The 222,455-nt window shown below is 62.8% G+C and carries 217 protein-coding genes, 1 tRNA gene and 1 riboswitch (2 of these 219 only partly in view); of the genes, 69 read left to right on the top strand and 149 right to left on the bottom strand.

Features of this window, described 5'->3' with window-relative positions; all coding sequences use genetic code 11:
• The 3 genes in view from ACSQ3L_RS15850 to ACSQ3L_RS15840 are tightly spaced (at most 43 nt apart) and all read left to right on the top strand, a layout consistent with a single transcriptional unit that may run on beyond the window.
• A protein-coding gene (locus ACSQ3L_RS15850; protein ID WP_436160810.1) for a hydantoinase B/oxoprolinase family protein crosses the window boundary here: on the top strand, positions 1-3,878 show its 3' portion. Its footprint begins 79 nt before the window's first position; only the last 3,878 of its 3,957 coding nucleotides appear in the window; its start codon lies beyond the left edge, outside the window; it ends in the stop codon at positions 3,876-3,878.
• Between the two features lie 43 nt (positions 3,879-3,921).
• Positions 3,922-5,220, top strand: coding sequence for a DUF3419 family protein (locus ACSQ3L_RS15845; RefSeq protein WP_436160809.1), 1,299 nt, complete (start codon positions 3,922-3,924; stop codon positions 5,218-5,220).
• Positions 5,217-5,957, top strand: a complete 741-nt coding sequence (locus ACSQ3L_RS15840) for a class I SAM-dependent methyltransferase (RefSeq protein WP_436160808.1) — start codon at positions 5,217-5,219, stop codon at positions 5,955-5,957. The genes ACSQ3L_RS15845 and ACSQ3L_RS15840 overlap by 4 nt, the downstream gene beginning before the upstream one ends.
• 688 nt (positions 5,958-6,645) lie before the next feature.
• On the opposite strand, the gene ACSQ3L_RS15835 is transcribed toward ACSQ3L_RS15840, so the two are convergent.
• Positions 6,646-8,025, bottom strand: a complete 1,380-nt coding sequence (locus ACSQ3L_RS15835) for a serine hydrolase domain-containing protein (protein ID WP_436160807.1) — start codon at positions 8,023-8,025, stop codon at positions 6,646-6,648.
• A 220-nt stretch (positions 8,026-8,245) separates the two neighbouring features.
• On the opposite strand from ACSQ3L_RS15835, the gene ACSQ3L_RS15830 reads away from it, so the two are divergent.
• Together ACSQ3L_RS15830 and ACSQ3L_RS15825 are read left to right on the top strand one after the other, a co-directional pair.
• Positions 8,246-9,046, top strand: a complete 801-nt coding sequence (locus ACSQ3L_RS15830; protein WP_436160806.1) for a glycoside hydrolase family 25 protein — start codon at positions 8,246-8,248, stop codon at positions 9,044-9,046.
• Between the two features lie 240 nt (positions 9,047-9,286).
• Entirely contained in the window at positions 9,287-10,483 is a 1,197-nt protein-coding gene (locus ACSQ3L_RS15825) for a lytic murein transglycosylase (RefSeq protein ID WP_436160805.1), read from the top strand.
• Between the two features lie 3 nt (positions 10,484-10,486).
• On the opposite strand, the gene ACSQ3L_RS15820 is transcribed toward ACSQ3L_RS15825, so the two are convergent.
• On the bottom strand, positions 10,487-11,437 hold the full coding sequence (locus ACSQ3L_RS15820; protein ID WP_436160804.1) for a LysR substrate-binding domain-containing protein: 951 nt from the start codon (positions 11,435-11,437) through the stop codon (positions 10,487-10,489).
• Between the two features lie 76 nt (positions 11,438-11,513).
• On the opposite strand from ACSQ3L_RS15820, the gene ACSQ3L_RS15815 reads away from it, so the two are divergent.
• Entirely contained in the window at positions 11,514-12,245 is a 732-nt protein-coding gene (locus tag ACSQ3L_RS15815) for an SDR family oxidoreductase (protein ID WP_436160803.1), read from the top strand.
• Here the strand turns inward: ACSQ3L_RS15815 and ACSQ3L_RS15810 are convergent.
• On the bottom strand, positions 12,242-13,462 hold the full coding sequence (locus tag ACSQ3L_RS15810; protein ID WP_436160802.1) for an alanine racemase: 1,221 nt from the start codon (positions 13,460-13,462) through the stop codon (positions 12,242-12,244). The two genes, ACSQ3L_RS15815 and ACSQ3L_RS15810, sit on opposite strands and share 4 nt — an antisense overlap.
• Positions 13,463-13,669: 207 nt before the next feature.
• Between ACSQ3L_RS15810 and ACSQ3L_RS15805 the strand changes: the two genes are divergently transcribed.
• On the top strand, positions 13,670-14,587 hold the full coding sequence (locus ACSQ3L_RS15805; RefSeq protein WP_436160801.1) for a DMT family transporter: 918 nt from the start codon (positions 13,670-13,672) through the stop codon (positions 14,585-14,587).
• A gap of 433 nt (positions 14,588-15,020) precedes the next feature.
• Here ACSQ3L_RS15805 and metF read toward each other — a convergent pair whose 3' ends face one another.
• Both metF and ACSQ3L_RS15795 read right to left on the bottom strand, forming a co-directional pair.
• The gene (gene metF / locus ACSQ3L_RS15800; protein ID WP_436160800.1) at positions 15,021-15,938 is read right to left on the bottom strand and encodes a methylenetetrahydrofolate reductase [NAD(P)H]; all 918 of its coding nucleotides are present in this window, start codon (positions 15,936-15,938) and stop codon (positions 15,021-15,023) included.
• Positions 15,938-16,945: an ArsR/SmtB family transcription factor gene (locus tag ACSQ3L_RS15795; RefSeq protein ID WP_436160799.1), complete on the bottom strand. Its 1,008-nt coding sequence runs from the start codon at positions 16,943-16,945 to the stop codon at positions 15,938-15,940. The genes metF and ACSQ3L_RS15795 overlap by 1 nt, the downstream gene beginning before the upstream one ends.
• A 123-nt stretch (positions 16,946-17,068) precedes the next feature.
• Between ACSQ3L_RS15795 and tsaA the strand changes: the two genes are divergently transcribed.
• Both tsaA and ACSQ3L_RS15785 read left to right on the top strand, forming a co-directional pair.
• Positions 17,069-17,608 (top strand): tRNA (N6-threonylcarbamoyladenosine(37)-N6)-methyltransferase TrmO, encoded by a 540-nt coding sequence (gene tsaA / locus ACSQ3L_RS15790; protein ID WP_436160798.1) that lies wholly within the window; start codon positions 17,069-17,071, stop codon positions 17,606-17,608.
• On the top strand, positions 17,605-17,919 hold the full coding sequence (locus tag ACSQ3L_RS15785) for a DUF2293 domain-containing protein (protein ID WP_436160797.1): 315 nt from the start codon (positions 17,605-17,607) through the stop codon (positions 17,917-17,919). Before tsaA ends, ACSQ3L_RS15785 begins: the two co-directional genes overlap by 4 nt.
• 7 nt (positions 17,920-17,926) lie before the next feature.
• Here ACSQ3L_RS15785 and ACSQ3L_RS15780 read toward each other — a convergent pair whose 3' ends face one another.
• Entirely contained in the window at positions 17,927-18,424 is a 498-nt protein-coding gene (locus tag ACSQ3L_RS15780; protein WP_436160796.1) for a hypothetical protein, read from the bottom strand.
• Between the two features lie 151 nt (positions 18,425-18,575).
• Between ACSQ3L_RS15780 and ACSQ3L_RS15775 the strand changes: the two genes are divergently transcribed.
• Positions 18,576-19,538 carry a D-amino acid aminotransferase gene (locus tag ACSQ3L_RS15775; RefSeq protein WP_436160795.1) on the top strand — a complete coding sequence of 321 codons (963 nt, stop codon included), beginning with the start codon at positions 18,576-18,578 and terminating at the stop codon, positions 19,536-19,538.
• Between the two features lie 131 nt (positions 19,539-19,669).
• On the top strand, positions 19,670-20,509 hold the full coding sequence (locus ACSQ3L_RS15770) for an SDR family oxidoreductase (protein WP_436160794.1): 840 nt from the start codon (positions 19,670-19,672) through the stop codon (positions 20,507-20,509).
• 47 nt (positions 20,510-20,556) lie between these two features.
• Here ACSQ3L_RS15770 and ACSQ3L_RS15765 read toward each other — a convergent pair whose 3' ends face one another.
• The gene (locus ACSQ3L_RS15765; protein WP_436160793.1) at positions 20,557-21,174 is read right to left on the bottom strand and encodes an MOSC domain-containing protein; all 618 of its coding nucleotides are present in this window, start codon (positions 21,172-21,174) and stop codon (positions 20,557-20,559) included.
• Positions 21,175-21,179: 5 nt separating this feature from the next.
• Complete coding sequence (locus ACSQ3L_RS15760; RefSeq protein ID WP_436160792.1) at positions 21,180-21,821, bottom strand: TetR/AcrR family transcriptional regulator; 642 nt, start codon at positions 21,819-21,821, stop codon at positions 21,180-21,182.
• Between the two features lie 125 nt (positions 21,822-21,946).
• Here ACSQ3L_RS15760 and ACSQ3L_RS15755 point away from each other — a divergent pair, with 125 nt between their 5' ends.
• The 3 genes from ACSQ3L_RS15755 (at position 21,947) to ACSQ3L_RS15745 (ending at position 23,469) form a co-directional block, all read left to right on the top strand.
• Complete coding sequence (locus tag ACSQ3L_RS15755; RefSeq protein ID WP_436160791.1) at positions 21,947-22,369, top strand: hypothetical protein; 423 nt, start codon at positions 21,947-21,949, stop codon at positions 22,367-22,369.
• A 19-nt stretch (positions 22,370-22,388) separates the two neighbouring features.
• Entirely contained in the window at positions 22,389-22,781 is a 393-nt protein-coding gene (locus tag ACSQ3L_RS15750) for a VOC family protein (protein WP_436160790.1), read from the top strand.
• 121 nt (positions 22,782-22,902) lie between these two features.
• Positions 22,903-23,469: a methyltransferase family protein gene (locus tag ACSQ3L_RS15745; RefSeq protein WP_436160789.1), complete on the top strand. Its 567-nt coding sequence runs from the start codon at positions 22,903-22,905 to the stop codon at positions 23,467-23,469.
• A 10-nt stretch (positions 23,470-23,479) separates the two neighbouring features.
• Here ACSQ3L_RS15745 and ACSQ3L_RS15740 read toward each other — a convergent pair whose 3' ends face one another.
• From ACSQ3L_RS15740 to ACSQ3L_RS15710, 7 genes are all read right to left on the bottom strand, one after another.
• Entirely contained in the window at positions 23,480-24,601 is a 1,122-nt protein-coding gene (locus tag ACSQ3L_RS15740) for a beta-ketoacyl-ACP synthase III (protein WP_436160788.1), read from the bottom strand.
• A gap of 119 nt (positions 24,602-24,720) precedes the next feature.
• A complete protein-coding gene (locus ACSQ3L_RS15735) occupies positions 24,721-25,059 on the bottom strand; it encodes a hypothetical protein (protein WP_436160787.1) in 339 nt (112 codons plus the stop codon).
• A 102-nt stretch (positions 25,060-25,161) separates the two neighbouring features.
• Positions 25,162-25,953, bottom strand: a complete 792-nt coding sequence (gene tam / locus ACSQ3L_RS15730; RefSeq protein ID WP_436160786.1) for a trans-aconitate 2-methyltransferase — start codon at positions 25,951-25,953, stop codon at positions 25,162-25,164.
• Positions 25,950-26,141: a type II toxin-antitoxin system RelE family toxin gene (locus ACSQ3L_RS15725; RefSeq protein ID WP_436163456.1), complete on the bottom strand. Its 192-nt coding sequence runs from the start codon at positions 26,139-26,141 to the stop codon at positions 25,950-25,952. The genes tam and ACSQ3L_RS15725 overlap by 4 nt, the downstream gene beginning before the upstream one ends.
• A 70-nt stretch (positions 26,142-26,211) precedes the next feature.
• Positions 26,212-26,460, bottom strand: a complete 249-nt coding sequence (locus tag ACSQ3L_RS15720) for a DUF6290 family protein (RefSeq protein ID WP_436160785.1) — start codon at positions 26,458-26,460, stop codon at positions 26,212-26,214.
• 60 nt (positions 26,461-26,520) lie between these two features.
• A complete protein-coding gene (gene ettA / locus ACSQ3L_RS15715) occupies positions 26,521-28,170 on the bottom strand; it encodes an energy-dependent translational throttle protein EttA (RefSeq protein ID WP_436160784.1) in 1,650 nt (549 codons plus the stop codon).
• 145 nt (positions 28,171-28,315) lie between these two features.
• Positions 28,316-29,323, bottom strand: coding sequence for a ribonuclease T2 family protein (locus tag ACSQ3L_RS15710; RefSeq protein WP_436160783.1), 1,008 nt, complete (start codon positions 29,321-29,323; stop codon positions 28,316-28,318).
• A 189-nt stretch (positions 29,324-29,512) separates the two neighbouring features.
• On the opposite strand from ACSQ3L_RS15710, the gene ACSQ3L_RS15705 reads away from it, so the two are divergent.
• The 3 genes from ACSQ3L_RS15705 to ACSQ3L_RS15695 all read left to right on the top strand — a co-directional run bounded on the left by ACSQ3L_RS15705 (position 29,513) and on the right by ACSQ3L_RS15695 (position 33,365).
• A complete protein-coding gene (locus ACSQ3L_RS15705) occupies positions 29,513-30,445 on the top strand; it encodes an alpha/beta fold hydrolase (RefSeq protein ID WP_436160782.1) in 933 nt (310 codons plus the stop codon).
• Between the two features lie 98 nt (positions 30,446-30,543).
• Positions 30,544-31,719 carry a CaiB/BaiF CoA transferase family protein gene (locus ACSQ3L_RS15700; RefSeq protein ID WP_436160781.1) on the top strand — a complete coding sequence of 392 codons (1,176 nt, stop codon included), beginning with the start codon at positions 30,544-30,546 and terminating at the stop codon, positions 31,717-31,719.
• Entirely contained in the window at positions 31,716-33,365 is a 1,650-nt protein-coding gene (locus tag ACSQ3L_RS15695) for a thiamine pyrophosphate-binding protein (protein WP_436160780.1), read from the top strand. The genes ACSQ3L_RS15700 and ACSQ3L_RS15695 overlap by 4 nt, the downstream gene beginning before the upstream one ends.
• Before the next feature lie 230 nt (positions 33,366-33,595).
• On the opposite strand, the gene ACSQ3L_RS15690 is transcribed toward ACSQ3L_RS15695, so the two are convergent.
• Positions 33,596-34,036, bottom strand: coding sequence for a CHRD domain-containing protein (locus ACSQ3L_RS15690; protein ID WP_436160779.1), 441 nt, complete (start codon positions 34,034-34,036; stop codon positions 33,596-33,598).
• A gap of 155 nt (positions 34,037-34,191) precedes the next feature.
• A complete protein-coding gene (locus tag ACSQ3L_RS15685) occupies positions 34,192-35,475 on the bottom strand; it encodes a cystathionine gamma-synthase family protein (protein ID WP_436160778.1) in 1,284 nt (427 codons plus the stop codon).
• 122 nt (positions 35,476-35,597) lie between these two features.
• On the opposite strand from ACSQ3L_RS15685, the gene ACSQ3L_RS15680 reads away from it, so the two are divergent.
• Positions 35,598-36,056, top strand: a complete 459-nt coding sequence (locus ACSQ3L_RS15680) for an Lrp/AsnC family transcriptional regulator (RefSeq protein WP_436160777.1) — start codon at positions 35,598-35,600, stop codon at positions 36,054-36,056.
• Positions 36,057-36,217: 161 nt separating this feature from the next.
• On the opposite strand, the gene ACSQ3L_RS15675 is transcribed toward ACSQ3L_RS15680, so the two are convergent.
• The 6 genes from ACSQ3L_RS15675 to ACSQ3L_RS15650 form a co-directional block, all read right to left on the bottom strand.
• The gene (locus tag ACSQ3L_RS15675) at positions 36,218-36,856 is read right to left on the bottom strand and encodes a GIY-YIG nuclease family protein (protein WP_436160776.1); all 639 of its coding nucleotides are present in this window, start codon (positions 36,854-36,856) and stop codon (positions 36,218-36,220) included.
• A gap of 193 nt (positions 36,857-37,049) precedes the next feature.
• The gene (locus ACSQ3L_RS15670) at positions 37,050-38,021 is read right to left on the bottom strand and encodes an ABC transporter substrate-binding protein (RefSeq protein ID WP_436160775.1); all 972 of its coding nucleotides are present in this window, start codon (positions 38,019-38,021) and stop codon (positions 37,050-37,052) included.
• Positions 38,022-38,061: 40 nt separating this feature from the next.
• Complete coding sequence (locus ACSQ3L_RS15665) at positions 38,062-39,216, bottom strand: ABC transporter permease (protein WP_436160774.1); 1,155 nt, start codon at positions 39,214-39,216, stop codon at positions 38,062-38,064.
• A complete protein-coding gene (locus tag ACSQ3L_RS15660) occupies positions 39,213-40,091 on the bottom strand; it encodes an ABC transporter permease (RefSeq protein ID WP_436160773.1) in 879 nt (292 codons plus the stop codon). Before ACSQ3L_RS15660 ends, ACSQ3L_RS15665 begins: the two co-directional genes overlap by 4 nt.
• A complete protein-coding gene (locus ACSQ3L_RS15655; RefSeq protein ID WP_436163455.1) occupies positions 40,091-40,624 on the bottom strand; it encodes an endonuclease domain-containing protein in 534 nt (177 codons plus the stop codon). The genes ACSQ3L_RS15660 and ACSQ3L_RS15655 overlap by 1 nt, the downstream gene beginning before the upstream one ends.
• Positions 40,617-41,408 carry an ABC transporter ATP-binding protein gene (locus tag ACSQ3L_RS15650; RefSeq protein WP_436160772.1) on the bottom strand — a complete coding sequence of 264 codons (792 nt, stop codon included), beginning with the start codon at positions 41,406-41,408 and terminating at the stop codon, positions 40,617-40,619. The genes ACSQ3L_RS15655 and ACSQ3L_RS15650 overlap by 8 nt, the downstream gene beginning before the upstream one ends.
• A 130-nt stretch (positions 41,409-41,538) precedes the next feature.
• Here ACSQ3L_RS15650 and ACSQ3L_RS15645 point away from each other — a divergent pair, with 130 nt between their 5' ends.
• A complete protein-coding gene (locus ACSQ3L_RS15645) occupies positions 41,539-41,943 on the top strand; it encodes a cupin domain-containing protein (protein WP_436160771.1) in 405 nt (134 codons plus the stop codon).
• 71 nt (positions 41,944-42,014) lie between these two features.
• On the opposite strand, the gene ACSQ3L_RS15640 is transcribed toward ACSQ3L_RS15645, so the two are convergent.
• From ACSQ3L_RS15640 to ACSQ3L_RS15625, 4 genes are all read right to left on the bottom strand, one after another.
• Positions 42,015-42,392, bottom strand: coding sequence for a hypothetical protein (locus tag ACSQ3L_RS15640; protein WP_436160770.1), 378 nt, complete (start codon positions 42,390-42,392; stop codon positions 42,015-42,017).
• Between the two features lies 1 nt (position 42,393).
• Entirely contained in the window at positions 42,394-43,845 is a 1,452-nt protein-coding gene (hydA, locus tag ACSQ3L_RS15635) for a dihydropyrimidinase (RefSeq protein WP_436160769.1), read from the bottom strand.
• A 65-nt stretch (positions 43,846-43,910) separates the two neighbouring features.
• Positions 43,911-45,161: a Zn-dependent hydrolase gene (locus tag ACSQ3L_RS15630; RefSeq protein WP_436160768.1), complete on the bottom strand. Its 1,251-nt coding sequence runs from the start codon at positions 45,159-45,161 to the stop codon at positions 43,911-43,913.
• A gap of 70 nt (positions 45,162-45,231) precedes the next feature.
• On the bottom strand, positions 45,232-46,560 hold the full coding sequence (locus tag ACSQ3L_RS15625) for an aspartate aminotransferase family protein (RefSeq protein WP_436160767.1): 1,329 nt from the start codon (positions 46,558-46,560) through the stop codon (positions 45,232-45,234).
• A 227-nt stretch (positions 46,561-46,787) separates the two neighbouring features.
• Here ACSQ3L_RS15625 and ACSQ3L_RS15620 point away from each other — a divergent pair, with 227 nt between their 5' ends.
• Positions 46,788-47,423: a TetR family transcriptional regulator C-terminal domain-containing protein gene (locus ACSQ3L_RS15620; RefSeq protein WP_436160766.1), complete on the top strand. Its 636-nt coding sequence runs from the start codon at positions 46,788-46,790 to the stop codon at positions 47,421-47,423.
• A 4-nt stretch (positions 47,424-47,427) separates the two neighbouring features.
• On the opposite strand, the gene ACSQ3L_RS15615 is transcribed toward ACSQ3L_RS15620, so the two are convergent.
• Positions 47,428-48,315 carry a helix-turn-helix transcriptional regulator gene (locus ACSQ3L_RS15615; protein ID WP_436160765.1) on the bottom strand — a complete coding sequence of 296 codons (888 nt, stop codon included), beginning with the start codon at positions 48,313-48,315 and terminating at the stop codon, positions 47,428-47,430.
• A 103-nt stretch (positions 48,316-48,418) separates the two neighbouring features.
• On the opposite strand from ACSQ3L_RS15615, the gene ACSQ3L_RS15610 reads away from it, so the two are divergent.
• Together ACSQ3L_RS15610 and ACSQ3L_RS15605 are read left to right on the top strand one after the other, a co-directional pair.
• Positions 48,419-49,258, top strand: coding sequence for an SDR family oxidoreductase (locus ACSQ3L_RS15610; RefSeq protein WP_436160764.1), 840 nt, complete (start codon positions 48,419-48,421; stop codon positions 49,256-49,258).
• Positions 49,255-49,977 (top strand): SDR family oxidoreductase, encoded by a 723-nt coding sequence (locus tag ACSQ3L_RS15605; protein ID WP_436160763.1) that lies wholly within the window; start codon positions 49,255-49,257, stop codon positions 49,975-49,977. The genes ACSQ3L_RS15610 and ACSQ3L_RS15605 overlap by 4 nt, the downstream gene beginning before the upstream one ends.
• Before the next feature lie 31 nt (positions 49,978-50,008).
• Here ACSQ3L_RS15605 and ACSQ3L_RS15600 read toward each other — a convergent pair whose 3' ends face one another.
• The 11 genes from ACSQ3L_RS15600 to ACSQ3L_RS15550 form a co-directional block, all read right to left on the bottom strand.
• On the bottom strand, positions 50,009-50,263 hold the full coding sequence (locus ACSQ3L_RS15600) for a hypothetical protein (protein ID WP_436160762.1): 255 nt from the start codon (positions 50,261-50,263) through the stop codon (positions 50,009-50,011).
• A 55-nt stretch (positions 50,264-50,318) separates the two neighbouring features.
• The gene (otsB, locus tag ACSQ3L_RS15595; protein ID WP_436163454.1) at positions 50,319-51,044 is read right to left on the bottom strand and encodes a trehalose-phosphatase; all 726 of its coding nucleotides are present in this window, start codon (positions 51,042-51,044) and stop codon (positions 50,319-50,321) included.
• 56 nt (positions 51,045-51,100) lie between these two features.
• Positions 51,101-52,879, bottom strand: a complete 1,779-nt coding sequence (locus ACSQ3L_RS15590; RefSeq protein WP_436160761.1) for an alpha,alpha-trehalose-phosphate synthase (UDP-forming) — start codon at positions 52,877-52,879, stop codon at positions 51,101-51,103.
• Positions 52,880-53,025: 146 nt separating this feature from the next.
• Complete coding sequence (locus ACSQ3L_RS15585; protein ID WP_436160760.1) at positions 53,026-55,188, bottom strand: amylo-alpha-1,6-glucosidase; 2,163 nt, start codon at positions 55,186-55,188, stop codon at positions 53,026-53,028.
• Positions 55,189-55,238: 50 nt separating this feature from the next.
• Positions 55,239-56,300, bottom strand: coding sequence for a glycosyltransferase family 4 protein (locus ACSQ3L_RS15580; protein WP_436160759.1), 1,062 nt, complete (start codon positions 56,298-56,300; stop codon positions 55,239-55,241).
• A gap of 95 nt (positions 56,301-56,395) precedes the next feature.
• Complete coding sequence (locus ACSQ3L_RS15575) at positions 56,396-56,773, bottom strand: DoxX family protein (RefSeq protein WP_436160758.1); 378 nt, start codon at positions 56,771-56,773, stop codon at positions 56,396-56,398.
• A gap of 68 nt (positions 56,774-56,841) precedes the next feature.
• Positions 56,842-57,300, bottom strand: a complete 459-nt coding sequence (locus ACSQ3L_RS15570; protein ID WP_292641884.1) for a carboxymuconolactone decarboxylase family protein — start codon at positions 57,298-57,300, stop codon at positions 56,842-56,844.
• An 11-nt stretch (positions 57,301-57,311) separates the two neighbouring features.
• A complete protein-coding gene (locus ACSQ3L_RS15565; RefSeq protein WP_436160757.1) occupies positions 57,312-57,830 on the bottom strand; it encodes an RrF2 family transcriptional regulator in 519 nt (172 codons plus the stop codon).
• Between the two features lie 356 nt (positions 57,831-58,186).
• Positions 58,187-59,500 (bottom strand): NAD-dependent dihydropyrimidine dehydrogenase subunit PreA, encoded by a 1,314-nt coding sequence (gene preA / locus ACSQ3L_RS15560; RefSeq protein ID WP_436160756.1) that lies wholly within the window; start codon positions 59,498-59,500, stop codon positions 58,187-58,189.
• Between the two features lie 2 nt (positions 59,501-59,502).
• On the bottom strand, positions 59,503-60,867 hold the full coding sequence (locus tag ACSQ3L_RS15555) for an NAD(P)-dependent oxidoreductase (protein ID WP_436160755.1): 1,365 nt from the start codon (positions 60,865-60,867) through the stop codon (positions 59,503-59,505).
• A 119-nt stretch (positions 60,868-60,986) separates the two neighbouring features.
• Positions 60,987-61,703, bottom strand: coding sequence for a gamma-glutamylcyclotransferase (locus tag ACSQ3L_RS15550; protein ID WP_436160754.1), 717 nt, complete (start codon positions 61,701-61,703; stop codon positions 60,987-60,989).
• A gap of 171 nt (positions 61,704-61,874) precedes the next feature.
• On the opposite strand from ACSQ3L_RS15550, the gene ACSQ3L_RS15545 reads away from it, so the two are divergent.
• Entirely contained in the window at positions 61,875-62,651 is a 777-nt protein-coding gene (locus ACSQ3L_RS15545) for a VOC family protein (protein ID WP_436160753.1), read from the top strand.
• Positions 62,652-62,726: 75 nt separating this feature from the next.
• On the opposite strand, the gene ACSQ3L_RS15540 is transcribed toward ACSQ3L_RS15545, so the two are convergent.
• On the bottom strand, positions 62,727-63,215 hold the full coding sequence (locus tag ACSQ3L_RS15540; protein WP_436160752.1) for a hypothetical protein: 489 nt from the start codon (positions 63,213-63,215) through the stop codon (positions 62,727-62,729).
• Between the two features lie 203 nt (positions 63,216-63,418).
• On the opposite strand from ACSQ3L_RS15540, the gene ACSQ3L_RS15535 reads away from it, so the two are divergent.
• Positions 63,419-63,808, top strand: a complete 390-nt coding sequence (locus tag ACSQ3L_RS15535; protein ID WP_436160751.1) for a DoxX family protein — start codon at positions 63,419-63,421, stop codon at positions 63,806-63,808.
• 111 nt (positions 63,809-63,919) lie between these two features.
• On the opposite strand, the gene ACSQ3L_RS15530 is transcribed toward ACSQ3L_RS15535, so the two are convergent.
• Positions 63,920-66,361 carry a GcvT family protein gene (locus ACSQ3L_RS15530; protein ID WP_436160750.1) on the bottom strand — a complete coding sequence of 814 codons (2,442 nt, stop codon included), beginning with the start codon at positions 66,359-66,361 and terminating at the stop codon, positions 63,920-63,922.
• Positions 66,362-66,604: 243 nt separating this feature from the next.
• Positions 66,605-68,143 (bottom strand): trimethylamine methyltransferase family protein, encoded by a 1,539-nt coding sequence (locus tag ACSQ3L_RS15525; protein WP_436160749.1) that lies wholly within the window; start codon positions 68,141-68,143, stop codon positions 66,605-66,607.
• A gap of 217 nt (positions 68,144-68,360) precedes the next feature.
• Between ACSQ3L_RS15525 and ACSQ3L_RS15520 the strand changes: the two genes are divergently transcribed.
• The gene (locus ACSQ3L_RS15520) at positions 68,361-68,951 is read left to right on the top strand and encodes a transglycosylase SLT domain-containing protein (RefSeq protein ID WP_436160748.1); all 591 of its coding nucleotides are present in this window, start codon (positions 68,361-68,363) and stop codon (positions 68,949-68,951) included.
• 85 nt (positions 68,952-69,036) lie between these two features.
• Here the strand turns inward: ACSQ3L_RS15520 and ACSQ3L_RS15515 are convergent, their stop codons facing one another.
• From ACSQ3L_RS15515 to ACSQ3L_RS15480, 8 genes are all read right to left on the bottom strand, one after another.
• Positions 69,037-69,474 (bottom strand): TA system VapC family ribonuclease toxin, encoded by a 438-nt coding sequence (locus tag ACSQ3L_RS15515; RefSeq protein WP_436160747.1) that lies wholly within the window; start codon positions 69,472-69,474, stop codon positions 69,037-69,039.
• A complete protein-coding gene (locus ACSQ3L_RS15510; RefSeq protein WP_436160746.1) occupies positions 69,471-69,698 on the bottom strand; it encodes a CopG family transcriptional regulator in 228 nt (75 codons plus the stop codon). The genes ACSQ3L_RS15515 and ACSQ3L_RS15510 overlap by 4 nt, the downstream gene beginning before the upstream one ends.
• Before the next feature lie 97 nt (positions 69,699-69,795).
• Entirely contained in the window at positions 69,796-72,120 is a 2,325-nt protein-coding gene (locus ACSQ3L_RS15505; RefSeq protein WP_436160745.1) for a dipeptide ABC transporter ATP-binding protein, read from the bottom strand.
• 67 nt (positions 72,121-72,187) lie between these two features.
• On the bottom strand, positions 72,188-73,345 hold the full coding sequence (locus ACSQ3L_RS15500) for an ABC transporter permease (RefSeq protein ID WP_436160744.1): 1,158 nt from the start codon (positions 73,343-73,345) through the stop codon (positions 72,188-72,190).
• Between the two features lie 12 nt (positions 73,346-73,357).
• Positions 73,358-74,392 carry an ABC transporter permease gene (locus ACSQ3L_RS15495; RefSeq protein WP_436160743.1) on the bottom strand — a complete coding sequence of 345 codons (1,035 nt, stop codon included), beginning with the start codon at positions 74,390-74,392 and terminating at the stop codon, positions 73,358-73,360.
• Positions 74,393-74,619: 227 nt separating this feature from the next.
• Positions 74,620-76,272, bottom strand: a complete 1,653-nt coding sequence (locus tag ACSQ3L_RS15490) for an ABC transporter substrate-binding protein (RefSeq protein WP_436160742.1) — start codon at positions 76,270-76,272, stop codon at positions 74,620-74,622.
• 265 nt (positions 76,273-76,537) lie between these two features.
• A complete protein-coding gene (locus tag ACSQ3L_RS15485; RefSeq protein WP_436160741.1) occupies positions 76,538-82,591 on the bottom strand; it encodes a translocation/assembly module TamB domain-containing protein in 6,054 nt (2,017 codons plus the stop codon).
• A gap of 3 nt (positions 82,592-82,594) precedes the next feature.
• Positions 82,595-84,523 (bottom strand): autotransporter assembly complex protein TamA, encoded by a 1,929-nt coding sequence (locus ACSQ3L_RS15480; protein WP_436160740.1) that lies wholly within the window; start codon positions 84,521-84,523, stop codon positions 82,595-82,597.
• 272 nt (positions 84,524-84,795) lie between these two features.
• Here ACSQ3L_RS15480 and ACSQ3L_RS15475 point away from each other — a divergent pair, with 272 nt between their 5' ends.
• The 7 genes from ACSQ3L_RS15475 to ACSQ3L_RS15445 all read left to right on the top strand — a co-directional run bounded on the left by ACSQ3L_RS15475 (position 84,796) and on the right by ACSQ3L_RS15445 (position 97,520).
• Positions 84,796-90,276, top strand: a complete 5,481-nt coding sequence (locus tag ACSQ3L_RS15475; RefSeq protein ID WP_436160739.1) for an MG2 domain-containing protein — start codon at positions 84,796-84,798, stop codon at positions 90,274-90,276.
• Positions 90,277-90,384: 108 nt separating this feature from the next.
• The gene (gene pbpC / locus ACSQ3L_RS15470) at positions 90,385-92,475 is read left to right on the top strand and encodes a penicillin-binding protein 1C (protein WP_436160738.1); all 2,091 of its coding nucleotides are present in this window, start codon (positions 90,385-90,387) and stop codon (positions 92,473-92,475) included.
• A gap of 247 nt (positions 92,476-92,722) precedes the next feature.
• A complete protein-coding gene (locus tag ACSQ3L_RS15465) occupies positions 92,723-93,439 on the top strand; it encodes a M15 family metallopeptidase (protein WP_436160737.1) in 717 nt (238 codons plus the stop codon).
• 248 nt (positions 93,440-93,687) lie between these two features.
• Positions 93,688-94,713, top strand: coding sequence for a sulfate ABC transporter substrate-binding protein (locus ACSQ3L_RS15460; protein WP_436160736.1), 1,026 nt, complete (start codon positions 93,688-93,690; stop codon positions 94,711-94,713).
• A gap of 21 nt (positions 94,714-94,734) precedes the next feature.
• Positions 94,735-95,586: a sulfate ABC transporter permease subunit CysT gene (cysT, locus tag ACSQ3L_RS15455; RefSeq protein ID WP_436160735.1), complete on the top strand. Its 852-nt coding sequence runs from the start codon at positions 94,735-94,737 to the stop codon at positions 95,584-95,586.
• Positions 95,579-96,463, top strand: a complete 885-nt coding sequence (gene cysW, locus ACSQ3L_RS15450) for a sulfate ABC transporter permease subunit CysW (RefSeq protein WP_436160734.1) — start codon at positions 95,579-95,581, stop codon at positions 96,461-96,463. The genes cysT and cysW overlap by 8 nt, the downstream gene beginning before the upstream one ends.
• A 13-nt stretch (positions 96,464-96,476) precedes the next feature.
• Positions 96,477-97,520, top strand: a complete 1,044-nt coding sequence (locus tag ACSQ3L_RS15445) for a sulfate/molybdate ABC transporter ATP-binding protein (RefSeq protein WP_436160733.1) — start codon at positions 96,477-96,479, stop codon at positions 97,518-97,520.
• A gap of 15 nt (positions 97,521-97,535) precedes the next feature.
• Here the strand turns inward: ACSQ3L_RS15445 and ACSQ3L_RS15440 are convergent, their stop codons facing one another.
• The 4 genes from ACSQ3L_RS15440 to ACSQ3L_RS15425 form a co-directional block, all read right to left on the bottom strand.
• Entirely contained in the window at positions 97,536-97,934 is a 399-nt protein-coding gene (locus ACSQ3L_RS15440) for a type II toxin-antitoxin system VapC family toxin (protein WP_436160732.1), read from the bottom strand.
• Positions 97,935-98,207: an antitoxin gene (locus ACSQ3L_RS15435; protein WP_436160731.1), complete on the bottom strand. Its 273-nt coding sequence runs from the start codon at positions 98,205-98,207 to the stop codon at positions 97,935-97,937. It lies immediately after the preceding gene.
• Positions 98,208-98,358: 151 nt separating this feature from the next.
• Positions 98,359-98,835 carry a GNAT family N-acetyltransferase gene (locus ACSQ3L_RS15430; protein WP_436163453.1) on the bottom strand — a complete coding sequence of 159 codons (477 nt, stop codon included), beginning with the start codon at positions 98,833-98,835 and terminating at the stop codon, positions 98,359-98,361.
• The gene (locus tag ACSQ3L_RS15425) at positions 98,835-99,116 is read right to left on the bottom strand and encodes a DUF1778 domain-containing protein (protein ID WP_436160730.1); all 282 of its coding nucleotides are present in this window, start codon (positions 99,114-99,116) and stop codon (positions 98,835-98,837) included. The genes ACSQ3L_RS15430 and ACSQ3L_RS15425 overlap by 1 nt, the downstream gene beginning before the upstream one ends.
• A 249-nt stretch (positions 99,117-99,365) precedes the next feature.
• On the opposite strand from ACSQ3L_RS15425, the gene ACSQ3L_RS15420 reads away from it, so the two are divergent.
• Together ACSQ3L_RS15420 and ACSQ3L_RS15415 are read left to right on the top strand one after the other, a co-directional pair.
• A complete protein-coding gene (locus ACSQ3L_RS15420) occupies positions 99,366-100,352 on the top strand; it encodes a sulfate ABC transporter substrate-binding protein (RefSeq protein ID WP_436160729.1) in 987 nt (328 codons plus the stop codon).
• A 255-nt stretch (positions 100,353-100,607) separates the two neighbouring features.
• On the top strand, positions 100,608-101,057 hold the full coding sequence (locus tag ACSQ3L_RS15415; protein WP_013530871.1) for an RrF2 family transcriptional regulator: 450 nt from the start codon (positions 100,608-100,610) through the stop codon (positions 101,055-101,057).
• A 129-nt stretch (positions 101,058-101,186) separates the two neighbouring features.
• Here the strand turns inward: ACSQ3L_RS15415 and ACSQ3L_RS15410 are convergent, their stop codons facing one another.
• Together ACSQ3L_RS15410 and ACSQ3L_RS15405 are read right to left on the bottom strand one after the other, a co-directional pair.
• Positions 101,187-102,056 (bottom strand): NmrA family NAD(P)-binding protein, encoded by an 870-nt coding sequence (locus ACSQ3L_RS15410; RefSeq protein ID WP_436160728.1) that lies wholly within the window; start codon positions 102,054-102,056, stop codon positions 101,187-101,189.
• Between the two features lie 43 nt (positions 102,057-102,099).
• Positions 102,100-102,522 carry a DoxX family protein gene (locus ACSQ3L_RS15405; protein WP_436160727.1) on the bottom strand — a complete coding sequence of 141 codons (423 nt, stop codon included), beginning with the start codon at positions 102,520-102,522 and terminating at the stop codon, positions 102,100-102,102.
• Positions 102,523-102,641: 119 nt separating this feature from the next.
• Here ACSQ3L_RS15405 and ACSQ3L_RS15400 point away from each other — a divergent pair, with 119 nt between their 5' ends.
• Entirely contained in the window at positions 102,642-103,547 is a 906-nt protein-coding gene (locus ACSQ3L_RS15400) for a LysR family transcriptional regulator (RefSeq protein WP_436160726.1), read from the top strand.
• Positions 103,548-103,702: 155 nt separating this feature from the next.
• On the opposite strand, the gene ACSQ3L_RS15395 is transcribed toward ACSQ3L_RS15400, so the two are convergent.
• The 7 genes from ACSQ3L_RS15395 to ACSQ3L_RS15365 form a co-directional block, all read right to left on the bottom strand.
• Positions 103,703-104,248 carry a gluconokinase gene (locus ACSQ3L_RS15395; protein WP_436160725.1) on the bottom strand — a complete coding sequence of 182 codons (546 nt, stop codon included), beginning with the start codon at positions 104,246-104,248 and terminating at the stop codon, positions 103,703-103,705.
• A 2-nt stretch (positions 104,249-104,250) separates the two neighbouring features.
• Positions 104,251-105,237, bottom strand: a complete 987-nt coding sequence (locus ACSQ3L_RS15390; RefSeq protein ID WP_436160724.1) for an ABC transporter permease — start codon at positions 105,235-105,237, stop codon at positions 104,251-104,253.
• Positions 105,234-106,214 (bottom strand): ABC transporter permease, encoded by a 981-nt coding sequence (locus ACSQ3L_RS15385; protein WP_436160723.1) that lies wholly within the window; start codon positions 106,212-106,214, stop codon positions 105,234-105,236. The genes ACSQ3L_RS15390 and ACSQ3L_RS15385 overlap by 4 nt, the downstream gene beginning before the upstream one ends.
• The gene (locus ACSQ3L_RS15380; RefSeq protein WP_436160722.1) at positions 106,211-107,758 is read right to left on the bottom strand and encodes a sugar ABC transporter ATP-binding protein; all 1,548 of its coding nucleotides are present in this window, start codon (positions 107,756-107,758) and stop codon (positions 106,211-106,213) included. The genes ACSQ3L_RS15385 and ACSQ3L_RS15380 overlap by 4 nt, the downstream gene beginning before the upstream one ends.
• Before the next feature lie 82 nt (positions 107,759-107,840).
• Positions 107,841-108,968, bottom strand: a complete 1,128-nt coding sequence (locus ACSQ3L_RS15375; RefSeq protein ID WP_292178564.1) for a sugar ABC transporter substrate-binding protein — start codon at positions 108,966-108,968, stop codon at positions 107,841-107,843.
• 297 nt (positions 108,969-109,265) lie between these two features.
• The gene (locus ACSQ3L_RS15370; protein ID WP_436160721.1) at positions 109,266-110,294 is read right to left on the bottom strand and encodes a LacI family DNA-binding transcriptional regulator; all 1,029 of its coding nucleotides are present in this window, start codon (positions 110,292-110,294) and stop codon (positions 109,266-109,268) included.
• 148 nt (positions 110,295-110,442) lie between these two features.
• The gene (locus ACSQ3L_RS15365; RefSeq protein ID WP_436163452.1) at positions 110,443-111,615 is read right to left on the bottom strand and encodes an MFS transporter; all 1,173 of its coding nucleotides are present in this window, start codon (positions 111,613-111,615) and stop codon (positions 110,443-110,445) included.
• Between the two features lie 362 nt (positions 111,616-111,977).
• Between ACSQ3L_RS15365 and ACSQ3L_RS15360 the strand changes: the two genes are divergently transcribed.
• Positions 111,978-112,268, top strand: a complete 291-nt coding sequence (locus ACSQ3L_RS15360; protein WP_436160720.1) for a DUF3175 domain-containing protein — start codon at positions 111,978-111,980, stop codon at positions 112,266-112,268.
• Positions 112,269-112,282: 14 nt separating this feature from the next.
• Here the strand turns inward: ACSQ3L_RS15360 and ACSQ3L_RS15355 are convergent, their stop codons facing one another.
• Positions 112,283-113,059: a FadR/GntR family transcriptional regulator gene (locus ACSQ3L_RS15355; protein ID WP_436160719.1), complete on the bottom strand. Its 777-nt coding sequence runs from the start codon at positions 113,057-113,059 to the stop codon at positions 112,283-112,285.
• 153 nt (positions 113,060-113,212) lie between these two features.
• Entirely contained in the window at positions 113,213-114,109 is an 897-nt protein-coding gene (locus ACSQ3L_RS15350; protein WP_436160718.1) for an NAD-dependent epimerase/dehydratase family protein, read from the bottom strand.
• A gap of 119 nt (positions 114,110-114,228) precedes the next feature.
• On the opposite strand from ACSQ3L_RS15350, the gene ACSQ3L_RS15345 reads away from it, so the two are divergent.
• A complete protein-coding gene (locus ACSQ3L_RS15345) occupies positions 114,229-115,167 on the top strand; it encodes an NAD(P)-dependent oxidoreductase (protein ID WP_292641181.1) in 939 nt (312 codons plus the stop codon).
• Positions 115,168-115,192: 25 nt separating this feature from the next.
• Here the strand turns inward: ACSQ3L_RS15345 and ACSQ3L_RS15340 are convergent, their stop codons facing one another.
• Together ACSQ3L_RS15340 and ACSQ3L_RS15335 are read right to left on the bottom strand one after the other, a co-directional pair.
• Positions 115,193-115,975 (bottom strand): FadR/GntR family transcriptional regulator, encoded by a 783-nt coding sequence (locus tag ACSQ3L_RS15340; protein WP_436160717.1) that lies wholly within the window; start codon positions 115,973-115,975, stop codon positions 115,193-115,195.
• Between the two features lie 199 nt (positions 115,976-116,174).
• Positions 116,175-117,164, bottom strand: a complete 990-nt coding sequence (locus ACSQ3L_RS15335; protein WP_436160716.1) for a sugar-binding protein — start codon at positions 117,162-117,164, stop codon at positions 116,175-116,177.
• 448 nt (positions 117,165-117,612) lie between these two features.
• Here ACSQ3L_RS15335 and ACSQ3L_RS15330 point away from each other — a divergent pair, with 448 nt between their 5' ends.
• The 12 genes from ACSQ3L_RS15330 to ACSQ3L_RS15275 all read left to right on the top strand — a co-directional run bounded on the left by ACSQ3L_RS15330 (position 117,613) and on the right by ACSQ3L_RS15275 (position 128,565).
• A complete protein-coding gene (locus ACSQ3L_RS15330; protein WP_183450754.1) occupies positions 117,613-118,353 on the top strand; it encodes an ATP-binding cassette domain-containing protein in 741 nt (246 codons plus the stop codon).
• A gap of 40 nt (positions 118,354-118,393) precedes the next feature.
• Complete coding sequence (locus ACSQ3L_RS15325; RefSeq protein WP_436160715.1) at positions 118,394-119,392, top strand: ABC transporter permease; 999 nt, start codon at positions 118,394-118,396, stop codon at positions 119,390-119,392.
• Positions 119,393-119,406: 14 nt separating this feature from the next.
• On the top strand, positions 119,407-120,174 hold the full coding sequence (locus tag ACSQ3L_RS15320; protein WP_436160714.1) for an SDR family oxidoreductase: 768 nt from the start codon (positions 119,407-119,409) through the stop codon (positions 120,172-120,174).
• 177 nt (positions 120,175-120,351) lie between these two features.
• On the top strand, positions 120,352-121,179 hold the full coding sequence (locus ACSQ3L_RS15315) for a helix-turn-helix domain-containing protein (RefSeq protein ID WP_436160713.1): 828 nt from the start codon (positions 120,352-120,354) through the stop codon (positions 121,177-121,179).
• 130 nt (positions 121,180-121,309) lie between these two features.
• The gene (locus tag ACSQ3L_RS15310; RefSeq protein WP_436160712.1) at positions 121,310-121,753 is read left to right on the top strand and encodes an SRPBCC family protein; all 444 of its coding nucleotides are present in this window, start codon (positions 121,310-121,312) and stop codon (positions 121,751-121,753) included.
• A gap of 13 nt (positions 121,754-121,766) precedes the next feature.
• Positions 121,767-122,561: an FAD binding domain-containing protein gene (locus ACSQ3L_RS15305; RefSeq protein ID WP_436160711.1), complete on the top strand. Its 795-nt coding sequence runs from the start codon at positions 121,767-121,769 to the stop codon at positions 122,559-122,561.
• A 58-nt stretch (positions 122,562-122,619) separates the two neighbouring features.
• A complete protein-coding gene (locus tag ACSQ3L_RS15300) occupies positions 122,620-123,102 on the top strand; it encodes a (2Fe-2S)-binding protein (RefSeq protein WP_436160710.1) in 483 nt (160 codons plus the stop codon).
• Positions 123,103-123,228: 126 nt separating this feature from the next.
• On the top strand, positions 123,229-124,596 hold the full coding sequence (locus tag ACSQ3L_RS15295) for a xanthine dehydrogenase family protein molybdopterin-binding subunit (RefSeq protein WP_436160709.1): 1,368 nt from the start codon (positions 123,229-123,231) through the stop codon (positions 124,594-124,596).
• A gap of 1 nt (position 124,597) precedes the next feature.
• Positions 124,598-125,602: a xanthine dehydrogenase family protein molybdopterin-binding subunit gene (locus tag ACSQ3L_RS15290; protein WP_436160708.1), complete on the top strand. Its 1,005-nt coding sequence runs from the start codon at positions 124,598-124,600 to the stop codon at positions 125,600-125,602.
• 7 nt (positions 125,603-125,609) lie between these two features.
• A complete protein-coding gene (locus ACSQ3L_RS15285; RefSeq protein WP_436160707.1) occupies positions 125,610-126,491 on the top strand; it encodes an AAA family ATPase in 882 nt (293 codons plus the stop codon).
• Positions 126,492-126,541: 50 nt separating this feature from the next.
• The gene (locus tag ACSQ3L_RS15280) at positions 126,542-127,678 is read left to right on the top strand and encodes a vWA domain-containing protein (RefSeq protein ID WP_436160706.1); all 1,137 of its coding nucleotides are present in this window, start codon (positions 126,542-126,544) and stop codon (positions 127,676-127,678) included.
• Positions 127,678-128,565, top strand: coding sequence for an amidohydrolase family protein (locus tag ACSQ3L_RS15275; RefSeq protein WP_436163451.1), 888 nt, complete (start codon positions 127,678-127,680; stop codon positions 128,563-128,565). The genes ACSQ3L_RS15280 and ACSQ3L_RS15275 overlap by 1 nt, the downstream gene beginning before the upstream one ends.
• A gap of 4 nt (positions 128,566-128,569) precedes the next feature.
• Here ACSQ3L_RS15275 and ACSQ3L_RS15270 read toward each other — a convergent pair whose 3' ends face one another.
• The 22 genes from ACSQ3L_RS15270 to ACSQ3L_RS15165 form a co-directional block, all read right to left on the bottom strand.
• A complete protein-coding gene (locus ACSQ3L_RS15270; RefSeq protein ID WP_436160705.1) occupies positions 128,570-128,977 on the bottom strand; it encodes a carboxymuconolactone decarboxylase family protein in 408 nt (135 codons plus the stop codon).
• 219 nt (positions 128,978-129,196) lie between these two features.
• Entirely contained in the window at positions 129,197-130,693 is a 1,497-nt protein-coding gene (locus ACSQ3L_RS15265; protein WP_436160704.1) for a sugar ABC transporter ATP-binding protein, read from the bottom strand.
• Positions 130,693-131,742, bottom strand: coding sequence for a hypothetical protein (locus ACSQ3L_RS15260; RefSeq protein WP_436160703.1), 1,050 nt, complete (start codon positions 131,740-131,742; stop codon positions 130,693-130,695). Before ACSQ3L_RS15260 ends, ACSQ3L_RS15265 begins: the two co-directional genes overlap by 1 nt.
• Complete coding sequence (locus ACSQ3L_RS15255) at positions 131,739-133,862, bottom strand: ABC transporter permease (RefSeq protein WP_436160702.1); 2,124 nt, start codon at positions 133,860-133,862, stop codon at positions 131,739-131,741. Before ACSQ3L_RS15255 ends, ACSQ3L_RS15260 begins: the two co-directional genes overlap by 4 nt.
• A gap of 89 nt (positions 133,863-133,951) precedes the next feature.
• Positions 133,952-134,977 (bottom strand): sugar ABC transporter substrate-binding protein, encoded by a 1,026-nt coding sequence (locus tag ACSQ3L_RS15250; RefSeq protein ID WP_352659036.1) that lies wholly within the window; start codon positions 134,975-134,977, stop codon positions 133,952-133,954.
• 62 nt (positions 134,978-135,039) lie between these two features.
• Complete coding sequence (locus tag ACSQ3L_RS15245) at positions 135,040-136,026, bottom strand: ABC transporter permease (protein WP_436160701.1); 987 nt, start codon at positions 136,024-136,026, stop codon at positions 135,040-135,042.
• A gap of 270 nt (positions 136,027-136,296) precedes the next feature.
• Positions 136,297-137,730: a DHA2 family efflux MFS transporter permease subunit gene (locus ACSQ3L_RS15240; protein WP_436160700.1), complete on the bottom strand. Its 1,434-nt coding sequence runs from the start codon at positions 137,728-137,730 to the stop codon at positions 136,297-136,299.
• 122 nt (positions 137,731-137,852) lie between these two features.
• Positions 137,853-138,734: a formyltetrahydrofolate deformylase gene (purU, locus tag ACSQ3L_RS15235; RefSeq protein WP_436160699.1), complete on the bottom strand. Its 882-nt coding sequence runs from the start codon at positions 138,732-138,734 to the stop codon at positions 137,853-137,855.
• Entirely contained in the window at positions 138,731-139,531 is an 801-nt protein-coding gene (locus ACSQ3L_RS15230; protein ID WP_436160698.1) for a 3-methyl-2-oxobutanoate hydroxymethyltransferase, read from the bottom strand. The genes purU and ACSQ3L_RS15230 overlap by 4 nt, the downstream gene beginning before the upstream one ends.
• A gap of 33 nt (positions 139,532-139,564) precedes the next feature.
• On the bottom strand, positions 139,565-139,879 hold the full coding sequence (locus ACSQ3L_RS15225) for a MocE family 2Fe-2S type ferredoxin (RefSeq protein WP_436160697.1): 315 nt from the start codon (positions 139,877-139,879) through the stop codon (positions 139,565-139,567).
• 17 nt (positions 139,880-139,896) lie between these two features.
• Positions 139,897-140,979 carry a fatty acid desaturase family protein gene (locus ACSQ3L_RS15220; protein ID WP_436163450.1) on the bottom strand — a complete coding sequence of 361 codons (1,083 nt, stop codon included), beginning with the start codon at positions 140,977-140,979 and terminating at the stop codon, positions 139,897-139,899.
• Between the two features lie 49 nt (positions 140,980-141,028).
• Complete coding sequence (locus ACSQ3L_RS15215) at positions 141,029-142,210, bottom strand: aldose 1-epimerase family protein (protein WP_436160696.1); 1,182 nt, start codon at positions 142,208-142,210, stop codon at positions 141,029-141,031.
• Positions 142,211-142,226: 16 nt separating this feature from the next.
• Entirely contained in the window at positions 142,227-143,009 is a 783-nt protein-coding gene (locus ACSQ3L_RS15210; RefSeq protein ID WP_436163449.1) for an ATP-binding cassette domain-containing protein, read from the bottom strand.
• Positions 143,006-143,986, bottom strand: a complete 981-nt coding sequence (locus ACSQ3L_RS15205; RefSeq protein ID WP_436160695.1) for an ABC transporter permease — start codon at positions 143,984-143,986, stop codon at positions 143,006-143,008. Before ACSQ3L_RS15205 ends, ACSQ3L_RS15210 begins: the two co-directional genes overlap by 4 nt.
• An 82-nt stretch (positions 143,987-144,068) precedes the next feature.
• Complete coding sequence (locus tag ACSQ3L_RS15200; protein WP_436160694.1) at positions 144,069-145,013, bottom strand: sugar ABC transporter substrate-binding protein; 945 nt, start codon at positions 145,011-145,013, stop codon at positions 144,069-144,071.
• 56 nt (positions 145,014-145,069) lie between these two features.
• The gene (locus tag ACSQ3L_RS15195) at positions 145,070-145,984 is read right to left on the bottom strand and encodes a sugar phosphate isomerase/epimerase family protein (protein WP_436160693.1); all 915 of its coding nucleotides are present in this window, start codon (positions 145,982-145,984) and stop codon (positions 145,070-145,072) included.
• A gap of 42 nt (positions 145,985-146,026) precedes the next feature.
• Positions 146,027-147,115 carry a Gfo/Idh/MocA family protein gene (locus ACSQ3L_RS15190; RefSeq protein ID WP_436160692.1) on the bottom strand — a complete coding sequence of 363 codons (1,089 nt, stop codon included), beginning with the start codon at positions 147,113-147,115 and terminating at the stop codon, positions 146,027-146,029.
• 35 nt (positions 147,116-147,150) lie between these two features.
• Positions 147,151-148,227, bottom strand: a complete 1,077-nt coding sequence (locus ACSQ3L_RS15185; RefSeq protein WP_436160691.1) for an ABC transporter ATP-binding protein — start codon at positions 148,225-148,227, stop codon at positions 147,151-147,153.
• Between the two features lies 1 nt (position 148,228).
• A complete protein-coding gene (locus ACSQ3L_RS15180; RefSeq protein ID WP_436160690.1) occupies positions 148,229-149,320 on the bottom strand; it encodes an ABC transporter ATP-binding protein in 1,092 nt (363 codons plus the stop codon).
• A complete protein-coding gene (locus ACSQ3L_RS15175) occupies positions 149,317-150,276 on the bottom strand; it encodes a carbohydrate ABC transporter permease (RefSeq protein WP_436160689.1) in 960 nt (319 codons plus the stop codon). Before ACSQ3L_RS15175 ends, ACSQ3L_RS15180 begins: the two co-directional genes overlap by 4 nt.
• Complete coding sequence (locus ACSQ3L_RS15170) at positions 150,273-151,133, bottom strand: carbohydrate ABC transporter permease (RefSeq protein WP_352659011.1); 861 nt, start codon at positions 151,131-151,133, stop codon at positions 150,273-150,275. The genes ACSQ3L_RS15175 and ACSQ3L_RS15170 overlap by 4 nt, the downstream gene beginning before the upstream one ends.
• Positions 151,134-151,214: 81 nt before the next feature.
• Positions 151,215-152,828, bottom strand: a complete 1,614-nt coding sequence (locus ACSQ3L_RS15165; RefSeq protein WP_436160688.1) for an extracellular solute-binding protein — start codon at positions 152,826-152,828, stop codon at positions 151,215-151,217.
• 336 nt (positions 152,829-153,164) lie between these two features.
• Here ACSQ3L_RS15165 and ACSQ3L_RS15160 point away from each other — a divergent pair, with 336 nt between their 5' ends.
• Entirely contained in the window at positions 153,165-154,193 is a 1,029-nt protein-coding gene (locus ACSQ3L_RS15160) for a LacI family DNA-binding transcriptional regulator (protein WP_436160687.1), read from the top strand.
• Positions 154,194-154,198: 5 nt separating this feature from the next.
• On the opposite strand, the gene ACSQ3L_RS15155 is transcribed toward ACSQ3L_RS15160, so the two are convergent.
• The 6 genes from ACSQ3L_RS15155 to ACSQ3L_RS15130 are packed head-to-tail and all read right to left on the bottom strand — an operon-like array spanning position 154,199 to position 159,590.
• A complete protein-coding gene (locus ACSQ3L_RS15155) occupies positions 154,199-155,218 on the bottom strand; it encodes an aliphatic sulfonate ABC transporter substrate-binding protein (protein ID WP_436160686.1) in 1,020 nt (339 codons plus the stop codon).
• A 36-nt stretch (positions 155,219-155,254) separates the two neighbouring features.
• Entirely contained in the window at positions 155,255-156,154 is a 900-nt protein-coding gene (locus tag ACSQ3L_RS15150) for an ABC transporter permease (RefSeq protein WP_436160685.1), read from the bottom strand.
• 12 nt (positions 156,155-156,166) lie between these two features.
• Positions 156,167-157,003 carry an ABC transporter ATP-binding protein gene (locus ACSQ3L_RS15145; protein ID WP_436163448.1) on the bottom strand — a complete coding sequence of 279 codons (837 nt, stop codon included), beginning with the start codon at positions 157,001-157,003 and terminating at the stop codon, positions 156,167-156,169.
• A gap of 32 nt (positions 157,004-157,035) precedes the next feature.
• Positions 157,036-157,362 (bottom strand): 4Fe-4S binding protein, encoded by a 327-nt coding sequence (locus ACSQ3L_RS15140; protein WP_436160684.1) that lies wholly within the window; start codon positions 157,360-157,362, stop codon positions 157,036-157,038.
• Entirely contained in the window at positions 157,359-158,984 is a 1,626-nt protein-coding gene (locus ACSQ3L_RS15135) for an FAD-binding protein (RefSeq protein WP_436160683.1), read from the bottom strand. The genes ACSQ3L_RS15140 and ACSQ3L_RS15135 overlap by 4 nt, the downstream gene beginning before the upstream one ends.
• Positions 158,985-158,993: 9 nt before the next feature.
• On the bottom strand, positions 158,994-159,590 hold the full coding sequence (locus ACSQ3L_RS15130) for a thioredoxin family protein (protein WP_436160682.1): 597 nt from the start codon (positions 159,588-159,590) through the stop codon (positions 158,994-158,996).
• Positions 159,591-159,920: 330 nt separating this feature from the next.
• Between ACSQ3L_RS15130 and ACSQ3L_RS15125 the strand changes: the two genes are divergently transcribed.
• Positions 159,921-160,181, top strand: coding sequence for an SIP domain-containing protein (locus ACSQ3L_RS15125; protein WP_436160681.1), 261 nt, complete (start codon positions 159,921-159,923; stop codon positions 160,179-160,181).
• Here the strand turns inward: ACSQ3L_RS15125 and ACSQ3L_RS15120 are convergent.
• From ACSQ3L_RS15120 to ACSQ3L_RS15075, 10 genes are all read right to left on the bottom strand, one after another.
• The gene (locus tag ACSQ3L_RS15120) at positions 160,142-160,600 is read right to left on the bottom strand and encodes an aconitase X swivel domain-containing protein (RefSeq protein WP_436160680.1); all 459 of its coding nucleotides are present in this window, start codon (positions 160,598-160,600) and stop codon (positions 160,142-160,144) included. The genes ACSQ3L_RS15125 and ACSQ3L_RS15120 overlap by 40 nt on opposite strands.
• Positions 160,597-161,847, bottom strand: a complete 1,251-nt coding sequence (locus ACSQ3L_RS15115; protein ID WP_436160679.1) for an aconitase X — start codon at positions 161,845-161,847, stop codon at positions 160,597-160,599. Before ACSQ3L_RS15115 ends, ACSQ3L_RS15120 begins: the two co-directional genes overlap by 4 nt.
• Before the next feature lie 237 nt (positions 161,848-162,084).
• On the bottom strand, positions 162,085-163,149 hold the full coding sequence (locus tag ACSQ3L_RS15110; protein WP_436160678.1) for an ABC transporter ATP-binding protein: 1,065 nt from the start codon (positions 163,147-163,149) through the stop codon (positions 162,085-162,087).
• Positions 163,149-163,937, bottom strand: a complete 789-nt coding sequence (locus ACSQ3L_RS15105; RefSeq protein WP_436160677.1) for an ABC transporter permease — start codon at positions 163,935-163,937, stop codon at positions 163,149-163,151. The genes ACSQ3L_RS15110 and ACSQ3L_RS15105 overlap by 1 nt, the downstream gene beginning before the upstream one ends.
• On the bottom strand, positions 163,937-164,800 hold the full coding sequence (locus tag ACSQ3L_RS15100) for an ABC transporter permease (RefSeq protein WP_127270909.1): 864 nt from the start codon (positions 164,798-164,800) through the stop codon (positions 163,937-163,939). The genes ACSQ3L_RS15105 and ACSQ3L_RS15100 overlap by 1 nt, the downstream gene beginning before the upstream one ends.
• Before the next feature lie 67 nt (positions 164,801-164,867).
• Positions 164,868-165,929 carry an ABC transporter substrate-binding protein gene (locus ACSQ3L_RS15095; RefSeq protein WP_436160676.1) on the bottom strand — a complete coding sequence of 354 codons (1,062 nt, stop codon included), beginning with the start codon at positions 165,927-165,929 and terminating at the stop codon, positions 164,868-164,870.
• Positions 165,930-165,986: 57 nt separating this feature from the next.
• Entirely contained in the window at positions 165,987-166,958 is a 972-nt protein-coding gene (locus ACSQ3L_RS15090; protein ID WP_436160675.1) for a PfkB family carbohydrate kinase, read from the bottom strand.
• Positions 166,955-167,995, bottom strand: a complete 1,041-nt coding sequence (locus ACSQ3L_RS15085) for an ADP-ribosylglycohydrolase family protein (RefSeq protein WP_436160674.1) — start codon at positions 167,993-167,995, stop codon at positions 166,955-166,957. The genes ACSQ3L_RS15090 and ACSQ3L_RS15085 overlap by 4 nt, the downstream gene beginning before the upstream one ends.
• Before the next feature lie 3 nt (positions 167,996-167,998).
• Positions 167,999-168,724, bottom strand: coding sequence for a GntR family transcriptional regulator (locus ACSQ3L_RS15080; RefSeq protein ID WP_436160673.1), 726 nt, complete (start codon positions 168,722-168,724; stop codon positions 167,999-168,001).
• A gap of 219 nt (positions 168,725-168,943) precedes the next feature.
• Complete coding sequence (locus ACSQ3L_RS15075; protein ID WP_436160672.1) at positions 168,944-169,240, bottom strand: DUF982 domain-containing protein; 297 nt, start codon at positions 169,238-169,240, stop codon at positions 168,944-168,946.
• A gap of 56 nt (positions 169,241-169,296) precedes the next feature.
• Here ACSQ3L_RS15075 and ACSQ3L_RS15070 point away from each other — a divergent pair, with 56 nt between their 5' ends.
• Complete coding sequence (locus tag ACSQ3L_RS15070) at positions 169,297-169,554, top strand: hypothetical protein (protein WP_023814060.1); 258 nt, start codon at positions 169,297-169,299, stop codon at positions 169,552-169,554.
• A 134-nt stretch (positions 169,555-169,688) separates the two neighbouring features.
• A complete protein-coding gene (locus ACSQ3L_RS15065) occupies positions 169,689-170,759 on the top strand; it encodes a sensor histidine kinase (RefSeq protein WP_436160671.1) in 1,071 nt (356 codons plus the stop codon).
• Positions 170,760-170,934: 175 nt separating this feature from the next.
• Here ACSQ3L_RS15065 and ACSQ3L_RS15060 read toward each other — a convergent pair whose 3' ends face one another.
• From ACSQ3L_RS15060 to ACSQ3L_RS15025, 8 genes are all read right to left on the bottom strand, one after another.
• Positions 170,935-171,249, bottom strand: coding sequence for a pyridoxamine 5'-phosphate oxidase family protein (locus ACSQ3L_RS15060; RefSeq protein ID WP_436160670.1), 315 nt, complete (start codon positions 171,247-171,249; stop codon positions 170,935-170,937).
• Between the two features lie 18 nt (positions 171,250-171,267).
• A complete protein-coding gene (locus ACSQ3L_RS15055; RefSeq protein WP_436160669.1) occupies positions 171,268-171,441 on the bottom strand; it encodes a hypothetical protein in 174 nt (57 codons plus the stop codon).
• A gap of 278 nt (positions 171,442-171,719) precedes the next feature.
• The gene (locus tag ACSQ3L_RS15050; protein ID WP_091581271.1) at positions 171,720-171,884 is read right to left on the bottom strand and encodes a DUF3309 family protein; all 165 of its coding nucleotides are present in this window, start codon (positions 171,882-171,884) and stop codon (positions 171,720-171,722) included.
• Between the two features lie 225 nt (positions 171,885-172,109).
• Positions 172,110-172,805: a methyltransferase family protein gene (locus tag ACSQ3L_RS15045; RefSeq protein ID WP_436160668.1), complete on the bottom strand. Its 696-nt coding sequence runs from the start codon at positions 172,803-172,805 to the stop codon at positions 172,110-172,112.
• Between the two features lie 387 nt (positions 172,806-173,192).
• On the bottom strand, positions 173,193-174,212 hold the full coding sequence (locus ACSQ3L_RS15040) for an ABC transporter substrate-binding protein (RefSeq protein ID WP_436160667.1): 1,020 nt from the start codon (positions 174,210-174,212) through the stop codon (positions 173,193-173,195).
• Entirely contained in the window at positions 174,209-174,973 is a 765-nt protein-coding gene (locus ACSQ3L_RS15035) for an ABC transporter ATP-binding protein (RefSeq protein ID WP_436160666.1), read from the bottom strand. The genes ACSQ3L_RS15040 and ACSQ3L_RS15035 overlap by 4 nt, the downstream gene beginning before the upstream one ends.
• Positions 174,970-175,785, bottom strand: a complete 816-nt coding sequence (locus tag ACSQ3L_RS15030) for an ABC transporter permease (protein WP_436160665.1) — start codon at positions 175,783-175,785, stop codon at positions 174,970-174,972. The genes ACSQ3L_RS15035 and ACSQ3L_RS15030 overlap by 4 nt, the downstream gene beginning before the upstream one ends.
• Before the next feature lie 38 nt (positions 175,786-175,823).
• A complete protein-coding gene (locus tag ACSQ3L_RS15025; RefSeq protein WP_436160664.1) occupies positions 175,824-176,432 on the bottom strand; it encodes a YkoF family thiamine/hydroxymethylpyrimidine-binding protein in 609 nt (202 codons plus the stop codon).
• A riboswitch (TPP riboswitch) is annotated at positions 176,423-176,536 on the bottom strand. Its footprint overlaps the gene before it by 10 nt.
• Before the next feature lie 196 nt (positions 176,537-176,732).
• On the opposite strand from ACSQ3L_RS15025, the gene ACSQ3L_RS15020 reads away from it, so the two are divergent.
• Both ACSQ3L_RS15020 and ACSQ3L_RS15015 read left to right on the top strand, forming a co-directional pair.
• A complete protein-coding gene (locus tag ACSQ3L_RS15020; RefSeq protein ID WP_436160663.1) occupies positions 176,733-177,062 on the top strand; it encodes a hypothetical protein in 330 nt (109 codons plus the stop codon).
• A gap of 228 nt (positions 177,063-177,290) precedes the next feature.
• Positions 177,291-178,394: a nucleotidyltransferase family protein gene (locus tag ACSQ3L_RS15015; protein WP_436160662.1), complete on the top strand. Its 1,104-nt coding sequence runs from the start codon at positions 177,291-177,293 to the stop codon at positions 178,392-178,394.
• A 69-nt stretch (positions 178,395-178,463) separates the two neighbouring features.
• Here ACSQ3L_RS15015 and msrA read toward each other — a convergent pair whose 3' ends face one another.
• Positions 178,464-178,982 (bottom strand): peptide-methionine (S)-S-oxide reductase MsrA, encoded by a 519-nt coding sequence (gene msrA, locus ACSQ3L_RS15010; protein ID WP_436160661.1) that lies wholly within the window; start codon positions 178,980-178,982, stop codon positions 178,464-178,466.
• 82 nt (positions 178,983-179,064) lie between these two features.
• Positions 179,065-180,633, bottom strand: coding sequence for a glycosyltransferase family 39 protein (locus ACSQ3L_RS15005; protein ID WP_436160660.1), 1,569 nt, complete (start codon positions 180,631-180,633; stop codon positions 179,065-179,067).
• Between the two features lie 278 nt (positions 180,634-180,911).
• On the opposite strand from ACSQ3L_RS15005, the gene ACSQ3L_RS15000 reads away from it, so the two are divergent.
• Positions 180,912-181,619: a hypothetical protein gene (locus ACSQ3L_RS15000; protein WP_436160659.1), complete on the top strand. Its 708-nt coding sequence runs from the start codon at positions 180,912-180,914 to the stop codon at positions 181,617-181,619.
• Positions 181,620-181,752: 133 nt separating this feature from the next.
• On the opposite strand, the gene ACSQ3L_RS14995 is transcribed toward ACSQ3L_RS15000, so the two are convergent.
• From ACSQ3L_RS14995 to ACSQ3L_RS14980, 4 genes are all read right to left on the bottom strand, one after another.
• Complete coding sequence (locus ACSQ3L_RS14995; RefSeq protein WP_436160658.1) at positions 181,753-182,076, bottom strand: hypothetical protein; 324 nt, start codon at positions 182,074-182,076, stop codon at positions 181,753-181,755.
• Positions 182,077-182,245: 169 nt separating this feature from the next.
• Positions 182,246-182,473, bottom strand: coding sequence for a hypothetical protein (locus ACSQ3L_RS14990; RefSeq protein WP_436160657.1), 228 nt, complete (start codon positions 182,471-182,473; stop codon positions 182,246-182,248).
• A 1-nt stretch (position 182,474) separates the two neighbouring features.
• Positions 182,475-182,693: a hypothetical protein gene (locus ACSQ3L_RS14985; protein ID WP_292644274.1), complete on the bottom strand. Its 219-nt coding sequence runs from the start codon at positions 182,691-182,693 to the stop codon at positions 182,475-182,477.
• Positions 182,693-183,511 carry a glycoside hydrolase family 108 protein gene (locus ACSQ3L_RS14980; protein WP_436160656.1) on the bottom strand — a complete coding sequence of 273 codons (819 nt, stop codon included), beginning with the start codon at positions 183,509-183,511 and terminating at the stop codon, positions 182,693-182,695. The genes ACSQ3L_RS14985 and ACSQ3L_RS14980 overlap by 1 nt, the downstream gene beginning before the upstream one ends.
• 220 nt (positions 183,512-183,731) lie before the next feature.
• Here ACSQ3L_RS14980 and ACSQ3L_RS14975 point away from each other — a divergent pair, with 220 nt between their 5' ends.
• Positions 183,732-184,442, top strand: coding sequence for an FkbM family methyltransferase (locus ACSQ3L_RS14975; RefSeq protein ID WP_436160655.1), 711 nt, complete (start codon positions 183,732-183,734; stop codon positions 184,440-184,442).
• A 16-nt stretch (positions 184,443-184,458) separates the two neighbouring features.
• Here ACSQ3L_RS14975 and ACSQ3L_RS14970 read toward each other — a convergent pair whose 3' ends face one another.
• From ACSQ3L_RS14970 to ACSQ3L_RS14905, 14 genes are all read right to left on the bottom strand, one after another.
• Positions 184,459-185,745: a hypothetical protein gene (locus ACSQ3L_RS14970; protein WP_436160654.1), complete on the bottom strand. Its 1,287-nt coding sequence runs from the start codon at positions 185,743-185,745 to the stop codon at positions 184,459-184,461.
• Between the two features lie 30 nt (positions 185,746-185,775).
• Complete coding sequence (locus ACSQ3L_RS14965; RefSeq protein ID WP_436160653.1) at positions 185,776-188,070, bottom strand: hypothetical protein; 2,295 nt, start codon at positions 188,068-188,070, stop codon at positions 185,776-185,778.
• Positions 188,071-188,328: 258 nt separating this feature from the next.
• A complete protein-coding gene (locus ACSQ3L_RS14960; protein WP_436160652.1) occupies positions 188,329-190,584 on the bottom strand; it encodes a hypothetical protein in 2,256 nt (751 codons plus the stop codon).
• Positions 190,581-191,183: a hypothetical protein gene (locus ACSQ3L_RS14955; RefSeq protein WP_436160651.1), complete on the bottom strand. Its 603-nt coding sequence runs from the start codon at positions 191,181-191,183 to the stop codon at positions 190,581-190,583. Before ACSQ3L_RS14955 ends, ACSQ3L_RS14960 begins: the two co-directional genes overlap by 4 nt.
• A complete protein-coding gene (locus ACSQ3L_RS14950; protein ID WP_436160650.1) occupies positions 191,184-191,717 on the bottom strand; it encodes a hypothetical protein in 534 nt (177 codons plus the stop codon). It abuts the gene before it with no gap.
• 3 nt (positions 191,718-191,720) lie between these two features.
• Positions 191,721-192,389 carry a hypothetical protein gene (locus ACSQ3L_RS14945; RefSeq protein WP_436160649.1) on the bottom strand — a complete coding sequence of 223 codons (669 nt, stop codon included), beginning with the start codon at positions 192,387-192,389 and terminating at the stop codon, positions 191,721-191,723.
• A gap of 263 nt (positions 192,390-192,652) precedes the next feature.
• Positions 192,653-195,121, bottom strand: coding sequence for a hypothetical protein (locus tag ACSQ3L_RS14940; protein WP_436160648.1), 2,469 nt, complete (start codon positions 195,119-195,121; stop codon positions 192,653-192,655).
• Positions 195,118-195,732, bottom strand: coding sequence for a hypothetical protein (locus ACSQ3L_RS14935; protein ID WP_436160647.1), 615 nt, complete (start codon positions 195,730-195,732; stop codon positions 195,118-195,120). Before ACSQ3L_RS14935 ends, ACSQ3L_RS14940 begins: the two co-directional genes overlap by 4 nt.
• A gap of 209 nt (positions 195,733-195,941) precedes the next feature.
• Positions 195,942-196,460: a hypothetical protein gene (locus ACSQ3L_RS14930; RefSeq protein WP_436160646.1), complete on the bottom strand. Its 519-nt coding sequence runs from the start codon at positions 196,458-196,460 to the stop codon at positions 195,942-195,944.
• Between the two features lie 319 nt (positions 196,461-196,779).
• The gene (locus ACSQ3L_RS14925; RefSeq protein WP_436160645.1) at positions 196,780-197,391 is read right to left on the bottom strand and encodes a T6SS immunity protein Tdi1 domain-containing protein; all 612 of its coding nucleotides are present in this window, start codon (positions 197,389-197,391) and stop codon (positions 196,780-196,782) included.
• The gene (locus tag ACSQ3L_RS14920) at positions 197,354-200,053 is read right to left on the bottom strand and encodes a hypothetical protein (RefSeq protein ID WP_436160644.1); all 2,700 of its coding nucleotides are present in this window, start codon (positions 200,051-200,053) and stop codon (positions 197,354-197,356) included. The genes ACSQ3L_RS14925 and ACSQ3L_RS14920 overlap by 38 nt, the downstream gene beginning before the upstream one ends.
• Positions 200,054-200,351: 298 nt before the next feature.
• On the bottom strand, positions 200,352-201,341 hold the full coding sequence (locus tag ACSQ3L_RS14915; RefSeq protein WP_436160643.1) for a Coat protein: 990 nt from the start codon (positions 201,339-201,341) through the stop codon (positions 200,352-200,354).
• A gap of 184 nt (positions 201,342-201,525) precedes the next feature.
• Positions 201,526-202,437 carry a hypothetical protein gene (locus tag ACSQ3L_RS14910; protein WP_436160642.1) on the bottom strand — a complete coding sequence of 304 codons (912 nt, stop codon included), beginning with the start codon at positions 202,435-202,437 and terminating at the stop codon, positions 201,526-201,528.
• Positions 202,438-202,686: 249 nt separating this feature from the next.
• Complete coding sequence (locus ACSQ3L_RS14905; RefSeq protein ID WP_436160641.1) at positions 202,687-203,253, bottom strand: hypothetical protein; 567 nt, start codon at positions 203,251-203,253, stop codon at positions 202,687-202,689.
• A 258-nt stretch (positions 203,254-203,511) separates the two neighbouring features.
• Between ACSQ3L_RS14905 and ACSQ3L_RS14900 the strand changes: the two genes are divergently transcribed.
• A complete protein-coding gene (locus ACSQ3L_RS14900) occupies positions 203,512-203,826 on the top strand; it encodes a YMGG-like glycine zipper-containing protein (protein WP_127809883.1) in 315 nt (104 codons plus the stop codon).
• 275 nt (positions 203,827-204,101) lie between these two features.
• Here the strand turns inward: ACSQ3L_RS14900 and ACSQ3L_RS14895 are convergent, their stop codons facing one another.
• The 5 genes from ACSQ3L_RS14895 to ACSQ3L_RS14875 all read right to left on the bottom strand — a co-directional run bounded on the left by ACSQ3L_RS14895 (position 204,102) and on the right by ACSQ3L_RS14875 (position 209,576).
• Positions 204,102-204,416 (bottom strand): hypothetical protein, encoded by a 315-nt coding sequence (locus ACSQ3L_RS14895; RefSeq protein WP_127366055.1) that lies wholly within the window; start codon positions 204,414-204,416, stop codon positions 204,102-204,104.
• Between the two features lie 8 nt (positions 204,417-204,424).
• Entirely contained in the window at positions 204,425-204,724 is a 300-nt protein-coding gene (locus ACSQ3L_RS14890) for a DUF7716 domain-containing protein (RefSeq protein WP_436160640.1), read from the bottom strand.
• Positions 204,721-207,054, bottom strand: a complete 2,334-nt coding sequence (locus tag ACSQ3L_RS14885; protein WP_436160639.1) for an HNH endonuclease — start codon at positions 207,052-207,054, stop codon at positions 204,721-204,723. The genes ACSQ3L_RS14890 and ACSQ3L_RS14885 overlap by 4 nt, the downstream gene beginning before the upstream one ends.
• A 417-nt stretch (positions 207,055-207,471) precedes the next feature.
• The gene (locus tag ACSQ3L_RS14880) at positions 207,472-207,792 is read right to left on the bottom strand and encodes a hypothetical protein (RefSeq protein ID WP_436160638.1); all 321 of its coding nucleotides are present in this window, start codon (positions 207,790-207,792) and stop codon (positions 207,472-207,474) included.
• Positions 207,789-209,576, bottom strand: coding sequence for a portal protein (locus ACSQ3L_RS14875; RefSeq protein ID WP_436160637.1), 1,788 nt, complete (start codon positions 209,574-209,576; stop codon positions 207,789-207,791). Before ACSQ3L_RS14875 ends, ACSQ3L_RS14880 begins: the two co-directional genes overlap by 4 nt.
• Positions 209,577-209,889: 313 nt before the next feature.
• Between ACSQ3L_RS14875 and ACSQ3L_RS14870 the strand changes: the two genes are divergently transcribed.
• Entirely contained in the window at positions 209,890-210,501 is a 612-nt protein-coding gene (locus ACSQ3L_RS14870) for a class I SAM-dependent methyltransferase (protein WP_436160636.1), read from the top strand.
• Positions 210,502-210,855: 354 nt separating this feature from the next.
• On the opposite strand, the gene ACSQ3L_RS14865 is transcribed toward ACSQ3L_RS14870, so the two are convergent.
• From ACSQ3L_RS14865 to ACSQ3L_RS14835, 7 genes are all read right to left on the bottom strand, one after another.
• A complete protein-coding gene (locus tag ACSQ3L_RS14865) occupies positions 210,856-211,425 on the bottom strand; it encodes a hypothetical protein (protein WP_436160635.1) in 570 nt (189 codons plus the stop codon).
• 182 nt (positions 211,426-211,607) lie between these two features.
• Positions 211,608-212,363, bottom strand: coding sequence for a terminase large subunit domain-containing protein (locus tag ACSQ3L_RS14860; RefSeq protein WP_436160634.1), 756 nt, complete (start codon positions 212,361-212,363; stop codon positions 211,608-211,610).
• Between the two features lie 575 nt (positions 212,364-212,938).
• Positions 212,939-213,640: a terminase large subunit domain-containing protein gene (locus ACSQ3L_RS14855; protein ID WP_436160633.1), complete on the bottom strand. Its 702-nt coding sequence runs from the start codon at positions 213,638-213,640 to the stop codon at positions 212,939-212,941.
• Positions 213,579-213,986 (bottom strand): hypothetical protein, encoded by a 408-nt coding sequence (locus ACSQ3L_RS14850; protein ID WP_436160632.1) that lies wholly within the window; start codon positions 213,984-213,986, stop codon positions 213,579-213,581. The genes ACSQ3L_RS14855 and ACSQ3L_RS14850 overlap by 62 nt, the downstream gene beginning before the upstream one ends.
• Entirely contained in the window at positions 213,979-214,407 is a 429-nt protein-coding gene (locus tag ACSQ3L_RS14845; RefSeq protein ID WP_436160631.1) for a hypothetical protein, read from the bottom strand. The genes ACSQ3L_RS14850 and ACSQ3L_RS14845 overlap by 8 nt, the downstream gene beginning before the upstream one ends.
• A gap of 435 nt (positions 214,408-214,842) precedes the next feature.
• Positions 214,843-215,178 (bottom strand): helix-turn-helix domain-containing protein, encoded by a 336-nt coding sequence (locus ACSQ3L_RS14840; protein WP_436160630.1) that lies wholly within the window; start codon positions 215,176-215,178, stop codon positions 214,843-214,845.
• Complete coding sequence (locus ACSQ3L_RS14835) at positions 215,175-215,393, bottom strand: type II toxin-antitoxin system RelE/ParE family toxin (RefSeq protein ID WP_436163447.1); 219 nt, start codon at positions 215,391-215,393, stop codon at positions 215,175-215,177. The genes ACSQ3L_RS14840 and ACSQ3L_RS14835 overlap by 4 nt, the downstream gene beginning before the upstream one ends.
• Positions 215,394-215,964: 571 nt before the next feature.
• Between ACSQ3L_RS14835 and ACSQ3L_RS14830 the strand changes: the two genes are divergently transcribed.
• Complete coding sequence (locus ACSQ3L_RS14830; RefSeq protein WP_436160629.1) at positions 215,965-216,270, top strand: hypothetical protein; 306 nt, start codon at positions 215,965-215,967, stop codon at positions 216,268-216,270.
• A gap of 9 nt (positions 216,271-216,279) precedes the next feature.
• On the opposite strand, the gene ACSQ3L_RS14825 is transcribed toward ACSQ3L_RS14830, so the two are convergent.
• The gene (locus tag ACSQ3L_RS14825; protein WP_436160628.1) at positions 216,280-216,723 is read right to left on the bottom strand and encodes a DoxX family protein; all 444 of its coding nucleotides are present in this window, start codon (positions 216,721-216,723) and stop codon (positions 216,280-216,282) included.
• Positions 216,724-217,041: 318 nt separating this feature from the next.
• Here ACSQ3L_RS14825 and ACSQ3L_RS14820 point away from each other — a divergent pair, with 318 nt between their 5' ends.
• From ACSQ3L_RS14820 to ACSQ3L_RS14805, 4 genes are all read left to right on the top strand, one after another.
• Complete coding sequence (locus tag ACSQ3L_RS14820; protein ID WP_024501602.1) at positions 217,042-217,221, top strand: DUF3606 domain-containing protein; 180 nt, start codon at positions 217,042-217,044, stop codon at positions 217,219-217,221.
• Positions 217,222-217,335: 114 nt separating this feature from the next.
• Entirely contained in the window at positions 217,336-217,779 is a 444-nt protein-coding gene (locus tag ACSQ3L_RS14815) for a GFA family protein (RefSeq protein WP_436160627.1), read from the top strand.
• A gap of 127 nt (positions 217,780-217,906) precedes the next feature.
• On the top strand, positions 217,907-218,143 hold the full coding sequence (locus ACSQ3L_RS14810) for a DUF982 domain-containing protein (protein ID WP_292187208.1): 237 nt from the start codon (positions 217,907-217,909) through the stop codon (positions 218,141-218,143).
• 13 nt (positions 218,144-218,156) lie between these two features.
• Positions 218,157-218,402, top strand: a complete 246-nt coding sequence (locus ACSQ3L_RS14805) for a DUF982 domain-containing protein (RefSeq protein WP_436160626.1) — start codon at positions 218,157-218,159, stop codon at positions 218,400-218,402.
• Between the two features lie 48 nt (positions 218,403-218,450).
• Here ACSQ3L_RS14805 and ACSQ3L_RS14800 read toward each other — a convergent pair whose 3' ends face one another.
• Positions 218,451-218,756 (bottom strand): hypothetical protein, encoded by a 306-nt coding sequence (locus ACSQ3L_RS14800; RefSeq protein ID WP_436160625.1) that lies wholly within the window; start codon positions 218,754-218,756, stop codon positions 218,451-218,453.
• Between the two features lie 148 nt (positions 218,757-218,904).
• On the opposite strand from ACSQ3L_RS14800, the gene ACSQ3L_RS14795 reads away from it, so the two are divergent.
• The 3 genes from ACSQ3L_RS14795 to ACSQ3L_RS14785 all read left to right on the top strand — a co-directional run bounded on the left by ACSQ3L_RS14795 (position 218,905) and on the right by ACSQ3L_RS14785 (position 220,347).
• Complete coding sequence (locus ACSQ3L_RS14795; RefSeq protein ID WP_436160624.1) at positions 218,905-219,798, top strand: alpha/beta fold hydrolase; 894 nt, start codon at positions 218,905-218,907, stop codon at positions 219,796-219,798.
• Between the two features lie 100 nt (positions 219,799-219,898).
• Positions 219,899-220,192 carry a hypothetical protein gene (locus ACSQ3L_RS14790; protein WP_436160623.1) on the top strand — a complete coding sequence of 98 codons (294 nt, stop codon included), beginning with the start codon at positions 219,899-219,901 and terminating at the stop codon, positions 220,190-220,192.
• 81 nt (positions 220,193-220,273) lie between these two features.
• Positions 220,274-220,347 (top strand) — tRNA-Gln (locus ACSQ3L_RS14785).
• 46 nt (positions 220,348-220,393) lie between these two features.
• Here the strand turns inward: ACSQ3L_RS14785 and ACSQ3L_RS14780 are convergent.
• Positions 220,394-220,645: a hypothetical protein gene (locus ACSQ3L_RS14780; RefSeq protein WP_436160622.1), complete on the bottom strand. Its 252-nt coding sequence runs from the start codon at positions 220,643-220,645 to the stop codon at positions 220,394-220,396.
• Positions 220,646-220,895: 250 nt separating this feature from the next.
• Here ACSQ3L_RS14780 and ACSQ3L_RS14775 point away from each other — a divergent pair, with 250 nt between their 5' ends.
• Together ACSQ3L_RS14775 and ACSQ3L_RS14770 are read left to right on the top strand one after the other, a co-directional pair.
• Positions 220,896-221,159, top strand: coding sequence for a hypothetical protein (locus ACSQ3L_RS14775; RefSeq protein WP_436160621.1), 264 nt, complete (start codon positions 220,896-220,898; stop codon positions 221,157-221,159).
• A gap of 261 nt (positions 221,160-221,420) precedes the next feature.
• Entirely contained in the window at positions 221,421-221,627 is a 207-nt protein-coding gene (locus ACSQ3L_RS14770; protein WP_436160620.1) for a hypothetical protein, read from the top strand.
• A gap of 170 nt (positions 221,628-221,797) precedes the next feature.
• On the opposite strand, the gene ACSQ3L_RS14765 is transcribed toward ACSQ3L_RS14770, so the two are convergent.
• Positions 221,798-222,455 carry the 3' portion of an SDR family oxidoreductase gene (locus tag ACSQ3L_RS14765; RefSeq protein ID WP_436160619.1) on the bottom strand. It continues 212 nt past the right edge of the window, so the window shows 658 of its 870 coding nt (coding positions 213-870); the start codon falls outside the window, past its right edge; its stop codon occupies positions 221,798-221,800.

The raw sequence follows: 222,455 nt of genomic DNA, 5'->3' as shown, positions 1-222,455 counted from the left end.
TGCATCCCCGCAAGCTTCTCTCCGAAAATCCCGAAGCCTATACCGACGCCGCCATCCAGGGCATTCGCGACCTTCTCGGCTTGTCCTCCGGCGACACTATCCCGCCCGGCCTGATCGGCGACATCAAGATGGGCACCACGGTCGCCACCAATGCGCTGCTGGAGCGCAAGGGCGACCGTGTACTTTTGCTCATCACCAAGGGCTTTCGCGATGCGCTCAAGATCGCTTACCAAGCGCGCCCGGACATCTTCGCCAAGGAGATCATCCTTCCCGAACAGCTCTACGAGCGCGTCATCGAAATCAACGAGCGCGTGCGCCCCGATGGCGACGTCGAACAATTGCTCGACATCGCCGCCTGCCGGCCGGCGATCGAGCAGGCCAGGGCCGATGGCATCGATGCCGTTGCCATCGTCTTCATGCATGCCTGGAAATACCCCGACCACGAGAAGGCGGTGGCAAAGGTCTGCCGCAAGCTCGGTTTCGGCCAGGTCTCGGTCAGCCATGAGGTCTCACCGCTGATCAAGCTGGTCGGCCGCGGCGACACCACCGTGGTCGACGCCTATCTGTCGCCGATCCTGTCGCGATATGTGCAGAGGGTGGCGGGAGAGCTCGGCGTTTTCTCCCCCCTTGAGGGGGGTGAGGAGCGGTCGGCCGAAGGCCGAGAAAAAGCCAACGATTTGGCTTTTTCAGCGACGAACGCCCGGAGCCATAGCGAAGGGCAGTCGGCGAAGCCGACAGAGGGGGTCGGTCAAGGCAGCGCGCAACCTCGAGGAACGTCGAACCCGGTCGATCCGACCCCACCCGGCGGCTTCGCCGCCACCCTCCCCTCGAGGGGGAGGGAAAGCCCTCGCCTTATGTTCATGATGTCCTCCGGCGGTCTCACCGCCGCGGACATGTTCCAGGGCAAGGACGCGCTGCTGTCGGGGCCGGCCGGCGGTGTTGTCGGCATGGTCGAGACGGCCAGGCTCGCTGGCTTCGACAAGGTCATCGGCTTCGACATGGGCGGCACCTCCACCGACGTCGCCCACTATGACGGCGAATACGAACGCGCCTTCGACACCGAGGTCGCCGGCGTGCGCATCCGCGCGCCCATGATGCGCATCCACACCGTCGCCGCCGGCGGCGGCTCGATCCTGCACTACGAGGCCGGCCGTTTCCGGGCCGGACCGGACTCGGCTGGCGCCAATCCCGGCCCGGCCGCCTACCGGCGTGGCGGCCCGCTCGCCGTCACCGACGCCAATGTCATGCTGGGCAAGCTGCAGCCCGATTTCTTCCCGGCCATTTTCGGACCCGGCCAGGACAAGCCGCTCGACGTCGAGACGGTGCGGGCAAAATTCGCCGCGCTCGCCGCCGAGATCGGCGATGGCCGGTCGCCCGAAGCCGTCGCCGAAGGCTTCGTCACCATTGCTGTCGAAAACATGGCCAACGCCATCAAGAAGATCTCCGTCCAGCGCGGCTATGACGTCACAGAATATCTCCTGAACTGCTTCGGTGGCGCCGGCGGCCAGCACGCTTGCCTGGTTGCCGACGCGCTCGGCATGGAGGCGGTGCTGATCCATCCCTTCTCCGGCCTGCTGTCGGCCTATGGCATTGGCCTGTCTTCGGTCTTCGCCTCGCGCCAGCAGGCGCTGCTGAAACCGCTTGCCGAAGAGTCCAGAACGGAAATCGGCAACCTCATTGCCACCTTGAGAGAAGCCGTTATCGCCGAACTCGCGGCGCAAGGCATCGCCGAGGATGCGGTGGCCGCCAAGCCCGCGCTGCACATTCGCTACGACGGCACCGACACGACACTGCCGGTGAACTTCGAGGCAGACTCGATTTTCCAGGCCAGGCGCGATTTCGAAATCGCCCACAAGGCGCAGTTCGGTTTTGTCTATGACGACAAGCCGATGATCGTCGAGACCGTCGGCGTCGAAGGCACCGACACCGGCGGCACCGGCCGCGACGAAAGTGCAGCGCAAACCGAGGAACTTGCCGTAAGCCCTTCGCAGACCCGCGAAATCTTCACCGAGGGAGAGTGGCGCGCTTCAGGCATTTTTCGCCGCGAGGCGCTGAAGCCGGGAAACAGGGTTGCGGGTCCCGCCTTGATCATCGAGCCGAACCAGACAATCGTCATCGAGCCGGGCTGGCAGGCCGAAATCACCGCCAGGAACCATGTGCTGTTGCGCCGCGTCGAGAAAAAGCGCCGGCAGGCAGCACTCGGCACCGAGGCCGACCCGGTCATGCTGGAGGTCTTCAACAATTTGTTCATGTCGATCGCCGAGCAGATGGGCGTAACGCTGCAGAACACCGCCTATTCCGTCAACATCAAGGAAAGACTGGACTTTTCCTGCGCCGTCTTCGACCGCACCGGCGCGCTGGTCGCCAATGCGCCGCACATGCCGGTCCATCTGGGTTCGATGGATCGTTCGGTGGAAACCATCATCCGGCTGAATTCCGGCGACATCCACCCCGGCGACGTCTTTGCCCTCAACGCCCCCTACAATGGCGGCACGCATCTGCCCGACATCACCGTCGTGACGCCGGTGTTTTCCCTCCCCCTTGAGGGGAGGGTGGCCGCGCAGCGGACGGGTGGGGTCCTCTCAGAAGGCACCGCAAGAACGTCGAGCACTGCCGCAACGACCCCCTCCGGCGGCTTCGCCGCCACCTCCCCCTCGAGGGGGGAGGAAATACTCTTCTACGTCGCCTCGCGCGGCCACCATGCCGATATCGGCGGCACGGCGCCCGGTTCGATGACACCGCTCGCCACCACCGTCGACGAGGAAGGTGTGCTGTTCGACAATTTCCGCATCGTCGATCGCGGAAAATTCCGCGAGAAGGAGCTGGAAACGCTGCTCACCGACCATCGCTACCCGGCTCGCAATCCGCACCAGAACATCGCCGACCTCAAGGCGCAGATCGCCGCCAACGAGAAGGGCGTCGCGGAACTGCGCAAGATGGTCACGCATTTCGGCCTCGATGTCGTCGAGGCCTATATGGGCCATGTCCAGGATAATGCCGCCGAAAGCGTGCGCCGCGTGCTGGAGCGGCTGCCCGACAGATCTGAGTACGAATACCCGACAGACACCGGCCAGGTCATCAAGGTGAAGATCACGGTCGACCGGCAAAAGCGCGAGGCGACTGTCGACTTCACCGGCACCTCGCCGATCATGAAGAACAATTTCAACGCGCCGGAACCCGTCGCCCGCGCGGCCGTACTCTATGCCTTCCGCGTCATGGTCGAAGACATGATCCCGATGAATGCCGGGTGCCTCAGGCCCATCAACATCATCATTCCCGACGGCTGCATGCTGAAACCCTCCTACCCCGCCGCCGTGGTCGCCGGCAATGTCGAGACCTCGCAGCATGTCACCAACGCGCTGTTCGGCGCCATGGGCGCCATGGCCAACGCGCAAGGCACGATGAACAACCTTACCTTCGGCAACAAGACCTACCAATATTACGAGACGATCTGCTCCGGTTCGCCGGCGGGCCAAATGAACTCCGGCCGCGGCTTTGCCGGCACCTCCGGCGTCCACACCCATATGACCAACTCCCGCCTCACCGATCCGGAAGTGCTGGAACTGCGCTTTCCCGTTCTGCTCGAGGATTTCCACATTCGGGAAGGTTCCGGCGGCAAGGGCAAATGGAACGCCGGCGACGGCACCAAACGCACCATCCGCTTCCTCGAAAAGATGGAATGCGCAATCCTGTCCTCGCACCGCAACCGGCCGCCGCAAGGTCTGGACGGCGGCGGTGATGGCGAGGTCGGTTCGACCAAGGTGCGCCGCAAGGACGGCACGATCGACATGCTGAAAGCCTGCGACCAGACCGTGCTTCAGGCCGGCGACGCCGTCATCCTGACGACGCCGACGCCGGGGGGATTTGGCCGGCAATGAGATCGCCCCCGAGCCGCTAGCCGGCTGCTGTCATTCATCTGTCATGCCCCGGCGCTACCCGCTTGCGGCAAAGCAAATGGGGAATCACTTTGCCATGACGGACGTTTCCGCAGATCTGGTTTTTCGCCGCGGCAAGGAAGTTGGAAAGGCCGTCTACCAGAACCGCCCGCTGTCGAAGGCAGGCATTTCCGAGCGGCTGTTCGCCTTCCTGTTCTCGGGCCTCGTCTATCCGCAGATCTGGGAAGACCCCGACGTCGACATGGAAGCGATGCAGCTTGGCAAGGGCCATCGCGTCGTTACCATCGCCTCCGGCGGCTGCAACATCCTGGCCTATCTCACCCGGTCGCCGGCACGGGTGGACGCGGTCGACCTCAACGCCGCGCACATTGCGCTGAACCGCATGAAGCTTGAGGCAGTGCGCCACCTGCCTTCGCAGGGCGATCTGTTCCGCTTCTTCGGCGCCGCCGACACCAGCCACAATTCGGCAGCCTACGACCGTTTCATCGCGCCGCATCTCGATCCGGTCAGCCGCCACTACTGGGAGCGGCGCAACTGGCGTGGCATCAGGCGCATCGCCGTTTTTGACCGCAATTTCTACCAGACAGGCCTGCTCGGCCTGTTCATCGCCATGGGCCACCGCACGGCAAAATTCTTCGGCGTCGATCCCGCCGGCATCATGCAGGCCAAAAGCATCGGTGAGCAGCGCCGCTTCTTCTATGAGGAGTTGGCGCCGGTCTTCGACAGGAAGCTGTTGAAATGGGCGACGTCGCGCAAGGCTTCGCTGTTCGGCCTCGGCATTCCGCCGGCGCAGTACGATTCGCTGATCACCTCCGGTGACGGCACCATGGCCAGTGTGCTGAAAGCCCGGCTGGAAAAGCTCGCCTGCGATTTTCCGTTGGAGAACAACTATTTCGCCTGGCAGGCTTTCGCCCGGCGCTATCCGAACCCCGGCGAGGCCGCCCTGCCCGCCTATCTCGAAAAACAGAACTACGCGACCATCCGCGGCAATGTCGACCGCGTCGCCATCCATCATGCCAATCTGATCGAATTCCTCGCCGGCAAGGACGCCGGCGCGGTCGACTGTTTCGTCCTGCTCGATGCACAGGACTGGATGACCGATGACCAGCTCAACGCGCTGTGGGCGGAAATCACCCGCACCGCGTCGGCCGGCGCCCGCGTCATCTTCCGCACCGCCGCGGAGCCCAGCCTGTTGCCTGGCCGCGTCTCAAGCTCGCTGCTTGACCAGTGGGACTATCAGGACGAGGCTTCGCGGGAATTTTCGGCACGCGACCGCTCGGCCATCTATGGCGGCTTCCACCTCTATGTGAAGCGCGCGGCATGAGCACCACCGAGCTGCCCGCCAGCCCCGAATTCAAGGCTAACCATGCCGAACTGATGGACGGCGTCTATCGCTGGCAGCGCCACATCTATGACCTGACCCGCAAATACTACCTGCTCGGTCGCGACCGGTTGATATCAGGGCTCGACGTCCCAGCCGGCGGCACCGTGCTGGAACTCGGCTGCGGCACCGGCCGCAACATCATCCTCGCCGCGCGCCGCTATCCCGATGCGCGCTTCTACGGCCTCGACATCTCAGCCGAAATGCTGGAGACGGCCAGCGCTGCGATTGCCCGCGAAGGCCTGGTCGATCGTGTCACGCTCGCCCAGGGCGACGCCACGGCATTCGATGCCAGGGCGCTGTTCGGACGCAATGGCTTCGACCGCATCTTCGTGTCCTACTCGCTGTCGATGATCCCCGGCTGGGAAAAAACGGTGTCGGCGGCGCTTGCCGCACTGTCGCCGAACGGTTCGCTGCACATCGTCGATTTCGGCCAGCAGGAAGGCCTGCCGGTCTGGTTCCGCGCGTTGCTGCGCGGGTGGTTGAAAAAGTTCCACGTCGCACCCCGTGAATCGCTGCGCGAAGTGCTGGAATCGGAATCTCGGCGAACCAGGGCAAGCTTCCGTTTCCGCACGCTTTATCGCGGCTATGCCTGGCTGGCCGTAATCGGGCCGCACACCCTCACCTCCCCAGTGATGGGGGAGGTCGCGCCGAAGGCGCGGGTGGGGTTGACGCGCTAGGCACCCCACCCCGGCGCTACGCGCCGACCCTCCCCATCGAGGGGAGGGTAAGGAAGCCAATGCAGCGCCTTCACCAATGCCGCCACCATCGTCCGCGCCGATAGCCGAGCTTGGTCGGCATCAGCCCCAGCCGCACCACCGCGTATATGGTTGATCAGCGCCACACTGTCATGGAGGCCTTGGCGGCTTCCCAGGACAATCGACGCAAGTCATGAAAAATGGTATATCGCCCCGTCTCTATTTCCCTCAAGGAGGAGAACATGAGTGCGCGGGGAATCTTTTTGTTAGCTGCTTGTACGATTTTTTTGAGTTCGTCTGCGATGAGTAGCTCAAGCGTAAATATGCCAATTAGTTGGAATATTTCATATCCTGGCGATACCGAAGACCAAAACCAAAGTCGGCCTACAAAGCAATATCTTCAGACTGCGCAGCAGGATGTCTGCTGTCCTGGCGGTTATCCCTGGTATCGCAATTCAACAAATATGTGTTACGGGAGCTATGAAGATTGCCACGATACCGATGGTGGAGGCTGGTCCTGCAGACAGGTAAACGCCTGCTAGGATCATGACTATTAAGTTGCTTGCACCAATGCATGTCGCCCAAAATTGACCTCGGTTTTGGGAAGACGACATGCATGGAAACAACGATCTAAAGCGCGTCGCCTGAATCCGTTCAAACGCGACGCGCTTTAGTGTAGCGCCTTCACCAGAGCTCCCACCATCGTCTGCGGCCGGTAGCCGACCTTGGCCGGCGTTAGCCCCAGCCGCACCACCACCAACTGCTCCGAGGGAATGATGGCGACCGTCTGCCCGTCATGGCCTTCCATCCAATAGATGTCCTTTGGCAGGCCTGCCGCCACGCCGGCGCCGGGGTTTTCCTCGTCGCCCGGGGCTTCGATCCACAACTGGCCCTTGCCGTAGACCTTCGAGGCCGATGCCGGCTCCCGCATCCAGTCGACGAAGCCGGCCGGCAGGATCCGGTTGCCGTTCCACACGCCGCCTTGCAGCAGGAATTGGCCGAAGCGCGCCCAGTCATGGGCGGTTGCGTAGAGATAGGACGAGCCGACGAAGGTGCCCTGCTCATCCGTTTCAAGCACCGCGCTGCGCATGCCGAGCGGTTCGAACAGCGCCGTGCGCGGCCACGTCAGCGCCTTGGCCTTGTCGCCAACCGCGTCCTGCCAGAGGCGCGACAGCATCACCGCCGTGCCGCTCGAATAAGAGAACACCTTACCCACTTCGCTGGTCAGCGGCTTGGCTTCGGCAAAGCCCGCCATGTCAGGTTCGAGATAGAGCATGCGCGTGACGTCGGCGACGTCACCATAATCCTCGTTGAACTCCAGCCCGCTCGACATCGCCATCATGTTGGCAAGGTTGATCGCGGCGCGGCCGTCCGCCTTCCATGGCGCGAACAGGCTTTTGCTATCGAAAGCCATCTTGCCGTCCCTCACCAACGTGCCGACGATCGCGGCGTTCACCGTCTTGGTCATCGACCAGCCGAGCAGCGGCGTCTTGGCGGAAAAGCCGTCGCCATAGCGCTCGGCGACGACGCGGCCGTTCTTGACCACCACCACCGCCCGCATGCCGGTGCCGGTCAGTGCCGCATCGTCCAGCAGCTTGGCGACCACCGGATCCTGTGATGCCTCGACCCGCTCGCCCTCCGGCCACAGCGCGTCCTGGCTGACAGCCGACGGCTTCGCTTGGATCACTGTCCGCCGGACCTTGCCGACGTCGCCATCGGGAACTGAAGCGCAGCCCAGACCGTCGCGGGCGACGGCAACGCTCTTGCCGAGGAAGCCGAAGAGGCCGGCCGAGACCGTTCCCCTGTTCTTGTCCACCGAAACCCGCATCAACCTGAGCAGCGGGTGCCCGGGCGCCTGCACGTCGACAGCCAGCACCTCATTTGCGTCGCGGCCGGCGATGAAGACGTTCGAACAAACGATCTTGGCCGAGTAGCCCGAACCGACGCGGATCAACTCCGGCGGCGCGATATAGAGCCAGGCAAACAGCGCGACGATCGCCAGCACGATCAGGCCAAGCAGCCATTTGACGATCTTGACCACGATCCGCATTCTTTCCTCCGGCCTCGCCGACCTTATGTCATCGATTTGCCGCCATTGCTTCCGCAAATCATGGTGCTTGTCGAGCGCCGTCAACGGATTATCAACCATGATCGGCGATCACAGGATAGGTTGGGCGATGCTGTGGGGCGATCGCCCGATGTCACCAGTCGCGGGGGCCATCCGCAACAGAACCCATCAGCGACCGGCTGAATCCGGCTCGGGATTTGCGATGCGCCGTTTTGCGGGCCTGATCATGCTGACGCTGCTTGGCGCCTGCTCGACCGTGGACGATCTCTCGCCGCTGTCGCCGTCCGCGTCGAGCAGCCCGACGGTCATTGTCCGCGCGCCGCGCTTTGCCGATTCCAAGCCGCATGAATGGGAAAGCGGCGCGCCGTGGAACTATGCCGTCCACGGCACCGACGTCTCCAAATACCAGACCTCGGTCGACTGGCCGGCAGCCAGAGCCGGCGGCATCTCCTTCGCCTTCATCAAGGCGACCGAGGGTGGCGACCGTTTCGACGAGTATTTCAACGAACATTGGGCTCGTACGAAAGCCAACGGGATTCCACGAGCCGCCTATCATTTCTACTATTTCTGCACCCCGGCTGCCGTGCAGGCGCGCTGGTTCATCCGCAACGTCCCTGTCGACCGCTCGGCGATGCCGCCCGTGCTCGACATGGAATGGAACCCGCAATCACCGACCTGCAGGCTGCGTCCCGACGCGGCCACGGTGCGCGCGGAGATGGCAACCTTCCTCGAAATCGTCGAACGGCATTACGGCAAGAAGCCGATCATCTACACCTCGGTCGATTTCTTCGACGACAACGGACTGTCGGGCTTCCGCGGCTATCCCTACTGGCTGCGCTCCGTCGCCGGCCATCCGCGCGAGAAATACGGCAGCCACCCCTTCACCTTCTGGCAGTACACCGGAACCGGCATCGTTCCCGGCATGACCGGCAAGTCCGACATCAATGTCTTCAACGGCAGCGAAGCGGCCTGGAATAAGTGGCTGAGGCAGAACACCCGCTGATGGCGTGTCAACGCAGCGAAGCCGCAGGGAATAAGTGGCCACGGCAGAACACCCGTTGACACCGTGGCAACGGCAGCGAGTCCGCCGGAATAAGGGGCTGCGGCAGAAGAACCGTTGACACCGGGCCTGCCGCCTGCTTTTCGACACTGCCAGCGGTAAAGACTGCAACCGCCGGTATTTGAGGGCGTTGGGCTTCCGGGGAGCACAACAACTGCCCCTGTTCGTTTCGAGAGGAAGCTGATGCGACTGCGTTCCAAAGTCCTCGCGGCTGCGCTGACCCTTTGCGCCATGGCCTTGCCGGCGATGGCGCAGGAATGCGGCGGTGACTTCGAAGCCTGGAAGCAGCGCGTCGCCGCGGAAGCTAAGGCGACAGGCGTCGGCATAGTCGGTCTCGACGCGCTCGAAGTCGCCACCATCGACGACAAGGTTCTGGCGCGCGACCGCACCCAGGGCGTCTTCACCCAGACCTTCATCGAATTCTCCAACCGCATGATCTCGGCCTACCGGCTGAAGCAAGGTGCGGCAAACCTGAAGAAGTACGCCGATGTCTTCGCCCGCGCCGACCAGCAGTTCGGCGTCCAGGCGCCGATCATCGCCGCCTTCTGGGCGCTGGAGACCGATTTCGGCGCCGTGCAGGGAGATTTCCATACACTGAGCGCCTTGGTTACTCTGTCGCATGACTGCCGCCGCCCGCAGCTATTCAGGCCACAACTCGTGCCGCTTCTGGAGTTGATCGATCGCGGCGTCCTGCCGGCCGACGTCACGGGTGCCTGGGCTGGCGAGATCGGCCAGACGCAGATCCTGCCTTCCGACTATCTGGCGCGCGGCGTCGACGGAGACGGCGACGGCAAGGTCGATCTGCGCGGTAGCGTACCGGATGTGATCATGACCACCGCCAACAAGGTGCTGTCGCGCGGCTGGAAACGCGACCAGCCCTGGATCCAGGAAGTCCGCGTGCCCGACGGCATGCCGTGGGACCAGACTGGCCGCACCAACAAGCTGCCGCTGCAGCAATGGGCACAATGGGGCGTCACCAACCCCGACGGCACGCCGCTGATCGACAACGGCCTCAAAGCAGGCCTGGCGCTGCCCATGGGCCGCAAGGGACCCGCCTTCCTCGCCTATGACAATTTCGACGTCTATCTCGAGTGGAACCAGTCCTTCACCTATGCTCTGACCGCGGCAAATCTCGCCGCCCGGCTGGCGGGGGAAAAACAGTTCGATCCGCGCACTCCGGAGACCGGTCTCAACAACGAGCAGATGAAGGCGCTGCAGACCAAGCTCGAAGCCAGGGGCTACGATGTCGGCACCGTCGACGGCATTTTGGGCACCAACACCCGCGAAGCCATCCGCAAGGAACAGATGCGGCTAGGTTTGCCGGTCGACGGCTGGCCAACGCCGGAGTTGCTGGCGAGGCTTGAAGAAAGTCAGCAGTGAAGACTATTCGCTACCGACTTCCCTTCTCTCCCGCACAAAATCAATGAAAGCTCGCAAGGCCGGCGGCACGTGGCGTGCGCTTGGGTGGTATAGATAAAAACCTGGAAAGCTGGGTGACCAAGCCTCAAGAAAACGAACCAGCTTGCCCTTCTCGATCCATGGCCGGACCTGATAATCGATCATGTAGGCAATGCCCACGCCGTCCAGCGCGGCGTTGAGCATCAGTTCGGTATCGTTGACGGTCAGGCTACCCTCGACGGCGATGTCCAGAGCGCGTTTGCCGCGCGAAAACTCCCATCGATAGATGTTGCCGCCGCCGGGCCACTGGAATTTGATGCAATGGTGCTGGTGCAGATCCTGTGGATGACGGGGGATAGCCCGGTTCTTGAGATAGGCGGGAGCGGCCACCGCGGCCATTTGCAGATCTCCGCTTAGTTTCACCGCCACCATGTCCTTTTCCAGCCGTTCTCCGAGCCTGATTCCAGCATCGAAACGCCCCTCGACAATGTTTGTTAGCATGTCGTCGACAATGACGGTCAAAGCGATATCAGGATAGGCGCGCTGAAAATCGCCCAGGATCGGCGCGATGAAGCGCATCGCGGCCACTCGCGGCACATTGATGCGTAGCGAACCCGCCGGCCGATCGCGTGATGCATGGACATCCGCGACGGCGCCTTCCAGTTCATGGAATGCAACAGCGAGGCGGGCAAACAGCGCGTCGCCGGCAGCAGTCGGGGAGACACTGCGCGTCGTGCGATTAAGCAGCCTGACGCCGACGCGTGCCTCCAATTGCCGGATCGACTGACTGAGTGCCGGCGGCGAGACCCTTAGCCTTGCGGCGGCACGAACGAAACTGCCTTCCTCCACGATCGCCGAAAATGCCTTGAGTTCAGAGAATTCGGACCCGCGCATTGTGTATCCCTGGATTAACAAGCCAGTCAGATAATAGGCCATTATCCGATCAGTTACATGCCGCTATTTTCTCAGCCATCGGCCCCGCCGGATGAAAAGGCGCAGGAGGAAATTGATCATGTCCCAGTCCTTGCAAGGCAAAAACGCACTCGTCACCGGCAGTTCGCGCGGCATCGGCCGCGCCATCGCCGAGGGGCTTGCGACCAATGGTGCTGCGGTCGCGGTCAACTATGTCGGCAACCAGAAAGCCGCTGATGACGTCGTGGCCGCCATCACCAGCAAAGGCGGAAAGGCGGTTGCAATCCAGGCCGACATATCCAGCGTCACGGATATCCGCCGTCTGTTTGACGAGGCCGAGAGTGAGTTGGGAGCGATCGATGTCGTCGTCGCCAATGTCGGAGTCGCGGTCATCAAGCCGCTGATCGAAGCCAGCGAAGCTGATTTCGACCTTGTCTTCGGCACCAATGCCAGGGGCACCTTCTTCACGCTTCAGGAAGCAGCACGTCGCGTTCGCGACGGTGGCCGCATCATCGCCGTGTCCACTGGCGGCACCAAGATGTTCTTCACCCAGACGGCGCTCTATCTCGGCAGCAAGGGCGCCGTCGAACAATTCGTCCGTGTGCTCTCGCGCGAGCTTGGACCGCGCGGCATCACCGTGAATGCGCTGTCGCCAGGTTTCACCGACACGGACCTGCTTCCCGAGCGCGATCGCGCTGTGGCGGCCGACATGTCACCGTTCGGCAGGATCGGCGCACCGCGTGACGTTGCCGATGTCGCGGTCTTCCTGGCCAGCGACGAGGCCCGCTGGCTGACCGGCGAGAACATCCAAGCCGGTGGCGGGGTCGCCTAATCCGCCATTGTCTCCAGGCTGGCAAACCCTTGAGGCACGTCGCCTTCATCGAATGGCGTCGTCACTTCGACGAAGGTGTCGGGATAAAACCCGTTGAAGCGGGTCCTGAGCGACAGCGAATAGGCGCCGATGTGACCGATCTCGATCCAGTCGCCGGTGTCGACCGTCTCCGGCAGCCAGAATGGCCGCGACAGGATGTCGACGGAATCGCAGGTCGCGCCGCAGACCTTGAACGGCACGATGTTCTTTTCCTCGCCATTGCGCGAGCGGATTGCCGGATCGGGAATAAAGCGCGCCGGCAGCGTGATCTTGCCGGTCCATGAATCCGACAGCGATGCCCAGATGCCGTCATTGATGTAGAGCCGCTTGCCCTTGCGCAGCAGCACCCGGACGATCAGCGACAGGCAGCGCGCCACGATCACTCGGCCTGGTTCCGCCACCAGCGGCATCTCGTCGAACTGATACTCCTTCAGATCGCCCGACAGCCGCGACATGATCTGGCCGAGCGACGGCATCTCGATCTGCTTGCGGTTGGGATCATGGCCGTATTCGGCCGGAAAGCCACCGCCGACATCGAGGCCTGCTATGTCGAAGGTCAGCCGGTTGCGCACCCAGTCGGCGGAGGCCAGCGCCCGCTCATAGGTGTCTGGATCCTCGATCTGGCTGCCGACATGGAAACACAGCCCAACCTTGTAGCCGGTGCGGTTCAGCCTTTCCGCCAGTTCGACGGCATAGGCCGGCCCGGCGCCGAACTTCTTCGACAGTTCGTAGGCGGCCGATCCTTTCGTCTGGATGCGCACGAACACGCTGATTGAGCCCGGATCGACATCGAGCGCCCGCACCACCCGCGTCAGCTTGGTGATCTCGTCCTCATGGTCGAGCGAAATGACGCGGATGCCGTATTTCTCCAGCGCCAGCTTGATATCCGACTGCGCCTTGACCGGGTGCATGTAGAGCATCTCGGCATCGGGAGAGACCGCACGCACGGCGGCGAACTCGCCCGGCGAAGCGACGTCGAAAGCCTTGACGCCGGCTTCGACCAGGGTCCTCAGCACGATCTGCTCGCCATTGGTCTTGACCGCGTAGGCGGTCTTGCCGGGGAACATGCCCATGAACTGCGTGGCATCGGCCATCAGCACTTGCGGGCGGAAGCAATAGACCGGATCGTCGGGGCGAAGCGCCAGTGCCGCCTCGCGGGCATTCTCGAATCGCTGCATCGACGAATCCTTGACCTAGCCTGCGCACAATTAATCCAAGCTAGCGGCTAATGAAAACAATTCTATGTCTCGTGCGGCTGACGCTGCGGCGCTAGGTCTTTGGCGGACCATTGCCAGCAATCAGGTTTCGGGTGGCCCTTGTCTGTGGACCCGATATGGCTTCTGCCTGACTGACCGGCATTCAGGCCGTCCGGGAGGGCGACTCACATGGCAATAGCCGCGACATCAGCACCACGCGGGCCGATGGTGCTCAGGGACTGGGGACAGCTCCTGCTGCTCGGTGCGATCTGGGGCGGCTCGTTCTTCTTTGCCCGCATCGCGGTGGCGGAACTTCATCCGCTGGTGCTGGTGCTGTTTCGCGTTGCCATTGCGGCGATCGCGCTGCAGATCTATCTTGGCTTGCGTGGACCTTCTTTCCGCCTCACGCTTCCGCATGCCGGCCTGTTCTTCCTGCTGGCGCTCACCAACAACGTTGTGCCCTTCTCCCTGATCTTCGCCGGCCAGACAGAGCTTGGCGCCGGCGTCGCCTCGGTGCTCAACGCGACGACGCCGTTCTGGACGCTGATCCTCGCCAATGGGCTGACGCCGGATGAAAAGCTCTCCTGGAACAAGCTCGCCGGCATTGCGCTCGGCATCGCCGGTACGGCTGTCATGATCGGCCCGGGCCTGCTTGCCGGGCTCGGCGGCCCGGTCTGGGCCAAATTCGCGCTGATCGGCGCTTCGCTGTCTTATGGCATTGCCCTGATGGTCGCCCGCCGCTTCAAGGGCGTGCCCTCGCCGGTCATCGCCACCGGACAGTTGACGGCTTCGACCATCATCATGATCCCGATCGTGCTCTTCACCTATGGGCCGGCCGGTCTGTTCTCGGCCTCGCCGCCGGTCTGGGCGGCCGTGCTGGCGCTGGCGCTTCTATCCACCGCCTTCGCCTACATCCTCTATTTCAACCTCGTCGCCTCGGCCGGCGCTACCAACGCCTCGCTGGTCACGCTCATAGTCCCGGCCAGCGCCATGCTGCTCGGCTTCCTGTTTCTCGGCGAACGGCTCGAACTGTTCGAAATCGGCGGCGTGGTGCTGATCGCCCTTGGTCTCATCACCATCGACGGGCGCGTCCTTGGAAGATGGTAGCGCGTCCTTGACCCCCGCACCGCGAAAGTCGAAGTCGACTTTCGCGGGGTAGCGCTGTCATGACATGGTAACGACACACCGCCGCCATAATTTATTCACAGGGCTGAAGCCGGGTTTTGCCTAGGAGTTTCAACGCCTAACGGCAAAAGCGGGGTCGCAAATCTCACAATCACGTCGCAATGCAGCACATTTTCCGCTTGCCTGTGGCACAAATGAACCTAGACTCTACGACATAGCTCTTTAAGAGGAGGCTATGTCATGGGACTTACGAGGCCTATCAACGCATTGATGATCTGTGCTGCGTTCGCCTTCATAGGAGCCCTCATTATGGGCTTCCTTCCCTGACCGCCAAAGCGGGGAAGACCAGCACCCAAATAGTCCAACCAATTCAAAAGGCCGGGTTTTTCCCGGCCTTTTGTTGTTGAGCCCACCCTCATGCCGCGGCTGATCCGGCGGCCTCCGCCTCGTGCGAGCGGATGCCGATCATATGGCAGATGGCGAAGACCAGATCGGCGCGGTTCATGGTGTAGAAGTGGAAATCGCCGACCCCGCGCTCGACCAGGTCCATGACCTGTTCGGCCGCCACCGCCGACGCCACCAACGCATGCGTCTGCGGGTCACGGTCAAGGCCCTCGAACCGTTCCGCCAGCCAGCCGGGCACATGCGCGCCCGCCCTCGCGGAAAAGTTCGCGACCTGCTTGAAACTATGAACCGGCTGGATACCCGGCACGATGGGGATGTAGATGCCGGCGCGGCGGACGCGCTCGACATAGCGCTCGTAGAGATCATTGTCGAAGAAGAACTGGGTGATGGCGCGCGTCGCGCCATTGTCGACCTTGCGCTTCAGCATCTCGATGTCGGTGGCGAAATCGGGGCTTTGCGGATGTTTTTCCGGATAGGCCGCGACGGAGATGTCGAAATCCGCGATCGTCTTGAGCCCGGCGACCAGCTCCGCGCCATTCTCGTAGCCACCCGGATGCGGGCGATAGGGTTCGCCGACGCCGGAGGCCGGGTCGCCGCGCAGCGCCACGAACCGGTTGATGCCGATCGACTTGTAATCATGGATGACCGCGTCGACCTCGTCGCGCGTTGCACCGACGCAGGTCAGATGCGCCGCGGCAGGAATCGCGGTTTCCGTCAATATGCGCTTTACGGTGCGCGCGGTGCGCTCGCGCGTCGAGCCGCCGGCGCCGTAGGTCACCGAGACGAATTTCGGCTTCAGCGGCTGCAGCTTTGTGACCGTCTCCCACAGCCTGGCCTCCATCTCGTCCGTCTTCGGCGGGAAGAATTCGAAGGAAACCCTGACCTTGTCGCCAATGTCGGGGCGGCGGGAAAAGCGGAACTGGTTCATCAGGCGGTTTCCCTTATCTGCCTTGTGTCGTTGGAAGGATCGGCGATCAGCAGGCGCCGGTCGCGGCCAAGCCAGAGTTTCACGGTGAGCCTGGCCTCGCTGCCGCCGCGTGGCTCGAATTCCTGACTGTCTTCAAGATCGAGGCCGGCTTCCGCAAACCAGTCGGCGATCTGCCGGTCGGAAAAGCCGAGCCGCATATGCGCGTGATCGTCGCGCAGGAATTCCAGCGCATGCGGCGCGAAGTCGACGATGACCAGCCGCCCGGCCGGACGCAAAAGCCGCGCCGCCTCGCGAATGGCGCGGGCGGGATCGTCGAGATAGTGCAGCACCTGATGGATGGTGACGAGATCGAAGGCGTCGCGCTCGACCGGCGGCGCAAAGATGTCGCCCTGCCGCACCTGCGCGTTCGAAACGCCGGCCTTATCGAGATTGGCACGCGCCACGGTCAGCATCTCACGCGACATATCGATGCCGACACCGCGCCGGTAGAGCGGCGAGAAGATTTCGAGCAGCCGCCCGGTGCCGGTGCCGAGATCGAGCATAGACTGGAACGGCCGCTTGCCGACCAGCTTCAGCATCGCGGCTTCGACGGCGCGGTCCGGCACATGCAGGGAGCGGATATGATCCCAGCTCGCCGCATTCACGGAAAAATACTCGACCGCCCGGTCCTGCCGCTTGCGCTTGACGGAAGCCAGGCGCTCAAGATCGCGCTCTACCTGCGGATCGGCACCGCGAATGCCGGAAACCAGCCCCATGACGAAGTCACGCGCGGAATCCGCATCCGACAAGCGGAAGAAGGCCCACGACCCTTCCTGGTAGCGGCCGATCAGCCCGGCTTCCAGAAGCAGCTTCAGGTGCCGCGAAACGCGCGGCTGCGATTGGCTGAGAATTTCGGTGAGATCGGAAACCGTGAGGTCGCCGCGCGATAACAGTGCCAGTATGCGCAAGCGGCTGGATTCGGCCGCCGCCTTCAATGTATCAACCATGGTGTCGAGCGAGACATGCATCAGCGTATTCTCTTTGAAAAGATATAAACATATGTTTATGTCGATTTTCAGAAGCTTGCAAGCGCTATGTCGCTACCGGACAAGAAAATGCCGCTTGTGTGGCGTTCGCAGAGAGATGGGCCAATGACCGGACTGCGAGAGATATTCGAGGAGCGTGAAGGCGAGCGGAGGCTGGAGAACGATCCCGCACTGATGCCGCCTGACGGCGGGATCGTCTTCATCGGCCGCATCGCCTCGCCATGGACGAAGCGCGAAACCTGCCCGAAGAACATGCGCGCGGCGCGTGAGACCGGACAGAAGGCGGTGCTGACCATCGACGCGCCTTATCGTGAAGGCCTGAGGGGACTTGAGCGGGCCAGCCACGTCATCATCCTGTCCTGGCTGCATCACGCGCCGCGGGACCTGATTGTGCAGAAACCACGCCATGCGGCTGAAGCGAAAGGCGTATTTTCGCTGCGCTCCCCTGCCCGCCCCAACCCTATCGGGCTGCATGTGGCCAGGCTCGTCGGGCTCGACCAAAACGCCGGCCGCATCGACCTCGACGCCATCGACGTGCTCGACGGCACGCCAATCATCGACATAAAACCCTATTTCGCCTCGACCGACGCCATACCGGAGGCGACCATCGAAGGGCGCGACGAGTCCGATCGGATCCGGCGATGACAGCGCCGACCGGTCGCCGCCGCGCCATCGCCAAGGCGCTGACCGCACTGCTGCCGTTGGCGCCTTATGCCGACATGGAGAAGATCCGCAGCGACGCCGGCGCGGTCCACATGAAGACCTTGCCGCCGGGCATCGCCGTATGGCTGGCGGCCATCGCCCATATCCGCCACATGCACACCGATTACGAAAAACTGCTGGCCGAAGGCTACGACCGCGACTCGGCGCGTTTCTTCGTCATCGAGCAGACCAACATCGTGCTCACCCGCTGGCGCGCAACCCGCCTGCTCGACGCCGACGACGAGGAGGAATGACCAACGGCTACTTCCGCTTTAACACGGCGACGGCATTGTAGGGCTGGCCGTCGGCCTGGCCGACCCACGTCCAGGACAGATTGCCCTTGAAAAACCTGACGGTGATATTGCCGCCGTCGATGCACTTGTCCTGCCCGTAGGTGATGTTCTCGTGGTATTCCGCCGATGTGTCGTCCCTTGATGTCTGCGATAGGGAGCCGCCGCAGCCGAGCGACGGATAGTCGATCGAGGCGCTGCTATCGTTGATCGTCATGGCGATCGCCCAGTCGGCGCCGGCGTCGCCTGCCGGGCTCTGGTGGCCGCTGCCGACCCAGCTGCCGCTCAGCGACGGCACCGCGCAAGGCACGTTCTGGAAGATCGGCGTCAATTCGCTGCCGGTTTTCTCGCACCGATAGGTCTGGCCGCCCTGGCACAATTCCTCGCCTTCGCGCGCGCACTGGGCGCTGGCTTCGCCCGAGGCGGCAAACATCATCATGGCTGCTGTGACGGCCCCGAGCCTGCCCATCTTCCCCTCCCGTTCAAACCCGGAATGATAAGGCAATTCCAATCCGATGTATCCGTCAGAACGTCATGGAGGACGAACAGCGCCGGGCGGGTGGCTCTATGCCTTCTGTCTCACGCCGCTAGCCTCTCGCCTTGCGCGACAGGAGGCCCCGATGAGCCGGACGATGACAACACAGGACGAGAAGCCACTGCCCTTGGTCGGCGACCGCCACGTCGATCCGCACAGCTATCCCGAGGGCGTCGCTTTCCTCGATGGCCAGTACCTGCCGATGTCGCAGGCCAAGATTTCGGTGCTGGACTGGGGATTTCTGCATTCCGACGCCACTTACGACACCGTGCATGTCTGGAATGGGAGCTTCTTCCGCCTCGATTTGCATCTCGACCGCTTCTTCGGCGGGCTGGAAAAGCTGCGCATGACCATTCCCTTCGACCGCGAGGGCGTGAGCGAAATCCTGCACAATTGCGTGGCGTTGTCGGGCCATCGCGGCGCCTATGTCGAAATGCTGTGCACGCGCGGCGCCTCGCCGACCTTCAGCCGTGACCCGCGCCAGGCGGTCAACCGCTTCATGGCGTTCGCCGTGCCGTTCGGCTCGGTCGCCAATGCCGAGCAGTTGCAGCGCGGCCTGCGTGTCGCCATCAGCGACAAGGTGCGCATTCCGCCAGCTTCGATCGACCCAGCGATCAAGAACTATCACTGGCTCGATCTGGTGCGCGGCCTCTACGACGCCTATGACCGCGGCGCCGAGACCGCGCTCATTCTCGACTTCAATGGCAATGTCGCCGAAGGCCCGGGCTTCAACGTCTTCTGCGTCAAGGACGACAAACTGTCGACGCCTTCCATTGGCGTGCTGCCCGGCATCACCCGCCGCACTGTCTTTGACCTGTGCGCCCAGGAAGGTCTTGCCGCCATCGCCACCGATGTCAGCGTCGCCGCGTTGCGCGAGGCAGACGAGGTCTTCATCACCTCGACCGCAGGCGGCATCATGCCGGTGACGGAGATCGACGGTGTCCGGGTCGCCGACGGCAAGGTCGGGCCGATCACCAGCCGGCTGATGGCGCTCTATTGGGAGAAGCACGAGGACCCGGCTTGGTCGAACCCAGTGAATTATCCCTGATAATTCAGGCGTCTTTTTCAAAAGATTCCCCTCGCCTCTGGAAAATCGGGGGATAGACCGTATATGCCCGAAAGCGGAGAAGCCTCCGCTTTCATCCGAAATCACGCCCGCAGGGGCAAGGACTCCACATCATGACAAACAAGGTTTGGTTCATCACCGGATCGTCGAAGGGCTTTGGCCGCGTCTGGGCCGAGGCCGCACTCGCCCGTGGCGACCGCGTTGCAGCGACCGCTCGCGATGCCGGCACGCTCGCCGATCTCGTCGAGAAATACGGCGACAAGATTGCCGCGATAAAGCTAGACGTCACCGACAAGAAAGCCGTCGAGGCCGCAATCGCCGAGGCGCACAAGCGCTTTGGCCGGCTCGACGTCGTCATCAACAATGCCGGCTACGGCCATTTCGGCGCCATCGAGGAGGTCAGCGAGCAGGAAGCCCGAGACCAGATCGAAACCAACGTCTTCGGCGCGCTCTGGGTCACCCAGGCCGCGCTGCCGATCATGCGGGCGCAACGGTCCGGCCACATCATCCAGATCTCGTCGATCGGCGGCGTCAACGCCTTTGCCTCGCTCGGCCTCTACCACGCCTCGAAATGGGCGCTGGAAGCTTTCAGCCAGTCGCTGAGCATCGAAGTCGCGGAATTCGGCATCCACGTGACGCTGGTCGAACCGGGCGGCTTCTCCACCGACTGGGCCGGTCCGTCGGCCAAAGTCTCCCAGCCGATCGCGGCCTATGCGCCCGCCCGCGCCAAAATGGCCGAGCGCCGCGCCAATTCGGTCGCCGGCGATCCCGAAGCCACCGGTCCGGCGATGCTGGCCATTGTCGATGCGGCCGAGCCACCGCTGCGCGTATTCTTCGGCGATGGCGGCCTGCCGATGATCAAGCAGGAATACGCCAACCGCATCGCCACCTGGGAGAAGTGGGACGACGTCTCCATCATGGCGCAAGGCGCCAGGAAGAACCGCAAGGGCTGAAGTCCAGCGCTTTTGCTACGCTGCTCGATGGGCGGCGTAGCCTGCCCTCAGGCTTGATAGATCCACTGTTCTGGCACGCGCACCGAAATCTCCTCACCGGCCTTGACCGTTCCCGGTTTTTCGACCCAGGCGACAACGCCACGCAGCCGCTTCGCGACCTTCGGGAACAACAGCGCGCCGGCTTCGATATCAGCCATTCCGGCATTTTCGGCGATCGACCGACCGGCGATGCGGCACGGGCCGTTCTGCGCGTCGACCTTGACGGTGACGCCACCCTTGAAGAACAGCAGCGTGCCGGCCGGCAGCATGGAGAGGTTCGGCACCCCTTCGATCACGAGATTGGCGCCGATCCATTCCGGCTTGATCTCGGTGAGACCCATGCGTTCGGCGACTATGGCCAGCTCATCCATTGCCACGATCGACAGCTGCCGTTCGTTGCGCATTTCTGTGCCGCGCGGATACCAGGGCTCGCGCCCACCCGAGCGCCGTGTCGGTCCGGCATGGAAATCGCCTGATATGCCGTCGAAACCCAGCCGCAATTCGTCCACCGGGCGCGTCTGAAAATGATCCTCCGGCGCGACGTAGAGCGCAGCCGCCTTGGCGGCCAGCTTTCGCGCGGGGATGATTTCGAGCGGCTTATCAGCCTCGGGGAAGAGATCCAGCATGGGCTTCATTCTTTTGATGACGCCGTTTGGTTTTGCCCTTCGGCCGGCAAGGCCGCAAGAGCGGTTTGGGCCAAAGTGCGCAACTCTTCGACCGAAGCACCGTCCCGCGCCTGGATCGACATGCCGTTCATGACGCCGGCCAGGTATTTGGCGAAGCCCTTGACGGAGAGACCTTCCGGCAAGTCGCCCGCCACCCTGCCCCTGGCCAGCCGCTCTGCGATCGCCGCCTCACTCGCCTTGCGATAGGTCTTGAGCTCATCGGCAATGGCTTGTGCCTGCGGCGAGGCTGCCAGCGCGCCGCTGACGAACAGGCAGCCACCAGGCTTGCCGGGCCTCGAATATGCTTCCGCCGCGCCGAGCAGCAACCGACGGATCGCCTCCCGCGTCGATACCGGCGCGCTCAGCGCTTCCAGCGCAAAGCCGATCTCGGTTTCGTGGTAGCGCGTCAGCGCCTTGCGGAACAAAGTCTCCTTGTCGGTGAAGGCATTGTAGATCTGCGGCGGTGTCAGCCCCATCGCCTCGCGCAGCATGGCCAGCGACGTCGCCTCATAACCATGCTCCCAGAACAGATGCATCGCCGCATCCAGCGCCCGGTCGAGGTCGAAGGCGCGCGGCCGGCCGCCGCGGGGCTTTTCCAAATTATCCATAGCGATCGATACGAAACCTATTGACTCACCTTCTCTGTATAACGTACCAATCGATACGAAACATGGCAAGCCGGAAGACATGTCAGTCGGAAAGCCCATGGAAACCAAGCAAAATGGAGAGCCAAATGCCAATCACCGTGACCGCGCCGGAAGGCATACTGACCCCGGCGGGAGAGCGCAAGATCCTGCCGCGTCTCAGCGCCGCCCTCATCGAAGCCTCCGGCGCCACCGGCAATTCGTTCTTCACCGCCATCGTCGGCGGCACCGTCCACATCTTGCCGCCTCATCACATCTACGCGGGCGGCGCCAATCGGCCTGTCGTCATGGTCGAGTTGAAATTGCCCAACATCGGCCTCGGTTCGATCGAAGCCAGAAATGCCTTCATCAGCGCGGCCGCCGGGATCGTCGCCGAACTCTGCGTGCCCGGCCACCAGCCCGAAAACACCTGGATCAACATCGTCAATGCGCCCGATGGCGGCTGGGGCATCGGTGACAGGCAATATACGGGCGACGCACTCATCGCTGCCGCCACCGCCGCAGCGCACTGATCCGGCAAGGAGCAAACCGATGCGGCTCTCCCCTTCGCTGTTCTTCACCACCAATTGCGAGCCCGCACTGGCCTTCTACGAACAGTGCGGCCTTGGCCGGGGAACGATCCTGCTGCGCTGGGGCGACAACGGCATGCCGGTGCGGACTGCAGCCATGCGGGGAAAGGTAATGCACGCGCGCTTCGAAGGTCCGGGCGTGCTGTTTCACGCTTCCGATAATGACGATGCGGAGCCGATGAAAGGCTCCGCCTTGATGCTGGAGTTCGACGACCTAGCCGCCATGCAGGAGCTTTTCGACCGAATGAGCGCAGGCGGCCGCATCACCGTGCCCTTGGCGCGGCAAGTTTGGGGGGCCAGTTTCGGCATGCTGGTCGACGCCTTCGGCGTGCAATGGATGTTCGCCAGCAAATGAGATTGCGGCGCGGATCACGATCTTCTTACCTGAAATGGGAACCAGTCCCGTATTGGGGCCGCATTGCTGCCGCGCTGTCCCGGCTACATGGTGACGCGGACAAGTCTGCGGAGGTTTCATCGTGCATCCCGCTCCTGCAATCGCGGCGCTTTGGCTGGTCTGGCTTGCGTCCTGGCTCGCGGCTGCCTTCTGGGCCGATCCGGCGCAAAAGCGCGCCGGCTTGCAGGCAGAGTTGCGCTACCGGGTCGTGACAGTGCTCGGGGCGATGCTGTTGTTCATCCCTGCACACGGCTATGCTGGCAGGCTTCGGCTTTGGATTCCGAACCGCATTGAGGCGTGGATCTGCGTTGCGCTAATCGCGGTCGGTCTGGCATTCGCCTGGTGGGCTCGACTGCATCTCGGCCGCCTCTGGTCAGGCACGGTCACCGCCAAGGCCGAGCACCATGTCGTCGACACCGGCCCCTACAGGCTGGTCCGCCACCCGATCTACACCGGACTGCTTTTGGCAATCCTGGCCACCATGGCGGCCAAAGGCACTGTCTGGGGCATCGCCGGCGCCGCGCTGGTGATTATCGGCACCGTCATCAAGGCAAGGCTCGAGGAGCGCTTCCTGCGCGCCGAATTGGGCAGTGCCTATGACGACTACGCCAGGCGCGTGCCGATGCTGGTGCCGTTCGCACCAGCCTGACGCGACAAGCTCAAAGCATCCTCAGCAGCGCACCGCCTATCGAATACCCCGCGCCAAAGGCGCAGATCAGGCCGAAATCGGCCGGTTTCATGTCGGCATGGTTTTCCGATAGCGCGACAATAGCGCCGGCGCCCGCTGTGTTGCCCAGCCGCTCCAGCACCATCGGCGCGCGGTCGTGGTCGACCTCGTGGCCGAACGACAGTTTCAGGATCATCGCGTTCATGCGCGCATTGGCCTGATGCAGCCAGAAGCGCCTGATCGCCTGCGGCGTCAGCCCGTGTTCGGCGAGGAATTCGACGATGAATTTTTGCCCGGCGACGGTGACTTCCTTGAACACCTTGTTGCCGACCTGCTTGATCAGATTGCCTTCCAGATTGATCATGTAGGGATCTTCCTGGGCGGTGCGGGTGTGATAGCCCAGATTGGTGCGGATGTTGTTCGACATCTGCGTCCAGACGCGCGTGTCGAGCACCTCGAAGCGACCCGGCCGCTTGTCGCCCTTGGCCAGGCCTTCGACCACCATCGACACCGAAGCGTCGCCGAAGATGAAATGCGTCTGCCGGTCGCGGAAATTGAGATGGCCGGTGATGATCTCGGGCGTCGTCACCAGAATGCGCTTGTGCGCGCCCGACCGCACCAGGTTGACGGCAATGTGCAAGGCGGCCGCCGCCGATGAACAGCCAAGCCCCATGTCGAAGCCGGCGCCCTTTGTCCCGAGCGCCTCCTGCATCTCGATGGCGATCGCCGGGTAAGGCCGCTGGTGATGCGAGGCCGAGCAGATCACCAAATCGATATCGGATGGTTTTAGGCCAGCATGGTCGAGAGCCTTCTTCGCCGAGGCGATGCCGAACTCGGCCTCCAGCGACAGCGCGTCGTCGGGCCGTGCCGGAATGCGCGGCGACATCCGGGTTGGATCGAGAATGCCTTCCCGCTCGATGACATGACGGGTGCGCACGCCCGAGGCGTGGACGATGAAGTCGCTGTCCGATTTCGGCAGTTGCGGCTCGTCGGTGCCCTGGCGGCGCGCATTCTCCATGTCGACCCAGGCATTGAAGCTGGCGACCAGCTCTTCATTGGTGATGGTGGCTTCAGGGATTTCAACGCCGATGCCGCTGATGATGACGCGATGCATATATCCAGTCCGTCCCATCCGCAGGCGTTGCGGGCTTCATGTGGGCGCCGGAACGCTCCGGCGCAACAGTTTTCTCACCGCGGCGGTTTACGCCGGCTTAAACCAAGGGTTAGGCCAACTCACCAGGCGCAGAGCTTGGTGTTGGTCTGCGGATTGTTCCAGCAGGCGCCGTCGTCGCGGCTGCGCACGAACTGCCCCGGCAGCGGCACATTGCGGCGACCGAGATTGACAAAGCCATAGGCAAAGCCCGGCCCGTCGATCTCCAGCACATAGGTCGGATAGCCCGGCGCCGAAATGCGGAAGCTGCCCGCATCGTCGATCGAGCGATAGCTGCACGCAAAATAGCCGTCGTCGCTGGTGAAGCAGCGCGCTCGCTTGGCTTCCGCCGCGATCGAGAACGCCAGAAGCGCCGCCGCGCACGCGCTGCCGCCGAAAAGCATCTTTTTCAATGTCATCATCCACCCCCCTGCCATGGGCCATCGTGACCCCAACGCGATGAAATGCGCATGGCGGCGAAACCCGGTCAAGCGGCCGCAACGGGCGCCGCGCAACGTGGATAATTAAGCCCGCTTGGCGACGATAAAGATGCGCGGAAAGCGCAAAAGCACCTTGCCATCAGCCGTCTTCGGATAGGCCTTGGCGATCTTGGCCGTGTAGCTGTCGAGGAACAGCGTCCGTTCATCGGCGTCCAGCGGATCGAGGAACGGTTTCAGTCCGGTCGATGTCACCCATTCGACGATCGCCTCGGCGTCGGCAAGCGGGTGGTTGTAGATTGTGTGCCAAATATCAAGCCGATCGCTGAGCGGCGACAGCAGGTCATAGTAGAAGGAAACCGGCGGCAACGGCCCGCGCGCCGCGCCCTTCATCTTTTCGGCAAACGGCATCTCGGCGGCGGTCTCCCGCATCAGGCGGTGGGAGTCTTCCTCCATATTGTCGGGCATCTGGATAGCCAGCGCGCCGCCCGGCGCGAGAAAGCCCATCAACCGTTGGAACACCGCCGGGTGGGTAGGCAGCCACTGGAACACCGCATTGGCGAAGATCACGTCAACCGGCTCCGCCGGCTGCCATTGGGAAGCATCGGCCAGGTCAAAGCTGACCTCGGGCAGGCGCGCCCTCGCCTTCTCGATCATGTCGGGCGAAGTGTCGAAGCCACTCACCTGCGCATCCGGCCAGCGCGCGACAAGCAGTTCGGTCGAGTTGCCAGGTCCGCAGCCGATGTCGACGACCCGGCGCGGGAAGTCGACCGGCACTTGAGCTACGAGATCGCGCGCGGGTCGCGTGCGCTCGTCTTCGAATTTCAGATATTGGGCGGCGGACCAATCGGGCTTTTGTGAAACGACGCTGTTGTTCATCGATACACCTCGCGACGGTTGCCTATTTCCACGACCAGGACCACAAGGCGGCTATCCCAGAACTGGACGATGATCCGGTAGTCGCCGACGCGAAACCGCCAAGCGTCTTCTTTGGTTGCGGTAAGGCGTTTGGCAAGAACTCTTGGATCGGGATGCGCTGAAACTCTTCCGGAGAGGAAGTCGAGAATACGGCGCTGATCCTTCGTCGAAGCCGCTTAATGTCCTTCTTAGCGCGTGGCGTGAACTCGACACGCCAACTCATTCAGCGGCGGGCTTCTTGCTACGTTCCTCGCCTTCACGAAGTTCAAGCTGGCGGATCATTTCCTCCAGCGGGATACGAGCGCCGTCGTCATTCTTGACCCGATCCTCGGCAACCCTGGCGTCCTGCCAATCCTCGATGGCCTCGAGGATCGCGTCGACCGCGACCTGATCGGCCGTGCGGCCACTGGCCTTGGCCATGTCGGACAGCAGCTTTTCGGTCTTTTGCGGCAGTTTGACTGTGATCATGGAAAGCTCCGTCAACCCAATTTAGGTCAAACGACGATCCCCCGCAACGTACCCTGCCCTTTACCGCGTCAGCCTCTTATACGTCATGCGGTGCGGGTTGACGGCATCGGGGCCGAGGCGGCGGATCTTGTCCTGCTCATAGTCCTCGAAATTGCCCTCGAACCATTCGACATGGCTGTCGCCCTCGAAGGCGAGGATGTGCGTCGCCAGGCGGTCGAGGAACATGCGATCGTGCGAGATGATGACCGCGCAGCCGCCGAAGTTTTCCAGCGCGTCTTCGAGTGCGGCCAGCGTTTCGGTATCGAGATCGTTGGTCGGTTCGTCGAGCAGCAGCACGTTGCCGCCGGTCTTCAGCATCTTGGCCAGATGCACGCGGTTGCGCTGACCGCCAGAGAGGTTGCCGACCTTCTGCTGCTGGTCGCCGCCACGGAAGTTGAACGACGCGCAATAGGCGCGCGTGTTGGCCTCGAACTTGCCAAGCTTGACCACTTCGGCGCCGCCGGAAATCTCTTCCCACACCGTCTTTGAGGGATCGAGCGCGTCGCGGCTCTGGTCGACATAGCCGAGCTTGACCGTCTCACCGACGCGCACAGAACCCGCATCCGGCTTTTCCTGGCCGGTGATCATGCGAAACAGCGTCGTCTTGCCGGCGCCGTTCGGGCCGATGACGCCGACGATGCCGCCTGGCGGCAGCTTGAATTCCAGGCCGTCGATCAAAAGCGTATCGCCAAAGCCCTTCGACAGGCCTTCCGCCTCGATGACCACATTGCCGAGCCGCTCGCCATGCGGAATGACGATCTGCGTGTCGCTCGGGCGCCGCTTATCGGCTGCATCCAAAAGGTCCTGGAACGCCTGGATACGCGCTTTGGATTTGGTCTGGCGGGCCTTCGGGCTCGACTGGATCCACTCGCGCTCGCGGCCGATGGCGCGTTGGCGGGCATCGTCCTCGCGGCCTTCCTGCTTGAGCCGCTTGGCCTTGGCTTCGAGGTACTTGGTGTAGTTACCCTCATAGGGAATGCCGCGGCCACGGTCGAGTTCGAGGATCCAGCCGGTGACATTGTCGAGGAAGTAGCGATCGTGGGTGATGATCATCACGGCGCCCGGATAGGCACGCAGATGCTTTTCCAGCCACGCCGTGGTTTCGGCGTCGAGATGGTTGGTCGGTTCGTCGAGCAGCAAAAGATCAGGCTGGCGCAGCAGAAGCTGGCAGAGCGCGACGCGGCGGCGTTCGCCGCCCGAAAGCTTGGTGACTTCCGAATCCTTGGGCGGGCAGCCCAGCGCTTCCATCGCCATCTCGACCTGCTGTTCGAGGTCCCACAGGTTCAGCCGGTCCATCTCGTCCTGGAGCTTGGCCGACTCGTCGGCCGTCTCGTCGGAATAGTTCATCATCAATTCGTTGTAGCGTTCGATGATGGCGGTCTTGGCGGCGACGCCTTCCATGATGTTTTCGAACACGGTCTTGGCCGGATCGAGCGCCGGCTCCTGCGCCAGGTAGCCGACAGTGGCGCCTTCGGCCAGCCACGCCTCGCCGTTCCACTCCTTGTCGAGCCCGGCCATAATCTTGAGGATCGTCGACTTGCCCGAGCCGTTGGGGCCGAGGATGCCGATCTTGGCGTCCGGATAGAAGGACAGATGAATGTTCTCGAGCACCTTCTTGGTGCCATAGGCCTTGTTGAGGCCGGCCATGTGATAGATGAACTGGCGTGCCACGCGCGCTTTCCCTGAAAAACCGACTGAATTTGTCGAATTGAATGGAGGTTGGCCGCTATGTAGGCGATGCGGCGCCGAACGGCAATCGCTTTTGCGATCGCCGCTCGAATGCTGCTCATGCGGTCTGGCGACCGTTCAGCCGCCCTTACTGGAAGCCGATCGCGTCGACAGTGCCGGTCGGGCAACCGGCCTTGTTGGTCGGCACCGACGCCAGCAGCAGATCCTTGAGCGAGCTGTTCGGGCTGATCGGGCCGGCGAGGCCGAGCGTCAGCTCACCGATCAGCCGTCTGCCGCTCGACGGATCGATGACGCAGGACACGCGCACGCGGTCCCCTGCTCCCGCGCCGAAGGCAGTGTCGAAGGCGCCGCGGATCTGGTCTGCCGTCAGCTTGCCGCCGATGTTCTTGGCAAAGAGATCGCGCACCGGCGAGCTGTTCACGGCGCGCATCAGATTGAGCGCGTCGGAGAAATAGTCCTGCTGGCTCTTGCCGTAGCAGGTGCCGTGCTTGATCCATTCATGCCGCTCGAGCTGGGAAGCCGTCCCCGGCATGACCTGATCGAGCTCCGTGCGGGTGTTGGCGTCGAGGTTGACCGGAGGCAGGTCCTTCCAGTGAGCTGGATTGTCGTTGGCCTTGTCGCTAGCTGTCGCCTGGCAATAGAAATTGCCGTTCGGCTGCGGCCACAGCCCGTGCAAGGTGAAATGCGTCGCATCGAAATCACCAGCACTCTGCGCCTTGCATTCGGTCTTGTTCGACTTGGTTTCGCAGAAGGCCGGCTGCCAGCTCAGCGCGAAGACATATTCGGGCTTTCCCGAGGCCGCCGGCTTGCCTTGTCCACCCGGTGCGGCCGGCACCGTCGCCGCGCTGCTGCCAGACAAATGGCCGCAGGAAACCTTCACCCAGCGGCGCTCCGGATCTGCGCCCGGCACCAGGATGAGGTAGTGCGTCGGCGCGTCCTTGTTGCCGGCGACCAGCTGGTAGCTCTTGCCGGCATCGGTCGAGACATTGCCGGGGTTCTTGCCGTTCTTGATGGCTTGCGTTGCCGGACAGGCAGCGTCGGCGACGAAGCTGCCGCTCATCTTGACGTCGGCACGCGCCACCCCGGCCAGCGACGCCGCCAACATGGCCAATCCGAAAACGACAGCAATGCGCATGGAAAATCCCCGGCTGAAGAAGTGGGCGACAGACTGAAGCTGTCTCCATGTCAGAATTGCGATATTTTGCTGGCCAAACGCAAGAAACATCGTCGCGGAAAAGCAGGCAGGGCGGATTGACGCAAAACCGGCGCCGGCGCAAACAAGGCCGGCGCCACGGCGGCGGCCGGAGCCTGGAGACCGAGCGGCATGTCATTCAGCCAGCAGCGCGTGGTTGCCTCGCCGACCGGCGCCGATCTCAATCTTTTCGTCAGGCAAGCCGATGGCCAGGCACGGGCCGTCGTTCAGATCAACCACGGGCTGGCCGAGCACGCCGCGCGCTATGCCCGCTTCGCCGATTTTCTCGCCCAACGCGGCTTCCATGTCTATGTCCACGATCATCGCGGCCATGGCGCGACCAAGGCGCCCGACGCGCCGCTCGGCAGGTTCGCCGACAGGGACGGCGCCGCCAAGGTGATCGCCGACGTCGGCGCCATCCATGATCTCATCGCCAGCGAATGGCCAAACAGACCGGTCATCCTGTTTGGCCATTCGATGGGTGCGTCGGTCGCGCTGAACTTCCTGTTGCGTCACTCGCCACGCGTCCATGCCGCCGCAATCTGGAACGGCAATTTCTCCCAAGGCCCGCTTGGACAGCTGGCGCTCGGCATTCTTGCCTGGGAGCGGTTCCGGCTCGGCTCCGATGTGCCATCGCGCTTGCTGCCGAAACTCACCTTCCGGGCCTGGGGCAAGGCGGTGCCCAACCACCGCACGCTGTTCGACTGGCTGTCGCGCGACGCGGCCGAGGTGGCAAAATACATCGCCGATCCCTTGTGCGGCTGGGATGCTTCGGTGTCGATGTGGCGCGATGTGGTCTCGATGGCGCTGAACGGCGGCAAGGATGCCGGCTTTGCCGGCATCCGGCGTGATCTTCCCGTCAGCATCGTCGGTGGCGAGAAGGACCCTGCCTCGGACCATGGCAAAGGCATCACCCACCTTGTTGATCGCATGCGCACGATGGGCTTTTCGAATCTCGTTTCAAAGGTTTACGCCGACACCCGCCACGAAAGCCTGAACGAGGTGAATCGCGACATCATCATGGATGATTTCGCTGCCTGGGCGGACAATGTCCTCAAAGCGTGACGGATTGGCCTATCGCAAGAGCCGTGACAGCCGTTGCAGGGCTTGATAGAGGCTCTGCTTCGCAGCAATCGCAGTGATTGCGGCAATCACGGTGATTTATGGCCGAACCCCCGCTGAAAGGCGTCCGCGTCGTCGAACTCGCCCGCATCCTTGCTGGGCCATGGGCCGGGCAGTTGCTCGCCGATCTCGGCGCCGATGTCATCAAGGTCGAGAGCCCCGACGGCGGCGACGACACCCGCAAATGGGGTCCGCCCTTCGTCATGGGCAAGGACGGCGAGAACCTTTCGGCCGCCTATTACCATTCCTGCAATCGCGGCAAGCGCTCCATCGCCATCGATTTCTCGACACCCGAAGGAGCCGAAACGGTGCGCCGGCTGGTCGCGGCTTCGGACGTGCTGATCGAGAACTTCAAGCTCGGCGGCTTGAAGAAATATGGCCTCGACTATGACAGCCTGCGCAAGATCAACCCTCGCCTCGTCTACTGCTCGATCACCGGCTTCGGCCAGGATGGTCCGTATGCGCCGCGCGCCGGCTACGACTTCATCATCCAGGCCATGGCCGGCATGATGTCGATCACCGGCGAGGTTGGCCGTGAGCCGCAAAAGGCCGGCGTCGCCATCTCGGACATCTTCACCGGCCTCTATTCGGTCATCGCCATCCAGGCAGCATTGCGCCACGCCGAGCAGACCGGCGAAGGCCAGCACATCGATATGGCGCTCTTCGACACCCAGATCTCGGCGCTCGGCAACCAGAATTTGAACTATCTGGTCTCCGGCAAATCGCCGGTGCAGATGGGCAATGCGCATATGAACATCGCCCCTTACGAGGTGGTGCCGGTCCGGGACGGCCACATCATCCTGGCGGTCGGCAATGACGGCCAATTCGCCAAATTCTGCGCCGCCGTTGGGCTGGACGATCTGCCGGCGAATCCCGATTTCGCCACCAACCCCGCCCGGGTCGCCAACCGGGTAAAGCTGCGCGAACGCATGATCGAGGCGCTGAAGGTTTTCGACCGCGATCCGCTGCTGGCCAAGCTGGAAGCGGCCGGCGTGCCGGCGAGCCCGATCAACACGATCGGCCAGATGTTCGCCGATCCGCAGACAATCGCGCGCGGCATGCGGCTCGATCTCGACGACGGCCATGGCAATTTTCTGCCGTCGGTGCGCGCACCGATGGTCCTGTCCGGCACACCGCTGGTCTACGAGCGCCCCTCGCCGCGCCTGGGCGAGCACACCGAAGAAATCCTTGCCGAACTGGAGAAGTCTGGACAATGAAGACCGGCGGACAACTCATCGTAGACGCGCTCGAAGCCAACGGCACCGACCGCATCTATTGCGTGCCCGGTGAATCCTATCTGGCGGTGCTCGATGCGCTGCACGATTCAGCGATCCGCACCATCGTCTGCCGCCAGGAAGGCGGTGCTGCGATGATGGCCGATTGCCACGGCCGCCTGACCGGCAAACCCGGCATCTGCTTCGTCACCCGCGGCCCCGGCGCCACCAACGCCTCGGCCGGCATCCACATTGCCATGCAGGATTCGATACCCGTCATCCTGTTCATCGGCCAGGTCGCAAGCCACGCCAAGGAGCGCGAGGCTTTTCAGGAGGTTGATTACAAGAGGTTCTTCGGCGACATCGCCAAATGGGTGGTCGAGATAGACGACGCCTCACGCATCCCCGAATTCGTCACCCGTGCCTTCGCCGTGGCGACGTCGGGTCGTCCCGGTCCGGTGGTGATCTCGCTGCCCGAAGACATGCTGACCAGCATCGTCGAAGCGCCCATCGCCTTGCCGCACACACCGGTGGAAACACGGGCCGGCGAAGCCGAGCTCGACGCGCTGGAAAAGCTGCTGGCCAAGTCCAAGCGCCCATTCGTCATCCTTGGCGGCACGCGCTGGGATGCCGAGGCGGTTGCGCGGATGCGCACGATCGCCGAGGCGTGGTCGCTGCCGGTCGGCTGCTCCTTCCGCCGCCAGATGCTGTTTGATCATCTGCATCCGAACTATGCCGGCGATGTCGGCATCGGCATCAATCCGAAGCTGGCCACAGCGATCAAGCAGGCCGACCTCGTCCTGCTCATCGGTGGCCGCATGGGCGAGATGCCGTCTTCCGACTACACGCTGCTGAAAAGCCCCTACCCCGACCAGACACTGGTGCATATCCATGCCGATCCCGGCGAACTCGGCCGCGTCTATCGGCCGACACTGGCGATCAATGCCTCGCCGTCCGCCTTCGTCGAAGCCTTCGCCAGGCGCAAGCCGGCCTCGGCGCCCGTCTGGGCAGCCGAGACGCCAAAGCTGCATGCCGCCTATCTCGACTGGTCGACGCCACCGGAAAGCGGCCCCGGCTCGGTCCAGATGGGGCCGATCATGAACTATCTGGAAAAGATGCTGCCCGACGATGCCATCCTCACCAACGGCGCCGGCAATTACGCCACCTGGGTGCACCGCTTCCACCGCTTCCGCCGTTTCGCCACGCAAGGTGCACCGACCTCGGGCTCGATGGGATATGGCACCCCCGCCGCAGTCGCCGCCAAGGAACTGTTCCCGGACCGCACCGTGGTTGCCTTTGCCGGCGACGGCTGCTTCCTGATGAACGGGCAGGAATTCGCCACCGCCGTGCAGTATGACCTGCCGATCGTCGTCGTCGTCGTCAACAACGGCATTTACGGCACCATTCGCATGCACCAGGAGCGCGAATATCCCGGCCGCGTCGTCGCTACCGATCTCAAGAACCCCAACTTCGCGGCCCTCGCCCGCGCCTATGGCGGCCACGGCGAGACGGTCGAGAAGACGGCGGACTTCGCGCCCGCCTTCGAACGTGCCCGCGCCAGCGGCAAGCCGGCGATCGTCGAAATCCGGCTCGACCCCGAAGCGATCACCCCGACCCGGACGATGACCCAGATCCGCGACAAGGTTTGAGAGCTAAGGGCATAGGCCGAGTTCTACGGCGCCCCCCTCTGCCCTGCCGGGCATCTCCCCCTCAAGGGAAGAGATTAGCGGCTCCATTGCTGGCGCCCCCTCTTAGACCTCCTTTAGACCTCTGCTGTTTTTCAAAAGCCAAGATGACTGTCGATCTCCCCCCTTGAGGGGGAGATGTCCGGCAGGACAGAGGGGGGCGCTGTCCCGCCAACCTCCGGTGTTGGCTCCCCCTACTTCGCCTTCTCGATCTGGCCGCGGATCTCCCCGTCCGGGTTCGCTTTGGTGTGGACGTTGACGTAATACTTGCCGGCCTCAAGGTCGGCCGCCTGGGCATCGGTCAGCGTTTCCGATCCCTTGATCGGGCTCTTGAGTTTCTTGAATGGAATGACCGGTCCAGCGTTTTCGCCCATCGCCGCCGGGCCGTGGATGTGCGCTGCCGTCGCCGGCCCGCCGAGGCCGGAATATTTGACATTCCAGCTGAGCTTCTTCTTGGCCGTGTCGAATGTGAGGGTGGCCGTGCCTTTGCCCTTCGTGGTGACCGGCGGGTTCTGCTGGCCGCCATCGAGCGTTGCCTTGAACTTTTCCATGGCTGCCAGGGCCGGCGATGCGAACAGGAAAGCGGTCGAAATGGCCAGCGCCGACAGCGCCGGTAAGAAGGATTGGGTGCGCATGAAGAACCTCCGATTGGATGTCGCATCCGTCACGTCTCCCCGACGCGCGTATGCTTCAACGCAACGGCTGGGCGGCACAATGTATCCCACCACACGCGTTTGTGATGACGTACAGAAATCCGATGGCCCGTCCTGTCCGGCTTTTGGGGTAGCCGTCAGACCGCCGCCAGCGCCTGCGTCAGGTCGGCGATCAGATCGTCCGGGTGCTCGACGCCGATAGACAGCCTGACGGTGGTCTCCAGCACGCCGATGCGCTGGCGCACCTCGAAGGGTATGCCCGAATGGGTCATGGCCGCGGGGTGGCTGGCCAGCGATTCCGTTCCGCCAAGGCTCACCGCTAGCTTGAAAATCTGCAGCCCGTTGAGGAAGGCGAAAGCCGCCTTCTCCCCGCCCTTGATATCGAAGGAGAAGGTCGAGCCGGCGCCGCTGCATTGCGCCCTGTAGGCGCGGCCCGCCGGCGTGTCCTCGCCCAGGAACGGCAGGTAATGCACCTTCTCGACCTTGGCGTGATCGCGCAGGAATTCGGCGACCAGGCGCGCATTGTCGTTGGCCCGCTCCATGCGGATCGACAGCGTCTCCAGCGAGCGACCGAGCATCCAGCAGGAATGCGGGTCGAGCTGCGTGCCGATCGCGCCGCGCAGCGCCTTGATCGGCTTGGTGACCGCCTTGCTGCCCATGGCGGCACCCGCGATCAGGTCGGAATGGCCGCCGACATATTTGGTCAGCGAATAAACCGACACGTCGGCACCGTGTTCGATCGGCCGCTGGAACACCGGACCCAGCAATGTGTTGTCGCAGACGATGATTGGCGTCGACCCCTGGCTCGCGCCGATCTCGTCGGCGATCTTGCGCATCAGCGCGATGTCGACCAGGCTGTTGGTCGGATTTGACGGCGTCTCGATCAGGATGACCGAAACGCGGCCTTTCGCGACGGCCGCATCGGCGGCCGTGCGCATCGCTGTCTCATCCACGCCGTCCGCGAAGCCGACAGCGCCGATGCCGAAACCGGAGAGCGTGCGCGTCAAAAGTGTCTCGGTGCCGCCATACAGCGGCTGCGAATGCAAAATAGCGTCACCCGGGCGGGCGTAGGCGAGCAGCGTCGTGGCAATCGCCGACATGCCCGATGAAAACAGGATACAGGCATCCGTCCCCTCATAGATTGCCAGCCGATCCTCGACGATCTCGCTGTTGGGGTGGTTGAAGCGCGAATAGACCAGGCCGGAGGCCGTGCCGCTCGGCGGCTCCTTGCGGCCGGACGTGTAGTCGAAGAAGTCGCGTCCCTCCTCCGCCGACTTGAACACGAAGGTCGAGGTCAGGAACACCGGCGGCTTGACCGCGCCCTCCGAAAGCTGCGGATCGAAGCCATAGCTCAGCATCAGCGTCTCCGGATGGAGCTTGTGATTGCCGATATGGGTTTTCGACGGGCGTGGCGCGGTCATGATCTTTCCTGCCTTTTTCGAGGAGTGTCGCAGCAATTTATGCGATCCCGATCCGCCAGTCCTTGCTATTCTTCGGCTCGCATGGCTGCATTCCCGCAATAAATTGCTTGGAGAACCCGAAAGTGCAGCAGAAGATAGCCGACGATTTCGACCGCAGGATTCTGCGCGAGCTGCAGGCTGACGCCCGCATCACCAACAACGAGCTTGCCGAGCGGATCGGCCTGTCACCGTCGCCCTGCCTGAGGCGGGTGCGGCGGCTGGAGGAAACCGGAATTATCAGGGGCTACACCACGCTGGTCGATCCGGCCGCCTTCGGCTGGAGCATGGTCGCCATCGCCACCATCCGGCTCAGCCGCCAGAACGAAGACGAGATCGTCATGTTCGAGGACGCGATCCGCGGCTGGGAAGAGGTGCTGGAATGCCACCTCGTCACCGGGTCGCGCGACTATGTGCTGAAGGTGGTGACGGGAAGCCTCGAACAGTACGAGCGCTTCATCAAGGAAAAGATCGCGCGGCTGAAATGCGTCGCCTCGATCGAGACCAGCTTCGTCATGAACACCATAAAGGAACGGCGCCTCTGACACCTAAAGCAATTCCGGGAAAAGTGTGAAACGGTTTTCCGTCCGGAGTTGTGTCAAAACAGAGAGCTAGTGGTCAAAACCTGACACTTTGCTAGCGTAGGACACCTGCCGCCGCTAGTGAGTGGGGACAATCGCAGAAAAACAGAATAGATAATTCTGTTTCAATCCACAAGCCGCTCACTATCTGTCTGAAATTCAGCTTTGCGGCGGTTTTCTTCCAACGCTATCGGCTCTGACCTCGCTTGTGCCAGCGCTGTTTTTCTGAAGCTTTTCAGCGTAAGATAGTAATTGTTGTGATTGTTTCCTTTGAGGTTAAGGGGCAAATAAGTCCTGAGAAATATTTCTTTTTCAATCCGCCACGGTTCCGGGTGCTCTTCCCAGCAAACAAAGGCGTTGTCGTCCATCCAATCGTCGAGCCATTGTTCTCCAGAGTGAGTAAACGTCATTCTGTTGCCACTACCCACACGGCGTAATGGAAATCCACTCTTCTTGGACAATAAGATTCCGAGCGTTCGACGCAGCGTCGATCCTTCGGCATTTCCACGAAGGTGCGTTAGTATTCTCTTCCGAAGGTTTTGAGTGCTTGTAACTTTCTCTGGTGAGATACCGATGTATAGGAGATAACAATCATTTTTCGTGACGCACTTGGAGGCAGAAAAATCACTCGGTAGGGAGCGAAAGTACCAAGCATATAAACCTGAACTATTTGGAACCACAGATGGGTTCAACAAAATCTCTGAACGAGAGAAAAGATTTATTGGGCTTTTGAGACTGTCGCAGTGTTCGTTGATTTCGATCATATGCAAGCGCGCTCCCGTATGATGCACCGCTCGACCAAATTATAGCTAAGCTATGACCTATGGTCGTCTCCCGCTATATCAGTGGGAACCAAGCGTCAGGCTTTTACCACTAGAACGGTTCTGCGTTTCGCTGAAACGCAGAACCGCTTATCCAGAGGCGCCGTTCTCTAGATCGAGATGTTGCCGACTAGGCTTACTTCACAGCCTTGTCGGTGATCGCGGTGGTGTAGGCGCCGGTCGGCTCCTTGGTGATGATCTTCTGGTCGAGCAGCGCCTTGGCAGTGCGCTCGTAGGTTGCCGGATCGAGCTTGCCGTCGGCATTGTCGACCAGCTTGGCGACTTCGCTCATCATGCGCTTCTGGTGGTTCTCGTCCTGGCCACCGCCATCCATGACGATGCCTGCGGCTTCGTCATTGTTGTCGATGGCGTACTTCCAGCCCTTCATCGAAGCGCGCACGAAACGCACCATCTTGTCCTCGAAGGCCGGGTCCTTGAGCTTGTCTTCGGACGCATAGAGCCCGTCCTCGAGCAGGTCGTTGCCCATGGCCGAGTAGTTGAACACGGTCAGCTGCTCCGGCTTGTAGCCGGCATCGATCAGCTGCCAGTACTCGTTGTAGGTCATCACCGAGATGCAATCCGCCTGCTTCTGGATCAGCGGCTGCACGTCGAAGCTCTGCTTCAAGACGGTGACGCCGTCCGGACCGCCATCGGTCTTCAGGCCGAGCTTGTTCATCCAGGCGTAGAACGGATATTCATTGCCGAAGAACCAGACGCCGAGCGTGTGGCCCTTGAAGTCGGCTTCGGTCTTGATCGGGCCGTCCTTCGGGCAGACCAGCTCCATGCCGGCCTTCTTGAACGGCTGGGCGATGTTGACCAGCGGCACGCCCTTTTCGCGGGCGGCCAGCGCACCGCCCATCCAGTCGACGATGACATCGGCGCCGCCGCCGGCGATCACCTGCTCGGGCGCGATATCGGGGCCGCCCGGCTTGATCTCGACATCGAGACCCTCGGCCTCATAGAAACCCTTGGCCTTGGCGACATAGTAGCCGGCAAACTGGGCCTGCGTGACCCATTTCAGCTGTAACGTTACCTTGTCGGCGGCCATTGCCTGGAACGCGGCCAGCGACATAGCCCCGGCCAGAACAGGAATAATCAGTCTTTTCATTTTATTACCCTCTGAAGTTAGTGCCCTAAACCCACCGCCCCTATCCACCACGGACAGAGGGATGCCAAAACGTGACGGCTCTTTCGACAAGAGCGACCACGCCATAAAAGACCGAACCCGCAAGTGCTGCAACTGCGATTTCGGCCCACACCATGTCGATGTTCATCCGCCCGACCTCGGTCGAGATGCGGAAGCCCATGCCGACGACAGGCGTGCCGAAGAACTCGGCGACGATGGCGCCGATCAGCGCCAGCGTCGAGTTGATCTTCAGCGCGTTGAAGATGAAGGGAGCGGCTGCCGGCAGCCTGAGCTTCAGCAGCGTCTGCCAGTAGCCCGACGCATAGGTGCGCATCAGGTCGCGCTCCATATGGCCGGAGGCGGCAAGGCCGGCGACCGTATTCACCAGCATCGGGAAGAAGGTCATGATGATGACCACCGCCGCCTTGGACTGCCAGTCGAAGCCGAACCACATCACCATGATCGGGGCGACGCCGATGATCGGCAGCGCCGAGACCATATTGCCGATCGGCAAGAGGCCGCGCCGCAGGAACGGCACGCGGTCGGCGAGCACCGCCGTGATGAAGCCGGCGCCGCTGCCCACGACATAGCCGAAGATCACCGCCTTGAAGATGGTCTGCCGAACATCGGCGCCGAGCACCGGCAGCGAACTCGCGATGCGCGCGCCGATCGCGCTTGGCGGCGGCAACAGGATGAAGGGAATGCCGGCGCCGCGCGTCACCGCTTCCCAGATGATCAGTATCCAGGCGCCGAAGATGGCGGGGATGATCAGGCGCAAGCCCGTCCGTGCCCAACTGGGGAAAGGGCGCAACGATGACAGCACCGCCACGCAGCGCCAGCCAAGCAGCCATGCGGCGGCGAGCAGCAGGAAATATGGCGCCAGCGCCGTGCCTTCGAAACCTGCAATGCCCGATATCAGCAGCCAAGCCACGAGGTGGGCGCCGACAAACAGCACCGCCGCTTCCGCAAGGGGCGGAATCCTGGTCATCGAGATCAGCGCCGCCAGCACCGCCAGGCCGAACATCAAGCCCTTGGTTCCAAGATAGGGATAGTTGATGCTGGCCGCCGGATCGGCAAACGCTGCCGCTTCCGGCTTCGACATCGCACCGAGCGCGACCGCCATCAGGCACAGCACGACCGCCAGCACCGCTTGCCAGGAGGGTTTCAGCCAGTTCATGCCGGCCTCCCGCCCATCGCGCGGTCGACGAGGCGCCCGGCAATGCCGACCACCATGACCAGAAGGGCAGCCACCACCGAACCTGCGACCAGCGCCGACCAGATGTCGATGGACTGGCTGTAGTAGGCGCCGGCCAAAAGCTTGGCGCCGATGCCGGCAACCGCCCCCGTTGGCAGTTCGCCGACGATGGCGCCGACAAGGCTTGCCGCCACCGCCACCTTCATCGAGGTGAACAGGAACGGCACAGAGGCCGGCACCCGCAACTTCCAGAAGGTCTGCGAGCGACTGGCATTGTAGGTGTGCATCAGGTCGAGATGCATGATCTCGGGCGAGCGCAGGCCCTTCACCATGCCCACCGTCACCGGGAAGAACGACAGGTAGGTCGAGATCATCGCCTTGGGGACCAGGCCGGTGATGCCGACCGCCGCCAGCACGACGATGATCATCGGCGCCACCGCCAGGATGGGAATGGTCTGCGAGGCAATGATCCACGGCATCAGGCTGCGGTCGAGCGTCGCCACATGCACGATGCCGACAGCGATGATGATGCCGAGCGCCGTGCCGAAGGCAAAGCCGAGCAGCGTCGACGACAGCGTCACCCAGGCATTGTAGACGAGGCTGCGGCTCGAGGTGACGGGCCGCAGGAAGGTGTTCTCAAAAAAATTCACCGCCACCTGATGCGGCGCCGGCAATGTCGGCTTCGGCTGCGACAGCGTCTTGCCGATGAATTCGCTGAACGCGGGCGTTTCGCCGGCACGGCGGTCGAGATCGCGCTGGAACGGCGTGTTGAGGATGACGGCGAAGACGTACCAGAGCACGATCACGCCCAACAGGATGGAGGTCACGGGGACGAGCTTGTCGCGGAAGGTATCCATCAGTGGGCCTCAGCCGACTGGCGCCCTCCTCTCCCCAACGGGGAGAGGGTGGCCGGAGCGAAGCGGAGGCCGGGTGAGGGGGAGTCTATCTGCCCCTCAAGCACCGCTAATATTGTATCCAGAACCGCCCGCCGTTCCGCCAGAACCTCGTGATTCCAGAAGCGAAGAACAGAATAACCATGGCTGTTCAGCCAAGTTGTTCTGCTTTCGTCAGTCTGGGACTCGGCATGTTGGCTGCCATCGATTTCGACGATCAAGCTTTTTTCACGGCAGAGAAAGTCGGCGAAGAACGGTCCGAGTGGCACTTGTCTTACGAACTTGTAGCCGTTGAGGTGACGCCCCCGTAACTCGCCCCAAAGCCGGTATTCGGCCTTGGTCTCGTCAAACCGCAGCTTTCGGGCGCGCTCCGTGGCCCCGGCCCTCCTCTTGGTCGGATCCGTCGGCGCCGCCCCCTCACCCGACCTCCGCTTCGCTCCGGCCACCCTCTCCCCGCTGGGGAGAGGAGGAACCTCGTCCTGCCACCCCTCAATCATCATAGCTATGCCCTGCCCGCAGCCCGTCACGCACCCGCGCGGCGATCGCCAAAAACTCAGGCGTCTCGCGGATGTCGAGCGGCCGCTCCTTTGGCAACGTCGATTCGATGATGTCGCTGACCCGGCCCGGGCGCGGCGACATGACGACGATGCGCGTCGACAGATAGACGGCTTCGGGAATGGAGTGGGTGACGAAGCAGATGGTCTTGTTGGTGCGCCCCCACAGTTCCAGCAATTGCTCGTTGAGATGGTCGCGCACGATCTCGTCCAGCGCGCCGAACGGCTCGTCCATCAACAGGAGGTCGGCATCGAAGGCCAGCGCGCGCGCGATCGAGGCGCGCTGCTGCATGCCGCCCGAGAGCTGCCAGGGATATTTCTTCTCGAAACCCGAGAGGTTGACGAGGTCGAGCGTACGCTTGATCCGCTCTGCCTGCTCCGTCTTGGATAGGCCCATGATCTCCAGCGGCAGCCCGACATTGCGCTCGATGGTGCGCCACGGAAACAGGGCGGCAGCCTGAAAGACATAGCCATAGGCACGTTTCTCGCGCGCCTGCTCTGCTGTCATGCCGTTGACGGAAATCGTCCCCGAGGTCGGCTTCTCCAGGTCGGCGATGACGCGCAGCAATGTGGTCTTGCCGCAGCCCGAAGGCCCGATGAAGGAGACGAACTCGCCCTTGCCGATGGTGAGATCGACATTGGACAGCGCCTGCACCGGCCCGTCATTGGTCTGGAAAGTCAGTCCGAGTTTGCTTGCCGCGACGACGGCTGGCGAAGTCCCTGTCATCGGCTGTCGCCTGCCTGTTCCCGTCCCTGCGGCGTCGGTCGGAATCCGATTGCTTTTATCGCGATGTTGTTTTCCACTCGCCCTGTCCCATTGGTCTTGTCCCACTCGATCGACGCCCGGAGTTTCCCCGATGTCGCCCAAACCCACTTGTCATCTTATCCGCCCTGAAAGCACTTATGAAGGCAAGCAGGGATTGACCTATTTCGCCGGCATCGCCGCCGAAACCGTCGGCGCCTCCGGCATCTGCATGCACATGCTCACCATGCCGCCCGGCGCCCGCGCCAAGGCGCATATGCACGAAAGCCACGAGACGGCGATCTATGTGCTCTCCGGCGAGGTCCACACCTGGTACGGCGACCGGCTCGAGCATCATATCGTCGTCAAGGCCGGCGACCTCTTCTACATTCCCGCCGGCGTACCGCATCTGCCGGCCAATCTGAGCGACGCCCCGTCTTCGGCCGTCATTGCCCGCACCGATCCCAACGAACAGGAAAGCGTCGTCCTGCTGCCGGAACTGGATGCGCTGGTCGCTTGAAGCTGACTTCGCGGGGCCAGGCGCCCATCGGTCAATTGCTTGAGGTTTGCGCTGCCCGCCGAGTTCGGCAATCATCGGCACCGAGACACTTCCCCATAGACGGTGCCGTCCTCATCCGCGATCACCAGTTTCTTGGCGTTCTTGATGCTGTGCTTGATGGTGAAGGTGGCGGGCGACTTGCCCTCCTCGCCTTCAGCTTCGCACTCTGCCTTGACCGTCAGAGAACCGTCCGCCTCATTGTGTTTGCCGGTGAAGGTACAGGCACTGGTGGCGGTGACGAAATCGGTGTTGGTCAGAAGCAGCATGTCCTCGGCGTAGACTTCCTGGCCGTTCTTGTTGATGCAGCCGGATTTGTTGCCATAAGGTTTGGCAAGGTCGATGCCGGCCGCCGACACTTGGCTGGCGGCCAGAACCAAAGCTGCCGTGAAAAGAAGTCCCCCGCGCCGCACCTCAGACCCCGGTCGCCGGGATGCCGGTGCGTTCCACCTTGCGCGGTGCGGAGATTTCCTTCCACGTCGACAGCGCTCGGTTGACCGCCGCATTCGGCTCGCGGCCGACAAACTCGCCATGGCCGGGCTTGGCCCTGATTTCGGCCTCCTGGATCGACAGTTCGCCACGCGAAAACACGAAGCGCGGCAGGCCGGTCACCTCGAAACCCTCGAAGACGTTGTAGTCGATGACCGACTGCTGCTTCTTCGAAGTGATCTTCTTCTTGGCGCTGGGATCCCAGACAACGATGTCGGCGTCGGCGCCTTCGACGATGGCGCCTTTCTTCGGATACATGTTGAGGATCTTGGCGATGTTGGTCGAGGTCACCGCGACGAACTCGTTCATCGTCAGGCGGCCGGTGTTGACGCCCTTGGTCCACAGCACCGGCATGCGGTCTTCAAGCCCGCCGGTGCCGTTCGGGATCTTGGTGAAATCGCCGACGCCGTTGCGCTTCTGCTTGGTGGTGAAGGCGCAATGGTCGGTCGCCACCACCTGCAGCGAGCCCGCCTGCAGGCCGGCCCAAAGCGAATCCTGGTGCAATTTGTTGCGGAAGGGCGGGCTCATCACGCGGCGCGCCGCATGGTCCCAGTCCTTGTCGAAATATTCGCTCTCATCCAGAGTCAGATGCTGGATCAGCGGCTCGCCGAACACCCGCATGCCCTTCTGCCGCGCCCGGCGGATCGCCTCGTGGCTCTGCTCGCAAGAGACGTGCACGACATAGAGCGGCACGCCTGCCATGTCGGCGATCATGATGGCGCGGTTGGTCGCCTCGCCTTCCACCTCCGGCGGCCGCGAATAGGCGTGCCCCTCGGGGCCATTGTTGCCGGCGGCCAGCAGCTTCTGCGAGAGCGCCGCAACCACATCGCCATTCTCGGCATGCACCAGCGGCAGCGCGCCAAGATCGGCGCAGCGCTGGAATGACGCATACATCTCGTCGTCGTCGACCATCAGCGCGCCCTTGTAGGCCATGAAATGCTTGAACGAGGTGATGCCCTTGTCGACGACGGTGGCCATCTCGTCGAACACCTGCTTGCCCCACCAGGTGATCGCCATGTGGAAGGAATAATCGCAGGACGCCTTCGAGGTCTTGTTGTCCCACATCTGCAAGGCTTCGAGCAGCGACTGCTGCGGCGCCGGCAGGCAGAAATCGACCACCATGGTGGTACCCCCGGACAAGGCTGCGCGGGTGCCGGACTCGAAATCGTCGGCCGAATAGGTGCCCATGAACGGCATTTCGAGATGGGTGTGCGGATCGATGCCGCCCGGCATGACATAGCAGCCGGTGGCGTCGAACTCGTGGTCGCCATGCAGGCCCGAACCGATGGCGACGATCTTGCCGTGGCTGAACAGCACATCGGCCTTCCACGTGCGGTCGGCGGTGACGATGGTGCCGTTCTTGATGACTTTGGTCATTTTCTTGTTCCCTTGTTCTCTTCGCGCTTCTTGGTGAGCGTCGTTTGGAAGGTAGATTTCTAAATTCACTCGACGATGACAGCCGTCTCCACCACCGCGTGGAACAAAACATCGGCACCCGCCGAGGCCCATTCCTTGGTGATCTCCTCGGCCTCGTTGTGGCTCAGGCCGTCGACGCAGGGGCACATCACCATGGCGGTGGGCGCGACGCGGTTGATCCAGCAGGCGTCGTGACCGGCGCCGGAGACGATGTTGCGGTGGGAATAGCCGAGCCGTTCGGCGGCATCACGGATCGCCTTGACGCAGCCGGCGTCGAAGGTCACCGGATCGAAAGCGCCGACCTGCTCGATCTCGTACCGGATGTCGAGCGCCTCGCAGACCGTGTCGATGCCTTCGCGGATGCGGCCGTCCATGGCGTCCAGCACTTCCTTTTCCGGCGAGCGGATGTCGATGGTGAAGACAGTGCGGCCGGCGATGATGTTGCGCGAATTGGGAAACACCTCCATGTGACCGACCGCGCCGACGGCGTCGGGCTGGTAGTCCATGGCGATCTCATGCACCAGTTCGATCACCCGCGCCATGCCGAGCCCGGCATTGCGGCGCTTGGGCATCGGCGTCGAGCCGGTATGCGCTTCCTTGCCGGTCAGCGTCACCTGCAGCCATTTCAGGCCCTGGCCGTGGGTAACGACACCGATGTCGATGCCTTCGTCCTCGAGGATAGGTCCCTGCTCGATATGCAGTTCGAAAAAGGCGTGGATCTTGCGCTCGCCGACCTTCTCGGTGCCCTTCCAGCCTATGCGCTCCAGCTCCTCGCCGAATTTCTTGCCCTGCTTGTCGACATGCCCATAGACATCGGCCTGGTCGAGCACGCCGGCGAACACGCCGGACGCCATCATCGCCGGAGCGAAGCGCGCGCCCTCCTCGTTCGTCCAGTTGGTGACGACGATCGGATGTTTGGTCTTGATGCCGAGATCGTTGAGCGAGCGCACCACTTCGAGCCCGCCCAGCACGCCAAGCACGCCGTCATATTTGCCGCCGGTCGGCTGCGTATCAAGATGGCTGCCGACATAGACCGGCGGCAGGCTGGGATCGGTGCCTTCGCGGCGCGCGAACATCGTGCCCATCTCGTCGACACCCATTTCGAGCCCTGCCGCATCGCACCAGCGCTTGAACAGATGCCGCCCCTCGCCGTCCTCGTCGGTCACGGTCTGGCGATTGTTGCCGCCGGCGACGCCGGGGCCGATCTTCGCCATCTCCATGATGGAATCCCACAAACGGTCTGAATTGATTCGCAGATTCTCGCCGGGTGCGGCCATTCAAAGTCCTTCCATTTCATATTCTGGTCGGGCGGCGGTTCCCGCCGCCACCCGTCCAGGCAAAGCAGATCTAGTCTATCGACCTCAGCACTTCGCGCACATGGTCGATCAATTCGTTGATCTGGCCCTTGGTGATGATCAGCGGCGGCGACAGCGCGATGATGTCGCCGGTGGTGCGGATCAGCGCGCCGCGCTCGAACGCCTTGACGAAGGCCGAGAAGGCACGCTTGGTCGGCTGGCCGGCGATCGGCGCCAGCTCGATCGCGCCGATCAGGCCGATGTTCCTGATGTCGATGACGTTCGGCTCGCCCTTCAGCGAATGCAGCGCGTCTTCCCAGTACGGCGCCAGCTCCTCGCCGCGGGTCAAAAGACCCTCTTCCTTGTAGGTGTCGAGCGTGCCGAGTGCAGCCGCACAGGCGATCGGGTTGCCCGAATAGGTGTAGCCGTGGAAGAACTCGATCATGTGCTCGGGGCCGGTCATGAAGGCGTCGTGGATCTCCTTCTTGACGAACACCGCACCCATCGGGATGACGCCGTTGGAGACGCCCTTGGCAGTGGTCATGATGTCGGGCGTGACGCCGAAATAGTCGGCGGCGAACGGTGTGCCGAGACGGCCGAAACCGGTGATGACCTCATCGAAGATCAACAGGATGCCGTGCTTGGTGCAGATCTCGCGCAGTTTCTCGAGATAGCCCTTCGGCGGCAGGATGACCCCGGTGGAGCCGGCAACCGGCTCGACGATGACGGCGGCGATGGTCGAGGCGTCATGCAGCGCGACGATGCGCTCCAACTCGTTGGCGAGTTCGGCGCCATACTCCGGCACGCCCTTGGTGAAGGCGTTCTTTTCCGGCAGATGCGTGTGCGGCATGTGGTCGACGCCGCCGAGCAGCGTGCCGAACATCTTGCGGTTGGTGACGATGCCGCCGACCGAAATGCCGCCGAAATTGACGCCGTGATAGCCGCGCTCGCGACCAATCAGGCGGGTGCGCGAGCCCTCGCCCCTGACGCGATGATAGGCGATGGCCATCTTGAGCGCGGTCTCGACCGATTCCGAACCGGAATTGGTGAAGAAGACGTGGTCCATGCCCTTGGGCGCTAGGTCGACCAGGCGGTTGGCCAGTTCGAACACGATCGGATGGCCCATCTGGAAGGCGGGCGCGTAGTCGAGCTCGGCGGCCTGATGCTGGATCGCCTCGGTGATCTTCGGCCGGCAGTGGCCGGCATTGACGCACCACAGGCCGGCGGTGCCGTCGAGCACCTTGCGGCCGTCGCTAGTGGTGTAGTGCATATCCTTGGCGGACACCATCATGCGCGGCGCCTGCTTGAACTGCCGGTTTGCCGTGAACGGCATCCAGAATGCGCTGAGATCGTTCGGCGTGACTTTCAGCCGGTTGGACATGACCAAGACTTCCCCTTGTAACCTGTTTCGGTGCGCCCAACGCTTGGTCTTTGCCGCGTTTTCATGCTACGCAAATTTTTGACCGATTGGACAAACGTTAGCACCGCCCTGTCGGCGGTCAAGGGATTACTAGCGGAAATGCGGCACCTGAAGTGCGTTCCACAGGCTAGGGAAAAACTGGTCCAGAGAATTGGTCCAGATGACCCTCAACGCGAGGGCTTGCAACGGTGACCATCGGCACGGACGCCCCTCGCCGCACCCGCATCCAGCAGGAAAAGCGCGAACTCATTCTGGAGGCGGCGCTCGAGGTCTTCTCCACCCACGGCTTTCGCGGCTCGACCATCGACCAGATCGCCGAAGCCGCCGGCATGTCGAAGCCCAACCTGCTCTATTATTTCCGCCGTAAGGAAGACATCCACGAGACGCTGATACAGCGCCTGCTCGACACCTGGCTGGCGCCGCTGCGCGAACTGGACGACATTGGCGATCCCTTGACCGAATTGCGCAGCTATATCAGGCGCAAACTGGAGATGGCGCGCGACTTTCCCCGCGAGAGCCGGCTGTTCGCCAATGAGATCCTGCAAGGCGCGCCACGCATCATGCCGCTGCTGGCCGGCGAGTTGAAGACGCTGGTCGACGAGAAGGCCGCCGTCATCAAGGGCTGGATGCGCGCCGGCAAGATCGCCAAGACCGACCCGTGGCACCTGATCTTCTCGATCTGGGCGACAACGCAGCACTATGCCGATTTCGACGTCCAGGTCCGCGCCGTGCTCGGGCCGAACCGCGGCGGCGACGGCCGCTTCGAGGATGCGGCCCGCTTCCTGGAACAACTGTTTCTTGATGGGCTGAAGCCGAAGACCTGACGCTTCAGGCGCTGCGCCGCTCTGCCGGCAGTGCGTCCAGCAATGTCTGCAGCTTGGTGACCGAGTTCTGCTCGGCGAGCGGCGTGTAGACGATCAGCTTCATGTCCGAGCCGTCGCCGATCGACAGGCTCATATGCTCGAAGGTCATGGCGCCCGCGCTCGGGTGCCGGACATGCTTCACCCCCGACAATCGATGCGCGACGTCGCGCTGCGGCCACCAGTTGCGAAACTCCGGGCTCGAGCGGGTCATCAACTCGATCAGCCGCTCGAAATCCGGATCGCCGACATAGCGGGCGCTCGCGGCCCGGAACGAGGCCAGCACGGTGCGCGCCAATTCCTCCCAGTCGACCAGCAGGCGCCGGTGGTGCGGATTGGTGAACACCATGTGGACGATGTTGCGGCTATCACCCTCCAGCAAACCATAGTCGCCGAACACCGCCACCGCCGCCGGATTCCAGGCCAGCACGTCCCAGCGCCGGCCAATCACATAGGCCGGCTGCAGCACCAGGCTTTGCAGCATGTGCAGCAACGGGCCGTCGACCTTTTCCGGCGCCACGGCGCGACGCTCGGGCTGCTGCCGTCCGGCCAGGATGAACAAATGCTGTTTTTCGGCGGCGTCGAGGCGCAGCGCTTCGGCAAGCGCCGTCAGCACCTCGACCGAGGGCCTGACTTCCCGCCCCTGCTCCAGCCATGTGTACCAGGTCGTGCCGACACCGGCGATCATCGCCACTTCCTCGCGGCGCAAGCCCGGCGTACGCCGCCTGAGGCCAGCCGCGATGCCGGTTGCCGAGGGCGTCAGCCGCTCGCGGCGCGAGCGCAGGAAGGCGCCGAGTTCGCGCCGACGGCTGTCTTCAGCGGAGTGTGTGGGGGCCGAGTGGGGTTGGGACTCCATGCGCCTATTATAGCAGTATTGATACCAGGATAAAGTTTGAACTGTTTGGCTCGCGCCAACTGCCGCATCTTCCGTTCAGAGCAACAGAATGGAGGCTCTGAACGTGGAACTCAAAGACAAGACGATCCTCATCACCGGCTCGACCGACGGCGTTGGCCGCGTCGTCGCGCAACGGCTCGGCGCCGCCGGCGCCCGTGTGCTGGTGCATGGCCGCGATGCGACGCGCGGCAAGGCTGTTGTCACCGAGATCGAAGCCGCCGGCGGCAAGGCCGAGCTTCTGGTCGCCGACCTTTCCTCTCTGGCCGAAGTGCGCCGCCTCGCCGAGGCCGTACGCGCCAGGACGGACCGGCTCGACATCCTCATCAACAATGCCGGCATCGGCACGGCGGGCCAAGGCGCCCAACGGCAAGTCAGCGCCGATGGCTACGAACTGCGTTTTGCCGTCAATTATCTCGCCGGTTTTCTGCTCACCAACGAACTTCTTCCGTTGCTGAAGGCGAGCACACCGGCGCGCATCGTCAACGTCGCCTCGGCCGGGCAACAAGCGATCGACTTCGGCGATGTCATGCTGACCCGCGCCTATGATGGCGTGCGCGCCTACTGCCAGAGCAAGCTGGCGCAGATCCTGTTCACCATCGCCCTTGCCGAGCAATTGAAAGGCACCGGCGTCACCGTCAACGCGCTGCACCCGGCCAGCTACATGAACACCACCATGGTCCGGCAGGCCGGTGTAACCCCATGGAGTTCGGTCGAGACCGGCGCCGATGCCATTCTCAACCTCGCGACATCGCCCGCGCTCGACGGGAGAAGCGGCCTCTATTTCGACGGCCTGCGGGAATCCCGCGCCGATGCCCAGGCCTATGACGCCAAGGCAAGACAACAGTTGCGAAACCTGAGCCTTGACCTCGTCGGTCTGGCTGCATCGAAGGAAGAACATTCATGACCAAGGCAATCGAACACGCCGTCATCATCGGCGGCTCGTCCGGCATCGGCCTGGCGACGGCGCGAAAACTGCTTGGTCCGGGCATGAAGGTGACCATCACCGGGCGCGACGAGGACAAGCTGAAGAACGCATGGAAGAGCCTCGGCGGCGCCGCCGACAAAGCGGCTTTCGATGCCGGCAAGCCGGATGAGGTCAGCCGGTTCTTCGAGCGCCTCGGCCCCTTCGATCATCTGGTGCTGGCGGCCAGTGGCGGCAAGGGTCTTGGCCCCTTCCCAACGCTTGACCTGACCGACATTGGCAGTGGCGTCGACGAGAAGGTAAGGCCGCAGCTGGCCTGCCTGCAGGCGGCCCTGCCGACACTCAAAAAGAGCGGATCGGCGACCTTCATCTCGGCGGTCTCGGCCCAGCTAGCCGTCCCCGGCATCGCCGGTATCGCGGCGATTAACGGCATGCTGCTGACCGTGGTGCCGATCCTGGCGATGGAACTGAAGCCCTTGCGCGTCAATGTCGTGGCGCCCGGCGTCATCGACACGCCCTGGTGGGATTTTCTGGCCGAGGAGCAGAGGCAGGCGCTGTTTGCCGATTATGCCGGCAAGACCCCGGTCGGCCGTGTCGGTCGGGCCGAAGACGTCGCCGACGCTATCGCCTTTCTCGTCTGCAACGGCTTCATGACCGGCCAAGTGCTGACCTGCGACGGCGGCCTGCGATTTGCGGCGTAGAGACAGCAACCATCGGGTGTCGACAGGACCCTCAATTGGCTTTCTTTGGAACGCGGTCGTTCTCGCCCATAGGCCTGTCGCTAGCCGGTTTTGTCGCGCCTGAAACAGGCTTTTCCGGAACATAGGAATAGTCGGACGTGTCCGCCCCATACATCTTGTTGTCGATCGCCTCTTGCCAGCTGAAATCTGCGTCGGACGGTGAAATGCCATCGACCACATGGCGCGAGGAGCGAGAGTGAAGCCAACTCGGCGTGATCTCTCGAACCAATTGTGCAAAGCGTCCCATCGAAGCCATTCCTTTCCTTGCCGAAATCCTGTTCCAGGATGGGTGATCGCCCCGGCTAAAGTTGACCTCTCAGCCAAGCCAGCGTCTCGGCAACGCCGGCCAGCCCGTACTGCGCGGTGGTTTGCGCCGGTGGTTTGACCCGTATCGATATGCCGCCGGCATTATTGACGGTTTCGAAGCCGTTTTCGTCCGAGGTGTCATCGCCCAGGAAGACCGGGCGGCGGCCTGTGAATGGCGCGATGTCCATGAACCGCCGGATCGCCGCGCCCTTGGCGGCCTCGAGCGGCAGCAGTTCCACACCGGCATTGCCGGCAACCACCCTGTAGCCCTTTGGCAGGCTGGCCAGCGCCCGCTCGACAAGCTGCGTCGCGCGCGGAAGCAGATGCGGGGCAGCGCGCGTGTGGATGGCCAGCACCCGGCCTTTGCGCTCGATATAGGCCCCACGACCGAGCTCGGCCTCGATCTCGTCGGCAAGCGCCGCAATGTCCGCCGGCTCATCTGCGATTTCGACCTCATCGTCCGGCAGCAGCCTGTGCTCCAGGCCATAGAGCCCGGCCGCACGCAGTTTCAAAGGCTGAAACAGGTGATCCACGGCCGCGACGGACCGGCCTGTGATGAAGGCCAACGCCCCGTTCAACTTGCGATCCAGGCTTTGCAGCAAGGAGCGAAGCTCGTCGCTGACCGAGACGGCGTCCGGGTGTTCCGCATGTTCCAGCAAGGTGCCGTCGATGTCGAGGAACAGAGCCCAATCGCCGGTCAGCACAGTCTGCGGTTTCGGCATGACGGCCGGCGGCTTTTGCAGGCTCTCGCTGATCATCTTTTGCAGGGTCTCGCTCATCACATTGCCACCCGTTTGCGTTCGAACATGAATACGACATTGTCGATGCCGGGCGGCCGGTCACCGACACCGGTTACCCGATCGAGATCGCCGCGCTTACGCAGGCGCGCCGCGTCCAGAAGCATGCTGCCGGCCCAGCGATAGACATTGTTGTTGCGGACCATCTCGCGCATGGGCCGCATGCGCTCGCGCTGTTCGTCTGAAGTCATGGTCAGCGCCTGCAGCAGCGCTTCGCTCATCATGGCGGCGTCGTAGGGGTTGACGATCAGCGCCTCCAGCAATTCGCGCGAGGCACCGGCGAATGTGCTGAGCATCAAGACGCCCTGTTCGTCATCGCGCGCCGCGACGAATTCCTTTGCGACCAGGTTCATGCCGTCATGCAGGCTGGTGACCATGCATATATCGGCGGCGCGATAGATCTCATAGACCTGTTCCTGCGAGTGATGTTCGGCCACCATGATCACCGGTTTGTAGCCCTCGCTGCCATAACGTTGGTTGAGCTCTTCGGCATAACGGTGGCATTCGTCGTGAAGCAGTCTGTAGGCCGGGAGCGTGCCGCGGCTGGGGGCCGCGATCTGCAGGAAGACCAGTTTTCCGATCCATTCAGGGTATCGCTTGAACAATTCGTCCAGCGCGTGAAAACGGTCCAGAATGCCCTTGGTGTAGTCGAGACGCTCGACGCCCACCGCCAGCTTCGCATCCGCTTTCAGTCCGAACCTGTCGCGCAGGCGGGCACGGCAGTCATCGGCATCAGGCAATTTTGCCAGAAGATCCGCCGGCCATTCTATCGAGATGGGGTAGGCATGCACCAGCGTCGTCTGCCCGCCATAGGAGATGGCGGCATCGGCCCGCTCGATGCGGCTCTCCAGGAAACGATCGACGCTTTCGGTGAAATTGTTGGCGTGGAACTGCGTGTGGAAACCGATGATCGAGCTGCCGAGCAGCCCTTCGAGGATGCGTTCGCGCCATGGGCAGATGCTGTACACTTCCGAGTTCGGCCATGGGATGTGCCAGAAGGTGATGACGATCGCCTCCGGCAGCCGCTCGCGGATCATGCGCGGCAGCAACGCGAAGTGGTAGTCCTGGACCAGCACGATCGGCCGTTCGTTGCGCGCCTCGGCCACCACCGTATCGGCGAACTTCCGGTTGACCGCTTGATAGGCTTCCCAATCCGACGCGCGAAAAATCGGCCGGGTGAAGGCGATGTGGCAAAGCGGCCAGAGGCCCTCATTGGCGAAGCCGAGATAGTAGCCCTGATGCTCTTCCTCCGTCAGCCAGACCCGGCGCAGCGTGTAGGACGGATTGCCGGGCGGCACCTGCACGCGGTCGTTGTCGTCGACCGTGAGACGGTCTGCGGTTCCACCGCCATAGGCGATCCAGGTGCCGCCACAGGCGCGGGTGATCGGCTCGAGCGCCGACACCAGCCCGCTGGCCGGAACCAGCAATTCGACGCCTCCGTCATCCCTGACGTTGTGGATATAGGGTTCGCGGTTGGACACCACGATGACCTGCGCCTCCGGCAGGTCGTCGGCCAGGATCTTGCGCAATGTTTCGGGCGACCATGTCACCAGCGCCGCATCAGCCGATTGGCCGTTCTTTTCGAACTCCCGTATCACCTTGCGCGCCGCTTCCGCGGCCACGTCTTCACCCGCCGTATGCGCGACCGCCGGGGGGTTACTGCGGCGCTGCCGCGATATGGAGAAGAAAACGGCAAAAGCGGAAAAACCGAGGCTCGCGAGGATCAGAACCCAGAGCAGGCCCGCACCATAATTTGTCATTGGAATGTCAACTCACCTCCGGCCGTTCGGCGGCCGTTTTGTTCGTGTTTCCGATTTGAAACTGTCCACCGGCGACATGGTCGCCGTCCGGACCTGTATTTTTGCAACGCACAAAGCCGGGATCGGTTCCGCCAATTTTGTTCGAATCATGTTCTGACCACGAGCGGCACCAACCCCTCATGGCGGTCGGCGAGGAAAGCGACGACCCGATCGCCGACCCGCTGGAAGGTGAGATCGACCACTCTTTCGCCGACGCCCAGGTGCCGAAGCGTGAGTGTGTCGATTCCGATCGGCAGCCTGGGGCGGGTAACGCGGATTTCGCCTTCCCAGCCGTCGATCTCCAGGCCAAGGCAGGCCTGCATGAGCATGAAGGAGGAGCCCGCCGACCACGCCTGCGGCAGGCATGCGACGGGATAGGCGATCGGTGCTTCGCCCGGCGCGCGGGTAAAACCACAGAACAGTTCGGGCAACCGCATGTTGAAATGGACCGCGGATTCGAACGTGCCGCTCATCAGGCGGACCACGCTTTCGCGCTCGCCATAGCGCGCCAGGCCGGCACCGCACATGGCCGTGTCATGCGGCCAGATCGAGCCATTGTGGTACGACATCGGGTTGAAGAACACGGCATCGTCGGCAAGCGTCCTCAGCCCCCAGCCGGAGTGGAAAGAGGCGGAAAGAAGCTGATCGGCGACCCTCTGCGCCCGCACCAACTCAGGCAGTCCGACAAAGAGCAGATGCCCCGCATTCGAGGTCCGCACCTTGCAGGGCTCGCCGGCTCCGTCGATCGCCAAGGCATAGAAGCCGAGATCCTCGAGCCAGAAATCGCGTTCCACTGCCACCCGCATGGCCTCGGCGCGGTCCTCCCAGTGATCGGCCCTGTCGTCCTCGCCGCGGCGACGGGCAAGTGCCGCCAGCCCCCGGAAAGCGGCAAAGACATAGCCTTGCACTTCGACCAGCGCGATCGGACCCTTGGGGATGCGGCCATCGGCATGAAAGACGGAATCGAAACTGTCCTTCCATCCCTGGTTGGCGAGCCCGGACTCGGCAGCCCGCTGGTAGGTCACGAATCCCGTCTCGCGGCCCGCCTCCTCCGTCCATTCGGCCGCGGCGCACAGCGACGGCCACAGGCTGTCGATGAACGCCATGTCGCCGGTGCGATCGGCATAGGCACAGGCGAGATGGATGTAGAGCGGCGTCGTATCGACGCCTCCATAATAGCGGCCGAACGGGAGCTCCCGCAGCGCCGCCATCTCGCCCTTGCGCGTCTCGTGCATGATCTTGCCCGGCTGCGAATCGCTGAACGGCGAGGTTTCCGTCGCCTGATGCTGGGCCAGGAAGGCCAGGACGCCCCGGGCCAGGCCCGGATTGAGCCACAGCATTTGCAGCGCCGAGATGACGCCGTCACGGCCGAACGCCGTCGAGAACCAGGGAATGCCGGCATAGGGATAGGGTCCGGTCGCAAGCTCGGTGGTCAGCAGCGCGACATCGGCGCGGGCTCGCTCGACCCAGTCGTTGAAGACGCGCCCCGAACTGTGCACCGTCGCGCCATGGCGGCGCTTGGCGCGCATGCCGAAGCGGGCTCGGGCGGCAGCAGCGCGGAAACGGTCGCGATCGGGCGCCTCCGCCATTTCGGGGCCGATCTCGACATACAGCACGTTGCTGCTGCGCTTGGTTACGGCGATCAGGAAATCCGCGCGGTCTGCCGTCAGTTGATCCGGCGCCTGCGAGAACGATATCGCCGATGTGCGCACCAGCCCGTCCAACCCGTCGTAGCGCAGCAGCACGGATGTTGCATCCATCTCGGCCACGTGGGCCAATCCGCGCTTCAGTCGCGTCGAGCCGCGCACTTCGAACATGTCGCGGAAATCGGCGGCAAAGTGCAGGGAAACGCCGATTGTCGAGGTTTCCCGGCTGTAGTTGGAAAGGGTGATGCGTTCGAACAGCCTGTCCTGCCAGAGCAGTCGGACGCGCTCGACATGTATGGCACCCTGTGGAATGTCGCGACCGCTGGCACTCAGTATCGGCAGATTGGTCAGGTTGGCGGTGAACAGCACATTGTCTTGACTGAGCGAGGCGCCCAGCAACGATGTCTGCCTGCCGCCGACGGTCAGCCGAAATTCGGAGAGCACCCGTGTGTCGTCGCGGAAGAAACCGTCGCCGGCTCCGCGTATGTCGCCATAGGCATCGGCGACCGCAAAGCAGTCGCCCTGCTTGAGCGCAAACAGCCGGTGTGGCTCGCGAGGCGCGGTCGCGTCGAGCGAGGCAAGAGCTACGGCGGGATCGAGCTGGCGCTCATTGAGTTGGGCCATTCGTTACAGATCCCTCTTGTTTCGGTCTTGTCGCTGGGGCACGTCGCCGCTCACGACGCCCTCGCCTCGGACGGTATGCCGATCAGGCGCGCATAGGCGCCCAGATAGTCGCCGGCCATTCTTCGAGCGGAAAACCGTTTTTCGAAAACGGCCCTCACCTTTCGTCTGTCGAGCTGCAGCAAATCAGGCACAGCGGCAACGGCGTCATCCATTGTGTCAGCGGTAAAGCCGGTCACGCCTTGATCGATGATCTCAGGCAGTGCGCCGCAATTCCAGGCGATCACCGGCGTGCCGCAGGCCATGGCCTCGATGGCGGCAAGGCCGAACGGTTCCGGCCAGTCGATCGGGAACAGCAGCCCGGCCGCGTTGCCGAGAAATTCCGCCTTCTGGTTCTCCTCGATCTCGCCGACATAGATGATGCGATCGCCATCGATCAAAGGTTCGACCACCTCATGGAAATAGGCGCGGTCGTCGTCGCCGATCTTTGCCGCAAGCTTCAGCTTCAACCCCGAGCGCAAGGCGATCTCGATGGCGCGATCCGGGCGCTTGTCGCGTGAGAACCGGCCGAGGAAGGCAAGGTAGGGTTCTTCCTGCGCTGTCCCGAATGTCGGCTCGTAAATCCCGGTCGGCAGTCCGTGGTGGATCGTTGCCAGCCAGTTGGCCCTGGGAAGGCCTGCCTTCTGGCTGTGCGAAATGGAAATCAAGGGAAAGCGCGGAAAACGCTCATAGGCCGGCGCCAGGTCGACATAGTCCAGCCTGCCATGCGGCGTCGTCACCGTCCGGTCGGCGATATCCTCGAAGAAGGAAAAGTGCAGGAAGTGACTGAGGTGGAAGTGGATGACGTCGAACTCCGACGCCCGTTCCCTCACCTGCGCAAGCATCGAAAGATGCGCCGCGATCTCGGATTTGAGCGGACGCGGATCGAGGCGCAGCGCGCGTTCCCGGCCAACCACCAGCTTTGCCGAGGTCTGGCTGTCGCCGCTGGCAAACAGCGTCACCTCATGGCCCAGATCGACCAGCGCTTCGGTCAGGTATGCGACGATACGCTCGGTTCCGCCATAGAGTCGGGGAGGCACCGATTCGTAGAGCGGCGCGACATGGGCAATTCTCATATTTCATCCTGGATGCTGGCATGCAGGTGTGAAATGCGCCAACGGCCCGATTGGTTCCGTCGCGCTGCAGTGCAGCAGTCGCTATGGACCGCGCGTCAGACAGACTGAGCGATCAGCGTCAGAAAACCACCACTGAGTGCGACGTTGCCGACGAAGCCGTTAATACGCGAAGCGCGCTCCGGACCCTGATGGTCCCAGAAATTGTGGAACATCGGCGTGGCGACGATCAAGAACACCAGCAGCACCGTCGCGGCGAATGCCGTCCAGAGGCCGGCGATCACCAGCACGCCAGCGGCGACTTGAAGCACGATGCCGAGCCACAGCGCCAACCGCGCCTGCGGCACGCCGCGCGCGGCCATCAGCTGGGTCAGGAAGGCCTCGTTCTGGATGTTGCGCAGGCCGGCGAAAACGAAGGCGCCGCCGAGCAACAGGCGGCCGAGAAACAACAAGGTCGAAGGCAAATCAGCAGGCATCAAACGCTCCCTTTAAAAACAGTTGGAGCGCCGCCTTTCGACGGCGCTCCAAAACACAATCCGGACAATCAGGCAGCCTTGGCCGCGGGCATTGGATGAATGGCCTGGAACGGGATGCACAGCCGGTTCCATGTGTTGATCATGCCGAGCGCAACGGACAGCTTGACCAGTTCCTCTTCCGAGAAATGCTCGAGCGTCCTTGCATAGAGTTCGTCCGGCACGCCGTTGTTTGCGATCAGTGTGACGGCCTCGGTCCAGGCAAGGGCGGCGCGTTCGCGCTCGGAAAACAGCGGCGATTCCTTCCACGCCGAAACCAGATAGAGCCGCTGTTCGGTCTCGCCGTCGCGCCTCGCCTCGCGGCTGTGCATCTCGACGCAGAAGGAACAACCGTTGATCTGCGACGCCCTGAGCTTGATCAGGTGCAGCAGGCTTTCCTCGAGCCCGCATTCGTCGACCGCCTTGTTGAGCGCCGACACCGCCTTCATGATCTCTGGCGCCTTGGCGAAAAACTGGAGCCTCTGTTTCATCCTCTTTCCTTTCACGTCTGCTTGGTTGAACTGGATTTCTGTGGCCGTTGATGACGCGCGACGAAGGCGCAACTCGCGGCAATGGATCTCGGATCAGCTTCTGCCGCGTAGGTGGCCACGACGTCGGACAGCTTCACCTCGGCGAGTGCCGCACGATAGGCGCGCTCGGCCTTCAGCATCGCGACGTTGATGCCGCAGAGTTTGACGTAGGCCGAGACATCGAGCTTGACCGGCCCGTTGCGACGGATCTCGCCGCAACGGAAGGCCGGCTCGCGGCCCTCGACGGCCAGCACGATATCGAGCAGCGTGATGCGCTCGGCCGGCCGCGCCAGCCGGTAACCGCCCGCCGGCCCTGGTACCGATTCCAGGATGCGCGCCGCGCTTAGCATGTTGAGATGCTTCAGCAGATAGCTCGGCGACAGTCCAAAGGCCTCGGCGAGAGCAGCGCCAGGCATGGTGCTGTTGCCTCCCACACTTGCCAGCGTGGCGGCGCAATGGATGGCTGCTTCAACGCCCTCGCCCAGCTTCATTGTGTCGATCTCCAATTCATGGACATCTTTTATCGTGGATATTTTTTATCTGCAATAAGAAAGTGGAGATATCCCAATATTCGCGATGGCTTCACAGGACTTGGGTTCCTCGCACCCCGCGAAGCGGGGGAGAGGTGGCCCGGCGAAGCCGGGACGGAGAGGGGGAACGACCTTTGTGAAGTCAGAATCGGTGAAGAATGAGGCGTGAGCAAGATAAGCAGGTGATCAGGAGCCTTGGCCAGATCCCAGTCGCCCCGAAAGCCCCTCTCCGTCCCGGCTTCGCCGGGCCACCTCTCCCCACTCCGTGGGGCGAGGAACCCAAGATCTGCCAAGCAGCCGCACCGGGCTGGAGGCCCCTACTCCGCAGCCACCTTGGCCATCGGATTGTTCGGGTGCGTCGTCCAGTTTGCATAGACCGGCGACACCGGTTTGCCGGTGCGCTGGTCCATCACGCCGGCCGCCAGCGGCTCCATGGTGATGCAGTTCTCGACCGGGCAGACATTGACGCAGAGGTTGCAGCCGACGCATTCGGCCTCGATCACCTCGAAGTGCCTGACGCCGTCGACCATGCTGGTGATCGCCTGGTGCGAGGTGTCCTCGCAGGCGATGTGGCAGCGGCCGCATTTGATGCAGGCGTCCTGGTCGATACGCGCCTTGGCGACGTAGTTGAGGTTGAGGTACTGCCAATCGGTGACGTTGGGCGTGGCGCGGCCGACGATGTCGTCGAGCGAGGCATGGCCCTTCTCGTCCATCCAGTTTTCCAGGCCGGCGATCATCTCCTGGACGATCTTGAAGCCATAGGTCATCGCCGCCGTGCAGACCTGCACATTGCCGGCGCCGAGCGCCATGAATTCGGCCGCGTCGCGCCAGGTGGTGATGCCGCCGATGCCGGAGATCGGCAGGCCGTGGGTTTCGGGATCGCGCGCGATCTCGGCCACCATGTTCATGGCGATCGGCTTCACCGCCGGGCCGCAATAGCCGCCATGCGAGCCCTTGCCGTCGATGGTCGGCTGCGGCGCGAAACTGTCGAGATCGACGCCGGTGATCGAGTTGATGGTGTTGATCAGCGACACGGCGTCGGTGCCGCCGGCGTGGGCGGCCCGCGCCGGCTTGCGCACATCGGTGATGTTGGGCGTCAGCTTGGTGATGACAGGCATGCGGGTGTTCTGCTTGCACCAGCGCACCACCATTTCGATATATTCGGGCACCTGGCCGACGGCGGCGCCCATGCCGCGTTCCGACATGCCGTGCGGGCAGCCGAAATTGAGCTCGATGCCGTCGGCCTCGGTCTCCTCGACCACCGGCAGGATCGCCTTCCAGGCCTCCTCGACGCAAGGCACCATCAGCGAGACGACGATGGCGCGGTCAGGCCAGTCCTTCTTGACCTGCTTGATCTCGCGCAGATTGACCTGCAGATCGCGGTCGGTGATCAGCTCGATGTTGTTGAGGCCGAGCAGGCGCCGGTCGGCGCCCCAGATGGCGCCATAGCGCGGGCCGTTGACGTTGACCACCGGCGGGCCTTCTTCCCCTAGCGTCTTCCACACCACGCCGCCCCAACCCGCCTTGAAGGCGCGAATGACGTTGTAGGCCTTGTCGGTCGGCGGCGCCGAGGCCAGCCAGAACGGATTTGGCGATTTGATACCGACAAAATTGTTTCTGATATCTGCCATGCTCATGCCCTCCCGTTCGAGGTCAGTGCCCGATTGATGCTCTCCGCCGCGTCGCGGCCCTGCGCCACCGCCGAGACGGTCAGGTCGTCGCCGCCGAAGATGCAGTCGCCGCCGGCCCAGACCCTGGCCAGCGAAGTACGCCCTTCCGCATCCACCTTGATGCGGCCGGCTTCGAGGTCGATCGACGCACCGCTGCCGTTGAGTGCGGCCGGCACGAAGCTCTGGCCGATCGCCTTGAACACCTGGTCGGCAACGAGCGTAAGCCGCTCGCCGGTGCCGGCAAGCCTGTCGCCGTCGAGCGCCGTGTATTCAAGTTCGATGGCGCTGACCTTGCCGCCCTCGGCGATAACGCGCTTCGGCTGCAGCCAGTGGCGGATGGTGACGCCATTGGCGGCCGCCAGATCCTGTTCGAACTCGGAAGCGTTCATCTGTTCCTGGCCGCGGCGGTAGCAGATCGTCACCTCCTCCGCGCCGAGCAGCTTCGACTGCACCGCCGCGTCGATCGCCGTCATGCCGCCGCCGATGACGACGACGCGCCGGCCGACCGGCAGGCTGGCGAGGTCACTGGCTTGGCGCAGCTCGGCAATGAACTCGACCGCATTGATGACGCCATCGGCATCCTCGCCATCGGCACGCAGCGCATTGACACCGCCAAGCCCCATGCCGAGAAACACCGCGTCGTAATTGCGGATCAGGTCCGACAATTGATAGTCGCGGCCGAGCGCCTTGCCGTTCTGGATATCGATGCCGCCGATCGCGGTGACGTAGTCGACCTCGGCCTGGGCGAAATCGTCGACACTCTTGTAGGCGGCAATGCCATATTCGTTGAGGCCGCCGGCCTTCGGGCGTGCCTCCAGGATGGTCACGTCATGGCCGTGGCGAGCGAGCCGGTGCGCGGCGGCAAGGCCGGCCGGCCCGGCGCCGACCACGGCGACCGTCTTCCCGGTCGGCTCGGCGCGTGGATAAAACTGCTTGTTCTCGGCCATCGCGACATCGGTGGCGTAGCGCTGTAAGCGACCGATCTGCACCGGCTTGCCTTCCGCCACCTCGCGCACGCAGACCTCTTCGCACAGCGTTTCGGTCGGACAGACACGGGCGCACATGCCGCCCAATATGTTCTGGTCGAAAATGGTCTTGGCCGAACCGATCGGATTGCCGGTCGAGATCTGGCGGATGAACAGCGGAATGTCGATCGAGGTCGGACATGCGTTCATGCACGGCGCGTCGTAGCAGAAATAACAGCGGTCGGATTCGACCAGCGCTTCGTGGTGATCGAGCGGCGGGTGCAGGTCGGAAAAATTGTCCGCGTACTGGTCGGCCTGAAGCCGGCCACCGGCAACACCTTCTTTGAACTGGCCTTCTGGCATCGTCAGTTCCCCATGTTTTCTTTTGAGGAAGGCTAGCACGTTTTATTTTTTTATCAATTGGTCAATTTTCGGCCAAGTCGCTGAAAAGGCTCGACAATAACATGATTTTTTTACTCATGTTATAAGGATTGCGGGTGGCTGGGCTCAAGTCCGCGACCATGGATGGCCCGGACCTCGTCCGCGACCAGTTCCTGCAACCGCCACAAATTGCGATCGCGGATGCCGAAGGCTTCGAGATGGCTCACCGTGTTGTAGAGATATTCGGCGCCGGAGCCGATATGCCCGCAGGCTCTGGCCAGCACACTCGCCACCTTGTCCAGTGGCTGGTTCAGCGACGTTCCCCTGCCCTTCACGCCGACCCAGAAGCCAAGCGCGCGCAGTGCGCCTTGCGCCGTATGTATCGGCAGCCACCTGACCGTCTCGATACTTTCGTGATCGCTGATCTCGCGCCGCAGCAGCCTTTCGATCTGCGCCGGTTTTTCGCCCTCCGGCAAACGGTAGATCACCCCGTTGCAGCGTCCACCCCGTTCGAGTGCCATCATCAGACCCGGTTGCTCGGCGCTGCCGCGCCAGCGCACCATGTCGAGGCAGAAAGAGCGGTGCCAGCCAAAGGCCGTGGCGACCTGTTGCTCGACCGACTCGAACTCCGGCTTCCAGATCAGCGATCCGTAAGCGAACACCCATAGCGGCCCCTTATCGGCTTCATCGGACAGCCGCAAGGCAAGGGCTCGAAAGTCCTCGTCGTTCAACTCGGTCCAGCTCGGGTCTGGACCGGGATCGGCCTCTTCCCGATGGCACAGTGCGACAAGCTCGGGCGTGAGCGACATCAAGCGCATGAACGACGACCCCTCATCACCGTAGAGAAATCGAAAACCGCTCGACGCGCAATCCGGGAACGCTTGTCATGCAAGCTCATTGTTATCCGGGCGGTGTCGGATTTCCGTCGTGAAGAGCGTCCTATGATGGATCGGACGACGATCGACGCATAAAAGGTGAGGAGACCGAAAATGCCAAAAACCCCCATGCCCTTCTTCTGGTACGAGTTGATGACATCAGATCTCGACGCCGCCGAGGCGTTTTACACCAAGGTGGTCGGCTGGAAGGCGCAGCCTTTCGACACGACCCCTGGCATGCCGCGCTATATCGTCATGAATGTCGGCGAGCGTGGCGTCGGCGGCCTGATGACGATACCGGAGGACGCCGCCAAGATGGGCATGCCGCCCGCCTGGCTCGGCTACATCCACACCAGGGATGTCGATGCCGCCACGGCATCGCTGGAGAAAGCCGGCGGCACCGTTCACCGCCAACCCGACGACATTCCGGGCGTCGGCCGCTTTGCCGTCGTCGCCGACCCGCAAGGCGCGACCTTCATGTTCCTGCAGCCGAACGGCCCCGACCAGCCCGTCGTGCCGGCCAGCACGCCGGGCCATATCGGCTGGCACGAGCTTTACACGAGCGACTGGAAGGCCGCGTTCGATTTCTACTCCGACCAGTTCGGCTGGGTCGATGCCGGCGATTTCGACATGGGTCCGATGGGCACCTACCAGACTTTTACGGCCGGTCCCGAATCCGGTGGCGGCATCATGAACAAGCCTGAGCAGATTCCGGTCCCTGTCTGGCAGTTCTACTTCAACGTCCCGGCCATCGACGCCGCCGCCAAACGCGTGACCGACAATGGCGGCAAGATCCTGATGGGGCCGATGGAGGTCCCCGGCGGCAGCTGGGTCGTCCAGTGCCAGGACCCGCAAGGCGCCCATTTCGCCTTGATGGCACCGGTACGCTGACGGCGATAAACCGCTGCAGGAAGCACCGGCCCTTCGTCGCACCACCGACGAAGGGCCGTATTCCCTGGCGCCGTTCTATTCCGGTGCCAGCACGGCGACCTTTAGCTCGGCCTTTTTCGCCCCGCTGAGCTGAACGGTGGCCGGGCCGGGCGTAAGCTTGAAGCGCACGCTCTTGCGGATGCCGGGGCAAGTTTTCACGCCGCTATAGCCTGCCGACTTGATGGCGTGGCCGTCCTGAATGACGTCGATCCAGGCCTCGCCCGAGAGGCTTATCTGGATGGCGCCGTCAGGTGGCACCTCCACGCTGGCGACGGCGCCAAACGTGTCTGACGCAGGGGCACGTTCGGGCGGCAAGGTGAAGCCGGCCTCTTCGATCGGCACCAGCGCCAGGTCCGCGGCAGCGCCGATCGCCAGGATCGCTCCGGACGGCGTTGCGGGTGCTGCGGCAAACAGCGCATGTTCCCGCGCCACCGGCCATTTGAAGGCCTCGCAGCCGGCGTCCTCGGCCATGGCGAAGCTGGTGCCTGCAAGGATTGCGAACAGGCCGATGACGAGTTTTTTCATGGCAACGGGAACCCACATGTTCGGACTAGCCATACATCAATACAACCAGTGCGATACAAATGCAACCCTAACGAGAAAAATATGAGGGTCGGGATGGGAACATTTCCGGTCACCGATTGTTGATGGCGGACCATGGGAAGTGAATGGTCCAATGCCCGGAGATGATCTATGGCCGGTCCGGGAAGGCTAAGATGGAGTTTTAGATGAAGCTTTTCGAAAGCCTCGCTAAGTACCAGCCGCAAGCCTTGGGCGTTCTGCGCATCGTGACCGCGCTGCAGTTCGTCGAACACGGCACTCAGAAATTGTTCAATTTTCCCGTCAGCGACCAACCCCATGTGCTCACTGGGCTGACGCTCGCCGCTGGAATTCTCGAATTCGCCGGCGGCATCCTGCTGGCGCTGGGCTTGCTGACCCGACCAGTCGCGTTCCTTCTGGCCGGCGAAATGGCGATCGCCTATTTCATGGCACACATGCCGCGCGACTTCTTCCCGGTCAACAACGGCGGCGATTTGGCAATCTCGTTTTGCTTCATTTTCCTCTATCTGGTGTTTGCCGGTGCTGGAGCCTTCGCGCTGGACAACCGCCGCGCCTGACACCCAATCAGCGGCTCACCCAGTGCATGTCGCCCAAAAGTGCGCAGCGGTTTTGGGACAACGACATGCACAAAACAGGAATCTGAAGCGCATCGGCGAAGCCGAAGCGCTTCAGGCGCGCATCCTTTCGAGATTGGCATCGAACAACGGCGTCGCCTGCATGCGCGCGGCATGGCGCTTGCCAAGCAGCTCGATCTCGAAACCGTCGCTTTCATCGGCAATCTCCTTCGGCACGTAGCCGATGGCGATCGATTTCTTCGAGTGATGCGCATAGCCGCCCGACGTTACCCAGCCGCGCACCGCGCCATCGAACCAGATCGGCTCGTCGCCGATGACGTCGGCGTCGTCGGCATCGACGACGAAGGCACGCAGGCGCAATTTGCCGCCCTGCTTGCGCTCAACGAGTGCCGCGGCCTTGCCGATGAAATCCGCATCCTTGCTGTAGGCGACAAAACGGTCGAGCCCGGCCTCGAGCGGCCCGTAGATCGGCCTGTATTCGCGCCCCCATGAGCCATAATTCTTCTCCAGACGCAGCGCGTTGAGCGCCCGCGAGCCGAACAGGCCGATGCCGAATTCCTCGCCCGCCGCCATCAGCGTCTGATAGGCGGCGCGCTGGTATTCCGGCGCCACCCAGATCTCGTAGCCGAGGTCGCCAGTATAGCTGACGCGGCCGACCAGGCATGGCGCCATGCCGATATCCATCCTGCCCATCGCCATGAACGGAAATGCGGCATTCGAGACTTCCGAGCGCGTGGCCTTTGCCAAGAGCTCCCGCGCGTTCGGCCCGGCGATCGACAGGCCGGTCAGCTTGGCTCCCAGCGCCTCGATATGGACCGAACCATCGTCTGGCAGGTGCCTCTCGAACCAGCGCATATGGTATTGCTCGGCAATGCCGGAGCCGGCGAGGAACCAGCCGTCCCCATCTCGATCAAGAGGACCCAGATTGGCCAGCGTGAAGTCACCGATCAATCTGCCGTCCTGCTTCAGCATCGGCGCCAGCGTCATGCGGCCGGGCTTGGGTAGCTTGCAGGCAAGCATCCGGTCGAGCCAGGCGGCCGCGCCCTCGCCCGTCACCTTGTATTTGGCGAAACTCGAAATCTCGGACAGGCCGACACCGTCGCGAACCGTCCTCACCTCCTTGGCGACCTGGGTGAAGTCGCTCGAACGGCGCCACGAGAACTCGTCCTTGACGCCCTCCGGCGCATACCAGAGCGGCACTTCCAACCCATAGGCAACGCCCCACTGCGCACCCTTGGCCGACAGAAGATCGTAGATCGGCGTCGTCTTCAGTGGGCGCCCGGCGGGCAACTCCTCATTGGGGAAACGGATCGAGAACCGCCTGGAATAATTCTCGCGCACCTTGGCGTTTGTGTAGGCCATCGTCGCCCAGTCACCGTAACGCGCGACATCCATGGCCCAGATGTCGGCGCCGGGATCGCCCTCGATCATCCAGTTGGACAGCGCCAGCCCGACGCCGCCACCTTGCGAAAAACCGGCCATGACGCCGCAAGCGACCCAGAAGCCCGGCAGGCCGCGTACCGGTCCGACCAGTGGGTTGCCGTCCGGCGCGAAGGTGAAGGGGCCGTTGATGATCTGCTTGATGCCGGTGTTCTGGAAGGCCGGGAAATGGCGGAAGCCGACCTCAAGCGACGGCGCGATGCGGTCGATGTCCGGCTCCAGCAGTTCATGGCCGAAATTCCAAGGCGTCTGGTATTCCGACCACGGCTTGTTGGCCTTTTCATAGGTGCCCATCAACATGCCGCCGCGCTCCTGGCGCAGATAGAGCTCGCCGTCGAAATCGACCGCGTGGATGATTTCGGTGCCGGTCTTGGCGTTCCAGACGGCGACCTCGGGCATGTCCTCGGTGATCAGGTACATATGTTCCATCGCCAGCACCGGCAGTTCGAGCCCGACCATGCGGCCGACCTCGCGCGCCCACAGGCCGCCGGCATTGACGACATGCTCGGCCACCACCTCGCCCTTGTTGGTGATGACGCGCCATAGCCCGTCGGCGCGCCGCACGATGTCCTCGACCTTGGTGAAGCGCTCGACCTCCGCGCCGAGCTTGCGCGCGGCCTTGGCATAGGCATGGGTGACGCCCGAGGGATCGAGGTGGCCGTCCTCCTTATTTCTGACGGCGCCGACGAACTGCTTGGGATCGAGCAGCGGCATCAGCTCGGCCGCCTCGTTGGGCGAGATCTCCTCAAGCTCGATGCCGAGATAGCGGCCCTTGGCGACGACGCCGCGCAGCCAATCGAGTCGCGCCTCGGTTGCCGCCAAAAGCACGCCACCGGTCAGATGCACGCCGGTCGCCTGGCCCGAAAGCTCCTCGATCTCCTTGTAGAGATTGATGGTGTATTTCTGCAGCTTGGCGACGTTGGGGTCGCCATTGATCGTGTGCATGCCGCCGGCCGCATGCCAGGTCGAGCCCGACGTCAGTTCGTCCCGCTCCAGCAGGACGACATCGGTCCAGCCGTGGCGCGCCAGATGGAACAGCACGGAGCACCCGACGACGCCACCGCCAATGACCACGACCTTTGCATGCGATTTCATGGATTTTTCTCTGATATCAGTGAGTTGGATGGGTGAAATGAATCGAAATGGGAGGAGCCAGGCCGCCCCCCTCTGGCCTGCCGGCCATCTCCCCCTCAAGGGGGGAGATCAGCAGTTGTGGCGCCGTCGTCTTCTTTTCAACAGTGGTGATTGGCGAAGAAGAACGTGACAGCCAATCTCCCCCCTTGAGGGGGAGATGGCCGGCAGGCCAGAGGGGGGTGCCGCGCGCCGATGTTGACAAAATCACGGTTCCCCCTGCCCGATCGCTTCCTTGCGCTTGGCCATGTAGGCCTCAAGTTCTTCGCGCACGGCGATATCCATCACCGGCTCGACATAATCCTCCAGCGCCTTCTTCCACAGCCGCGTCGCACGCGCCGTGGCGTCGAGCCCACCGGCCTCTTGCCACGCCTCGTAATTCTGCCAGTTGGACAGCATCGGCTGGTAGAAGGCGGTGGCGTAGCGCTCCAGCGTGTGCGGTTCGCCGAAGAAATGGCCACCGGTCGGCACCGCGCCCAGCGCCTCGACGGCAAGCTCGGCCTCGTTGACCTCGATCGGGCGCAAGAATTCCATCATGTGCTGGATCATCTCGACATCAATGATGAGCTTTTCGAACGACGCCGTCAGCCCGCCCTCCTGCCAGCCGGCGGCATGGTAGACGAGATTGCCGTGGCCAAGCACCGCGCCCCACAGCGCCATCAGCGTCTCATAGGCACCTTGCGCATCGGCGGCGTTGGAAGCCGAGCCCGGCGTCGTGCGATACGGAAGCCCGTAGCGCCGCGCCAGTTGGCCCGAGGCGATGTTGGCCTTGGTGTTCTCCGGCGTGCCGAAGGCCGGCGCGCCGGACTTCATGTCGACATTGGAGGTGAAGGCGCCATACATCACCGGTGCGCCGGGCCGCACCAACTGCGTCAGCACCACGCCGAACAGCGCCTCGGCATTCTGCTGCGCCAGCGCCCCGGCCAGCGTCACCGGACTCATCGCCCCCATCAGCGTGAACGGCGTCACTGCCACCGACTGGCCGAACTCGGCCATGGTCATCAGGCCTTCGGCCATCATCTCGTCGAAGCGGCGCGGCGAGTTGACCGAAATGATGGTGGTGACGCCGGGATCGTTGCGCATCTGGGCGAGCGTCAATCCACGCGAAATCGCCATCATCTCGATGCCGTCGAGCGCCCTGCCCCGGCCGATCGCCGAGACATGGAAACTCTTGTCGGTCAGCGTCAGATTGGTGAAGTAGGTGTCGAGATGGCGGGAGTTTGCCGGCAGTTCCACCGGCGCGCAGACCTGGTTGCCGAGCATGTGGATGCAGTTGAAATGCTGCGCCAGCCGCGTGAGGTCCGAATAGTCTCGCAGATTGCCGGCGCGGCGACCGCGCTCCATGTCGTGCACATTGGGCGGTCCGGCAACCAGCGTGAAATTGATGGTGTTGCCACCGAGATGAACGGCGTTGGCCGGATTGCGCGGCGTCAATACGTAGCTGGACCGCGTCGTCTTCAACGCTTCGTCGACCAGGCCGCGATCGATGCGGACATTCGCCGAGGCATGATCGACTTTGGCGCCGGCCTTCTCGAACAGCGACAGCGCGCGCGGACTCATCACCTCGATGCCGAAATTCTCCAATATGTGCATCGACGCCTGGTGGATCGCCTCGATCTGGTCGGGCGACAGCATGGCCATGGGCGGATAGGGATTGGTCACTCGCCTGAGCGGCAGTTGCGGGATAGCCAATGGCCCCCTGTTGCTGGTGCGCTCGGCGCCGCGTTTGCGTCTTGGTTCGTTCATGCCTGGCATCAAAGCCCCGGCAAACCAGCCAAGCTGTCAGGAATACGCCGTTTGCGGACGTGATTTTAGCCACGGCGGCACTTTTGCAATATCCGTGTAGAAAAAGCGACGAAATAGGTCGGATTGTTGATACTGGATTTCCCTAGGGCACTGCGCCGGCGAAGCGTTAACGGACGCTGCAAGATTCCCTTTATGATTTCGGCCTATTGCTCTGCCAATGCGTAGTTCGAGTTTTAGTAAAATTGGTGCGGTTTGCGTGCTGCTGGCGCTTTCGGCCTGTGCCACCGCGCCCAATCACATCAACAATGTCTGCGCCGTCTTCGACCAGAATGACGGCTGGTTCGACAACTGGCAGTCGGCCGCTGAGCGCACCCAGCAGAAATACGGCATCCCCGTTCCGGTGCTGATGGCAACGGTGCGCAAGGAATCCGGCTTCAAGAGCAATGCAAGGCCGCCACGCACCAAGCTTCTGGGCTTCATTCCGTGGAAGCATGTCTCCTCGGCCACGGGCTTCTCGCAGGCGCTGGACGGTACTTGGTCGCAATATCAGCGCGAGACCGGCAGTTGGGCGGCACGGCGCACGAAATTCGCCGATGCGGTCGATTTCGTCGGATGGTATCACTCCAAGACCGCAGACACCTATGGCGTCGCCCGCAACGACACCTACAATCTCTACCTCGCCTACTATCTCGGCTGGACCGCCTATGGCCGCGGCAACCGTGGCGATGCCGGCGTGCAGGGCTATGCCCGGGCCACCGACAAGATGGCGCGAGACTATGCCCAACAGTTGAGCGACTGCGGGAACTGACCTTGCCAAGGCATTCGCAGCCAAGTGAAATCACCTGACGCAGCGCAAAGCGATGTCGCCCTCGATCAGAACAGATCTCAGCGATTCATTCGCTTGGGATCAGATGAAGGGTAGCCTTCCCTGCCTTTACCGCCGCCGTCGACAGCTTTCGGTCGAAAGTCGCCAACTCGCCGTCATGCGACTTGGCGAGCACCAGCAGATAACTGTCGGTTACCTGCGCCGAAGTTAGGATCTTGCCTGCGTCGATCTCTCTGGAACCGACGAGACTGATGTCATCGGGCCAGAACTGGTGTCCGGCAAGCGCGTGCAATTTAGCGATGATCGGCGCAACGACAGCAGGGGAGCCGGGAGAGTTGGGGTATTTGGGGTTGCCCACGATCCTGATGACGCCGTTCTCGGTTATGGGGCATGTGGCCCATGAGTGATGCCCGGTGGATTCGAACCACCGATGGGCGTCGTCATGCGCGACATGAGCCGGATCGATAAGCGCAATCAATACATTGACATCGAGCAGGAAGGTCACAGCAGCTCGTCGCGAAGCGCATTGACCGTTTCGAGATCGACCATCGGCCCGCCGGGCCGCGACGAAAGCAAGGGAATGCCGTTGCGCTCACCGCCCGCCTGCGGCCGACGCAGCGAACGGCGAACCAGATCGGAAATGACTTCGCCCACGCTGCGATCCTGCTGCCGCGCCATAGCCTTGGCGGCAAGAAGGACATCGTCATCGATTGCAAGTGTCGTTCTCACAATTCGCCCTCCCTTCCACGCATCAAACATCACGCATCACATAGAGCAATGGACGGAAATTCTCAAGGGACGCATGCATGGTATTGCGTGATCCCGGTCAGTTCGGTTTCCTGGGCTTGCCCGGCTTTGGAGAACGGCCGGTTTCCGAAACCTCGTCGCGAACCTCGTGACGGCGGGCTTTCGAAACGGCTTCGGTCTCCTCGGCAGCCTGCCCCACCGCATCGGCTGCCGCGCTGCCCGTCTTGCCATGCGGCCGGTTGGGCGGCGTGCCGACAAAACCTGGGCCATCGCCGTGCGGCGCATCGTCGGGCACGCCCTCATGCGAAGCGTGCTCCTTGTCGAACTTGATCACCGGCTCCATTGTCGCCAGCACCTCGTCCGAGAGCCAGCAAAGGCTCATATGGCCGTCGCCCAGGTTCTTCACCGGCGGCACCTTGGTCTCGCACAGATTGTCCGGCACCAGCTTCTTGTAACCGCAACGGGTCTGGAACGGACAACCGGAGGGCGGGTTCATCGCCGAGGGGATGTCGCCTTCCAGCACGATGTGCTTCTTCACAACACTCGTGTCGGCGATCGGAATCGCCGACAGCAGCGCCTCGGTATAGGGGTGGTAGGGCGGTGCGAAGATCTGATCCGTCGTGCCCTGCTCGACGATATAGCCGAGATACATGACGACGACGCGGTCGGCGATGTAGCGCACGACGGATAGATCGTGGCTGATGAACAGCATCGTCGTCTTGTTCTTGCGCTGGATGTCCATCAACAGTTCGGTCACCGCAGCCTGCACCGACACATCCAATGCCGAGACCGGCTCGTCGGCCACCACCACCTTGGCGTCGCCGGCAAAGGCACGCGCCACGCCGATGCGCTGCTTCTGGCCGCCCGACAGCTGGCGCGGCTTGCGGGTCTCGAATGCCCTGGGCAACTTCACCAGGTCGAGCAGTTCCAGCATGCGCTTGCGGCGGTCGGCAACCGTCTTGCCGACATTGAACTTCTCCAGCGTGCGGATGATCTGCGAACCGACCGAATGGCTGGGATTGAGCGTGTCGAACGGGTTCTGGAACACCATCTGGATCGACGACACGGTGTCGACGCTGCGCTTCTCGATGCCGGTCGACTGGATTTCCTTGTTGCCCAGCGTCACCGTGCCGGCACTTGCCGTCTCCAGCCCGAGCAGCACCTTGGCCAGCGTCGACTTTCCGCAGCCGGATTCGCCGACAATGGCGACCGTCTCGGATTCGCGCGCCATGAACGAGATCGTCTCGTTGGCCTTGACGACGCGACCTTCGCTCGAGCCGAACACCTCGCTGCCGCCGACCTTGTAGTATTTTCTGAGGTCCTCGATCTTGAGCACCGGCGCGCCGGGCACGACGCGCTCATTGACCTTCTTGGCGCCGGGCGGCAGTGCCTCCCAGTCGATCTCGTTGAAGCGCACGCAACGCGAGAAATGGCCTTCGTGACCTTCGACTTCGATCATCGGGATTTCGGCGGCGTTGCAGACGCCCTCGACGAAATGGTGGCAGCGCGGACCGAAATTGCAGCCCTTGGGCCGCTCGTGCGGCAGCGGCAGCTGTCCGGGTATGGAGATCAGCGGCCGTGAATTCTTGTCGGCGCCGGGCAGCGGGATCGAGCGGAACAGCCCTTGCGTGTAGGGATGGCGCATGCGGTCGAACACGTCCTTGATCTTGCCGGTCTCCACCGCCTCGCCCGAATACATCACCGTGATGCGGTCGCAGGTTTCCAGGATCAGACCGAGATTGTGCGACACGAAGATCATCGACGTCCCGAACTTCTCGCCGAGCCCCTTAACCAGGTCGACGATGCCCGCCTCCACCGTCACGTCGAGCGCCGTCGTCGGCTCGTCGAGCAAAAGCAGCGCCGGCTTCGACAGCAGCGCCATGGCGATGACGATGCGCTGCTGCTGGCCACCGGACAGTTGGTGCGGATAGGAGCGCATCATGCGCTCGGGATCGGGCAGCTTGACCGCGCGCACCATTTCGAGCGCGCGTTTATAGGCCTCTTCCTTCGACACCTTGTCGTGGATCAGCGGCACTTCCATCAGTTGCTGGCCGACCTTCATCGCCGGGTTGAGGCTCGCCATCGGCTCCTGGTAGATCATCGCGATCTTGTTGCCGCGGATGGTGCGCAGCTCCTCGTCGGAGAGCTCGCCCATGTCCTTGCCCTGGAACTTGATCTTGCCGCCAACGATTTTTCCGATGTTGGACAGGTCGCGCATGATGCCGAGCGATACGGTCGACTTGCCGCAGCCGGATTCGCCGACGATACCCATCGCCTCGCCCGGCATGACGGTGCAGGAAAAATCCATGACGGCCGGTATCTCGCCCTTGCGGGTGAAGAAGGAGATCGACAGGTTCTCGATCTCGATGATCGGTTCTGAGGGATTTCGAACTGCCTCATTCATGGGTCGCTCCAATCCTGGTTCTTTCAGGCCTGATTCTCTCAGGCGCATCGGGTCGAAACCCGTAAGATCAGTCTTTCATCGATTGTTCGCGTAGCGAATCGGCGAGCAGGTTCAAGCCCAGCACGAACGACATCAGCGCGATCGTCGGCGGCAGCGCTGGGTGGATGAATGAGCGCAGCAGGCGGCTGGCGTCCTTGATCGCGGTGCCCCAGTCCGGGCTTTCCGGCGCCAGGCCAAGGCCGAAATAGCCTAGCGTGCCGAGCAGGATCGTGGTGTAGCCGATGCGCAGGCAGGCGTCGACGATCAGCGGCCCGCGCGCATTGGGCAGGATTTCCCACAGCATGATGTACCAGGGCGATTCACCGCGCGTCTGCGCCGCCGCCACATAGTCGCGCGTTTTGATGTCCATCACAAGGCCGCGCACGATGCGGAACACGCCGGGGCTGGAGGCGAACACCACCGCCACGAAGATGTTGAGCTGGTTGGGATCGATATGCACGATCTTCAGCGGATCGGCGTCGAAGACCAGGCCGGCATAGATCCAGCCGCCGAGGATCAGCGTGATGCCAAGCAGGACATAAAGCCGGTCGGGCCGGTTCTTGTATCGCGTCCAGAACAGCACGCTGAAGAAGATGATCGGGAACAGGAAGAACACGCCGGCCATGCCATAGGGGATCGGCGTGTCCATGATGCCCGGCGTCACCAGCAGGTAGAACAGCAGGATAACCGGGAAGGCCAGAACCAAATTGGCCAGGAACGACAGCACGGTGTCGATCTTGCCGCCGTAATAGCCGGCGGGCAGGCCAAGCGTGATGCCGACCATCAGCGCGAAACCGGTTGCGGCAGGTGCAATGATCAGCACGATCTGGCTGCCATAGACCATGCGCGAAAACACATCGCGCGCCAGCTTGTCGCCGCCGAACAAATAGGTCAGCCCCGATTGCGGTTCGATGGCGCCCGGCAGCACATCCTTCATGATAGGGACCTGGGCCAGCGGATTGAAGGGCGAGATGGTCGCGGCGAAGATTGCCGTGAACAGCCAGAACAGGCAGATGCCGACGCCGACGATGCCGACGCCGCTATCGAACAGCTGTCCGTAGAGCGCCAGCTTCTTCTTGTAGGCGAAGCTTGCACCCATGACGATGAGGAGGGCGATCCAGACCGGCCAGAAGCGCGACAGCACTTCGAGAACGACGGTGAAGCCACTGATATATTGAACCGGCATCCGCTTCGTCCCCTACTGAACTCTGATACGCGGATTGAGAAACGCGTAGCCGACATCGGAAATGAGCTGCGTGATCAGGACGATGAACACCGAAACCAGCGAGCAGCCGAGCAGAAGGTCGATGTCGTTGTTGCCGGCCGCTTCGACCAGCGTGTAGCCGAAGCCCTGGTAGCGGAACATCACCTCGACGATGACGACGCCGGTGAGCAGCCAGGGAAACTGCAGCATGATGACTGTGAACGGCGCGATCAGCGCGTTGCGCAACGCATGTTTGACCACCACGCTGCCGAAGGAGAGCCCCTTCAATCGGGCGGTGCGGATATATTGTTGCGTCATCACCTCGACCATCGACGCGCGGGTCATCCTCGCAATATAGCCGATGCCGTAGATCGCCAGCGTCATCACCGGCAGCGTGAAATTGTAGAAGGTGATGCCCTGGCTCGCCGAGGCCGCCGAGCCGTTCAGCAAGCCGAGCCATGAGGCGAAGATGACGGTGAAGATGACGCCCGAGACATATTCAGGTGTCGCCGTCGAGGCGATCGAGGCCACCGACAGCACGCGGTCGGTTCGCGAGCCCTCGCGCATACCGGCCAGAATACCGATCAGCAGCGAGATCGGCACCATCACCGCCAGCACCCAAAACATCAGGACGCCGGTGGCGCCGAGCGCGGGAAACAGTTTTGAGGCGACCGTTGCCTTGAACTTGGTCGAGCAGCCGAAATCGCCCTCGAAGACACCGGCGAAGGTCGGCACAAGCGGATCGTTGCAGAACGAGAAACGCTGCGCGGGCTTGCCGGTCGCCGGATCGGTCACCGGCTGCTTGGGCACGACGCCCAGCCACTGCCCGTAGCGGACGAAGAAGTTCTGGCGGTAGCCATGGTTGGCCAGCCAACTCTCGAGCTGCTCTGCCGACGTGTGCATTTCGGTCTGGCTGATTGCCAGCTTCTTCAGGTTGGGTTCGAGGTTGATCAGGAAGAAGACGACCATGGTCAGGCACAGCATCGTCAATGCCATGGTGCCAAGACGCCTGATAACGAAAGAAAGCATGGCGGTCCCCTGCCGATGGGTTGGGGTTTGAGCCGGCTATGAAAGCCAACCCTGCCGTGACCGGCGGGGCTGGCTGTCAAACAGGCCTTCGGATGCGATCAACCCTGTTTTGTTGCATGGCCTCCCCCGTGAGTCCGTAACTTTTTTGAAAAAGCGCGGACCAACAGGGACGGACGATGCAAAGAGCGAAGGGAAAGGGGCGACGCCCCTTCCCCTTGTCGGTGCCATCAAGCCTGGTCGAGCCAGACCTTGCCGTAGTCGCGCTCGAAGGTCGGGTGCATCTTGTAGTTCTGCACCGCCTTGACCGAGTGGCTGTAGAGCTTGCGCCAGTACGGCTGGATGATGATGCCGGAATCCTGCAGGATCTGCTCGATGTCCTTCATCATCTCCTTGCGCTTGGCGGCGTCGGCAACAGCGAGCGCGGCATTGAGCTTGGCATCCCACTCGGGATTCGCATAGGCCGTCTCGTTCCAGGCTTCGCCGGTGCGATAGCCGATCGCAAGCACTTGGACGCCAAGCGGCCGCATGTTCCAGTTGGTCATGGACAGCGGATATTTGGTCCAGTCGTTCCAGAACGTCGAGCCCGGCAGCACGGTGCGCTTCACCTTGAGGCCGGCGTCGCGCATCTGGGCGGCGATCGCATCGCCGGTGTTCTTGTGCCAGTCTTCGTCGACGGTGATCAGTTCATGCTCGAAGTCGGCCTGGCCGGCTTCCGCCATCAGCGCCTTTGCCTTGGCCGGGTCGCGAGCGACCTTCGCAAGCTCATAATATTCAGGGTGAATCTGGCAAACATGGTGGTTTTCGGCAACGGTGCCGGCATTGCCGTAGCCGAGTTGAAGAACGACATTGTTGTCGACCGCAAGCTGCAGCGCGTTACGCACCTTTTGGTCGCCATAGGGCTTGTTGTTGACGTTGGTGCGGCAGACGATGGTCGACGCGGTGACGATCTCCGACTTGACCAGGTCCATGCCGTCGAGGATCGACACATAGTCGGCCGAGGTCTCGAAATTGGTGTGCACTTCGCCGGCCTCGAAAGCACTGACCATGGCCGCCGGATCGGTGCCGTAGTCGATGAACTCCAAGCCATCGAGGAACACTTCGCCATCCCACCACTTGTCGTCGGTGCGGCGCTTGTAAACCACCTTCTGGCCGACATCGTAGGAGACGAGCTCGAACGGACCGGTGCCGATCGGACAGGCTTTGAAGTCGCCGCCCTTCTCGTCGAAGCTCTTGTGGACGATCAGGCCGGGATAGTCGCACACGTTCGGAATGAGCGCGATGTCAGGCTTGCTGAGCTTCAGCTTGACGGTGTGATCGTCGACCTTGGTCACCGCGCTTTCGTCCAGCTTGTCATCCTTGACCAGCGTGCCGAGGCGGCCGGGCATGGAATTGCCTTCGGCCTTCTTGTCGGCCCAGCGCTTCAGGTTGAAGATGACGTCATCGGCGGTGAAGGCATCGCCATTCGACCAGGTCACGCCTTTGCGCACATGCAGCGTGTACTCGGTGGCGTCGTCGTTCACGTCCCAGCTTTCCAGCAGATACGGGCGGAACGTGTATTCGGTGGTGTACTTGACCAGCGGCTCGAGCGCCTGGCGCTCGGCGTTGGAGATTTCCGACCAGTCGGCCTTGCGCGGGTCCTTCGGATCCTTGATCCACTGGGCGATCTTCAGCGTGCCGCCCTTCTTGCCTTTTACCTCTTCGGCCTTCGCCGGCGTCGGGTCGGCGAGGCCGAGCAAGCCGTAGGCCATTGCCGTCGATGCACCGAAGACGCTGGCCATGGCCAGGAATTCGCGGCGATCCACCTTGCCTGCCTTGGCATCTTCGGCCATGGCCAGGATGTGATCCGGAACGCGATCGCCATCACTCTTATAAATTGTCATGACTTAACTCCCATTGTTGGCTTTCCGCCTTTTAACATTCCGCATCCAGGCCATGATGTCAAAGACGGCGTGGATTGAGAACATGTTGGGGAATGTGCAACTTTGGAAAGAGAGCGGTTCGCGTGATAACGACAGTCTTGGCGCAAATTTGCTACTGCCCGTCGGATTCCTCTGGAATCTCGATAGTCGATTAAACTGAGACATTTACTCCAGGCCGGACAGCGCCAGTATCGAGCCGCCATGAGGCCAAAGTCTCGCCGGAGTATCAGTATTCCTTCTCGTAAAAAATGCCGCCCTTGGCTTCGCCGGCATCGTTGGCCTCGCAGCGCAGCTTGACGCCGCGCCCGACATTGAGGTCGATCGTCGCCTTGCCCGAACCTGGCTTGTCGCCCTTCTGGATCGTCACATAGGTGCGGTCGTTGAGATATTTGCCGGCCGAAACCGCCGTGCCGCCCTGGTCGTCCGTGGTGACGTCGAGATCGTCGACGCCGATGGCGCTGCGCAGGTTTTCCAGCAGCGATGTCGAGCCGCCGACGCCGGCCAGTTGACCGGCCGCTTCGGCGAGCTGGGCAATCTGCAGCGGCGACAGGTTCGACATCGAGCGGCCGAAGATCAGTTGCGCCAGCACCTCGTCCTCGGGCAGCGCCGGCACCGAGGAGAAGGTGAATTTCGGATTGGTCGCCTCGCCCGACACCACGATGGTGACGGTGGCGCTGGTCGTCGTCGTGGTCGCCGTCAGATTGAGATAGGGCACCAGCGAGCCGGAGAACCCGACCGTGCCCTCGGTGAAGGTCAGCCGCTTGCCGAGGATCGACAGCCGCCCCCGCTGCAAGGTGAAGGTGCCGACCGCTTGCGGCGATGAGGCCGGGCCGGTCAGCTTGAGCGAGCCGCCGAATTCGGCATCGACGCCCCTGCCCTGGATGAAGATCTGGTTCGGCGCGTTGACCGTGACATCGAGCGCAAGGCCAGTGCCGCCGCCCTTGCCGCTGGTTGTCGGCGGCCGCAGCGCCTTGTCCTGCGCCTTGACCGCACCTGGCGCATTCTTGTGCTTGACGTCGAGCGCCGCCAGCGAGCCGGGCAATTTGTCTGGAATGGTGATCACTGTCTTGGCGAGATTGACGGTGCCGGCAATGACCGGAGCTGACGTCAGCGGTCCCTTGATCGTCAGGTCGCCATCGAGATTGGCGGTTACCACACGTCCATCCGTATAGCGGCCGTCAACCAGCTTGATCGACAAATCGGCCGGGAACCCTTGCGCCGGGTTGATGCCGACCGTGCCGCTGGCCGACAGGCTGCCGCGCGTCGACAGCGTTCCGGTCAGCCGATTGATCCTGGCGACTCCGCCCGCGATGGAGACATCGGCGGCGAGATCGTTGACGGCGAGGCCCGAGCGCGCATCGACCAGGCGCGCACCGGAGGTGCTGACACTACCGCCGATGACAGGCGATGTCGCGGGGCCGCGCACCTGCAAATTGACGTTGGCGGTTCCAGACAGCGACAGACCTTGCGCGGCGAGCTTCTGGCTGAGCAGGCCGAAGGGCACGGCACCATTGAAGTCGAGCACCAGCGCCGGCGTGCCTGCCGTCGTTACGGTGCCGCCACCCTTGAGGCCAAGGCCGGCTCCATCGCTGACATTGGCGTTGAAGCTCAGCTTGTTGGCGCCGAAGGTGCCCGACGAGGAAACACTCACCGCACCGACACCGGCACCTCGGGTCTGCGACGTCTGCACCCCTGCCGCATCGATGTTGAAGGCGACGGCTGGGTTCGCCGGCGCACCCGTCACCTTGACCGTGCCCGAAATCGAGCCGGCGGCGTCGAGGCCCGGCGAGAAACTATTGGCGAGCGACATCGGCACCCGCGCCAGCGTCGCGTTGATGTCGAGCGCCGTGCCGACCTTGCCAGTTACCGTCGCCGTGCCGCCGCCAAGGTTGAGCACCAGCCGATCCAGCGTCGTCGCGCCATTGGCGATGCTGACGGTCGAGGCCTGGGCAATGGCCGCCTTGATGCCCTGAACGGTCGCCTGGCCGGATGCAAGTTCGATGATCGTCGAGCCGTTGGCCACTTTCACCCGGCCCGCGGCCTGCGCCGGAATGCCCTTGACCGTTGCGCCGCCGGAGAATCCGGTCCAGTCGCCGTCACGCTTCAAGTCGACATTGATGCCGCTGATCACGGTGCCGCCTGACGTGACGGTATCGGCGCGGATCTTTCCGGAAATCACGGGAGCAGCGAGATAGTTGGCGATCAGGGCGTCGATCGAGACAGCTTTCGCCTGCAGGTCGCCCCGCGTAATCGACGCTGTCGCCGCCTTGATCGCGACCTGCGGCGCGGTACCGTTCTTGGAAAAAGCGATGGTGCCGCGAACGTCGCCTTCGGCCTTTTCCAGCGCCAGTGCCGCGAGCGGGCCGATATCGGGCAGGTCGAGCGCGATGGTGCCGACCGGCACGAACTTCTCGTCCAATGCTAGATCGCCGGAAATCCTGTTCTTGCCGAGCGACAGCAGCAGGCCGTTGATGGCGCTCTTGCCGTCCGCCGTCGCCAGCACCGCGCTGCCTTGCAGCGCCTGGCCGGCGACATTGCCGGTCAACTGCACATTCGCCGCCGGATTGGCGGCATCGGCCTTGCCGGTGGCGGTCAGCTTCAGCCCGGTGATTTCGCGCGCCGCCACGAGAAGGCGGTCGCTGTCGACGGTTAGCGACAGATCGGGCGCCGCGGCCGGCCCCTGTGCGTTCAGGGCGAAGGCGATGGCGCCCTTTGCGTCCTTCGACAGCAGCGAGGTGTCGCTGAGCGCGCCCTTGATGTCGGCGGCGACCTTGTTGTCGGCAAGGCTCGCCTGCCCTTGCGCGGTCAGCGCGCCCGAGGCCAGCTTCAATCCATCGACATTGACATTGCCCGACGCATCGCGCTTCAGCGCGGCGCTCAGTTCCGCGCGCTCGGCAAGCACGCCGCGCACCGCCGCCGGCAGCGCCGTCGAGGCGGCATCGGCTTTCAAATTGAGGTCGATAGCGCCGTCGGCCAGCGATACCCGGCCGTTGAACCCGCTGTTCAGCGCATCGCTCGTCACCGAGCCGCTGTCGATGGTGACGGCGTCCGTGGCGAGGCTGCCGGCCACCTTAGCCGTGACCTTGCCGGCGATCAGCGGCGCGATGGTCGGGTTGTCGAGGCCGATCTTTTCCGCCGACACCGTGCCGGAGATCGGCCCTGTGCGGGCCTTCAGGTCAAAGGCATCGGAATGCAGGGCGATCGCGACACCTTCGACCTTGGCCAGGTTTGTGGCTACCGACGGCAGCGTCGCCGAGATGTCGAGCTGGGGCTGCGTGCCCTGCCCCGCTGCTTTCACCGAAAGCGCCTGCAGCTCGAGCTTGATCGGGCTTTCAGCGCTGCCCAGCGTCAGCGGCAGGCTGGGTCCGGACGATGCAAGGTCGAGGGCGAAATCGCTGGCGCCGTTCGGGTTGAGGGTGCCTACCGCCTTGCCGGAAATCTTGTCGCCGGTCAGCGTCGCATGATCGAGCACAACACCGCCAGCCATGGTGTAGCCGCCGGCCGCGTCGACAGCGAGCGGCCCGAGCCCGGCCTGGCGGGTTTGGCTGGTCTCGACGCCAGCCAGTTGTGCATTGAAACGGACGTCGGGAGCGGCCGGCGACCCGGTCACCTGAGCAGTGCCGGCGAGCGTGCCCACGGCATCGAGACCGGGCGAGAATTGATTGGCGAGCGCTGCCGGCAGTGCCGAGAATTGCGCCGCGAGGTCGAGCGTCTGGCCGGCGGTGCCCGACAGGGTCACCGAACCGCCACCGACATCGAGCGCCAGCCTTTCGATGCTGGCCGTGCCGTTGGCGATGCTCAGCGTCGACGCCTGGGCGATTGCCGTCTTGATGCCGCGAACCGTGGCCTCGCCCGAGGCAACTTCGACGCTGGTCGTGCCGTCGGCGATCTTCACCCGGCCGGCAGCGGTCGCCGGAATACCCGATATGGTGGCGCCGCCGGTGAAATTGGTCCAGTCGCCGTCGCGCTTCAGGTCGACGCCGATGCCGCTGATCTCCGTGGTTCCGGAGGTGACGCTGTCAGCCTTGATCGAACCTGATATCGCCGGCGCCTTGAGATAGTTGGCGATCAGCGCGTTGATAGTGATGGCCTTGGCCGTTACCTCGCCGCGCGCGATCGACGTGCTCTTCGCGTCGATCGCGACGGAAGGCGCGTCGCCCTCCTTGGCAAAGCGGATGGTGCCGTCGATGTCGCCCGTCACCGCCTGACCGGCGAGCGCCGCCAATTGGTCGATGGCGGGTGCCGCGAGCGTCAGCGTGCCGAGCGGCATGAACTTGTCGTCCAGCGCCAGATCGCCCGAAACCTTGTTGTCGCCAAGCGACACCAGGAAGCCATTGATCGAACGCTTGCCTTCGCTGGTCACCAGCGCAGCCTTGATGTCGAGCGGCTGGTCGTTGACGGAGCCGGTCAGCGAGACATTCGCGGCGGGGCTCTCAATATCGGCCTTTCCGCTCGCCGTCAGCTTGATGCTCTTCACCGTGCGGCCCGAGGCCGTCAGGCTGTCGCTGTCGGCGGAAACAGTGAAATCCGGCGCCGTCATGGCGCCGCTTGCCGACAGCGCGAAATCGACGCCGCCGGCAACCGGCACGCCAACCGTCGGCGACAGCACGGAAACGTCGCCCAATTTGCCCTTGATGTCGGCCTGGATGTCGGTGCCTTGCAGGCTGGCCGTGCCGGCGGCACTGAGTTTGCCGGACGTGAATTCGATCGAATTCGCGGCGAAGGATCCCTGCGGATCGCGGGTGGCGGTGGCCGAGAATTTTACCCGAGCGCCGAGCACCGAGGCGATCTGCGGCGGCAAGGCCGTCGCCACGGCATCCGCGTTCATCTTCAGCCGCATCGACAGGTCGGCAAGCGCCACCGTGGCAGTCAGCGAGGCGTTGAGCGCATCGGAGCGCAACGTGCCCTGGTCGATGGCAATGGCGTCCTTGCTGACCGATCCGGCCAGATAGACAGCGACCTTGCCGGTGATCAGGGGCGCCAGCGTCGCTACGTCGGTCTTGAGGCCGCTCGCCTCCAGTTTGACGGTGACCGGCCCGGCGCGGTTCTGGATGTCGAAGCCATCGGAATGGATCTGCGCCGCCAGATCGTCCAGCCGCGTGCCGCCGGCGACGATCGAAACGAAGGAGGCGCCGATGTCGATGATCGGCGCCTTGCCGTCGCCGAAGGCGCGGGCGGTGGCGTTGCTGATCGCCAGCGTGATCGGCTGCGCCTTGCTGCCGACGCTGATCACCACGGGCGGCCCCTTGGCGGCAAGTTCGACCGAGAGATCGCTGGCGCCGGCGGGATCGACGATGCCGGTCGCGGTGCCGTGCACCGCATCGCTGTCGATATTGGCACGGTCGACGCTGACACCGCCGGCTGATGTGGCGGTGCCCGCGACATCGAAACTGGTCTTGCCGGCAAACAGCGGCTTCAGATTCTCAGGCAGGAAGCGGGCGAAGTCGCCGTCGCCCTTGGCCTCGACATAATTGCCCTTGTCGGTCGACTGGTGGCGGCCCGTCAGTTGAGTGACGATCTTGCCGTCGACTGAGAACGTGCCGATGCCGTTCCAGTTGGCGAGCGGCCCCGTGCCGGAGACAATTATATCGACCGGCGGCGCATCGGGCAGCTTGAGCAAATTGGCGATGATGCCGCCCGCCGGCTCCGAGGCCTTGAGATCGAGGTCGAGCCTGTTGTCTGCCGGCGCAAAGTGGATTTTGGCGTCGACATTGCCTTGTTTGCCGTCATGGCGGGTGACGTTGAGCATTGTCTCGACCGCCAGCGGCGCGGCATCGGCCTTGAGCATGCCCTTGGCGGCAAGTTCGGCGATGCCGCTGCCGGCAAGGTCTTGTCCCAGTGCGATCTCGGGCAGGTCGATCTGTTTGATATCAAGCGAAACCGGCAGCGTCGTCGTGCCGCTGCTCTGCGCTGGCTGCGTGCTGGCCACCGGCAACCGGGCAAGCTCTATGCGCTCGGCCGCGATACGGTCGGCACTGAAGTTTTTCGACAGCAGCGCCAGCGGCGACCAGTCGACGGCCACCTTGCGTGCCACCAGCCAGGCGCCCTCGCGGTCCTCCAGCACCACATGATCGACACTGAGCGCTCCCGACCAGATGCCGTCTATGCCGCTGACCGTGACCTTGCGGTCGTCGCTCGAAGCCAGGCGCGAAATGATGCCGGCGAGATTTTCGCGACCGCGCTCGGTCTTGGTCAGCACCACCAGCGCGCCGATGGCGCCTGCGACCACGATCAGCAGCGTATAGAGGAGAATGCGAAGGATGCGCTTGAATATCTTCATCGCTCAGAACGCCTGTCCGATGCCGGCATAGATGCCGAAATGCGGGTCGTCAGGATCGCGGTTGAGCGGCACCGCGGCGTCGATGCGCAGCGGCCCGAACGGCGTGACATAGCGCAGGCCGACACCGGCGCCGACCTTAACGTCGGAGAAATCGGGGGCCGATTTGGTCGACACGGTGCCGGCATCGACGAACGGCACGATGCCGATCGTATCGGTGACGGCGATGCGCATCTCGACCGAGGTTTCGAAGAAGGACAGGCCGCCGATCGGCTGGCCGGTGAAATCCTTGGGGCCGATGCCCTGATAGGCATAGCCGCGCACCGAACCGCCGCCGCCGGAATAAAAGCGCCGGTCGGCCGGCACATTCTGAAGCCCGGTGCCGACGATCGAGCCGACAGCGACACGTTCGGCCAGCACGAATTTCGAAGCCGAATCCAGCGACTGATAGGCCGACCCCTCGCCCTTCAGCTTGAGGAAGGCCGCACCGCTCAGAATGTCGTAGCTCGGCTCGGCATAGGCCAGCACCCGGAAGCCGCTGGTCGGGTTCAGCCGGTTGTCCCTGTTGTCATAAACATATTGCAGGGGAATGCTGGCGATCAGGTATTTGTGCTTGCCGAAGGCGTCGTGGATGCGTGAATAGTCGAGCGCCACCTCGGCCGAAACCGTCTGCTTCTTGGTCAGTTCGTAGGAAAGGCCGGTGCTGCCCTTGACCGAGAAATGGTCATAGGCATCAGGATGTTCGAGCACCGTCTTGAAGCTGGCGAAGAACTTCGATGCCGGCCCGATCACGCCAGGCTTTTCGAACATGATGCCGGCATTGTAGTTGAGCTCGCCGAGATCGTTGCTGCCGATGCCGCTGATGGCGCCGTCGATGCGCAGCTTCTCGGCCCGGCCGAACAAATTGCGGTGGCCCCAATAGCCTTCCAGGCCCAGCCCCTCGGTGTTGGAGAAGGTGCCGCCGACGCCGAAATAGCGCGGCTTGCGCTCACTGACTTGGACGCCGATCGGAATGTTGCCCTCGGCATCGAGCGTGTCGGCTTCCTTGAACGTCACGCTGTTGAAGACCTCGAGCGCCAGCAACCGGTCGCGCGCATCGTCGATCTCTTGCGGCGAGTATTGCCGGCCGCGCTTGAGGCCGGTCATGTATTCGGTGAAGTCGCGATCGACCTTCTCGGTGCCTTCCACCGTGGTCGGACCGTAGCCGGCGACCGGTCCGGCGGCGACCGTCAGCGTCACGTCCAGCGTCGAAGTGGCGTGGTCGGCGACGATCCGCCGGTCCGTCACCTTGGCCAGCGGCCTGCCTTGCTCCTTCAGCGTCCGCACGATCAGCGCTTCGGCCTTGAGCACGGCGCCCGACCCGGCATCGCCGCCTGATATCAGGCCGTAATCGGCGCTCATCAGCCCTGCCGCGTCGCCCTCCAGCCGGATATTGCCCAAGGTGAATTTCGGCCCGCTGGCGATGTCGATCACCACCGGAACCGGCTGCGGCCCTGAGAATTCAGCATCCGGCGGCAAATCGTCGAGCGGCTTGCCGTCGATGGTGACGGTCACAACGCCTTCGTAGCGGGCATCGGCATAGAGCGCTGCGACCAGTTGTTCGCGATCGCTGCGCGCCTTGGCCATCAGCCCGAGCGAGCCGGAAACCGGACGCTCTTCGTCACTTTTCAAGGCCGACGCGTTTTCGAGCTTCTTGACCAGATCCTTGTCGGCGTCGGGCGCATTGATGGTCACGGCATAACGCAGGGGATCGACGATGTCGGCGTCCTCGTCGCTGGACGACCCCCAGAGCTTGATGCCGAAAAGCTCGAAAGCGGCCGCCGGCCTTGATTCGGCGATGAGCACGGTCGAGCACATCATGGCCAGAAGCAGGGCGCGCGGAAGCGCACGCCCTGACGCGCGACCTCCTGACATCTGCTCTTCATGCGCCGGCATTAAAACAACCTAGATTGAAAAACTAAAATTGGAATGAAGTTCTGAAGCGCTCGTAAAGGGGCCACAATCCAATTGTCTGAAATAGGACGGGCTTGGAATTCACACCTTTTGCGTCGCCGCAAGAAAGCGTGATCCCCTGTCCTATGGAGGTACTACCGGCCATCGGCCGGAAAGGAAACCGTTGGCAGGCGGAACCCTGCCGCGTCCTTGTGTTGACAAGCCTGACTGAAGCTTGATCATGCCTGGACGTCAGCTGTGTCTGGAGGGGTGTTATGGCAATGCGCGCGGCTCGTGGTCTGTCGATTCTCATTCTTCTGTTTTTTGCCTGGAGCGGTGTCGCGCAAGCGGCTGAAGCCCGGCGAATTGCGACAACGGACAATTCCGATTATTTCGGCTTTGACCTTAGATCCGACCAGAACGTCACGCTCGACCAATGCAAGACGACATGCCTGGGCGACCCGGCCTGCCGCGCCTTCACCTACAATAAAAAAGCCAAATGGTGCTTCCTCAAATCCGACTACAACCAGCTGAAAACCTTCAACGGCGCGGTCGCGGGCAAGGTCGTCAACATCGACGGCGATCCTGACATCGGTGCACCGCCGGAACTCGCCTTCTTCCCCAACTGGATGGCCGACCAGGCCCAGCAATACCGCAGCAAGCTGCTCGGCCCGGCCTATGACAAGCCGACCGAAGGCATGGCGGCCTTGATGAATGCCGCCGAGCAGGCCGTGCTGACCGGCAACCACCGCTCCGCCATGCTGAAATACGAGGCTGCCGTCTCGGTCATGCCCGACGATGGCAAGCTCTGGCTCAACCTGGCGCGTGAAACACTGGCCGTGCAGCCCGCCGCCAGCACCTCCGAAGCATCCACTTTGCCGGCAAACGGCACTTCGGCTGCTTTCAACGCCTACAAATTGCTGCGCACCACCAAGACCCGTGCCGAAGCGCTGGCACTGCTCGGCAACGGCCTCGACAAGCGCGATCTCTACCGTCCGTCCCTGCAGGCCTATGAAGCCAGCCTCGCGCTCGAGCCTTCGCCCGCGGTCCAGGCCGACTATGCCGATCTCAAGGCGCGCAAGGGTTTCCGCGTCATCGACCATACCGTCGATGCCGACACCAGCGCGCCGCGCATCTGCGCGCAATTTTCCGAGGATCTGGTCAAGACCGGCGTCGATTACGCCCAGTTCGTCACCGTCGACAACGCGCCGCCGAAGGGCGTCGAGGCCAAGGACAAGCAGATCTGCGTCGAAGGGCTGGAGCACGGCCAGCATTATGATGTCACCTTCCGCGCCGGCCTGCCGGCGGCCATAGGCGAGGTGACCGCGGCACCCGTGGTGCTGTCGATCTACGTCCAGGACCGCGCACCGTCCGCCCGCTTCACCGGCGACAGCTTCGTGCTGCCGGCCGGCGCGCGCCGTGGCATTCCAATCGTCACCGTCAATATGAACGCCGCCGAGATGAAGCTCTATCGCATCGGCGATCGTTCGCTCGCCCAGCTTCTGTCGGGCTACCAGTTCCTGCACCAGCTCGACGGCTACGACATCTCCAACATTTCCGAGCAGATGGGTGCGCCGGTCTGGCAAGGTCAGCTCGACATCGCCAATGACCTCAACAAGGAGGTCACCACCTCCTTCCCGGTCGACGAAGCGCTGCCGCAGCGCAAGCCAGGCGTCTATGTGCTGACCGCCCAGGCCGTTAACGACAACAGCGACGACTACAATTCGCTGGCCACGCAATGGTTCGTCGTCTCCGACATCGGCCTGTCGACCTATACCGGCCAGGACGGGCTCAATGTCTTTGCCCGTTCGCTGGGCAGCGCCAAGCCGATAGCAGGCGCCGAACTGACGCTGGTTGCCAGGAACAACGAGGTTCTCGGCACAGCCACATCGGATGCCGACGGCCATGCCGTCTTCAACCCCGGCCTGACGCGTGGCGACGGCGGCATGGTGCCGGCCGTGCTGATGGCCAAGCAGGGCGACGATGATTTCGTCTTCCTCGACATGGGCCGGGCCGGCTTCGATCTGTCCGACCGCGGCGTCACCGGACGCGCGGCGCCAGGCGCGCTGGACGTCTACGCCTGGACCGAACGCGGCATCTACCGCGCCGGCGAGGATGTCCATGTCGCCGCCCTTGCCCGCGACGGCGCCGCCAAAGCGGTCGAGAACCTGCCGCTGACCTTCATCTTCTCGCGCCCCGACGGCGTCGAGGACCGCCGCATCGTCAGTGACGGCGCCTCCGCCGGCGGCCATGCCGTCGACCTGCCGCTAGAATCCAATGCGATGCGCGGCACTTGGTCGGTGTCGATCTACACCGATCCCAAGCAGCCGGCGGTGGCCAGCCAGATGTTCCTGGTCGAGGATTTCGTGCCGGATCGCATCGAATTCGACATGAAGGCCGACAAGCAGGAGATCGCCCAGGGCGAAACCGCCAACATCGATATCGACGGCCGCTTCCTCTATGGCGCGCCGGCGGCAGGCCTGGCGTTGGAGGGCGAGTTGACGCTGTCGACGTCGCGCGACTGGGACCGCTTCCAGGGCTTTTCCTTCGGTCTCGCCGACGAGCAGTCGGCCGAACCCACGGTCACCCCCCTCGCCGATCTGCCGGTGGTGGGCGATGACGGCAAGGTGACTTTCCCGGTCTCCGTCGACCAACTGCCCTCGACCACCAAGCTGGTCGACGCCAAGGTGACGGTCAGGATGCGCGAAACCGGTGGCCGCGCCATCGAGCGTTCGCTCAACATCGGCATCCGCCCGCAAGGCCATATGATCGGCATCCGTCCGGATTTCGCCGACAATGAAGTGCCGCAGGGCGGCACCGCAAAGTTCAGCCTGATCGCCGTCGATCCCGACGGCAAGCGCGAGGCGCTGAAAGGCGCGCAATGGACGCTGGTCAAGGTCGAACGCAATTACCAGTGGTACCGCTCCAACAATTCCTGGAACTACGAGCCGGTCACCTTCACCAAATCGATCGCCAACGGCCAGGTCGACCTCAGCGCCGACGGCGACGCAACCGTCTCCGTGCCGGTCGACTGGGGCCAGTACCGGCTCGAGGTTGAAACTTCAGATCCCGAAGGACCGGCGACCAGCTACGAATTCGATGCCGGCTGGTATGTCTCCTCGACCACCACCGAAACGCCTGACGGCCTCGAAATCGCCCTCGACAAGGACAATTATGCCGCCGGCGAAGTGGCCAAGCTGAAAGTCTCGCCGCACTTTGCCGGCGAACTCTTGATCAACATCGGCTCCGACAAGTTGTTGAAGACCGTCACCGCAGCCGTGCCGGCCGGCGGCAGCACCGTCGACATTCCGGTCGGCGATGACTGGGGCGCCGGCGCCTATGTCACGGCAACCCTGTTCCGGCCGGGCGATGCGCAGGAAACGCGCATGCCGGCCCGCGCCATCGGCGTGAAATGGCTGAAGGTCGATCCGGGCTCGAAGAAGCTCGCCATCACCTTGACGCCGCAGGACAAAACCATGCCGCGCCAGCAGCTGTCGATCCCGGTTTCCGTCGCCGGCGTACAGCAGGGCAGCAACGCCTATGTCATGGTTGCCGCCGTCGATGTCGGCATCCTCAACCTGACCAACTACAAGGCGCCGGATCCGGAGAACTGGTTCTTCGGCCAGCGCATGCTGGGCATGGAAATCCGCGACATCTACGGCCGCCTGATCGACGGCTCGCTTGGCAACACCGGCAAGCTCAGGACCGGTGGCGACGGCGCCAACATGCAAGCACAAGGCAGCCCGCCGACCGAAAAGCTGGTCGCCTTCTTCTCCGGTGTCGTCGAGCTCGATGCCGACGGAAAGGCGCGGATCGACTTCGACATCCCACAGTTCAACGGCACCGTGCGCGTCATGGCCGTCGCCTGGACCAAGGACGCGGTCGGCCACGCGCAGTCCGACGTCATCGTGCGCGATCCCGTGGTGATCACCGCCGGCCTGCCGCGCTTCCTGGCGCCCGGCGACGCCGCCGTCATGCGCCTCGACGTCGCCGACACCGATGGTCCGGCCGGCGACTATGCGTTCTCGATCGAAACGACGGGCGACCTGTCGACTGGCGACAAGCCCCTGCCCCAGAAGCTGACGCTCGCTCAGGGCAAGCGGCAGACGCTGACCGTGCCGCTAATGGCGCAGACGGCAGGCAATGCCTCGCTCACCATCAAGCTTGCCCATGCCGACGGCACCAAGGTCGAGCAGACGCTCTATGTGCCGGTGCGTCCGGCGCAATTGCCGGTCACCACCCGCTTGGTGGTCGACCTCAAGGGCGATGGCGGCGCGCTGCGCGTCGACAAGGAGCTGCTGGCGGCAAGCCTGCTCGACGGCGCTTCCGTCAGCGTCGGCGTTTCGCAGGCAGCCGCCTTCGACGTGCCGTCGCTGCTGATGACGCTCGATCGCTACCCCTATGGGTGCGCCGAGCAGACCACCAGCCGCGCCATGCCGCTTCTCTACGTCAATGAATTGGCGTCAGGCATCGGTATGGCCAGCGACCCCGACATCCATGGCCGCATCCAGGATGCCATCTACAAGGTTCTGAGCTACCAGGCATCGGCCGGCAGCTTCGGCCTGTGGGGTCCGGGCTCCGGCGATCTGTGGCTCGACGCCTATGTCACCGACTTCCTGACCAGGGCACGCGAGCAGAAATACGACGTGCCGAGCCTGGCCATGAACCAGGCGCTGAGCAACCTGCAGAACTCGCTCGGCTATGACCAGAGCGTACAGGACCGTGGCAGCGAGATCGCCTACGCCCTCTACGTGCTGGCCCGCAACAAGAAGGCCTCGATCGGCGATCTGCGCTACTATGCGGACACCCAGCTCGAAGCTTTCTCGAGCCCGATGGCCGTTGCCCAGCTGGCGGCGAGCCTGGCGCTCTACGGCGACACGCCGCGTGCGGAATCGACCTTCAAGACCGCCCTGCAGCTCGCCAAGTCGACCACCGACTACGACTACTACCGCTCCGACTACGGTTCGCGGCTGCGTGACGGCGCGGCGATGCTGGCGCTGGCGGCGGAATCCAAGCCGGTGCCGACGATCGTGCCGGAACTGATCAAGCTGGTGACCAGGGAACGCGCCGAAGCCCGCTGGACCAGCACCCAGGACGAATCCTGGATGCTGCTGGCGGCTCGCGCGCTCAGGGAAGGCAATGATTCGATCACGCTGACCGTCAATGGCGCGCCGCATGCCGGCGGCTACTCCAACCAGGTCGGCGGGTCCGACCTGATAGACAGCCCGCTGACCATCGCCAACACCGGCAAGACCCCGCTGCAGGCCGTCGTCACCACCGTGGCGTCGCCGATCCAGCCCCTGCCGGCCGGCGGCGACGGCTTCACCATCAGCCGCACCTACTACAAGCTCGATGGCACCGAGGCCAATGTCACCGAGGCGACGCAGAACGAACGCTATGTCGTTGTGCTCAAGGTCAACGAGCAGAACAAATGGCCGTCGCGCCTGCTGGTCACCGACCTGTTGCCAGCCGGCTTCGAGATCGACAATCCCGGCCTGGTCTCCAGCGCCCAGTTGACGAACTTCTCGTGGCTGGCGCAGACCGATGCGGCCCATCTCGAATTCCGCGACGACCGTTTCGTCGCGGCGTTCAACCCGGCCGACGGCGACCACGACCACAATCTGACCCTCGCCTATGTCGTGCGCGCGGTAACGCCGGGCACCTACGCCCACCCGGCAGCAACGGTGGAGGACATGTACCGACCACAATATTCGGCCCGCACCGCCACCGGCATGATGGAGATCAAGGCGCCGTAAGGTGCCGATGGTGACGATCATGATCAGGACGATGGCGCTTACGACAGCCTCTTTCTCCCCGTCTCTATACGGGGAGAAGGTGCCGGCAGGCGGATGAGGGGCGGCGCCATGCTCTCCAGAAAATTTCTCCGTCGCACAGCTATCACGGGAGCTTCCTGCGTCGGTCTTCTCGCCCTCTCCGCAGCCACCCTCTGGGAACTCGACCGCGCCTTCCCGCCGCCGCTTCCAGCCGAACTCACGGTCTCCACCGAAGTCCAGGACCGCGATGGCCAGCTGTTGCGGGCCTTCGCCACGCCGGATGGCTACTGGCGGCTGGAAACCCGGTTCGATCAGGTCGACAAGCAGTTCGTCGACATGCTGGTCACCTACGAGGACAAGCGTTTCTGGGACCATGAGGGTGTCGACGTGCTGGCGCTGGCCCGGGCCGCGGGTCAGTTCGCCACCAGCGGCCACATCGTCTCCGGCGGCTCGACCCTGTCGATGCAGCTCGCCCGGCTGATCGAGCCGCGCGAGAGCCGCAGCCTGGGCTCCAAGATCAAGCAGATGCTGCGCGCCATCCAGATCGAGCGGCGGCTGTCGAAGCGCGAGATCCTCGAACGCTACCTGACGCTGGCGCCCTATGGCGGCAATCTGGAAGGCGTGCGCGCCGCCTCGCTCGCCTATTTCGGCAAGGAGCCGAAGCGGCTCACCGTTTCCGAAGCCGCCCTGCTCGTCGCCCTGCCGCAACTGCCGGAAAAGCGCCGGCCCGACCGTAACCTGAAGATCGCCCATGCCGCCCGCGACCGGGTGCTGACCCGCATGGTCTCCTCCGGCCTGCTCGGCGAGCGAGAGGCCGCACGGGCCGCCCTCGACGATGTCTCGGGCCTGCGCCGCACGCTGCCGGCGCTCGCCGCGCACGCCGCCTACGCGATGCTGCCCAAGGCCGTTCCCGGCCAGCCCGTGCGGCTGACGATCCGCAAGAGCGTCCAGGAAGGGCTGGAACAGGTGGCAAGGGACGCGGCCACCAAGCTTGGGCCTCGCCTGTCGGTTGCCATGGTGCTGGCCGACTCCCGCACCGGCGACATCCTCGGCGAGGTCGGCTCGGCCAATTTCTTCGACGCCAGCCGCTCCGGCTGGATCGACATGACCAAGATCGTCCGCTCGCCCGGCTCGACGTTGAAGCCGTTCATCTACGGCCTGGCCTTCGAACAGGGACTGGTGGCGCAGGAAACGCTGATCGACGACAGCCCCGTCGATTTCTCCGGCTACCGGCCGAAGAATTTCGACATGGGCTACCAGGGCGACGTCAGCATCCGCCAGGCGCTACAGCTGTCGCTCAATGTGCCGGCGATCCGCGTGCTCGACGCGGTCGGGCCAACGCGGCTGATGGCACGCTTCCGTCAGGCCGGCGTCAGCCCCGTGCTGCCCGTCAACGAGGCGCCAGGCCTGGCCATCGGCCTTGGTGGCGTCGGGATAACACTACGCGACCTCGTCCAGCTCTACACGGGGCTCGCCAATGGCGGCAAGACGCATACGCTGCATGACGGCACCGAGCCCGCCAACGCCGAGCACACCAGCGCCACCATTCTCGACGGTCAGGCCAACTGGCAGATCATCGACATACTGTCGGGCGTCAAGCCGCCCGAAGGGGCCTTGCAGCGCGGCATCGCCTACAAGACCGGCACCTCCTACGGCTACCGCGACGCGTGGTCGGTCGGCTTCGACGGGCGCTATGTGCTGGGTGTCTGGGTCGGCCGCCCAGACGCCGGCGCGGTGCCCGGCCTTTCCGGCTATGTCTCGGCCGCACCCATCCTGTTCGAGGGTTTTGTCCGCTCGGGCCTGGCCACCGTGCCGCTGCCAGGCAAGCCGCCCGGCATGTTCAGCCCCAGGCGCGAGGAGCTGCCGGTGACGCTCGCCCGCTTCGGCGCCGGGTCGGATGGCCTGGTGCAGGCGATCCTGACCGAACCGGCACCAATCATCATCTTCCCGCCCGACGGCGCCCGCGTCGATCTCGGCACCAGTTCAGCCGACGCATCGCCGCTGGTGCTGAAGCTGCAGGGCGGCCGTGCACCGTTCCGCTGGCTGGCCAACGGCAAGCCGCTGGTTGGCATCGACCGTCGCCGCACCGCGACCTGGCAACCGGACGGCGCCGGCTATTCGACGCTGACGGTGATCGACGCCGCGGGACGTGCTGCCAGCGTGAAAGTGTTCGTCGAATAGATCGCGCCAAGCGGTTCATGGAATTGGTTTTCTGAAAGCTCGGCAGATAGCAGGATACTCGCCCATGCCTGTTCCAAGGCGCCCCCCTTTGCCCTGCCGGGCATCTCCCCCTCAAGGGGGGAGATTGGATTTCCTTTCCGCTTTCGCCAACTCTCAAAGGCAAGACGCAACGGCAAAGCTGCCAATCTCCCCCCTTGAGGGGGAGATGCCCGGCAGGGCAGAGGGGGGTGCCTCGCGCAATCCTCACTTGTCAGTAGCCTCAGCACTGGCAGCAACAATCCTTGTCGCGGCAATTCCTCTCCCCGCTTTCGCCGACCCACTCCCCGCCGGCTTTGTCCAGCTCGCCGATGTCGACTCCTCGATCCGTCAGGACATCCGCTACGCCGGTTCGGACAATTTCCTGCATCGCAAGGTGAACGGCTATGACGCGCCGGCCTGCATCCTCACGGAACAGGCGGCGAAGGCGCTCTCCGCCGTCCAGAGGGCGGTCGCCGCCAGAAGCCTGACGCTGGTCGTGTTCGATTGCTACCGCCCTGCCCGCGCCGTCGCCGACATGGGCGAATGGACGCGTGAAGACGGCCCACCCGATCCGCGATGGTATCCGACGGTCAGGCGCGGCGACCTGATCGCCAAGGGCTATGTCGGAGAACTATCGACCCATTCACGTGGCTCGACCGTCGACGTCGCCATCGCCCGAACGGACCGCTGGTCCAGTCCGAACCCAACCTGCGGTGCCGTCGATGCCGACACGCTTGATTTCGGCACCGGCTTCGACTGCTTTGATCCGATGAGCGAAACCGCCCACCGGGACCTTTCCAGTGAAGCGACGGCAAACCGCAAGATGCTTGTCGACGCCATGCGCGCCGGCGGCTTCAAGAACTACGCGGGGGAATGGTGGCACTTCACGCTGGCAAATGAACCGTTCGCCAAGCAGCGTTTCGACTTTCCCATCACCGCCGACTGAGGCGCCGGACTAAATTCCACACGGCCTTGCCTCGGCACCGCCCATTTCTAGATAGGCTGGATGGCAGGTCTGGTCTAGATAGGCTGGATGGCAGGCCTGGATTCTCCCCGGAGATGCAGGAGGAAAATATTTCTCCATTGAGCGAAAGATCGTCGAATATTTTCTCCAGAGGCGCAAAAAAGGCAACATTGAATGCATCTAATTTCTACCAATTCGGTAGATTTGGCACGGGTTCAACGGAGGCAGAAATGACCAAACCTCATTTCAAGAAACTGCTCGGCGCTCTGGTCGCCACATCTGTCCAGTTCGGCACGCTCGGTTTCGCGTTTGCCGACACCACCATTCTCAACGTGTCCTACGATCCGACACGCGAGCTCTACAAGGCCTATGACGAAGCCTTCGTCGCACATTGGAAGGCCGAGACCGGCGAGACGGTCACGGTCCAGCAGTCGCATGGCGGATCCGGCGCCCAGGCGCGCGCCGTGATCGACGGCCTCGATGCCGATGTGGTGACGCTGGCGCTTGAGGGCGACATCAACGCCATCGTCTCGAAGGCGAAGAAGATCAATCCCGACTGGCGCACCAAATTCGAAAACAATTCAGCACCTTACACCTCGACCATCATCTTCCTTGTGCGCAAGGGCAATCCCAAGGGCATTCATGATTGGAACGACCTCGTCAAGGACGGTGTCCAGGTGATCACACCCAATCCGAAGACCTCCGGGGGCGCGCGCTGGAACTATCTCGCCGCCTGGGCCTACGCCAACGCCAACGATGGCGGCGACGAGGCCAAGACCAAGGAGTTCGTCGGCAAGCTCTACGCCAATGCCCCGGTGCTCGACACCGGCGCACGCGGCTCGACCGTGACCTTCGCGCAAAAAGGCCTCGGCGATGTGCTGATCGCCTGGGAAAACGAGGCTTATCTGGCGCTCGACGAGTTCGGTGCCGAAAATTTCGACATCGTCTACCCGCCCACCTCGATCCTAGCCGAGCCCCCGGTGGCGGTGGTCGACGCCAATGTCGACGCCAAAGGCACGCGCAAGGTCGCCGAAGCCTATCTGAGCTGGCTCTATTCCAAGGAAGCGCAGACGATCATCGCCAAGAACCATTATCGTCCGGCCAAGCCCGATCTGGTGCCGGCCGAAGACCTCGCCAAGCTGCCGCCGATCAAGCTTGTGACCATCGACGATCCACAGTTCGGTGGCTGGAAGAAAGCACAGCCTTATCATTTCGGCGACGGTGGTATATTCGACCAGATATACAAGCCTCAATAAGCAGTCGATATTCAGGACGATATGACCACAGCACCCGCGCCGGCGGGGTGGCGATTCAGGCAGCCGAGTGTCATTCCGGGTTTCGGATTGACGCTCGGCTTCTCGCTTGCCTACCTCACCCTCATCATCCTTATCCCGCTGTCCGGGCTGCTCTGGCGCTCGGCCGCCCTTGGCTGGCCTGAATTCTGGGCGATCGCCACGGACCGCCGTACTATCAACGCGCTGAAGATCAGCTTCGGCACCGCTTTCATCGCGGCTGCCGTCAATGTCGTCTTCGGCACGCTGGTCGCCTGGGTGCTGGTGCGCTACCGCTTCCCCGGCCGCCGCATCGTCGATGCCATGGTCGATCTGCCCTTCGCCTTGCCGACGGCTGTGGCCGGCATCGCGCTGACCACGCTCTACGCGCCGAACGGCTGGATCGGCAAATTGCTGATGCCGCTCGGCATCAAGGTCGCCTATACGCCGCTCGGCATCGTCATCGCGCTGATCTTCATCGGCCTGCCCTTCGTCGTGCGCACCGTGCAGCCGATCATGGAGGAGATCGACAAGGAAGTGGAGGAAGCCGCCGCCACGCTTGGCGCCAATCGCTTCCAGATCATCACCCGCATCCTGTTTCCGGGCCTGGCGCCGGCTATCGTCACCGGCTTCGCGCTCGCCTTCGCGCGCGGCGTCGGCGAGTACGGCTCGGTCATCTTCATTGCCGGCAATTTGCCCTACAAATCCGAGATCGCACCGCTTTTGATCGTCATCCGCCTTGAGGAATACAATTACCCGGCGGCAACCGCGATTGCGGCGATCATGCTCGCTTTGTCGTTCATCATGCTTTTGATCGTCAATCTTGCACAGTCTTGGAGCCGCAAGCGCTATGGCTGATCCCGAGATCAAATCCTACGAACCGCACCATGAAAGCCAGTCGGCGGCAGTCACGGAAAGCCGCCCGGCGCGTGTGGCGCTGATGGCCGTCGCCTTCGCCTTCCTCGTCATTTTCCTGCTCTTGCCTCTGATTATCGTCTTCAAGGAAGCCTTCGCCAAGGGTATCGGTGCCTACGCCGAAGCGCTCGGCAATCCGGACACGCGCTCGGCGATCCGGCTGACCCTGCTTGTCGCGGCGATTTCGGTGCCGCTCAACATCGTCTTCGGCATCTCCGCCGCCTGGGCGATCGCCAAGTTCGAGTTCAGGGGCAAGGCCTTCCTGACCACGCTGATCGACCTGCCCTTCTCGGTCTCGCCGGTCATATCGGGTCTCGTCTATGTGCTTTTGTTCGGCGCCCAGGGGCTGCTCGGCACCTGGCTGAAGGCGCATGGCATCGTCATTCTTTTTGCCGTGCCGGGCATCGTGCTGGCAACCGTCTTCGTCACCTTCCCCTTCGTCGCCCGCGAACTGATCCCGCTGATGCAGGAACAGGGCAATGGCGACGAGGAGGCCGCCCTTTCGCTCGGCGCCAATGGCTGGCAGACCTTCTGGTATGTGACCCTGCCCAACGTCAAATGGGGGCTGCTCTATGGCGTGCTTCTGTGCAATGCGCGTGCCATGGGCGAGTTCGGCGCGGTGTCGGTGGTGTCGGGCCACATACGCGGCCTGACCAACACCATGCCGCTGCATGTCGAAATCCTCTATAACGAATATAACGCTGTCGGCGCCTTTGCCGTCGCTTCATTGCTTGCGGGCCTTGCGCTCGTCACGCTGGTCTTGAAAACACTTCTCGAGATGCGCTACGGCGCCGAGATCGCCGCGACGCGCGGGCACTGACAGAGGGATTTGCATGGAAGTTCGCGTTGCCAACGTGCGCAAGGAGTTTGACCGGTTTCCGGCGCTTCACGACGTATCGCTCGACATCAAGTCGGGCGAACTGATCGCGCTGCTGGGGCCGTCCGGGTCCGGCAAGACGACGCTGCTCAGGCTGATCGCCGGGCTGGAGCTGCCGACGCGGGGAAATATCTTCTTCGGCGACGAGGACGCCTCGCACAAGTCGATCCAGGAGCGCAATGTCGGTTTCGTCTTCCAGCACTATGCGCTGTTCCGGCACATGACGGTGGCCGACAATATCGGCTTCGGCCTGAAGGTCCGGCACGGGCCGTCGCGCCCGCCGGCGCAGGAGATCCGGCGCCGTGCCTCCGAGCTTCTCGATCTTGTCCAGTTGTCAGGGCTGGAAAAGCGCTATCCGGCACAGCTCTCCGGCGGCCAGCGGCAGCGCGTGGCGCTGGCGCGCGCCATGGCGATCGAACCCAAAGTGCTGCTGCTCGACGAGCCATTCGGCGCGCTTGACGCGCAGGTGCGCCGGGAACTGCGCCGCTGGCTGCGCGAAATCCATGACGCCACCGGCCACACCACCGTCTTCGTCACCCACGACCAGGAAGAGGCGCTGGAGCTTGCCGACCGCGTCGTGGTGATGAGCCAGGGCCGCATCGAGCAGGTCGGCACCGCCGATGACATCTACGACACGCCGAACTCGCCCTTCGTCTACGGCTTCATCGGTGAATCGAGCTCGCTTCCCGTCAAGGTCGAGAATGGCGAGATCTGGCTCGCCGACCGTCCGATCGGGATTGCCGCGCCCAACGAGCCCTCGGGCGACGCAACGCTGTTCTTCCGCCCGCACGATGTCGAATTGCTGGACGGCTGCAGCGGTTGCATCGCCGGCACGGTCGCCGCCAGCCGCCGCGTCGCCGGCACGCGCCGGGTCGAGCTTGAGATCGGTGGCGAGCGCCAGCGCGTCGAAATCGAGTTGCCGGTCGATCATCCCGCGGCGCAGAAAAGCCGGGTGGCGTTCCGCCCGGGGCGCTGGAAGCTGTTTCCGGCGGCGACTTAATCCTCGATAGGGGCGCTACTCCAGCCAGTTCTCGACCTTAAGGTTTCGAATCCGGGTGAACTCCCCCGTGTTGGCCGTTACCAATGTGGTACCCAGTACGCAGGCGTGGGCAGCAATAAAAAGGTCATTGTGGCCAATAGGCCGGCCAACGGCCTCGAGCTCGGCGCGAAGTGCGCCGTACTCGGCATCCACCGGTATATCGAGCGGCAAAACAGGAATCTCCGCCAGCAGTTCCTCGACCTTCTTGAGCAGCTTTGCCGATCCCTTCCTGGCGCAGCCATATCGCAATTCCGAGGCGACCACGATGCTGGTGCACACGGCTGCATCCCCCTCGCGCGCCATTGCATTGGCGGCTTTGCCAGCCGGGTTTCGGATCATGTCGCTGAGGATGTTCGTGTCCAGCATGAACCGCATTCAGAAAATGTCCTCGGATTTGACCGGCGCATCGTCGATCTCGGGGAAGGCGTCTTCAGGACCAAGTGGCGGCTCTTTCGCCCATTGGGCAAGCAGCGCGGTGAGGCCGGCTTTGCGGACCGGCTCGATGACAAGGCGGTCGCCTTCGCGGCTGATCAGGACCTTTTCGCCGGGGAGCTCGAACTCGACAGGAATGCGCACCGCCTGGCTGCGATTGTTGCGGAACAGCTTCGCCTCCTTGGGCGGCGTTGTTGAATGACGATTCTGGGGCATGACGAACCCTTCCGTTGTATATGCCATTTGTATATGCCAAACGACACCACGATGCAAGGTCAGGGAAAACTCGGAACAGGACGTCGCCTGCCGTCGCACCAAGGAACGTTTTCGGTCTGATCTTCTAGGCAGAGCGAAGTCAACTACTCTTTCAGCGCGCTTTCAGTGACAGCACCAAGGTCATCGGGTTTTTCGGGGAAGCCGCAAAACCGTAGTGTTCGTAAAAGGCTTTCGCTTCATCCGATATGGCATGAACAAAAATGCCACGAATGCCGAGGATCGTCGCGGCGTGACCTGCCCGCAGAACGGCATCTTGCAACAACGCTGCGCCCAGCCCCTTCCCTTGCCAGCCTGCGTCCACGGCGAGACGCCCGAGCACAACCATCGGAATGGGATCTGGCATATTGCGGCGAATGGCGCCGGGCGCCGCCGCGAGATCAAGCCCGCCCGAAGAGAGGCAGTAATAACCGACAACGCGCGCGTCTTCCGCCACCACATAGGTACGCGACGCGCCGCTGATCTGGTTGGCTCGCGCCCTGAGGCGAAGCCATTGGTCGAGGTTTTCCGATCCGCTTTGGAAAAGTTCGAGATCGTGGTTTTCGGCGAGAGGCGTAGGCGCCGACAGCACTAGCCCTGCCATGGCTTGGGCACGTTCATAAGGCGTGCAAAACCTTCACCGTTCGGCGGCGCATCGAGGATGTCGAGATAATGCCGGTAACTTTCGGCATCTGCCTTGATCAGTGCCTGATCGAGCAGCGTGTCCTCGGCCGCACGATATGCGGCATCGATCATAAAGTCGGAACGGGTCTTCCCGCGTATTTTCGCGGCACGGTCGATCAGCGTGCGCACATCTTCCCGAATGCGCAGATTGACAGGCTTGGCGTGGGTCTCAGCTGTGGTCTTTGTCATGGCGGGCTCCTTGTCGCTCCCATAGCACATTTGCATACACAATGTGTATCTGTTTCACGACGGCAACGGATTGAAACGTTCGGCGTGTACCGAGGCCAAATCGTGCTTGAAATAGGAAACTACGAACTCTCTACTTTGGGAATAATTTTTCTAGGAGCGATGCACTGATCCTCGGACCCATGCCTCGTCGCACACCATTCGCCACGGCTATGGTCCGACCATAAACGCATTTCATCGGAGCCTGTTTTCATGAAGCGATTTTTCCTGGGCGTCGCTACCGTCGCCGGCCTGTTCCTCGCATCCTCCCAAGCCTGGTCGGCCGACAAATTGCTCAACGCCTCCTATGACGTCGGTCGTGAACTGTTCGTCCAGGTCAACAAGGCCTTCATCGCACAGCATCCAGGCGTCACCGTCGACCAGTCGCATGCCGGCACCTCGGCACAGGCGCGCGCCATCGCCGAAGGTCTTGGCGCCGATGTCGTCACCTTCAACCAGGTCACCGACATCGACTTCCTGGTCAAGAAGGACCTCGTCTCGGCCGACTGGCAGAAGGATTTTCCCGACAACGCCTCGCCCTTTTACTCGCTGCCGTCGTTCCTGGTGCGCGCCGGCAACCCCAAGCACATCAAGGACTGGAACGATCTCGTGCGCGACGACGTGCAGGTGATCTTCCCCAACCCGAAGACGTCAGGCAATGCGCGCTACACCTATCTGGCGGCCACCGCCTACGCCAAGGAAGCCTTCAAGGGCGACGACGCCAAGGTGAAGGAGTTCATCACCAAGCTGTTCAACAATGTGCCGATCTTCGACACCGGCGGCCGCGCCGCGACCACCACTTTCGTGCAGCGTGAGATCGGTGACGTGCTGATCACCTTTGAGTCCGAGACGCGCGGCATCCGCAAGGAGTATGGCGACGACAAGTTCGAGCAGGTCACGCCTACGGTCAGCCTGCTGGCCGAATTTCCGGTCGCGATCGTCGACAAGGTTGCCGACGAGCATGGCACGCGCGATCTGGCCAAGACCTATCTCGACTTCCTCTACACACCGGAGGGCCAGGATATCGCCGCCCGCAACGGCCTGCGGGTTCGCGATGCCACTGTGGCGGCGAAATACAAGGCCGACTTCCCCAATATCCGGCTGCTGACGGTGGAAGACGTTTTTGGCGGCTGGGATAAGGTGCAGAAGGAGCATTTCGCCGCTGGCGGCCTGCTCGACCAGACCTATGGCAGCCGTTGACGGCAGCAGCATCCTGGGGTGATCGAAAAGCCGGCGCTTCGCCGGCTTTTTTCGTTTTCTGCGTCGGCAACCCCGGTTTCAGTGAATATCGGCGTCATTCCAGCAAAACGTTACAAAGAATCAACGCGTTTGTGCCTAACGTGCGATTCGGCGGCTTGTTTTCGCGAAACATCATTGCGTGGCGAAAACGTCATTATTTGCACACAAACAGTCGCCAGATGCGAGTGGTTGGGGCTTCAATGGGTTGATCTGGGCATGCTGACAAAAAAAGGCAAATACGGCCTCAAGGCCCTCGTGCATCTGTCCGGCCTGCCGGCCGGCCAATTGGCCTTCGTCAACGATATCGCGGTGGCCAACAACATTCCGAAGAAATTCCTCGATGCCATCCTGGGCGAGTTGCGCAATGCCGGCTTCGTCCAGAGCCGCAAGGGCAAGGAAGGTGGCTACCGCCTCGCCCGGCCCGCCTCCGAAATCAAGATCGGCCATGTCGTGCGCGTGCTTGACGGGCCGCTGGCGCCGATCCCTTGTGCCAGCCGCACGCAGTATCAGCGCTGTGAGGATTGCGACGAGGCGACCTGCCAAGTCCGGCACATGATGCTGGAGGTGCGGCAGGCGATCGCCGAAGTGCTGGACAATCGCAGCCTCGCCGCCATGCGCGATGCCGACAATGATGATTTCCCGGTCGAGCTGACGTCGCAGATTTAAACCACCGACTGCGAGCTGACCGCGCTCAGACAGATATGAGATTCTTGCATTGAAGGAGGGGGGCTCCAAATTTCGAGTTACGAAGCTCGAAATCACGGAGAACCCCATGCATTTTTGGCCTATTTTGGCCTACCCGTTCACATTAGACGCAGCCTCGAATACATCGCGTGCGGACGTCGTACCCGCTACGTGCTCCGTACCCGCCACACCGAGGTCCATCCATCCGGCATTCACGGCCTCAAACATTTCTTCGGCAGGTCCGGAGTGACCCTTCGGGATGCCGAATTGCTCGAACGCTTCCGCCCACCCTGCACGCGGAATTGCAAAGGCCTTCACGTCGAGATTCAGGACCTCACCCAATTGTTCCGCGACTTCATCCGCGGTGACCATCGAACCAATCTCGACGATGCGCTGCCCTGACCACGCTGGCCCGGTCAAAAGGGTCGCGACCTCCGCGCCGATGTCATTCGTCGCGACCATGGTCGATTTCCGGTTTGTCGGATTGTAGTAGACCGGTAGCGTTCCGCCCTGCGCGACCTGCAAGCCGTAGAGGAAGTTTTCGAAGAATCCACCTGCGCGGACAAATGCGGTTGGCGATATCAGGTCGCGAAAACCTTGCTCCAGAAGCGACAAGGCCTCGATCACCCCGTGCCCGCTGGTTCTGTTCGCACCCATCGACGAAAGCGCAACCACTCGCGGCGGCGCTGCCTTGGTGAGCGCCTCGACATAGTTTGCAATCACGCCCTTTGCTTCTTTGTAATCGGGCGACGGCGCCCAGACAGGCGGCAACATGACGAACGCGCCTTCGACGCCTTTGAGCGCTTGCTCGATGGCCGCCGAATCATTCCAATCGCCGTCTACCAGTTCCACGCCCTGGTTCGCCCAGTTAGCCGCCTTGTCGCGATTGCGGACGAGCGCGCGTACCTCCTTGCCGTGCGCCAGCAGATGTTCTGCCGTTGCGCCGCCAACTTTTCCCGTGATTCCTATTACTAAGAACATGTGTTTTCTCCTGATATTGAGGGACAGAGCTGCCCCTGTTGGTTCAATGGATGAGCGGCAGAATGGCCCGGACACGGGGATCGCGCAGATAGAGGCCGCCCCACGTCATCGCGCCCAGAAGCAGGGAAATGATTTCCGGCGGCGACCCCAACTCACCGATGCGGACATGGGCGCAGATGGCACCTCCCAAAAAGCCCGTCACCAGGATCGCGCCGAGGACAGCGGTGGCCGGAATGGCGTAAAGGATGGCGCAGGCGAGTATGATCGGACCCACGACACGGGTCAGGTCCATCGCGAAACCGGTTTCCTGCAACATGCTCGCGATCTGTGCCGGCGCGAAAAGCTGAATAGTGCCATCTGCCACCAGAGCGATAACGACAAACGCGCTCATTATCCGGCCGGCCCACCGGGGGCGATGCAAGGTCATAGTTTCAGGTGTCTGATGCAGGTTCATAGTTTCGGACACTTGTCATTCTCCGATGGGGAGATCCCATATTCGAAGCTTACTGTGCCTCTTAGGTGTGATAAACGCCGAGGAAATGAACCAACTGTTCTCCTTTTGGGAAACAATACCGAGGCACGAAAATGCAGAATCTCGAACCCATCCTCATTTTCATAACGGTAGCGGAAATGGGGAGCTTCACCCGCGCGGCCGACAGCCTGGGCATTCAAAAGGGGAGAGCCTCAACGGCGGTCCGGAAGCTGGAAGAAGATGTGGGTGTCAGGCTTCTGCACCGGACGACGCGCAGCGTGCGGTTGACAGAGGACGGACGCGCATTTCATGCCCGTGCCCGCGATCTGCTTGCTGAAGTCGATGATCTGCACTCGATGTTCGCAGGCGATCGCGTGGCACTTCGCGGTCGTTTGCGGGTCGACCTTCCGACCGAAGTGGCGCGCACAACGATCGTGCCGGCCTTGCCGGATTTCATGGCGGCGCACCCCGAGTTGGAGCTGGAGATGTCGAGTACGGATCGGCAAGTCGATCTGGTTCAAGAGGGGTTCGATTGTGTATTGCGGCTTGGACCCATTCGGGACGAGACGCTGATTGCCCGTCCGTTGGGCCTGTTGCGCATGGCCAACGCTGCCAGTCCCGCCTATCTGGCGCGCTATGGCGTCCCTCGATCGCTGGAAGATCTCCAGCGTCAGGAACATAGGACAATTCATTTTTCGACGATGCTGGGCGCGAGACCCTATGGATGGGAATATCCGGACGGCGACAGCTACGCGACGCTTCAGTTGCCAGGTGCACTGCACGTCAACAGCGCGCAGACCTACGAAGCCGCGGCCCTCGCCGGCCTTGGCTTGATCCAGGCGCCACTCTTGGGGATTGGCCGATACTTGGAGAGTGGAGCGCTTGTCGAGATCATACCCGATTTTCGTCGCCGGGCGCTCCCCGTGTCCCTCGTCGTAGCACATCGGAGCAATCTGTCGCGCCGGGTCCGCGCGTTCATGAAATGGATCGAAGATGTGCTGACGCCGTATATGGAATAGCGAGACGAATATCTTCGTCCGGCCCTCGAAATCAACATTCTGAAGTTATGTCTGCCGGTCGGCGATCGGCGGTCCGGCGTCGACCCCGAGCAGATGGCTGCCGGCAGCGGCTGACCGAGGCCCAGGACAGCACCGGCATCGGAATGGATGAAGGCTCATGACCGGCGTATCAGGCGGACCGCGGCAGCGACGAGTTCATCGACCGGACGTGTCGCATCCAGCGTCAATGCCCGCTCATCCGCCGTCGGCGGCTCGAGGATGGCGAACTGGCTGTCGACCAGGCTCGCCGGCATGAAGTGACCCTTGCGGTTGCCGACGCGCTGCCTGGCCGTGGCAGGGTCGATCTCCAGATAGAGGAAGACGATCTCCGGGCAGAAGCGGCCCAGCCGGTCGCGATAGCTGCGCTTCAGCGCCGAGCAGGCGGCAACCACGCCTTCGCCCTGCCCCACTGATGCCGCGATGCGCTCGCCAATCGCGTCAAGCCAGCCTTCGCGCAGCTGATCGGTGAGCGGCTCGCCACGCGCCATCCTCGCGACGTTTTCCGGCGGGTGCAGCCTGTCGCCCTCGATGAAGACGGCGCCGAGCGCTGCCGCCAGCGCCGTGCCGACGGCCGACTTGCCGCAGCCGGCGACACCCATCACCACGATGGCCGGCACCGAACCGGGAGCGCCCGTCGGCGCTTGTGCTGCTTTTTCGTCCACTGTCAGCGGCTTGCCGGCGCGCGGCCGTAGAGCAGCAGCATGGCGACGATGACGACGCCGTAGATGATCTGCCGCCCCGCCTCCGGCATCTGCATGACCGACAGGATGGACTGCAAGAGCGTGATCAGGATGACACCGGCGACGGTTCCGAGATAGGAGCCGCGCCCGCCGAGGATCGAGGTGCCGCCAAGCACCACCGCGGCGATCGATGGCAGCAGGTAGGCATCGCCCATCGACTGCGCCGCCTTGGAGGCATAGCCGGCGAGAAGCACGCCGCCAAACGCCGAGAGCCCGCCGGAGACGGCGAAGGCGATCATCACCACGCGCCGTGTGTCGATGCCGGAGAGATAGGCGGCGCGCTCGCGATTGCCGATGCCGTAGACGGTGCGGCCGAAGCTGGTGCGGGTCAGCACGAACACCATCGCGGCCCCGATCAGCGCCCAGATGATGACCGCGTTGGGCACGCCCGGAATGGCAAAGCCGGTCGCCAGGTAGCGCATCGCGCCTGTCGCCGAATCCTGTGGCGAGAAGCCGCCGGTGTAGACCACCATCAGCCCTTGCGCGACGGCGTTGGTGGCCAGTGTGATGATCATCGAGGGGATGCGCAGATAGGCGACGCCGATGCCGTTGACGACGCCGATCAGCATGCCGCAGAGGATGCCGAACGGAATGGCCAGCGCCACCCCGACCGGGCCATAGGCCGCCGCCGCGCAGGCCATCATGGCGCCTGCCGCCACGGACCAGGGCACCGACAGGTCGATCTGGCCGAGCAGGACGACCAGCATCATGCCGGTGGCGATGACGCCGAGGAATGAGGCGACCTTGAGCTGCTGCAGCAGATATTCAGGCGACAGGAAGCTTCTGGAATAGAGGCTGCCTAGAAACAGCAAAAGCACGATGCAGGCAAAGGCGGTCAGCACCGCCGGATCGGCGCGGCGGATAAATCTGGGCATGCGGCCGGCAATACCGCCAAGCGTCGTTTCGCTCACAGGAACCACTCCAGCCGGTTGCGGACCCGAAAAAGGGCGAAGGCGCCGAGGCTGACTGCGACCAGCAGGATAACGCCCTGGAACAGCGGCTGCCAGAGCGGATCGAAATCGAAGACGAACAACAGGTCGCCGATGGTGCGGAAGGCCAGCGCGCCGAAGATCGCACCGATGGCGCTGCCCTTGCCGCCGAACAGTGAAACGCCGCCCAGCACCACGGCGGCGATCGAGAACAGCGTGTAGGCGTTGCCGCTGGCATAGGCCGCCTCGCCCGTATAGGTGAAAAAGGTCAGGAACAGCCCGCCGATCGCCGCCAGCAGGCCGGCCAGCGTGTAGGCGGCGAACTTGCCGCGCCGGATCGGCACCCCGGACATGTAGGCGGCCGTCTCCGACGACCCGGCCGCATAAGCCGCGCGGCCGAGGACCGAGCGGCTGAACGGCACCCAGATCGCCAGCACGATTGCGAACAGGACGACCAGGCTCGCCGGCACCACGCCGAACACACGGCCGGTCAGCGCGTCGGCCAAGTCCTCATTGACCGAACCGCCCGGGAATGGCCGCAGCAAAAGGCCGATGCCGTAGTAGACGGCCCCCGTGGCAATGGTGGCGACGATCGGCTGCAGCCGGCCATAGATGACGATGGCGCCGTTGATCGCGCCGCACAGCAGGCCCACCGTAAGCACGGCGATGACACCGAGCGTCGTCTGCATCGGCGTGCCGACCACCAGCCAGGATGCCAGGCAATTGGTGAGCAGGAAGATCATGCCGATGGACAGGTCGATGCCGGCGGTGATCACCACCAGCGTCTGCGCCATGGCGACGAAGGCCAGCAACACGCCCTTGTTCGACGCCGTCTGCACGACATTGGCGGTAAAGCCCGCCGGATGGTTCGAGGTGTAGATTACGAACATGACGATGAAGATGCCGAGCGCCAGCAGCGTCCCGCGCTGCTCGGCAAGCCAGTAGCGCCAATCCTTCATGCGTCCGCTCCCAGGCCCACCGGGCTGTCCTCGCCATGGATGTTGAGCGCGCTTGATATCAGCGCCCGCTCGGTGATCTCGGTGCCGACCAGCTCGCGCTTGACCGCCCCGTCATAGAGCACCAGCACACGGTCGCAGCAGCCGATCAGCTCGTCATAATCGGTCGAGTAGAACAGGATCGCCGCACCGGCGTCGGCGAGCTTGCGCATCAGCTGATACAGTTCCTGCTTGGTGCCGACATCGATGCCGCGCGTCGGATCGTTGAGCAGGATGATGCGCGGCTGGCGCATCAGCCATTTGGCGATGACCACCTTCTGCTGGTTGCCGCCCGAAAGCGCGCCGACCGGAATGTCGAGGCCCGCCGTCTTGATCGCCAGAAGGCCGACCATGTCGTCGATCAGCCGCTGTTCGGCGGCGCGGTCGATGATGCCGGCTTTCGACAGCCGGTCGAGCGCGGCGAAGGACAGGTTCTCGCGCACCGTCATCGGCAGCATCAGGCCTTCGGTCTTGCGATCCTCGGGAATGAGCGCCATGCCGATGCCGTCGTCGCGCGCAACGGATGGACTGGTAATAGCGACCGACTTGCCATCGATCAGGATCTGGCCGCCGAGGCCGCGCAGCACGCCGAAGAAGGCGAGCAGCAATTCGCGCTGGCCCTGGCCGTCGAGACCGCCAAGGCCAACCACCTCGCCTGCCCTGACGGTCAGCGAGATGTCGTGCAGCCGGTCGGCCCAGGAGAGCTTGCGGGCCTCTAGCCTGGGGGCTGCGGTGGCAGGCACCGCCGTCGGCTTTGGCGGAAAGATATGGCTGTATTCGCGGCCGATCATCAGTTCGACCACTTCATTGTCGCTCTTCGATCCGGCTGGGTAGCTGGCGACATTGCGGCCGTTGCGGAACACCGTGCACTGGTCGGCCAGCTCGGCGATCTCGTTCATGCGGTGCGATATATAGAGCAGAGCCAGCCCTTCCGAGCGCAGCCGTTTCAGCACGGCAAAGATCTTCGAGACATCCGTCGCCGTCAGCGCCGAAGTCGCCTCGTCGAGGATGAGGATGCGCGGCTTCCTGGCCAGCGCTTTGGCGATCTCGACCATCTGCCGGCGCGACAGCGGCAGGTCCTTGACCAGCGCCAGCGGGTGGATGTCCGAGGCGCCGGCGCGCGCCAGCGCCTCTTCCGCGATGCGGCGCTGCGCCTTGCGGTCGATCATGCCGAAGCGTTTGGGAGGATCGGAAATGACGATGTTGTCGGCAACGCTGAGCTCGGGGACCAGCGACAGTTCCTGGAAGATGCAGACGATGCCGGCTTTGTTGGCCGCACCCGGTGAAGCGAAGGTCACCTCGCGTCCGTCCAGCGTCATGCGGCCCTCGTCGGGCGCCACCACACCGGCCATGACTTTGATCAGCGTCGACTTGCCGGCGCCGTTTTCACCCAGAATGGCGTGGATGCTGGCGCCCGTCACGACAAGCTCGGCGTTTTCCAGCGCGCGCACGCCGCCATAGCGCTTGGATATGCCCTCCATCCGGAAGAGCGGAACCACACCGTCCATCGGTCCTCCGAGGCACTTTGACGACGACTAGGGGATAGAGTGGTCGGCGCCGCGGGAGATCTCGCGGCGCCGGCTGTGCTGCCTATTGGTCCGCCTTGGTCTGACCCATGATTTCCTGCGCGGTGAAATTGATGCCGCAGGTCGGGAAGGAATTGCCGACGAAGAAATTGTCGGACTGATCGGGAAAGAAGTCCTCGCCGGCCTTGAAGTTCGGATCCTCGACGATCGCCAGCGGCAGCTTGACCGATTGCGGGACGACGTTGCCCTCAAGTGCCGAGATCGCCGTCTTGATGGCGACCGCAACCTGCGCGGGGCCGGTACCGGCCGACGAACATTTCAACCCGTCGCCTGCATGGGCAGCGCAGAATTTGCGGAAGCCGTTCTCGGTCTCGCCGCCGAACGGCACGAACGGATGCTTGGCGTCGATCATCGCCTGCACGATGCCGGTGTCGCCGCCCTGTCCGGTCACGCCGTCGAAGGGGCCGTTGGTGGCGATTGCGTCGGCCGAGGCCTTTTGCGCGACGCCGTCATCCCATTTGCCGACAACCTCGGTGACCGCCCATTTCTTGCCGGAGGCGTCGAGAGCCTCATGGATACCATTGTGCCGGTCGGTGTCGACCGATGTTCCAGCAACGCCACGCACCTCGAGCACCTTGCCGCCGTTCGGCACATGCGTGACCAACCATTTGCCCCACAGCTCGCCAAGGCCTTTCTGATCGACGTTGACGTTGATGGCGTCCTTGGTGTCGAGAATGTTGTCGAAGGCAACCAGCACGACGCCGGCTTCCTTGGCGCGCTTGATCACCGGCCCGAAGGCCGTCGGGTTCTGCGCGTTGACCACGATGGCGTCATAGCCGGAATCAATGAAGTTGTTGATCGCCGAGATCTGCGCCGGCACGTCCTCTCCGGTCGAGACGACCTTGAATTCCTTCAGCTTTGCGGCAACGTCCTTCTGGGCTGCATAAGCCTTCGCGGTCTGCACCATCTGGATGCGCCACGTATTGGCGATATAGCCGTTGGCGAGCGCAATGCGGTAAGGGCCGTCCTTCTTGGGGAATTTGAAGAACTGCGTATCCGCGGCCCAGGGTGCGAAGCAATCCGGTTCAGCCGCTGGACCCTTGACGATTTCGGGGCCTGCGGCGATCGCCGATGAGCTCAACATGACGAATGCAGTGGCGGCAACGACGCCACCAACAAGTGACTTGATCATCGATATTCCTCCCAATTGCAGTTCTGTTTGTTGTTTGGCTTTGCGAAGTCTCGCGATGGCCGGCACCTCCTGCCTAGCCACACGCTTTCTTGGTCGCCGGTGACGGCCGACCCGGCCCCTCCCCTTGTCGCAGTCAGCAGGGCGAAATTATCATATTATCCATAATAAACAAGTATCAGTTGTCGCTTATGTATAATAAACAGGCGTGACCTGTTTCCCACGCGCCTGTTAACCTAAGATGGTAGCGCTACCAAATTGGCGTGTAAACCGGCATTCGCACAGTCGCCTCTGTGTGTTTCAACGCGCTGTGCTCTCGCGGCGCTTAAGCTCGAAACCGAGATCGACGATCCGTTGCTCCGGCCTGTTGCCGGCGATAGCCGCCAGCGCCATGGCGACGGCGCGCCGGCCGATCTCGTAGCGGTGGGTGCGGATGCTGGTGATCGACGGAAACGCCACCTGCATCATGTCGAGATCGTTGAAACCGACGATACCGATCGTCTTCGGCACCGCGATCGAGGCGCGATGACACTCGAACAACACGCCGAGCGCGATGTCGTCATTGTTGCAGAAGACACCGTCGAGCGTCGGCACCTTGCCTAGCGCGTCGCGAAGCATTTCGCGCCCGAGCGACACGCTGGACAGCACCGGCGTGGTGGTGACAAGGCGCGGGTCGAACAGGCTGGCGGCCTCCATCGCAGCGCGATAGCCTGCCAGGCGCCGCTGCGAGCGCGGGTCCATGCGCGCGCCGATGAAGCCGATACGGCGGTAGCCTGCCTCGATCAGATGTTCGGTCGCCGTCCTGCCGCCGTCGAGATGCGAGAAGCCGACCATCATGTCGACCGGATCGGGACCGGTCTCCATGACCTGCACCACCGGGCAGCCGGCGCTCTCCAGCAGCTTTCGCGAAGTTGGCGTCTGGTCGATGCCGGCGACGATCAGCGCTGCCGGCCGCTGCGAGCCGAACAACTGCAGCAGCCGCTCTTCCTCGAGGCCGGAATAGTGGGTGTTGCCAAGCTGGATGCGGAACGGGCTGGCCGACAGGCTGTCATAGATACCGCGCACCACCTCGGCAAAGACGTTGTTGGTGAGCGACGGCACCAGAACGCCGAACACCTCGGCCCGCGCCGAGGCCAGAGCCCGCGCATTCGGGTCCGGCACGTAGCCGAGTTCGTCGACGGCGGCCTGGATCTGGTGGCGCAGTTCTTCGGAGACACGCTCCGGCTCGCGCAAGGCGCGCGACACGGTGATGGCGCCGACGCCGGCCTTGCGCGCGACATCCGATATGGTCGGGCGGCCGCCGCCCCGGCGCGAGCGCGGCTTGATCACGGCCCCGCTCGCCCGTACCCGGCAGGGCGCGCTTGCGACCCGATCGTCCTTGCTGTCTCCATCTCACCGGCCTTTGCCGCACCCACTCGCCTTCTGGCGTCGCGCAGCCTGTCTTCCATGTCAAGCAACCGGAAACGATCTGCCTCGTTCAGGCCGCCACGGCGGTGCGGCGCCGTGCCTTCCAGAACAACAGCACGATCGCCAGTATGTTCAGCAAATTCCAAGCGATGCCGTTCAGGAACGCCGCGGCATAGGAACCGGTCAAATCATAGATCCAGCCCGACATCCAGCCACCGATCGCCATGCCGAATATGGTCGCCATCATGACGATTCCGATACGCTGGCCGGCCTCCTTGGCCGGCATGTAGTCGCGCACGATGATGGCGTAGCAAGGCACGATGCCGCCTTGCGACAGGCCGAACACCAACGACACCACATAGAGCGACGCTAGCCCGTCGAACGGGATATAAAACAGCAGCGACAGGCACTGCAGCACCGAGCCGATCAGCAGTGTCCACACAGCGCCGATGCGGTCGGCGAGAAAGCCGGACGCCAGCCGGCTGACGACGCCGCCTGCCATCATGATCGACAGCATGTCGGCGCCATGCGCGACGCCGTAGCCGAGGTCCATGCAATAGGCGACGATATGCACCTGCGGCATCGACATCGCCACGCAGCAACCGAGCCCCGCGACGACCAGCAGCACCTGCAGGGCCGCCGGCGACAGCGAGATCGGCTGCACCGGCCGGCTTCCGGGCGAACCCGCGGCGGCCGCCACCGGGGCGCCGCGCCGCAGCATCAGCACCAGCGGCACCATGGTCACCAGGCAGAAGATGCCAATTGCCGCATAGGTGAAGCGCCAGCCTTCTGCCTTCATCAGCGTCGGCATGATGGTCGGCCAGAACGCTCCGGCGAGGTAGTTGCCGGCGGCCGCTGCCGTCACGGCAACACCGCGCCGCCGGTTGAACCAGTGCGAGATGTCGGCGATCAGCGGTCCGAAGATCACCGACGTGCCGACGCCGATCAGCACCCCTTGAGCAAGAGTGAATTGCAGGATCGAGGTCGATAGCGCCGCGAGCAGGAGGCCGGCGGAAAGCGCAATCGAAGAGACCAGCGCCGGAACCCAATAGCCCATCCGGTCGATGGCGCGGCCGATCAGCACGTTGCCGGCGGCAAAGCCTACCATGGTGGCGGTATAAGGCATGGACGCCGCAGCTCGGTCGACGCCGAATTCGGCTTGCACGGCGGGCAGCACCACGACGACAGCCCACATGCCGACGGCGCCGATCGTCGCCAGCAGCATCGAGATGGCAAGCCGCATCCAGGCATAGGAGCTGTCGATGCCGGGGCTCGACGGTATGTTGTCTGCTCGGGTCAAGGCGTTTCCTGTCGGCGGTCTCGGAGATCGGCTGCCGTTTGCGCCACTATCGGCGCATTCTCAGGCCGCAGCAGCGCCACAGCCGGCAAATCCGTGGCTCCAGGCCTAAAAGCAATTCCAGGAAAAGTGTGAAGCGGTTTTCCCGGGAAAAGCGCATAGCGCTTTCCCTTGGGAATTGCGTCAAAACAAGGAGATAGAGCGGTTCAACGTTTCCGTTAAGCGATGAACCGCTCTAAGGGCGAAATGCAGGAACCGATGCCGATATACGGAGTTTCCAACGAGCAAACCTGCAAAGGAGTCCAGCCATGACCGCCACCAAGAAAAAATGGTCGGCCGAGGTGAGCGAGCACAGCGATGCACTGGACCTCGAGGACCACGTCTTCGAATCCGACGACGCCAGGAAGATCGCCGCCTCGCTGAAACGATCCGCCGAACACAGCCACCGGCGCAAGGCCGAGCCGTTCCAGTCAGCCATGTCGATGCTGAACTTCTACATCAACCGCGCCGGCAAGAACCTGCCTGCAGCGCGCAAAAAAGTGCTTGAGGACGCCAAGGACGAACTGCGCACCGCCTTCGGGCGCGAGAAGGATGATTAAAAGCGAGCCGGTAGCTACCGGGCGCGGATGACGCCGTCGGTGTTGGCGAGCAGTTTTCGCACCGCGTTGCGCGCCGCGTCCGGGCGCTGCAGGCGGATGTTCTTCTCGATCGCCTCGTGCAGCTTCTGAGCGTGGTTGAGATCGTCGATTTCCCGCGTCGTATAGGCAAAGAGATGATCGAAGGCGGATTCGATGAGCACGCCGAGCGGTACCAGCAGATCATTGCCCGACGCGCGCAGGATGGCGAGGTGAAAGCGCGTGTCGGCGCGGGTACGCTCCTGCAGGCTGGTCGCCGCGCCCATCTCCCGGCAGGCCTGGCTGATCTCGGCCATCTGCTCGTCGGTGCGGCGCATGGCGGCGAACGCGGTCGCTTCCGGCTCGATGATATGGCGGAATTCCTGCACGGTCTTCAGGAACACCTCGCGATCCGGCGACGTCGCGTACCAGGCCAGCACGTCGCGATCGAGCAGGTTCCAGCGCTCCTTCGGCTCGACCCAGCTGCCGATCTTGGGGCGTGAGGCAAGTAGGCTCTTGGCCATCAGCATCTTGATCGCTTCGCGCACCGCCGAGCGGCTGACGCTGAAGGTTTCCGACCATTTCGCTTCATTGGGCAGGATGGTGCCGGGCGGATAATCGCCACGCACGATCCTGAGACCAATCTCGCTGGCCAGCGAGGCATGGACGCTGGAGCCTGGAATGCGCGCCGCGTCGTGTCGGCGAGCGCCAGCCGGGCGCTCGGCGGAGGCCGTTTTCCCCGGCGATTTTTCCTTGTTCGGCTTCGCGTCCCGCATAGGCTCCAGAAAGTCTGGTTTCAGCAAGCTGTCAAGCGCGGTAACCGGCTTGGGCCGCAAAGCCGGCCACTGTGCACAGATCAGCCCCGATCCGCCGCTTGATTGGCATGTCGATATTCAGGTCAGGCCGGCATCACCTGAATTTCGGCATGCCTAGGCCTGCTTGACGTATTTGCGCCAGCTATGCTCCGGGCGGAAACCGAGCACGTCGCGCGCCTTACGGTTGGAGAGCAGCGTTTCATATTCGCCGAGTTCGGCCTTGACCGGCACGCCGGGGTAGAACCGCTTCAGCAATTCAGCGGTCGGCAGATCGGACGAGGTATCGTCATTGGCGGCGTTGAACACCTGGTAGCCGAGGCCGTCCTTCTCGACGGCGCGCAGCGCGATCTGGCCGAGGTCACGCGCGTCGATATAACTCCAGGCGATGCGCTTGCGGAAACCCGGATCGGCGAACCATTTCGGAAACAGTGAATATTCGTGCGGCTCGATGACGTTGCCGATGCGCAAGGCGTAGATGTCGGTGCCGTCGCGCTGTGCAAAGGCGCGCGCGGTCTTCTCGTTGACGACCTTGGACAAAGCGTAGCTGTCCATCGGATCGACGTCATAGTCCTCGTCGAGCGGGAAATATTTGGGATCGCGTGGCTCGTTGGCGAACACAAGCCCGTAAGTCGTCTCGCTGGAGGCGATGATAACCTTGCGGATGCCGAGCTTCACCGCCGCCTCGATGACATTGTAGGTGCCTAGCGCATTGATGCGGAACACCTCGTTGTCGGTGGTGATCATGATGCGCGGGATGGCGGCGAAATGCACCACGGCATCGACCGGCTGCGGGCGCAGCGACGGGTCGAATTCATGCAGGCCCATATAGCTCGACAGCGCGTTGAACACCTGCCCGCTGTCGGTGATGTCGGTGATCAGGGTGCGCACCTTGGGATTGTCGAGCGGCTTGGTGTCAATGTTGAGCACCTGGCAGCCTTGCTCGACCAGATACTGCACGACATGGCGTCCGGCCTTGCCGCTGCCGCCGGTGAACATGATCCGCTTCGTCATTTTGCTCTCCACATCCTCTGGGATTCATGTGTATTGTCAGACAATATCGCCATCCGCAACCACTCTCGCCTGCAAAACGGCAGCGCCTGACATCAATCATTGCAACAGGACTCGAAGACATGAACACGACTGCCGCGAGCGAGAAGATCGGCTTCATCGGCCTTGGCCTGATGGGCCACGGGATCGCCAAGAACATCGTCGACAAGGGCTACAGCCTGACCTTTCTCGGCCGCAAGAACCGCAAGCCTGCGGAAGACCTGATTGGCCGCGGCGCCACTGAAGCATCGACCTCGCGCGATGTGGCGGCGGCATCGACGATCGTCTTCATCTGCGTGACCGGCTCGCGCGAGGTCGAAGCCATCATTCGCGGCCCCGGCGGCCTCAAGGAGGGCTTGAAAAAGGGCTCTGTCGTCGTCGACTGCTCGACTTCCGATCCGGTCTCGACCGTTGCTCTGGCAACTGAACTCAAGGCGCTCGGCGTCGATTTTGTCGACGCGCCGCTCAGCCGCACGCCGAAGGAAGCCTGGGAAGGCACGCTCGACGCCATGGTCGGCGCGCCGGACGCCCTCTTTGCCAGGGTGAAACCGGTGATCGAAACCTGGGCCGGCCGCATCGTCCATATCGGCGATACCGGCGACGGCCACCGCATGAAGCTGCTCAACAATTTCATCTCGCTCGGCTACGCCGCGATCTATTCCGAGGCACTGGCGTTGGCCGAGAAGGTCGGCATCTCGCCGCCGCGCTTCGACAGCGTCATCCGCAATGGCCGCATGGATTGCGGCTTCTACCAGACCTTTATGCGCTGGACGCTGGAAGGCGACCGCGACGCCCACAAATTCTCCATCGCCAACGCCTTCAAGGATCTGACCTATCTGGAATCGATGGCGGGTGCGGCCGGCATCGCCAACCCGCTCGGCAATGCCACCAAGAACTCCTTCGCCGGTGCCCATGCCACCGGCCCGGCCGAGCAGTTCGTGCCGATGCTGGCGACGCATATCGGCAAGGTCAACGGTGTCGACCTGATGCCGATGAAGGATGGCAAGAAGCAGACGATTTGACGGGATTGTCAGGCAAAGGCACCACTCACCGCCTCCACCGCCCTATTCCGTCATCGGTGTTTTCAAGCAGCTTGTGCACGGCGTTACGCGCGGCGGTTGGACGCTGCAGGCGGATGTTCTTCTCGATCGCCTCATGCAGCTTCTGTGCCTGCCGCTGGTCGGCGACCTGCTGCGTCGTGAACGCGAAGAGATGGTCGAGCGCCGATTCAATCAGCACGCCGAGCGGCACCAGAAGGTCGTTGCCGGAGGCGCGCAGGATGGCCAGATGAAAGCGCGTATCGGCGCGGATACGCTCCTGCAGGCTCAAGGCCTCGCCCATCTCGCGGCAGGCCTGGCTGATCTCCGCCATCTGCTCGTCGCTGCGCCGCATGGCGGCGAAGGCGGAAGCTTCCGGCTCGATGATATGACGAAACTCCTGCACGGTTCGCAGGAAGGCCTCGCGATCGGGCGCCGTCGCGTACCAGGCCAGCACGTCGCGATCGAGCAGGTTCCAGCGCTCCTTCGGCTCGACCCAGCTGCCGATCTTGGGGCGCGACGCCAGCAGGCTTTTCGCCATCAACATCTTGATGGCTTCGCGCACCGCTGAACGGCTGACATTGAAGATCTCGGCCCATCTGGCCTCGTTGGGCAGGATGGTGCCGGGCGGATAGTCGCCACGCACGATCCGCAGGCCGATCTCGCCGGCCAGCGAGACATGGACGCTAGCTCCCGCAAAGTGCGCGGCACCAGCCTTTCGCATGACAGCCGGGCCTTGGCTGGCTTGTGCCTTGACCCGGTCGGCTCGCTTGCTTGACTTCTCGTCCGGCATCCACGTTCCAATACGTCGACCGTCTGTCGTCCGGACTGATCCGAACCGCACGGGCGCCGATTTCGTTGCCGAAAAATCCAGATCGCGGGCGCGGTAAAGCCGGAGCCTGTTGCCCCAACCATCGCGTCCGTTCAGGAATTATCGCATCCGTTCAGGAAATGACGGGGCGCCCGCAAACGGGCGCCCCGAAATCGAGAACCTACTTCTGGATGCAGGTGTCGACCGTATCCTTGGTGCATTCGTCGAGGCCGGTGAACACCGGATCGGAGACGGGTTTGCCTTCGATCAGGTCGATCATCACCGACGGCGCCTTGTAGCCCATTTCGAACGGCCGCTGGCCGACCAGAGCAGTCACAAGGCCGTCACGAGCAATCGCCACCTCGTCGCCGATCGTGTCGGCTGCGCCGATGACGAAGTCGTTGCTGGCGATCCGGTCCTTGAGCGGCCCGAACAGATCGCGATAGGGCTGCGGCGCGCCGAACAGCGGCCAGCCGCCCATGATGCCGAAGGCGTCGAGCTTGGGGTTGGCGGCGAGGATGTCGGTCATCGCCTGCACGCCCTTGGCGCCGTCGTCATTGGTGAACACCGGGCAGCCGGCAACTTCGGTCCAGCCACCTTCACCGGCAAGTGCGGCAAGGCCTTCCTTACCCGACAGTGCATCACGCATGCCCTGCGCGCGGCGCAGGATGTTGTCGGCCGCGGGATTGCCCTCGATCGTGCAGATCGTGCCGCCATTCGGCTTGCCCTTCTTGATGTACTCGCCGATCTTGTGACCCATCAAATAGTTGTCGGTGCCGAGATAGGTCTTGCGAAGGGCAGCATCTTCCTTGCTGAGATCGGCATCGAGCGTCATGATCGGGATCGTCGGATTGGCGGTCTTGATCGTCTGCGCGATGAGCGGCGCGTTGGACGGCGAGATCGCCATCGCCACCGTGTCGGCCTTGCTCAGCATGTCCTGGACGATCTGTGCCTCGCCGGCCTCGTCCGAAGTCGACGCCGGACCGGTGTAGAAGCATTCGTACTCCGAGCTGGCGTTTTCCTTATTCCATTTCTCGCAGCCCTGGTGGATGGCTTCGAAGAACGGATTGTCGAGACCTTTCACGACAATGACGACTTGTTTTTTGGCCAAAGCCGGCCCGGCACCCAACGCCATGGCGGCGACGGCGGCGAGCAAAAGTGTTTTCCTCATGTCAGTCCTCCCTTTGAAACAAACGGACACGGCGTGCCCGCCACACAGATCGACCGGACGCGTGATGACAGAGGTTCGTTTCGCGAGCGCTCGTGTCGCCAACACAGATCGATAAGCATTTCCAGATTCGGCTTCAGATCAGCTCACACACAGGTGTCGCCGGATCCTGGACCGCTAAACCCTCCGCCGGCTCCACCGGCGAACCGCCAGCGGGCATCGGCATAATCTCCTCCGACGCTTAGGTAATATCGGCTTGCCGCCAACGTCAATGCTATTTGTCCTACAAAACGGATTTTTAAAATAGACCGGCGATTGACGCGCGCCGGCTTTTGCGTAAAAGAACGCTAACGCTGTCTTCGGGAGGAGCCTGGGAGAGCGAGGCCAAAGCAGCGTCGGCATTCACGCCGGGAACAGCGGCAGGTCGCAAAGCACGGGGAGGCAAAGGCTGGTGGCGGTTCTCGAACTCACCAACATTTCAAGGCATTTCGGGGCCATCCAGGCGGTCAACGACGTTTCGCTGTCGATCGAGCCCGGACAGGTGGTCGGCCTGATGGGCGACAACGGTGCCGGCAAGTCGACACTGGTCAAGATGATCGCGGGCAATTTCCGCCCGAGCCATGGCACCATGCACATGGACGGCAAGGAATTGATCCTGCACAAGCCGGCGGAAGCCCGCCAGCACGGCATCGAGATCGTCCACCAAGACCTTGCGCTCTGCAACAATCTGACCGCCGCCGCCAATGTCTATCTAGGCCGCGAGTTGCGGCGCGGTATGGGGCCGTTCCGCATCCTCGACTATGCGGCGATGTACAAGCGCGCCGGCCAGCTCTTCGCCGAATTGAAGTCCGAGACCCGTCCGCGCGACCTCGTCAAGCAGATGTCGGGCGGCCAGCGACAGGCGGTGGCGATTGCTCGCACCATGCTGTCGCAAGCCAAAATCGTGCTGATGGACGAACCGACGGCCGCTATCTCGGTGCGCCAGGTCGCCGAAGTGCTGAACCTGATCCGCCATTTGCGCGATCAAGGCATTGCCGTGGTGCTGATCAGCCACCGCATGCCTGACGTCTTCACCGTCGCCGACCGCGTCATCGTCATGCGGCGCGGCCGCAAGGTTGCCGACAAGACGATTGCGTCGAGTTCGCCCGAGGAAGTCACCGGGCTGATCACCGGCGCCATCGAACAGGTTTGATTTCAAGCATTTTCACTATGACAGCAAATGAAGGTCGACGATGGCACTGACAATTGACCAGCCGATCGAGCACAAGCGGCAATCGCTGCCGGCAAGGCTGTTTGCCAGCCAGACTTTCTGGGTGGTGATCTCCGTCATCCTTGCCTGCGTGTTCCTGTCGTTTGCCACCGACGCCTTCGCCACGTCGAAGAACCTTTACAACATCACCCGCAACATCACCTTCGTCGCCATCATCGCGCTCGGCATGACTTTCGTCATCATCACCGGCGGCATCGACCTGTCTGTCGGCTCGGTGCTGTGCCTGTCGTCGATGGTGCTGGCCGTGACAATGCATGCCGGCTACTCGATCGAGGTCGGCATCCTCGCCTCCATCGGCACCGCGCTCGCCATTGGCGCCTTCAACGGCATATTGATCGCCTATCTCGGCTTTCCACCGTTCGTGGTAACGCTCGGCATGCTGTCGATCGCCCGCAGCTTGGCCATGGTCGCCTCCAACAACACCGTTGTCTTCCAGTTCGGGCCGGACCACGCCAAGCTTTTGGCATTGGGCGGCGGCGCCTGGGTGTTCGGCATCGCCAATCCGGTGCTCTACATGATCCTCTTGGCGCTGATCACCGGCTTCATCCTGCGCTGGACCAAGTTCGGCCGCCACATCTTCGCCATTGGCGGCAATGAGCACGCGGCAACGCTGACCGGCGTTCCTGTCCGAAAGATCAAGGTCGCCGTCTACATGATCTCGGCGCTGTCGGCGGGCATTGCCGGCATCATCCAGACTGGCTGGCTGGGCGCCGTCACCACCAATCTCGGCACCGGCATGGAGCTGCAGGTGATCGCCGCCACCGTCATCGGCGGCGCCAATCTGGCCGGCGGCGTCGGCACCGCCTTCGGCGCCATCGTCGGTGCGGCCTTGATCGAGGTGATCCGCAACAGCCTCGGCCTGCTCGGCATCAACGCCTTCTGGCAAGGCGTCTTCATCGGCGGCGCCATCCTGCTGGCGGTGCTGTTCGACCGCATCCGCAACTTCCGCCGCAGCGATTAAGCCGAGACGGGTCGATGGCCAATCTCCTGTTCAGCCTCGAGGGCCGGTTGGCGGTTGTGACTGGCTCCGGCCAAGGCATCGGTTTTGCCCTGGCTCGGGGGCTGGCCGAACACGGGGCGAGCGTGGTGCTTAATGGCCGCGATGCCGGCAGGATCGACAGCGCAGTCGAAAAACTGCGCGATGCCGGCTTCAAGGCGCATGCCTCGACCTTCGACGTCACCGATTCTCGCGCCGTCACGGCGGACATTGACAGGATCGAGGCCGAGATCGGCGCCATAGACATCCTCGTCAACAATGCCGGCATCCAGTTCCGCGCCCCGCTCGAGGACTTTCCCGAGGAGCAATGGGAGCGCCTGTTCAAGACCAATGTGTCGGGTGCTTTCCATGCCGGCAAGGCGGTTGCCCGCTACATGATCCCGCGTGGCAAGGGCAAGATCATCAACATCGGTTCGGTACAGAGCGAGCTGGCAAGGCCCAACATCGCGCCCTACACCGCAACCAAGGGCGCGATCAGGAACCTGACCAGGGGCATGTGCGCCGACTGGGCAAAGCACGGCCTGCAGATCAATGCGATCGCGCCCGGCTATTTCCGCACCGAGATGAACCAGGCGCTGGTCGACAATCCCGAATTTTCCGCCTGGCTGGAAAAGCGCACGCCGGCCGGACGCTGGGGCAACGTCGACGAGCTGATCGGCGCCGCCGTGTTTCTGGCGTCAGACGCCTCGTCCTTCGTCAACGGCCATACGCTGTACGTCGACGGCGGCATGACGGCTTCTGTCTGAGGGGGACGCCCTCCCAACCGCTATTCCTTTCAGTACCTATCGCTCAGTCTGAAAATCCGGCCGCATCGGCCGTCATTCATCCTCGCCGCAACCGCGCGTCTTGACGCGGCCCCGAACTCAGCCGCACAATCCCATTGCAGGCGAAGGGAGGCCAGTCGTCTGCGGGAGGATATACCCATGACGGAAGCGATCAGGCTCTACTGGGGCCGGTTCGGACATGTTTCTATCCTGAATGTCGCAAGCGACTTCGTCACCCATGCCCATGTCGAGGCCCATCTGATCATCTGGCTGGAAGGCACGGCCGGCGAAATGACCATCGGCCGTGAGACCGTGCGGCTTGGACCTAGCACGGCCGCCGGCATCAACTCCTTTCAGCCGCACAGCCATGTTCTGTCGCAGAACGGGACGCCCGGTCTGTTTCTCGCCTTCTACATCGATCCGGACTGGGCGCGCCGCCGTCGCGACCTGCCGTCGTCCGCGCCTTTGTTTTCACAAGCAGCGATCACGCTGGAGCCCTGGCTGCACCAGGCCGCCGCCAATCTGCTCGACCATCTCAGCGACAATGAGAGCATCGACGACATCGCCAACTACGAGATCGAGCGTTTCATCGACTCGGTGCTCGACGCCGCCGACGCCTCGGCGCCGCAGGAGGCGCGTGTCCGCATCAACACCATGCAGGATTTCCGTGTCCGCAAGGCGATCCAGCTGATGAAGGCCAATGTCTGCGAGCGCATCTGCTTCGACGATGTGGCGCGCAGCGTCGGCCTGTCGCGGCCGCATTTCTTCGCATTGTTCAAGGAACAGACCAATCTGACGCCCAACGTCTACTGGAACACGCTGCGCATGGAGGAAGCTGTGCGGCAGCTGCAATGGTCGCAGGAGCCGCTGATCTCGGTCGCCTGCAATCTCGGCTTCACCACGCAGGGCAATTTCTCTCGCTTCTTCCGCGATCATGTCGGCGTGCCGCCGACACTCTACCGCGAGGCCGCGCGGGCGATCGCCTGAGCCTGTCCTGCCTTAATCAAGGTCGACCGTTTTTCAGACTCCTTGATACGCGCTCAAGACGCATTGATAAGCGCCCCTGAAATGGCCGCCCTACCCTTGCACCGGATCGCTTTTGCAAGGGAACATTTGAATGGCTAAAGTCATCATCTCCAGCGTCATCGACGCGCCGGTCGAAAAGGTCTGGGCGCGCATACGCGACTTCAACGGGCTGCCAGGCTGGCATCCACGCATGGTGGAAAGCCATATCGAGGACGGCAAGGACGCCACCACGATCGGCTGCGTGCGCAATTTCCAGCTCGCCAGCGGCGCCCGCCTGCGCGAAAAGCTGCTCGACTTTTCCGATCAGAATTTCCTCGTCAGCTACTCCATCCTGGAGACGCCGCAGCCGCTGACCAACCACAAGGCGACGCTGCAATTGCGGCGCGTGACCGATGGCGACCGCACCTATGCCGAATGGACCGCCAGCTTCGACGCCGCGCCCGAGGAGGCAGACAAGCTGGCCGACGGCATGGGCGCCAATGTCTTCCAGGGCGGCTTCAACGCCCTGAAGAGCCATTTCGCCGGCCAGAGCTGACAGGAGCCAGACCATGGCGCTAGCACTGCAGACCTTTGCAACCGTCAAGGACGCCAACGCGGCGCTGAAAGCCGCTGGCACGCGCTATCTCGGCGGCGGTACGCTGGTGGTCCGCGCGGCCAATGAAGGCGATGTTTCGGTTTCCAGCCTTATCAGGTCGACCGAGCCGTCTCTGTCCACCATCGTTGTTGCCAGCGGCAAGGTCCGCATCGGTGCTTCGGTGACCATGGCGGCGATCGCCAGCCATCCGGAGTTCGGCGCACTTGCCAAGGCTGCGCGCGCCGTCGGTGGCCCGGCGATCCGCAACATGGCAACACTCGGCGGCAATCTGTTTGCCCCGGCTCCCTATGGCGATTTCGCTGTCGCCCTGCTGGCGCTCGACGCCATGGTCAGCACCGAGGACGGCGAAACACCGATCGAGACTTTTCTGGCCAATCGGGACGGCAGCCGCGCCATCGTCACTTCGGTCGGGTTCACGCTTCCCCCGCAAGGCGGCTTTCGCTTCCTGAAAGTGTCGAGGGTCAAGCCCAAGGGCGTCTCTGTGCTCAGCATAGCCAGCGTTCTGGAACTGTCGTTGGATGGCACCGTGACCTCGGCGCGGATCGCGCTCGGCTGTATGGCCGATCGGCCAATGCGCGCCAGGGCGGCGGAAAAGGCGCTGCTCGGCAGAAAGCTCACCAAGGACGGCATTGCACCGGCATTGGCGGTGGCGGGTGAAGGCATCGCGCCGATCACCGATCCGATCGCCAGCGCCTGGTATCGCGCTGAAGTTCTGCCGGTTCATCTCGGCCGGTTGCTGCTCGCATAATATTCGTTTGGGGCGCGCGTCTGTCCGATGGTTCGGGCAGGCGCGCTGGGAGGAAAACATGGCAAAGGTTCCGGTTCAGTTCACGCTCAACGGCTCGGAAACGGCCGAATTCGTCGACAGCGGCACGACGCTGCTGCACGCCTTGCGCGACAAGATCGGCGACACCTCGCCGAAAGGCGGCTGCCATCAAGGCACCTGCGGCGCCTGCTCGGTCATCATCGATGGCGAACTCAGGCTGTCCTGCCTGACGCTGGCCGAGACCTGCAACGGGGCGGCCATCAGCACGACATCGGGGCTTTCGGAAAATGGCGTCCTGCATCCGCTGCAGCGCGCCTTCCTCGACAACTTCGCCACGCAATGCGGCTTCTGCACGCCGGGCATGATCATGGCCGCCAAGGTGCTGCTCGACCACACGCCCAATCCCAGCCGCGACGAGGTGGTCGAGGCGCTGTCGGGCAACATCTGCCGCTGCACCGGCTACGAGCCGATCATCCAGGCGGTGCTGACCGCCGCGCGGTCCAACTCTCAGAACGCGGCCTAGAGCCGGATGATTTCAGGTCGAATCGACCTGAAATCTGAATCCGCCTCTAAATCAAAGAGATAGAGCATGATGTCGTCCGAAAACCGCTTCACACTTTTCGGCATCATGCTCTGAGGGAACAAAAGAATGGAATTGCGCAAGGACTACTTCGCCGATGTCCGCAAGGACGATCTGCACGAGATCGGCCAGCCGCGGCCACGCTCGGATTCGCCCGGCCATGTCACCGGCAAGACCGCCTTTTTCGCCGACCGCAATTTCCCCGGCATGCTGCATCTGAAGATGGTGCGCAGCCCGCATCATCATGCCCGTATCCGTTCGATCGACACGTCGGAGGCGGAAAAGCATCCGGGCGTGGTGAAAATTCTGACTGCCAAGGATGTGCCGCACAATGTCTACACCATCCTGATCCTGATCCAGGTCGGGCCGGAGGACGAAACGGTGCTGGCCGACGGCAAGGTGCGCTGGAAGGGCGAGGCCGTGGTGGCGGTGCTGGCCGAAACCGAGCGCGCCGCGCAAGAGGCGGCCGCCAAGGTCAAGGTCGATTACGAGGTACTGCCGGCCGTCTTCGACATGGAGGAAGCGCTGAAGCCCGGCGCGCCACTGGTCAATGAGTATCACGGCCAGAATTATTACCTCTATGACAGCGGCGAGTGCCGCAAGGTGCGCTTCGGCGATGTCGAGGCGGGTTTTGCTGGTGCCGATCACATCTTGGAGCAGAGCTACCAATCCTCGCCGATCGAACACGCGCCGACCGAGACCACCGGCTGCGTGGTGGCGCCCGAAGGCAACGACCGCTTCACCTGCTACACCAACACGCAGGCGATGTTCTTCACGCTCGACAACACCTCGATCATCCTGCAGATGCCGGGCAGCAAATTGCATTTCGTCGGCGGCACCGTCGGCGGCGGCTTTGGCGGCAAGGTCGACGTCATCGTCGAACCGATTGCCATCCTCGGCGCAAAATTAACCGGACGACCAGTCTGTTTTATCTACAGCCGCGAGGAGGAGATGCAGATATCGTCACCTCGCGCGGCCGAAAAGGTCGTCATCAAGGACGGCGTCATGAAAGATGGCCGCATCGTCGCGCGAAAAGTCACCGGCTACACCGATGCCGGCGCCTATTCGCGCCACTCGCCCTATGGCGCGCAGAAGGGTGCGGGGCACTATCCCGGCCCGTATACGATTCCCAACGTCTGGATCGACACCTACTGCGTCTACACCAACCGCACGCCCTCTTCCGCCATGCGCGGCTTCGGCGTCACCATTGGCGACTTTGCGCTGGAGGTGCAGATGGACAAGCTGGCGCGGCTGATCGGCATGGATCCGCTCGAATTCCGCTTCATCAACGCCTATCGCGACGGCGACATGAAGGCGCATCGCCAGCCGACCGAGGGTGCCGCGCTGATCGAGTGCATGCAGGAAGCCTCGCGCGCCGCCAACTGGCCGGTAGCGGAAAAGTACCTGGCGATGTCCTCCTACGTGAAGGGAGCCTGAGATGGCGATCAGGCGCGGACGCGGCGTTGCCGCCATCAACTATCCCACCGGCATGAACCTCGGCGGCGACCCGACGCAGGCGCTGGTGCATTCGACGCCGACCGGCAATTTCATGGTGACGCTGTCATCCGTCGATCTCGGCCAGGGGATGAAACAGATCATGGCGCAGATCTGCGCCGAGACGATCGGCGTGCCGACCGACCGCGTCGTCGTCGACACCGCCGACACCGACACCGGTCCGCACTGCATGGGCACGTTTGCTTCGCGCGGCACCCACCGCGCCGGTAACGCCGTCATCCAGGCGGCCAGGGAAGCGCGCCAGGTGATGCTGGAAGTGGCGGCAGAGGAGTTGGAGGTGAATGCATCCGACCTCGAGACCGACGGCCAGGGCAACGTTCTGGTCAAGGGTGCACCGCAAAAGTCGATCTCGATCTTCGATGTCGCGCTGTCGGCGCATTTCAAGCGCGGCCGCTCGATATCCGGCCGCGGCATGTTCCTGATCCCGCGCTCCTATCCCGAGAAAGAAACCGGCGCGATGAAGCCGTCGACCTGCTACGCGCATGCCTGTACGGTGGCCGAAGTCGAGGTCGATGACGAGACCGGCGAGGTCACCGTGCTGACCGTCAAGAACGTCTTCGAGATCGGCCGTGCGCTGAACCCGAAAATGGTCGAACAGCAACTGGTCGGTGGCTCTTGGATGGGTATCAGCCATGCGCTCTACGAGACCACCGAGCCCTACTATCCCAACCGCGGCCATGGCGGCACCGACTTCAACCAATATCTGATGCCCGGTCCTGGCGACCTCGCCGAGACCGAGATCATCGTGCTGGAGCGGCCCTCGGCAGATGGGCCTTATGGCGCCAAAGGACCGGGCGAAATGTGCGCCAATCCGCAGATCCCGGCGGTCGCCAATGCCGTCTTCGACGCCATCGGCGTGCGCATCGACACGCTGCCGATCACGCCGGAGCGCATCCTGCGCGCGCTGAAGGCGCAAGCGGCGAACTGAGGCTGGAATGACCTGGACAAGCGCCGAGACTGTCGCGACCACGCCGGAGGCGGTGGCGCGGCATCTGGCCGCCTCGCGCTATCTGGCCGATGAGAGTCTGGCCACCGCCATCTTCCTGGCGATCCGGCTGGGCAAGCCGCTGCTGCTCGAAGGCGCGCCGGGCGTCGGCAAGACGGAAGCAGCCAAGGCGATCGCCGCGCTGCTCGGCCGCGATCTGGTGCGGCTGCAATGCTATGAAGGCATCGACGCGGCGCACGCTCTCTACGAATGGAACTACCAGCGCCAGCTGCTTGCCATCCGCCATGCCGGCGAGCATGAGATCGACATCTACGACGACCGTTTCCTGATCGCCCGGCCGCTGCTGCAGGTGCTGAAGGCGCCCGAGCAGCGCGTGCTGCTGGTTGACGAGATCGACCGCTCGGACCACGAATTCGAGGCGTTGCTGCTGGAATTCCTCTCCGATTTCCAGATCAGCATTCCCGAGCGCGGAACCATCCGCGCCACCGCACAGCCGATCGTCATCCTGACCTCGAACCGCACCCGGGAATTGGCCGAAGCGCTGCGCCGCCGCTGCGTCTATCACTGGATCGGCTATCCCGACGCCGAGCGCGAGGCCGCCATCATCATGCTGCGTGCCGGCGATGTGGCCGAGGCAACGGCGCGCGCGGTGGCGGCGGCCGTACAGTCCATCCGCGCCCGGCCGCTAGCCAAGCCGCCGGGGATCGCCGAGGCGGTCGAATGGGCCAACGCCGCCACCATCCTGGAAAAAGGCGGCAGCCCATGGCCGGAAGCCTTCCGCCGCGCCATCGGCGTGCTGATCAAGGACGAGGAGGACCTGTCCTACATCGCGCCCGAGCTTGGCCGCATCGTCGAGGAGGCGCTGGCGTGACGCGCCGACGCATTCCGCAAGGCTGGCAGGACAGAGGGGGGCGCCACGCAATGATACGGGAAACAAGCTTCCCCCGCGCCGCCGCGCCATTGCTCGGCTTCGGCCGCCTTCTGCGCCGCTACGGTTTTGCCGTCGCACCTGAACAAGTCTCCGGCTTCATGCAGGCGGTGACCTTGCTCGGCCCGCGCTCCATGGCCGATATCCGCGAGGCGGCGCTCGCCACGCTGGCGCCGCCGCCCGACCGCCGCGACGAATTCGAGGCGCATTTCCAAAGCCACTTTTATGGCAACACATCCGCCATTGTCGAAGGCGACGCGGACGAGGAAACCCGCATCAAGGATGATGGCGGCGCCGACGACGAAAGGATCGAAGCCGAGCAGAGGCAAGAGGGCGGCGAACTATCCTCCGCTCTGGAGCAATTGAGCAGCCGTGACTTCCAGCGCGACGATAACAGCCTTGCCGCTTTCCGCCGCAAGCTCGCTTCGGCCCTGCCCGCCCGCCGCTCGTTCCGCACGATACGCACCCACTCGCGCGGCAAGCTCGACCTGCGCCGCTCATTGCGGGAAATCGTCAGCGCCGATGGCGACGTCCCCTCGCCGCTGCTGCGCCGCCGCCAGACCGTGCCGCGCAAGCTGCTGCTGCTGATCGATGTGTCCGGCTCGATGAAACTGCACACGGCGGATTATCTCAAGCTGGCGCATGCCGCAGTGCAAGGTGCGGACCGCGCCGAAATCTTCACGTTCGGCACGCGCCTGACCCGCATAACTGCGGCATTGCGCATCCGCGACCGCGACCAGGCGCTGGCGCGCGCCGCGGCCCAGGTCGATGACTGGGACGGCGGCACCCGCATGGGTCCGACACTACTCGCCTTCCTCTCGGTGCCACGCTTTTCCGCTTTTGCACGCGGTGCCGCGGTCGTTATCCTGTCCGATGCGCTGGAGCGCGGCGATCATGGCGAGCTGGAGACGGCCATGCGCCGGCTGAGCGCCCGCGCTTTTCGACTGTCGCTGGCCACACCTTTGGCCGGCGATCGGCGCTTCCGGCCGGCGACGGCGGCACTGCGCGCCATCCTGCCCGTACTCGACGATCTCGTCGACGGCTCGTCGCTTGCCGGCCTCAGCGATTTCATCCTGTCGCTCGCCCGCCCTGCCCAGGCGGCGGCGACAATCTGGAAAAGGGTCTCATGATGCAGAAAGTCATCGACGCACATTTCCACATCTGGCGCCAGAAGGACCAGCCATGGCTGGTTGGACCAATGGTGCCGCGCATTTTTGGTCCCTACGAGCCGATCCGCCGCGACTATCCGATCGAGGAGTTTCTCGAAGACCAGAAAGGCTCGGGCGTCGAAAAGGCCGTCTATGTCCAGACCAACTGGGCCAAGGAAGACTTCGAGAAGGAAGTCGCCTTCCTGCAGAAGACCGCTGACGAGACCGGCTGGCCGCACGCCATCGTCGGCTACACCGACATGACGGTCGACGACATCAGGCCGCAGATCGATCGCTTGAAAAAATATCCGCTGCTGCGCGGCGTGCGTATGCAACTGCACTGGCACGAGACGCCGGCCTTCCGCTTCGCCGCCTCGGCCGACCAGGTGATCGCCCCGAAGGTGCGCGCCAATGTGGCGAGGCTCAAGGACTATGGCCTGTCCTTCGACCTGCAGCTCTTCCCTGCCCAGATGAAGGACGGACTGACGCTGGTCGGCGAAAACCCCGAAACGAATTTCATCCTCACCCATGCCGGCATGCTGACCGGCATGGAACCGGAAACCACCGAAGCCTGGAAGGAAGGCCTGCGGACGCTGTCGGCGGCGCCTAATTTCTACGCCAAGCTGTCGGGCCTCGGCACCTTCGTCCACCGCAACGACCCAGCGCTGATCGCTTATATCGTCGACAACGCGATCGAGATTCTGGGCGCCGACCATCTGATGTTCGGCTCGAACTTCCCGATCGAGAAACTGTGGACCAGCCACGCCGAGCTTATCAGGGCGCACCGGGACGCGGTGGCCAAGCACGGCACGGCGGCGGAGGCGGATATTTTCTGGAACACGGCGGAGAAGGTTTACCAGCCGGTGTAACGCCTCACTTCACCTCGAACTGCGGATCGACCGGAATCTGCAGCGCCGTCACCATGTGGTTGGTCTGGCCGGCCAGCCCGATGATCGACACCAGCTCGCCATGCTGCGCATCGGTCATGCCCTTGGCGCGGGCTGCCGCCGTATGCGAGTGGACGCAGTAGGAGCAGCCATTGGCGGTCGACACGGCAATGTAGATCATCTCCTTGGTCAGCGGATCGATGGCGCTGTCAGCGACCATCACCACCTTCAGCTGTTCCCAGATCCGCTTCAGCGCCGGGGGATCATTGGCCAGCCCGCGCCAGAAATTGTTGACGAAGTCCGATTTGCGCGTCGCCCTGATATCGTCGAACACGGCCTTCGCCTCCGGGATTTTCTCCACCTCGGCATCGCTCAGAAGTCTTGTGGTGGCCATGGCATTTTTCCTTCGTTTGGATCGTTGCGTGAATTGAATCAGGTCTTGAGCAATTGCGGCCAATCCACTCGTCCGATTCACTTTTCCAGCGCCGACGTCGATATTCAGGTCAGGCCGAGTCGAAAATGGTGGGTTCCGAGAACCGGAGCGAGCGTACTTTTCGTACGTGAGCACCGGAAGCGCAGGAAACCGCCATTTGCAGGCCGGCCTCACCTGAATCTAGTGCACAGCCGCGTACATGATCTTCTCTTCCGTGGCCTCCGCCGGCGAAAACTCCTCGACAATACGTCCTTGCCTACAGACAAGAATCCGGTCGGACAGGTTCATGATCTCTGGCAGGTAGGACGAGATGACGACGACGGCGAGGCCCTCATCGGCCAGCCGGTTGATGATCTGGTGGATCTCGGCGATCGCGCCGACATCGACGCCGCGCGTCGGCTCGTCGAAGATGACGATGCGCGGCTGCTGCACCAGCCCCTTGCCGATCACCACCTTCTGCTGGTTGCCGCCTGACAGCTCGACCACACGCGCATTGTCGTTGATCGCCTTGATGTTCAGCGTCTTCGTCCATTCGGCCGACAGCGCGCGCATCTCCTGCGCGTTGATCACCCAGGCCTTTTCGCGGCCCGCCGCCAGCAGTCCGCCAAACAGGTTTTCGGCAATGCCCATCGTCTCGAAGATGCCTTCGCTCTTGCGGTCCTCGGTGACGTAGACGATGCCGTCGGCCACCGCCTCGCTCGGCACGAGGTAACGCACGGGCTTGTCATCGAGTTCGATGGCGCCGCCGCGCAAAAAGTCGCGTTTGTAGATGCCCGACACGATCTTGAAGGTCTCGGTGCGGCCCGAGCCGATCAGCCCGAATACGCCGGTGATCTGGCCCTCGAAGATCGAGAAGGAATTGTTGCGCACGACATTGCTCATCGAAATGTCCTGCACCGACAGCACCTTCCGGCCCGCTTTGCGCAGCTTGGCCTCGTCGCGCTGGCGGTAGATCTGCCCAGAAAGCGTGCGCCCGACCATTGCGGAAACGATCCGATCGCGGTCGAAGGCTGACGTGTCGTCGGTGATGACCAGTTCGCCGTCGCGCAGGATGGTGATGCGGTCGGCAATATCAAGCGCCTCTTCCAGCGCGTGGCTGATGAAGACGATCGAAACGCCGCTCGCCTTCAACCGCCGGATCAGCGCGAAGAAGTGTCGCTTCTCCTCCGGCGTCAGCGTCGCCGTCGGTTCATCGAAGATGATGATCTCGGCATTGTGGTGCACGGCGCGCGCAATCTCGACCATCTGCCGCTTGGCCGCCCCCAGCGTCGCCACCATGGCGTTCGGATCGACCGGGAAATTCAGCGACTGCAGGAATTGCTGTGCTGAAATATACGTACCGCGCAGTCGATTGAGGAATTTTTCAGTACCGAGATAGAGGTTCTGCGCCACTGTCATCGATGGCACCAGGCTGGTTTCCTGGAACACCATGGCGATGCCGGCCTCAAGGGCTGCATGCGGCGAAGCGTAGGCGATCTCGTGGCCCTTGTGGAACATCTTGCCCGAGGTGGCGTCAACGACGCCGGCGATGATCTTGGTCAGCGTCGATTTGCCCGCACCATTTTCGCCGAGCAGCGCGTGGATTTCGCCCTTGCGTAGGTCGAAGCTGACATTCTTCACCGCGGGCACGCCGCGATAATTCTTGGTGACGTTCTCCAGCCGAACGATCGGTTCCATCAAAAACCTCCCGCGTCGATCGCCAGCACGCAGTCGCCACCCCTGGAGGCGATGAACAGAAGGCCGTCCTTTTCCACCACACTGCAGATGCCGTGACGTGTGCCATTGGCGCGGCTGTGCAGGCTGAATTGCGGCTGCATCTTCTGGTCGAGCCTGACCACCAGCCCATAGGAGCGGCTCGGCGACCATGGCTTATGGATGCCCATGGTGCGAATGCCGCCGCATTGCAGCGGCTCGAGGAAGCTGCGGCTGGAGGCCAGCGCCGGCGCGATCCAGTAGGCGGGCGGCACTTGGCTCAGCATGTCCTGGCGGTAGTGCGTTTCCTGCAGCACGAATTCGATCAGCCGGTTGCGCGGCGCAAACAAGGTCAGCCACGCGCCACCATCGGCGGACGGCGACAGCCGCGCGGGATAGCCGGGCAGATGCGCCAGAACCGTCGAGCGATTGCCCGTCGCGCCATCGAAGCGGACAAGCTGGTGACGCCAGCTTTCGCTGACCAGCACATCCCTACCGACGGGATGCAGGCCATAGGGAAAGGCGATGTCGCCGGCCACCTTGTGGAAATCACCGCCTGCTGCGTCTCGCTTCCAGAGCGAACCGGAGGCACCCTTCTTCATCAGGTCGGCGGCCCATTGCGATGGAACATGCTCGGCCGATCCGTTAGCCAACCACAGCGTGCCATCATCCGCGTAGGAAAGCGCCGTGATGCAGCGTATCCCCGCCGGCAGCGAAACGTCCTTGCCTGATATCAGCAGCTTGCCGCTTTCGAGCCCTACCGTCAGTTCGCCGGATAGCGACAGCGCCAGCGCCGTGATGAGAGACGGGAAAATTCCGACAACCTTGGGCTCGGTTCCAGCAGCAATCGAATAGATTGCGTTGCCGCTGGAGGCCAGCAGCCTGTCACCCGCAACCAGGAGATTGTCCGGCTCGGTCAGCTCGGCGAAAGCGGGCGCATCATCCAGCCGCGTGTTGGGTCTAAAAGCGCCGTCAAGCGGCGGGATGGTGACGGCCTTACCGCGAAACAGGTCTAGCACAGGATCGAGGATCATGGCTTTGCCCCCCAGTAGGAAGCGGGGCTGGTCCAGTTCGGGTCGGCGCCTGAAATCTTGTAGCGGCCGATGCGGTTGTTGAGGATGCCGCCGACGAACAGATGTCCCTTGTGCTCGCGCATCGAGGTGACCATCGGATGCGCCCCGCCCGTAAGGTCGCCCATCGCCTCGACGATGCCGCCCTTTTCGTTGAACTTCACCACGCCGCCGGTGTTGATGTTGGGAAACAGCCATTCGTCCTGCGGCAGCCGCCGCGTCATGCGCTTGCGCATGTCGGGATGGCGCAGCGACAGGTCGAAGCTCGGCGTGCGCATGCCGAGCCACGCCATCCAGTAATTGCCGTCGGAAGCGCGGTTGATGTTGTCGGGATAGCCCGGCATGTCGCGGATGACGCATTCGGCGGTGCCGGCCTTTGGCCCTTCCAGCCAGTAGCGATGCACGCGGCAGGCCCAGCTTTCGGCGAAGAACAGCGACTTGCCGTCATGCGCCATGCACACGCCATTGGTGTAGCGATAGCCGTCGAGCAATGTCTTCGTCGAGCCGTCCTTCGGGTCGTAGACCAGCAGCCGGCCGGTGGCGCGGTTCTCGATCGAGTCCAGCGCCCAATCATGCGCGTCGTAGCGCTTGGTCGAGTCGGTGAAATAAATGCGCCCGTCCGGCGCGATATCACAGTCGTTCGGGTCACGCAGCCGCGCATCGTCGACGATCGAGGTCCAAGAGCGCGATGTCTCTGCCGACAGGCGTTTGACCTCCCGATCCGGCGAGACGGAATAGAGTCCCATGGCGCCGACGCAGCTGATCAGATTGCCTGCCTTGTCGAAGGCGAGACCCAGCGGGAAGCCGCCAATATGGGCAAAGACTTCCGATTTGACATAATCCGGCGCGAAGAAGCGGACGATCTCGCCATGGCGCGTACCGCAATACAGATTATCGTCGCGGTCGAGAATGACGTCTTCCGGCCCCTCCAGCTCGCCAAGCCCGATATGGTCGGCGGCCGACAGCCGGTTATCGAGCTCATAAGGCGTGCCGGAGCCGGGCGCGGCCGACTGCGTTTCGCCCATCTTGAGATAGACCGGCGCGACATAGACCTCGTTGAGCACCTTGTGGCGGTTCTTCAGCCAGCGGATGTCGATGGTCACCGCCACCGCCAGCATGATGCCCAGCACCATCTGGTTGGTGCCAGTGCCGTAGCCCAGCCGGATCAGCCCGTTGGTCATGGTCAAAACGATGATGGCACCCATCAGCCCCTTGATCACCGAGCCGCGGCCGCCGCCGAGGCTGACGCCGCCGACCACCGCCGCCGTCAGCGCCATGATCTCGAGGTTGAGGCCGGTGCCCGGCCCTGCCCCACTCAGTCGGCATGCGATGAGGAAGCCGCCGATCGATGCGCAGAAGCCGGAGAAAACATAGGTCATGAACACCGTGCGGCGCACGCGAATGCCGGCATTGTGCGCCGAGCGCCTGGAGCCGCCGACCGCCAGCACATGCCAGCCCGGCCGCGAGCGGGTCAGCGCGATATGGGTAACGATGGCCAGGATGATCGCCAGCCACACCGAGACCGACAGCCCCCAGAACGTGCTGTCGCCGATGAAGTCGAGCACATCCGATGTGGCAGTCGAAAGCTGCACGTCGGCGGCATAGGTGGTGACCAGGATGTCGAACAGCGCCCGCCCGAAGATGAAGGTCACCAGCGTGGTGAGAAAGGCGCGCAGCCTGAGATACCCGACGAGATAGCCGTTGATGGCGCCGAAGACGAGGCCGGTGGCAAGCGAGGCGGCCAGCGCCAGCCAGATCGATTGTTCGAGGATGAAGAAGACATAGACCGCCGAGAAGCAGGACAGCGCGAAGATCGAGCCGACCGACAGGTCGATACCGCCGCCCAGCATCACCACCGTCATGCCGGTGACCACCATCGAGAACTCGCCAAGCTGGCGGGTCGATTCCTGCAGTGCGGTCAGCTTGAAGAAGCCCGGAATGATCGAGCCGAAGGTTGCCAGCGTCGCCACCAGCGCCAGGAACGGAATGGCGTTGTCGGTCCAGCGTTTGGTCAGGATCTCGCCGACGATATGGTCGGGCACGAGATTGTAGCGCCAGGACTGGAGGCGTTCGCGAAAGGACATCAGGTCACTGCTGCAAAATCTGGAGCTGCAAGAGAAAGAGGTGGCCGGGCAATTCGGCCACCTCCTTGATCGGTGTTGACAAGGATCGCTTATTTCGCCGCCGCTTGCGCCTGCAGCGCCTTCAGATCCCAGCAACTGTCAGGCTTGAGGTCGGCCTTGGTCGTCGCCTTCTCCAGCGTGTAGATGTAGGTGTGAGAGGTGCCGGCCGGCTGGCCGCTCTGCAGCAGGAACTTGATGATGGCGTTCATGTCGCCCGACTGGCGGGCGAGATCGGTCATCACCACGGCGCCATAGGTGCCGTCCTGCAGCTTGTCGCAGTCGGCCGCCTTCTCGCCGCCGCCGGTGGTGACCAGGAACACCTTGCCGTCGAGCTTGGCGTCGCGGATCGCGGCGGATGCGCCGGTGGCGTCACCGTCCCAGAAATCGATGATCGAGCAGATGTCCGGGTTCTGCTGCAGCATCGTCGTCGTCACGTTGCGCGAGGTCGTCGCATCCCAGTTGGAATCGGGCTTGGCCACGACCTTGAAGTCGGGATGCTTGTCCAACACCTTCATGATGCCGGCATACTGGTAAAGGCTGGAAGAATTCGCCTGGTCGCCTTGCACAAGGCCGATCTTCTTCGACGAGTTTTCGCCGCAGCCCTTGATCGCCGCTTCGGCCTCGAGCTGGCCAAGCCGATCCCAGTCGCTGCCGATGAAGGCATCGGCCGGGAAGTTGGCGGGATTGTCGACCAGTATGACGTAAGTACCGGCGGCCTGCGCCTTCTTCATCAGCTTGGAATAGGAGTTGAGGTCCGGCGCGTGGATGATCAGCACATCCGGCCTGGTGTCCGATGAGATGGCATCGGTGATCGCCTGCGCGCCGGCATCGACGACCCAGTTCGGGTCGCGCGTCTCGAACACGCCGCCCCAGGCCTCGACTTCGGTCTTCAGATAATGCGCCCAGCCCTGTGCCAGGTCGAAGCCCATCGCCAGCGGCACCAGCATGACGCGCTTGCCCTTGAGCGCCTGCGCGTAAGCCGCCGGACCCGGATCGTCGGCGGCGAAGGTTGGCGCCACGAAGGCGGTGACGGCAAGCGCCGTGGCGGCGGCCATCAATGTCCTGATGAATTTCATGTCAGATCCTCTCGTTTCGATTTTCATTACCGGTCGATCAGGATGGATCGCACCGGGTACCCCTAAATGTCGCCTTGCTGGGCAGTCTGTTCGTCACGTGGATTGATGATGCCGTCGACGATGATCGCGCCGAGCAGGATCGCCGCCTTGATCAGGTTCTGGTAGAGCAGCGGAATGTCGATGATGGTCATGGCGTTGAGCAGGATGCCGATCAGCGCCGCCCCCACCAGCACGTTGCGCACCCCGCCGCGCCCGCCGGACAGGCCGATGCCGCCGATCACCGCCACTAGCACGATGTCGTAGAGCAGCGTCGAATTGACGACCCGAGTGTTGATCGAATGCAGGCTGGCCGCCGTCAGCAGGCCGGCGATCAGCGCGACAAAGGCGGAGACGACATAGCGCAGCACCAGCATCGGCCGCACCGGAATGCCGATGTTGCGGGCGGCCACCGGATTGTCGCCGGCGAAATAGATGTAGCGGCCCCATTTGGTGTAGCGCAGGGACAGGAAGAACAGGAAGGCTAGGCCGGCAAAGACGAACACCTCGATGGGAATATCGAGGAAGCGCAAGCCGCCAAGCAGCTCGACCCAATGGCCCTGCGGCACCGGCACGGCATCCTGCGTGATCAGCTGCGAGCGCACATAACCGAAGAGGAAGGAGCCTGTCGCCAGCGTCACGAAGATCGCCGGCACGTCGGCATAGGCGACGAGAAAGCCGTTGAGCAGGCCGATGGCCAGCACACCGGCCAGCACATAGGCGAAGGCCAGCCCGTCCGGCGTGCCCGAATTCAGCAGTTGCAGATACCAGGCGACCGACATCGCCATGATCGCCACCGCGGAGAGGTCGATGCCGCGGCCGATGATGACGACCGCCATGCCGAGCGCGAGGATGCCCAGCACCGAGACTGATCGGACGATGGCGACGAGGTTGTTGGGATCGATGAAGCCCGGCAGGCCTATTGCCGCGGCAATGAACAGCACCACTGCTATGGTAAAGACAATGCCTTCCTGATTCAGGCTCCTGAGAGTCGGCCAGCCGATCGTGTTCATGTCTGCGTTTGCCCCGATGGCAGCGCTGCCATCCCTGAAAAGAAAGCTAATCGGCTCGGCGCCGGTTCGTCAAATGAATCCGCGTTCAGAACCCGGGCTGGCAGCGATATTCATCGAGTGGACGCATCGATTGCCGAAGCTGGCGCAATGCATGGAAAAGCTTGCGCTTTTGGCAATTGGTTGCGCCAGTGCGGCCGCTCGCGAAAGCGCCGCACCAAGGCGAAAGGACAAGACGGAATTTATCTCCGCATCAGGCGGAAAAAATCGATCTCAATTTCCCGGCGCATGGCCGGAAACCTCGGCGCCCGCACCCGGCGGCAGCGCGAGAAAACGCAGTGCCGCAACCAGCCCGATGGCGCCGATCGCCAGGAAGGCGATTCGAAAATCCACAAGATCGAGAACGGGGCGATCCCTGACGATCTGCGACAAATTGAGGATCGCCGCCGCCACCGCGACGCCGAACAGCATCGCCATTTGCTGCAGCATCGACGACAGCGTCGCCGCCGAACTGCGCTGCGCCGCATCGATATCGGCGAAGGCCAGCGTGTTGAGTGCGGTGAACTGCATCGAGCGCGATAGGCCGGCGATCAGCATCAGCGCCACCACCAGCACTTGCGGCGTCTGCGGCGAGATCGCCGCGCAGGCCATGATCGCCGCCGAGGCGATCAGGCCGTTGACAACCAGCACCGACCGGAAGCCGAAGCGGCGCAGCGTTGGCGTCGTCACCGTCTTCATGCCGAGATTGCCGAGGAAATAGGCGAGGATCATCATGCCGGCATCGACGGGGCTCAGACCGAAGCCGACCTGGAACAGCAGCGGCAACAGGAATGGCGTGGCGTTGATCGCCACCCGGAAGATGGTGCCGGCGGCAAGCGTCGATATGGCGAAGGTCAGCACCTTGAACGAGGAGAGATCGAGCAGCGGATGCGGTGCGCGCCGGAGATGCCGCACCGCCAGCCAGCCGATGACGATGCCGGCCATGATCAGCAGCACCGTCGGCAGCACGCCGTCCTCCGGATGCGCGATGCGTTCAAGGCCATAGAGCAGCAAGGCAAGCCCCGCCGATGTCAGGAAAAAACCCGGCCAGTCGAGTGGCTTGGGGTCTGCCTCGCGGTCGCTGGGAATGAAGCGGGCGACCAGCGCCAGCCCGATCACGCCGAGCGGGATGTTGATGAAGAAATTCCAGTGCCAGGACAGAGTGGTGGTGATGAAGCCGCCGAGCACCGGCCCGACCACCGGCGCGAACAGCGCCGGCCAGGTGATGAGTGCCGTGGCATTCAGCAGCTCGGACTTCGACGCACTACGCAACACGAGAATGCGCCCGACCGGCGTCATCAGTGCGCTGCCCAGCCCTTGCACGACACGTGCGGCGACGAACTGCGTCAGGTTTTGCGAGAAGCCGCAGGCGAGCGAAGCCAGGGTGAACAGGACGATCGCCAGCAGGAAGATGTTGCGGGCGCCGAACCGATCGGCGAGCCAGCCCGACAGCGGCACGAACACCGCCATGGTCAGCATGTAGACGGTGATGCCGATGCTCATCGCCACCGCCGACACGCCGAAGGATGCACCCATCTGCGGCAGAGAGGTCGAGATGATCGTCGAATCCAGCAACTGCATGAAGAAGGCGATGGCGACGATCAGCGCCACGCGCCGCGCATTGGTGGCCGTTTCGGGTAAGGCTGCGGTCTCGGGAAAGGCAGTCATGACGGAACCGGTTTGAACAGCATCTGGCCGGCTGCGTCCAGAGACAGCGCAACAAACTTTCGTGTCCCGCCATGGCCTGCGCGGCGCTCACCGGCGGAAGCCGGCCGGCCTGACGCGGCTTCTCAGAAAACGATGGTCTTGTGGCCGTTGAGCATGACGCGGGCTTCGAGATGCAGCTTGACGGCGCGCGCCAGCACACGGCTTTCGATGTCGCGCCCGACGGCGACGAAGTCCTCGGCGCTCATCGCATGGGTGACGCGTTCGGTCTCCTGATCGATGATCGGGCCTTCGTCGAGGTCGGAGGTGACGTAATGCGCGGTCGCACCGATCAGCTTGACGCCGCGGTCGAAAGCCTGGTGGTAGGGCTTGGCGCCCTTGAAGCTCGGCAGGAAGGAATGGTGGATGTTGATCGCCCGTCCGAACAGCCGGTCCGACAGGCTTTTCGAGAAGACCTGCATATAGCGCGCCAGGATGACCAGTTCGGCCCCTGTCCGCTGCACCAGGTCCATCAGCTTCTGTTCCTGTTCGGCCTTGTTTTCCCTTGTGGTCGGCCAATGGTGGTAGGGGATGCCCTCCAACTCGGCGAAGCGGCGGGCATCCTCGTGATTGGAGACGACGGCGGCAACCTCCGCGTTCAGCCAGCCGACCCTGATCTGGTACAGCAGATGCAGAAGCGCGTGGTCGAACTTGGAGACCATGACGATGATCTTCGGGCGGCGCCCCTGATCGACCAGCGCGGTCTTCATGCCGAAGCGATCGACGCTTGATTTCAAGGCCCGTTCCAGACTGTCCTTGGTCGAGCCTGCCGGGCTGATGAAGGCGATCCGCATGAAAAAACGATTGGTCTGCCGGTCCCAGAACTGGCTGCTTTCGGCGATGTTGGCGCCGTTCGCGGCAAGCTCCGCGGTGACGGCGGCGACGATCCCCGGCCGATCCTCGCAGGACAGGGTAAGAATATGAACCGGCGCGGCCTCGCCCGCCGCATCATTGCCTTGAGATTTCACGCCCCGTCGACCCTCTTCATGAACAGGCTGAGCTCAGCCGGGTCCATATGCACCACATGCTTGTCTTCGGGATAGGCCAGGCTGTTGACATCGGCAACATATTCCGAGAACGCGGCGATGCGCTCGGCTTGCAAACGATCATATTCGGCAGCGAAATTGCGATAGACCTTGGAATGGCGGGGCATGTGGCCGCGGTTCTGGCCAAGGATGTCGTCGGCGAACAGATATTGCGCGTCGCAGCCGGTGCCCGCCCCCATCGACAGCATGATCAGCGACGTGCGCTCCGAGATCGCCTTGGCCACCTCCACCGGCACCACCTCGATTTCGGCGCCGATGGCGCCGGCGGCCTCCAGCTGCTTTACCGCCACGAAGATATCCATGGCGGTGTCGGCGGTCTTGCCGACCGCCTTGAAGCCGCCAGTCCAGGTCGCGCGGGAAGGAATGAGGCCGACATGGCCGATAACCGGAATGGCATCGTCGGCCATCCGCTTGATCGTGGCGTAGCCGGCGCTGCAATAGACCGCGTCGGCGCCGGCCTTGTAGAGCCGGAAAGCCCAGCGCACGAAATCGTCCGCCGTGCCGATCTCGTAGAAATTGTCTCCCGGCATGGTGAACAGGCTGGGTGCCGCGTCGCGGTACTCAGGGTTGAGCACCAGTTCGGGCGGTACCGAGACGATGTCGACCCCTGCCCGCTCGGCGGCCTCGGCCTCGTCCATCGTCAGCACGCGCAGCATGGTCAGTTGGCGCTTGCCCTTCATGGCGCGCAAATCCGCGACGGTCGGTCTTTTTCGGCTCATCTAGAGGTTCCCTCTGTTACATTCGGCGGCAGGTCAGCCGATCTGGATCATCACTTTGCCAGCCTCGACCTTCACCGCATAGGTGGCGAGATTGACGCACACCGGTGCGCCCTTGGCCACACCTGTCTTGTAGTTGAAGCGGCCATTGTGCTTGGGGCATTCGATGATGTCGTCCATCACCAGCCCATCGGCCAGATGCGCCTTCTCATGCGTGCAGAAACCGTCGGTGGCGAAGTACTCGTCATCCGGACTGCGATAGATGGCAAAGGTTCGGCCGCCATGGTCGAAGCGGATGACGTCCTCTTCCTCGACATCATCGACGCCACACGCCTCAACCCAGTCCGCCATCTGTTTCTCCCGCAACTCTATTCCGCCGCCGCCGGGACGGTCAGCGCGTGGAATTCCTCGCGATACGGCCGCGCTGTCGGCGGCAGTTCGCGCTTGAGGAAATAGTCCTCGTACTGGAGCTGCTTGATGAGCACCGGCCAGACCTCGCGATAGGCATGCCACATCGACGGATTGGGTTCCGGCAGGTCATGCTTGATCAATTCGTGCAGCCTCGGCAGCGCGTGATAGGGCACCATCGGGAACATGTGATGTTCGACGTGGTAGTTCATGTTCCAATAAATGAAGCGGCTGATCGGGTTCATGTAGACGGTGCGCGTGTTCAGCCGGTGGTCGGTGACGTTGTCGGCCAGCCCGATATGCTGCAGCAGCCCGGTCAGCACCATGTGCCAGCTGCCGTAGAGGCGCGGCAGGCCGATCAGCACCAGCGGCAGGAACGACCAGAGGTACAGCGCCAGCGCCAGCGCCGCGACATAGATGGCGACATGCCAGCGCGCCGCGGTGACCGCCTTGTGAAGCTCCATCTCGGGGATGAAACTCTTTTCGTCGGGCGAGATGCTGCCAAAGGCGTTGCGCACCAGCGTCGGCAGCGAATAGCGGAAATCGAGGACGCCGGTGAAGGCGAGTGCGGCGCGCAGCAGGTCCGGCGGACGCATCACCGCGATCTCGGCGTCGCGGCCGACGATGATGGTGTCGGTGTGGTGGCGGGCATGGCTCCAGCGCCAGGTCACCGGATTGCGCATCAGCATGAAGCTGGCGATCTGATAGACGGCATCGTTCATCCAGCGGGTGCGGAAGGCGGTGCCATGGCCGCATTCGTGCCAGCGCGAGTCGCTGGACGAGCCGTAGAGCACGCCATAGACGAGCAGGAACGGCACCACCCACCATGTGCCCCAGAACCAGATGATGCCGGCTGCGGAGCCCAGTATGGCAACGATCCAGACGATCGTGTCGCGGATCGCCGGCCCATCCGAGCGTTGCATCAGCTCCTTCATCGCCTTGCGCGCGACATCGGTGTGATACCATTCGGCGGAGGCCAACCCGGTCTCGATCGCAAGCCGAGTGCTTTCGCCGACCAGGCTGTAGTCGCGCTTTTTCTCCATCACATCGACCTCCGATTTCCGGCCCGCCAGCCGGAGCATTCGTTTCGCATCATGCCCTGTCCGCCAATCCCGGAAAATTGCCCGATGGCGCAGGATAATCCTGTTGCGGTTGCCTGGCGATCGAAGCGATCCTCTCTTCAGCCGCGGCGATCGCGCCGGCGCCGTCGAGCACCCGGAACACCGCGTCGTAGGAACGGCCTTCGCCATGCTCCAGCCAGATCATCTCGCCACGCTCGCGCGCCGCGAGATTGCCGAGCACATGATGCGTTGAAGGCTCGATGCCCATTGCATACTGCCCCGCCTGGAAATTCTGCCATTGATAGGCGCAAGGCAGCTGGTGCTTGCGCGTCACCACCTCGAAGCCGAGCCCGAGTTGATCGTTGACTACCGCCACCGGCACTTCGCCGAGAGAATTGGCCGCCATTTCGTGCTGCCAGACCTGCTCGCTGAAACCCAGTCGCGGCGCCGGCACGGTACGGTAGCCGACCTTCTGCGCCTGGTAGCGCTCGCCGTCATGCCCGGCCCAGACGACATCCCGGATGGGCGCCAGGTAGCGCGAACCCTCATCCAGCAAGGGGTGGCTGACATTGACATGATAAAAATACATATGCGGCGTGCGGTTAAAGCCATGATTGACAACGCGGTCGAACAGCCGGATCTCGTTGCCACCGACATCGACCTCGATGCGCCGCAGCAGATGCAGGTCCTCGCCGAACACCGCCGATTGCTGAACGATGCCTTCGGCCCACAGCACGCAGCGGTCGCCATCCCAGGCCTCGCCATAGCCGGTCAACCGCGCCGGAATGGTGCCGACGCGGCCATGCAGCGAATGGATCACGGTCTTCTTGCCGGGATAGTTGTAGGTGTCGGCTGGCACCTCTTCCCTGCCCAATATGTGGTCGAGGCCGCAGGTGACAAGCAGGCCTGAAAACGAGCGGGCCCAGGCCAGCCCGCCTTCCCCCTCATGATCGTGCAGGCCGGGATGACGAAAGCCGCTCGGCGAATGCCAGCCGATCGCCTGGCCCTTGAAGTCGCAATCGGCGATGTCGAGTGCCCGGTCGACCAGCGCGGTGAAACGCAGGCCCGAGCCGGTGCGGAACTCCAGCATGCGGATACCGCGTTCCACCCCGTCGCCGAGCGTCATCAGCCGCACGCCGGCAAATTGCGACAGCATGCCTGAACGTTCCGATACCTGCCGGCGCGAAAGCGTCTTGCCGTAGAGTTCTACCATGTGACGGCCAACTTCTTCACTTCGCTCTCGTCTCTTTCAGCAGGGCCGACATGTCGGCCCCGGTGATGATGCTTTCCACGGTCAAAAGGTCGGTATCGGCGACCGTCTGCTCGGCGACGATCTCGCCACGACGCATGACGATGATGCGGTCGGCGACCTGGAAGACGTGATGGATGTTGTGGGTGATCAAAAGCACGGAATGACCGGCGTCACGGACCTCCTTGACGAAGCGCAGCACGCCATGGGTTTCCTCGACGCCGAGATTGTTGGTTGGCTCGTCGAGGATGATGACCTTGGCGGCGAACTGCATGGCGCGCGAAATCGCGATCGACTGGCGCTCGCCGCCCGACAGCGTCGAGACCAGCGCATCGGCGTCAAGTTTTTTCGAGATGCCGACGCGCTTCAACAGCGCCGATGCCGCGCCGCGCAGTTTGGCGAGATCGAGCGGCGCGAACACACCCAGCCATTTCAGCTTGACCGGCTCGCGGCCGAGAAACAGATTGCGCGCAATGCTGAGATCCGGCGCCAGCGACGTGTCCTGGTGGATGGTCTCGATGCCGAGGTCCATCGCATCGCGTGTCGAACGGATCGAAACCTTTTCGCCGCGCACATAGATGTCGCCACGATCGGCTGGAAACACGCCCGAGATCGCCTTGATCAGCGTCGATTTGCCGGCGCCATTGTCGCCGAGCAAGGCCACGACCTCGCCCTCGTTGAGGGCGAAGGACGCGTTCTTCAGCGCGCGCACGCTGCCAAAGGATTTTTGCAGGTTCTGCAGCCGAAGCACTTCCATCGTCAGCTCCTTGCAGCGTTCTTCTGCAGCAAAGCGTGCAGGATGAGCATGGCCAGGATGATGACGCCGACGAAGATGTTGTAGGCCAGGCCCGGCACGCCGATCAGCACGATGCCGTTGCGGATGGCGCGCAGCATCAGCGCACCGACGATGGTGCCGAGGATCGTGCCGCGCCCGCCGGTCAGCGCTGTGCCGCCGACCACCACCATGGCGATCACTTCAAGTTCGTAGCCGGTACCGGCCACCGGTGAAGCGGCCGAGATGCGGAAGGCGCTGATCATGCCGGCCAGCCCCGCCAGAACCGAGGTCAGGATGAACAGCCACACCTTGACGGCGTCCGCCGGCACGCCACGCGCCTCCGCCGCGTTGCGATTGGAACCGATGGCGCTGATCCAGTTGCCGAGCTTGGCATAGCGCAGGACATAGATCGCCAGCAGCGACAGGCCGATAAACCACCACAATGAGGTGTAGAACCGGAACGACCCGACATTGAAGCTGCCGGCCAGCAGCGTCACGAAGAAGCCAGGCTGGTCCCACGACTTCAGCGGAAAGCCCTGTGTGATGTAGAGCGCCGCCCCACGCACGACGAGCAGCATCGACAGCGTGACCAGGAAGGACGAAATGCCGATCTTGGTGACGATCAGCCCGTTGATGGCGCCGATCGCCACGCACAGCAGAAGCCCGGCCAGCAGCGCCACGCCGATGCTTGCTTCGCCGTTCTGCACCAGGAGCATGACCACAACCGGCGCCAGCCCGAACACGGCGCCGACCGACAGATCGAATTCACCCGCCGTCAACAGCAGAGTCATGCCGAGCGCGATGATGCCGAGCTCGGGCAGGAACGCCATCATGTTGGAGATGTTGAGCGGCGACAGGAAATTGGCGTCGGCGATGGCGAACACCGCAAGCAGGACTATGAGGATGACGAGCGAGGAGAATTGCGGCGAGCGCAAGAGGCTCGATCTGCGTTTCCCGACAGGCATTTCGTCTTCTGCGGCGATCGTCATGACTGCTTGAACCATGCTTTGAAGAGACGCCCGCGGCCTGCGCCGTGGGCACCGGTCTTCACTTCGTGTTGTAGAGCTTCAGGATCGGTTCGACGCTCGAGGCGTCGTAGAGGCTGAACGTGTGGATGTCGTAGCCGATCGGCTCGCCGGAAGCGGCGAGCCCGAGCAGCGCCACCGGCATGAAGCCTTGCGCCGACGGGAACTGCCAGGCGGCCGCGTTGACGAAGCCGGATTTGACGGCTTCCGCGGTCTCCTTGGAATTGCCCCAGCCGACGACCGGGATCTTGCCGGCCGGCACGCCGGCGCCGTCGAACACCCGCTTGACGCTGGCCGCCACGGAATCGCCGAGCGCGATGATCGCCGGCGGATTGTTGGCGACCATATAGTCGGTCATCTTGGCGATGATTCCGGCCGGGTCGGTGCCGCAATCGACCACATCATATTTGATGCCGAGCGGATCGAAGACGCTGGCGATGCCTTCGGTCTCCAGCTGCTGGTAGCTGGCGCCAGGCACCTCCACCGGCAGGAACACCTTGTCGCCCTGCTTCACCATCTTGTGGTCGACAAGGTATTTGGCCCAGATGACGCCCGCCTCCTTGAGATCGGCACCGACATAGGCTTGCCGTCCGGTCGCCGGATCATCGGTGTTGAAGAACACGATCGGGATGCCGGCTGCCTTGGCCGCCTTCACCTCCTCGGTCCACAGGCCGGGCTGCGCCGATGTGGTGGCGATGCCATCGGGCTTGGCAGCGAGCGCCGAGTTGAAAGCCTCCTTCTGCGCCGCCATGTCGCCGCCACTGAAGGAGATCTTGCAGGTCACCTTGAGCTGGTCACAGGCCTTGGTGGCGCCGGCATTCCAATCAAGCCAGAACGCATCCGACGGACCGCCATGCGACAAAAGATAGAAGGTCTTCTGCCCATCCTGCGCCTGTGCCGGCAAGCTCAATGAGACGCCGGCGAACAGCGTTGCGGCAGCCGCCAGTTTCAATACGCGTTTCAACATTCTTTCCTCCCTTGCTTGCAGCCGAGCCGCCGCGAACCGGCGGCGCGGAGTGACCATCACAGGCCGTTGGCGCGGAACTTCCCGTCGAGGAATTTCTTGGCGCGCGGCACGTCGTCTTCGGCCAGATGCTCGATGATGACCGGGATGTTCGGATGCTTCTCGGCCAGCCGTTGAAGGTAGAGGTCGTAGTTCAGCGAGCCGAGGCCGGGCGCCGGCAGTTCGATCTCACCGACGCCACGGAAGGTGTGGCTTTCCATGGCGTTGGCGTCACCGATATCGGCGTGCTTCTCCGATTTGTCGCTGCCCGAGCGCTTGACGTCCTTGGCGTGGGCGATCTTGATCTTGTCGGTCAGCGTGTCGAACACCTGGTTCAGGATCTGGTCCATCCTGTCGATGTTGTGCGTCTCGAAATAGTTGGTCGGGTCCATCAGCAGGCCGAGGCCTGGATGGTCGACCTGGGCGAACATCCTCACCGTCTCTTCGACTGAACCGACGACGTTGTTGACGTAGGTTTCGAGCAGGAAAACCGCGCCGTGGTCATAGGCCGTCTGCGCGAGGTCGGCGACCACCTTGCGGCATTCCTCGAAACCTTCCTCGGTCTTGTTCTTGGGGTGATGCACCCAGTCGGATTCGGTGTTGTAGGTGCCGGTTTCCGAGATCACATACGGCGAGCCGAAATGGCGGGCGTTGCGGATGATCTCCTTCAAATAGCCGACGCGCTTGTCGCGCTCGGCCTTGTCCGGATGGATGATGTTGGTGTAGCCCGACACGCAGCAGATCGGCAGATTATGTTCGCGAAACGTGTCGCGGACCTTTTTGGCCTTGTCCTTGGTGATCTGCCCGGCCGACAGATCGACATCCCTGAAATGCAGATCGAGCTGGACGGTGTTGAAATCGAGTCCGCGAATCTTCTTCGCCGTCTCTTCGAGGCCATACGGGAAATAGCCCGTGAAAATACCTGCCTGCATCATGGTGTGAATTCCTCCCTGTAAGCGATTCAGTTGACTGGTGTTTCAGTTGATCGAGATTTCGGAAAGCTTGACCGTGCGGCCCTCGTCGATCGAGCGGTAGCCCGCCTCGACCAGCGCCATGGTCTTGACGTTGTCGGCGACGGAGAGCGCCGACGGCGTGCCGGTCTTCACCGCGTGCTGGAGCTGCTCCATCACGCCGATGAAGGCATGCGGGAACCACATCGTGTCCCAACGGGGCGTCACCCACGCGCCGCCGGTCGTCTCGGTCGAGGCATAGGTCAGTGTCGAGGCCGAGCCTGTCGGCCAGCCGATAGTGCCCTTGGCGACACCCTTGGTGCCGTCGACGCGCCAGTTGATGTGCTGGTCGTCCTTGTAGCCATCCTGGCGCGGGCCGGACCAGACATCCTCCAGCGACACGGCGAGCACGCCGGACGGAAAGCGCAGCGTCGACACCGTGATGCCGTCGGAATGGTCGAATTTCGTGCGCGGATCCTTGCGCGTCAGCGTCGTGATCTCGTCGGGGTCGCCGAACAGGAAGCGCAGCACGTCGAGATGGTGCACGCTCATATTGGCCAGCGTCAGCCGGTCGTAATCCTCGAGGAAGCTCTGCCAGTGCGGGATGGCGTGCATGTCGATCTGCGCGAAGACAATGTCGCCCAGCGCGCCGCTGTCGATGATCTGCTTCAGCACACGCATCGACTGGTCGTAGCGCATGTTCTGGTTGACCGAGAGGATCTTGCCAGCTTTCGCCGCCTCGTCGCGCAGCTTGACCGCTTCGTCGACCGACAGCGCCAATGGCTTCTGCGCCAGGATCGCCTTGATGTGCTTCTGCTTCAGGGCGTGACGGATCAGCGCCGGCTGCTGGTCGGGCGGGAAAGCAAGGTCGATGATCTCGACATTCGTATCCTCGATCAGCTTTTCGGGCGTATCGTGCACGGTCGGGATGGCCCAGCGTGTCGCCACCTTCTCGGCGCTGGCTCTGGTGCGCGAGGCGATCGCCACCACCGGAAACCCGGCTTCCTTGTAGGCGGCGAGATGGCACTCGGCCATGATCATGCCGGCGCCGATGCAGCCGATCCTGTATTCCTTCGTGCGGACCTTCACGTCCGGCTCGAAGCCCTTGTCTGCCATCTGATCCTCCCGAAGCTCGTTTCTTGCGGCCGCAATCATCGTGCCAGCGCTCCCCCGCTCTGTCCGAAATAATGCACGCGCGCCGGCTCGCAGGATATCGCCACCATGGCGTCCGGCCGGATGTCGGGCTGGCCGCGCAGCAATGCCTTCAGCCGCGCCTGCCCGGCAGCGAGCGTCACCACGGTGTAGCCGCCAAGCGGCTCGACCTCGAACACCCGCGCCGGGCGGCCCGGGCCCCCGCCCTCTTTTCCCTCGCTGGGCCACGGTCTGACCTTGATGTCTTCCGGCCTCAGCCCGATCTCGATGGCATCAGTGGGAGCAGCCTTGTCGGCAATGCGGATCGTGCCTTCGGCCGCCTCGACGCCGCCCTCGCCGCGCACCGATTTCAGGATGTTCATCATCGGCGAGCCGAGCAGCCGCGCCACATAGGTGCTGGCCGGGCGGTCATAAATCTCGGCCGGCGCACCGATCTGCCGGATCCTGCCATCCTCCAGGATGGCGATGCGATCGGCGACCGACATCGCCTCTTCCTGGTCATGCGTGACATAGATCAGCGTCTTGCCGAGCTCGCGCTGGATGCGCTTCAGCTCGACGCGCGTTTCTTCGCGCAGCCTGGCGTCAAGCGCCGAGATCGGATCGTCCATCAGATAGGCGTTGGGATCGCGCACCAAGGCACGGGCAATCGCCACACGCTGCCGCTCGCCGCCCGAAAGCTGCGCCGGCGGCTTGTGCAGGATATGGCCGATATGCAGCTTCGCCGCGACGTCGGCGACCCGCCTTTTGATCTCGGCCTCGGCGACCCGGCGTTCGACCAGGGGAAAGCGGACATTGTCGAGCGCGCTCATATGCGGGAACAGCGCCAGGTTCTGGAACACCATCGCGACGTTGCGCTCGGCCGGCGACACCGTGTTGACCGGCTTGCCGCCGATCAGGATTTCGCCGGTGTCCGGCGTCTCCAGCCCAAGCACCAGGCGCAGGATGGTCGACTTGCCCGACAGCGGCGGACCGAAGAAGCAGAAGAACTCATTGTCATTGACCGTAAACGAGGCATCGTCGACAGCCAGTGTCTTGCCGTAGCGCTTGGTCACATTGCGGAAGACGATATCGGCCATCTCAACCTGCCTTGATCGCAAGGCCGGTAGCGGCGTGGAAGACACGCACCGACGACGCAGTGGGGGCGACGACGGCGGTTTGCCCGATCGCCAGCCCGACATCATTGTCGAACACGGCCTTCACCGCGCTCTCGCTATGGCCGAGGTGAACGATGGTGCGCGCGCCGATCCGTTCGACGAAGGTGACCTGCATGGCCAGGCCCTGCCCATTCTGCACCAGCGTCACTTGCTCCGGCCGGAATCCGTAAAGCATCTCGCCGCGCGCGCCGCGCAAGGCGGCCGCGAGTGCGTCCGGCAACGGCGGCGTGATGCCCAACGCTCCGAGATCGACGACCAGCCCGCGGTCGCTCTCCGCCGGCCTGCCCTTGAGCAGGTTCATGCCCGGCGCGCCGATGAAGCGGGCGACGAAGACATTGGCCGGATCGTTGTAGACCTCGAGCGGCGTGCCGACCTGCTGCAGCACGCCGTGGTCCATGACCGCGATGCGGTCGGCCATGGTCATCGCCTCGAGTTGGTCGTGGGTGACATAGACCATGGTCTGGCGAAATTGGCGCTGCAGCTGCTTCAGTTCGGTGCGCATGACGGCCCGGAAAGCGGCGTCGACATTGGACAACGGCTCGTCGAGCAGGAAGATCGCCGGCTCCATGATCGCGGAGCGGCCGATCGCCACGCGTTGCAGGATGTTGACCGACAGCCGGTCGGCCTTGCGGTCGAGCAGCGGTGTCAGTTGCAGCATCTCGGCGATGGCGCCGACACGGCGGTCGATCTCGGCCTTCGCCGCACCCCGCATCCTCGGCCCGTAGGCGAGGTTCTGGCGCACCGTCATATGGGTGAAGATGGCATAGTTCTGGAAGACGAAGCCGACGCCGCGCCGCCCCATCGGCACGCCGGCCATGTCGCGCTCGCCAAACAGGATCCTGCCGCCGGTCGGTTCCTCCATGCCGGCGATCATGTTCATCGTGGTCGACTTGCCGCAGCCAGACGGCCCGAGCAGCGCCATGAACTCGCCATCGGCAATTGCCAGGTCCATGGTCTTCAGCGCGGTGAAGTCGCCGAATTTCTTGACCAGGTTCTGCAGGTGGATCGCGCTCATGCCCGCACCTCGCGTGCCCGCGCCATGCGCTTCATGGCGAACACCGCCACGATCGAGAGCACGACCAATATGGCCAGCGCGATCGCCGCGACGTAGCCCCAGATCAGGTCCTGCGTGGTGAGCTTGTAGATGTAGACGGAAATGGTTTCGGTGGCGACGCCGGGGCCGCCGCCGGTCATGATGTAGAGCGTGTCGAATATCTTGAAGTTTTCGATCACCCTGATCGCCAGCGCGATGATGATGATCGTCTTCATCTTCGGCACCACGATGGTGACGAAGCGCTGCCACGGATTGGCGCCGAGCAGCGTCGCCGCCTTGATCTGGTCCTCCGGCACGCCGACCAGGCCGGCGAGCAGGATGAGGAACATCAGCGGCGTCCACTGCCAGATGTCGGCAACCATCACCGCGATCAGCGCCAGCGTTGGGTCCGACAGCCAGGCGATGGTGACGGGAGAACCGGTGAGCGCCGACAATATGTCGTTCACCGGGCCACCCGACTGGAACAGCATGAAGAACATGTAGCCGGCCACCGCCGGCACCACCATCATCGGCATCAGCAGGATCGAATAGAAGAAGCGCTTGCCGGGAAAATCGTCGGCAAACAGCGTCGCCAGCGCCAGCCCGAGCAGGAACTCCGCTGGCACGCAGACGATCATGACGATGGCGGTGCGCTTCAGTGCGCTCCAGAAGCGCGGATCGGCGGCAAGGTCGGTGTAGTTGGCAAAGCTGTTCCACAGCGACCAGGCGTTCCACCAGCCGAGACCCGAGAGCGGCGACCAGTCGGTGACACTGATGTAGAGTTGCATCAACAGTGGGAAGGCCGAGATGAACAGCACCAGGATCTGCGCCGGCAGGGTCAGCCGGAACCCCAGCCTTGCGCCCTCGTCGCGCGAAACCGGCTTTGTTCCGACGGCTTTCATCTCATCCTCTGAAATCATGGCAGTCACCGCGCTCATTGCTTGAGCGCCCCGAAAGTCAGCCCGCGCACCAGATGGCGCTGGATGGCGATGCCCATGATGACTGGCGGCACGGCCGCGATCAGGCCAAGCGCCGCCTTGGCGCCGTAGAGCTGCCCGGTCATCGAAGACGACAGCGAGGCCATGTAGACCGGGATCGTCACCCATTCGCGGGTCGTCAGAAGCAGCGCGATCAGATAGTCCGACCAGTTGAGGATGAAGACGAAGAGCGCTGCACTGGCGAGCGGCGCGCGCATCATCGGCAACGTGATGCGGGTGAAGACGCGCAGCCGCGAACAGCCTTCGACCAGGGCTGCCTCCTCGATCTCGCGCGGCATGTCGTCGAAGAAGGTCTTCATCAGCCAGAAGGCGAACGGCAAGGTGACGATGCCGTAGATCAGCGCTAACCCCCACCAGCTGTCGGTAAAATTCAGGAAGGCCCACATGATCATCACCGGGATCATCACCGCCATCGGCGGAAACAGCCTGAGCTGGATCAGCGCCAGCGGCAGGTTCTGGCCGGAGCCGAAACGCGACAGTCCATAGGCCGCGGCGGTGCCTGCCGACATCGCGATCACCGTGCCGAAAACCGCCGACAGCAGCGACGACAGGATCGGCTTCAGTGCGGTGTGGTCGAGCGCGACGATCAGGTTGTTGGTCGATTCGCCGAAGACGAAACGGAAATTGCTAAGTGTCGGGTTCTTCGGCCACCAGGTCAGGTCGGCGCCGGTCGCCGACCATTCGGCGATCGGCTTGAACGCCATCGACACCATCCACAGGATCGGCACCAGCGTCACCGCCATCGCCGCGAAGATCGCGGCGTAGCGGAAGATCTCGAAGGGAATGGAACGCTTCATCTGGCGGCTTTGCTGGTGGCGTTTTGGGCGGAGGGGAGAAGCAGGCTCCTCCCCTCCTTCGATATGATCCAGGGAGAAGGATCAGACGATTGGATCGAGAACTGTCGGCCAGGCCTCCTTGTTGGTCTTGATGGCTTCGAGCAACTTGTCCTCGCCGGTGCGCCGGGCGATCTTCTTCCACTCGGCCTCAGTGTCGGCCATCGCCTGCTCCGATGTCTTGGCCTTGGTCAGCGCCGCCATCAGGTTCTCGTCCAGCGCGTTGTGGAAGGCTGTCGCTCCGGGATAGTTGATGGTCGGTACGGTGCGGGCGACCGTCTCGCGCACCACGTCCATGTGGTAGGCATGATAGGTCTGGCGCACCAGCGGATCGGAGAAATCCGAGAGCCGGAACGGGTCCAGGTAGCCGCCGGGATTGGCGCTCATCCAGGCATAGATGCGGGCCGAACCCAGCCATTGCAGCAGGAGATAGGCAACCTCCTGGTTCTTCGACTGCGCCGAAACCATGCCGGTCAGCGAGAACCACAGCACGGAGCGGCTGATCAGCTTGCCGTCGATCTCGCGGCCGGGCGGCAGCATAGAGCCGATCTTGCCGGTGACGGCAGAATCCTTGTTGCCGGCATTGTCGAGGAATTTCGGCAGGTTGGAGAAGGCGCAGGTCATTGCCGCGCCGCCCTTGGCGAAATTGCCGTACTGTTCGGGCCAGCCCCAGGAGATCGCATCCGGCGAATGATGCGCGAGCGAAGCGACATATTCGTTGGTAGCTGCAATGCCTTGCTCGGAATTGATCATCGGCTTGCCGTCATCGCCAAACAGGAACTGGTTGGGCGAAGCCATCGAGACATAGCGCTGGTACCAGTTGGTATAGCCCCAACCCTGATTGCGCAGATCGGTCGAGCCGAACAGACCCTTATCCGGGCGCTGGAAGAAGGCGGCGATGTCGCCATGCTGCTTCCAGGTCTTCGGCGGTGCCAGATCGTAGCCGTATTTGTCCTTGAAGGCCTTCTTCTCGGTTTCGTCGCCGAACAGGTCGGTGCGGTAGACCCAGGTCTGGAAGTCGCCGTCCAACGAGACGCCATAGTTCGAGCCGCGATATTTGTTCAGCAGCGACACGCCCTTGGCGCCGTTGACATAGCCGGTCGTGGGATCGTCCCACTCGGGCTTGTGCTGCGCGACGAAGTCGTCGAGCTTGGCGATGCCGCCGGTTTCGGCGAGGTCGCCGAGGCGGTTCCATTCAGTCGAATAGATGTCGTAGGCCCCACCCTTGGTGGAGATGTCCTGCATCGTCTTGGTGAATTCCTGGCCGTTCGGCAGGCCGACGATTTCGATCGGAATGCCGGTCTCCTTTTCCCACAGGTCCTTGATCGACGGCGCGCCGGCCGGGAACGGCTGTGTGAGCTGGCCGATCGAGCCGTCGGACAGGCCGAGCACGATCTTGGCTGGCGCCTTGCCGGCGCCCTTCAGCGCCTTGGCCGCCTCGATGGCGCGGCCTTCCGGCGTGTCGGCGCCATACTGGTAGCGCTCGGCCCCGTCGAAGCCCGTCGGGCCGCCGATCATGCCTGGCGCCAGCGCGTCGGCCGCATAGGCGCGGCCGGGACGAATGAATTGCGGTGCGATACCAGCGGCGGCCATGATCACGGCCGCCTTTCCTCCGGACGCCAGCAAGCGGCGCCGCGAGATGCGGATCAAGTCAGACATTGAAACTCCTCCCTCAGGGCCACGTTTCCTCCACGACCCTATGAGGGATATTGACGGCAGCACGGGAAGGCTGTCAACATCATAAATAATCAAAACACCTCACAATATTGCAGATAGGACGAGGAAATGCACAAAACCGGGATTCATACGCCACTCCTGATGCCTAGATTTGATGGGAAATGCCTCTTCCCGACCCTGCGCAGCCCTGCCCGACCATTTGATTTAGCCCGGCGGCTTGCACATCGGCCAAGGGCGGATACATCATTTCCCATCAGAATCGCCGATGGCGGGGAATCCGTCGCCAGCCGATCCGACGCATGCAGGAGATGAGAGACGGTGCGTTCAACCCTGACTGACATAGCCCGGGAAGCCGGCGTCTCGGCCGCCACCGTCGACCGCGTGCTCAACAACCGCCCCGGTGTACGGGCGCGCACGCGTGAAATCGTGTTCGAAATGGCGCAGCGCCTCGGCTACATCGCCGAAAGCCCGAACGGTGCGCCGCTACGCCCCTCGCCCGGCGAGGTCATCCGGCTCGACTTCGCGCTGCCGGCCGGCACCAATTCCTTCATCAAGATGCTGCACCGCCAGATCGAGGCACAGGCGCAGGCGCGGCCCGATCTCGATGTGCACATCGCCACCATCGAAGGTTTCAATCCGGACGGCCTCGCCCGCCTGCTGCAGGATCTGCGCGGACAGACGCAAGGCGTCGGTGTCATCGCGCTCGACCATCCAACGGTGCGCGAGGCGATCCGCTCGCTGTCTGCCAACGACATCAAGGTAGTGACCATCGCCTCCGACATCCTGCATGTGCCCAGGGTCGCCTATATCGGCATCGACAATCGCGCCGCCGGGCGGCTCGCCGGCTATCTGCTCAACCGCTTCATGGGATCGGGGCGTCCGGGCAAGGTGGCGCTGTTCGCCGGCTCGCTGTCCTATCGCGGCCATGAGGAACGCGAGATGGGGTTCCGCCATATTCTGGCGGAGGAATCGCCCAATCTGCAGATCGTCGAGATGCGCGAAATGCTCGACGACCGCGAGAAGGCCTATTCGGAGGCATCAGCCCTGCTGGAGCGGCACCCCGACCTTGCCGCGATCTACAATGTCGGCGCCGGCAACACCGGCATCGCCCGCGCGCTCAAGGAACGCGGCCGCGCCCAATCCATGGTCTTCCTCGGCCATGAGGTGACGGACGGCACCAAGGATCTTCTGCTCGACGGCACGCTCGACGCGGTCATCGACCAGAACCCGCGTGTCGAGGCCCGCGAAGCGCTTAACACCCTGACCCATGCGGTCAGGGGATTGCCCTATGAACTGCATCAGCCGAGGCTGCAGGTGATCTTCAAGGAGAACATCCCGGAGATCTGACGGACCTACTGGACAGCCGCGACCTCCGCGGCGGCACCATCGACAAAACTCTTGTCGACCCATTTGCCGTAATCGATCGAACCCTTCAACAGTCCGGCGCTGGCCATGAACTTTTCCTCGCCCTGCAAGGCGGCGATCGCTTCGTCGGTGAGTTTCGGATCCTGGTGGAACACACCGTCGGCATAGGTCTTGCGGACGGATTTTTCCGACGACTTGGTCGCCCCGACAAAGGTCTTGATTGTCTCGTCCGGATGGGCGTCGGCCCAGCGCGAAATCTCGATGTCGACCTTCAGCAGCCGCTTGACCAGATCGGGATATTTCGCCGCGAAGGTGCCATTGACCGAGATGACGTTCGGCACGTTCCATTCCGGATGCGTGCCGGTGTCGAACAGCACGCGCGCCTCACCGGTGTCGACCAGCTTGGCCGCCGTCGAATCCGTCTCGACAATGGCGTCGATGTCGCCGCGCAGCAGCGCCGGGCCGGATGCCTCGAAAGGCAGGTTCAGTCCTTCGACGTCATTGGTGGTCAGGCCGACGCTGTTCAGCGCCTTGCTGAAATTGGAATGCCGCACCGTGCCAGTGAGATAGGCGACCTTCTTGCCCTTGAGATCCTGCAGCGTCTTCAACGGCGAATCGGCCTTGACGACGATGTAGGAGCCACCGGCCTTCACATAGCTCGACAGGCCGATCAGCTTGACGTCGGCACCGGACGCCGCGACGCGCAGCGCCGGATTGTTGCCGGTATAGGTGAACTCGATCGCGCCGGTCGCCAGTGCTGTCGTCGCTTCCGAGCCGCCGTTGAAAGTCACCAGTTCGACCTTGATGCCGTCCTTGGCGAATTCCTTCTCCCACCAGCCGTCCTTCTGGGCGAGGATGAATTTGAGATGCCCCGGCGCCGTGCTGCCGATGCGGATAATTTCAGGCTTGTCCTGCGCGAAGGCAGGCATGCCGCCAAGGCTGATGACGACGGCAATGGCGCCCTTCAGCAGCAGCCGGCGAAGTGCATTGAATGGAATGTTGGGCATGGGGAAAATCCTTCCTGATTGGAATGAATGGGTGGCTTAAATGAGCGACGTCTCGGACTGGCCTTTCCAGGCTGTTGCCCAGCGCTCGAACCAGACGAGCAGGTAGTTGACGGTCAGTCCGATGACGGTCAGCGTCAGGATGCCGGCATACATATCGGCCGTTTCCATCATCAACTGCGAGTTCTGGATGAGGAAACCGAGGCCGGACTTGGCCGCCAGCATCTCGGCGCCGATGACCGCGAACAGCGAGGACTTCACCGCCAGTCGGGCGCCGGCGACGATCGAGGGGATGCTGGCCGGCAGGATGACTTTCCGGAACAGATCGAAGTCGGACGTACCCATCGAGCGCGCCGCCTTGATCAGCAGCGGATCGACCGACTTGACGCCGCTGATCGTGTTGACAAGGAGAAAGAAGACCGAGGAATAGAAGGTGATCGCCACCTTCGATTCCTCGCCGATGCCGAGCAACAGGATGAACACCGGCAGCAGCGCGAATTGCGAGGTGTTGCGCAGCGTCTGCACCAGCAGGTCCGAGACTTTCTCGAACAGCGAATAGCGCCCCATCAAGAGACCGAGCGGAATGGCTACCACCACGCCGAGTGCGAAACCGATCGTCGCGCGCTGCAGGCTGATGCCGATATGCTCGATCAGCACGCCCGAGGCGAGCAGGTCCCACCAGGCGACCAGCACCTCGCTCAGCGGCGGAAAGAAGATGCGGTTCAGCCAGCCAAGCCGTGGCGCGATCTCCCACAGCAGGAAGAACAAGCCGAGCAGCGGCAGGCCGTAGACAAAGGTGCCATGGCTCGCTTTCTTGCGTCGGGCTTTTGCACCGTGAGCCTTGATGGCGGGGACCCTGGCCGCGGCTATCGTTTCGCCAGCACCGGCGAACAGGTGAAGCGCTCCAGCGGAACCAAACTTCTCGGTCAGATAGGCCATGGATCCAGCTCCTCAGTGACTGAAGGCTGGCGACAGGGTCCAGTCCTTCTGCGCCTTGTTGACCTCGTCGCGCAGCACGTCCCAGACGCGAGCGCGATACGAGTTGAATTCGGCGCTGGCGCGGATGTCGCCGTCGCGTGGCCGTGGCAGGTCGATGTCGATGATCTCTTTCACCGCGCCCGGCCGCGCCGTCATCACCACAACCCGGTCGGCCAGGAAGATCGCCTCGTCGATCGAGTGGGTGACGAAAATGACCGTCGTCTCGATCTTGCCCCAAATACGCAGCAGCTCGCCTTGCAGGAGCTCGCGCGTCTGCTGGTCGAGCGCCGCGAACGGCTCGTCCATCAGCAGCACTTCCGGGTTGCTGGCCAGCGCACGCGCGATCGCCACGCGCTGCTGCATGCCGCCGGACAGTTGGTTGGGAAAACGGTCCTCGAAACCGGCAAGGCCGAACAGCGCCAACAGATGGCGGGCGGTTGCGGTGCGCTCGGCCTTGGCCACGCCGCGAACTTCCAGCGCATATTCGATGTTGGCGAGCGCCGTGCGCCAGGGAAAAAGCGCGTATTGCTGGAAGACATAGCCGGTCTTGGGGTCGGGCCTGGTGATGCGCCTGCCGTCGAGCTGGACATTGCCGCCGGTCGCCTGCGTCAGGCCGCCGATGATGTCGAGCAGCACCGACTTGCCGGAGCCGCTGGGTCCTACCAGGGTGATGAACTCGCCCTTGCGGATCGAAAGATCAACGCCATCGAGCACGGTGACACGATCGGTCGCCTCGCCGTCGACGGTAACGAACTGCCCCGGCTTGAGCTGGAAAGTCTTGGAGATGTCGCTGACGACGATGCGGTCCATGTTTGGGCGGTCCATGTCTGTCTCCGATCGGTTCACTGCGCCACGCGGATGCGGTGCGTCGGGTCGAACTCCGAGCCGCCGGCCTTGCCGCGCTTCCAGCCGAGCGCGCGGGCATAGGAGCCGAACAGCTGGCGCTCGTCGGCCTCGGTCTCTGTGATGCCGGTCGACCCCTCGGCGAACTCCGCCACGTAAAGCGCGTCGGTCGGGCAGTAGATCTCGCAGAGGAAGCAGGTCTGGCAGTCGTCCTGGCGGGCGATCACCGGCACGCCGTTGTCAGTCGCGTCGAAGACGTTGGCCGGGCACACCTTGACGCAAATGTCGCATTCGACGCAGCGCGTGGCCGAGACGATCTCGATCATGACGCCATCTCCGCCAGCCGCTCAGGCGTGCCGGCGATGCGGAACGCATCGACGCCGGTGATGACCAGTCGGTGCGCGAAAGCCGGGCTCTTGGCCGGTAGGTCGGTGCGGCGATGCATGCCGCGGCTCTCGGTGCGATGCAGTGCGGCGGCCACCGACCAGCGCCCGGCGGCGGCGATCGACGCGGCCTCGCGGGTGCGGACCCGGTCCAGCCCCTCGCCCTGCAGATGGTCGCGCACGTCGCGCCAGACGCTCTCCAGCCGCTCGCTGCTCTTCTCCAGGGTCTCGCCAGTGCGGAAGAAATTCTTGTCCAGCGGTGTCACCTCGTTGCGCACCGCCTCGATGACTTCGCCCGCCGAGATGTCGGCGCGCGGCGATGCCGCTGGCCGCAGGCCGGCTTGGCCGAGTGACTGCACCGTGCCGCGAAAAGCCTTGCCGTTTCGACGCTTTGCATGGGTCGAGGCGCCCTTGCCGGCCCACCAGCCGCTGGCCAGCGCCCAGGATGAATTGACGGCGCCGCCGCCCGACACCGCGCCGGTCATGATCTCGCGGCTGGCGGCGTCACCGGCGACATAGAGGCCGGGCACGCCGGTGGCGCAATCGTCGGAGACGATGTCGATGCCGCCGGTGCCGCGCACCGTGCCTTCTGCGCGCAAGGTGATGCGGAACAACTCGCTGAACGGATCGATGCCGGCGCGGTCATAGGGTACGAAGCAATTCGGCTGGCCCTGGCGCAACCAGCCTTGCAGCGCCGGCTCGGCCTGATCGAGCCGCGCATAGACCGGGCCGTCGATCAGCGCACGCGCCACCTCTTCCTCGCGGTCGCCGATGCCGTTGCGCAACGGCTCGCCGGTCGGGCCGAGGATCGGCGAACCGTCCTCGCGATGGAACGATGCCCAGCGGAACGGCAGCCCCTTGTTCAGCGACGAGCCATAGGGCGCCAGCGTGTACTTGCCGGTGAACTCCATGCCCGACAGGCTGGCGCCCGCTTCAGCCGCCATCAGATAGCCGTCGCCGGTCAGGCCGGTCGCGCCGAGAATGCGTTCGCGGAACGCGCAGCCGCCGGTCGCCAGCACCACCGCGTTGGCGTCGACGCGCCAGTCCTGGCCGATCTGCCTGGCGACACCGGCGGCGCCGACGATGGCATCGCCGTCCGACAGAAGTTCGAGCGCGGGGTGGTGGTCGAGCACGGTGACGCCGGCCAACAGCACCCGGCGGCGCATGAAGCGCATATAGTCCGGCCCGCGCAGATTGGCGATGTAGAGCCGGCCGTCATCCTCACTCGGGAAGGGATAGCCCCATTCGGACAGCCTGAGCAAATTGCGGTAGGCGGTATCGACGCAGCGCAGCATCCAGCGCGGATCGGCGAGTTCGCCGGTGCGCTGCCAGCGCCGCTCGACCACGGAATGCCTGTTGTCGCCCGGCGGCACGCACCAGGTGCCGGTGTTGGACGGCGCGGTGGCGCCGCTGGTGCCGAGATAACCCTTGTCGGCCAGCACCACTTTGGCGCCGCTCTCGGCCGCCGCGACAGCCGCCCAGGCCGCCGACGGACCGCCGCCCAGCACCAGCACGTTGGCCTGGAGGTGCAAGCTGTCGGAAGCGGATTTCTGCGGCTTGGGCATGGATACCGGCTACGCGGCGCGAGCGGCGCTGGAGGACCACGCTGGCTCGTTGCCGGCGCTCCACTTGATGTTGCAGCCGATCGACGGCACTTGGCTTGCATCGGGTCTGCCGCCCTCCAGCACCGTATCGACCGCCGCGCGCAGATCGGCACCCGTCACCGGCTTGCCGTTGCCCGGCCGCGCATCGTCGAACTGGCCGTGATAGGCGAGCCGCCTTTCGGCATCGAACAGGAAGAAGTCGGGTGTGCAGGCCGCGCCATAGGCCTTGGCCGTCTGCTGTGAAGCGTCTTTGAGATAGGGGAAAGAATAGCCGAATTTCTCGGCCTCCTCGCCTATGCGGGCGAGCGTTTCTTCCGGATGCGCTTCGTGGTCGTTGGCGTTGATCGCCACCACTTGCAGCCCCTTGCCAGCATACTCCCTGGCGAAAGCGGCAAGCTGCTCGCGGATCAGCACGACGAACGGGCAGCGGTTGGAGATGAAGGCGACCAGCAGGGCCGGCTTGGCATCGAAATCGGCGAGCCGGTGCAGCACGCCTTGCGCGTCGGGCAACAGGAAGTCGGCGGCCCTTGTGCCAAGGTCAATCGGGTTGGATTCTGTCTTGGGCATCGATGCGCTCCCTTTGTGCAGCCGGTTTTCACAGGCCAAAGTGCGAGTGCTCTGAGCGTTCGCAGTTAGTCTATGAATTTAGTATAATTATAGGTCGGAGAGCGCATTCGCGGTCAACCGCGCGGCTTAGAATATCGTGCCAATGTTTTATACCGAGCCGCCAAGTTTGTTCGGGCGGAAGCCCATCCGGAGAAATCCGGACGGATAGGATTTATCGAAGGCAAACGGTTCGGCGAGCAAATTGATACTGCTCCGCCGAACTGCCTTCCGATTTTCGGGGCATCATTCCCATTCCGGATAGAGCGCCTTCGCCAGGTCGGTGAAAGGCAGGTGATCAACAACGCCTCCGGCATCGAGCTGCATTGGCTGACAAGGGGCGGCGTACCGGCGGGCGAGGACAGATTGCTGGCCGAGGCTGTCCGCGCGGTGGCGTGGCCACAGGACGGTTCGGCCTTCGGCTGGTTCGAGGCCGAAGCAGCTGCCGCCAAGATCGTACGCGAATATTGGCGCGATATGTTGGGGCTTGGTCGCGATCAAACGCTGGCGGCCGCCTATTGGCGGCGCGGCGCGGCTGGCTTGATGGCGGGGTGAACTCTAATGATCGGCCCGCCGTCTTTGCCGACGCCGATATCAATTTGATCACCGGAGACAAGGTTCGAAATATCGCACACCACCAGCGGCATGCGAATGTCATAGAGAAATTCGGCAACGATGGCGCCAACCACCAGGATCGGGTCGGGCCGCTCCAAAAGGATGCCGGCCGGCGCCGTGCCCCGGCGGATTGCCTCGGCCAGCACCGAGGACGAAGACGACGAGCCGCGCCCGCTCGGCATGACCAGGATCCTGCCGGCGACATTCTGGCCGAGACCCGGATGCGAATGGTCTGAAATGTCGCCGGTCTCTGCATCGATGCCGCCCCAAAAACTGAGCGGTTGCGAAAACACCAGCGCCTTACCCTGGGCTTCGCCGGCCAGTTGGAAGGTGCCGCTTCGTTCCATCGGTCGCGTCATAAGGCGCTCCGCACGACATGCCCGACTGCTGCTGAGCGGATACAATCCCTCATCTCGGCAAAAGCGACGGACACGCCGATATTGCTCGGCGCATAATGCGCCCATTTGCCGGAATTGGTCATCACCACGCCGTCGAGGCGTTCCAGGATCGAGGTGACATAGGTGCAGGTGTCGGCGACCGGGATCAGGCCGAACGCCTCCATGCCCGCCAGCGCGCCCTCCTCCTGCAATCGCGCCAGCGTCGCGCGACCGGTGTTGACGTAGATCGGGATACCCCTGCCGGGTGCTGCCTCGCGCAGCAGCGGCAACAGCCGCATCCATTCCTCATGCGAAAAATGCGGCGTGCCGAGCGACACGGCCGCCAGCGGCGCGCCAGCGGGCACGGTCGATAGCCTGGCCAGCGCATGATCGATGTCGGCGCGGCTGATGCGGATCGTCTCGTCAGGCGCATGACCCTGAAACGCCTCGTCCAGCGTTCTCGCTTCCGGTGTGATGCCGACCGCATGGAACAGCGCCACAGCACCCGTCGTTGCCGCCGCCGCCCCCAGCGCCTTCAGTTGGTCCTCATCGCGCGGTTGCGGCAGGCCTGCCATCACCGGAATCCGGTCGCCACTCGCTTGCCCGATCACCAGCCCGATGCCGACGAACAGGCTGTCGCTCGGCTCGGGGTCGGCAATGGCCAGCTCGAACAAGATCCGGCCGCGCCGGTTCTCGCTCAGATGCAGGCCCCAGGCCGGCGCGCGCCCAGTCATGGCGCAGCACAGATCGATGAAATCGCCATAGCGGTTGGTGCGCGCGCCGATGACCGAATTGGCAAAGACGATGGCGTTGGACTCGCCCCAGGCGATCTGCTGACCAAAGGCTGGCCGGAAGCGCGTCTGGTAGGGCGCGCAGGTGAATGTCGCCTGGCAACCAAGCTCCAGATGCGCCTTCATCAACCGTCGCGCCGGCACCTCTTCCGTTGCCGGCATTTTGACCATGCCGGGATGGATGAGATCGAACGAACCAACATTCAGCGTCGTCGGCACCTGGACACGGCCACCGCCTTCGACCAGCCGCTCGACGAAATCGAGACCGGCCTTGCCATGGTAGAGACAGCCATCGATATGCGCGCCGGAAATATCAAGCAGGCTGCCCGCCCCGACCGCCTTGGAAAACGCGACCAGGATTTTCATGGCGGCGGCCGCGGATGAGCCTTGCTCGCCGTCGAGCATGGACCGGTCCTGTGCCGTTAATTCCAGCGTCATGGCAGCTCCGGGCTCGTTATTCGAAAGGACGGCGGGACAGCGCCCCCCTCTGCCCTACCGGGCATCTCCCCCACAAGGGGGGAGATCGGCAGCTTCGGCCTTATTGCACCGTTTGCAACGCGGGAGATTTGCGAAACCAACGATAACAGCCGATCTCCCCCCTTGAGGGGGAGATGTCCGGCAGGACAGAGGGGGGCGCCACGGAACGCCAGCCGTCCCATCCGTCCACAGTCCTACTTAACCCGCCGCAATCAGCACCGTACTCTCCGGCGACCAACTGAGCACCACCTCCTGGCCCTCCGCCAGTCTGTCGGCACCAGTATTCTGCACAATCACCTTCAACGTCTGGCCGCCACGCTCAACGAAGTAAGTGCTGTTGTTGCCGGCGAAGATGCGCTTGGAGACCTGCCCCTTGAGGGTGTTGGCATTGCCGTCCGAAGCCCCGGCATCCGTCGTGATGCGGATGCGTTCTGGCCGCACGGCGCAACTGGCCTTGGCGCCGGCGGCAATCTTCGCACCCGCCCCCGCGGCGATCGCCGTACCGTCCGCAAGTCGAATGCCATTGCCTGTCGTGTCACCGCGAAAAATGTTGGCGTCGCCGAGGAAGGTGGCGGCGAATTCGCTCTTCGGCCTGTTATAGATCTCCTCCGGTGGTCCTTCCTGCACCAGCTTGCCGTCGCGCAATATGCCGATGCGGTCACTCATCGTCAGCGCTTCTTCCTGGTCATGGGTGACGAAGATGGTGGTGATGCCTATCTCGCGCTGGATGCGCTTGAGCTCGATCTGCATATCGACGCGCAGCGCTTTGTCGAGCGCGCCGAGCGGCTCGTCGAGCAAAAGCACGCGCGGCTTGGTGACGATCGCGCGAGCCAGCGCAACACGCTGGCGCTGGCCGCCGGAGAGTTGGTGCGGACGCCGCCCACCGAGTTTGCCGAGCTGCACCAGATCGAGCGCGCGCTGCACCTCGGTAGCAATCACCGCCTTGGCCTCGCCACGCACAGACAGGCCGAAGGCGACATTGTCGGCGACGCTCATATTGGGAAACAGCGCATAGTTCTGGAACACCATGCCGATGCGGCGCTTTTCGACCGGCACCCGCTCGACGCTTTCGCCGCCGATGGCGATGCGGCCAGAATCGGGAAAATCGAAACCGGCGATCTGTCTGAGCAGCGTCGTCTTGCCGCTGCCCGATGGCCCGAGCAGCGCATAGAAGCCGCCATCGGCGAAATCGATGGAGACATTGTCCAGCGCCTTGTGTGCGCCAAAACTGCGCGAGACATCAGATACCTGCACGCCGGCCATTATTTCTCTCCGCCGAATTTGAAGAACCGCGCCGTGAGCAGCATCAGCGCCATCGACACGACAATGATGATCGTCGAGACCGCATTGATCTCGGGCGTGAAACCCTTGCGGATCGCGGCGTAGATTTCGACCGGCAACGTCGTCTGCCCTGGCGTTGCCAGGAAATAGGACACCACGAACTGGTCGAACGACACGGCAAACGCAAACAGCCCGCCGGCGATGACGCCTGGCATGATCCACGGCAGCGTGACGCGCCTCGTCACCTGCCACTGGCTGGCGCCGAGCGAGCGCGCTGCCTCTTCCAGCTCCGGCGCGAAGGTTTGCAGCCGGGCCGAGACGACGACGATGACGTAGGGCAGCGCCAATGCGACATGGCCGAGCAGGATCGCATGCAGGCCGCGGCCGATGCCGACGCCGAAGAAGAAGATCAGCATCGCCGTGCCGGTGATCAGCCACGGAATGGCGATCGGTGGAAACAGCAACGCCTGCAGGAATTTCTTGCCGCGGAATTCGTAGCGATAGAGCGCCAGCGACGCCGCCGAGCCGAGCACGACGCAGATGATCGTGGTGATGATCGCGATCTCGACGCTGTTCCAGGTGGCCGCGATCAGCTGGTCGTTCTGCCACAGCGAGGCGTACCACTCCGTCGTCCATTCGAACGGCAATTGGTAGAACGGTGAAACGTTGAACGACATCAGCGCCATGATGATGATCGGCAGATAGAGGAAGGCGAGCAGCAGACCGATGTAGAGGCGGCCGAGCCCTTCGAGGATGCGGGTCGTCGCCATCACGCGGCCCTCCGCAGCACCGGCGAGGCAACCGCCAGGATGACCAGCACCACGGCCAGCAGGATGAAGGAGAGTGCTGCACCGAGCGGCCAGTTGAACACGGCGACGAACTGGTCCTCGATGACCGTGCCGTAGAAGGTGCCGGTGCGGCCGCCGAGTATGCGCGGTTCCATGAACGAACCAACGACGGGCACGAAGATCAAAGCCGCACCCGCCACCAATCCCGGCATCGACAGCGGAATGATCACCCGCTTCAGCACCTGCAGCCGTGAAGCGCCAAGCGAGCGCCCGGCCTCGATCAGCGAGTCATCGATCGCCTGCAGCGTGAGATAGCAGGTCAGCACCATGTAGGGCACATAGGAATGCACCAGCCCGATGATGACGGCCGGATAGGAATACATGAGATCAATGTTGATCTTGAACGGCAGCACGGCGTTGAGCGCGGTGTCGAGAATGCCGCCCTCTCGCAAGACCATCGCCCAGGAAAAGATACGTACAAGCCCGTTCGACCAGAACGGCAAGATGACGAGCAGGAAGATCGCCTCGCGGCTGCGCCCTTTCAGCACCTTTGCCAGCACATAGGCGGCGGGATAACCGATGACGATGCACCACAGCGTCACTTCGAGGCCTAGGCGCAGCGAGGCGAGCAGCAGCGTTAGATAGAGGCTCTGCGAGAAGAAGGCGGCATAGTTTCCGAGCGTGAATGCCCACGGCTTTCCCGACAAAGGCAGCTCGGTCATGAACGAGAAGAAGACCATGGCCGACAGCGGCAGGAAGATCGCCACCGTCAGCCAGAGATAGGCAGGCGCCAGCAGCGGCAATGCCGATCTCAGCCCGCTTCGCGACGCTGTCGCGGCTGCCATCGAACCCTCCTTCCCAGGATTGAAAGAACCAGCCGGCGCGAACCGCCGGCTGACCCGGATGTCGGCTTTATTTCACATCGACCTTGAGCTGCTGCCAGAGCGCCAGATAGGCCTCGCGCTGGGCGTCGGTGATCGGCGCCTGGAACTGGATGCGCTTGGCCACTTCGGGGTCGCCCATGACCTTGCGGTTGAAGGCATCCTCGGGCAGTGCTTCTACCGCCTTGGTGTTGGCCGAGACTGGAGCGCCGACCTTGGTGACCCATTCGACATAGAATTTCGGGTCGATCATGTAGTTGATGAAGGCCTCTGCCCCGGCGACGTTCTTAGCATCGACCGGAATGGAAAACGCGTCGAGCCAGGCAACGGCGCCCTCCCGCGGCACCACCAGCGAGACCGGCAGCTTGAAATGCGTCTTGGCGCGATCGGCCGAGCCGCTCCAATAGGTGCCGATGTCGATCTGGTTGGAGGCGACCATCTGGTTCCAGTCGTTCTCGGAACTCCAGAAGGTCTTGATCTGCGGCATCAGCGAAGTCAGCTTTGCCTTGACCGCGTCCATATCCTTGATGTCGTTGATGTTCTGGCCGGTGGCTATAGCGCCGAACTGCACCGCCTCGACGGCGTCGTCGCGAATGACGACGCGGCCCTTGTGAGCGGCATCCCACATCTCGGCGATGCTCGTTGGCGGCTTGTCGAAGGATTTTTCGTTGATGGCGAGTGCCGTCAGGCCCCACACCCACGGCACGCCATAGACCTTGCCGTCATGGACGAGCATCGGCGATCCCGCCTTATCCTTGCTGATGTCGGCGTAGTTCGGCAGTTTCGACACATCAATCGGCTGGATCAGCTTACCGTCCATCGCCTGGTCGTTGAAGGCGGCGTTGATCATGACCACGTCGTAGAGGCCGGGATTGGTCCGGATCTTGGTCAGCATTTCCTGTTCGGAATTGAAGAAGTCGTTGACGACCTTGTTGCCGGTCGCCTTTTCGAAAGCCTCGACGGCCCACGGCTCGTCGGTGCCGTAGCCCTTCCAGTTGAGCACGTGCACTTCGTCGGCCTTGGCGGCGAAGGCGAGTGCGGAGGTAAAGACGGCGGTCGCCGTCAGCAGAGCAGTCAAGTCAGGCATGCGCATGGTTGGTTCCTCTCTGTGTTTTGCCCGCTTTGCCGGGCTTGTCAGGCTTTCCAGCTGTTATGCATTGGCCTTCTGTGTCCGGCCTGCCCCCGACGGGTCGGCGGCATGGCTCAGGAATGTCTGGATTTCGCGATTCGTCGGCGCCGAAGAGCCGCCGTGGCGGGTGACGGAAATGGCCGCCGCCGCGTTGGCTTGGCGCGCTGCCTCAAAGGGCGGCGCGCCGCCCGCCAGCGCGCTGACGAAAGCCCCGATATGCGTGTCGCCGGCGCCATTGGTGTCGATCGCGGTGACCTTGAAGCCGGCAATGGTTTGCGCCGAGCCGTCGGCCAGCCTGATATGGCAGCCCTTGGCGCCGGCTCGAATGACGACACCGTCAGCTTTCGGGCAGTGGTCGGCGAGAAGTCGTGCTGAGGCAGCCTCGACATCGCCCGAGCCGGCAATCTCGGCCGCTTCCGTCGTGTTGCAGCTCAGCCATGTGGTGCGGGCAAGCACCCGCGACAGGATCGAGCGTGGAATGTCCGAGATGACCGGCGTCGGGTCGAAGACGAGCGGAGCATCTGGCGGCAGCGCCTCGATCCAGTCGGTGAGCGCATCGCGGCTCTTGGGATAGCTCAGCGTATAGCCGGAGGCGAACACCCAGTCTCCCGGCGCCACCACGACCGGCGCCATCATATCGAGGCCGAGTACGCTCTCCGCACCTGGCCACGAGACGAAGGTGCGTTCGGCGTCGCTCGAGATCATGGCGACGCAATTGCCACTGTCCATCAAGGGCGATGGCGGCGTCAGCGTCGCGATGCCCTCGGCCATGAAAGCGGCGCGCAGGAAGTCGCCATTGGATCCACTGCCGAGCTGGCCGCCGAACACCACCTGCATGCCGGTGCGGGCGGCCGCGACCATCATGTTGAAGCCGCCACCGGCGACCTGGGCGAAGCTCGATGCGGTCTTCTCCGTGCCGGGTGCCGGCAAGGCGTCGATACGATAGACGTAGTCGACCACCGCACTGCCGACATGCACGAGACGACCGCTCATGCCGCGGCATCCTTGCCGGACTGGGTTTTTGCTACTCGCGCCGCCACAAGATCGTCAACAAGGGCGCGAACCTCCGACATGTCGATGCCCACGAGCCGGGCGATGTGTTGTTGCGGCAATCGGGAAAAGCCGGTGCAGGCGCCGGCCATGCCGGCCGCAATGGCGCCGATCGTGTCGGTATCACCACCGAGATTGGCGCTGATGACCGCCGCTTGCCATGGATCGCCGCGGGCGATTTCCAGCACCGCGAAGGCAGCGGGGACCGATTCCTGGCTGGCGACGCCGGTGCCGACCAGATCGGTGATCAGCCTGATCGCATCCCTGACCGCCTTGCCGCGTACGATGTCCTGCGCCCACACAATTCGCGCGGCGATGTCGCCGCCGGTGACCCAATGGCCGAGCGTCGCCCCTCGCCTCGCCGCCGCGACGGCGCTGGCGGAAGCGGCACGCCAGCCGCCGCCAGCGACGCCGCGGCTGACGGCGGCGGCAACGGCGGCGGCGGAGGCGATGGCGATCGAGGTGTTGTGCGTCGCCCTGCAGGTCTCCGCCACCTTGGCGACGAACGCTTCCAACGGTTCGAGCGGCATCATGACGCCGACTGGCGCGATGCGCATCGCCGCACCGTTGGTGTCGCCGCTACGTCCCGCTTCCTCTGCCGGCACGCCATTGTTGATGGCGTCGATGGCGCGCTTGGTCGACGGCCCCAAAAGATCATAGCTGCCGCGCGCCTTGACCTCGCGCTCCCAGTCGAGCAGTGCATTGACCCAGCGCGTGTGGTCGAAGCGGTCGCCGGATTCGACCAAAATGCGGCCGAGCAGAAGCGCCTGTTCGGTGTCGTCGGTGATGGTGCCGGCAGCCAGCCCCTTCGACACCGGGTGATCGGCGAAAGGCGCGATGAAATCCTCGACATGGCCATAGAATTCGGCAATGCGGGCCGGCGACAAAAGTTGCGTCGGCATGCCGAGCGCATCTCCAAGCGCTCCGCCGACGAGCGCGCCCATGGCCCGATCAAGCATGTCGTTGGCGGTATCTGGCATCGCTCAGAACCTCATATGCAGCGCGAAATGCGCCGGGTTGAGCAGGCTGGTGACATATTCGATCGGCCGATCGTCGGCGGCACGCGTCAACCGTCGGCCGCGCAGGAACGGCGTGCCTTGCGGGCAGCCGAGGATGGCCGCGTCCCCTGCATTCAGCATCTCGATCTCCACCCATTCCTCGCCATGGTCGGCAATGAGGCCGGCGCCGCGCAGCGTCTGATGCAGCGAGCCCTCGCGCAGGCCACGCAGCGGCACATCCTCCAGTTCCGGCGAAAGCGGCAGCCGGCTGCGCTCGATGGAGATCGCATGGCCATCGCTGGCATTGGTGCGCACCCGGTCGACAGCGATGAAGAACGGGCTTTCGATACCAAGCAGCGCAGCCAAATCGGCGTCCTCGATGACCTCCAGCCGCAGCGTCCGCGTCTCGGCATTGGCGCCGGCATTGGCCAGCGCACGCGACCAGCCGATGGCGTCGTCGACCGGCTTGCCGTCGAAGGTGACGAACGAACCAATGCCGACCTTGGTGGTGATCAGTCCGCGGCTGGACAGTTCCTCGAGGCCCTTGCGGACTGTGTTGCGGCTGACGGAGAAGCGCTGGACAAGTTCATTCTCGCTTTGCAGGCGGTCGCCGAAGCCAAGAACGCCGGAGCGGATTTCATGTTCGAGAACAGTGGCGATCTGCTCGGGCTTGCCCGTGCCGGGAGATAAATGAACCGCGCGCCGCTTCACATGGGTACCTGTTCAATAAACCTGTATGATCATGTTCAATATCGAGATGCGAATGCCATGTCAACGGGATGCTGAAGGCTGGCCAAACAGGCGACGAATGTGGGGATTGCCTGCAAGACGCGCTCACAGGCCGGTCGATATAGGTCTTGAGAAGATCGCCAAAAGACGCCATTCATCAAGGGGATAGAGCCAAGTCCTGATTCAATTTGAACGGACAGGCTAGGGTATCGACACCTCGCGCGGCTCAACGAGAATGTCCGCCTCGATCGCCGCGTTGATGAACGCCGCGCGTGCCGCCGAGGCTTCTTTCTTTCCCTCGAGCACGGCCAGGCAGACTTTGCGGGCAACCATGTGCCTTTGCCCGGTCGCGACAGGCCAGCGGTTCATCAGTATGTCGGCGGCTTGAGCAACTCGTTCCACGTTGAAGATCGAGTTTCGCGATCGGCCGAGCGCAATCCTGACCGGCTCATCGAAACGCTGATCTTGCACGATGCCACCCCCAAAGTCGGCATTCATCGATTCGCGGCCTTCAACCCCGCGCAATGTGATAGGTTCCGCGCCAAAGGTGCAAGATGTCCGATTCCAGTGGTCAGAAAAATCCCAGGCTGATTGTCGTGGTCGCATTCGACCGTGGCGAGGATGGCGAGTTGTTTCCAGCCTTTGGACCCGCCGACCAGCAGAGCGAGGACCGCGCCATACGCACCGCCAGGGCTCTGGCGGCAAAGCATGCCGGCGTCATCGCCTGGAGCCGCGAGGCCGACCCGACGCTGGGCGAATACGGCCCGCCGAATACGCTCTTCGTCAGCGGCGACGTGCCTGACATGGAGTAATCGATTGGCGTGCCAGGATCTGGGTCCGCGCTCAGTGTAGGCGGCCTGGCGCATTCAATTCGCGACAACGGTCGAGCAACCGTATATAGCCGGGACGTAGGGGGGCAAAAACGCCGCTCGTCTGGCTTGTGCCCATGTTTCAACCCATCGTGAATATCGAAGACGCGCAGACTCTGGCGCAGGCGATCGTCAATACGATCACCGAGCCATTTCTGGTCCTCGATGAGCAGTTTCGCGTGCTGGCGGCCAGCCGCTCCTTCTACAACACATTCGAAGTCGACCCAGGGCAGACCCAGGGATCGCTGCTCTACGCGCTCGGCGACGGTCAGTGGGATATTCCTGCACTTCGCCTGTTGCTGGAGACGATCATTCCCGAGAAGACCGCCATGGACGATTTCGAGGTCGAACATGATTTCCCGCGAATCGGCCGTCGCACCATGCTGCTCAATGCCCGCAAGGTGCTTTACGACCACAGTTCGGCCATCACCATTCTTCTCGCCTTCAATGACATAACGGCCCGTCGTATCATCGAGCGGGAGAAGGAAGAGCTGCTCAGCCGCACCGAGGATCTGCTTCGGCAGAAGGACGTGCTGCTGCGCGAGATGGAGCATCGGGTTGCCAACAGCCTGCAGATCATTGCCTCGATCCTGTTGCTGAAGGCACGCTCGGTCACTTCGGAAGAGACGCGCCAGCATCTCAAGGACGCCCACCAACGCGTTCTGTCCGTGGCCGAAGTGCAGCGCCATCTCCACACCTCGGCCGGCATCGACGAGATCGACGTCGGCTCTTATCTTCCGAAACTGTGCAGCAGCCTCGCCTCGTCGATGATCGGCGAAGCCCAGCCGATCACAGTCACCGTGACGGTCGAAGGCGGCAGGATGGATTCGCAAAGGGCCGTCAGCCTGGGACTGATCGTCACCGAACTCGTCCTCAACGCCATCAAATATGCCTTCCCCAAGGCGAGGTCCGGCGCTCGCATCCAGGTGAGCTACGAGACCGCCGGCAGCGACTGGAAACTGACGGTTTCGGACAATGGCGTCGGCAAGATCGCCAACGACATACCGGCTACCGGTCTTGGAACAGCCATCGTGGAAGCACTGGTCAAACAGTTGGAGGCCAAGGTGGAAGTGATCAGCGACACTGCCGGCACCAGCGTGTCGGTCACCCGGGCGACGTTCACCTCACGAGTGCCGCGAGCGGCGTAAAGCCGCTACCACGATGCCTGCCTTCCGGATATCGCCTCGATCCTGATCTGATAGAAAAGATGGCTGCCCGAAACTGTCGCGGCGTCGCCTGGCTTCAGGGCTCCCGGTTCCCACCAGTTCGCATGCCTTGCCAGAAGCGACCAGGCAAATTTGCGATCACTGTCGAAGGGAGCAATCATTCTTTCGACGCCGGAGGCGCTGCCGTCCAGATCCAGTCCTTTGGGCAGCTCCTCGAAAGGCCGTCCACGACGACGCTCCTCCAACCATTGATACCACCGACGTCATCCACCTGAAGACAGACGTGGGGATTGGCCTGCATCCACTCGACCTTCCTGCCGGGAAGCGAGAAGCTGAAAATGGCGTCACCACCGAAGGCAAAATGGATCGGCACCACATAGGGCCTGTGCTCGCGCACACAGGCCAGGCGGCCAAGCCTTTGCGCCTTCAGCAGGGCGATGCAGTCCAGCCGCGTCATCTCCTTGACGTTCATCGTGATCCTTCTTTCTGGTCAGGCACGGCGGTCGATGCAGCGGATGATCTTGATGGCCTCTGCTTCTGCCACGCCAATCAGTGCATCGATTCCCTGGATGGTCTCGATATGACCGCGAGCCGCCACCATCCGCCGCAGGACGTGAAGATCATCGCGAATTTCGCAGAGTGTTGTCCGCAGCGTCGGGGGCATTAGGGAGCCTTCCGTAACTCAACGGTATCGACACAGACCGGTTCCCTCGCCCGTCAAGCAAAAGCCCGCTACGGTGAACCGGAGCGGGCCTTGGAGGAGGACAAGGGGCGGGACCCTCTCCTCTTGTTTCCACGGGGGGTGTGGACCGCGATCACGTTACAAAAATTTCGAAACGAGCCGGATCACAAGCAGGCCTGCACACATCACATTCCGGTGCGCGACAGGCACTGACGCGGTCACGAGATTGCGATCGACCCGGCGTCAATTGAGCAGCGCGGCTAGATCCGCCCAAGCACGACAAGCACGATGATGATGAGCAGCACGAGCCCGAGGCCCCCGCCGCCATAATAGCCTGTGCCATAAAAGGGGCCGCCGCCGAGGCCGCTGAAGCCGCCAAGCAGCGCAATGATGAGGATAATGATGAGAATGGTTCCTAGGCTCATGGCTTTTCCCGCTCCTGTAGGCGCTGACGCGCCGGTTTGAACATCGCGCTATTCGGATGTTGCTGGGGATGTGAACGCTTTCAAAGCATTAGCGTTCCGCCCGGCGAGCGACGCCGCCCGGCCTTTCCGCAGAAAATCCGGAAACCTGCATAGCGCGGAAAGCTTGCCATCGCTCGCAAATGCAACCGGCGGCCCAGCCCGGTATTAGGGTTGGGCGCCCTGTCGTCAGACGATGCCGTAGTACAGCCTGTAATGGACGCGCTTCATATAGTCCCGGTATTCTGGCGTGGCGGCCAGCAGCGCCTCTTCGCGCAGGATGCGATGCACCTGGAAGAAGGTGATCACGGCGTAGACGGCGAGATTGTAGAAGGAAAAGGCCGACAGCAGGAACAGGACATGGCCGGCAAGATAGCCGGCATAGATCGGATGCCGCACCAGGCGGTAGGCACCGCCGGTCATCACACCGCGATTGCCCGGCAGGATGGCGAACGAACGCCCCAACGATATCTTTCCCCAGATCACAAAGCCTAACGCCAGGGCCTGCAGCGGTGCTGCGACATAGACCGGAACGATGGCCGCGCCCGGCTCCAGATCGATGAAGCCGACACCGAAGCTGGCGACCACGGAGACAACCACCGTGAGCGGGTTCCAGTCACGAACCTGGGGCCGCCGGGACAGAAGCAGCCAGGTAAAGGTTAGTATCTCGGAAATCGCCACCAGTGCGACATTGATGCGGGTCGGATCGAGCATCAGGTGATGTATGCCGCTGTAGACGAACATGCCCGCGAAGGCCAGCGCGCAGATCCGAAAAAACCCTTCCCGCAAATCGACCAGAATCTCGCGCTTTCGCGCTGCCGACAAAATCCTGGCGCCGTTGCCGTGCGAAAGGGTTTCGCTTTTTGATATGAGCAAGGCAAGCACCCCGATGATCCCTCAGGGCGACCATTGCACGCAACCATTGCCGGGCAGTTAATCAACAAGATCGGATCAGCATTAAACGTCCGAAACGCATCGCAAGCCGAAAGCAGAGCGATGCAGAGTGGCTGCGTTCCATTTATGCTTGCCTCGACCGCAAGAACCCCTTTGCCTATGGGACCGCGGCGTGGCCCGGTTCCGCAAGGCGGGCTGTGGTGGGGCCATCGCCGATGGAGCCAGACGCAGTCGCCCTGTCGCTGCAGGGTGAACCCGGGCGACACGTCAGAACCACTCTGCTCTATGAGATCGCCCGGAATTAGTTGATCTGTCGCTGCCCGTGAGCCTCTTTGACTGGCCAGCCATTTCCCCGAGGTTCGAGAAGCCATTAGCTCCCTACCCCAGAGTCAAATTGCTGAAATACCGCGCGAAATCAGGCCGTTGCGTTAGAACTTTGCCATCGGCATCGCGCAGAATGCCGGAAGCGAAGAGATAATCGCCGATCGCCTCCATCTTGGCCGGATCCATGATGCCGATGGCACCGCTTTGGCTGCGCAGATAGTGGCCGTCGATCAACGCCTTCAGCGAGGTGTGGATCAGCGCCGGATTGGTCAGCGCATCCTTGTTCGCCGCGATCAACAGGGCTGCCGCCTCATCGGGTCGGTCGACGGCGAACTGGTAGCCGCGCTGTGTCGCCTGGACGAAGGCGGCCGCGGGCTTGGGGTTTGCCTGGAGATAGGCTTCGCTCGAAGAGATCAGTGTCGTGTGCTCGTCAGGCACGCCGTAATCGGCATAGACGAAGCTGCGTTGTTTGACGCCCTTGAGCTCGGCTTCGACACCCTCCCAGGTCGAGACTTCGAGCGTGAAATCGACCGAACCATTGGCCAGCGCCTCATAGGCTGAGGTGCCGAGCGTCACCGTCTCGAAATTGCCCTTGCCGCCATCATGGCGGATGATGGTCGATATCAGAGCGTTTTCCCAGGCGCTGCCGAATCCGCCATAGGTCAGGCCGTCGAGGTTTCTCGGGCTTACGATCTCGCTGCGTGCCGCATTGAAGACCACGCGGCCGGTTTCGGATTGCACCACCGCATAGACGCCCTTCAGGTCCGCTCCGGCGGTTCTCTGGGTGAACAGGCTGATGGTGCCGTTGATGCCGAAATCGGCGACGCGATTTGCAACCAACGTGCCCGCACCGGTATCGCTGTAAGGCAGGATGTCGACCTCGAGCCCGGCCTCGCGATAGAAGCCCTTGTCGCGGGCGACGAACAGTCCGATGTGGTTGGTGTTGACCGTCCAGTCGAGGGCAACGGTGACCTTTTGTGCCGATTGTGCTTGGGCTCGCCCCGATCCGGCAACGAGCGGAAGGCCTGTGGCAAGGGTCAGCAACAAGGCCTGCCGGCGCGTCAAGTCAGTCATGATTGTGTCCTTTTGGATGGGTTGGGGTTGAGGATGATGTCGAGGATTTCGGCCTCGAGCGCGCTTGCCTGCCGTGCGGCTTCGCCGCCAAGGCTGCGCGGGCGCGGCAGCGGCACCTTGATTTCACGGACGATGCGGGCCGGGCGCGCGGACAGCACGTAGATGCGGTCGGACAGGAACACGGCTTCGCGCACATCATGGGTGATCAGCAGCGCCGTCCAGCGGTGGTGCCGCCACATCTGTTCAAGCCAGCGCTGCATGGCGGTGCGGGTCAGTGCATCGAGCGCGCCGAACGGCTCGTCGAGCAGGAGCATGTCGCGCTCCTGCACCACGGTGCGCAGCAAGGCCGCGCGCTGGCGCATGCCGCCCGAAAGCTGTGCGGGAAAATGCCGCTCGAAGCCGGCAAGCCCGAATTCGGCAAACAGTGGCGCGACGCGCGCCCGCGCCGCCTTGCGCCTTATGCCTTGCACTTCGAGCCCGAGCGCCGTGTTGTCGAGGACGCGCCGCCACGGCATCAGCGCGTCGCGTTGCGGCATGAAGGCGAAGTGCTTGCCGTGGTCATCGAGCGGCGCGCCGTCGAACAACATCTCGCCCTCGCCATGCTCGGCGCCGGTCAGAAGCTGGAACAGCGTCGACTTGCCGGCACCCGAGGGTCCAAGGATCGAGACGAATTCACCGGCGCCGACAGTCAGCGAAATATCGGCCAGCACGTCGAGCCCACCGAACGCCTTGCGCACATGCCGCAGCTCGAGCCGGCTCATAGCCGTGGCCTCTTCACTGCGATTGCCTTGCCGGCGCGCTCCCAGGGCATAGCTTGGCGCTGCAGCAGCACCGTCAGCCCAAAAAGGACAAGTGTCAGCGCGGCGCTGACACCGACGGCGGCTAGCACCAGATCGGGCCGAAAATTGTTCTTGGCGTTGAGCATGTAGATGCCCAGCCCCTTCGCCGCACCCGCATATTCCGCGAAGATGGCGCCAACCACGGCATAAGTGATGGAAATCCTCAGGCCAGCGAAGAAGTAAGGCAGCGCCGAAGGCAGCCGCGCCAACATGAAGATGCGCCAGCGCCCTGCTCCCATGGCGCGCAGCATCTGGCCGATCTCGGCCTCGGTCGACTCGTAACCCTCGACCAGTGCGACCAGCATCGGAAAGAAGGTGACCAGCGCCACCAGCATGATCTTGGGCGCCAGTCCGAAGCCGAACCACAGCACCACCAGCGGCGCAATCGCCACCAGCGGCAAGGTCTGGCTGACAATGAAGACGGGAAACAGCGCACGCCGTAGCGGCTGGAAGAAGTCGACCAGCATCGACAGCGCAAAGGCGGCGCTGAGCGAACAGGCAAAGCCAAGCAGCGTGGCGCGGATAGTGGGAATGGCGTTGTCGGCCAGCGCCTCGCGATTGAGCATCGCTTGCTCGAAGACACGCGACGGCGCCGGCAGTATCGTCGGCTTAATGCCGGAATAGGTGGCATAAAGCTCCCACGCCAGCAGGAGCAACCCGACCGAGACCATGGCCGGCCCTGCCCTGACAAGAAGGCTCGCGATCGGGCGCGAAGCGGCTGATGATGAGATCACGGAAATAACCTTTGACGGCCGCCGACGCGGCGGCAGTTTCAGACAGCCGACGGGCTGTTGGCCGAGACCGTGACGTCTAGGGTTACGTGACCGGCGCCTGGTCCGAAGCGGCAGAAAGCCTCGTCCAGCGCCGAAAAGACCGCGCCGGCATCGCCACGCAATTTCGTGCAGAAATGCTTCGAGCGCTCATAGACGCCGGACTGCTTGAGAAAGTCGATGCAGCCGTAAATCTCGTCCATGTGGTCGTCGGTACCCATCACATAGAGCGAGAATTGCGCTGCCGCCGGTTGGCCGGTGGCATCAGCACTGCGCACTGCCGCGACCGCCGCATCCTTGCGCGGGCCGAGTGGCCCGACCGGTCCGCCAAACGCATCGGAGCGGCAGATCGGATCATCCGGCTCGCCCGGGCAGCCGCGCGAGATGGTGGCCGACAACACGCAATGTTCGCCGCTGCGGGCTGCCGCCACGAAGAGGTCGCGCATGGCGGGAAACAGCACTTCCGGCGGCCCGACCAGCAAGGTCGAGATGTCGTCGGTCTCGATCCTGAGCTTGTCGCGGTACGGATCGAGCGCGCCGAGCGCGCCAATAATGACGCCGACGAAATCGTCGGCCATGGGATATAGGGAAATCTGTGCGCCTGAAAACATCGCCCGCCTCGCTCCGCTGGTATTACCCAGATCAGCTTCTAGGGTCTGTGGGCTTGCCGCCCCCGTCTCAGCCCCGACCGTACGGAGCACCCCTGTGGATGCGCGGGTTAAAGCACCATTCGAGCTGAAGTGGAAGCCGTTTTTTCAGCGCACTGCGCCAAAAGCATTGCGCCAGGCAGGGCGCTGCTTGGGTGGAATTCTATCGGGAACCTTCACTGCCGCGACCGGTTGTCTCCACAGTCGCGATGCGATCACCTTCATAAAAACGAGCGACGAGTTCACAGAAAATGGAGACAAACCATGTTCATGAAAATCCTCGCAGCTTCGGCTCTCACCATTGGTCTGGCCGCATCAGCCATGGCGCAAAGCGCTGGCGATAACGGCACGAATGGAGGTGGCAGCGGCCGGTCGGTGACGGTCGACCCACAAACCCCGGCTTCGCCGAATACGATCGTGCCGGACACTGTGGATCCGGGCATCACCAACAGCACGACCGGCATGCCCGACGACATGAATTCCAACGCGGATCGAAACTGCCCGGCCAGTCCGCAGGGCGCACAGCCAGATGCCAACGGCACCTCGCCGGGCACGGCTTCGCCGACAGTCAACGACAACCATTGCGGTAAGTAAGTTGACGCCAATCGGAGTGAGAACCTGCGGAGCGAATGCTGCGCGCGGGTTCTTGGCGCATCGTCAACCGCCGGACCGCGTCTGACACAGCGGTTGGTCGAAATGTTCGGATCAGGCGATTATAAGGTTTTCGCATTTCTCTTATAACCGCCTTGAAATTCGGCGGCAAGGCGCGCAGTTATAAGGAAATTGCAAATTTCTTATAACCTAAAGACGTCGGACGCCGTCATGAAATCGATCGACATCGCATATCGCACCCTGTTCGCGGAACTCGTGCAACGAAGCCTGGATGCCTCGTTCCAAACCGACTTCTCGACGGCAGGCAATTTCGTGCGGGTTCCCGTAAAAGGCCGCGACTACTGGTATTTCGAGGAAACCAGGCCGAAGACCACAAGACGATATGTCGGGCCGGCCGACGATCCCGAGATCGCAAAACGCGTCGCCGCCTTCAAGGAAATCAAGAGCGACCTAAAGGCTCGTCGCAAGCTGGTATCGACGCTTGTACGCGAGGCTGGGTTGACGGAGCCGGAAAAATTTACCGGTGATGTCGTTGAAGTTCTTGGCAAGGCCGGATTTTTCCGCCTGCGGGGTGTCCTGGTCGGCACCGTCGCCTTCCAGACCTATGCCGGATATCTGGGCGTTAGGCTACCCGGCGGGGCGCTGCAGACAGGCGATGCCGACTTTGCTCAATTTCACTCGGTTTCGGTAGAGGTGAACGACAGTCTGCCGCCGATCATGGATGTGCTGCGCGATATCGATCCTTCGTTTCGCGAGATTCCTCATAGAGCGGATGCCACTCGCACGACCCAGTTCGAAAACGCTTCCCGGTACAAGGTCGAATTCCTGACCCCAAACCGGGGTAGCGACGACCACGCTGACCACGCGAGCGCGATGCCGTCGCTGGGCGGCGCATCGGCGCAGCCTTTGCGATACCTGGATTTTCTCATCCGCGAACCCGTAAGAACCGTCTTGTTGCATCGATCAGGGGTCCCGGTGCTGGTCCCCTCACCCGGGCGATATGCTGTCCACAAACTGATTGTCGCCTCCCTTCGCCAGGAGAATGCAAACGGCACCGCAAAACGGGAAAAGGATATTCTTCAGGCAAGCTTGCTTGTCGAGGCGATGGCAACCGCCCGCCGGCAAGATGATCTCGCCCTGGTGTTTGCCGAAGCATGGAATCGCGGCGCCAACTGGCGCGGTGTAATCCAACGAGGCCTTCGTTTGCTCGATCCCGATCGGCAAGACGCGGTCGAGACTATCGTTCGAAGGGCGCTTTCGGACATTGGTGAAAAGCTCGACGGCTTCACCGAGGCGACAAGGCGCACTGACTGAGGGGTTTGGAATGCGATGAAACTGCTCGACGATCCCGTCGAGCAGCAATGCATGGCGAAATCGCAGAATCTACGAAACGGCCTTCTCGCGGACCGGCAGCTTCCAGCCTGGCCTGACGAAATGGCAGGTGTAGCCGTTGGGATATTTCTCCAGATAGTCCTGGTGTTCGGGCTCGGCTTCCCAGAAAGGACCCGCCGGTTCCACTTCGGTGACGACCTTGCCCGGCCACAGACCTGAGGCATCGACATCGGCGATGGTGTCCTCGGCGACGCGCTTCTGTTCGTCGCTGGTGTAATAGATCGCGGAGCGATAGCTCATCCCGACATCGTTGCCCTGGCGGTTGCGGGTCGTCGGATCGTGGATCTGGAAAAAGCGTTCCAGCAGCGTGCGATAGCTTATGATGGCCGGATCGAAATTGATCTCGATGGCTTCGGCATGGCTGCCATGATTGCGATAGGTGGCGTTGGGCACGTCGCCGCCGCTGTAGCCGACACGTGTGGAGATGATGCCGGGATAGCGCCGTATCAAGTCCTGCATCCCCCAGAAGCAGCCCCCGGCAAGGACTGCGCGTTCGGTCGAAGTCGCCATATCACGTCTCCTCAAAAGCAAGTTGGTCTGCCCATAAATGGGCATGGTCACCTGCTTCGTCCAGCGGGCCGACGAACCTGCTTCAATTGCTCGGTGGTGCGAGGCTGTCGATCACACCCGGCAACTGCCGCGCGCCAGGCGGAATGGCGGCGAAGCTGATCGCCACCGGCGATGCCTTGAGCGACCAGTCGAAAAGAACGGTTTTGACTGGGATGTCGCCCACCCACGCCTGCAGATAAGATGGCACATCGCGCCCAGGCCAGACCAGCAATATGCCGTGCTCGCGCAGCCGCTCCTTGGTGATCCAGGGGGCGTACTGCATGTTCAGTTCGGTGAAGATCGACGGCTTGTCATAGGCATTGAGGCCCGCCAGCGGCCCAATAAGGGCATGGCCGCCAACGATGTCGAGCCGATCGGGCGTCGCAGCGTGCCAGACGGCCTCTGCCTCATCCGAGATCTTTTGCGCCGGCCAGCAGACGGCGTCCATGCGCCCGCGCAGATTGCATTTCGTCCAGCGGATGCCCGCATAGGCACCGGATATGCCGACAATGCAGATGAGCGCGCAGATCGCCAGCTTTCGCATCTCGACGGCGCCGAGGCGATGGCCCAGGAAGGCGAGCGCCACAACGCCGGCAAGATTGTACATCGGCGCGCCCCAGGCCTCACCTGTACCTGCGAACAGGGACGCCGCCATGATGAGGACCGCCGGACCGAGCCCCATCCACAAGAGATAGACGAGGATACCGCGCCCGAGGGGCTCTTGCGGCGGGGGCGAGCGCCGCAGCAGCCCTGATATCGCCAGCACCAGAAGAAAGCCGCAGAGCCCGGCCATCTGGACGCCGATATAATAAAAGCGGGAGCGGTGGGCCAGGACCCACTGATCGCGCCAGGCGGCATAGGTCAGCGGCAGGAAATCGATACGGTAGAGCTCGACGGCCAGTGGCGCTGCGACGGCGACGAAAACCGCCAGCCCAAGCCATGGCCAGGGCGTGGCGAGCCGACTGCGTGCCCGCGTGTCCGACAGCAGCCAGATCGCGCCGAACAGCAACAGCAGCCCGGTGGAAAACTTGGCATAGAGCCCGACGCCCGACACCAGCCCGAGCGCCAGCCACCAGCCTGGCCCACCGCCACGGCCCGCACGCCACAGCAGCCAGCAGATCGCGGCCCAGAATGGCATCTGCGCGTAGTCGTGATTGAACTGCGGGGTCGGCCAGCCAAAGAAATAGAGCGACGGCATCAAAAGCACGGCGGCCAGCGCGCGGGTTTTTCCGAGCATGTCGCGGGCCAGCAGGTAGACGAAGATGAAGGTCGCCGAGATCGTTAGCTGGGCCACGAGATATTGCGGCCAGCGGAACGATCCGGTCAGAAGATGGCTGGTCTCGAGCAGCCATCCGGGAAGCTGTGGATGCTTGTAGGTCAGAAGCACCCATTCGCGGCCCCACATGAAGCCTTCGACGACATCGTTGGGCGGTGACACGTCGACAAGCGCGGGCGCCACGGTCCAGCACAGGATCTGCGTCAGGCATAAAAGGGCCAGAACAGCTTCCGGATAACGGGTCAGACCCGACCAGATCGACGACTGGCGCCAGTCGTCTGGAACAGAGCTGCCGACCGGCAGCCAGCCGTTCACGGGTTCATCGATTCGCGTCATGCGCTGGATAAATCACATCGGACGGTTTTTCGAACAGCCCAGAACTCAAAGCTTACGAAAATGTATACTTGAGCGACCATCGCAAAACCAAGATTGAGGCGGAGTTTCGCCTCACTATGCTGCTTCTCCCCTCACTTGCAAGCAAAACAGCAATGGAAAACGCCCTCCTGCGGCACCCGAACATGCCAGGCGGGGCGCATTAGCCGCGATCGCGACAGGCGTCGTCTACACCTGACCAGGTCCCCGGCCACCCACCAACGAGCATCCAGGATTGAAAAATGCGTCACCACCACGCCGTCATTCACTACCGTGCGCTCGACTTCTGGATGGCGCGTGCGGCCGTTCTCGTCGTCATCTGCCTGCAGCTTCTGGTCATCAACAACCTCTCATTCGGGCCGCGCTGGCTGGCGCCGGCGCTTGAGGCCGCCCTGCTGCTCCCCTTGTCGGTGGCCACGGCCTGGACACAGGCCGCCACCCGAAAGGCGGTCGAGGATCACGAGTGGCATGCGATCGGCCAGTTTCGCGTCATGATCCGCAGAACGGCGCTGACCATGACCGCCATCATCAGCGTCATGAATTGCGGCTCGCTGGTCTTGCTGGTGCGAGCCTTGCTGGAGGGCCATGCCGGCAACAGCGGCACGACGCTGCTGATCGACGCACTCAACATCTGGGTCACCAACGTCATCGTCTTTGCCTTGTGGTTCTGGAGCACCGACCGCGGCGGGCCGCCGACCTGCGGTCTCGTCAAGCTCGCCCAGGCCGATTTCCTGTTCGCGCAGATGACGCTGAACGACCGTGAGGTTCGCAATTGGCTGCCCGGCTTCGTCGACTATTTCTTCCTCGCCTTCACCAATGCGACGGCCTTCTCTCCGACCGATACGCTGCCACTCAGCCAACGCGCCAAGCTGTTGATGATGGCGGAAGCCATGATTTCGCTGCTGACCATCGCGCTGGTCGCGGCCCGCGCGGTCAATATCCTTGCTTGATCAGGCCAGAACGCAGGAATAGCCCGCCCGGCGAACCGGAGCGGGCTATTTTGGGTTGTCTTCGATGGGTCGAATGCCGCTCGAAACGTGCCCTCGGCAATTCCACCAAGCAGCTGCCGGCCCCAGACAGCAGCTACTCCTCCGGCGCGTGCCTGAATCTCCGCACCACAAACTCGAACAGGACGTCCGATATCCACATGGCGCAGACGCCTATCAGGAAGGCGGCGGCCAGCGTGGTGGTGTCGTCGGCGGGATCGGGCATCGGCAGGCCGGTGATCCTGGCGTAAGACACCGCCGGCAGCGTCAGGTAAGCCGCGGCAAGCGCGCCGCAGATCGGCGAAGCCACCATTTCGCGTAATTTGTAGCGATGCCGCGACAGGGCGCGCAGGACACCGCCGGCGAGGCCGGCCGCGACCACCGGTCCCTTGATGCCGAGCAGGTCGAAAAGATCATGCATCACGGCCTCCATCCACAGAGCTTCTGGCCCTTTTCATTGTGGGCCAGGATCACTGCTACCGAACTGTTCGAGAGCGCGGCGACTTCAGCCTTTGCCGGCCGGATAGGATGCCCGACCGCGCAGAACGAACCGCCTGATGTGGCGCAACCGGCCAACAGGAACGAAAGCGCTACGATCTTGACCACTTGCCCAGCCTCCCCCTGTTGTCATCCGGCGCCCGTCCGGCGACGGCGTCGTCGATCTTCTGCGCTTCGGTGCGCGCCGCGGCGTCGGCGGCATCCTGCCTCGCCTTCTGGTTTGCCTTGCCCCTGGCATAGGCCGTCCAGAGACCGGCAAGCGCGGCAGCCGCTGCAAGGAGATACGGCCAGACCTGGCCAAGCAATGCGAGCGTTCCCATCTCATGTCTCCTTGGCCGGCGGCGCGACCATGCCGCGTGGCCCGTCACGCACGGCGTTGATAATGATCTTGGCAAGGGCAATGGCGCCGCTGATCTGAAGCGCGGTGCGGTCGCTCACCCCGAACATCGTCCAGTCGAAGCCGGCGAGCGCGCCACCGCAGATGATGGCGATCAGCGTGTTGAGAAGATTGTGCAGCGCGTTGGTGTTGAACCATTTCATCAGAAGAGTCCCCCGAAAAAACCGGTGACGTGATGCCGGAAGGCCGCGAGCGCACCGAAGATGAGGACGAGGAAGCCCGCGGCAGCGGCCGGTTTTGAAACCCCGGATTTTCCGGTGTTTGGCGGCGGCGCCGAGATCGGCGCCGATGGCTGGACGACGATTGGTGCCGGTGCAGTGCTCATCAGCAGCGCTTGGGATCGCACCGACTTCACACGGTCGGACCAGCCACGGCCGAACGTGCCCCACGTCGGGAGGCGTTTCAGAAAGGACAAGCGTTCATCGCAGAGCGTGTCGATGATGACGCCGGCCGGCTTAGCCCGGACTGCCGCGAGGGTTGCCGGGCCAATCTTGCCGTCCTGTGTCACGCTACATGCCGCCTGCAAATACTTGGCCGCGCGACCTGGGCCGGAATTGACCGCGAAGTCAAAGACGGCATAATCGACGCCATCGGGCAACTCGGCGCCGGCCACGGCATCCCAATAGAACCGCCTGTACACGGTCGCAGTCTGCGCATCCGATATCTTGCGGAGATCATCCTTGGTGGCGTTTGCCTGCACGTAGCGGCGGAAGTTGGCGAGAGTGACGCCCTTCATCGTGGCGCCACCGGGATCGGCTGGATTGTCCGACCACCCGCCTTCCGATTTGAGAACGAGCGCAAGCGCCCGCGCGAAGTTGCGGTCCATGTTAGTTCCTTTCAGATTGGTTTTTGCTAGGCTGGGAGGATGGAGACGATGGTTCAATTTGCTCACGTCCCGGCCAGGACTGGGGATGGACTGGCGGATCATGGCATTGATTGGCGCAGCCATACTGGTGGGCATGGCCGTGGTGTTCTGGTCAGGGCGCAAATCGTGAGGGGGAAGGATGACGGACAACGTCGAAGGTGCAGAGCAATGCTTATGCCGTGGTCAAGGCAAGTTTGAAGCCGGTAAAGGCAGCGCGAAAACCGGGGAACCGTGAATTTCGCGCCGCATACATTGCCAGCGGCTGGACGAGTGAGTTTAGATTTGGGCTGCTGAGTCCAGCTTGCAAGGAACCAAGATGATCTTGGAAGCCGTCCGAAATATTCGCGATCTTGGCTTTGAATTTCTTACCATCGGCAAAACAACGGTGACTGTCCGGAACATCACCCTGTCTTTGGACGGCGTCTCCCGTCGCATGCGATACATCATGGCCAGAGGCTACGAGGATCAAGATGCGGCCCTGGCTTCGCGCTTTCTGACCCCCCACGACAAGATTCTCGAGGCTGGCAGTGCGATCGGCTTCATGGCACTGAACTGCATGATCGAAATCGGGATCGAAGACTACTGCATGGTCGAGGCGAACCCTCGCCTGGAGGCATCCATGAGGAAGAATTTTCGCCTCAACGGGATCAATCTGCCTGTTCTCAAGACCGTTGCTATAGGTCCGTCCGACGGCACCATCAGCTTCGGTGTCAGCAAGAACTTCTGGTCGTCCAGCGCATTGCGCCGAGACAACGAAGCTGACCGGCTCACTGTACCTATGCTCTCTATCCCAACAATCGTCTCAGACCTTCCGTTCAAGCCAAATGTCTTGATCATGGATATCGAAGGCGCCGAAACGACCATACCGCCGAACCATTTTGAACCATTTGAAAAGCTCATCATCGAGTTCCACCCGAAATTGACCGGCCACACGGAGGCGCTGGAGTTGGAGCGAAACATAACCAAGCGTGGATTTTTAGAGTTTGGTCGAACTGGGGGAACAATCGCGTTTATAAAGACACAGTGATACCACTTCGCGGAGATCAACGCCGACGTGGCATAGGCGAACGGCTATCTCTAACTGGAATCATCCGGCGGGATCGTAGTTGCAAGGTCATCACATAAGCCACCGCCTGGATTGTGAAGAACACGACAATGATCGGTCGGATAAGCGCGAGAACATTTTCAGGGCTGTTTCTATGCGCGTATACGCCGATCGTCGCTGCCGCCAGGAGGAACAGGAAGAATGCCATGCCTTTGCTGCGAATGATCCAATTGTTCAACAACAGAATGCTGCCGCCATAAATGAAACCTCCCGCTAGCACGCCAAATGGGCCACCAACCGCCCACCAGTGCGCCCAAAAATTAGACGCAAGCCCATACGTCGCTTGGGAGAAAACCTGCTCCTGAAGCAGTTGATTAAAGCCGCCGCTACCGAAGCCGAAATACGATGGCACCAACAGAAATTGCGCTAAGCTGTCGCGCATCGTACTCCCAAGAGTATAGGAAACGTTCAGGTTCACAACCTTTTCAAGCAGTTCATGTGTTCCAAAAGCTTCAAATGCAGCTTGCATCGACATTGCGTCCCGCGACGCCAGCATATCAGAAAGCGCTTGGCCTGTTTTCAAGGAAACATAAAAAGGTTTTGCATAGAAAATCACCGCCAAGACTGCGCTGATTGCAAACAGGGACATCCATGAGAAAGCCGCCTTTGATATTGGCTGGCCCCATTTTATTGCCATGGCCGTAGCGACCAGCGTTATTACCGGCGTCGTCCGATCGGCCCCTATGATGATCACGAAAAACAAAACTGAGAAGACAGCTTGCGCCCAAATAATCTGAAAATACCAAGCAATCAGGAAGCCGAAGGCGATGCTCCATTTCCAGATAAGCCAATCAATCCCGATATAAGAACTCAATTCCACACGCGTATCAAGAAACCACGCAAGCTGAACTGATTTATATGCCAAAGAAACGTAGCAAATAACCAAAACGAGGATCGCTGCCAAGAAGAACCGATTGAGGTAAATCGGATGAGGTAATGCGTGATATGTCGGTGTCCGTTGAGTCGAGCCGCTTGCATCTGCAACAAACAATGCCGCGGCAAACCCCACCCAGGCAATAGCCATGACAAGTGTGGCTGCATCGGATGTGGGAGCGTAGTAGGCGGACATTTGACCTGTAAGAACCGGGCGAGTAATGCCCAGTAGTGCCGGGATGCTATAGGCGAGCAGACCAACGAAACCGACCCAGACAGCAGAAATCGTGGGATACCTCACCAATAGGAATAATGCAGTCGCGATGACCGTTGCCCACAGCAGAAATATCATCGCCCAACCTCTTAGAGATTCCCCATTGTCTCAAACCTCTTGAAGCCGCACAATCACATTCCAGCCGTAGGTTTTTGCTGCGACGCCTGTGACGGTCACCTCAATTCCGGAAGTCCCGGCGGCGACGGAAGCGTCGAGCGAGGTGGCGTCGGTTGCATATTCGCCGATCACCGTTTTAGTGATTGCTCCTTCAATCGCCAGGGTTCCACCCGTGTTGCGGATCACGCCGGCGAACACATAGCCAGCGCTGGTTGAAGATGAGCCATCCGTCCGGCGGACGGCGACATCGACAATGAATTTCGCGCCTTGCCCTGGTCTGATCGGAACAAAGCTATTTCCCGCTTCGAAGACGACGAGAGCCGGCGTCGCATCCGGCGTCGATTTATAGCCCTTGAAAAAGTCGCCGCCGCGGTTTCCTTCAACCAACGCTATGTGCGACCCGTCATCGGTTGGCTTGCCCGTCGCTGTACCGGAGTAGGTGTTGTCGCGCACCTCAACGTTCGGTGACGATCCGCTGATTTTCACATCGTTGACGACATTGCCTGACGTTGCCTTGAAGAGACCGCCCGTTGCCTTTTGCCGTTCGTTCGATAGCGTCGACAGGGCGACGTAAGAGGATCGTGCATCCGCAATGCTGGCATGGGTTTGCGACATATCCCCATTCAATCGAACGCCGATGGACCCAGTCGCGCCACCCATGTCGACAAGAGTGTCGGTCGACACATTTGTCTCGTCCGCCGCGCTAAAGATGCCGTGGGCATTGGCTTGGGTAAATCCGAAGATGCGGCCATCGCCAATCCTGACGCCGCGCGAAATCTGTTGCCCGGCTGGGGTTTCGATATAGATGCCCTGATGCGTCGCTTGGATGTCAAACGACAGCAAGCGAAGATCTTCAATGTGATGACCGGTACCGGCTCGAATGCCCTGTTGCACGCCTTCCGTCACCAAACTACGCACCTCGATGTCCCTGGCTCCTCGCAACACCAAACCGTAAAGACCGCCCCTAGACTTCGCGGTGATGCGAAGGCACTTGTATTTCAGCACCGACCCAGCAGGCGAAACGCTGCGCGTGAAGGCTACGGCGGAGCCAAGCTGAATACCACCAAGCTGTGCCCAGTCTATATCCACCTCAATATCGCTCACCGGCCAGTCGTCATCGCTCTCTGCATTGAAGCCGTTCAGATAAGCACTTACCCTGGCGCGGCTGACGAACACATGGCTGGTGCCGGCGAAGTCATCGTTGATGGTAACGATATTGCGCGCGGTGTCGCCCCTGGCACCGTCGATATAGATCCAATTGGAATCGGCAATTCGATAGTGGTCACCTTGCGTGCCGGTTATAGTGCCATGCTCGATCATGACGCCGGAAATGCCGCTAATGTTGAACACGCCAAAGCCGTTCGCAGCCCCGACATGATCCCAGGAGCCGTTGACTTTTGGGGTGATGATCCGGTTGTCGCCCTTCAGGTTGAAAAGGTGTGTAACGTCCTCGGTGCGCTGTAGAAGGGCCTTGTCGTCAAACTCGACCGTCAGGCCCTGCGGAATGTCAATGTTGCCGGCCAGCGAAAATGTGCCGGCCGGAATGATCAGCCGGCCCTGTCCGGCCGCCGCTATGGCATTGACAATCGCGGTCCTGTTGTTGCCGGCCCCCGTATCGGCGCCGGCCGCGCGAATGTTGATCTCCTTCGACCTCGGTGCATTGACGATGTCGAAGCCGGCTCTCGCTCCACTTCTCAGCGTGATCGCCAGACCGCCCCCGCCAGCCAACGTGGTGCCATTCTTTTTGTAAAGGGCTTGGCCGTCGCCGACCTGCGAGTAGCCGGCAGTCCGGATGTAATCCGGCGCGATCGCCGGCGAATAGGTTTCTGCCGCCGCCTTGGTCGCGAATTGCGGATCTAGGATGGTGGTCAAGATACCAGACAGGATACCAAGAATGTCATCCGACAGATAAAAGCTGAGCACGATGTCATCGGTGCCGATCCGCGGGTTGTCGGTCTGGAACGCAAACACCGTGTTTGCGTTCGCGGTGCCCTGCTGCACATGCACCGTCGTCCCCTTCTGCATGGTGCGTCCCGCTCGCGCGTCGGCGGCGCGGTACCAGTAGCCTTCCGATGTCGTGTAGATGCCGTTCAGCCTGGCGTCGGCCTGGTCCTTGACCAGCACCCGGTCGCCGGTCGCGGTTTGGACGCCGTCGACGACTTTGAGCCCCTGGATCCAGGCGACGCCGTCGATGATGATCGTCTCTAGGTTCGCCGTCGTTGCCAGGCGCACGGGTTCGCGCTCGCCGGTCAGCAGGCGAACGGCGGCAGTTGCAGGTCGGGCCATAAGGCTTGCTCCATGAAAAAAGCCCCGCGAAAGCGAGGCTGTGAAAAGGGTCTGATTTTGGGGCGTGGGCGCGTCCGGAGGTTAACTCCAGTCAGATAGGCGCGACCGATAAAAGTGCACTGTCACCGTAATTCGTGCACTGTCACCGTAATTCGGCTTCGGCGAGTCGGATGAAATAATTTCTGAAAGATAATTTTTGATCACGTTGGTAAGAACGACGAAAAATGATCTGTCTCCATAATTCAAAACACGTTCCCGTCACTGTTCGTAGGGCTCGACCACGGCAAACGGTATTCCCAGTGATTCCAGCAGATCGAGAATGCGTTTCGAGATGACGAGGCGATAGTTCGCTGCGATACCGAAGTCGTCGCGGCCAGCCTTCCCATTCACTTTCAACCAGACGAATGGTGGAAGTTCCTGCCCAGGTTGATATTCATGAAACTCTTCGGATGTCGTCACTTCGGCTTCGGCGAACGTCGCACCTGAAAAGCCTATGTCCTGCAGTGCGCGCTGGGTCTCCTCGGTGACGAGGTAACACGGGAATGTCGAAACGAGCACATCACCGGTCCAGCCCTCTACCACGTAGTGGAGCTTGGTCACGATCGGAGGATGAACACTGGGGTCCAAAACGGTGTTTCTGCCAAGCCCACCAGCCACATCAGGTCTGATATAGAAATACTGCATTATCCACCTATTGGAGGGTTGAACAGATGTCCGTATTTTTTTGTCGATATAAGTCACGTAGTCCAGCACCTGCTGACGAGTGGGCTGAGGATGCGACGCATAAAATTCGTCCCACTCGAATCGAAAAATTTTATTGTGCAAGAGGTTGTCCAAGCTCTTAGGAATTCCACGCAGATTCTGAAGCGAGTGCATCTCCTCTTCGGTCACGAGCCCGAGATGTCTGTTCAAGATTTGCTGCTCAGCCGCGTGGTGGACCACAACTTCACCCTCCAGTTTCGGGTTCGCGTCGAGAAACGTTTTGCGGTAATTTTTTGAGAGAGCCTTGCCAAACGATGCTCCCGCATACTTTATCTTCGAGGGGTCTCTCGCGATTGACTTTATTATTTCAAGAAGCTCAGCCTTGTCGGGCTTCGCAGCTGTGCTCAAGCGATAAGCGGCCTCTTTTGCGGCATTTATTGCTCGAGACTCCGCGTCGACGGCCTGGCGAGCCACCGCCCCCTTAGCCGAAAGGTCTGATGCGGCGTGCGAACCGTTGGCAGCGAGCTCCAGCGGCTTGGCAAACTTGCCCGTCCCGCCGCGGACTATGGCCAAGCCTTTTGCAACGGCTTCGCCGACTGCCTCTAACGCTAAGCGCCCGTCGACAACCGCCCCCGAGCCGGGGGTAACCGGCAGTTGTTCAAGGAAGCCCCAAGGGGAATCGCGCAGATCCTGGAGACCCAGCCCAATGTCATGCGGGACTCGGCCCAGGGCCTCGAAACCCTCGCTCAGATAATCGCCGAAGTCCTCCGCAGTTCGTTGAAATGCAGACCGTGCTTCGCCAGGCGGCGCTGACGGAGGCTGTCCTGTCGCAGTTGTGACGATCGGGTCGACTTGGGCCGACCGAGAAAGGCCAGCTTGATCCAACTGCTGAGATAAGGCCTGGCGGACACCCGGATCGGGCGCTGCTGCCAGAAGATCACGCAGGATGATGCCCTTCCCAGCCTGCGGCATATTTTTGTCGCCGAAGGTGTCAGCTATGCTTTGGACAACGGCCTTCGGCAGAGGTTGAGGGGTCTCGATGCCCAGTTGCCTCTGGGCTGCGACAGAGACGGCGATGGCCCATTTGTACGCCTCCGGATTGCCGGTCTCCGACTTGCCATCCGGGCTCGTTGTTGCCTTCCACGCGGCGTCGACATTGGGGAAGACCTCGCGGACGTAGCCAGCAGGGTCCGCCCGCCTCATGTCCAGGGTCTTGAGCGCGGCGGCAGCCGTAACCCGATACCGTGTCTCCTCTTCGTTGGAGCTGACCGGCCCAGGCTCCGCGTCGCGCAGCGCTGCGTGGATCGCCTGGTTGGGCATGGTCCGCATGCCGAAGGCCTGACGGCCGACATCCATCTTCAAGCTGAAGTTCTGGTGCCGATTGCCGCCCTCCTCAGCGCCATAAACGGCGGCGAAGTCGGCGGGGCTGGGCATCTTGCCGGAATAGCTGCCCGTATTGGCGATTGCGTCCGGGGCGTTCTGCGAAGCCAGGGTGATGGTGGTGCGCGCCTCGATCAGTTGGGCCGTGGTCGCGGCGTGTGCCTGGCCGATCAGTCGCTCAACGTCATCTGGAGATAGGTCGGCGAGATGGTCGGCTGCCGGCTTGGTCGCAATCGGATCGGGCGACGGAGCACGGTCCTCAAACGCCCGCGCCACGGTTTCATCAGGTGTTTTCTTGCCGGGGCGATCGCCGGAGACATCGCTGCCGGAGGCCGGCGTCCTGACGCCAAACATCTCAAGCGCGCGTTTCGGATCCTTGGCGATCAGCGCCTCGAACCGCGTCTTGGCCGCAGTGCCGAACCAATCCTTCACCTTCTGTTGTCTGATCCCTGGGTCGAGCCCCCCATCTTGTCGATAAGGTAGATCCCCTCCTGGCGGGCTGCTTCGAAGGTGACGGGATCGTCGGGGCTGGCGTTGCCGATGGCGATGGCGCTGGTCTTGAGCGCCGTGTCGACCTGCGCCAGCTCATAGCCGTCGCGGCGCGTCTGTTGCCGCTGTGCCATGGGCCGCGCGCGCACAGCGCGCATCGCCTCCTTTTGCCCAGAGAAATTGGCGCGCTGGCTCTCGGGCATATCAATCAGGGCTTCGTCGAACAGGCCTGTTTCGACCACCTGGCCGGTGCGCGGGTCGACCTGGCCATACATCGCATCGTGCATGCCGGCACCGTCGGCCGGCGCGTTCGCCGCCACCTCGTCTTCCGCTTGCGCGAGCCGGCTGTTGAAGCGGCGGCGCGCGATCTCGGCGTCGAACGCTTCCTGCCGCTCTTTCATCTGCTGGTAGCGTTCGGCGATGGCCGAGAATTTGTCGCCCAGCCCTTGCATGGCGCCGCCGATCGGCGAGCCCTGCGGGTATTGCGGCGCGTTTCCGGTATCGAGCCGGCGCTGCGCTATGTGGAGCGGTATGGTCGCCATCTAGCTGTTCCCCGCCCACGAAGCCCTGAGGGCCGAACCGCCGAAGATCACCGACCGCTTCGGCACCGTGCCGGCAATGGCGCTCGGTGCCTTCGTCGGGTCCTGGATTTTGGAGAGGCCGCCAACGAGCGCGTTGCCGGCGTTGAAGATCGACGCCGTCACCGCCTGCTTGCCTGAGAAGCGCGAGAGGGCGGCTTGCGTATTGAGATTGTTCTGGCGCAGTTTCGAGCCGTACTGGATCGCGTCGAGATCAAGCTGGCCCTGCCTGGCATTGGCGGCCAGCACCTCGGTAGGCGAGCCTGTTATGCCGACGCCCGAGGCGCCGGCCTGCGCGCGCGCCTGGCTTTGCAGGAGATCCTGCTTGTGGCGCTCCTGGCTCTGCTCGAAGGCAGCACTTTGCGCTTCGGCCCGCGCCTGCTGCCCGTAGGCCTTGGCCTGATAGTCGGCCATCTGCTTTGATTGCTGGCCTTCGACCAGCGCGCCACCGGCCGACAGGGCGGTCCCTGCCAGCCCAAGAAGGGCAAGTGTGCACATGGTTCAGCCTCGTTCGCCCAAGGGGGTGCTTGCGGGAATGAATTTGCTTTTGACCCCGTCGACCGGCGCGCCGAGCGCCGGACGCGGGTCGAGCGCGCCGCCCGGGGTGAGGAACGACAGAAGCAGCCTGTCGGCCTGCCGCGCCGGCCGGCTGAGGCGCGCCGGCGGGGCGGCACGCGGGCCGGCCATGGCGGTGCGGCGGGTAGTGGTCAGGTTCACCTTCAGCTCGGTGACGCCGGCGGCGTCGAACAGGCCGTTGGCGGTGGCAATGGCGCGAGCGAGCGTGTCGGCCTCGAACAGCTCCTGGCGCAGCAGTTCGACCAGCCGGCGGGCGCTGCGCCAACGCTCACCTAGCACGGCAGCTTTGGCCTTGATCTCGTCGCCAAGCGCGGCGATGTCGGCTCGCGCTTCGCTGCGAGCGGCCTCCGCACGGCATTTGCCGGCAGCGACGATGATCTTTTCCAGCAGCGCTATCTGGTCGTTGCAGTCGTCAAGCGCCGCACGCGCGGCGGCCAGGTCACCATCGCCGAAGACCGCGCGGTCCTCGGCTTGCGCCAGTTCGGTTCTGCGGGTGATCGTGTCGTTGAGGTCGGTGTCGAGCAAGGCGATGACGGCGGCGAAGTCGGCAGCCGTCCGCGCCATGCCGAGGATTTCGGCATGGAGGGATGTCATTGGGGGTCCTTTTTGGAGAGGCTATGAGCGGTTGGCGAAGCTGCCGATCTCCCCCCGTGTGGGGGAGATGCCCGGCAGGGCAGAGAGGGGCGCGACGGATCGCGGCCTTGCCTGACTTGCGTTCATCTGATGCCTAGAGTGCGTTCGGCAGAGAGTTGGCGCAAAGACGCTAAGTTAAAATGCCGGCGGGACAGCGCCTCCCTCTGGCTTGCCGGCCATCTCCCCCACTTGGGGGGAGATCGGCAGCTCGCCCGCCGCCGAACCTACGGCTCGGCGTCAAACACCGGCGTGAACGCACGGATCGTGCAGGGTGTCGGGTTGACATGGCGGATCCTCACCCGGCCCTGCCCTTCCCAGCTGTCGTCGATCGGCACCTCGACGTTGCCGGTGAACAGCGTTGCCCGACCGTCGGGCGCGACGATCGAGGGCATGCGCACAGGCTCCCAGCGGCCACGCATGAAGGACTGCACCTGGAGCCCCGTGGTGTCGGTTTCGAGCAGCGACAGGATCACTTTCGCCACCTTCTTGCGGCGGCCGATGATGGAGCCGTCGCGGCCGCCGACATCGAGTTCCAGCGTGTCGGCGCCCGCCGCATAGGGCAGGCCGAGCTGCCATTTGGCGGCGGTCGAACCGCCCGGCAACGTCACCGTGCCGCCGCCGCTGACGGTCAGGCCGCGATAGACCTTGCCGTCGGCAAGCACATCGACGGACTGGCCGGCGAGATGCATGGCGCCGCCCACCGTGGTGACCGCAAGGCCCGTATAGGTGAGGCCGCAGTCGACCTCGAACGCGTCCGCGATGGCGCCGTATTCGAACGGCGCGGTCTTGATCTCGATGTAGCGCTTCGTCACCCCGCCGATGGTGCGCCGGACGATCAGCCAGAGGTCGTCATTGCCGTTCTGGCCGGGGGTCACCGCAGCACTTTCGACGACCGCCCAGTTGGCCCCACTGACGCTGCCGCCCAGGCGATGCCGGTGCATGCCGCGCACTTCCTGGCTCGGCTGATGGGTATAGCCGCCAAGCTCGCCATTCTCGAGCGGGAACCACAGCAACGGGTCCGGATCGGTCTGGAAGGCGAGCTCGACCACGCCCTGCTTGGGGATATGCTCGGAGACCTGGCCGACATCGTCGGAAGCAAAACGGCTCTGCGCCGTCTGCGTCAGCTCGGCGATCGATTTGCGCGAGCGCGTGACATAGAGGAACGACTGGCCGGCATCGACCGGGCGGATGCGGGCGCAGCCAAAAGTGCGCGAGCGCCGGTTCTTGAACGAGGACGGCGTCAGCGCCTCGTCGATGCCCGAGCCCGAAAGCGCGCGGATGCCGCCGCCGGTGCCGATCAAAAGCGCGCCGTCGCTGTCGGCGATCCAGACAATGTCGTTGGCCTGGCCGCCGCCGGCCTGGATGAACTCCAGCGCGTCGTCGTCCTTTTCGCCGAGGGCGAAATTGTCGAAGTCGCCGGTGGCCGAGGCATAGACGGAGAATTTCCGGCTGAAGGCCAGCCGTTCCTCATAGAGCGAGCCGCTCTCCATATACTTCCCCGGCACGAGCGTGCCGAGCCGCCAGCGGGATACCGGGTTGAGGTCTGGCAGGGCATGGCTATACATGCGGATCGTGACGATCGTGGTGCTGATGCGCGCTGCGATCTTGGCCCAGCGCCAGCGGCCATCGGAAGCGTAGAGGCGAATAGCGCGCCCGACATCCGAGGGTTGGAATCCCTCTCCATTGTTGATGCCAACGATCGAGGAAGCCGTCAGGTTGAACGGCGTCATCAGATCGCCATCCTCGTTCGGCGCCCATTCGGCGAGGGCCGCATTGGTGCTGTCCGGGCCGCCGCCACCTTCGAAATCCAGCCGCAGATATTCGAAAGGCGTCCTATTGGAGAATTCGAAATACCTGCGTTCGGATGCACTCCATCCTGTCTGGCCTTGCCGCGAGTCAATCGTAACCCACGTGGAGCCGTCGTTCGAGCCCTGCACTTCCCACTGGGTCGGCATGTCCTCTGCTCGACCTGCGGCGCCCGGTGCTTGTATCCAATAGGCGTTGCACACTTTTTGCGCGGAACTTGCCAACCGGTGCTGAACCCATGCCCCGGTTCCCCCGGTGAGCACGCTCATCGTTTTGCTGTCTTTGTCGAACAACTGCCAGGCATCGCCCGTCGCATTCAAGCTGGACACCGTGCCGCTTGGAACGGTCAGGCTGCTCATCTTCGGAACAAACGAGCCGTAGCTTGCGGGCGTCAGCGTTGTCGCGGTGTCATTGATCGGATCATAGGGGCCGTCGGCGATCTCGAAATCCGTCAGCGCCCACGCCGTGTGCGCGCTGCGTGTCAGCACCTTGGGCGGATAATCCCGGTGGGTGATCCACATCTGGTCGGCCGACTGGACATAGGCGAGCCCAAACAGGTCGGCCTCGAGATAGGGCGAGGCGACCTCCACCGTGCCGACGCGCGCACCGTAGGCGTAGACGCGGATATAGCGGTCGCCGAATTCGAGCGCGTAGGCCTGATCGGCCGAGAAGATGAACGGGATCAGCCGTGTCTTCTTCGCGGAGATCTTCACCTCGCCGGCAAAATAGGTGCCGCCGCGCTTGCGGATGCCGCCATGCGGCAAGGTGACGAAGTTCTCGCATTTGGCCAGCGCCGCCCGATAAAAATCGAGCGAGGCACGTGCATGCAGCCGGGGCGAGATTTCGCCGCGTGTGAAGACGTCCTGGATCGGGTACAGCGTCGTCATCTGCGCACGATCCGGTTGTCGCCGGGCCTGCTGTCGCCGCGCTGGCTGGACCAGGACGCGTTGTAGAGCCGGCCGCCGCGCTGGATGGCGTTGGCGTTGAGCGCCGCCTCCAGCGCCCGGTCATAGGCCGAGCGGGCAATGTCGATCATGCCCGATTTGTGCGTCAGCGGATGCGCCACCTTGATGGCAAGGGCCGCCACCAGCACCTCGGTGAACAGCGCGTCCCAGTCGTTGGGGTCGGTGAGGTTGGCGATGTAGCGGATGATCAGCGGGCCGGGCTGGTCGGAATAGATCAACCCCGCCTCCTGACGCCACGAAATCGGCACGCCGTCCGGTTCGCCATTGCGGGTCAGCGGCAGCGGCCGCAGACAGTCGGCCGGCAATTCATAGGCGAAGGTCAAGCCACAATCGCTTCCGGTATCAGACCCCGCCACCGTGGCACGCAGGATCGCGAACACCCAGGCACATTTGGTGAGCTCTGCTTCCCGCGCAAGGTCGAAATGCAGGTTGAGCAGGCGCGCCGCCTTGACGTCCTGATCGAGACTGTCGATCGGCGCTTCGTCGAGCACGGCGAGCGCCATGTTGGCGATATCGAGCGGGGTGACGGCCATGGGTCAGGCCTCCGTCCATGCAGGTCGGGTCATGATTTTTCTCCGGACATGAAAAAAGCCGCTGCGAAGCGGCTGGGAGTTTTCGGTTGCTGGGAGTTTTCGGTTGAATGAATAAGGCGGCTGGGCTGCCAATCTCCCCACCCACAGGGGAGGCTGACAATTTCAACGTCTCGTCATTCTTTCATTGCGAAGTGAGATTAGAGCCACCGTCACTTCTTCGGAATGACAATGCCCTTAACTAGGTCCAACCATGTCTTTCTGGCGATCTCGTATTCGCCCTCGCTGCTATTACAGGTTAGCGTCACCACACCGAACGATGCCTCTTCGACCACCATCCAGGTCCGGGCAGGACCCGGACTCCTGAGACGGACAGAAGACTGTGAAACATCCCTGCCGTTGATCGTGACGATTGTCGGTTTGTCGATCACTACAGGGTCGAGCCCATACGTGGATGCCTTGACGATAGTGTTCTTGTTTATCTCGTTCCGGTATCGATCGAAGAACTCGTGCGAGGTCAGACCTGCCGGGGTCATCGTCAGCACTACGTCGCAATCGCCGCCGCAAGCCGAGGCCATGCAGGATAGAACGATGTCCCGTTGGTCGAGCCTGGCCCACCACAGTTTGTCGTTGTAGGTCAGGGTAACGCCCTTGGCAGGTTCGGAAATCTCGCCGGCAACGGCCGGCGCGGTGATGGAAAGCAGGAACAGAATTGTGGCTGCAAGGCGCATGAGGACAGATCGCTGCTTTCTGATCTCGGAAAGGCTGAATGGCCCTCCGTCAGTCTGTCCCAAACAAGCCGATTGCGCCACACGCAATCAACAGTAATCGACAGTCGGAGGGACGGATTACGGTGACAGTGCACTATTTTCCATGTGTCAGTCCGGAAGTTTCACTGCCGTCCCGTGGGTGCGGCTGCAAAAAGTGCACTGTCACCGTAATTCTAATTCGTAATTCCGAAGCTTGTGAGAAGGTCACTGTCACTTCTTCGGAATGACTATACCCTTCACCAGATTCAGCCACGTCGGAAGGCGCGGTGCACCCGCACTGTCACCGTATGCGAATTGGTGTTCCTGGTGGCAGGCTTCTCACCTTGGCGATGATTTGGCCCATGATGTGCCAATAAACATCCAGGTCCGACAATTCGAGATTCTCGATCGCGTCCTCGCCTCCGAGAAATAGCGGTTTCTTACTCCCTATGCATTGAGCATAGGCCGGCTGGGCGCCGCCGGCTTCCCGCCACATTGCGTACCCATCGGACGCCAATATGGCGTCCTCGTCTTCGATAAGTTCAATGTCGTGAAAGCTTCGGACATTGCACGGTACCTGCAGAGCCTCGCCCGTGTCGGGTTCAAACATCACGACACCGGGCTCGCCTTGCTCCAACCGTCCGGTATCGACAGCAAACGTCGTCCCCTGCCAATCATAGCCAAAGCAGGTGATCCGCCCGGTGAACTCGGGAAAGCCCAGGCTGACCCTCGCGTTCCAGTGCGCCACGTCCTGTGCGCGGACGATCCTATATAAGCCGTGCTTGAACGACCCGCCTCCGAAACTCATGAACAACTCTTTCAGTCCCGGCACCTTCGTATCCAGCGAAAAGTCGCCCGCATCGGTCGGCGCCCTGCTATCCACCGGGAAGTTTTTTTGGAATGTCTCGAACACCGCGATCTCCAATCGTTACCTTGTTGATTTTAGTTCCATAAGGCAGAAGCTTGATTTGGTGTCTTATCTGCGACCCAAGACTGGTGTTAACACTGGGATCCATTAGGCCCATGTTCTCCAGTATGTCCCCCCCTCCTAGCTGCAAATCAACTCTGTGATCAACATGGCTGCCGGCGGGCACATGGTTACCAGCGGCTATGAATTTTTTACGAGCTGATTTGAATAAACGCACAGCACGGCTAACCACGGTGTCGGCCTCGGTCAATATCTCAACTTTGAGGTCCGCTGCAGCGCGTTGCGCAGCATCCCATTTAGGCATGTAGTATAGATGTATATCGTGGCCAGCAGACGCTTCGCTGACGGCAGCAGCGCTGCCTCCGCTCTCCACTGCAAGCGTGTCTGGGACCGCCTCCGATATAGGGGAAGCGGGAGCTCCCAGGCTCGCGTCAGATAGAGCATCCTCAGTACGCCCGGCGAGCCGTGCCACCACCTGGCTGCCAATCGCACCGAGCCCCTCGGCAAGAGCATTGCCGCCTGCCCCTAAGAGTGCGCCGGTGCCCATCTCGCGCACGATGTCCCTGCCGTTGAGCGCGGCATCGACACCACCGAACACCGCGCCATCGGCAGCCATGCCAGCGCTCCGCGCAAAAAGACCTGGCAGGCCCTCTAGGGCTTCAGCCCCGAGCTTTCCGGTGAAGGTAAGGCCCGCACTTTGAAAGCCGTGACCGGTGGCGAAAGCGCCGAGTAGTTTTGCAGCCGTACCCGCTGATCCGGCGCGGTCCTCGGCATCTTCGCTCTCGGCTTCCTGGGCTGCGAGCAACTCGTGGTAGCTCTGGTCGGAGAAGAGCCAGTTCATCCCAGCCGCGAATTTGTCGGCCTGATCGAATGTGGCGCCATTGGCAATGAGTCTGGCATTGTCGTTCAAGGCGGCAAACGGCTTTTGCCACCACGACTCCGCGTTGAACCGCACGCGTGCCGGATGCTGCGCCATCTCCGTCAAATCGGCCTGGAGTGCTTTTGCCCGGGCTTCCAGTTCCGCCGGCGTGATCCTCGGATTGTTTGCCGCGTTTTGACGCAAGCGAGCCAAAGCGGACTGGAAAACCTGTCCGGCGAATGTGAAGCGCGCTTCCGGGTCGCGCACTGCCTTAGAGAACTCACTCAGCTCGATGATGCGCTGCTGCTGCGGTACGCTCTCATCGACATATCCTGCACCAAGGCTGTCCGAAAGCGCCTGCGGGACCGTCAAAACCTTGCTGAAACCCATTTGCTGTTGAGCAGCCCTGGCCCAGGTGATCGCAGCCTGAAAATCCTGGAGCGCTGAGACCTTGCTCCAATCAGGAGCACTGCCGGGGGACAGTTGGGTGACATAAGCGACGGGATCGGCGTCGCGGGCGCCCATGATTAGCTGGGCGGCGCCGACCCTTATTGCGTACCGTTCGCTTTCTTCCGGTGAGCCGTCAGGTCCAGGTTCGAAATCCCGAAGCTCGGCATGTATCTCCCGGTTCGATGCCCGATACATGTCGAAGAAAGACTTGGCGACGCCGGCCGTTATCCTGAACTGATCGAAATGCTTCGGGCCAGCCTCGGCTCCGTAGATGTTGACGAAATCCTGTGCGGTTGGCTCCTCTTCGGGATATTTGCCTGTGGCGGCGATGACAGCCGGTGCGTTCTGCTCCGCAAGTAGGATCCTCGTGCGCGCACCGATCAGCTGAGCTGCGGTGGCGTTGTTGGCCTGATCCTTCAGCGCCGCAAGATCGCCGGGCTTCAGGTAGGTGATGGCATCGAGGGGTATGGCTGTCTCGCCATCTGGCGCACTTGCCGCGCCAGATGCATGCGCCACCATTTCATCCGGCGTAGGCTTGCCGACGCGATCATCTTTTGAGGCCTCAGCACTCCCGGCGCTTTGCTGCGAGCTACCAACGGCCTCGGCGGTATCGTCCTTCGTCAGGCTTCCAGCCTGCGCCGCACCCAGCATCTCCGCCGCCCGCTTCGGGTCCTGGGCGATCATCGCCTGGACCAGCGCCTTGGCCGTGTTGGTGCGCCAGGCGGCTTCCGCCGCTTGCCGGGCGAGCGGGTTGCCGATCTTGGCGATCAGGTCAAACCCGCTCTGCCGGATCGCCTCGAAGTTTGCAGTGTCGTTCGGGTTGCTTTTTGCGATTGAACTGGTGGAGATGTTGTCGACCTTGGTCCACTCGGCCAACTCATAGTCGTCGCGCTGCGTCTTCTGCCGCTGCGCCATTCGCAGCGCGCCAACCGCGCGCATCGTCTCCTTCTGCCTGGCGAAATTGGCGCGCTGGCTTTCGGGCATACCAGGCAAGGCAGCGGCGAACAGCGTGTCGAACAGGCCTGTCTTGACCACCTGGCCGGTGCGCGGGTCGACCTGGCCGTACATCGCCTCATGCAGGCCGGCGCCGTCGGGCGGCGCATTCGCCGCCACCTCGTCTTCCGCCTGCGCGATCCGGCTGCTGAACCTGCGGCGCGCCAGCTCGGCGTCGAACGCCTCCTGCTGGTCTTTCATCTGCTGGTAGCGCTCGGCGACAGCTGAAAGCTGGTCGCCAAAACCCTGCATGGCGCCGCTGATCGGCGATCCCTGCGGATATTGCACCGCGTTGCCGGTATCGAGCCGGCGCTGGGCAATGGAGAGGGGGATGATGTGGACCATTGGCTGTTCCCTGCTCGAATGGCTTTGAAACAAAAGGGCGCGCGGCGCTGGCGATCACGGACCGTCGGCACAGTGCTGGGCACCGCGCTTGCGGCCCGTCGTTTGGTTGGGTCGTGGATTTTGGAGAAGCTTCCAACGAGCGCGTTGCCCGCGTTGAAGATCGACGCCGTCGCCGCCTGCTTGCCGAAAAGCGTGAGAGGGCGGCTTGCGTGTTGAGATTGTGCTGGCGTAGCTGGCTGGCGTTGAGTTCAGAAAAAGAAGCGGGAGCTCATCGCCCCCGCCCCTCGCCTCAGCTCGATCAGGCCTCGGTCGTCTTCAGCGCAATAAACGTCATCGCCTTGACGCTCGATGCCGTGCGGTCCCAGTTCGCCGCCAGCGCCAGTTCCGCATCGGTGGCGAATTCGCCGGCCGAGGCGGCGTCGAGGAAGCGCGTGCCGGGCACATGCGGGACAAAATGCCGGCGGCCGACCATTTCGGTGACGCCGCCGCCATGGCCTTGCCGCGGCTTGCGGTCGAACTCCAGCGGGCCGCCTTCGGTGTTGACCGGCAGCTCGTTCCACAGGATCGCCTTGTCCTTGAACATGAAGGCGGTGTAGACGCCCGCGGCCTGCGGAATGTCGTCGTCGACGACGGCCCGCAGCCCCATATAGTAGGGGATCAGCGGCCCGCCCTGCTCGGACGACGGCACATAGTCGATGAGGTCGGCGAGCTTCAGCGCCTTCATCTGCTTGGAGTGCATCCAGATCGTCTTGAACTTGTCCGCGCGATCACCCATCAGATAGGCGGCCTCGATGATGTCGGTGTCGACGATCGAAGCGCCGGTGGTGCGCACCAGGTCACCGCCGTCATTGGCGATGTTGTCGGCGACGACTCCTTTCAGGATTCCGAGCAGTGTCAGCTTGTTGGCGCGCTGCCAGTACTCGGTCTGCCGCTTGACGATCAGCTTCTGCGGATCGTCGCCGGCCAGGATCGAGGTCAGGTCCGGAACGCCCCACGCCTGGGCGCGGACATTGCGGGCGGCGACCTCGCGGCGCGAGCCGATCTTCTTCATCTCGATGGAATCGGCCGGATCGTCATTGACCGGTTCGGACGGGTCGTTGCCGAGATCCTTCCAGCCGGGCATGTCGACCGAGCGGCCGCCCATCGACAGCTTTGACGAGATGGCCGGGTCGGAAAACAGGATTCCGGCCTGGTAGATCTCGAGCGACTGGACGTGCTCCTCGAAAGCATATTGGGCATAGACGGACGGAACGATCGCGTCCGCGATACGGGTGTAGGCATCTGCCATTTTTCTCTTCCTTCAGGTTGGGTTTGGTGGCGGCGCCCCCTCACCCATCCTCCGCTTTGCTCGGCTGACCTCTCCCCGAGGGGAGAGGAGACTTGCGACGTCGGCGCGCCTCTTCTCCCCGTCGGGGAGAAGGTGGACGCGAAGCGGCCGGATGAGGGGGCGTTCGAGTGCGGCTGATCGATCGTCAGCGCGGGTTGTTTGGCATCCAGAGATCCGGGTTTTCCCCGGCCTCGCGAGCCAGCCGCCGGGCGCGGGCGGGGTCGCTTTTGACGAGGGCTGAAATATCGGTCAGGTTGCGTTCGCCGGCGGCGTTGCGCTTGAACGGATTGGCTCCGCTGAAAGAAACACCGCCGTCGATCGTGTCTTCACGAAACATCGCCTCGCCGATCGCCTGGAACGCCCTGGCGATCTGCGGATCGGTCAGCGCCCCGTCAGGCAGAAGGATGCCCTTCGCCTTGTAGGCGTCGACCAGGCCGAGCTTCTTCATCGCCCGGTTGGCGACCTCCAGTCTCTGGCGAAAGCCGTCGCTGTCGGTCGGCCCCCAGTCTCTGACAAGCTCATCATGGGTGGCTTCGACAGAACGGGCCAGCGCGATCTCTTGGCGCGCCGCCTGCTCGGCCATGTAGCCGACGAACTTGTCATGGTAGGCCTGCGCGGTTCTTGGCGAAGCGCCCGCTTCGACCGCCCAGGCCTTGGACGCATTGGCGAGTTCGTCCGAATAGGCGAAGTTTTCCGGCAGCCCTTCCGGCCTGAGGTATTCGACCTTCTCGGACGAGGTGACCGGACGCATGGTTTCGGGCAGCCGGGCATGAAAACGCTCCCAGTCTTCCCGTGGCGCGTCCGGAGCGGGAACGCGCAGGCTCTCACCCTGCTGCCGCTCCAGCTCCGCATAGGATGTGAAAACCCGATCGAGGCTTTCAGGCTTGGTCCAGCCCTTGGTTTCAGCGAGCTTGCGGTTGCCTTCGGAAAGACCGTCAAACCAACTTTTGCCGGCCGTGGGGGCGGACCCATTGTCCCCGTTGGCCGGTGGCCGTACTGGGTTGCCCGCCGGCTGCGCACGCGCCGCCACGGACCCGGCGTCTGCCAGATCTGTCATGTGATGTTCCTTTGTTGAGGGTTAGATTAGAAATCGGCCGGCGGCAAAGCTGCCAATCTCCCCACCTGTGGGGGAGATGTCCGGCAGGACAGAGGGGGGCGCGAAGGAACGCGGCGTTCGCGTTTACCTACAAGACGTTACCCTCATTGATTTGAGCTGATATTGACGGGACAGGTCGGCGGGACAGCGCCCCCTTCTGCCCTGCCACGCATCTCCCCCACACGGGGGGAGATTGGCCGTTATCAACGCCTAGACATTGTCGCCCCAATTCTCCCAAAGCAGCGTGATCGTACCGGTGACCGCGATTGTCCCGTCGGCGTCGATATCGGTGCCGGTGGCAAAGGCGAGGTTGAGATAGAGATCGACCGGCGTGCCATCCAGCGTCGCGGCGGCGGCGATGTCGGCGGTCGAGGCGGTCGACAGCGCGGCACCAACACCGTCGAGCGTGCGCGCGGTCGAGGCCAGCACATTGACCATGGTCGAGGCCAGCGTCGCGCTCGACGCTGCTGCTGAGCCGAGCGACCAGGTCAGCGCCGCATTGTCGTTGATGGTCGCCGCGCGGGTGCCGAGTACGGCGAACTGCAATCTCGCCGTGCCGCCCTTGATGCGCACCTTGCCGTCGGCGAAGTCGAAGATCTTTTGGGCAGCATAGGCCTGCGCGTCAGCGACCGGCACCTGCATGCCAGCGAAAGTGAAGACGGTGCGGTACGATCCGCCCTGCCCCGTGGTCACGGCTTTCAGGCCGAGTTTGGGCGGGGCAAGGCCGGCCTCGCGGGCGGCGGCGCGGACAAGCGTCCGGGGAAGACCTCGGGTCATTGGAATTTCTCCATTTTTTCAGCGGCAATTCTGGCAGCCCAACCAATCAAGCCCCAACTGGGGCGAGCCATCGAAGGCTGAATCATTTTGATAAGCAGCGGCGCTAGCGCCTTGTTCGAAAGAGGTGTTTTCGGCTCCCGGTCTATCAACGCCCGAGAAACCATGTCTTATATCGTGAGGCCTCGTGCCCCCGTTCCGCCGCAATGCGACCGCACGTGGCCAGCCATAGGGATTTCAGGCCTTCAAGGGAGACTTCACATGAACTTTCACAAAGCCATAGCCGCCGTATTGATGACCGCGGCACTTGCCGGCTGCGCGCAGACCGAAGGCCAGCAGCGGGCCGGAACCGGCGCGCTGATCGGCGGCGCCGGCGGCGCCCTCGTCGGCCAGGCCATTGGCGGCAACACCGAAAGCACGCTCATCGGCGCCGGCGCCGGCGCCCTGCTCGGCGCGGTTGTCGGCAGCTCCACCACGCCGCAGCGCCGCGGCGAACAGATGTGCCGCTACCAGGACCGCAGCGGCCGCATCTACACGGCACCCTGCGACGACCGGTACTACAACGGCGATTATTGATTATTTAGTCCCTTCTCCCCGTTCAACGGGGAGAAGGTCCCGGCAGGGGGTTGAGGGCAGCGCGATGTTCTGAGATGCTGGTGCTACCCTTACATTCGGAGCAGTTCGACGCTATCGTTTAGCACTCACGAGGGGGCGACGATGCGAATTACGGTCCAGTGCACTATTGTCCATGTTGCAGTCCGGTGGTTCAAGCCAGCTAGGTGATGCGGCCGATAAAAGGGTGAACTGCAGGCAGGATAAGGGGCGCAATCACTGCAATTCCAATCAAACGTTCAACTTTTGAAATTCTCGTCCACGAACATCTCGGCAAATCTCTCGGGCGGGAGGGTCGTGCCGTTGACGCGAGCGATTTCGACATTCCTCACCCACATATCCCGGATTGCTGCCGGCATTCCCTCGGGCATGTGCATGGACTGGGCGACTGCGTCATGCCACCGTCCATCGCCACCAAACAGAGATTGCAGTTTGGGGGCCATTCTTTTCAAGCCCTCTTCCGACTCTTGAGAAAGTTCTCCGATCGCCCAGAGCACATAAACATCCAGCAGTCTAAGCAGCGGCTGTCCGTCATAACGTGGGTTAGTCGACATTTAACCTCTCACGCATCATAGGTGGCATAATAAATAACGCGTTCGCAGATAGCGGAAATGCTTGGCTTTTCTTTCTGCGATGCAACCAAAGCCTCGGCAATCTCGATCGCAAGGTTGATTTCGAGAAAGTATGCCAGGCCCTCTTTAGCTGCCTCGGCTGGTACCAACACCCCATCCTGCTGAGGCAAAACCATTGCGTCTGAATCCTCTGTCCAAGGCTCCGCCGCGTAGATTGTGGGCTCCGCTGCGTAGACCGGGTCCTCCTCGTCAAATTCTGACAACCGTCCAACGATATCCAGCAACTTCATTTTTTTCCCCATAGGGAAAATCCTCCTCGGCCATTCGGATGCAGTGTCTTCTGGAAGTTACTCCCTCCATCATGTTGAGATCTAGGGACGAGTTGCATCACACCGGGTTCGTCTGCGTGGTGCCAGCTGAAGCCGAGAGGTGCAGCGCGGGGGGCTAGCCCTGTCGGCGTTCGCTGAAGATTGAGACCCTGATTCAGCAAATCCTGAGCGAAAGCAATTTCTCCTTCCATCGTTTGCAATAGGGATTCGTTTGCAGCTTGGACGTGCACTGGGCGCGACGAGCCCGGATACAAGCTCGGGTCCAATCGCATTTCATGTATCACACTATAGAACTGACCTGCGGGTGCCCGAATTGCTCCGGTGCCCGCATCTTTCGCGACAGCTTCGGACCCCAACTTGTCGGCAATGAGTCTTTCGGCACGCTCCGCCGCTCCAGAACCGATCGACTCAATTGCTCGCGCTATCCCTTCCTCGGCGACAGCAGCTCGACCAGCCCCGGGCCACGGTATGGCCCAACCCAATGCGTCACTTCCCTGACGCATCATCACCTTCTCGACATTGTCCGAAGGCTCGTAGTAGGCATCCTTGTAATCTGGAGGGGTGATCGTTGCTCCCGACATGCCGTAAGCAACCCATTCATTTGCGTTGGCTAGGGCGATCCCGGCATTCGCAGCTGTCTTGCCAAGCGCTTTGGCGTCCGCGCGAAGCACCTCGCCCACCGAAAGGCGCGGCTTGCCGCCGGGGAGAATCCCGCCCAGACCGGCATCATCCAATTCCCGGACCAGAGCTGCCCGCGCGACAGGACCTTTCGTGCCAGCGAACAACGCGCTCGCCTTCGCGTAATTGTCCATGAAGTACATGCTTCCGCTGTCGCGATCTTCGGCAAGCTTGCGGAGGATGGAGAACGGCACGGGCTGAAGATTTTCATCATCAATACCCAATGCTTTTTGCGAAGCGACCGACAAGGCCAGCGTTTTGTCGTAATTGTCTTGATCAAAAGCCTCTGGATCAGAAGGCCCAGTGCCAAACACAGCCTTCCAGCCTGCGGAGATGTTTGGAGACAGTTCGCTAACGTAGCCGCCTAAATCGGCCCGTCTCCTCTCCAAGACTAGCTTTGCCGCGACGGTGGTTGCGTTATGGAGCGCCTGGTCTTCCTGCGAAGTGTTCGGCCCCGCATCGGCATCGCGAAGGGCGGCATGGATCGCCAGGTTCGACATGGTCCCCATGTCGAAAATCCGCTTCCCGACATTGGTCTGCCATTCAAGAACCTTCCAGCGCTTGTCACCCTCATCGAGGCCATAGATGGTTCTGTAGGCATCCCTGCCTGGCATACCGCCCGAGTAGGCCCCTGTGCGTGAGGTTTCGTCCGCCGCTTCCGCCTCGGCGCGATAGATCGCGACGCGCGTCTCGATGTCCTGAGTGAACTTGGTCACCTTTGCCTTTAAGGCCAGCGCTTCCTGTTCCTGTTGTGGAAGGTCGTCCCTGAACGCCTGCGCTATGCGCTCATCCGGAGTCTGCGTGCCGACGCGGCCATCTTTCCCACCGGCCATATTTGGGCTGCCCGAGAAAGAGCTGCCTGCGGTTTGCGCGACATCGCCGGAGGCATCGCTGCCGGAGGCCGGCGTCCCGACGCCAAACATCTCAAGCGCGCGTTTCGGATCCTTGGCGATCAGCGCCTCGAACCGCGCCTTGGCGGCGGTACCGAACCAGTCCTTCACCTTCTGTTGCCTGATCCCCGGGTCGAGCCCCATCTTGTCGATCAGGTCGAGCCCCTCCTGGCGGGCCGCTTCGAAGGTGACGGGATCGTCGGGATCGGCCTTGCCGATGGCGATAGCGCTGGTCTTCAACGCCGTGTCGACCTGGGCCTGCTCGTAATCCTTGCGACACTGGAGCTGCCGCTGCGCCATGCGCCGTGCGCCAACTGCGCGAAGTGTTTCCTTCTGGCTGGCGAAGTTGGCGTGCTGGCTTTGGGGCATGCTGGGCAAGGCGGCGTCAAACAGTGTGTCGAACAGGCCTGTCTTCACCACCCGGCCGTCGCGCGGGTCGACCTGGCCGTACATGGCCTCGTGCAGGCCGGCACCGTCGGCCGGCGCGTTCGCAGCCACCTCATCTTCGGCCTGCGCGATCCGGCTGGTGAACCGGCGCCGCGCCAGCTCGGCGTCGAACGCCTCCTGCTGGTCCTTCATCTGCTGGTAGCGCTCGGCGATAGCCGAGAACTGGTCGCCCAGCCCTTGCATGGCGCCGCCGACCGGCGATCCCTGCGGGTATTGCGGCGCATTGCCGGTATCGAGCCGGCGCTGGGCAATGGAGAGGGGGATGATGCTGACCATTGGCTGGTTCCTGCTCGAATGGCTTTGAACAAAAGCTGCGCTGGCGATCACGGCACGGCCGGGCCGCATGCTGGCTGTCGCGTTCGCGGGTTCTGTCGGATCGACTTTTTTGGAAAATCCTGGAGCGGCGGTGCTGCCTGTGTGGGTCGGTGGGCTCGTCGGCAGCGCTGCTACGCCGTAGGGCCGCGACGGTGGGGATCACAGTCGGTTTGGGCAAACTTTAGAGGTTCACACCTTCGGAGCATTGATGGGTACGTCAGCGGGACAGCGCCCCCCTCTGCCCTGCCGGACATCTCCCCCTCGTGGGGGGAGATTGGCAGCTTCGCGGCCTCACTCTTCCTGCAACGTTCTCAATTGGCGAAGGCAGTCGCGACAGCCGATCTCCCCACTTGAGGGGGAGATTGGCAGCTTCAGCGCCTACGCCTCCGCCCGTGCCGCCTTCTCCAGCGCCACCAGCTGCGTTTCATCCAGCGTCAGAAACCCCATAATATGCTGCACCACCTCGGCGCGCGCATTGCTGAGCGCACTGTGCAGCTCGAACCCGGTGGGCGTCCGCGTCCGTGCCATCCACTCGCCATAGGACGGACGCCGGTAGTAGCCGGTCGTCGCCGCGAGATCGGCCAGCACCATCTCGCCATCCTCGCCGGAAAACACCCTGAGATATGCCTTGGCCAGCGCGTCGCGCGCCTTGGCCGGCCCGCCGGCCTGCCCAGCATGGGCGAAGCGTTTCCGGCTCATGCGCTGCCACCCGTCGGAGCCTGGGCAACAGGCACGCCTTGCGCACCCTGCCCCGTCTGCCCGCCTTGGCCACCAGCGCCTTGCAGCATGTCTTGCAATCCGTCGAGCAGGCCGCTGTCGCGCGCCTGCACGGCCGCCGGCACGGCATCCTTGGCCGCCTTGCCGGCGGTGGCGATCGCCGCCATGCCGGCTTGCGCCTGGCTGGCCTTGGCACGCGCATCGCGCAACTCGTCCACCTCCTCCTTGCGGCGAAAGATGCGTTGCGGGCTGCGGCCGGCGCTCTGCACGATCTTGATCGCCTCGTCGCTGTCGATATTGTCCATCACGCCTGGATCGAACTGCGCCATCTGCATGGCCGTCGTCACCACCTGGATGGTGTCGCGCGCCTCGGCCGAGCGCCTGAGCACGTCGAGCGGGCCGGTGAAGGTCGGCCGCACCGCCTTGCCGGCCAGGCTTTCCGGCGGCAGGAAGCGGCTGTCCTCGTCATAGAGCCCCTTGTCCTCCAGAATGCCGAGCTCGCGGTCGAGATTGCTGGCGAAACCCGCCTGGATGATCGAGCCGGACGGACCGAGCAGCGCGCCCTTCTCCTCTTGCCTGATCAGCGCTTCGGTCGCCGTCATCTGCGGGTTCTGCACCAGCGTCTGGAACAGGTTGACGAACATCATGTCGCGAATCTCGTCGGCGCGGCTCTGCGCGTAGTTGAAGGCGTATGTCGGGTTCTGCCCGGTGGTGATCGGCGCGATCAGCGGCCTGCCATTGTCGTCGATCAGGCCCGGATAATTCTCGCCGGGATTGAGCACCGGCACATAGTCGAGCCGGGCCTTCGAGGCAGTGGCCGGATCGGTGATCTGCTGCAGCGCGCGAAGCCCCGAGCGGCGCACCGCGTTCTCCTCGCGCACGGTCGTCAGAGCTTCTATGGTCGGCGAAATGCCATAGGGGTCGCCCTCGTAGCGGCGCCAGTTGAAGGTCGACACCGGGAAGGTACGGAACCCGCTTTCCCGCACGATCTCCTCCTCGTCCTCGATGACGTGGTAGGAGGCGAACGCCGTGTCGAGATATTGGTACTGGCCGCCGAGCCGATACATCTTACGCTCGTCGCGCGGCTGGATGCACTGGACCAGCGAGATCTTCGCCTCGCATTTGGCCGGATCGTCGACCAGAACCTTGATGCGCGCCGGCAGTTTGTCGTAGCCGAGCAGCTGTGCCGCCTGCCGCGCCGTGCGCTCGTAGCGGCGATGGAAAATGTCGACCTGGCCCCAGCGGTTGCGGCTGAGATACCCTTCGACCACCGGGATCGAGGCATAGCGGATGAGCGTGGCGCCGAACCCTTCCTCGGCATAGAGATAGGCCGGGCCGTAGCGCACGACATTGCGCAGGCAGGCTTGGGTGGCCGGCACGAAATTCGAATTGGCGGAGTAGCGCAGCGCAAACAGAAAATCGCGCAAGGCCTCCGCCCATTCCTTCTCCTCGTCGGTCTCCTCGTCGTTCATGGCGGCCGTCGACAGCCCATGCCATTTTTCCGACTGCGGAATGATCAGGCTTTCCAGTCCAGCGGCCAGCCGGTTGGCGGCCGAGTTGATGGTGTTGGCATAGACGCGAGCGCCGCGCCGCTCCTGCCGCTCGGCCTGCGAGCCCTGGCTGCCGGTTCGGCGGCCGCTCCAGATATCGGGCGCATCGGGGTCGCAGAATTCCGCCACCTGCTCCCACACAGCCTCATACTGGCTGCGCTCGCTCTCGAACTCGGACTGGCGGGACAGGATATCGCGGGCGCGGGAATCGGTCATGGTGGGTCTCACTGAGTAAGGAAAAGCATATGAAAGGAGGTCGGGGCGCCGAAGCTGCCAATCTCCCCACTTGAGGGGGAGATGGCCGGCAGGCCAGAGGGGGGCGCCGTAGAGCGCCAACTTTCGCGTTAAGCTGCTTTCTAGGGATGGAGGCAAGCATTGACTGCGTGATCGTTCGAACGTCGGCGGGACAGCGCCCCCCTCTGCCCTGCCGGGCATCTCCCCCTCAAGGGGGGAGATTGGCTGTCCTGTCATCTTTTGCCCACTTGGCGATGCTACGCACGTCCCGCGGCGGGTTTTGTTGGAGGTCGATGTGACGACAAGCCTTGCCGCCCTGAAAAATCAAAGCAAACGCGCCGTGAAACGGCTCATCGGCTATGATTCCCGCAACTGGCTGCGCATCCGCCAGATCGAGGCGTTCAGCCTCTTTCTCGAAGCCGGAAACCGCAAGGCTTCCGACGTGATCGAGATCTCACCCGGCTGGAACCGCTACTGGCGGGCGATGTGCCCCAATTACCGCAGCGTCGATTTCCCGGCCTTCGACATCTGCAACGACCGCACCGACGAGCAATATTCCATCGTCATCGCCGACCAGGTGCTGGAACATGTGCGCCGGCCGAGGGCGGCGGTGGAAAACATCCATGCCATGACCAGGCCCGGCGGCTGGGCGATGGTGGCGACGCCCTTTCTGTTCCGGGTGCATGCCCGGCCGCACGACTACAACAGATGGACCCCCGCCGGCCTGAAGCAGCTAATGGTCGAGGGCGGCTTTGCCGAAGCCAACGTCAAGGTCCACGGCTGGGGCAACAAGGCCTGCGCCAGAGCCCATATCGGCGGCCCCGTCCGCGCCTACGGCCTGTGGCGGGACTTGAGCAACGACGAGGAATACCCGCTGATGGTCTGGGCGTTCGCGAAGAGGGCGTGAGAGCTGCCTCCCACCCTCCCCCTTGTGGGGAGGGTCGGCGAGCTCGCTTTGCACAGCAAAGCGAGGGAGACGGGGTGGGGGTGCGGCGCAGACCCCCACCCCGCGTCCCAAACCGCGCGTACCGCGCGATTTGAGCCGCGACCCTCCCCACAAGGGGGAGGGTGAAGTGCGTCACCGCCTTTTCATCACCCGCGCATGCCGTCGCCACACCCACCAATCCCACACACGCTTCCTGAAACTGCGCTTCATCGCGGTCATGGTCATAGTCCCAGCAGCACGCGGCGCTGGCCGGTGAGGCTGCCTGGCGCCAGATCCGTCTTGATGGTGCTGGCGGTGCCCTGGCGCTGTTCGAGCTCAGCCCGCAGTGCGGCTTCCCGCGCCTGCACGTCCTTGTCCTGCGCCGTCGGCACCGGCGGCAGCGGCTTCAGTTCCGGTGGTTTTTGAAACAGGCACATGGTTCCAGCCTTCTCTTGTCCAGTCGTAGAGGAAAAAATCTTCGCCGTTGCGGCCGTAGCCCGGCAGCAGGCAGCGTTGCGTGGCGCCGAGCCGCCCAAGCCAGCGCAGCGCCAATTCATTGGCGGCCAGCGCCCGCGCCTCGACCCGCCAGGCGCCGCGCGCAGACACCCGAGGCCCCAACACGGTGCGAAAAAATACGGTGATCCCAGGCACGCAGCGCTTCATGCGGCGCGTGCCCCAGCTCCAGGCGATCCACAAACCGCCACGTTGCTCCGCCGCGCCAAAACCGGCCTCCGGATTGCCGTCGAGTTCGGCGACATAGGCAAACCCCTGCAGCGCCGTCATCGCGAGCAACGCTGGCGACCAATGGTCAAGCTGGCAGTCGATCTCGGCCCGGTCCTCAAGGCGCAAATTGGCTGCGATGTAGGAGAGGTCGCGCAGCGTGGCGGGGATGATGCGGACGGTCATGCATAGCCTTCTTCATTCTATGGCGGAGCAAGGAGCGGAGCGACGCGGCGCAGACCATAGGATCCTGTGACTTTAGAGCGCTGCTACGGCGCAGAATTCTGACGTGCCGCGTTCCCCGGCTGATGTCGCGGCATGGATCTTCGGGTCAAGCCCGAGGATGACGACATGCAGGGCGCTCCTCCTCACCTGAAAGCTCCCAGCGGATCGCTCTGCCCCGCCGGCCGCCGCGCCGCCTTGAACTCCGCCGGATCGACCACCGCCTCGCGCAGCATCATCACGCCGTAGCGGGTCGCCGCCATCAGGTCATCCCGCAGCTTCACAACCTGGCCGTCCTTGCGGTGAAAAAGCCGAAACTCCTCAAACCAGTCGATCAGCGTCGAAAACACCTTGAAGCGGCCGGATTGCATGCGGTCGAGCATCTCCATCAGCCCGGCCTCGACCGAGACCGAGCCGTCGGGGAATTGCGCGTGGCGGGACAGCATGTTGAGCCCATGCGCGGAATACTGCCGGGCGAGCGCCACGCCCGCCCCTTCCAGCGTTTCGCGGCGGCCGTCGCGCGGCCAGGCGAAGGGCAACCAGTCGCCCCATGGTTTCAAGGTCAGCGTCTGCATCGCCGGTGTCTGTTGCGAGGCCCGCACTGCCTTGCTGACATAGACGACGTCGGCCTCCGTATCCCAGGCGAGCTCGACCGCGGCCGAGGGATGGTCCCAGCCGAAATCGAGCGCGCCGAGCCTTGGCCAGTAGCGCGGCAGCCGGAACGACTCGCAGGCGATCAGCGCCTCGGCCACCGGAAAGATGCGGCCGGACCCCAGCACCGGAATGCCGCGTGCCCGCGCCTCGCGCTCATGCGCGGGATAGGCGGCAACGATCGCCGCGCGTTCCTGCGGCGTGTAGTGCTCGGCATCGTCGATGGTCATGAAGGTGACGTGACGGGACATGATGACCTCGGTCATTGATGGCCAGGAAGGGTCAAACCAATCACTCTCAACGACCGCGTTCCGACCGGTTCAGTCTTTCAGCGTCGCTTGCCGGAGCTGCGTCGGTCAGTCGAGGCCAATGGTATTCTCAATGGGACGCTAATATACTTAGACGCTCCAACGAGCAGCGCCTGCCGAATGCTTGAGGAATGCCATGCGAAGATTCATCTTCACGGCGATATGTATCGCCACCGCGACCGCCGCTAGCGCCCATGATTGGTACACAGACAAAATTGACCCGCAGACGAAATTCAAGTGTTGCGGTGGTTCTGATTGCCGCGCCATACCTCGGTCTTCGGTGCGGTCCAGAATCGACGGTGGTTACATCTATTTGCCGCATAATTTTATCATCCCACCGGACCGTGTACAGGAATCCCCAGATGGCCAATACCATATCTGCGAAAATACCTACGTCGTAACCAATCAGCTGTATTTGCGTTGCTTTTTTGCACCTCGTTTAAAGGTCTCTCTATTTCTCCAGCGTTGAGGTAAATTCCGACCGTCGCCGCGACAGCACCGGCGCCTTACGGGCGACTCTATTTCAACGCCCTCCCAATACCCTCCACCTCCCCCGCGGACAAAAACAGCAGAACAACATCCGACATCCCCAGCAGCGGCGTGAACGTGACGATCGTGATGCCGCCCGTGGCGTTGGTGCGGGTCAGGCCTTCGGAATAGATATCGAGCGGCGGTTCCTCGTCGAACCAGACGCCGTGCAGGGTTTCGCCCTGCCATTTCTCGCGGCCCTTCTCGAAGCTCTTGAACGACAGTACCGATTCATCGGCCTGCACGTCGCCGCCGCCGCCCCAGCGCACCACCACGCTGTCGAGCGCGCCGGGCGCGCCGCGGCCCATCGCGGTCTGCAGGATGGTGTCGGCGGGGATCATGCCGGTGCCCCAGGCCGCCTGCTGCTGCGGCGGGCCGACCAGCACGCGCTGCGGATTGTCGCGCGTGCCTTCGCCGGTGACGCCGGCCGCCCACAGCCGCACGGCCGAGTCGAAAACCTTACCTTGCCACCAGGAGGGATAGCGGCCGGTCAGATGCATGGCCCATTCGGCGCCACCGGCGCGGGTCTTGCCGAGCTGGTTGCCGGCCATGAACAGGCGCTCGCGATGGGTGGAACCCGCCGCGTGAAACTCGGCCTGGCGTTGATACGGCTTGTAGGTGGCAAGAAAATTAGTCCGGCGCCTGCGGTCCAGTTCCGCCAGCAGCGCCAGATATTCCGTCCCCGCCGCCACCGCCGGGTTCTTCGAGGAACGGCTTGACGATGGCTTCGAGGGCGCGGATGCGGCTGCGGATTTCGTCATCGCTTAAGCCGTCCAGTTGGTTGATCTTGGCATCGAAATCCTTGGGCAGCACCGACAGCACGATCTTCAGATACTGGTCCGGCTTGTCGGCCCGCACCTCGGCGATGACGCCGGCGCCATGGGCGCGAAAATCGGCGCGCACGGCAGCCAGGAAATCATCGCCCAGTGTTTTCTTCGCGCGCTTGGCGCGCGGCTTCTGCACCGCTGCCGGCTTGGCGGCGGGCTTGCGCCTTGCCGGCTTGGCGCGCATTGGCCTGGCTGCGGTTTTGTCAGTCATGGACCTGGCCCATGGAGTTGGCATCGGCTGCGGAAACCATTCCAGCCTTTGGCGTCGCCGGTCTGGTTGGGCTGGCTCGCTTCTTCGAGCGGACGGTTTTCCTCTTTGCCCGCTTCTTGGCTCCCTGGGCGCGCTTCGGCTTCGCCGGCTGGGCAGGCTTCGCCACCTGGGCAGCCTTCGCCATATTGGCCCGCGCCTTGAGCCGCGCCATGGCGAGACCGACAAGGGACCCGGCGATGCCGGCCTGCGGGAAACAAAAGCCGCCGGCCGCGTCCCGCACCATGCCGATCTTCACGCCGGGCGCGACAGGCTCGACACGGCCCAGACGCGGCTGCGGCGCAGCGCCCTCGAACTCGCCGATGGCGCTGACGATTTCCTGGCCGTCAGCATCGGTGATGATGGTGGCGTAGCGTGTGGACATGGGAGGTCTCGCGGATTGCAAAATGAGTGATCGGGCGAAGGATGGCGTTCCTTGGCGCCCCCCTCTGTCCTGCCGGACATCTCCCCCTCTAGTGGGGAGATTGGATGTCACCTCGGCTTTCGCCAATTGCCAACGTTGAAAGGAAAGCCGAAGCGCAGAAACTGCCAATCTCACCCCTTGAGGGGGAGATGTCCGGCAGGACAGAGGGGGGTGCTGTCCCGCCGACATTCCGCATCGACAACACAGGCTTCCGATCAAAAAGGAGCCAAAAACAAAAACCCGCCTCGGCGGCGGGTCGTTGGCGCAAATCCGCACCATAGGTAAATATGTAGCATAGCTGCCGTCACCCCGTCAACGGTTTTCTGAGAAAAAATTCCTAGACCCATTTTTCGGGACCATGCCGAAGCCGTGTCAAGGCATCGCCTCGGATAGCAATTAGCCGACCTTACGAGCCGGAGGCTCGTTCACAATCTCGCTGTGAAGGTCGCGCAGCGCGTTGACCATTTCGACCGGCCGAGAGTTGATCAGTAGAAGGTATGCGCGCATGGCCTGGACAGGCCTAGAGCGTCCTTGCTCCCACTGCTTCAACTGATCAAAGCCGAATCCAAATGTCGATGCGAAATCCTTCTGCGAAAGGCCGGTCTTGGTTCTGATTGCTTTGACGTCTATTTCGGCAGGGATGTGGAGCTTGTAGGGCTCGGCCTCGCCGCGAGCGATGGCCAACGCTTCCTGCAAGCCCTCCGCGATCTGATCGAATACCTTCTTGCTCATGCTCTTTCTCCACCTGCGGCAAGCGCTTGAACCCGCATCGCATATTCGTCGACAATGGCCGTCGTCAGTTTCTTCAGACTGTTCCGCTCGGCCTTGGTAAGATTGACCTTCTGGCTTTTCCCAAAAACGGTTATGAGAAAAACGGGCAGGTCATTGCCCGTGTAAAACGTTATCGTACGGACGCCTCCGCTCTTGCCTTTGTTGTTGCCACGAATGGCAAACCTTACCTTCCTGCAGCCGCCAGTCCCGACGATCTCTTCGCCGTCATCCGGGTTCGCTGCAATGTGGTCTACAAGTCCTCAATGTCCTCTTGGGACATCCCGGCCACTGCCGCCGCACTGCGGAAGGTTCTCAGTTCCGATACCGTATGCATGCCACGCATGAGTATGTAAACTACGCACCTTGTCAACTGGTAAACAGGCTAGGGGTTCCATCGCCGGAAACTGTGATGTCTCGCAGAGTGGACGCGCTTGCTTTAAGGCATCACCAGAAAACAAAAACCCGCCTCGGCGGCGGGTCGTTGGCGCAAATCAGCACCATAGGTAAATATGTAGCATAGCTGCCGTCACCCCGTCAACGATTTTCTGAGAAAAAATTCCTAAGCCTCATTTTCGAGACCATCCGAAGCCGTGCCAAGGCATCGCCTCGCCGCGCCCTGCGGAGCGAAAACGCCGCTCGCGCGTTTCGACTTGAAGCGCAATTCCAAAGGGAAAGCGCGATGCGCTTTTCCCGGGAAAACCGTTTCACACTTTTCCTGGAATTGCCCTGGCCACTGGAGCAATCGCCATGAATGTCGCCAATCTGCAACTCGAAGGCCTGCTGATGGCCGTCGCGTCGGTCAACCGCCTCCTGGTTCAAAAGGGGGTGCTGACATCGGAGGAAATAGACGTGGCCTTGCGCAAGACCGAGGCCAGCGAAACCAACCAGGAGCGATCCGAAGGCATGTCCGCGTCAAGCCGTGACGCCGTCAACTTTCCAATCCGGCTGCTGGAACTCGCCAATCAGTGCCAGCCGGAGGCGGACATGCCCTCCTTTTCGAAGCTGGCCCGCATGGTCGGCAAGATAAAGGAACCCTACAACGATCAGCTATGACGCCTCGCCTCATGCCCTGCCCGGCCATCCCAAATCGAGCGAAAGCACGCGGCCCGGACCATGCACGGCCGCGAACAGCAATCCGGCCAGGAAGGAAAAATGGTCGACGAAGAAGCCGAACTCGGCCTGGTTGCCGGCCCAGTGGCTGGGTCCGTGGAAGGCAAAGCCGAGGAACAGCACATAGGCGGCGGCGACCAGGGCGGCTTGGGTGAAGAAGGCGCCGGTCAAAAGACACAGCACAAGGGCGACTTCCAGGATCGCCGCGCACCAGGCCAGCAACAGCGGAAACGGAAAGCCGGCGGCGGCGATGTAGCCGGCGGTCGCTTCCATGCCCATGAATTTGAAGGTCACGGCCATCAGGAAGACGCCGGCGAAGATCAGGCGGGCGATGAGAAGGGCCGCGGTCTGCCACGGCGATTGAGTGATTTGCGACTGAGTGATTTGCGACGACATGCTCGTTCTCCAGCTTTGCGGTTTGGTTGCTCCTAGGACGCGCGACGCGCGCCGGGTCCGACACATCAGGCCAAATTTTTTCTCGACAACCGCGATGCAAGCACTCGTCGCGGGTCCCTCTCTTCGCGATGGAGCTTCGCTTCTGCTTCGTTCATACATGACGACATTGGAGAGGCTTTGGCCAATCGCCAATGTCAACGGCGTTATTGTCGTAGCGGTGGAACCCGCGACGCCGATCTGTGTTATGTCCTGTTGATCGCGGGATCGGGCATGCCGACGGCTGCGCGTTTCCCCCGGCAACAGAAAGCGAGGCCTGAGATGGCTGACGACAAGTCGAAGACGAAACAGGACCGCAAGCTGGTTTCGAGCGAAGAGCCCTACGAGGTCGCTGCCTTTGCCCGCAAATACGGCATTCCGCCAAGCGAGGCGCAGACTATCATCAAGCGCTACGGACCATCGCGCAAGAAGCTCGACGCCCATATGGCGGCGCGCGGCTAGAGCCTGTCCCATCCGGGATCGGGGCTCCAAGTCTCGGACGAACCGATATGGGTTCTGTCTCGGACGAGCGCCTGTCCACCCGGCCCGCGGCGCCAAGCATTGAGGGAGGTTGCCATGTCCGACACCATACGCAGGACCGGCAGTTGCCTGTGCGGCGGCGTGCAGTTCACTGTCAGCGGCGCGCCGCTGCGCGTTGGGCTTTGCCATTGCAAGGATTGCCGCAAGGCCAGCGGCTCGGCCTATTCGGCCTTTGCCATCTGGCCGCGCGAGGCCTTCGAGACGACTGGCCTCGTCAACTCCTACGGCACGCGCAGCTTTTGCCCGACCTGCGGCGGCCGTGTCGCCTTCGTCGACGACAACGAGGCCGAAGTGACGATCGGCAGCCTCGACATCGCGCCGACCGATCTCGTACCCGAATATGAATTGTGGATCTCCAGGCGCGAGGCCTGGCTGCAGGCCTTGCCGGGAACCGAACAGTTCGAGCATGACCGGCCGACGGCGCGCAATGCCGAAGCACCGCCGCCGAGGTCGCTGTCGGACGTCGATGCGGGCGAGTGAAATTTGATCTTCCGGGAAGGGAACCCTGCCCTGCTGCCGACGTTATCCGCCGCCTCGTTTTTTGTGCATGTCTTTGACCCAAACCGCGGCGCGGTTTCGGCGACATGGCCAGTGATGGAGACGACCGTTGAACGACAAGATGTTTCCCCGACCCATCCGGTTGAAATTCGCCCCCGAGCGTGAGCGCGTCGTGCGCAGTGCCTGGGAAGGCCTGGAATGTCTCGGCGAGTGGCCGGGCGGCCGGAGCCGCCGCTACCGGGCGGCGTTGCGCAGTTGTCGCGACGCGCTGGACGGCTGGGCGCCGGCGGAAAAGGCGATGCGGGCGATGATCGACGCCGCGCGCGAAGCAAAACTCCTCCAATAGGGAGAAAACAGGCATGGCCGAACTGATGCTGCCGACGCCGATGCGGATCAGGCCACATGGTTCGGACACGATCCGCGACATCGCCACGCTTAGGGATGCCAGCGAAATCCTGATCGACTGGCCGCAGGCCAAACGCGGCCCGTTCTATCAGACGGCGCGCGAACAGGTCGAGGCAGCACTGGAGAACAAGGCGGGTGCTGCCCAGGCGCAGGAAGCTTTCGCTGCGCTCTGCGACCATGCCGGCGTGCTGGTTCGCTGATCGCCAAGCATATGCCCGTGAATGCCTCACCTTCTGCTGCCGCGCCCTCTACTGCTTGGGCGGCGGCTGGGGCGGCAATTCACCCGGCTTGATCACCGGCGTCTTGCCTTCGTCGGGCGCCGGCGCCGCCATGCCCTGGTCACCCGTGGGTGGCGGCTTCAGCACACCGCCGCAGTCGTTGAGCGTCTCCGTCAGACTGGCGTCGCTAGGCTGCTGTTTCGCATCTTGTTCGGTCTGAGCCCGGCATTTGTCGGCCTGCGGCGCTGGGCTATCGTTCTGCTGGTCCGTCTGGGCCGCGACTGGCGCGGCGAATGCCAGCATCAGACTGAATGGAACGATGGCGAGAGTTCTCATCTCTGCCTCCTTCTTCCTTTCACGGTCACCTGCGGCGACCTTTCCCTTCGCAGGAACAACGCCTGTCGATGAAAAAGGTTGGCCGCTTGCGCCCGGCCCTGTTGCAACCAGATCCGTTCGCCACCCGTTGCGCTTGCCGGAGGCGACCATGTTCGATGATTTTCAAGCGGCGGAAATCGACACTGGCGCTGCCGGCATATTCTGCCTGCGTGCCGGCACGGGGCCGCCGCTGCTGTTGCTGCACGGCTTTCCGCAAACGCATCTGATGTGGCGCGGTGTGGCGCCCATCCTGGCTGACCGATTCAGCGTCGTCTGCGCCGACCTGCGCGGCTATGGCGGCAGTTCCTGTCCAGCGTCGACACCGGATCACGCGCCCTACGCCAAGCGCGCCATGGCCGCCGACATGGTGGCACTGATGGAAAAGCTTGGTTTCAGCCGTTTCATGGTCGCCGGTCACGATCGCGGCGGCCGTGTCGCCTACCGCATGGCGCTTGACCATCCCAGCTGCGTCGAAAAGCTCGCCGTGCTCGACATCGTGCCGACCGCCGATGCCTGGGACCGTGCCGACGCCAGGCTGGCGCTGGGCTATTGGCCATGGTCGCTGCTGGCGCAGCCCGAGCCGTTGCCGGAGCAGATCCTCGCCGGCGCCGCCGAGGCGATCGTCGACAACGCATTCAGCGGCTGGGGCTCGTCGCCCTCGGTCTTTTCAGCCCAAGTGCGTCAGGCCTATGTCGACGCCTTGCGCGCGCCAGCCCACATCCATGCAATCTGCGAGGAATATCGGGCGGCAGCCACGCTCGACCGCGAGCACGACCATGCCGACAAGGCCGCCGGCCGGCGCATCCGCTGCCCGCTGCTGGCGCTATGGAGCGAGCAAGGTGGCCTTGCCGACTGGTATGCCGCCGAAGGCGGGCCGCTGGCGCTGTGGCGAGGCTGGGCCGACGACGCGCGCGGCCAGGCGATGCCGGGCGGACACTTCTTTCCCGAGGAGAACCCTGCGCCGACCGCCGAGACTCTGGCCGGATTCTTCGGTGCTTCATAAGGCTCCCTGCCGTGCACCGCCAAAGACGGCCAGCCGGCTGTTGCGGAACCACCTGCCAAGATGCGAGTTTCGGGTGACACATCCGTTCGAGGGAACCACCATGCCGATGCGCCGAATTGCTTTGATGACGGCAGCGATCCTGCTTGCCGCGACCGGCCTTGCCGAAGCCCGGCCCGATACCCGCACGATGAGCTGCCAACAACTCCGGCAGATGATCCAGAGCCATCGCGCCGTGGTGCTGACCACCGGCCCCAACACCTATGACCGCTATGTCAGGCAGTTCGGCAATGAGTGCGACTGGCCGGAGGTGCCGATGTCGGCCTATGTCTCGACCCGTGACGGCCGCTGCCCTGTCTACCGCTGCGAGGAACCGGTCAACAACTTCCCGAACTGATGCCGGCAACGCAGCTTTGCCGCAGCATCGCGTTGATCCCGGAGCGCGAACCGGCTAGGGGTGTGGGCGCAACTTGCATTTTCCCGCTTCGTCTAATGGTAGGACAGCGCCCTTTGAAGGCGTGAATCGTGGTTCGAGCCCATGAGCGGGAACCAAAATCATCACTTGGCTTCCTTCCGCCAAACAGCGACTTGCCGGCAGCTAGGATTTGGCTGTCAGGGCGTCAAAGTGGATTTCGGCGCCGGCCTGTTCGTCGAACACAACTGAGCAACCCCGCGCAAGTGCCACCGTTGAGAGGGCGTTTGCCACCACGTCATCCGCTGACACGAAATCGCCGGTCAGCACGCGTAACTCTTCGACCCCTTCGGCCATCGACACGAAATTCCCGACCGCTCGATCACGCCTGCAGGCCTCGACCACACAGAGCAGATCGATCATTTCGAAGCTGCGCATATCGGCCTCCAACATCGTCGTTCCAGGACCATGAACGCATTGACGGCAGGCAATGTTCCCTTTCGAAAGGACCCTGACTTCGACGATCCAGCCGTGTGGTCCTGACCATCAATCCGACCGAGGGCGAGCCCATTTCCCTCCAGGCAATCCGAATCTGTTTTTTGGCGACAGCGAAACCAAGGTCGCACATCCACGTTGAGGCTCGTTCGACAAGGCAGCCCAGGCCATGGATCCGGCAATGGCGGCAGTGATGATTTTGCTTTCGTGCACCACCGGCGAGGCCGCCGTCTGCAAACCCTTGGAATTGGTGCCTGCCCGTTACGCATCGCTCGATCAATGCCGGGCGTCATTGGCCGACAGGCTGGCAAGCGCGCCCAACGGCGAGATCGTCGGTCGGTGCCAGGCAATCGATACGGCCGCCACGGCTTCCCTGCCCGCGGACTACACCACGGTCGTCGTCACGCGAGGGATAGGCGCCGTCACGAGCTATGTCGTGCCACGCGATGCAAAGTAAAGCACAGAGCGCTGAGCTTGCTGACCAGCCCTGGCCATTGCCCCGACGACGGTCTGCCTGCGCAACCAGGACAAAACTCGCCGGGGACAGCCCCAACGCCCTCCCCCAGCGAGCCTTGTTGCTCCGTTACGATGAACAATGGAGCAATTGGCAAGCTACGAACCCGGGCACGACTAAGTTTCATCGCATCCGGCGCCTGAAACTATTTCGGACAGGCTGCGTTGACGGGCGGGGCGCCCGCCAGACAGGAGGAGATATCCCATGACCGTCAACTGCCGCATATCGATCGACAACCGGCCGGAAGCCACCGACGCGGTTTTCCAGGCGGTTCCCCGGATCGGCGAAAGCGTTTCCCTGTCGATCAACGGAAATGCGCAGGATCTGCGGGTATCGCGCGTCGTGCACGTGACCAATGGCAGCGTGGAAGGTGCCGCGATCGTCGTCGAAGTGACGACCAACATCCTCTAGAGCATGATCCCGAAAAGTGGGAACCGGTTTTCTCGGGCAAACGGTTTCCGTTTGTCCAGAGATCATGCTCTAACAAAGGAATAGAGCCGAGCCATGGCGTCTCGCGTAAGGCAGGGCGGCTCCTTGAGAGGCCGCCCTATGGTGGCAGTCCTTGTAGGCGGATCGCGTTCTCAGGCGGAGGCGGCGATTTGTGAGGCGAAGTCGCGGTATGGGCGCAGTGGGCGGCCCAGAAGCGCGGTCAGGCGCTCGACGTCGCCGGCCTCGGGCAGCATCCCGTCGGTGAAGAAGCGCTCGCCCATCAAGCGCATGTCGTAAGCCATCCAGGCGGGCAAGAACTGCTTGAGATTCTGCTCGAAGCCCTCGGTGTTGTCGCCGCCATAGCTGATCGGGCGGGCGAGCAGGTCTGACCAGATGGCGGCGATGTCCGTCCCGGTCAGCGTCTGCGGACCGACGAGGTTGATCCGCTCGAGCGCAAGCGGCTCCGCGGACCGTTCGCGGCGCAGAAGCTCAAGCGCGGCGATCTCGGCGATATCACGCACGTCGATCATGGCGAGACCCTTGGCGCCGATCGGCATTGTGTAGGTGCCGTAGCCGGTGATGACGTCTTCGATCATCAGATCGTTCTGGATGAAATAGGCCGGGCGCAAGATCGTGGCCTGGAAGTCCATCTGCTCGATCATTCGCTCGACGCCGAATTTGCCCGCGAAATGCGGCACGTTCACATAGACGTCGGCATGGATCACCGACAGATAGACGACCCGCTCGATGCCCGCCGATCGGGCGACGTTCAGCGCGACCAAAGCCTGGGTGAATTCGTCCGGCACCACG

The organism is Mesorhizobium sp. LjRoot246, from assembly GCF_964254115.1.
Classification (GTDB): domain Bacteria; phylum Pseudomonadota; class Alphaproteobacteria; order Rhizobiales; family Rhizobiaceae; genus Mesorhizobium.
This window is presented reverse-complemented; position numbering and strand designations above follow the sequence as displayed.

Excerpts from the sequence above, each read along its gene's own strand:
- ACSQ3L_RS15845 (WP_436160809.1), top strand. The coding sequence starts at position 3,922 with ATGCCCCGGCGCTACCCGCTTGCGGCAAAGCAAATGGGGAATCACTTT.
- ACSQ3L_RS15840 (WP_436160808.1), top strand. The coding sequence starts at position 5,217 with ATGAGCACCACCGAGCTGCCCGCCAGCCCCGAATTCAAGGCTAACCAT.
- ACSQ3L_RS15835 (WP_436160807.1), bottom strand. The coding sequence starts at position 8,025 with ATGCGGATCGTGGTCAAGATCGTCAAATGGCTGCTTGGCCTGATCGTG.
- ACSQ3L_RS15830 (WP_436160806.1), top strand. The coding sequence starts at position 8,246 with ATGCGCCGTTTTGCGGGCCTGATCATGCTGACGCTGCTTGGCGCCTGC.
- ACSQ3L_RS15825 (WP_436160805.1), top strand. The coding sequence starts at position 9,287 with ATGCGACTGCGTTCCAAAGTCCTCGCGGCTGCGCTGACCCTTTGCGCC.
- ACSQ3L_RS15820 (WP_436160804.1), bottom strand. The coding sequence starts at position 11,437 with ATGGCCTATTATCTGACTGGCTTGTTAATCCAGGGATACACAATGCGC.
- ACSQ3L_RS15815 (WP_436160803.1), top strand. The coding sequence starts at position 11,514 with ATGTCCCAGTCCTTGCAAGGCAAAAACGCACTCGTCACCGGCAGTTCG.
- ACSQ3L_RS15810 (WP_436160802.1), bottom strand. The coding sequence starts at position 13,462 with ATGCAGCGATTCGAGAATGCCCGCGAGGCGGCACTGGCGCTTCGCCCC.
- ACSQ3L_RS15805 (WP_436160801.1), top strand. The coding sequence starts at position 13,670 with ATGGCAATAGCCGCGACATCAGCACCACGCGGGCCGATGGTGCTCAGG.
- metF (WP_436160800.1), bottom strand. The coding sequence starts at position 15,938 with ATGAACCAGTTCCGCTTTTCCCGCCGCCCCGACATTGGCGACAAGGTC.
- ACSQ3L_RS15795 (WP_436160799.1), bottom strand. The coding sequence starts at position 16,945 with ATGCATGTCTCGCTCGACACCATGGTTGATACATTGAAGGCGGCGGCC.
- tsaA (WP_436160798.1), top strand. The coding sequence starts at position 17,069 with ATGACCGGACTGCGAGAGATATTCGAGGAGCGTGAAGGCGAGCGGAGG.
- ACSQ3L_RS15785 (WP_436160797.1), top strand. The coding sequence starts at position 17,605 with ATGACAGCGCCGACCGGTCGCCGCCGCGCCATCGCCAAGGCGCTGACC.
- ACSQ3L_RS15780 (WP_436160796.1), bottom strand. The coding sequence starts at position 18,424 with ATGGGCAGGCTCGGGGCCGTCACAGCAGCCATGATGATGTTTGCCGCC.
- ACSQ3L_RS15775 (WP_436160795.1), top strand. The coding sequence starts at position 18,576 with ATGAGCCGGACGATGACAACACAGGACGAGAAGCCACTGCCCTTGGTC.
- ACSQ3L_RS15770 (WP_436160794.1), top strand. The coding sequence starts at position 19,670 with ATGACAAACAAGGTTTGGTTCATCACCGGATCGTCGAAGGGCTTTGGC.
- ACSQ3L_RS15765 (WP_436160793.1), bottom strand. The coding sequence starts at position 21,174 with ATGCTGGATCTCTTCCCCGAGGCTGATAAGCCGCTCGAAATCATCCCC.
- ACSQ3L_RS15760 (WP_436160792.1), bottom strand. The coding sequence starts at position 21,821 with ATGGATAATTTGGAAAAGCCCCGCGGCGGCCGGCCGCGCGCCTTCGAC.
- ACSQ3L_RS15755 (WP_436160791.1), top strand. The coding sequence starts at position 21,947 with ATGCCAATCACCGTGACCGCGCCGGAAGGCATACTGACCCCGGCGGGA.
- ACSQ3L_RS15750 (WP_436160790.1), top strand. The coding sequence starts at position 22,389 with ATGCGGCTCTCCCCTTCGCTGTTCTTCACCACCAATTGCGAGCCCGCA.
- ACSQ3L_RS15740 (WP_436160788.1), bottom strand. The coding sequence starts at position 24,601 with ATGCATCGCGTCATCATCAGCGGCATCGGCGTTGAAATCCCTGAAGCC.
- ACSQ3L_RS15735 (WP_436160787.1), bottom strand. The coding sequence starts at position 25,059 with ATGATGACATTGAAAAAGATGCTTTTCGGCGGCAGCGCGTGCGCGGCG.
- tam (WP_436160786.1), bottom strand. The coding sequence starts at position 25,953 with ATGAACAACAGCGTCGTTTCACAAAAGCCCGATTGGTCCGCCGCCCAA.
- ACSQ3L_RS15720 (WP_436160785.1), bottom strand. The coding sequence starts at position 26,460 with ATGATCACAGTCAAACTGCCGCAAAAGACCGAAAAGCTGCTGTCCGAC.
- ACSQ3L_RS15710 (WP_436160783.1), bottom strand. The coding sequence starts at position 29,323 with ATGCGCATTGCTGTCGTTTTCGGATTGGCCATGTTGGCGGCGTCGCTG.
- ACSQ3L_RS15705 (WP_436160782.1), top strand. The coding sequence starts at position 29,513 with ATGTCATTCAGCCAGCAGCGCGTGGTTGCCTCGCCGACCGGCGCCGAT.
- ACSQ3L_RS15700 (WP_436160781.1), top strand. The coding sequence starts at position 30,544 with ATGGCCGAACCCCCGCTGAAAGGCGTCCGCGTCGTCGAACTCGCCCGC.
- ACSQ3L_RS15695 (WP_436160780.1), top strand. The coding sequence starts at position 31,716 with ATGAAGACCGGCGGACAACTCATCGTAGACGCGCTCGAAGCCAACGGC.
- ACSQ3L_RS15690 (WP_436160779.1), bottom strand. The coding sequence starts at position 34,036 with ATGCGCACCCAATCCTTCTTACCGGCGCTGTCGGCGCTGGCCATTTCG.
- ACSQ3L_RS15685 (WP_436160778.1), bottom strand. The coding sequence starts at position 35,475 with ATGACCGCGCCACGCCCGTCGAAAACCCATATCGGCAATCACAAGCTC.
- ACSQ3L_RS15675 (WP_436160776.1), bottom strand. The coding sequence starts at position 36,856 with ATGATCGAAATCAACGAACACTGCGACAGTCTCAAAAGCCCAATAAAT.
- ACSQ3L_RS15670 (WP_436160775.1), bottom strand. The coding sequence starts at position 38,021 with ATGAAAAGACTGATTATTCCTGTTCTGGCCGGGGCTATGTCGCTGGCC.
- ACSQ3L_RS15665 (WP_436160774.1), bottom strand. The coding sequence starts at position 39,216 with ATGAACTGGCTGAAACCCTCCTGGCAAGCGGTGCTGGCGGTCGTGCTG.
- ACSQ3L_RS15660 (WP_436160773.1), bottom strand. The coding sequence starts at position 40,091 with ATGGATACCTTCCGCGACAAGCTCGTCCCCGTGACCTCCATCCTGTTG.
- ACSQ3L_RS15655 (WP_436163455.1), bottom strand. The coding sequence starts at position 40,624 with ATGATTGAGGGGTGGCAGGACGAGGTTCCTCCTCTCCCCAGCGGGGAG.
- ACSQ3L_RS15650 (WP_436160772.1), bottom strand. The coding sequence starts at position 41,408 with ATGACAGGGACTTCGCCAGCCGTCGTCGCGGCAAGCAAACTCGGACTG.
- ACSQ3L_RS15645 (WP_436160771.1), top strand. The coding sequence starts at position 41,539 with ATGTCGCCCAAACCCACTTGTCATCTTATCCGCCCTGAAAGCACTTAT.
- hydA (WP_436160769.1), bottom strand. The coding sequence starts at position 43,845 with ATGACCAAAGTCATCAAGAACGGCACCATCGTCACCGCCGACCGCACG.
- ACSQ3L_RS15630 (WP_436160768.1), bottom strand. The coding sequence starts at position 45,161 with ATGGCCGCACCCGGCGAGAATCTGCGAATCAATTCAGACCGTTTGTGG.
- ACSQ3L_RS15625 (WP_436160767.1), bottom strand. The coding sequence starts at position 46,560 with ATGTCCAACCGGCTGAAAGTCACGCCGAACGATCTCAGCGCATTCTGG.
- ACSQ3L_RS15615 (WP_436160765.1), bottom strand. The coding sequence starts at position 48,315 with ATGGAGTCCCAACCCCACTCGGCCCCCACACACTCCGCTGAAGACAGC.
- ACSQ3L_RS15605 (WP_436160763.1), top strand. The coding sequence starts at position 49,255 with ATGACCAAGGCAATCGAACACGCCGTCATCATCGGCGGCTCGTCCGGC.
- ACSQ3L_RS15600 (WP_436160762.1), bottom strand. The coding sequence starts at position 50,263 with ATGGGACGCTTTGCACAATTGGTTCGAGAGATCACGCCGAGTTGGCTT.
- otsB (WP_436163454.1), bottom strand. The coding sequence starts at position 51,044 with ATGCCGAAACCGCAGACTGTGCTGACCGGCGATTGGGCTCTGTTCCTC.
- ACSQ3L_RS15590 (WP_436160761.1), bottom strand. The coding sequence starts at position 52,879 with ATGACAAATTATGGTGCGGGCCTGCTCTGGGTTCTGATCCTCGCGAGC.
- ACSQ3L_RS15585 (WP_436160760.1), bottom strand. The coding sequence starts at position 55,188 with ATGGCCCAACTCAATGAGCGCCAGCTCGATCCCGCCGTAGCTCTTGCC.
- ACSQ3L_RS15580 (WP_436160759.1), bottom strand. The coding sequence starts at position 56,300 with ATGAGAATTGCCCATGTCGCGCCGCTCTACGAATCGGTGCCTCCCCGA.
- ACSQ3L_RS15575 (WP_436160758.1), bottom strand. The coding sequence starts at position 56,773 with ATGCCTGCTGATTTGCCTTCGACCTTGTTGTTTCTCGGCCGCCTGTTG.
- ACSQ3L_RS15570 (WP_292641884.1), bottom strand. The coding sequence starts at position 57,300 with ATGAAACAGAGGCTCCAGTTTTTCGCCAAGGCGCCAGAGATCATGAAG.
- ACSQ3L_RS15565 (WP_436160757.1), bottom strand. The coding sequence starts at position 57,830 with ATGAAGCTGGGCGAGGGCGTTGAAGCAGCCATCCATTGCGCCGCCACG.
- preA (WP_436160756.1), bottom strand. The coding sequence starts at position 59,500 with ATGGCAGATATCAGAAACAATTTTGTCGGTATCAAATCGCCAAATCCG.
- ACSQ3L_RS15555 (WP_436160755.1), bottom strand. The coding sequence starts at position 60,867 with ATGCCAGAAGGCCAGTTCAAAGAAGGTGTTGCCGGTGGCCGGCTTCAG.
- ACSQ3L_RS15550 (WP_436160754.1), bottom strand. The coding sequence starts at position 61,703 with ATGCGCTTGATGTCGCTCACGCCCGAGCTTGTCGCACTGTGCCATCGG.
- ACSQ3L_RS15545 (WP_436160753.1), top strand. The coding sequence starts at position 61,875 with ATGCCAAAAACCCCCATGCCCTTCTTCTGGTACGAGTTGATGACATCA.
- ACSQ3L_RS15540 (WP_436160752.1), bottom strand. The coding sequence starts at position 63,215 with ATGAAAAAACTCGTCATCGGCCTGTTCGCAATCCTTGCAGGCACCAGC.
- ACSQ3L_RS15535 (WP_436160751.1), top strand. The coding sequence starts at position 63,419 with ATGAAGCTTTTCGAAAGCCTCGCTAAGTACCAGCCGCAAGCCTTGGGC.
- ACSQ3L_RS15530 (WP_436160750.1), bottom strand. The coding sequence starts at position 66,361 with ATGAAATCGCATGCAAAGGTCGTGGTCATTGGCGGTGGCGTCGTCGGG.
- ACSQ3L_RS15525 (WP_436160749.1), bottom strand. The coding sequence starts at position 68,143 with ATGAACGAACCAAGACGCAAACGCGGCGCCGAGCGCACCAGCAACAGG.
- ACSQ3L_RS15520 (WP_436160748.1), top strand. The coding sequence starts at position 68,361 with ATGCGTAGTTCGAGTTTTAGTAAAATTGGTGCGGTTTGCGTGCTGCTG.
- ACSQ3L_RS15505 (WP_436160745.1), bottom strand. The coding sequence starts at position 72,120 with ATGAATGAGGCAGTTCGAAATCCCTCAGAACCGATCATCGAGATCGAG.
- ACSQ3L_RS15500 (WP_436160744.1), bottom strand. The coding sequence starts at position 73,345 with ATGCCGGTTCAATATATCAGTGGCTTCACCGTCGTTCTCGAAGTGCTG.
- ACSQ3L_RS15495 (WP_436160743.1), bottom strand. The coding sequence starts at position 74,392 with ATGCTTTCTTTCGTTATCAGGCGTCTTGGCACCATGGCATTGACGATG.
- ACSQ3L_RS15490 (WP_436160742.1), bottom strand. The coding sequence starts at position 76,272 with ATGACAATTTATAAGAGTGATGGCGATCGCGTTCCGGATCACATCCTG.
- ACSQ3L_RS15485 (WP_436160741.1), bottom strand. The coding sequence starts at position 82,591 with ATGAAGATATTCAAGCGCATCCTTCGCATTCTCCTCTATACGCTGCTG.
- ACSQ3L_RS15480 (WP_436160740.1), bottom strand. The coding sequence starts at position 84,523 with ATGCCGGCGCATGAAGAGCAGATGTCAGGAGGTCGCGCGTCAGGGCGT.
- ACSQ3L_RS15475 (WP_436160739.1), top strand. The coding sequence starts at position 84,796 with ATGGCAATGCGCGCGGCTCGTGGTCTGTCGATTCTCATTCTTCTGTTT.
- pbpC (WP_436160738.1), top strand. The coding sequence starts at position 90,385 with ATGCTCTCCAGAAAATTTCTCCGTCGCACAGCTATCACGGGAGCTTCC.
- ACSQ3L_RS15460 (WP_436160736.1), top strand. The coding sequence starts at position 93,688 with ATGACCAAACCTCATTTCAAGAAACTGCTCGGCGCTCTGGTCGCCACA.
- cysT (WP_436160735.1), top strand. The coding sequence starts at position 94,735 with ATGACCACAGCACCCGCGCCGGCGGGGTGGCGATTCAGGCAGCCGAGT.
- cysW (WP_436160734.1), top strand. The coding sequence starts at position 95,579 with ATGGCTGATCCCGAGATCAAATCCTACGAACCGCACCATGAAAGCCAG.
- ACSQ3L_RS15445 (WP_436160733.1), top strand. The coding sequence starts at position 96,477 with ATGGAAGTTCGCGTTGCCAACGTGCGCAAGGAGTTTGACCGGTTTCCG.
- ACSQ3L_RS15440 (WP_436160732.1), bottom strand. The coding sequence starts at position 97,934 with ATGCGGTTCATGCTGGACACGAACATCCTCAGCGACATGATCCGAAAC.
- ACSQ3L_RS15435 (WP_436160731.1), bottom strand. The coding sequence starts at position 98,207 with ATGCCCCAGAATCGTCATTCAACAACGCCGCCCAAGGAGGCGAAGCTG.
- ACSQ3L_RS15425 (WP_436160730.1), bottom strand. The coding sequence starts at position 99,116 with ATGACAAAGACCACAGCTGAGACCCACGCCAAGCCTGTCAATCTGCGC.
- ACSQ3L_RS15420 (WP_436160729.1), top strand. The coding sequence starts at position 99,366 with ATGAAGCGATTTTTCCTGGGCGTCGCTACCGTCGCCGGCCTGTTCCTC.
- ACSQ3L_RS15415 (WP_013530871.1), top strand. The coding sequence starts at position 100,608 with ATGCTGACAAAAAAAGGCAAATACGGCCTCAAGGCCCTCGTGCATCTG.
- ACSQ3L_RS15410 (WP_436160728.1), bottom strand. The coding sequence starts at position 102,056 with ATGTTCTTAGTAATAGGAATCACGGGAAAAGTTGGCGGCGCAACGGCA.
- ACSQ3L_RS15400 (WP_436160726.1), top strand. The coding sequence starts at position 102,642 with ATGCAGAATCTCGAACCCATCCTCATTTTCATAACGGTAGCGGAAATG.
- ACSQ3L_RS15385 (WP_436160723.1), bottom strand. The coding sequence starts at position 106,214 with ATGAAGGATTGGCGCTACTGGCTTGCCGAGCAGCGCGGGACGCTGCTG.
- ACSQ3L_RS15380 (WP_436160722.1), bottom strand. The coding sequence starts at position 107,758 with ATGGACGGTGTGGTTCCGCTCTTCCGGATGGAGGGCATATCCAAGCGC.
- ACSQ3L_RS15375 (WP_292178564.1), bottom strand. The coding sequence starts at position 108,968 with ATGATCAAGTCACTTGTTGGTGGCGTCGTTGCCGCCACTGCATTCGTC.
- ACSQ3L_RS15365 (WP_436163452.1), bottom strand. The coding sequence starts at position 111,615 with ATGCGGCTTGCCATCTCGATGCTGCTGGCGACGATCGGCGCCGTCGGC.
- ACSQ3L_RS15360 (WP_436160720.1), top strand. The coding sequence starts at position 111,978 with ATGACCGCCACCAAGAAAAAATGGTCGGCCGAGGTGAGCGAGCACAGC.
- ACSQ3L_RS15355 (WP_436160719.1), bottom strand. The coding sequence starts at position 113,059 with ATGCGGGACGCGAAGCCGAACAAGGAAAAATCGCCGGGGAAAACGGCC.
- ACSQ3L_RS15350 (WP_436160718.1), bottom strand. The coding sequence starts at position 114,109 with ATGACGAAGCGGATCATGTTCACCGGCGGCAGCGGCAAGGCCGGACGC.
- ACSQ3L_RS15345 (WP_292641181.1), top strand. The coding sequence starts at position 114,229 with ATGAACACGACTGCCGCGAGCGAGAAGATCGGCTTCATCGGCCTTGGC.
- ACSQ3L_RS15340 (WP_436160717.1), bottom strand. The coding sequence starts at position 115,975 with ATGCCGGACGAGAAGTCAAGCAAGCGAGCCGACCGGGTCAAGGCACAA.
- ACSQ3L_RS15335 (WP_436160716.1), bottom strand. The coding sequence starts at position 117,164 with ATGAGGAAAACACTTTTGCTCGCCGCCGTCGCCGCCATGGCGTTGGGT.
- ACSQ3L_RS15325 (WP_436160715.1), top strand. The coding sequence starts at position 118,394 with ATGGCACTGACAATTGACCAGCCGATCGAGCACAAGCGGCAATCGCTG.
- ACSQ3L_RS15320 (WP_436160714.1), top strand. The coding sequence starts at position 119,407 with ATGGCCAATCTCCTGTTCAGCCTCGAGGGCCGGTTGGCGGTTGTGACT.
- ACSQ3L_RS15315 (WP_436160713.1), top strand. The coding sequence starts at position 120,352 with ATGACGGAAGCGATCAGGCTCTACTGGGGCCGGTTCGGACATGTTTCT.
- ACSQ3L_RS15310 (WP_436160712.1), top strand. The coding sequence starts at position 121,310 with ATGGCTAAAGTCATCATCTCCAGCGTCATCGACGCGCCGGTCGAAAAG.
- ACSQ3L_RS15305 (WP_436160711.1), top strand. The coding sequence starts at position 121,767 with ATGGCGCTAGCACTGCAGACCTTTGCAACCGTCAAGGACGCCAACGCG.
- ACSQ3L_RS15300 (WP_436160710.1), top strand. The coding sequence starts at position 122,620 with ATGGCAAAGGTTCCGGTTCAGTTCACGCTCAACGGCTCGGAAACGGCC.
- ACSQ3L_RS15295 (WP_436160709.1), top strand. The coding sequence starts at position 123,229 with ATGGAATTGCGCAAGGACTACTTCGCCGATGTCCGCAAGGACGATCTG.
- ACSQ3L_RS15290 (WP_436160708.1), top strand. The coding sequence starts at position 124,598 with ATGGCGATCAGGCGCGGACGCGGCGTTGCCGCCATCAACTATCCCACC.
- ACSQ3L_RS15285 (WP_436160707.1), top strand. The coding sequence starts at position 125,610 with ATGACCTGGACAAGCGCCGAGACTGTCGCGACCACGCCGGAGGCGGTG.
- ACSQ3L_RS15280 (WP_436160706.1), top strand. The coding sequence starts at position 126,542 with ATGATACGGGAAACAAGCTTCCCCCGCGCCGCCGCGCCATTGCTCGGC.
- ACSQ3L_RS15275 (WP_436163451.1), top strand. The coding sequence starts at position 127,678 with ATGCAGAAAGTCATCGACGCACATTTCCACATCTGGCGCCAGAAGGAC.
- ACSQ3L_RS15270 (WP_436160705.1), bottom strand. The coding sequence starts at position 128,977 with ATGGCCACCACAAGACTTCTGAGCGATGCCGAGGTGGAGAAAATCCCG.
- ACSQ3L_RS15265 (WP_436160704.1), bottom strand. The coding sequence starts at position 130,693 with ATGGAACCGATCGTTCGGCTGGAGAACGTCACCAAGAATTATCGCGGC.
- ACSQ3L_RS15260 (WP_436160703.1), bottom strand. The coding sequence starts at position 131,742 with ATGATCCTCGATCCTGTGCTAGACCTGTTTCGCGGTAAGGCCGTCACC.
- ACSQ3L_RS15255 (WP_436160702.1), bottom strand. The coding sequence starts at position 133,862 with ATGTCCTTTCGCGAACGCCTCCAGTCCTGGCGCTACAATCTCGTGCCC.
- ACSQ3L_RS15250 (WP_352659036.1), bottom strand. The coding sequence starts at position 134,977 with ATGAAATTCATCAGGACATTGATGGCCGCCGCCACGGCGCTTGCCGTC.
- ACSQ3L_RS15245 (WP_436160701.1), bottom strand. The coding sequence starts at position 136,026 with ATGAACACGATCGGCTGGCCGACTCTCAGGAGCCTGAATCAGGAAGGC.
- ACSQ3L_RS15240 (WP_436160700.1), bottom strand. The coding sequence starts at position 137,730 with ATGACTGCCTTTCCCGAGACCGCAGCCTTACCCGAAACGGCCACCAAT.
- ACSQ3L_RS15230 (WP_436160698.1), bottom strand. The coding sequence starts at position 139,531 with ATGAGCCGAAAAAGACCGACCGTCGCGGATTTGCGCGCCATGAAGGGC.
- ACSQ3L_RS15225 (WP_436160697.1), bottom strand. The coding sequence starts at position 139,879 with ATGGCGGACTGGGTTGAGGCGTGTGGCGTCGATGATGTCGAGGAAGAG.
- ACSQ3L_RS15220 (WP_436163450.1), bottom strand. The coding sequence starts at position 140,979 with ATGGAGAAAAAGCGCGACTACAGCCTGGTCGGCGAAAGCACTCGGCTT.
- ACSQ3L_RS15215 (WP_436160696.1), bottom strand. The coding sequence starts at position 142,210 with ATGGTAGAACTCTACGGCAAGACGCTTTCGCGCCGGCAGGTATCGGAA.
- ACSQ3L_RS15205 (WP_436160695.1), bottom strand. The coding sequence starts at position 143,986 with ATGCCTGTCGGGAAACGCAGATCGAGCCTCTTGCGCTCGCCGCAATTC.
- ACSQ3L_RS15200 (WP_436160694.1), bottom strand. The coding sequence starts at position 145,013 with ATGTTGAAACGCGTATTGAAACTGGCGGCTGCCGCAACGCTGTTCGCC.
- ACSQ3L_RS15195 (WP_436160693.1), bottom strand. The coding sequence starts at position 145,984 with ATGATGCAGGCAGGTATTTTCACGGGCTATTTCCCGTATGGCCTCGAA.
- ACSQ3L_RS15190 (WP_436160692.1), bottom strand. The coding sequence starts at position 147,115 with ATGGCAGACAAGGGCTTCGAGCCGGACGTGAAGGTCCGCACGAAGGAA.
- ACSQ3L_RS15185 (WP_436160691.1), bottom strand. The coding sequence starts at position 148,227 with ATGGCCGATATCGTCTTCCGCAATGTGACCAAGCGCTACGGCAAGACA.
- ACSQ3L_RS15180 (WP_436160690.1), bottom strand. The coding sequence starts at position 149,320 with ATGAGCGCGATCCACCTGCAGAACCTGGTCAAGAAATTCGGCGACTTC.
- ACSQ3L_RS15175 (WP_436160689.1), bottom strand. The coding sequence starts at position 150,276 with ATGAGCGCGGTGACTGCCATGATTTCAGAGGATGAGATGAAAGCCGTC.
- ACSQ3L_RS15170 (WP_352659011.1), bottom strand. The coding sequence starts at position 151,133 with ATGAAGCGTTCCATTCCCTTCGAGATCTTCCGCTACGCCGCGATCTTC.
- ACSQ3L_RS15165 (WP_436160688.1), bottom strand. The coding sequence starts at position 152,828 with ATGTCTGACTTGATCCGCATCTCGCGGCGCCGCTTGCTGGCGTCCGGA.
- ACSQ3L_RS15155 (WP_436160686.1), bottom strand. The coding sequence starts at position 155,218 with ATGCCCAACATTCCATTCAATGCACTTCGCCGGCTGCTGCTGAAGGGC.
- ACSQ3L_RS15150 (WP_436160685.1), bottom strand. The coding sequence starts at position 156,154 with ATGGCCTATCTGACCGAGAAGTTTGGTTCCGCTGGAGCGCTTCACCTG.
- ACSQ3L_RS15145 (WP_436163448.1), bottom strand. The coding sequence starts at position 157,003 with ATGGACCGCATCGTCGTCAGCGACATCTCCAAGACTTTCCAGCTCAAG.
- ACSQ3L_RS15140 (WP_436160684.1), bottom strand. The coding sequence starts at position 157,362 with ATGATCGAGATCGTCTCGGCCACGCGCTGCGTCGAATGCGACATTTGC.
- ACSQ3L_RS15135 (WP_436160683.1), bottom strand. The coding sequence starts at position 158,984 with ATGCCCAAGCCGCAGAAATCCGCTTCCGACAGCTTGCACCTCCAGGCC.
- ACSQ3L_RS15130 (WP_436160682.1), bottom strand. The coding sequence starts at position 159,590 with ATGCCCAAGACAGAATCCAACCCGATTGACCTTGGCACAAGGGCCGCC.
- ACSQ3L_RS15120 (WP_436160680.1), bottom strand. The coding sequence starts at position 160,600 with ATGACGCGACCGATGGAACGAAGCGGCACCTTCCAACTGGCCGGCGAA.
- ACSQ3L_RS15115 (WP_436160679.1), bottom strand. The coding sequence starts at position 161,847 with ATGACGCTGGAATTAACGGCACAGGACCGGTCCATGCTCGACGGCGAG.
- ACSQ3L_RS15110 (WP_436160678.1), bottom strand. The coding sequence starts at position 163,149 with ATGGCCGGCGTGCAGGTATCTGATGTCTCGCGCAGTTTTGGCGCACAC.
- ACSQ3L_RS15105 (WP_436160677.1), bottom strand. The coding sequence starts at position 163,937 with ATGGCGACGACCCGCATCCTCGAAGGGCTCGGCCGCCTCTACATCGGT.
- ACSQ3L_RS15100 (WP_127270909.1), bottom strand. The coding sequence starts at position 164,800 with ATGGCAGCCGCGACAGCGTCGCGAAGCGGGCTGAGATCGGCATTGCCG.
- ACSQ3L_RS15095 (WP_436160676.1), bottom strand. The coding sequence starts at position 165,929 with ATGCGCATGCCTGACTTGACTGCTCTGCTGACGGCGACCGCCGTCTTT.
- ACSQ3L_RS15090 (WP_436160675.1), bottom strand. The coding sequence starts at position 166,958 with ATGAGCGGTCGTCTCGTGCATGTCGGCAGTGCGGTGGTCGACTACGTC.
- ACSQ3L_RS15085 (WP_436160674.1), bottom strand. The coding sequence starts at position 167,995 with ATGCCAGATACCGCCAACGACATGCTTGATCGGGCCATGGGCGCGCTC.
- ACSQ3L_RS15075 (WP_436160672.1), bottom strand. The coding sequence starts at position 169,240 with ATGAATGCCGACTTTGGGGGTGGCATCGTGCAAGATCAGCGTTTCGAT.
- ACSQ3L_RS15070 (WP_023814060.1), top strand. The coding sequence starts at position 169,297 with ATGTCCGATTCCAGTGGTCAGAAAAATCCCAGGCTGATTGTCGTGGTC.
- ACSQ3L_RS15065 (WP_436160671.1), top strand. The coding sequence starts at position 169,689 with ATGTTTCAACCCATCGTGAATATCGAAGACGCGCAGACTCTGGCGCAG.
- ACSQ3L_RS15060 (WP_436160670.1), bottom strand. The coding sequence starts at position 171,249 with ATGAACGTCAAGGAGATGACGCGGCTGGACTGCATCGCCCTGCTGAAG.
- ACSQ3L_RS15055 (WP_436160669.1), bottom strand. The coding sequence starts at position 171,441 with ATGCCCCCGACGCTGCGGACAACACTCTGCGAAATTCGCGATGATCTT.
- ACSQ3L_RS15050 (WP_091581271.1), bottom strand. The coding sequence starts at position 171,884 with ATGAGCCTAGGAACCATTCTCATCATTATCCTCATCATTGCGCTGCTT.
- ACSQ3L_RS15040 (WP_436160667.1), bottom strand. The coding sequence starts at position 174,212 with ATGACTGACTTGACGCGCCGGCAGGCCTTGTTGCTGACCCTTGCCACA.
- ACSQ3L_RS15035 (WP_436160666.1), bottom strand. The coding sequence starts at position 174,973 with ATGAGCCGGCTCGAGCTGCGGCATGTGCGCAAGGCGTTCGGTGGGCTC.
- ACSQ3L_RS15025 (WP_436160664.1), bottom strand. The coding sequence starts at position 176,432 with ATGTTTTCAGGCGCACAGATTTCCCTATATCCCATGGCCGACGATTTC.
- ACSQ3L_RS15020 (WP_436160663.1), top strand. The coding sequence starts at position 176,733 with ATGTTCATGAAAATCCTCGCAGCTTCGGCTCTCACCATTGGTCTGGCC.
- ACSQ3L_RS15015 (WP_436160662.1), top strand. The coding sequence starts at position 177,291 with ATGAAATCGATCGACATCGCATATCGCACCCTGTTCGCGGAACTCGTG.
- msrA (WP_436160661.1), bottom strand. The coding sequence starts at position 178,982 with ATGGCGACTTCGACCGAACGCGCAGTCCTTGCCGGGGGCTGCTTCTGG.
- ACSQ3L_RS15005 (WP_436160660.1), bottom strand. The coding sequence starts at position 180,633 with ATGACGCGAATCGATGAACCCGTGAACGGCTGGCTGCCGGTCGGCAGC.
- ACSQ3L_RS15000 (WP_436160659.1), top strand. The coding sequence starts at position 180,912 with ATGCGTCACCACCACGCCGTCATTCACTACCGTGCGCTCGACTTCTGG.
- ACSQ3L_RS14995 (WP_436160658.1), bottom strand. The coding sequence starts at position 182,076 with ATGCATGATCTTTTCGACCTGCTCGGCATCAAGGGACCGGTGGTCGCG.
- ACSQ3L_RS14990 (WP_436160657.1), bottom strand. The coding sequence starts at position 182,473 with ATGGGAACGCTCGCATTGCTTGGCCAGGTCTGGCCGTATCTCCTTGCA.
- ACSQ3L_RS14985 (WP_292644274.1), bottom strand. The coding sequence starts at position 182,693 with ATGAAATGGTTCAACACCAACGCGCTGCACAATCTTCTCAACACGCTG.
- ACSQ3L_RS14980 (WP_436160656.1), bottom strand. The coding sequence starts at position 183,511 with ATGCCCACCAGTATGGCTGCGCCAATCAATGCCATGATCCGCCAGTCC.
- ACSQ3L_RS14975 (WP_436160655.1), top strand. The coding sequence starts at position 183,732 with ATGATCTTGGAAGCCGTCCGAAATATTCGCGATCTTGGCTTTGAATTT.
- ACSQ3L_RS14970 (WP_436160654.1), bottom strand. The coding sequence starts at position 185,745 with ATGATATTTCTGCTGTGGGCAACGGTCATCGCGACTGCATTATTCCTA.
- ACSQ3L_RS14965 (WP_436160653.1), bottom strand. The coding sequence starts at position 188,070 with ATGGCCCGACCTGCAACTGCCGCCGTTCGCCTGCTGACCGGCGAGCGC.
- ACSQ3L_RS14955 (WP_436160651.1), bottom strand. The coding sequence starts at position 191,183 with ATGGCGACCATACCGCTCCACATAGCGCAGCGCCGGCTCGATACCGGA.
- ACSQ3L_RS14950 (WP_436160650.1), bottom strand. The coding sequence starts at position 191,717 with ATGTGCACACTTGCCCTTCTTGGGCTGGCAGGGACCGCCCTGTCGGCC.
- ACSQ3L_RS14945 (WP_436160649.1), bottom strand. The coding sequence starts at position 192,389 with ATGACATCCCTCCATGCCGAAATCCTCGGCATGGCGCGGACGGCTGCC.
- ACSQ3L_RS14940 (WP_436160648.1), bottom strand. The coding sequence starts at position 195,121 with ATGACGACGCTGTACCCGATCCAGGACGTCTTCACACGCGGCGAAATC.
- ACSQ3L_RS14935 (WP_436160647.1), bottom strand. The coding sequence starts at position 195,732 with ATGGCCGTCACCCCGCTCGATATCGCCAACATGGCGCTCGCCGTGCTC.
- ACSQ3L_RS14930 (WP_436160646.1), bottom strand. The coding sequence starts at position 196,460 with ATGCGCCTTGCAGCCACAATTCTGTTCCTGCTTTCCATCACCGCGCCG.
- ACSQ3L_RS14920 (WP_436160644.1), bottom strand. The coding sequence starts at position 200,053 with ATGGTCCACATCATCCCCCTCTCCATTGCCCAGCGCCGGCTCGATACC.
- ACSQ3L_RS14915 (WP_436160643.1), bottom strand. The coding sequence starts at position 201,341 with ATGGCAGATGCCTACACCCGTATCGCGGACGCGATCGTTCCGTCCGTC.
- ACSQ3L_RS14910 (WP_436160642.1), bottom strand. The coding sequence starts at position 202,437 with ATGACAGATCTGGCAGACGCCGGGTCCGTGGCGGCGCGTGCGCAGCCG.
- ACSQ3L_RS14905 (WP_436160641.1), bottom strand. The coding sequence starts at position 203,253 with ATGACCCGAGGTCTTCCCCGGACGCTTGTCCGCGCCGCCGCCCGCGAG.
- ACSQ3L_RS14900 (WP_127809883.1), top strand. The coding sequence starts at position 203,512 with ATGAACTTTCACAAAGCCATAGCCGCCGTATTGATGACCGCGGCACTT.
- ACSQ3L_RS14895 (WP_127366055.1), bottom strand. The coding sequence starts at position 204,416 with ATGTCGACTAACCCACGTTATGACGGACAGCCGCTGCTTAGACTGCTG.
- ACSQ3L_RS14890 (WP_436160640.1), bottom strand. The coding sequence starts at position 204,724 with ATGAAGTTGCTGGATATCGTTGGACGGTTGTCAGAATTTGACGAGGAG.
- ACSQ3L_RS14885 (WP_436160639.1), bottom strand. The coding sequence starts at position 207,054 with ATGGTCAGCATCATCCCCCTCTCCATTGCCCAGCGCCGGCTCGATACC.
- ACSQ3L_RS14880 (WP_436160638.1), bottom strand. The coding sequence starts at position 207,792 with ATGAGCCGGAAACGCTTCGCCCATGCTGGGCAGGCCGGCGGGCCGGCC.
- ACSQ3L_RS14875 (WP_436160637.1), bottom strand. The coding sequence starts at position 209,576 with ATGACCGATTCCCGCGCCCGCGATATCCTGTCCCGCCAGTCCGAGTTC.
- ACSQ3L_RS14865 (WP_436160635.1), bottom strand. The coding sequence starts at position 211,425 with ATGACCGTCCGCATCATCCCCGCCACGCTGCGCGACCTCTCCTACATC.
- ACSQ3L_RS14860 (WP_436160634.1), bottom strand. The coding sequence starts at position 212,363 with ATGTCCCGTCACGTCACCTTCATGACCATCGACGATGCCGAGCACTAC.
- ACSQ3L_RS14850 (WP_436160632.1), bottom strand. The coding sequence starts at position 213,986 with ATGACTGACAAAACCGCAGCCAGGCCAATGCGCGCCAAGCCGGCAAGG.
- ACSQ3L_RS14845 (WP_436160631.1), bottom strand. The coding sequence starts at position 214,407 with ATGTCCACACGCTACGCCACCATCATCACCGATGCTGACGGCCAGGAA.
- ACSQ3L_RS14840 (WP_436160630.1), bottom strand. The coding sequence starts at position 215,178 with ATGAGCAAGAAGGTATTCGATCAGATCGCGGAGGGCTTGCAGGAAGCG.
- ACSQ3L_RS14830 (WP_436160629.1), top strand. The coding sequence starts at position 215,965 with ATGAATGTCGCCAATCTGCAACTCGAAGGCCTGCTGATGGCCGTCGCG.
- ACSQ3L_RS14825 (WP_436160628.1), bottom strand. The coding sequence starts at position 216,723 with ATGTCGTCGCAAATCACTCAGTCGCAAATCACTCAATCGCCGTGGCAG.
- ACSQ3L_RS14820 (WP_024501602.1), top strand. The coding sequence starts at position 217,042 with ATGGCTGACGACAAGTCGAAGACGAAACAGGACCGCAAGCTGGTTTCG.
- ACSQ3L_RS14815 (WP_436160627.1), top strand. The coding sequence starts at position 217,336 with ATGTCCGACACCATACGCAGGACCGGCAGTTGCCTGTGCGGCGGCGTG.
- ACSQ3L_RS14805 (WP_436160626.1), top strand. The coding sequence starts at position 218,157 with ATGGCCGAACTGATGCTGCCGACGCCGATGCGGATCAGGCCACATGGT.
- ACSQ3L_RS14800 (WP_436160625.1), bottom strand. The coding sequence starts at position 218,756 with ATGAGAACTCTCGCCATCGTTCCATTCAGTCTGATGCTGGCATTCGCC.
- ACSQ3L_RS14795 (WP_436160624.1), top strand. The coding sequence starts at position 218,905 with ATGTTCGATGATTTTCAAGCGGCGGAAATCGACACTGGCGCTGCCGGC.
- ACSQ3L_RS14790 (WP_436160623.1), top strand. The coding sequence starts at position 219,899 with ATGCCGATGCGCCGAATTGCTTTGATGACGGCAGCGATCCTGCTTGCC.
- ACSQ3L_RS14780 (WP_436160622.1), bottom strand. The coding sequence starts at position 220,645 with ATGCGCAGCTTCGAAATGATCGATCTGCTCTGTGTGGTCGAGGCCTGC.
- ACSQ3L_RS14775 (WP_436160621.1), top strand. The coding sequence starts at position 220,896 with ATGATTTTGCTTTCGTGCACCACCGGCGAGGCCGCCGTCTGCAAACCC.
- ACSQ3L_RS14770 (WP_436160620.1), top strand. The coding sequence starts at position 221,421 with ATGACCGTCAACTGCCGCATATCGATCGACAACCGGCCGGAAGCCACC.